General features: G+C 46.3%; 235 protein-coding genes and 3 tRNA genes (2 of these 238 running past the window's edge). 75 read left to right on the top strand and 163 right to left on the bottom strand.

Translation table 11 applies throughout. The features are described from left to right. The 4 genes in view from C2747_RS06530 to C2747_RS06545 are tightly spaced (at most 40 nt apart) and all read left to right on the top strand, a layout consistent with a single transcriptional unit that may run on beyond the window. On the top strand, positions 1-591 hold the 3' portion of the coding sequence (locus C2747_RS06530; RefSeq protein WP_215330808.1) for an alpha-hydroxy acid oxidase. Its footprint begins 555 nt before the window's first position; 591 of the gene's 1,146 nt are visible here — the last part of the coding sequence; the start codon falls outside the window, past its left edge; its stop codon occupies positions 589-591. A gap of 40 nt (positions 592-631) precedes the next feature. After that, positions 632-1,393: a bestrophin-like domain gene (locus C2747_RS06535; RefSeq protein WP_491005596.1), complete on the top strand. Its 762-nt coding sequence runs from the start codon at positions 632-634 to the stop codon at positions 1,391-1,393. Continuing rightward, entirely contained in the window at positions 1,390-1,581 is a 192-nt protein-coding gene (locus C2747_RS06540) for a hypothetical protein (RefSeq protein ID WP_215330810.1), read from the top strand. Before C2747_RS06535 ends, C2747_RS06540 begins: the two co-directional genes overlap by 4 nt. A 22-nt stretch (positions 1,582-1,603) precedes the next feature. Further along, on the top strand, positions 1,604-1,780 hold the full coding sequence (locus C2747_RS06545) for a hypothetical protein (RefSeq protein WP_215327449.1): 177 nt from the start codon (positions 1,604-1,606) through the stop codon (positions 1,778-1,780). A 43-nt stretch (positions 1,781-1,823) separates the two neighbouring features. Here C2747_RS06545 and C2747_RS06550 read toward each other — a convergent pair whose 3' ends face one another. Next, positions 1,824-2,924 carry an alkene reductase gene (locus C2747_RS06550; RefSeq protein WP_215330811.1) on the bottom strand — a complete coding sequence of 367 codons (1,101 nt, stop codon included), beginning with the start codon at positions 2,922-2,924 and terminating at the stop codon, positions 1,824-1,826. A 79-nt stretch (positions 2,925-3,003) separates the two neighbouring features. After that, the gene (locus tag C2747_RS06555) at positions 3,004-3,951 is read right to left on the bottom strand and encodes a hydrogen peroxide-inducible genes activator (protein WP_215330812.1); all 948 of its coding nucleotides are present in this window, start codon (positions 3,949-3,951) and stop codon (positions 3,004-3,006) included. Between the two features lie 195 nt (positions 3,952-4,146). Here C2747_RS06555 and C2747_RS06560 point away from each other — a divergent pair, with 195 nt between their 5' ends. Together C2747_RS06560 and C2747_RS06565 are read left to right on the top strand one after the other, a co-directional pair. Beyond that, positions 4,147-4,314 carry a rubredoxin gene (locus tag C2747_RS06560; protein WP_215330813.1) on the top strand — a complete coding sequence of 56 codons (168 nt, stop codon included), beginning with the start codon at positions 4,147-4,149 and terminating at the stop codon, positions 4,312-4,314. Between the two features lie 48 nt (positions 4,315-4,362). Beyond that, positions 4,363-5,529 (top strand): NAD(P)/FAD-dependent oxidoreductase, encoded by a 1,167-nt coding sequence (locus tag C2747_RS06565; protein ID WP_215330814.1) that lies wholly within the window; start codon positions 4,363-4,365, stop codon positions 5,527-5,529. A 90-nt stretch (positions 5,530-5,619) separates the two neighbouring features. On the opposite strand, the gene C2747_RS06570 is transcribed toward C2747_RS06565, so the two are convergent. The 6 genes from C2747_RS06570 to C2747_RS06595 all read right to left on the bottom strand — a co-directional run bounded on the left by C2747_RS06570 (position 5,620) and on the right by C2747_RS06595 (position 11,628). Next, complete coding sequence (locus C2747_RS06570; protein WP_215330815.1) at positions 5,620-6,213, bottom strand: urate hydroxylase PuuD; 594 nt, start codon at positions 6,211-6,213, stop codon at positions 5,620-5,622. 192 nt (positions 6,214-6,405) lie between these two features. Beyond that, on the bottom strand, positions 6,406-7,182 hold the full coding sequence (locus C2747_RS06575; protein ID WP_215330816.1) for a 3-hydroxybutyrate dehydrogenase: 777 nt from the start codon (positions 7,180-7,182) through the stop codon (positions 6,406-6,408). Positions 7,183-7,287: 105 nt separating this feature from the next. Next, on the bottom strand, positions 7,288-9,684 hold the full coding sequence (locus C2747_RS06580) for a xanthine dehydrogenase family protein molybdopterin-binding subunit (protein ID WP_215330817.1): 2,397 nt from the start codon (positions 9,682-9,684) through the stop codon (positions 7,288-7,290). A 20-nt stretch (positions 9,685-9,704) separates the two neighbouring features. Next, on the bottom strand, positions 9,705-10,214 hold the full coding sequence (locus C2747_RS06585; RefSeq protein ID WP_215330818.1) for a (2Fe-2S)-binding protein: 510 nt from the start codon (positions 10,212-10,214) through the stop codon (positions 9,705-9,707). A gap of 42 nt (positions 10,215-10,256) precedes the next feature. Next, positions 10,257-11,111, bottom strand: a complete 855-nt coding sequence (locus C2747_RS06590; RefSeq protein WP_215330819.1) for an FAD binding domain-containing protein — start codon at positions 11,109-11,111, stop codon at positions 10,257-10,259. 40 nt (positions 11,112-11,151) lie between these two features. Continuing rightward, positions 11,152-11,628, bottom strand: coding sequence for an SRPBCC family protein (locus C2747_RS06595; protein WP_215330820.1), 477 nt, complete (start codon positions 11,626-11,628; stop codon positions 11,152-11,154). A 105-nt stretch (positions 11,629-11,733) separates the two neighbouring features. Between C2747_RS06595 and C2747_RS06600 the strand changes: the two genes are divergently transcribed. The 8 genes from C2747_RS06600 to C2747_RS06635 all read left to right on the top strand — a co-directional run bounded on the left by C2747_RS06600 (position 11,734) and on the right by C2747_RS06635 (position 18,908). Continuing rightward, positions 11,734-12,444, top strand: a complete 711-nt coding sequence (locus tag C2747_RS06600; RefSeq protein WP_251374714.1) for a TetR/AcrR family transcriptional regulator — start codon at positions 11,734-11,736, stop codon at positions 12,442-12,444. Between the two features lies 1 nt (position 12,445). After that, entirely contained in the window at positions 12,446-12,904 is a 459-nt protein-coding gene (locus tag C2747_RS06605; protein WP_215330821.1) for a VOC family protein, read from the top strand. Between the two features lie 6 nt (positions 12,905-12,910). Beyond that, on the top strand, positions 12,911-14,149 hold the full coding sequence (locus tag C2747_RS06610) for an FAD binding domain-containing protein (RefSeq protein ID WP_215330822.1): 1,239 nt from the start codon (positions 12,911-12,913) through the stop codon (positions 14,147-14,149). A gap of 104 nt (positions 14,150-14,253) precedes the next feature. Then, positions 14,254-15,489 (top strand): ABC transporter substrate-binding protein, encoded by a 1,236-nt coding sequence (locus C2747_RS06615; RefSeq protein ID WP_251374715.1) that lies wholly within the window; start codon positions 14,254-14,256, stop codon positions 15,487-15,489. Positions 15,490-15,577: 88 nt separating this feature from the next. After that, positions 15,578-16,462 carry a branched-chain amino acid ABC transporter permease gene (locus tag C2747_RS06620; RefSeq protein ID WP_215330823.1) on the top strand — a complete coding sequence of 295 codons (885 nt, stop codon included), beginning with the start codon at positions 15,578-15,580 and terminating at the stop codon, positions 16,460-16,462. Between the two features lie 16 nt (positions 16,463-16,478). Then, on the top strand, positions 16,479-17,438 hold the full coding sequence (locus C2747_RS06625; RefSeq protein ID WP_215330824.1) for a branched-chain amino acid ABC transporter permease: 960 nt from the start codon (positions 16,479-16,481) through the stop codon (positions 17,436-17,438). Further along, positions 17,438-18,193, top strand: coding sequence for an ABC transporter ATP-binding protein (locus tag C2747_RS06630; protein WP_215307648.1), 756 nt, complete (start codon positions 17,438-17,440; stop codon positions 18,191-18,193). Before C2747_RS06625 ends, C2747_RS06630 begins: the two co-directional genes overlap by 1 nt. 10 nt (positions 18,194-18,203) lie before the next feature. Further along, positions 18,204-18,908, top strand: a complete 705-nt coding sequence (locus C2747_RS06635; RefSeq protein ID WP_215327465.1) for an ABC transporter ATP-binding protein — start codon at positions 18,204-18,206, stop codon at positions 18,906-18,908. A 16-nt stretch (positions 18,909-18,924) separates the two neighbouring features. Here C2747_RS06635 and C2747_RS06640 read toward each other — a convergent pair whose 3' ends face one another. Then, on the bottom strand, positions 18,925-19,428 hold the full coding sequence (locus C2747_RS06640; RefSeq protein WP_215330825.1) for a YqaA family protein: 504 nt from the start codon (positions 19,426-19,428) through the stop codon (positions 18,925-18,927). A 144-nt stretch (positions 19,429-19,572) separates the two neighbouring features. Between C2747_RS06640 and C2747_RS06645 the strand changes: the two genes are divergently transcribed. Next, complete coding sequence (locus C2747_RS06645; protein ID WP_215330826.1) at positions 19,573-20,742, top strand: acyl-CoA dehydrogenase family protein; 1,170 nt, start codon at positions 19,573-19,575, stop codon at positions 20,740-20,742. Between the two features lie 46 nt (positions 20,743-20,788). Further along, positions 20,789-21,973, top strand: coding sequence for a CaiB/BaiF CoA transferase family protein (locus C2747_RS06650; protein WP_215330827.1), 1,185 nt, complete (start codon positions 20,789-20,791; stop codon positions 21,971-21,973). Here C2747_RS06650 and cls read toward each other — a convergent pair. From cls to C2747_RS06665, 3 genes are read right to left on the bottom strand one after another with little or no spacing between them, the layout of a single operon-like run. Beyond that, the gene (cls, locus tag C2747_RS06655) at positions 21,970-23,445 is read right to left on the bottom strand and encodes a cardiolipin synthase (protein WP_215330828.1); all 1,476 of its coding nucleotides are present in this window, start codon (positions 23,443-23,445) and stop codon (positions 21,970-21,972) included. The genes C2747_RS06650 and cls overlap by 4 nt on opposite strands. Further along, on the bottom strand, positions 23,442-24,194 hold the full coding sequence (locus C2747_RS06660) for an endonuclease/exonuclease/phosphatase family protein (protein WP_215330829.1): 753 nt from the start codon (positions 24,192-24,194) through the stop codon (positions 23,442-23,444). The genes cls and C2747_RS06660 overlap by 4 nt, the downstream gene beginning before the upstream one ends. Beyond that, on the bottom strand, positions 24,194-24,394 hold the full coding sequence (locus C2747_RS06665) for a hypothetical protein (protein ID WP_215330830.1): 201 nt from the start codon (positions 24,392-24,394) through the stop codon (positions 24,194-24,196). The genes C2747_RS06660 and C2747_RS06665 overlap by 1 nt, the downstream gene beginning before the upstream one ends. Before the next feature lie 66 nt (positions 24,395-24,460). Between C2747_RS06665 and C2747_RS06670 the strand changes: the two genes are divergently transcribed. Next, on the top strand, positions 24,461-25,156 hold the full coding sequence (locus C2747_RS06670) for an ABC transporter permease (protein ID WP_215330831.1): 696 nt from the start codon (positions 24,461-24,463) through the stop codon (positions 25,154-25,156). Then, on the top strand, positions 25,149-25,859 hold the full coding sequence (locus tag C2747_RS06675) for an ABC transporter ATP-binding protein (protein WP_215330832.1): 711 nt from the start codon (positions 25,149-25,151) through the stop codon (positions 25,857-25,859). The genes C2747_RS06670 and C2747_RS06675 overlap by 8 nt, the downstream gene beginning before the upstream one ends. On the opposite strand, the gene C2747_RS06680 is transcribed toward C2747_RS06675, so the two are convergent. From C2747_RS06680 to C2747_RS06735, 12 genes are all read right to left on the bottom strand, one after another. Beyond that, entirely contained in the window at positions 25,860-26,129 is a 270-nt protein-coding gene (locus tag C2747_RS06680) for a hypothetical protein (protein ID WP_215330833.1), read from the bottom strand. A gap of 10 nt (positions 26,130-26,139) precedes the next feature. Beyond that, positions 26,140-27,198 (bottom strand): formate dehydrogenase subunit gamma, encoded by a 1,059-nt coding sequence (locus C2747_RS06685; RefSeq protein WP_215330834.1) that lies wholly within the window; start codon positions 27,196-27,198, stop codon positions 26,140-26,142. A gap of 29 nt (positions 27,199-27,227) precedes the next feature. Then, positions 27,228-27,479 carry a hypothetical protein gene (locus tag C2747_RS06690; RefSeq protein WP_215330835.1) on the bottom strand — a complete coding sequence of 84 codons (252 nt, stop codon included), beginning with the start codon at positions 27,477-27,479 and terminating at the stop codon, positions 27,228-27,230. Beyond that, the gene (gene fdh3B, locus C2747_RS06695) at positions 27,476-28,135 is read right to left on the bottom strand and encodes a formate dehydrogenase FDH3 subunit beta (RefSeq protein WP_215330836.1); all 660 of its coding nucleotides are present in this window, start codon (positions 28,133-28,135) and stop codon (positions 27,476-27,478) included. Before fdh3B ends, C2747_RS06690 begins: the two co-directional genes overlap by 4 nt. A gap of 27 nt (positions 28,136-28,162) precedes the next feature. Continuing rightward, positions 28,163-31,147, bottom strand: a complete 2,985-nt coding sequence (locus C2747_RS06700) for a formate dehydrogenase subunit alpha (protein WP_215330837.1) — start codon at positions 31,145-31,147, stop codon at positions 28,163-28,165. A gap of 61 nt (positions 31,148-31,208) precedes the next feature. After that, complete coding sequence (locus C2747_RS06705; protein ID WP_215330838.1) at positions 31,209-31,430, bottom strand: formate dehydrogenase; 222 nt, start codon at positions 31,428-31,430, stop codon at positions 31,209-31,211. Between the two features lie 133 nt (positions 31,431-31,563). Further along, positions 31,564-32,208, bottom strand: a complete 645-nt coding sequence (locus C2747_RS06710) for a TorD/DmsD family molecular chaperone (RefSeq protein ID WP_215330839.1) — start codon at positions 32,206-32,208, stop codon at positions 31,564-31,566. After that, positions 32,205-34,295: a 4Fe-4S binding protein gene (locus C2747_RS06715; RefSeq protein WP_215330840.1), complete on the bottom strand. Its 2,091-nt coding sequence runs from the start codon at positions 34,293-34,295 to the stop codon at positions 32,205-32,207. The genes C2747_RS06710 and C2747_RS06715 overlap by 4 nt, the downstream gene beginning before the upstream one ends. A gap of 10 nt (positions 34,296-34,305) precedes the next feature. Further along, positions 34,306-34,866 (bottom strand): DUF3306 domain-containing protein, encoded by a 561-nt coding sequence (locus C2747_RS06720; RefSeq protein WP_215330841.1) that lies wholly within the window; start codon positions 34,864-34,866, stop codon positions 34,306-34,308. After that, entirely contained in the window at positions 34,866-35,405 is a 540-nt protein-coding gene (locus C2747_RS06725; RefSeq protein ID WP_215330842.1) for a DUF3305 domain-containing protein, read from the bottom strand. The genes C2747_RS06720 and C2747_RS06725 overlap by 1 nt, the downstream gene beginning before the upstream one ends. Before the next feature lie 6 nt (positions 35,406-35,411). Further along, the gene (gene apbC, locus C2747_RS06730) at positions 35,412-36,500 is read right to left on the bottom strand and encodes an iron-sulfur cluster carrier protein ApbC (protein WP_215330843.1); all 1,089 of its coding nucleotides are present in this window, start codon (positions 36,498-36,500) and stop codon (positions 35,412-35,414) included. A 132-nt stretch (positions 36,501-36,632) separates the two neighbouring features. After that, positions 36,633-36,827 carry a heavy-metal-associated domain-containing protein gene (locus tag C2747_RS06735; protein ID WP_215330844.1) on the bottom strand — a complete coding sequence of 65 codons (195 nt, stop codon included), beginning with the start codon at positions 36,825-36,827 and terminating at the stop codon, positions 36,633-36,635. A 73-nt stretch (positions 36,828-36,900) separates the two neighbouring features. Between C2747_RS06735 and C2747_RS06740 the strand changes: the two genes are divergently transcribed. Next, entirely contained in the window at positions 36,901-39,186 is a 2,286-nt protein-coding gene (locus C2747_RS06740; protein WP_215330845.1) for a heavy metal translocating P-type ATPase, read from the top strand. A gap of 4 nt (positions 39,187-39,190) precedes the next feature. On the opposite strand, the gene C2747_RS06745 is transcribed toward C2747_RS06740, so the two are convergent. After that, complete coding sequence (locus tag C2747_RS06745) at positions 39,191-40,042, bottom strand: DUF3047 domain-containing protein (RefSeq protein ID WP_251374716.1); 852 nt, start codon at positions 40,040-40,042, stop codon at positions 39,191-39,193. Between the two features lie 3 nt (positions 40,043-40,045). On the opposite strand from C2747_RS06745, the gene C2747_RS06750 reads away from it, so the two are divergent. From C2747_RS06750 to C2747_RS06770, 5 genes are read left to right on the top strand one after another with little or no spacing between them, the layout of a single operon-like run. Further along, entirely contained in the window at positions 40,046-41,542 is a 1,497-nt protein-coding gene (locus C2747_RS06750) for a glycosyltransferase family 39 protein (protein ID WP_215330846.1), read from the top strand. 48 nt (positions 41,543-41,590) lie between these two features. Continuing rightward, positions 41,591-42,634, top strand: coding sequence for a lysylphosphatidylglycerol synthase transmembrane domain-containing protein (locus C2747_RS06755; protein ID WP_215330847.1), 1,044 nt, complete (start codon positions 41,591-41,593; stop codon positions 42,632-42,634). A gap of 18 nt (positions 42,635-42,652) precedes the next feature. Then, positions 42,653-43,912: a glycosyltransferase family 9 protein gene (locus tag C2747_RS06760; RefSeq protein WP_215330848.1), complete on the top strand. Its 1,260-nt coding sequence runs from the start codon at positions 42,653-42,655 to the stop codon at positions 43,910-43,912. 5 nt (positions 43,913-43,917) lie between these two features. Then, positions 43,918-44,715 carry a phosphatase PAP2 family protein gene (locus C2747_RS06765; protein WP_215330849.1) on the top strand — a complete coding sequence of 266 codons (798 nt, stop codon included), beginning with the start codon at positions 43,918-43,920 and terminating at the stop codon, positions 44,713-44,715. 2 nt (positions 44,716-44,717) lie between these two features. After that, the gene (locus tag C2747_RS06770; protein ID WP_215330850.1) at positions 44,718-45,584 is read left to right on the top strand and encodes a 23S rRNA (adenine(2030)-N(6))-methyltransferase RlmJ; all 867 of its coding nucleotides are present in this window, start codon (positions 44,718-44,720) and stop codon (positions 45,582-45,584) included. Between the two features lie 38 nt (positions 45,585-45,622). Here C2747_RS06770 and C2747_RS06775 read toward each other — a convergent pair whose 3' ends face one another. The 25 genes from C2747_RS06775 to bchF all read right to left on the bottom strand — a co-directional run bounded on the left by C2747_RS06775 (position 45,623) and on the right by bchF (position 72,304). Beyond that, entirely contained in the window at positions 45,623-45,994 is a 372-nt protein-coding gene (locus C2747_RS06775) for a phosphate-starvation-inducible PsiE family protein (RefSeq protein ID WP_215330851.1), read from the bottom strand. 32 nt (positions 45,995-46,026) lie between these two features. Next, positions 46,027-46,308 carry a winged helix-turn-helix domain-containing protein gene (locus C2747_RS06780; protein WP_215330852.1) on the bottom strand — a complete coding sequence of 94 codons (282 nt, stop codon included), beginning with the start codon at positions 46,306-46,308 and terminating at the stop codon, positions 46,027-46,029. Positions 46,309-46,358: 50 nt separating this feature from the next. Next, the gene (gene hemE / locus C2747_RS06785) at positions 46,359-47,480 is read right to left on the bottom strand and encodes a uroporphyrinogen decarboxylase (protein WP_215330853.1); all 1,122 of its coding nucleotides are present in this window, start codon (positions 47,478-47,480) and stop codon (positions 46,359-46,361) included. A gap of 17 nt (positions 47,481-47,497) precedes the next feature. Beyond that, positions 47,498-48,472: a cobalamin B12-binding domain-containing protein gene (locus C2747_RS06790; protein WP_215330854.1), complete on the bottom strand. Its 975-nt coding sequence runs from the start codon at positions 48,470-48,472 to the stop codon at positions 47,498-47,500. A gap of 118 nt (positions 48,473-48,590) precedes the next feature. Continuing rightward, entirely contained in the window at positions 48,591-49,838 is a 1,248-nt protein-coding gene (locus C2747_RS06795) for a Coenzyme F420 hydrogenase/dehydrogenase, beta subunit C-terminal domain (protein WP_251374717.1), read from the bottom strand. Next, positions 49,816-51,699, bottom strand: a complete 1,884-nt coding sequence (gene dxs / locus C2747_RS06800; protein WP_215330855.1) for a 1-deoxy-D-xylulose-5-phosphate synthase — start codon at positions 51,697-51,699, stop codon at positions 49,816-49,818. Before dxs ends, C2747_RS06795 begins: the two co-directional genes overlap by 23 nt. A 6-nt stretch (positions 51,700-51,705) precedes the next feature. Beyond that, positions 51,706-53,007 carry a glutamyl-tRNA reductase gene (gene hemA / locus C2747_RS06805; protein ID WP_215330856.1) on the bottom strand — a complete coding sequence of 434 codons (1,302 nt, stop codon included), beginning with the start codon at positions 53,005-53,007 and terminating at the stop codon, positions 51,706-51,708. 12 nt (positions 53,008-53,019) lie between these two features. Beyond that, positions 53,020-53,472 (bottom strand): TspO/MBR family protein, encoded by a 453-nt coding sequence (locus C2747_RS06810; protein WP_251374718.1) that lies wholly within the window; start codon positions 53,470-53,472, stop codon positions 53,020-53,022. Positions 53,473-53,501: 29 nt separating this feature from the next. Next, positions 53,502-54,707: a geranylgeranyl diphosphate reductase gene (locus tag C2747_RS06815; RefSeq protein ID WP_215330858.1), complete on the bottom strand. Its 1,206-nt coding sequence runs from the start codon at positions 54,705-54,707 to the stop codon at positions 53,502-53,504. A gap of 5 nt (positions 54,708-54,712) precedes the next feature. After that, positions 54,713-56,041: a BCD family MFS transporter gene (locus C2747_RS06820; RefSeq protein ID WP_251374719.1), complete on the bottom strand. Its 1,329-nt coding sequence runs from the start codon at positions 56,039-56,041 to the stop codon at positions 54,713-54,715. After that, complete coding sequence (gene chlG, locus C2747_RS06825; protein ID WP_215330859.1) at positions 56,041-56,919, bottom strand: chlorophyll synthase ChlG; 879 nt, start codon at positions 56,917-56,919, stop codon at positions 56,041-56,043. Before chlG ends, C2747_RS06820 begins: the two co-directional genes overlap by 1 nt. Before the next feature lie 114 nt (positions 56,920-57,033). Then, complete coding sequence (gene ispH / locus C2747_RS06830) at positions 57,034-57,975, bottom strand: 4-hydroxy-3-methylbut-2-enyl diphosphate reductase (RefSeq protein ID WP_215330860.1); 942 nt, start codon at positions 57,973-57,975, stop codon at positions 57,034-57,036. Positions 57,976-57,987: 12 nt separating this feature from the next. Continuing rightward, complete coding sequence (puhE, locus tag C2747_RS06835) at positions 57,988-58,746, bottom strand: putative photosynthetic complex assembly protein PuhE (RefSeq protein ID WP_215330861.1); 759 nt, start codon at positions 58,744-58,746, stop codon at positions 57,988-57,990. Between the two features lie 6 nt (positions 58,747-58,752). Further along, on the bottom strand, positions 58,753-59,829 hold the full coding sequence (gene acsF, locus C2747_RS06840) for a magnesium-protoporphyrin IX monomethyl ester (oxidative) cyclase (RefSeq protein ID WP_215330862.1): 1,077 nt from the start codon (positions 59,827-59,829) through the stop codon (positions 58,753-58,755). Further along, the gene (locus C2747_RS06845; RefSeq protein WP_215330863.1) at positions 59,826-60,179 is read right to left on the bottom strand and encodes a hypothetical protein; all 354 of its coding nucleotides are present in this window, start codon (positions 60,177-60,179) and stop codon (positions 59,826-59,828) included. The genes acsF and C2747_RS06845 overlap by 4 nt, the downstream gene beginning before the upstream one ends. Beyond that, positions 60,179-60,613 (bottom strand): photosynthetic complex assembly protein PuhC, encoded by a 435-nt coding sequence (puhC, locus tag C2747_RS06850; RefSeq protein WP_251374720.1) that lies wholly within the window; start codon positions 60,611-60,613, stop codon positions 60,179-60,181. Before puhC ends, C2747_RS06845 begins: the two co-directional genes overlap by 1 nt. Positions 60,614-60,621: 8 nt before the next feature. Beyond that, entirely contained in the window at positions 60,622-61,302 is a 681-nt protein-coding gene (gene puhB, locus C2747_RS06855) for a photosynthetic complex putative assembly protein PuhB (RefSeq protein ID WP_215330865.1), read from the bottom strand. Then, complete coding sequence (puhA, locus tag C2747_RS06860; RefSeq protein ID WP_215330866.1) at positions 61,299-62,063, bottom strand: photosynthetic reaction center subunit H; 765 nt, start codon at positions 62,061-62,063, stop codon at positions 61,299-61,301. Before puhA ends, puhB begins: the two co-directional genes overlap by 4 nt. Before the next feature lie 23 nt (positions 62,064-62,086). Next, entirely contained in the window at positions 62,087-63,499 is a 1,413-nt protein-coding gene (locus tag C2747_RS06865; protein ID WP_251374721.1) for a PucC family protein, read from the bottom strand. A 14-nt stretch (positions 63,500-63,513) separates the two neighbouring features. Next, on the bottom strand, positions 63,514-64,215 hold the full coding sequence (gene bchM / locus C2747_RS06870) for a magnesium protoporphyrin IX methyltransferase (protein WP_215330868.1): 702 nt from the start codon (positions 64,213-64,215) through the stop codon (positions 63,514-63,516). 2 nt (positions 64,216-64,217) lie between these two features. Next, on the bottom strand, positions 64,218-65,129 hold the full coding sequence (gene bchL, locus C2747_RS06875) for a ferredoxin:protochlorophyllide reductase (ATP-dependent) iron-sulfur ATP-binding protein (protein ID WP_046330404.1): 912 nt from the start codon (positions 65,127-65,129) through the stop codon (positions 64,218-64,220). Next, positions 65,129-68,911 (bottom strand): magnesium chelatase subunit H, encoded by a 3,783-nt coding sequence (locus tag C2747_RS06880; RefSeq protein WP_215330869.1) that lies wholly within the window; start codon positions 68,909-68,911, stop codon positions 65,129-65,131. The genes bchL and C2747_RS06880 overlap by 1 nt, the downstream gene beginning before the upstream one ends. Next, positions 68,901-70,532, bottom strand: a complete 1,632-nt coding sequence (bchB, locus tag C2747_RS06885) for a ferredoxin:protochlorophyllide reductase (ATP-dependent) subunit B (protein WP_215330870.1) — start codon at positions 70,530-70,532, stop codon at positions 68,901-68,903. The genes C2747_RS06880 and bchB overlap by 11 nt, the downstream gene beginning before the upstream one ends. Positions 70,533-70,541: 9 nt before the next feature. Further along, on the bottom strand, positions 70,542-71,834 hold the full coding sequence (locus C2747_RS06890; protein ID WP_215330871.1) for a ferredoxin:protochlorophyllide reductase (ATP-dependent) subunit N: 1,293 nt from the start codon (positions 71,832-71,834) through the stop codon (positions 70,542-70,544). Continuing rightward, positions 71,831-72,304 carry a 2-vinyl bacteriochlorophyllide hydratase gene (gene bchF, locus C2747_RS06895; RefSeq protein WP_215330872.1) on the bottom strand — a complete coding sequence of 158 codons (474 nt, stop codon included), beginning with the start codon at positions 72,302-72,304 and terminating at the stop codon, positions 71,831-71,833. Before bchF ends, C2747_RS06890 begins: the two co-directional genes overlap by 4 nt. A gap of 259 nt (positions 72,305-72,563) precedes the next feature. Between bchF and C2747_RS06900 the strand changes: the two genes are divergently transcribed. The 5 genes from C2747_RS06900 to C2747_RS06920 all read left to right on the top strand — a co-directional run bounded on the left by C2747_RS06900 (position 72,564) and on the right by C2747_RS06920 (position 77,880). Then, positions 72,564-73,328: a cobalamin B12-binding domain-containing protein gene (locus C2747_RS06900; protein WP_215330873.1), complete on the top strand. Its 765-nt coding sequence runs from the start codon at positions 72,564-72,566 to the stop codon at positions 73,326-73,328. Positions 73,329-73,362: 34 nt separating this feature from the next. Further along, positions 73,363-74,787: a transcriptional regulator PpsR gene (ppsR, locus tag C2747_RS06905; RefSeq protein ID WP_215330874.1), complete on the top strand. Its 1,425-nt coding sequence runs from the start codon at positions 73,363-73,365 to the stop codon at positions 74,785-74,787. Between the two features lie 6 nt (positions 74,788-74,793). Continuing rightward, the gene (locus C2747_RS06910) at positions 74,794-75,486 is read left to right on the top strand and encodes a spheroidene monooxygenase (RefSeq protein WP_215330875.1); all 693 of its coding nucleotides are present in this window, start codon (positions 74,794-74,796) and stop codon (positions 75,484-75,486) included. After that, the gene (crtD, locus tag C2747_RS06915; protein ID WP_215330876.1) at positions 75,470-76,963 is read left to right on the top strand and encodes a 1-hydroxycarotenoid 3,4-desaturase CrtD; all 1,494 of its coding nucleotides are present in this window, start codon (positions 75,470-75,472) and stop codon (positions 76,961-76,963) included. The genes C2747_RS06910 and crtD overlap by 17 nt, the downstream gene beginning before the upstream one ends. Before the next feature lie 68 nt (positions 76,964-77,031). Then, complete coding sequence (locus tag C2747_RS06920) at positions 77,032-77,880, top strand: carotenoid 1,2-hydratase (RefSeq protein ID WP_491005597.1); 849 nt, start codon at positions 77,032-77,034, stop codon at positions 77,878-77,880. On the opposite strand, the gene C2747_RS06925 is transcribed toward C2747_RS06920, so the two are convergent. From C2747_RS06925 to C2747_RS06990, 14 genes are all read right to left on the bottom strand, one after another. Then, positions 77,877-78,941, bottom strand: a complete 1,065-nt coding sequence (locus C2747_RS06925; protein ID WP_251374723.1) for a phytoene/squalene synthase family protein — start codon at positions 78,939-78,941, stop codon at positions 77,877-77,879. The genes C2747_RS06920 and C2747_RS06925 overlap by 4 nt on opposite strands. Further along, positions 78,931-80,490 (bottom strand): phytoene desaturase, encoded by a 1,560-nt coding sequence (locus tag C2747_RS06930; RefSeq protein WP_215330877.1) that lies wholly within the window; start codon positions 80,488-80,490, stop codon positions 78,931-78,933. Before C2747_RS06930 ends, C2747_RS06925 begins: the two co-directional genes overlap by 11 nt. Positions 80,491-80,550: 60 nt before the next feature. Then, positions 80,551-81,594: a photosynthetic reaction center cytochrome PufC gene (pufC, locus tag C2747_RS06935; RefSeq protein ID WP_215330878.1), complete on the bottom strand. Its 1,044-nt coding sequence runs from the start codon at positions 81,592-81,594 to the stop codon at positions 80,551-80,553. Beyond that, positions 81,591-82,589 carry a photosynthetic reaction center subunit M gene (pufM, locus tag C2747_RS06940; protein WP_251374724.1) on the bottom strand — a complete coding sequence of 333 codons (999 nt, stop codon included), beginning with the start codon at positions 82,587-82,589 and terminating at the stop codon, positions 81,591-81,593. The genes pufC and pufM overlap by 4 nt, the downstream gene beginning before the upstream one ends. Before the next feature lie 32 nt (positions 82,590-82,621). Then, positions 82,622-83,446, bottom strand: a complete 825-nt coding sequence (gene pufL, locus C2747_RS06945; RefSeq protein WP_215330879.1) for a photosynthetic reaction center subunit L — start codon at positions 83,444-83,446, stop codon at positions 82,622-82,624. Positions 83,447-83,544: 98 nt separating this feature from the next. Next, positions 83,545-83,721 carry a light-harvesting antenna LH1, alpha subunit gene (gene pufA, locus C2747_RS06950; RefSeq protein WP_071608677.1) on the bottom strand — a complete coding sequence of 59 codons (177 nt, stop codon included), beginning with the start codon at positions 83,719-83,721 and terminating at the stop codon, positions 83,545-83,547. A gap of 10 nt (positions 83,722-83,731) precedes the next feature. After that, positions 83,732-83,953 carry a hypothetical protein gene (locus tag C2747_RS06955; RefSeq protein WP_215330880.1) on the bottom strand — a complete coding sequence of 74 codons (222 nt, stop codon included), beginning with the start codon at positions 83,951-83,953 and terminating at the stop codon, positions 83,732-83,734. A 50-nt stretch (positions 83,954-84,003) separates the two neighbouring features. Continuing rightward, complete coding sequence (gene pufB, locus C2747_RS06960; RefSeq protein ID WP_046330418.1) at positions 84,004-84,150, bottom strand: light-harvesting antenna LH1, beta subunit; 147 nt, start codon at positions 84,148-84,150, stop codon at positions 84,004-84,006. A gap of 123 nt (positions 84,151-84,273) precedes the next feature. Next, positions 84,274-85,731 (bottom strand): chlorophyllide a reductase subunit Z, encoded by a 1,458-nt coding sequence (gene bchZ / locus C2747_RS06965; RefSeq protein ID WP_215330881.1) that lies wholly within the window; start codon positions 85,729-85,731, stop codon positions 84,274-84,276. After that, a complete protein-coding gene (gene bchY / locus C2747_RS06970) occupies positions 85,731-87,254 on the bottom strand; it encodes a chlorophyllide a reductase subunit Y (RefSeq protein WP_215330882.1) in 1,524 nt (507 codons plus the stop codon). Before bchY ends, bchZ begins: the two co-directional genes overlap by 1 nt. A gap of 14 nt (positions 87,255-87,268) precedes the next feature. Continuing rightward, positions 87,269-88,276, bottom strand: a complete 1,008-nt coding sequence (locus tag C2747_RS06975; RefSeq protein WP_215330883.1) for a chlorophyllide a reductase iron protein subunit X — start codon at positions 88,274-88,276, stop codon at positions 87,269-87,271. After that, positions 88,273-89,223: a chlorophyll synthesis pathway protein BchC gene (bchC, locus tag C2747_RS06980; protein ID WP_215330884.1), complete on the bottom strand. Its 951-nt coding sequence runs from the start codon at positions 89,221-89,223 to the stop codon at positions 88,273-88,275. Before bchC ends, C2747_RS06975 begins: the two co-directional genes overlap by 4 nt. Before the next feature lie 80 nt (positions 89,224-89,303). Then, positions 89,304-90,467, bottom strand: a complete 1,164-nt coding sequence (locus tag C2747_RS06985; protein ID WP_215330885.1) for a methyltransferase — start codon at positions 90,465-90,467, stop codon at positions 89,304-89,306. Positions 90,468-90,487: 20 nt separating this feature from the next. Then, a complete protein-coding gene (locus C2747_RS06990) occupies positions 90,488-91,393 on the bottom strand; it encodes a polyprenyl synthetase family protein (RefSeq protein ID WP_215330886.1) in 906 nt (301 codons plus the stop codon). 142 nt (positions 91,394-91,535) lie between these two features. Here C2747_RS06990 and C2747_RS06995 point away from each other — a divergent pair, with 142 nt between their 5' ends. Continuing rightward, entirely contained in the window at positions 91,536-92,420 is an 885-nt protein-coding gene (locus C2747_RS06995; RefSeq protein ID WP_215330887.1) for an alpha/beta fold hydrolase, read from the top strand. Between the two features lie 99 nt (positions 92,421-92,519). On the opposite strand, the gene C2747_RS07000 is transcribed toward C2747_RS06995, so the two are convergent. Together C2747_RS07000 and bchI are read right to left on the bottom strand one after the other, a co-directional pair. Beyond that, positions 92,520-94,334, bottom strand: coding sequence for a magnesium chelatase subunit D (locus C2747_RS07000; RefSeq protein WP_215330888.1), 1,815 nt, complete (start codon positions 94,332-94,334; stop codon positions 92,520-92,522). After that, on the bottom strand, positions 94,331-95,365 hold the full coding sequence (gene bchI, locus C2747_RS07005; RefSeq protein ID WP_215330889.1) for a magnesium chelatase ATPase subunit I: 1,035 nt from the start codon (positions 95,363-95,365) through the stop codon (positions 94,331-94,333). Before bchI ends, C2747_RS07000 begins: the two co-directional genes overlap by 4 nt. A 231-nt stretch (positions 95,366-95,596) precedes the next feature. On the opposite strand from bchI, the gene C2747_RS07010 reads away from it, so the two are divergent. After that, positions 95,597-97,366 carry an ABC transporter transmembrane domain-containing protein gene (locus C2747_RS07010; protein ID WP_215330890.1) on the top strand — a complete coding sequence of 590 codons (1,770 nt, stop codon included), beginning with the start codon at positions 95,597-95,599 and terminating at the stop codon, positions 97,364-97,366. A gap of 251 nt (positions 97,367-97,617) precedes the next feature. Here C2747_RS07010 and C2747_RS07015 read toward each other — a convergent pair whose 3' ends face one another. From C2747_RS07015 to C2747_RS07080, 14 genes are all read right to left on the bottom strand, one after another. Continuing rightward, complete coding sequence (locus tag C2747_RS07015) at positions 97,618-98,031, bottom strand: BLUF domain-containing protein (RefSeq protein ID WP_215330891.1); 414 nt, start codon at positions 98,029-98,031, stop codon at positions 97,618-97,620. Positions 98,032-98,125: 94 nt separating this feature from the next. Beyond that, on the bottom strand, positions 98,126-98,704 hold the full coding sequence (locus tag C2747_RS07020) for an SOUL family heme-binding protein (protein ID WP_215330892.1): 579 nt from the start codon (positions 98,702-98,704) through the stop codon (positions 98,126-98,128). A 73-nt stretch (positions 98,705-98,777) separates the two neighbouring features. After that, positions 98,778-99,722 carry an LD-carboxypeptidase gene (locus tag C2747_RS07025; protein ID WP_215330893.1) on the bottom strand — a complete coding sequence of 315 codons (945 nt, stop codon included), beginning with the start codon at positions 99,720-99,722 and terminating at the stop codon, positions 98,778-98,780. After that, entirely contained in the window at positions 99,719-100,174 is a 456-nt protein-coding gene (tadA, locus tag C2747_RS07030; RefSeq protein ID WP_215330894.1) for a tRNA adenosine(34) deaminase TadA, read from the bottom strand. Before tadA ends, C2747_RS07025 begins: the two co-directional genes overlap by 4 nt. Positions 100,175-100,182: 8 nt before the next feature. Further along, positions 100,183-100,647, bottom strand: coding sequence for a 6-carboxytetrahydropterin synthase QueD (gene queD, locus C2747_RS07035; protein ID WP_215330895.1), 465 nt, complete (start codon positions 100,645-100,647; stop codon positions 100,183-100,185). Positions 100,648-100,688: 41 nt separating this feature from the next. After that, positions 100,689-101,342 carry a 7-carboxy-7-deazaguanine synthase gene (queE, locus tag C2747_RS07040; RefSeq protein WP_215330896.1) on the bottom strand — a complete coding sequence of 218 codons (654 nt, stop codon included), beginning with the start codon at positions 101,340-101,342 and terminating at the stop codon, positions 100,689-100,691. Between the two features lie 28 nt (positions 101,343-101,370). After that, positions 101,371-102,048, bottom strand: coding sequence for a hypothetical protein (locus tag C2747_RS07045; protein ID WP_251374726.1), 678 nt, complete (start codon positions 102,046-102,048; stop codon positions 101,371-101,373). Positions 102,049-102,074: 26 nt separating this feature from the next. Then, a complete protein-coding gene (locus C2747_RS07050; RefSeq protein WP_215330898.1) occupies positions 102,075-102,773 on the bottom strand; it encodes a hypothetical protein in 699 nt (232 codons plus the stop codon). A 57-nt stretch (positions 102,774-102,830) separates the two neighbouring features. Then, on the bottom strand, positions 102,831-104,726 hold the full coding sequence (locus C2747_RS07055; protein WP_215330899.1) for a B12-binding domain-containing radical SAM protein: 1,896 nt from the start codon (positions 104,724-104,726) through the stop codon (positions 102,831-102,833). Continuing rightward, positions 104,723-105,559, bottom strand: coding sequence for a ferritin-like domain-containing protein (locus C2747_RS07060; protein ID WP_349814574.1), 837 nt, complete (start codon positions 105,557-105,559; stop codon positions 104,723-104,725). Before C2747_RS07060 ends, C2747_RS07055 begins: the two co-directional genes overlap by 4 nt. Before the next feature lie 17 nt (positions 105,560-105,576). Beyond that, positions 105,577-107,184 (bottom strand): glutamine-hydrolyzing GMP synthase, encoded by a 1,608-nt coding sequence (gene guaA / locus C2747_RS07065; protein WP_215330900.1) that lies wholly within the window; start codon positions 107,182-107,184, stop codon positions 105,577-105,579. A gap of 36 nt (positions 107,185-107,220) precedes the next feature. Beyond that, positions 107,221-108,687: an IMP dehydrogenase gene (guaB, locus tag C2747_RS07070; protein ID WP_215330901.1), complete on the bottom strand. Its 1,467-nt coding sequence runs from the start codon at positions 108,685-108,687 to the stop codon at positions 107,221-107,223. A gap of 26 nt (positions 108,688-108,713) precedes the next feature. Continuing rightward, positions 108,714-109,064, bottom strand: a complete 351-nt coding sequence (locus C2747_RS07075) for an RnfH family protein (protein ID WP_215330902.1) — start codon at positions 109,062-109,064, stop codon at positions 108,714-108,716. Further along, positions 109,057-109,488, bottom strand: a complete 432-nt coding sequence (locus C2747_RS07080; protein WP_215330903.1) for a type II toxin-antitoxin system RatA family toxin — start codon at positions 109,486-109,488, stop codon at positions 109,057-109,059. The genes C2747_RS07075 and C2747_RS07080 overlap by 8 nt, the downstream gene beginning before the upstream one ends. Positions 109,489-109,514: 26 nt before the next feature. On the opposite strand from C2747_RS07080, the gene smpB reads away from it, so the two are divergent. Next, complete coding sequence (gene smpB / locus C2747_RS07085) at positions 109,515-109,967, top strand: SsrA-binding protein SmpB (protein ID WP_046330447.1); 453 nt, start codon at positions 109,515-109,517, stop codon at positions 109,965-109,967. A 113-nt stretch (positions 109,968-110,080) separates the two neighbouring features. Here smpB and ppsA read toward each other — a convergent pair whose 3' ends face one another. Next, positions 110,081-112,483, bottom strand: coding sequence for a phosphoenolpyruvate synthase (gene ppsA / locus C2747_RS07090; RefSeq protein ID WP_215330904.1), 2,403 nt, complete (start codon positions 112,481-112,483; stop codon positions 110,081-110,083). 106 nt (positions 112,484-112,589) lie between these two features. Between ppsA and ppsR (C2747_RS07095) the strand changes: the two genes are divergently transcribed. Further along, on the top strand, positions 112,590-113,417 hold the full coding sequence (gene ppsR, locus C2747_RS07095; protein ID WP_215330905.1) for a posphoenolpyruvate synthetase regulatory kinase/phosphorylase PpsR: 828 nt from the start codon (positions 112,590-112,592) through the stop codon (positions 113,415-113,417). Between the two features lie 37 nt (positions 113,418-113,454). On the opposite strand, the gene C2747_RS07100 is transcribed toward ppsR (C2747_RS07095), so the two are convergent. The 17 genes from C2747_RS07100 to rpsB form a co-directional block, all read right to left on the bottom strand. After that, complete coding sequence (locus tag C2747_RS07100; RefSeq protein ID WP_215330906.1) at positions 113,455-114,075, bottom strand: lipid-binding SYLF domain-containing protein; 621 nt, start codon at positions 114,073-114,075, stop codon at positions 113,455-113,457. Positions 114,076-114,205: 130 nt separating this feature from the next. Beyond that, positions 114,206-115,024: a TrmH family RNA methyltransferase gene (locus C2747_RS07105; RefSeq protein ID WP_251374727.1), complete on the bottom strand. Its 819-nt coding sequence runs from the start codon at positions 115,022-115,024 to the stop codon at positions 114,206-114,208. Positions 115,025-115,038: 14 nt separating this feature from the next. After that, positions 115,039-115,632, bottom strand: a complete 594-nt coding sequence (gene rnhB / locus C2747_RS07110) for a ribonuclease HII (RefSeq protein ID WP_215330908.1) — start codon at positions 115,630-115,632, stop codon at positions 115,039-115,041. Further along, positions 115,629-116,831: a lipid-A-disaccharide synthase gene (gene lpxB / locus C2747_RS07115; protein ID WP_433915490.1), complete on the bottom strand. Its 1,203-nt coding sequence runs from the start codon at positions 116,829-116,831 to the stop codon at positions 115,629-115,631. Before lpxB ends, rnhB begins: the two co-directional genes overlap by 4 nt. A gap of 10 nt (positions 116,832-116,841) precedes the next feature. Then, on the bottom strand, positions 116,842-117,639 hold the full coding sequence (gene lpxA, locus C2747_RS07120; RefSeq protein ID WP_215330910.1) for an acyl-ACP--UDP-N-acetylglucosamine O-acyltransferase: 798 nt from the start codon (positions 117,637-117,639) through the stop codon (positions 116,842-116,844). Continuing rightward, positions 117,639-118,088 (bottom strand): 3-hydroxyacyl-ACP dehydratase FabZ, encoded by a 450-nt coding sequence (gene fabZ / locus C2747_RS07125; RefSeq protein WP_046330453.1) that lies wholly within the window; start codon positions 118,086-118,088, stop codon positions 117,639-117,641. The genes lpxA and fabZ overlap by 1 nt, the downstream gene beginning before the upstream one ends. Before the next feature lie 51 nt (positions 118,089-118,139). Continuing rightward, on the bottom strand, positions 118,140-119,195 hold the full coding sequence (gene lpxD, locus C2747_RS07130; protein ID WP_215330911.1) for a UDP-3-O-(3-hydroxymyristoyl)glucosamine N-acyltransferase: 1,056 nt from the start codon (positions 119,193-119,195) through the stop codon (positions 118,140-118,142). Between the two features lie 5 nt (positions 119,196-119,200). Further along, a complete protein-coding gene (locus tag C2747_RS07135; protein WP_215330912.1) occupies positions 119,201-119,728 on the bottom strand; it encodes an OmpH/Skp family outer membrane protein in 528 nt (175 codons plus the stop codon). Positions 119,729-119,746: 18 nt separating this feature from the next. Next, positions 119,747-122,086 carry an outer membrane protein assembly factor BamA gene (gene bamA, locus C2747_RS07140; protein WP_433915516.1) on the bottom strand — a complete coding sequence of 780 codons (2,340 nt, stop codon included), beginning with the start codon at positions 122,084-122,086 and terminating at the stop codon, positions 119,747-119,749. 5 nt (positions 122,087-122,091) lie between these two features. Beyond that, positions 122,092-123,225 carry a M50 family metallopeptidase gene (locus C2747_RS07145; protein ID WP_215330914.1) on the bottom strand — a complete coding sequence of 378 codons (1,134 nt, stop codon included), beginning with the start codon at positions 123,223-123,225 and terminating at the stop codon, positions 122,092-122,094. Positions 123,226-123,237: 12 nt separating this feature from the next. Next, positions 123,238-124,428 (bottom strand): 1-deoxy-D-xylulose-5-phosphate reductoisomerase, encoded by a 1,191-nt coding sequence (ispC, locus tag C2747_RS07150; RefSeq protein WP_215330915.1) that lies wholly within the window; start codon positions 124,426-124,428, stop codon positions 123,238-123,240. Continuing rightward, positions 124,428-125,255, bottom strand: a complete 828-nt coding sequence (locus C2747_RS07155; RefSeq protein WP_215330916.1) for a phosphatidate cytidylyltransferase — start codon at positions 125,253-125,255, stop codon at positions 124,428-124,430. Before C2747_RS07155 ends, ispC begins: the two co-directional genes overlap by 1 nt. A gap of 18 nt (positions 125,256-125,273) precedes the next feature. Next, complete coding sequence (gene uppS, locus C2747_RS07160) at positions 125,274-126,047, bottom strand: undecaprenyl pyrophosphate synthase (protein ID WP_215330917.1); 774 nt, start codon at positions 126,045-126,047, stop codon at positions 125,274-125,276. A 29-nt stretch (positions 126,048-126,076) separates the two neighbouring features. Continuing rightward, complete coding sequence (gene frr / locus C2747_RS07165) at positions 126,077-126,637, bottom strand: ribosome recycling factor (protein ID WP_215330918.1); 561 nt, start codon at positions 126,635-126,637, stop codon at positions 126,077-126,079. 11 nt (positions 126,638-126,648) lie between these two features. Further along, entirely contained in the window at positions 126,649-127,359 is a 711-nt protein-coding gene (gene pyrH, locus C2747_RS07170) for a UMP kinase (protein ID WP_215327567.1), read from the bottom strand. Positions 127,360-127,548: 189 nt separating this feature from the next. Beyond that, on the bottom strand, positions 127,549-128,427 hold the full coding sequence (gene tsf, locus C2747_RS07175; RefSeq protein ID WP_215330919.1) for a translation elongation factor Ts: 879 nt from the start codon (positions 128,425-128,427) through the stop codon (positions 127,549-127,551). Beyond that, on the bottom strand, positions 128,427-129,176 hold the full coding sequence (gene rpsB / locus C2747_RS07180) for a 30S ribosomal protein S2 (RefSeq protein ID WP_015421433.1): 750 nt from the start codon (positions 129,174-129,176) through the stop codon (positions 128,427-128,429). The genes tsf and rpsB overlap by 1 nt, the downstream gene beginning before the upstream one ends. Positions 129,177-129,432: 256 nt before the next feature. Between rpsB and map the strand changes: the two genes are divergently transcribed. Both map and C2747_RS07190 read left to right on the top strand, forming a co-directional pair. Then, complete coding sequence (gene map, locus C2747_RS07185; protein ID WP_215330920.1) at positions 129,433-130,269, top strand: type I methionyl aminopeptidase; 837 nt, start codon at positions 129,433-129,435, stop codon at positions 130,267-130,269. Between the two features lie 22 nt (positions 130,270-130,291). After that, positions 130,292-132,895 (top strand): [protein-PII] uridylyltransferase, encoded by a 2,604-nt coding sequence (locus C2747_RS07190; RefSeq protein WP_215330921.1) that lies wholly within the window; start codon positions 130,292-130,294, stop codon positions 132,893-132,895. A gap of 60 nt (positions 132,896-132,955) precedes the next feature. Here the strand turns inward: C2747_RS07190 and ligA are convergent, their stop codons facing one another. Genes ligA through smc form a run of 3 tightly spaced genes read right to left on the bottom strand, consistent with a single transcriptional unit; the run spans position 132,956 to position 139,573 of the window. Continuing rightward, positions 132,956-134,971: an NAD-dependent DNA ligase LigA gene (gene ligA / locus C2747_RS07195; protein ID WP_215330922.1), complete on the bottom strand. Its 2,016-nt coding sequence runs from the start codon at positions 134,969-134,971 to the stop codon at positions 132,956-132,958. A gap of 9 nt (positions 134,972-134,980) precedes the next feature. Further along, positions 134,981-136,033, bottom strand: coding sequence for a cell division protein ZipA C-terminal FtsZ-binding domain-containing protein (locus C2747_RS07200; RefSeq protein ID WP_215330923.1), 1,053 nt, complete (start codon positions 136,031-136,033; stop codon positions 134,981-134,983). An 18-nt stretch (positions 136,034-136,051) separates the two neighbouring features. Further along, complete coding sequence (gene smc, locus C2747_RS07205; RefSeq protein WP_215330924.1) at positions 136,052-139,573, bottom strand: chromosome segregation protein SMC; 3,522 nt, start codon at positions 139,571-139,573, stop codon at positions 136,052-136,054. Positions 139,574-139,747: 174 nt separating this feature from the next. On the opposite strand from smc, the gene dapD reads away from it, so the two are divergent. Genes dapD through prmB form a run of 3 tightly spaced genes read left to right on the top strand, consistent with a single transcriptional unit; the run spans position 139,748 to position 142,679 of the window. Beyond that, positions 139,748-140,575, top strand: coding sequence for a 2,3,4,5-tetrahydropyridine-2,6-dicarboxylate N-succinyltransferase (gene dapD, locus C2747_RS07210; RefSeq protein WP_215307856.1), 828 nt, complete (start codon positions 139,748-139,750; stop codon positions 140,573-140,575). A 17-nt stretch (positions 140,576-140,592) separates the two neighbouring features. Then, on the top strand, positions 140,593-141,744 hold the full coding sequence (gene dapE / locus C2747_RS07215; protein ID WP_215330925.1) for a succinyl-diaminopimelate desuccinylase: 1,152 nt from the start codon (positions 140,593-140,595) through the stop codon (positions 141,742-141,744). Positions 141,745-141,782: 38 nt separating this feature from the next. Further along, positions 141,783-142,679, top strand: a complete 897-nt coding sequence (gene prmB, locus C2747_RS07220) for a 50S ribosomal protein L3 N(5)-glutamine methyltransferase (RefSeq protein WP_215330926.1) — start codon at positions 141,783-141,785, stop codon at positions 142,677-142,679. A 20-nt stretch (positions 142,680-142,699) separates the two neighbouring features. Here prmB and radA read toward each other — a convergent pair whose 3' ends face one another. From radA to C2747_RS07235, 3 genes are read right to left on the bottom strand one after another with little or no spacing between them, the layout of a single operon-like run. Then, the gene (gene radA, locus C2747_RS07225) at positions 142,700-144,064 is read right to left on the bottom strand and encodes a DNA repair protein RadA (protein ID WP_215333120.1); all 1,365 of its coding nucleotides are present in this window, start codon (positions 144,062-144,064) and stop codon (positions 142,700-142,702) included. A gap of 4 nt (positions 144,065-144,068) precedes the next feature. After that, the gene (locus C2747_RS07230) at positions 144,069-144,578 is read right to left on the bottom strand and encodes a hypothetical protein (RefSeq protein ID WP_215330927.1); all 510 of its coding nucleotides are present in this window, start codon (positions 144,576-144,578) and stop codon (positions 144,069-144,071) included. Beyond that, positions 144,575-146,416 carry a potassium transporter Kup gene (locus tag C2747_RS07235; RefSeq protein WP_251374864.1) on the bottom strand — a complete coding sequence of 614 codons (1,842 nt, stop codon included), beginning with the start codon at positions 146,414-146,416 and terminating at the stop codon, positions 144,575-144,577. Before C2747_RS07235 ends, C2747_RS07230 begins: the two co-directional genes overlap by 4 nt. 258 nt (positions 146,417-146,674) lie before the next feature. On the opposite strand from C2747_RS07235, the gene C2747_RS07240 reads away from it, so the two are divergent. Then, positions 146,675-146,751, top strand: a tRNA-Met gene (locus tag C2747_RS07240). 177 nt (positions 146,752-146,928) lie between these two features. Here the strand turns inward: C2747_RS07240 and C2747_RS07245 are convergent. The 10 genes from C2747_RS07245 to C2747_RS07290 form a co-directional block, all read right to left on the bottom strand. Beyond that, positions 146,929-147,900, bottom strand: coding sequence for a dienelactone hydrolase family protein (locus tag C2747_RS07245; RefSeq protein WP_215330929.1), 972 nt, complete (start codon positions 147,898-147,900; stop codon positions 146,929-146,931). Positions 147,901-148,063: 163 nt separating this feature from the next. Further along, complete coding sequence (locus C2747_RS07250; protein ID WP_215330930.1) at positions 148,064-148,504, bottom strand: tautomerase family protein; 441 nt, start codon at positions 148,502-148,504, stop codon at positions 148,064-148,066. A 159-nt stretch (positions 148,505-148,663) separates the two neighbouring features. Then, entirely contained in the window at positions 148,664-149,305 is a 642-nt protein-coding gene (locus tag C2747_RS07255) for a DUF6803 family protein (protein WP_215330931.1), read from the bottom strand. Between the two features lie 58 nt (positions 149,306-149,363). After that, on the bottom strand, positions 149,364-149,699 hold the full coding sequence (locus C2747_RS07260; RefSeq protein ID WP_215330932.1) for a hypothetical protein: 336 nt from the start codon (positions 149,697-149,699) through the stop codon (positions 149,364-149,366). 52 nt (positions 149,700-149,751) lie between these two features. Then, complete coding sequence (locus C2747_RS07265; RefSeq protein WP_215330933.1) at positions 149,752-150,144, bottom strand: type II toxin-antitoxin system HicB family antitoxin; 393 nt, start codon at positions 150,142-150,144, stop codon at positions 149,752-149,754. Beyond that, the gene (locus C2747_RS07270) at positions 150,145-150,336 is read right to left on the bottom strand and encodes a type II toxin-antitoxin system HicA family toxin (RefSeq protein WP_215330934.1); all 192 of its coding nucleotides are present in this window, start codon (positions 150,334-150,336) and stop codon (positions 150,145-150,147) included. Between the two features lie 50 nt (positions 150,337-150,386). Beyond that, positions 150,387-152,876, bottom strand: coding sequence for a DNA internalization-related competence protein ComEC/Rec2 (locus C2747_RS07275; protein WP_251374728.1), 2,490 nt, complete (start codon positions 152,874-152,876; stop codon positions 150,387-150,389). A 4-nt stretch (positions 152,877-152,880) separates the two neighbouring features. After that, on the bottom strand, positions 152,881-153,741 hold the full coding sequence (locus C2747_RS07280) for a TatD family hydrolase (protein WP_215330935.1): 861 nt from the start codon (positions 153,739-153,741) through the stop codon (positions 152,881-152,883). Continuing rightward, entirely contained in the window at positions 153,738-154,433 is a 696-nt protein-coding gene (locus C2747_RS07285; RefSeq protein WP_215330936.1) for an ABC transporter ATP-binding protein, read from the bottom strand. The genes C2747_RS07280 and C2747_RS07285 overlap by 4 nt, the downstream gene beginning before the upstream one ends. After that, a complete protein-coding gene (locus C2747_RS07290; protein ID WP_251374729.1) occupies positions 154,426-155,688 on the bottom strand; it encodes a lipoprotein-releasing ABC transporter permease subunit in 1,263 nt (420 codons plus the stop codon). The genes C2747_RS07285 and C2747_RS07290 overlap by 8 nt, the downstream gene beginning before the upstream one ends. 67 nt (positions 155,689-155,755) lie before the next feature. Here C2747_RS07290 and C2747_RS07295 point away from each other — a divergent pair, with 67 nt between their 5' ends. The 4 genes from C2747_RS07295 (at position 155,756) to lysS (ending at position 161,181) form a co-directional block, all read left to right on the top strand. After that, complete coding sequence (locus C2747_RS07295; RefSeq protein ID WP_251374730.1) at positions 155,756-156,715, top strand: hypothetical protein; 960 nt, start codon at positions 155,756-155,758, stop codon at positions 156,713-156,715. Then, positions 156,712-158,457, top strand: a complete 1,746-nt coding sequence (recJ, locus tag C2747_RS07300) for a single-stranded-DNA-specific exonuclease RecJ (RefSeq protein WP_215330938.1) — start codon at positions 156,712-156,714, stop codon at positions 158,455-158,457. Before C2747_RS07295 ends, recJ begins: the two co-directional genes overlap by 4 nt. Positions 158,458-158,485: 28 nt before the next feature. Next, positions 158,486-159,590, top strand: a protein-coding gene (prfB, locus tag C2747_RS07305; protein WP_215330939.1) for a peptide chain release factor 2 whose coding sequence is annotated in 2 segments (ribosomal slippage) — positions 158,486-158,566 and positions 158,568-159,590 — 1,104 coding nt in all. Because the reading frame shifts where the segments join, the coding sequence is not laid out codon by codon here. Between the two features lie 34 nt (positions 159,591-159,624). Beyond that, complete coding sequence (gene lysS, locus C2747_RS07310; RefSeq protein ID WP_215330940.1) at positions 159,625-161,181, top strand: lysine--tRNA ligase; 1,557 nt, start codon at positions 159,625-159,627, stop codon at positions 161,179-161,181. 84 nt (positions 161,182-161,265) lie between these two features. On the opposite strand, the gene C2747_RS07315 is transcribed toward lysS, so the two are convergent. Genes C2747_RS07315 through C2747_RS07330 form a run of 4 tightly spaced genes read right to left on the bottom strand, consistent with a single transcriptional unit; the run spans position 161,266 to position 163,049 of the window. Beyond that, entirely contained in the window at positions 161,266-161,718 is a 453-nt protein-coding gene (locus C2747_RS07315; protein ID WP_215330941.1) for an OsmC family protein, read from the bottom strand. Positions 161,719-161,728: 10 nt separating this feature from the next. Beyond that, entirely contained in the window at positions 161,729-162,211 is a 483-nt protein-coding gene (locus C2747_RS07320; protein WP_215330942.1) for a disulfide bond formation protein B, read from the bottom strand. 39 nt (positions 162,212-162,250) lie between these two features. After that, positions 162,251-162,736, bottom strand: coding sequence for a methyltransferase family protein (locus C2747_RS07325; protein ID WP_215330943.1), 486 nt, complete (start codon positions 162,734-162,736; stop codon positions 162,251-162,253). A gap of 40 nt (positions 162,737-162,776) precedes the next feature. Beyond that, entirely contained in the window at positions 162,777-163,049 is a 273-nt protein-coding gene (locus C2747_RS07330) for a hypothetical protein (protein ID WP_215330944.1), read from the bottom strand. A gap of 149 nt (positions 163,050-163,198) precedes the next feature. Here C2747_RS07330 and C2747_RS07335 point away from each other — a divergent pair, with 149 nt between their 5' ends. The 6 genes from C2747_RS07335 (at position 163,199) to C2747_RS07360 (ending at position 168,089) form a co-directional block, all read left to right on the top strand. Beyond that, positions 163,199-163,975 (top strand): ferredoxin--NADP reductase, encoded by a 777-nt coding sequence (locus C2747_RS07335; protein WP_215330945.1) that lies wholly within the window; start codon positions 163,199-163,201, stop codon positions 163,973-163,975. Between the two features lie 107 nt (positions 163,976-164,082). Next, positions 164,083-164,247 (top strand): hypothetical protein, encoded by a 165-nt coding sequence (locus C2747_RS07340; RefSeq protein ID WP_215330946.1) that lies wholly within the window; start codon positions 164,083-164,085, stop codon positions 164,245-164,247. Positions 164,248-164,263: 16 nt separating this feature from the next. After that, positions 164,264-165,058 (top strand): sulfite exporter TauE/SafE family protein, encoded by a 795-nt coding sequence (locus C2747_RS07345; protein ID WP_215330947.1) that lies wholly within the window; start codon positions 164,264-164,266, stop codon positions 165,056-165,058. Next, entirely contained in the window at positions 165,055-165,783 is a 729-nt protein-coding gene (locus C2747_RS07350) for a phosphoadenylyl-sulfate reductase (protein ID WP_215330948.1), read from the top strand. The genes C2747_RS07345 and C2747_RS07350 overlap by 4 nt, the downstream gene beginning before the upstream one ends. A gap of 48 nt (positions 165,784-165,831) precedes the next feature. Then, on the top strand, positions 165,832-166,755 hold the full coding sequence (cysD, locus tag C2747_RS07355; protein WP_215330949.1) for a sulfate adenylyltransferase subunit CysD: 924 nt from the start codon (positions 165,832-165,834) through the stop codon (positions 166,753-166,755). Further along, on the top strand, positions 166,755-168,089 hold the full coding sequence (locus tag C2747_RS07360; protein WP_215330950.1) for a sulfate adenylyltransferase subunit 1: 1,335 nt from the start codon (positions 166,755-166,757) through the stop codon (positions 168,087-168,089). Before cysD ends, C2747_RS07360 begins: the two co-directional genes overlap by 1 nt. Before the next feature lie 6 nt (positions 168,090-168,095). On the opposite strand, the gene C2747_RS07365 is transcribed toward C2747_RS07360, so the two are convergent. Further along, the gene (locus C2747_RS07365) at positions 168,096-168,725 is read right to left on the bottom strand and encodes a YeiH family protein (RefSeq protein WP_251374731.1); all 630 of its coding nucleotides are present in this window, start codon (positions 168,723-168,725) and stop codon (positions 168,096-168,098) included. Positions 168,726-168,774: 49 nt separating this feature from the next. Here C2747_RS07365 and C2747_RS07370 point away from each other — a divergent pair. Next, positions 168,775-169,916 (top strand): IS3 family transposase gene (locus C2747_RS07370; RefSeq protein ID WP_215330951.1). Its coding sequence is split into 2 segments (ribosomal slippage): positions 168,775-169,042 and positions 169,042-169,916, totalling 1,143 coding nucleotides; the frame shifts between segments, so codons are not numbered across the junction. Next, entirely contained in the window at positions 169,913-170,551 is a 639-nt protein-coding gene (locus C2747_RS07375) for a substrate-binding domain-containing protein (RefSeq protein WP_215330952.1), read from the top strand. Before C2747_RS07370 ends, C2747_RS07375 begins: the two co-directional genes overlap by 4 nt. A 174-nt stretch (positions 170,552-170,725) precedes the next feature. On the opposite strand, the gene C2747_RS07380 is transcribed toward C2747_RS07375, so the two are convergent. The 10 genes from C2747_RS07380 to uvrB all read right to left on the bottom strand — a co-directional run bounded on the left by C2747_RS07380 (position 170,726) and on the right by uvrB (position 179,964). Continuing rightward, a complete protein-coding gene (locus tag C2747_RS07380) occupies positions 170,726-171,094 on the bottom strand; it encodes a Rap1a/Tai family immunity protein (RefSeq protein WP_215330953.1) in 369 nt (122 codons plus the stop codon). Positions 171,095-171,111: 17 nt separating this feature from the next. Then, complete coding sequence (locus C2747_RS07385) at positions 171,112-172,227, bottom strand: DUF3300 domain-containing protein (protein WP_215330954.1); 1,116 nt, start codon at positions 172,225-172,227, stop codon at positions 171,112-171,114. 49 nt (positions 172,228-172,276) lie between these two features. Continuing rightward, entirely contained in the window at positions 172,277-172,615 is a 339-nt protein-coding gene (gene fdx / locus C2747_RS07390) for an ISC system 2Fe-2S type ferredoxin (RefSeq protein ID WP_215327626.1), read from the bottom strand. Between the two features lie 18 nt (positions 172,616-172,633). Continuing rightward, positions 172,634-174,499 (bottom strand): Fe-S protein assembly chaperone HscA, encoded by a 1,866-nt coding sequence (gene hscA / locus C2747_RS07395; RefSeq protein ID WP_215330955.1) that lies wholly within the window; start codon positions 174,497-174,499, stop codon positions 172,634-172,636. Positions 174,500-174,517: 18 nt separating this feature from the next. Further along, on the bottom strand, positions 174,518-175,042 hold the full coding sequence (gene hscB, locus C2747_RS07400) for a Fe-S protein assembly co-chaperone HscB (RefSeq protein WP_251374732.1): 525 nt from the start codon (positions 175,040-175,042) through the stop codon (positions 174,518-174,520). Continuing rightward, positions 175,023-175,346, bottom strand: coding sequence for an iron-sulfur cluster assembly protein IscA (gene iscA / locus C2747_RS07405; protein ID WP_215301393.1), 324 nt, complete (start codon positions 175,344-175,346; stop codon positions 175,023-175,025). Before iscA ends, hscB begins: the two co-directional genes overlap by 20 nt. A 19-nt stretch (positions 175,347-175,365) precedes the next feature. After that, positions 175,366-175,752: a Fe-S cluster assembly scaffold IscU gene (gene iscU / locus C2747_RS07410; RefSeq protein ID WP_215304672.1), complete on the bottom strand. Its 387-nt coding sequence runs from the start codon at positions 175,750-175,752 to the stop codon at positions 175,366-175,368. A gap of 68 nt (positions 175,753-175,820) precedes the next feature. After that, entirely contained in the window at positions 175,821-177,080 is a 1,260-nt protein-coding gene (locus tag C2747_RS07415) for an IscS subfamily cysteine desulfurase (protein WP_433915491.1), read from the bottom strand. A 43-nt stretch (positions 177,081-177,123) separates the two neighbouring features. Further along, positions 177,124-177,693 carry a Fe-S cluster assembly transcription factor gene (locus tag C2747_RS07420; protein ID WP_215330957.1) on the bottom strand — a complete coding sequence of 190 codons (570 nt, stop codon included), beginning with the start codon at positions 177,691-177,693 and terminating at the stop codon, positions 177,124-177,126. Positions 177,694-177,810: 117 nt separating this feature from the next. Continuing rightward, entirely contained in the window at positions 177,811-179,964 is a 2,154-nt protein-coding gene (gene uvrB, locus C2747_RS07425; RefSeq protein ID WP_251374865.1) for an excinuclease ABC subunit UvrB, read from the bottom strand. A 149-nt stretch (positions 179,965-180,113) separates the two neighbouring features. Here uvrB and C2747_RS07430 point away from each other — a divergent pair, with 149 nt between their 5' ends. From C2747_RS07430 to C2747_RS07450, 5 genes are read left to right on the top strand one after another with little or no spacing between them, the layout of a single operon-like run. Continuing rightward, positions 180,114-181,313 carry an amino acid aminotransferase gene (locus C2747_RS07430; RefSeq protein ID WP_215330958.1) on the top strand — a complete coding sequence of 400 codons (1,200 nt, stop codon included), beginning with the start codon at positions 180,114-180,116 and terminating at the stop codon, positions 181,311-181,313. 42 nt (positions 181,314-181,355) lie between these two features. Then, on the top strand, positions 181,356-182,654 hold the full coding sequence (locus C2747_RS07435) for a polyhydroxyalkanoate depolymerase (RefSeq protein ID WP_215330959.1): 1,299 nt from the start codon (positions 181,356-181,358) through the stop codon (positions 182,652-182,654). A gap of 60 nt (positions 182,655-182,714) precedes the next feature. After that, entirely contained in the window at positions 182,715-183,401 is a 687-nt protein-coding gene (rsxB, locus tag C2747_RS07440; protein ID WP_215333127.1) for an electron transport complex subunit RsxB, read from the top strand. Further along, positions 183,401-184,057, top strand: a complete 657-nt coding sequence (gene nth / locus C2747_RS07445) for an endonuclease III (RefSeq protein ID WP_215333126.1) — start codon at positions 183,401-183,403, stop codon at positions 184,055-184,057. The genes rsxB and nth overlap by 1 nt, the downstream gene beginning before the upstream one ends. Beyond that, complete coding sequence (locus C2747_RS07450; RefSeq protein ID WP_215333128.1) at positions 184,050-184,475, top strand: DUF1841 family protein; 426 nt, start codon at positions 184,050-184,052, stop codon at positions 184,473-184,475. Before nth ends, C2747_RS07450 begins: the two co-directional genes overlap by 8 nt. On the opposite strand, the gene C2747_RS07455 is transcribed toward C2747_RS07450, so the two are convergent. The 8 genes from C2747_RS07455 to clpB form a co-directional block, all read right to left on the bottom strand. Continuing rightward, entirely contained in the window at positions 184,472-185,347 is an 876-nt protein-coding gene (locus C2747_RS07455) for a DMT family transporter (protein ID WP_215330960.1), read from the bottom strand. The two genes, C2747_RS07450 and C2747_RS07455, sit on opposite strands and share 4 nt — an antisense overlap. Positions 185,348-185,461: 114 nt before the next feature. Continuing rightward, positions 185,462-185,701 carry a LamB/YcsF family protein gene (locus C2747_RS07460; protein WP_215330961.1) on the bottom strand — a complete coding sequence of 80 codons (240 nt, stop codon included), beginning with the start codon at positions 185,699-185,701 and terminating at the stop codon, positions 185,462-185,464. 8 nt (positions 185,702-185,709) lie between these two features. Further along, on the bottom strand, positions 185,710-186,672 hold the full coding sequence (locus C2747_RS07465; protein WP_433915492.1) for a Bug family tripartite tricarboxylate transporter substrate binding protein: 963 nt from the start codon (positions 186,670-186,672) through the stop codon (positions 185,710-185,712). A 20-nt stretch (positions 186,673-186,692) separates the two neighbouring features. Continuing rightward, entirely contained in the window at positions 186,693-187,478 is a 786-nt protein-coding gene (locus tag C2747_RS07470) for a substrate-binding domain-containing protein (RefSeq protein WP_215330962.1), read from the bottom strand. A 6-nt stretch (positions 187,479-187,484) separates the two neighbouring features. Further along, positions 187,485-187,925, bottom strand: a complete 441-nt coding sequence (locus C2747_RS07475) for an HIT family protein (protein ID WP_215330963.1) — start codon at positions 187,923-187,925, stop codon at positions 187,485-187,487. Between the two features lie 113 nt (positions 187,926-188,038). Next, positions 188,039-189,337: an isocitrate lyase gene (gene aceA, locus C2747_RS07480; RefSeq protein WP_215330964.1), complete on the bottom strand. Its 1,299-nt coding sequence runs from the start codon at positions 189,335-189,337 to the stop codon at positions 188,039-188,041. Between the two features lie 282 nt (positions 189,338-189,619). Then, positions 189,620-190,858 (bottom strand): MFS transporter, encoded by a 1,239-nt coding sequence (locus C2747_RS07485; protein ID WP_215330965.1) that lies wholly within the window; start codon positions 190,856-190,858, stop codon positions 189,620-189,622. Positions 190,859-190,906: 48 nt separating this feature from the next. Then, on the bottom strand, positions 190,907-193,501 hold the full coding sequence (clpB, locus tag C2747_RS07490; RefSeq protein ID WP_215330966.1) for an ATP-dependent chaperone ClpB: 2,595 nt from the start codon (positions 193,499-193,501) through the stop codon (positions 190,907-190,909). A gap of 114 nt (positions 193,502-193,615) precedes the next feature. Here clpB and C2747_RS07495 point away from each other — a divergent pair, with 114 nt between their 5' ends. After that, positions 193,616-193,858 carry a GIY-YIG nuclease family protein gene (locus C2747_RS07495; protein ID WP_215330967.1) on the top strand — a complete coding sequence of 81 codons (243 nt, stop codon included), beginning with the start codon at positions 193,616-193,618 and terminating at the stop codon, positions 193,856-193,858. A 15-nt stretch (positions 193,859-193,873) separates the two neighbouring features. Here the strand turns inward: C2747_RS07495 and C2747_RS07500 are convergent, their stop codons facing one another. The 5 genes from C2747_RS07500 to C2747_RS07520 form a co-directional block, all read right to left on the bottom strand. Then, positions 193,874-195,283: a 3'-5' exonuclease family protein gene (locus tag C2747_RS07500; protein WP_215330968.1), complete on the bottom strand. Its 1,410-nt coding sequence runs from the start codon at positions 195,281-195,283 to the stop codon at positions 193,874-193,876. A 13-nt stretch (positions 195,284-195,296) separates the two neighbouring features. Then, the gene (locus C2747_RS07505; protein ID WP_215330969.1) at positions 195,297-195,767 is read right to left on the bottom strand and encodes a tetratricopeptide repeat protein; all 471 of its coding nucleotides are present in this window, start codon (positions 195,765-195,767) and stop codon (positions 195,297-195,299) included. Next, positions 195,767-196,351 carry an RrF2 family transcriptional regulator gene (locus tag C2747_RS07510; protein WP_215330970.1) on the bottom strand — a complete coding sequence of 195 codons (585 nt, stop codon included), beginning with the start codon at positions 196,349-196,351 and terminating at the stop codon, positions 195,767-195,769. Before C2747_RS07510 ends, C2747_RS07505 begins: the two co-directional genes overlap by 1 nt. Before the next feature lie 99 nt (positions 196,352-196,450). Further along, entirely contained in the window at positions 196,451-196,879 is a 429-nt protein-coding gene (locus C2747_RS07515) for a DUF2244 domain-containing protein (RefSeq protein WP_215330971.1), read from the bottom strand. Positions 196,880-196,911: 32 nt separating this feature from the next. Then, positions 196,912-197,064 carry a hypothetical protein gene (locus tag C2747_RS07520; protein WP_215304710.1) on the bottom strand — a complete coding sequence of 51 codons (153 nt, stop codon included), beginning with the start codon at positions 197,062-197,064 and terminating at the stop codon, positions 196,912-196,914. Between the two features lie 112 nt (positions 197,065-197,176). Between C2747_RS07520 and C2747_RS07525 the strand changes: the two genes are divergently transcribed. Together C2747_RS07525 and C2747_RS07530 are read left to right on the top strand one after the other, a co-directional pair. Continuing rightward, entirely contained in the window at positions 197,177-197,824 is a 648-nt protein-coding gene (locus C2747_RS07525) for an LON peptidase substrate-binding domain-containing protein (RefSeq protein ID WP_215330972.1), read from the top strand. A gap of 97 nt (positions 197,825-197,921) precedes the next feature. Then, the gene (locus C2747_RS07530; RefSeq protein ID WP_251374734.1) at positions 197,922-198,698 is read left to right on the top strand and encodes an oxygenase MpaB family protein; all 777 of its coding nucleotides are present in this window, start codon (positions 197,922-197,924) and stop codon (positions 198,696-198,698) included. On the opposite strand, the gene C2747_RS07535 is transcribed toward C2747_RS07530, so the two are convergent. Continuing rightward, positions 198,691-198,879, bottom strand: a complete 189-nt coding sequence (locus C2747_RS07535; RefSeq protein WP_215330974.1) for a hypothetical protein — start codon at positions 198,877-198,879, stop codon at positions 198,691-198,693. The two genes, C2747_RS07530 and C2747_RS07535, sit on opposite strands and share 8 nt — an antisense overlap. 91 nt (positions 198,880-198,970) lie before the next feature. Here C2747_RS07535 and C2747_RS07540 point away from each other — a divergent pair, with 91 nt between their 5' ends. Then, positions 198,971-199,594, top strand: a complete 624-nt coding sequence (locus C2747_RS07540) for an alpha-ketoglutarate-dependent dioxygenase AlkB family protein (RefSeq protein ID WP_215330975.1) — start codon at positions 198,971-198,973, stop codon at positions 199,592-199,594. Next, positions 199,591-200,580, top strand: coding sequence for an NAD(P)/FAD-dependent oxidoreductase (locus C2747_RS07545; RefSeq protein ID WP_215330976.1), 990 nt, complete (start codon positions 199,591-199,593; stop codon positions 200,578-200,580). Before C2747_RS07540 ends, C2747_RS07545 begins: the two co-directional genes overlap by 4 nt. A gap of 7 nt (positions 200,581-200,587) precedes the next feature. Here the strand turns inward: C2747_RS07545 and moaE are convergent, their stop codons facing one another. Genes moaE through C2747_RS07575 form a run of 6 tightly spaced genes read right to left on the bottom strand, consistent with a single transcriptional unit; the run spans position 200,588 to position 206,613 of the window. Then, positions 200,588-201,046, bottom strand: a complete 459-nt coding sequence (moaE, locus tag C2747_RS07550; protein WP_215330977.1) for a molybdopterin synthase catalytic subunit MoaE — start codon at positions 201,044-201,046, stop codon at positions 200,588-200,590. Between the two features lies 1 nt (position 201,047). Next, positions 201,048-201,305, bottom strand: coding sequence for a molybdopterin converting factor subunit 1 (gene moaD / locus C2747_RS07555; protein WP_215330978.1), 258 nt, complete (start codon positions 201,303-201,305; stop codon positions 201,048-201,050). An 18-nt stretch (positions 201,306-201,323) separates the two neighbouring features. Continuing rightward, the gene (locus tag C2747_RS07560; protein ID WP_215333130.1) at positions 201,324-202,553 is read right to left on the bottom strand and encodes a molybdopterin molybdotransferase MoeA; all 1,230 of its coding nucleotides are present in this window, start codon (positions 202,551-202,553) and stop codon (positions 201,324-201,326) included. 32 nt (positions 202,554-202,585) lie between these two features. Continuing rightward, positions 202,586-204,028: a threonine synthase gene (gene thrC / locus C2747_RS07565; protein WP_215330979.1), complete on the bottom strand. Its 1,443-nt coding sequence runs from the start codon at positions 204,026-204,028 to the stop codon at positions 202,586-202,588. 9 nt (positions 204,029-204,037) lie between these two features. Beyond that, positions 204,038-205,348 carry a homoserine dehydrogenase gene (locus C2747_RS07570; protein ID WP_215330980.1) on the bottom strand — a complete coding sequence of 437 codons (1,311 nt, stop codon included), beginning with the start codon at positions 205,346-205,348 and terminating at the stop codon, positions 204,038-204,040. Continuing rightward, positions 205,345-206,613 carry a pyridoxal phosphate-dependent aminotransferase gene (locus C2747_RS07575; RefSeq protein WP_215330981.1) on the bottom strand — a complete coding sequence of 423 codons (1,269 nt, stop codon included), beginning with the start codon at positions 206,611-206,613 and terminating at the stop codon, positions 205,345-205,347. Before C2747_RS07575 ends, C2747_RS07570 begins: the two co-directional genes overlap by 4 nt. Positions 206,614-206,692: 79 nt before the next feature. On the opposite strand from C2747_RS07575, the gene C2747_RS07580 reads away from it, so the two are divergent. From C2747_RS07580 to C2747_RS07630, 11 genes are all read left to right on the top strand, one after another. Then, positions 206,693-207,070, top strand: coding sequence for an Mth938-like domain-containing protein (locus C2747_RS07580; protein ID WP_215330982.1), 378 nt, complete (start codon positions 206,693-206,695; stop codon positions 207,068-207,070). Further along, on the top strand, positions 207,070-208,764 hold the full coding sequence (locus C2747_RS07585; RefSeq protein WP_215330983.1) for a glycosyltransferase family 39 protein: 1,695 nt from the start codon (positions 207,070-207,072) through the stop codon (positions 208,762-208,764). The genes C2747_RS07580 and C2747_RS07585 overlap by 1 nt, the downstream gene beginning before the upstream one ends. Before the next feature lie 15 nt (positions 208,765-208,779). Next, the gene (locus C2747_RS07590) at positions 208,780-209,952 is read left to right on the top strand and encodes a DegT/DnrJ/EryC1/StrS family aminotransferase (protein ID WP_215330984.1); all 1,173 of its coding nucleotides are present in this window, start codon (positions 208,780-208,782) and stop codon (positions 209,950-209,952) included. 31 nt (positions 209,953-209,983) lie between these two features. Next, positions 209,984-210,955, top strand: coding sequence for a glycosyltransferase (locus tag C2747_RS07595; protein ID WP_215330985.1), 972 nt, complete (start codon positions 209,984-209,986; stop codon positions 210,953-210,955). Continuing rightward, positions 210,956-211,825, top strand: a complete 870-nt coding sequence (locus C2747_RS07600; protein WP_215330986.1) for a formyltransferase — start codon at positions 210,956-210,958, stop codon at positions 211,823-211,825. A 46-nt stretch (positions 211,826-211,871) separates the two neighbouring features. Beyond that, a complete protein-coding gene (locus C2747_RS07605; protein WP_215330987.1) occupies positions 211,872-212,918 on the top strand; it encodes a bifunctional UDP-4-keto-pentose/UDP-xylose synthase in 1,047 nt (348 codons plus the stop codon). A 22-nt stretch (positions 212,919-212,940) separates the two neighbouring features. Beyond that, on the top strand, positions 212,941-213,858 hold the full coding sequence (locus C2747_RS07610; protein WP_215330988.1) for a polysaccharide deacetylase family protein: 918 nt from the start codon (positions 212,941-212,943) through the stop codon (positions 213,856-213,858). A 48-nt stretch (positions 213,859-213,906) separates the two neighbouring features. Beyond that, positions 213,907-214,374, top strand: coding sequence for a peroxiredoxin (locus C2747_RS07615; protein WP_215327658.1), 468 nt, complete (start codon positions 213,907-213,909; stop codon positions 214,372-214,374). 234 nt (positions 214,375-214,608) lie between these two features. Further along, positions 214,609-216,285, top strand: a complete 1,677-nt coding sequence (locus C2747_RS07620; protein ID WP_215330989.1) for a PhoH family protein — start codon at positions 214,609-214,611, stop codon at positions 216,283-216,285. Continuing rightward, complete coding sequence (locus C2747_RS07625) at positions 216,242-216,796, top strand: C40 family peptidase (protein WP_349814575.1); 555 nt, start codon at positions 216,242-216,244, stop codon at positions 216,794-216,796. Before C2747_RS07620 ends, C2747_RS07625 begins: the two co-directional genes overlap by 44 nt. Before the next feature lie 112 nt (positions 216,797-216,908). After that, complete coding sequence (locus C2747_RS07630; RefSeq protein ID WP_215330990.1) at positions 216,909-217,187, top strand: hypothetical protein; 279 nt, start codon at positions 216,909-216,911, stop codon at positions 217,185-217,187. Between the two features lie 93 nt (positions 217,188-217,280). On the opposite strand, the gene dnaB is transcribed toward C2747_RS07630, so the two are convergent. The 6 genes from dnaB to C2747_RS07660 all read right to left on the bottom strand — a co-directional run bounded on the left by dnaB (position 217,281) and on the right by C2747_RS07660 (position 222,504). Next, positions 217,281-219,776, bottom strand: coding sequence for a replicative DNA helicase (gene dnaB / locus C2747_RS07635; protein ID WP_349814576.1), 2,496 nt, complete (start codon positions 219,774-219,776; stop codon positions 217,281-217,283). A gap of 38 nt (positions 219,777-219,814) precedes the next feature. Then, a complete protein-coding gene (gene rplI / locus C2747_RS07640; protein ID WP_215330991.1) occupies positions 219,815-220,267 on the bottom strand; it encodes a 50S ribosomal protein L9 in 453 nt (150 codons plus the stop codon). Positions 220,268-220,280: 13 nt separating this feature from the next. After that, positions 220,281-220,553 (bottom strand): 30S ribosomal protein S18, encoded by a 273-nt coding sequence (gene rpsR, locus C2747_RS07645; protein WP_011902267.1) that lies wholly within the window; start codon positions 220,551-220,553, stop codon positions 220,281-220,283. Positions 220,554-220,566: 13 nt separating this feature from the next. After that, positions 220,567-220,860 (bottom strand): primosomal replication protein N, encoded by a 294-nt coding sequence (gene priB / locus C2747_RS07650; RefSeq protein ID WP_215330992.1) that lies wholly within the window; start codon positions 220,858-220,860, stop codon positions 220,567-220,569. A gap of 59 nt (positions 220,861-220,919) precedes the next feature. Further along, a complete protein-coding gene (gene rpsF, locus C2747_RS07655; RefSeq protein ID WP_215304752.1) occupies positions 220,920-221,294 on the bottom strand; it encodes a 30S ribosomal protein S6 in 375 nt (124 codons plus the stop codon). 133 nt (positions 221,295-221,427) lie between these two features. After that, positions 221,428-222,504: an asparaginase domain-containing protein gene (locus C2747_RS07660; protein WP_215330993.1), complete on the bottom strand. Its 1,077-nt coding sequence runs from the start codon at positions 222,502-222,504 to the stop codon at positions 221,428-221,430. A 61-nt stretch (positions 222,505-222,565) separates the two neighbouring features. Here C2747_RS07660 and lexA point away from each other — a divergent pair, with 61 nt between their 5' ends. After that, positions 222,566-223,285 (top strand): transcriptional repressor LexA, encoded by a 720-nt coding sequence (lexA, locus tag C2747_RS07665; protein ID WP_215330994.1) that lies wholly within the window; start codon positions 222,566-222,568, stop codon positions 223,283-223,285. Between the two features lie 67 nt (positions 223,286-223,352). Here the strand turns inward: lexA and C2747_RS07670 are convergent, their stop codons facing one another. The 5 genes from C2747_RS07670 to uvrC all read right to left on the bottom strand — a co-directional run bounded on the left by C2747_RS07670 (position 223,353) and on the right by uvrC (position 226,714). After that, positions 223,353-223,814, bottom strand: a complete 462-nt coding sequence (locus C2747_RS07670; protein ID WP_215330995.1) for a hypothetical protein — start codon at positions 223,812-223,814, stop codon at positions 223,353-223,355. A gap of 30 nt (positions 223,815-223,844) precedes the next feature. Next, positions 223,845-223,918: transfer RNA gene (locus C2747_RS07675), tRNA-Cys, on the bottom strand. A 50-nt stretch (positions 223,919-223,968) separates the two neighbouring features. Continuing rightward, a tRNA-Gly gene (locus C2747_RS07680) sits at positions 223,969-224,044 on the bottom strand. A gap of 117 nt (positions 224,045-224,161) precedes the next feature. Beyond that, positions 224,162-224,737 carry a CDP-diacylglycerol--glycerol-3-phosphate 3-phosphatidyltransferase gene (pgsA, locus tag C2747_RS07685; protein WP_215330996.1) on the bottom strand — a complete coding sequence of 192 codons (576 nt, stop codon included), beginning with the start codon at positions 224,735-224,737 and terminating at the stop codon, positions 224,162-224,164. Between the two features lie 36 nt (positions 224,738-224,773). After that, complete coding sequence (gene uvrC / locus C2747_RS07690; RefSeq protein ID WP_215330997.1) at positions 224,774-226,714, bottom strand: excinuclease ABC subunit UvrC; 1,941 nt, start codon at positions 226,712-226,714, stop codon at positions 224,774-224,776. On the opposite strand from uvrC, the gene earP reads away from it, so the two are divergent. Together earP and efp are read left to right on the top strand one after the other, a co-directional pair. Continuing rightward, positions 226,713-227,792: an elongation factor P maturation arginine rhamnosyltransferase EarP gene (gene earP, locus C2747_RS07695; protein WP_215330998.1), complete on the top strand. Its 1,080-nt coding sequence runs from the start codon at positions 226,713-226,715 to the stop codon at positions 227,790-227,792. The genes uvrC and earP overlap by 2 nt on opposite strands. 86 nt (positions 227,793-227,878) lie before the next feature. After that, a complete protein-coding gene (gene efp, locus C2747_RS07700; protein ID WP_215304765.1) occupies positions 227,879-228,439 on the top strand; it encodes an elongation factor P in 561 nt (186 codons plus the stop codon). A 49-nt stretch (positions 228,440-228,488) separates the two neighbouring features. Here the strand turns inward: efp and nagZ are convergent, their stop codons facing one another. The 3 genes in view from nagZ to pdxJ are tightly spaced (at most 44 nt apart) and all read right to left on the bottom strand, a layout consistent with a single transcriptional unit that may run on beyond the window. Beyond that, complete coding sequence (nagZ, locus tag C2747_RS07705) at positions 228,489-229,577, bottom strand: beta-N-acetylhexosaminidase (RefSeq protein ID WP_251374735.1); 1,089 nt, start codon at positions 229,575-229,577, stop codon at positions 228,489-228,491. 44 nt (positions 229,578-229,621) lie between these two features. Then, positions 229,622-230,014 (bottom strand): holo-ACP synthase, encoded by a 393-nt coding sequence (acpS, locus tag C2747_RS07710; RefSeq protein ID WP_215330999.1) that lies wholly within the window; start codon positions 230,012-230,014, stop codon positions 229,622-229,624. A gap of 15 nt (positions 230,015-230,029) precedes the next feature. Beyond that, positions 230,030-230,686 carry the 3' portion of a pyridoxine 5'-phosphate synthase gene (gene pdxJ / locus C2747_RS07715; RefSeq protein WP_215331000.1) on the bottom strand. 87 nt of this gene lie beyond the right edge of the window, so the window shows 657 of its 744 coding nt (coding positions 88-744); the start codon falls outside the window, past its right edge; it ends in the stop codon at positions 230,030-230,032.

Consider the following 230,686-nt stretch of genomic DNA (forward strand, 5'->3'; position numbering starts at 1 on the left):
AATATGATGACTAAGCCACGCTGGTGCATGGGGATGGCAATGACTCCCCGCAGAACTTTCCGCAACATTGTTGGTCATGCTACTGGAGTTGGCAATATGTCTTCCCTCTCCTCGTGGACCGCCGAGCAGTTCGACCCAGGCCTGAGCTGGGATGATGTGGAATGGATTAAAAAGCTATGGGGTGGCAAGTTAATTATTAAGGGCATCTTGGATGAAGAAGATGCGCGCTTTGCCGCTAATTCTGGTGCAGATGCTCTGATCGTTTCCAATCATGGTGGCCGTCAGTTGGATGGCGCGATCTCCAGCATTAAAGCATTGCCCGGCATCGTGAATGCCGTTGGTAAAGATATTGAGGTCTGGATGGATGGTGGCATTCGTTCCGGACAAGATGTTTTGAAAGCCTGGGCCTTAGGAGCACGCGGCACATTGATTGGTCGCCCCTTCCTCTATGGCTTGGGTGCTATGGGCGAGGCCGGTGTTACTAAATGCCTAGAGCTTATTCATAATGAATTAGATATCACTATGGCGTTTACAGGGCACCGTGATATCCAGAATGTGACTAAAGATATTTTGTATCCAGGAACTTTTTAATATTCCACACTTAGCTAATTATCCCGAACTCGTTTTTATCATCTCTGCTGTAGCCCTCTCGGGTTCAGTATGGTTTGGTAATGTAGTACTCAGCAAGTACCGGACCAAAGACACTGAGACCTCGGCAGATTTGGGGATCATCCAGACTGCAACGCTTACATTGCTCGGTCTCATCATTGGCTTTACCTTTTCAATGGCAATCGCTAGATACGACTTGAGGCAGACTTATGAGGAGGCGGAGGCAAATGCCATCGGTACTGAGTTCTTAAGAGTAGATCTCTTACCCAGTAAAACTGCAGAATCCATCAAGGGACTTCTCAACGAATATCTTGATCAGCGTATCTTGTTTTATTCTAAGCAAGATCAAGAGACGGCTAAGCAAATTACGAAACGCACCATTGCTTTAGAGAATGCGATGTGGAACGAACTACTCCCTGTAGCACGCACACAATCAACCCCAACCATTGCGCTAGTGGTCTCTGGAATGAATGATGTCATCAACTCCCAAGGCTATACCCAGGCGGCTTGGTGGAACCGTATCCCGACTGCGGCTTGGTGGCTGATGTCTGCAATCGCGATTGCAGCCAATATATTGGTAGGCTTTGGTGCGCGGAACTTTAAACCGAATGTCGTCCTTTTTATGATTTTCCCAACCATGATTGCTATTGCCTTCTTTCTGATTGCAGACATTGATAGCCCTCGTGGTGGTGTTATTCGCATCGATCCACGAAATCTCATCGACCTAAAAAACAATATGAGCCCCGCAAATGGCTCAGTCCCCACCAGAGGCATTCATAAATGAAGCGCATTGTTGACGTATATAAAGATAGGGGTCGAGAGCTTGTGTGGACTTATGTTGTTCACCTTGGCAATCTTGAATTTCACCCGGCCCAAGCTGATTTTGAGCAAGAGGCGCTACGACTCTCTCAACTTGATAAACGCGGTACGCCAAGCGAGTTGAGCGCCAGAGCTAGACTTACCGTTCGATAATTTCTTACCTTAGTTCCGAAATATGAAACCTTTAAGCAAAAAAGCCAAGATGGCAGTGGGATGGACAATTTTAATGACCGTCACTGGCACTGCCATGATTCATCAATGGGAATTCTTTGCAATGGGATGCGCGTCTATTGCAATGCTACTCGTTGCAAACCACTATGGCCTATTAAAAGACCCCGAAGACAAAAAATAAGGCCCCTATCTTTCGATAGCGGCCCTGATCAATCTTTAGTAGATTAGAGCGTTGGGTAGTCTGTATATCCTACTTCTGCCCCACCGTAAAAAGTGGCGCGGTTGTAAGCATTGAGCGCAGCACCCTGCTTAAAGCGCTCAGCCAAATCTGGATTAGAGATATACAAACGACCATAAGCCACCGCATCTGCTAAGCCAGCTTCCAAAACAGCTTCGCCCATGGCTTGGTCATATCCACCAGCACTAATGAATTGACCATGATAGATCGCACGGAACATCTCTGAAGTAACGGGTGCCTCTGTGTTCACTTGATCATTGCCACCTGCACTGGTAGAGCGCGGTTCGATCATATGTACATAAGATAGGTGATAGCCATTGAGTTTCTGAATCACCGCGGTGAACAAGGCAACTGGATCGCTGTCAGCCATATCATTAAAGCTGCCATAGGGTGATAAGCGCACACCGATACGATCGCTTGGGTATATTTTGGAAATGGATTCAATCACCTCGCCCAATAAGCGCATGCGGTTTTCAATTGATCCGCCATAGCCATCGGTACGTTGATTCGTTTTGTCTTGCAAAAACTGATCAAGTAAATAGCCATTCGCAGAATGAATTTCCACGCCATCGAAACCTGCCGCTTTTGCATTAGCAGCAGCCAATTCAAAATCTTTCAAAAGATGGGTAATATCTTCAGTAGTCATCGCCTTAGGCGTTTCGTAATCGTGCAATTTCCAATCAGCACCGTAAGTTTGACCAGCAGGTGCAATCGCAGATGGCGCCTCAGGAATGCCCTGCTCGGGATGCAAAGAAGAATGAGAGATACGTCCAACATGCCATAACTGCGCAATCATCTTGCCACCTTTGGCATGCACCGCACTCACAATCTCTTTCCAAGCGGCTGTTTGCTCACCAGAATAAATTCCAGGCGTTGCTGGATAGCCTTTACCAATAGCAGAAATTTGCGTTGCCTCGCTGATGATGAGGCCAGCAGTTGCCCTTTGCTCGTAGTAAGTTTTTGCCAGGGGGTGTGGCACATCCCCATCAATCGCCCGCATTCTAGTAAGGGGCGCCATCACCAGGCGATTCTTTAATTCAATCGCGCCAAGCTTGACGGGGGTAAACATGATTTCTTTTCCAGACATAACTACTTTCTTTTTTGGGGTGAATACTTCAATTGATGCGCAACTTTAGCAGGGATATTACAACGCTGCCGATACCATACTAGACCTTTTGAGCGCTCTTTCGGCTACTGCGATTCATTTTTGGGCTTGATTGGAATCTTGACTCAATGCGCTCGGCAAGTGCTTGAAACTCATCATGATGTGCAGTAGATAAACGGGCGACAAGAGCAATCACTCTATTAGGGGCAGGTGGGGCTAGGGAGCGAGCAACCAATGTCGTGCCATTTAAAATCCCTCCTTTTACCGCCATCTCAGGAAGCAGCGCAATACCCATGCCAGACTCCACCATTTGCAACAACGTAAGCAAGCTAGTTGCCTCCATGCCCTCGGCATTGCGAATATCAGAATGCTTACAAGCTTGCATCGTGTGATCACGCAGGCAATGGCCCTCCTCCAGCAAAAGTAGCCTCTCTGCCATTTTGGTAGGCAAATGAATTTCCTTGCCCTTTAATGCAGGATCATTTGCACCTGCAACCAACCAAAATTCATCGACAAAAAGCTCTTTCACCAAGAGGCCGGCTGTGTCATAGGGCAATGCAATTAATGCAAAATCGAGTTGATGATCTGCTAAACGCGCCAACAGATTAGCGGTCAAATCTTCACGCAACGCAATTTTTAGCTTCGGGTAGCGCTCCCGAATATCAGGCAACACGTTTGGCAATAAAAATGGCGTGATAGTTGGGATCACTCCCAATCGAATTGTCCCTGCCATTGGTTCACCCGAGGCGCTCGCATATTCCACGAGATCTTGAGACGAGGTCAAGATCACCTTAGCCCTTTCTAAAATATCTTCACCGATTGGAGTGATGGCTACATTTTGCCTATCCCGCTCTACTAGGCGGACTCCCAAAACATCCTCCAGCTCTTTTAAACCGGCGCTTAAGGTAGATTGACCTACGAAGCAGACCTCTGCAGCCCTAGTAAAATTGAGCTCTTGAGCAACCGCTACAAAATAGCGAAGTTGTCGTAATGAAGGTAAAGCAGCCATGATCTGTCCTTATCCCTATAATCTAATTATCAGATAAATAATATCATTCCCATTCACCTTATAAATCATTGTTTGCTTGATTCTTTGTTTTTTTCTTGTTTACTTGTTAGATACAAAGCAATGAGAACTTTAGCTAGCAAGTGAATTTGAAATTCCATTTAAACTGCCTTTAATCCATTACAACAAGGAATCCCCATGAAATCTTGGCAATGTATCGTTTGTGGTTTTGTCTATGACGAGGCGAAAGGCTTGCCTGAAGACGGCATTCCTGCCGGCACTGCTTGGGCTGACATCCCTGACGATTGGGAATGCCCCGATTGTGGCGTATCAAAATCCGACTTTGAAATGGTGCAAGTTTCCTAACTCAAGCCACACGCAACACCTTTAAACGCATTATTAGGGAGTCCAGTTTTGGATCATCAGAATCAATCATCCCCATCGGGGATTGTCATTATTGGTAGCGGCCTAGCTGGCTACACCGTCATTCGTGAGCTTCGCAAAATAGATAAGGCAACTCCGATTACTCTTGTAACAAGAGAGCCAGGATACTTTTACTCTAAGCCGATGCTCTCTACAGCATTGGCAAGCAGCAAATCTGCAGAGCAATTGATTTCTACTAACGCCGAGGGCATGGCAACACAGCTAGATATTACGATTCTGGGCGATGCTGATGTCACTGCAATTGATACCACCGCACAAACGATCACTACTTCTACAGGCAGTATCTCCTATGGGAAGTTAGTACTGGGATTAGGGGCTGATCAGATTCGCCTAACCCTAGAAGGCAATGCAGCAGATGAAGTAATTACCGTCAATGATTTGGAGGACTACGCCCAATTTCGCAAGACGATTGAAGGCAAAAAACGAATCGCTATTTTAGGTGCCGGCCTCATTGGATGTGAGTTTGCAAATGATTTGGTTTTAGGTTTATATGAAGTCGATGTCATCGACTTAGCACCACAGGCTTTGGGTAGACTCCTTCCCGAGGTAGCAGCACAAGCACTTCAGGCTAAGCTCAGTACAGCAGGCGTTCGTTGGCACTTCGCTACTACCGTGCAGTCAATTGATCGAAGCGGCGATTCTCTCTCGATTACACTTGCCAACGGATCTGTAATTCATAGTGATGCATTTCTATCCGCTGTCGGTTTAAAGCCTCGCTTAGATTTAGCTCAATCAGCCGGAATTGCCACAGGCGCAGGCATTACAGTGAATCGTCATTTAGAAACTAGCGCGAAGAATGTTTATGCTATTGGCGACTGCGCCGAAGTCGAAGGTTTGGTTCTGCCTTATGTCATGCCAATCATGCAGGCAGCGCGGGCTTTAGCACCCAACCTGCTTGGACAACTCACTGCACTCAGTTATCCCGCTATGCCGGTAATGGTGAAGACCCCCGCCCTGCCAACGATTGTTTCACCACCGGCCAAGGATGCGGTTGGTGACTGGAAAATCAATTCGGTGGAAGGCGGTCTCGAAGCGCGCTTTGAATCTAGTGACGGCAAGCTACTCGGCTTTGCCCTTATGGGAACAGCCACTGCACAACGTGGCGCACTGACAAAAGAGTTGCCGCCCATCTTGTAATCAAGCTGACTGATTGCTGTCTCTCAAGGATCCGCACCAAAGAAAAAGGCCCGCTCAGCGGGCCTTTTGCATGAACTAAGACAGCTTACTTTATGAAGCAATCACAAACCAAGTTGTGTTGTGTGATTGAGCACTCATCAAAAATAACATTGGGATAGAGAGCATTGTATTCAAACGGGAAGTTAACATCGCAATGCGTGCAGACTTTGCTTTAACATCAGACTCAACCGCAACGATGCCAAGAGCACGTTTTTGATTTGGCCAAATAATGAACCAAACGTTAAAGGCCATGATCAAGGCAATCCACATGCCTAGACCGATTGCACGGAAAGGAGCTTGCAAAGTAAATGCTTGGTGGGCATATCCATTCAATATGGATAAAACCAAACCACTAAGTACAGTCGCTAAGGCAGCCCAACGGAACCAAAAGAGTGCTGTTGGAGCGATTACTTTTCCGATTGCCGGCTTTTGCTCATCCGGAATCTTTGACATGGATGGAATCTGCACAAAATTGAAATACCAAAGTAAGCCTATCCACATCACGCCAACCATCACGTGAATCCAGCGGAATAAAAATGGCAACTCAACTGATCCGAGGTTTGCGCCCAAGGCAAGGACGATCAATGCGAGGAGCACAAAGCCAGCTAAAACAGTGCGGCCTAATGAGGTAAAGATAGATGACATGAGAGCTTCCTTAAGAAAGGTAAATATATCAGGCAGGATTAAGCAACATTCTTACTTGCAAAATCCAAGTTCACTACATTATAAAACGTAATAATGAGTAGCCATAACAGCCACAACCGCCCTAACTATAGACGATTATGGCCGATTTGTTGGGTACGAGGCACCATGGAGGCCTAGTGACCCTTTTAAAGATTACTGAGCCGTCCAGCCACCATCCATATTCCAAGCAGCTCCACGTACTTCAGAGGCATCTGGACTGCAAAGGAAAACGGCTAATGCAGCTAATTGCTCTGGGGCCACGAATTCACCGGAGGGCTGTTTCTCAGACACCAAGGCTTTTTTGGCCTCTTCATTCGAAATCCCTTCACGCTCTGCGCGAGCATCTACTTGTTTTTGAACCAAGGGAGTTAAAACCCAACCCGGGCAAATCGCATTGCAAGTAATCCCCGTTTTGGCATTCTCAAGAGCAGTTACCTTGGTTAAGCCCACGATGCCATGCTTTGCAGCAACATAGGCTGATTTTTGTACAGAACCGACCAAGCCATGAACGGAAGCGATATTGATAATGCGGCCCCAGTTACGCTTCTTCATACCTGGCAAAGCATGGTGCGAGGTATAAAAGGCTGAGCTTAAGTTAATGGCAATAATCGACTCCCACTTATCTTCTGGAAAGTCTTCAACATTCGCTGTGTGCTGAATGCCTGCGTTGTTTACTAATATATCTAACGAACCAAAGCGTTTTTCAGTCTGCTTGATGAGATCCTCGATCTCGGCAGGCTTGCTCATATCAGCACCGTGATATTCGACCTCAATTCCACAAGCTTTGATGGCAGCAACTGCGGCATCTTTATCACCAAAGCCGTTCACCATGATGTTGGTACCCTGCTTTGCTAAACCAATTGCCATTGCCAGACCAATACCGCTAGTCGAGCCGGTGACAAGGGCTGTTTTACCTTTTAAATGGGACATATTTATATTCGCAATATCAAATTAATTGCAAATCCCCAGGGCGGGGATTTGCTTATGGTCAAAACTGGATATTACAGGACGCACCTCATTTAGGAGAGCTCTAAATTAGACTTTTCCCAGGGCCTTGAGAATCTTTTCACAAGTAATGGGCTGGTCAAACACTGCCGTATTAAATGGCGCTAGAGCATCGTTAATCGCATTCTGAACCGCCCCAGGAGCGCCAGCAGTTCCAGCCTCACCAGCACCTTTTGCACCCAACTTAGATGACTGAGTTGGAGTCTCTACGTGAGCTACTTCAATATCCGGCATTTCATTGGCCATAGGCACCAAATAATCAGCCATACTGCCATTCCGCAACAGGCCACTCTCGTCGTAGATACACTCTTCGAAAAGGACGCCGCCGATACCCTGAACAATGGCTCCGCGCACTTGCTCATCCACCAACATGGGATTTAATACCCGACCGCAATCCTCAACCGCCCAATGTTTTAGGAGCTTTACAAAGCCAGTATCCGGATCGACTTCAACATAAGAGGCTTGAACGCCATTGGTAAAAATAAATGGGTACTCTTTTTGGGTGTAATGACGTGTGACCATCAGATCAGCTGAGAATCCCACAGGCAAAGTATCTGTACGGAAATAACCTATGCGTCCAATCTCACTAAACGGCAGAAGTTGCTCCCCGGTGGCTTTATCCAACACATGACCACGGCGAACGGATAACTCTTCAGGCGATCTAGTTAGGATTGCACCTGCAAGTTTCAAGATGTTCTCTTGAAGTGCTTGGCAAGCCAATAAGACCGCCTCACCACCCACTCCAGCACCACGTGAAGCCCAGGTGCCGCCGCCATAAGGAGTCACATCGGTATCGCCTGTAATGATGCGCACATTTTTAATGGAAAGGCCGACAGCATCAGCAGCAATTTGCGCATAAATACCTTCAGTACCTTGACCCTGCTCACCAACACCGATCAATATCGATACAACGCCGCTTGGATCCAGACGCGCAGAAGCACCATCCTGAGACGCGATGCGTGCCCCACCCACACCATAGAACGCCGGACTTGGGTTGGTTAACTCGATTAGTGTGGCAAAACCAATTCCGCGATAGATACCTTTTTTACGCAACTCAGCCTGCTCTTTACGCAAAGCAGAATAGTCCATCATCTTTTCGATGGTTCGTAAGCACTGTTCATGTGACAGCACTTCCAACTTAATTCCGGAAATTCCGGAGCAAGGATATGCGTCATCAGGAATCACATTGCGCTTACGAAACTCCAAAGGATCCATCTTGAGTTTTTGAGCCGCCAAATCAACCAAGCCCTCAGTCACAGCACAGGCAATTGGGTGACCTACGCCGCGATATTGGCAAGTAGGCGTTTTATTCTGAAACACCACATTGAGTTTGGCGCGGTAGTTTTGATGCTTGTATGGTCCGCCAACCAAGTTGACCACTTGGTTACCCTCGATCGCACTGGTTCTTGGGAACATGGAGTAAGGGCCAATGGCCGTGAGATCATCGATCTCAAAAGCTAGGATATCGCCCTCTTTATTGGCTGCAATACGCCCTTTAATCCGATGCTCACGCGCATGAATATCGCTCGTAAATGATTCGAGTCGATCCGCAACAAATTTAACTGGGCGCTCCAACATCATTGCCAAGCCCACCGTTGCAAAATCATCGGGATACGCATGCACCTTAATGCCAAAGGATCCACCTACGTCTTTACAAATGACATGGACATCAGACTCAGACAAGCCAAACTGACGGCAATATAAATCTTGCATCATGTGCGGTGCTTGTTGTGAGTGATACACCGTGAGACGACGATCGCCGGGATTGTAATCAGCAATTTGGCAGCGGGGCTCTAAGGTAACTCCAGTATGTCGGCCAAATCCAAAAGTAGCTTCAGCCACAATATCTGCTGTTGCAAATACTTCATCTACCTGACCAACATCCAAAGTACGGGTAAAGCAAAGGTTGTCACCCAGCTCAGGATGAATTACTGGAGTATCTGCATCCAATGCCGTTTCCATTGAAACTACTGCAGGTAGCTCTTCCCACTCAACATCAACGAACTGCAAAGCATCTTCTGCCTGTGCGCGCGTCTCAGCAACTACCGCAACTACAGGCTCGCCTTGCCAGCAAGCCCTATCAATTGCCAATGCATATTGAGGAGCAGATTTCATACCTGCAAGGTGACCTAGAGTGGCAACCCATGGCTTACACAGCTCAGCCATTTTCACGCCATCGACAATGGCCAGAACACCTGGCATCTTGCTAGCTTGTTCAGTGTGAATTTTTCCAATTTTCATATGCGCTACTGGCGAACGCCAATACACAACATGACCCATCCGAGGTAGCTGAATATCATCGACATAAGTGCCCTGACCCTCGATGAGTCGACGCGCCTGATGGCGAGGTTCACTGCTACCGATATAGCGCTGGTCATTGGTTACTGGATCAAGTACCAATCCTTTGAGATCTACTGGCTTATTCATAATCAGTTTTCCCAGTCTTCTTAAGCGAGAGCAACAACAGGTTTAATTTTTTCACCTTTGGCGCGAGCTTGAAGCACGGCCATGATGGCGTCTACTATGGAATGGTAGCCAGTGCATCGGCAGTAGTTTCCAGAGATCCATTCACGAACTTCTTCACGAGTAGATTGAGGTAGTTTTTCTACTAATTCAGCTGCAGCAAGCAACATCCCAGAAGAGCAGAAACCACATTGCATTGCGTTATGGCGCATGAAGGCTTCTTGTAGATCTGCTAATGCCCCGCTCTTAGTCAATCCCTCGATTGTTTCCACTACACACCCATTAGCCTGTACGGCCAGATATAAACAACCGCGAATAATTTTTCCATCCACCTTCACGGTGCAGGCGCCACAAGCCCCCTGCTCACAACCGAGGTGCGGACCCTTGAGATGGAGATCTTCTCGCAAAAAATCCACTAAATGACGACGCGGCTCAATCTCAGCATTGACTGTCAAACCATTGACAGTCATCGTAATTTTCTTCTTTAAGCTCATTGGAATCTCCGAACTAGATTTATCTTTTTATATATTGATTACTTAAGCAATTAAGTGCTTTAAGCCACGCTCTAATAAAACACCAATTAGATGTTGCTTAGTTTGGGCGCTATTAGTGATATCTGCGATCGACTCAATCTCTTGCCTTGCGGCGCCAACTGCATTCGCAATTAATTCGTCATTAAGGGGCTTACCATCTACCAAGGCTTGAGCCTTTTTCGCCATGATCGGTGTAGCGCAAACAGAGAAGAAAGTGAAAGTGCAATCACTTAGAACATTACCCGCCTTATTGGCAACTAAGGCTACCCCCGCAATCGCATAGTCTCCATGGCGACGAGCTAGCTCATGGAAATAAAACACCTGATTACTACTCGCGATCGGGATTTCTGTTGCTATCAGAATTTCATTGGGCTCTAAGGAAGTGGTGTAGAGATCAATGAAAAAGTCTTGCGCTGAAATTCGACGCTCTCCATCAGGACCACCGATCAACATCGTTGCATTAAGCGCCAAGCTGCAAGCAGGCCATTCAGCCGCAGGATCTCCATAGGCTAAAGAGCCGCCCCAAGTTCCTAAATTGCGGATCGCTCTATGAGCGATATGTGGGGCTGCGGCCTTGAGAAGTGGTGCATGCTGCCCGATTAGTTTGGAGTCTTCAATCTCGGTATGGGTTACCAATGCCCCAATACGTAATTGGTCTCCGATAACTGAAATGCCTTTTAATTCGTCCAAATTTGTGATGTCAATCAGCATGCTGGGTTCAGAAAGACGCAGGTTCAAGGTAGCTAAAAGCGTCTGTCCGCCTGCAATCAATTGCGCATCTTCGCCAGCTTCGGCCAACATAGCTAAGGCCTCGCTGAGAGCCTTCGGTTTTGCATAATCAAATGCTGCTGCTTTCATTGCGTCTCCTTCACTACTTTTATATTGACATTGCCTCGCATTATTCAGCTTGCGGGTCTGACTCCAAAGGTGTTACTTCACCACCTAACTCTTTCGCAAATCGCTGAAAAAAATCATCCGCGATCTTTTTGGCGGAGGCGCTAATGAGTCGCCCACCAATTTGCCCTAGCTTGCCGCCAATGGAGGCTTCAGTAGTGTAGGAAACCAGGGTCCCGCCCTCGGCAGGCTTTAACTCAACACGTGAACGGCCCTTTGCAAATCCCGCAGCACCACCAGAGCCCTCAAAGGCCATAGAACAGGACTGATCTGGGATGACATCACTTAAAAATAGCTTTCCTGAGAATCTGGCTCTGACGGGTCCAATTTTGAACATCACTTTGGCATGAATCTCCTCTGGAGAGATGCGACTGATTTCCTCGCAACCTGGAATGGACTTTGCCAGCACATCAATGTCATTCAAGCCCTTCCACACATCAGGGATTGGGGCTGCAATGAGCTGCTCGCCATTTAATTCCATTACATCTCCTTGGGGTTTGTACGAATAGAGTCTTATCTACCAATTGTTCAACAATGTACCATTATTTAACTTATGGTCAATAAGGCCAAATTCGGATAAACCCTGATGACAATGAGTTTCGATCGAGACAGTAATACTAGAAACAATGTTGCTATAGAAGCAGCTGAAAGTGGCGTGCCTGCACGTCGCAGAATGAGTACTGCAGATCGTAAGCGTCAGATTCTGGATCGCGCTATTCAGTACTTTGCAAAGTATGGAATTGATGGTCAACTCAGGAACTTAACAAAGGGCTTGGGCGTTACCCACACCCTGCTTTATCACTACTTCCCCACCAAGGATGCTTTAATCAAAGCAGTCTATGAAGATGTCTTCGAGTCACGCTGGAAGCCAGAGTGGGAGCAACTACTCGATGATCAGAAGCTCTCTCCCGAAGAAAAATTTAATGCCTTCTATATCGACTACTCAAACACAGTACTGACCTACGATTTTGTACGTATTTTGATTTTCTCAGGCCTCAGCGATCACTCTATCAGTGACCGCTTCTTTGAGTTATTACGCGATCGCTTATTACCGCGCCTTATCCGAGAAACCCGTAAACACTGTGGCCGTAGCTCGCGTAGCAAGCCTTCGCAACGAGAATTAGAGTTTTTAATGGGCTTGCATGGCGGTATCTTTTATATTGGTATGCGACGTTGGATTTATGGGCAAGCCATTTACGACTCCGGCAATCCCCATACCGAACAAGAAATTATTCAGGATCGCATTAGCTCTTACCTCTCTTCAGCAAAAACTTTATTTAATACTGGTAAAAAATAATATGCCCAACTTAAGCCTAAATCACTTCTCCATTCGCAGCCTAGAGATTGAACAAACTACCAAGTTTTACTGTGATGTTTTTGGATTCACAGTGGGGCCTCGTCCGGATTTCCCTTTCCCGGGCGTCTGGCTATATAACGGTGATCAAAACGATTGGGCTAATGCCGTTGTTCATCTAATTGCGATTGATAAGAACAATCCTAATGGCTTGAAGCAGTATCTCGGCGAACGAGATCCTAGTTCTCTCTATGGCTCTGGGGCAGTAGATCACATCGCCTTCTTTGCCACGGGATTAGAGGCCAAACTGGCATTACTGGAGAAGTTGGGCGTACCTTGCAGACAGCGAACCGTGCCCGCAATTAAATTACATCAAGTGTTTATGGATGATCCTAATGGCATTGTGGTTGAACTGAACTACCCTGCTGCAGAAAAGGCGGCACTGGATGCCAAATCTGCTTAAGTAAAGATGGCCAAAATACTTGTCATCGGCGGATCTCTTGGAGGCTTATTTGCAGCCAATATATTGCTGCGCCAAGGTCATGATGTCACCTTGCTAGAAAAAGCCATCGGCTCTTTAGATGGCCGGGGCGCCGGAATCGTGACCCATAATGCTCTTGCAGATGCTTTAAGTGAAGCGGGTATTCAAGTGGATGATAGCCTGGGGGTTGCTGTAACGAAGAGGGTTACCTTAGGCGTTGATGGCGAGAACCTGGGTGAAATGCCGCTCCCGCAAATCCTGACATCATGGAGCCGCCTATATCACCTATTGAAAGAGAATTTTCCAAGCGAGCGTTATTTGCAGGGTAAGAATGTCAAAGTGGTGACACAGGACTCTCATAGCGTTCAGGTCAGCTGTGAAGATGGCAGCACTTATCAGGCTGAGCTCCTGATTGCATCAGATGGCATACGCTCCACAGTTCGATCCCAGGTAGCACCAAACATCCAGCCTGAATACGCAGGATATATTGCGTGGCGTGGAGTGTGTGATGAGAGCAATCTATCAAATTACACCTTAGACACCCTATTTAATTATTTTGGATTCTGCTTGCCTAATGGCGAACAGATGCTGGGGTATCCAGTTGCAGGACCTGGTAATGACACCAGATCCGGCAAGCGTCGCTATAACTTTGTTTGGTATCGCCCCGCATCCGAGGATGATGAGCTAATCAAGCTGCTGACTGATTCGGATGGTCACTATTATCCGACTGGTATCCCGCCACAAAAAGTCTCATGGAAGCACATTGCCGAAATGCGCACAGTTGCGCGCGATATTCTGGCACCGCAATATGCAGAAATTTTAGAAAAAACACCCTCACCTTTTTTGCAAACTATTTATGACGTTCGTTCAGAGCAAATCGTCTTCGGTCGAATTGCCTTGATGGGTGATGCCGCTTTTGTTGGTCGACCTCATGTTGGCATGGGAGTAACCAAGGCGGGTGATGAGGCGATGGTAATTGCACGTCACATCGCGGCCTTAGGAGCAACTCCTGCAGCACTCGAAGCGTACAGCGCGGAGCGCCTTGAGTTTGGGCAACAGGTTGTTGCAAGAGCCCAATACTTAGGGCGCTACATGCAAGCACAAGGTAGCAAAGGCAGCAGAGACAACAATAGCCTTCGTAGAAATGCAGATACCGTCATGGCAGAAACGGCCATCGATATCAGCACTTTGTTGGTGGCCGGAAAAGCAGTGCCTGAGTCACATTAATTAAAACCCGTTGTAGATTTTCGTATTACTAGAGGCATTCAGTTAAGATTTATGAAATACAAAGTAGTCCCATTAACAAACTGCTTTAAATGGAGGAGACAACCATGAAACAAAAAGTAACGAATCAAACGAGAAGAAAAATGTTGATCGGCGGAGCTGCTGCCGCAAGCACTCCACTGTGGATGAATGTAGCCAGTGCCCAGTCTGAGACAATTAAGATTGGTTTTCCGACACCGCTAACCGGGCCATTTTCTGCAGAGGCACAAGATCAAGTAAAGGCAGCCGAGTTAGCCATTAAAGAATTTAATGATGCCGGCGGCTTTAATGGTCGTAAAGCTGAACTGTTGGTTCGTGATGACAAACTCAACCCAGGTGAAGCTGCAACACGTACTCTCGAGTTAATTGAAAAAGATAAGGTGAATTTTGTTGTGGGCTCACTATCTGCCGCAACCCAGCTTTCTATCAATGCTGTTTGTAAAGAGCGTAAAGTGCTCTTCAATTCAATTAGTCAATCAGATGCAATTAATGAAGCGAAAGATTGGAGCGTATACACATTCCACGAAGCACTCAATCCAACGATGACAGCTGGTGCTGTGGCACGTTACTCTATTCCACGTTTTGGCAAGAAGATTGTGTTCCTCACTGCTGACTATGCTTATGGCCACGAGATGGTACGAGCCTTTGAGCGTGCTGGCAAGGAGATGGGTGCTACTACATTGGCCGATATTCGTCATCCTCTAGGTGCATCCGATTATTCCGCATTCTTGCCACGCATTAAAGCCTTAAATCCCGATATCTTGGTACTTTGTAACTTTGGTCGTGACCTCGTAAATGCGGCTAAACAATGCACCGACTTTGGCTTAAAGTCCAGCATGAAAATTGTGACGCCAGTCTTGCTCTACACTGCACGCCTTGCTGGTGGGCCAGAGGCATTTGAAGGTATCATCGGTGGCACTTCTTACTACTGGGGTCTCGAGGACCGTATCCCTACAGCCAAGACCTTTAACGATGCATTCCGTAAGATGTATAACGGTTCAGTGCCATCAGATTACGGCGCACTAGGTTATGCCGGAGTAAAAACAGTTCTCGCCGCTGTGAAGAATGCTAAATCTACCGACACAAATAAGGTAATTACTGCACTGGAGAATCTCAAGTACGACTTTTATAAAGGTCCTGAGTACTATCGCAAGTGCGACCACCAAGCAGTGCAAACGGTCATTATTGTGGAATCCAAATCTAAAAATATGAAAGATAAGTATGACGTCTTTAATATTCTGACAATTGAACCGACTACTGAGAAGAATATGCGTAGTTGCGCGGAGCTAGGCCACAAGGCTTAAATCTGAAATTTTGGGGCAGATCATCTGATTTGCCCTGAACACCTCCCCTGATGCTAATGGCTGAAGGGGAGTTTTTCTGAGTATATATATGACTGGTCTTACATTTGAACTTCTCTGCATGCAGCTACTTACAGGAATTGCCCTGGGTAGCATTTATGCACTTCTAGCTCTGGGCTTATGCCTTATTTTTGGCATGCTTAATGTAGTGAACTTTGCGCATGGCGCTTTCTTCATGGTTGGCGCATTTATGGGCGTCTATTTTTTAGGTGTCACTGGCAACTTTTGGTTTAGCTTAATCCTTACACCGCTTGCCACTGGGGTTCTTGGTTTGGTGACTGAGCGATTCTTAGTGCGTCCCCTCTACGGTCGAGGTATTGACTACCCACTACTCCTCACCTTTGGATTATCTTACGTACTCATTGAGGCAATGCGCGTTACTTTTGGCATCGAAGGTTTGCCCTCCGTTACCCCTGATGGACTAAAAGGCACTCTCGATGTAGGTATTGGCTTCTTCCCCAAGTATCGCCTATTCCTGATTGCGGCTACCACTGTGATCATTTTTGCAGTCTGGTTTTTCATTCAAAAGACTCGCTACGGTCTCATCATCAAAGCAGGCGCTGCCGACCAAGAGATCGTTAAGGTACTTGGCGTAGATATTGCTAAGGTGTGGCTAATGGTATTTGGACTGGGCTGTGCGATCGCTGGCCTCTCTGGAATCTTGGCCTCGCCTACTCGCTCCGTTAATCCAGAAATGGGTATTCCGATCTTGGCGGAGTCCTTTGTTGTGACAGTCGTTGGCGGGATGGGGTCACCGGTTGGCGCTGTTGTTGCAGGTCTATTGGTTGGCGTGGTTTACAGCATGGCCTCCCTATTTTTCCCTGACCTTGCAGAACTTTCAATCTTCGTGCTGATGGCAGTTGTACTCTTAATTCGCCCACAAGGTTTATTTGGTAAAGCGGGGGCGATGGGTTAACCCCCCCCGAATATTTATGAAATCATTTTTCCAGTTCATCGCACGCCACCGCGTGCTAGCAAGCACCCTCTTCTTGATGATTTTTCCTTTCATCATGCCGTATGAAGCGCTTGCTATTAATATCCTGATCTTTGGCTTATTCGCCATGGGATTCAATCTCTTGTTCGGCTACATGGGACTTCTATCCTTCGGACATGCTGCCTTCCTGGGTATCGGCAGCTATCTCACTGGCATTGGGATCGTCCATTACGCCATGCCTTGGGGTGCAGCCATACTGGTAGGCGTTATTGGCGCGGCCATCGGCGGACTGATTATGGGCTTTCTAGCCATTCGCACTAGAGGCATTTACTTCTCTATGGTGACACTCGCATTGGGTCAAATTGTGTTTTATTGCTTTTACAAAGCTGAGAGTTTGACTGGTGGGGAGAATGGCTTAAGGGGGGTGCGAGTTGACACCTTCAATATTTTTGGCTTCCCAGTCGATTTTCTGAACCCCTTAGTGAAGTACTACATCATTCTCTTTTTTGTAGTCATCGCAATGTGGCTCATTTCCCGAATCTTGAGCTCCCCTCTGGGCGCCGTAATGGAGGCGATTCGAGAGAATGAAAAACGTGCCGCAGCCTGTGGCTTTGATGTAGCGCGAACAAAACTATTGGTATTTGTGTTGTCAGCCGCAATCTGTGGCTTGGCAGGTTCGTTGCGCGCTCTACACCTTTCAATTGTTCCCATTGATTCGCTTCACTACCTCCAGTCTGGACAAGCAGTCATGATGAGCATCTTGGGCGGCATGGGCACTTTCTTTGGACCATTTGTTGGCGCCGCTGTCATGCTCTATTTAGAAGATGTGGTTACCACCTTTACCAAGCATTGGATGGCTGTTATTGGTCTGGTATTTATGTTCTTCGTTTTGTTCTTCCCTAAAGGAATTTGGGGAAGCATCTTGAGCAAGCTAAACCTCAATCAGGATTCGAAATAATGAGTAGCTCAAATCAAACTCCAATTCTAGAAGCTCGTAATGTCAGCAAGAGCTTTGGGAAATTTAAAGCGCTGCAGAATGTCTCCACCACATTTATGCCCGGCTCCTTGACAGCAATCATTGGACCCAATGGCGCAGGCAAAAGCACCTTCTTTAATGTGCTTAGTGGCGCCTTTCCGCCCTCTAGCGGCCAAATTTTATTTAACGGCAAAGATATTACTGGAATGCAGCAATATGAGTTTGCCCGCATCGGCATCTCTAAGAGCTTTCAGATTACCAACGTCTTCAAGCAACTCACCGTTCATGAAAATGTGCGCGTTGCCGCCCAAATGGAAACGGCGCGTTATAACTTTTTACGTAATGCACAAAGTTATCCAGAGCCCATTGAGCTTGCAGACCAGCTTTTACGTCGCGTCAACTTAGAGCATCTCAGGAATAAAAAAACGGGTGATTTGGCTCATGGTCAACAACGCGCTTTAGAAATTGCGATGGCCCTCGCCTGTAATCCCAGCCTTCTTTTACTGGATGAGCCAACCGCAGGTATGTCTCCTGAGGAAACACTCGTCATGATGGATCTCATTCGCACACTGGCAAATGAAAGAACGGTAATTTTGGTTGAGCATAAGATGAAACTGATTATGGGTTTATGCAAACGCATCATTGTTCTGCATCATGGTGAGTTTTTAGCTGAAGGCACTCCAGAAGAAATTCAAAATAATGCAGAGGTACGACGTGTGTACCTAGGTCAAGGTTAAAGGTTTATATATGTTGCGTGTAGAGAATTTAAATGCCTGGTACGACCGTAGCCATGTTCTGCAAGGCGTCTCCTTAGAAGTCAATAGCGGTGAAATCGTTACCTTAATGGGTCGTAATGGCGCCGGTAAGACCACTACCCTGCGCTCCTTAATGGGCCTACTATCAAAGAGAGAAGGCAAAGCCTCTATTGATGGCACTTCTTTCTTGGATCTTGCAGCGCATGAACGCTACCACTTAGGCTTAGCCTATGTCCCAGAGGATAGACGTATTGTTCCAGGATTAACTGTCAAAGAAAACTTAGAGTTGGGTGTGATTGCTAAAAAAAGTCGCGGTGATATGAGTGCTCTGGTTGATGAAATCGCAGAAACCTTCCCTCGCCTGAAGGAACGATTGCAACAGGATGGCACTTCAATGTCAGGTGGGGAGCAGCAGATGCTAGCGATTGCTCGCGCCATGATTGCTAAGCCAAAAGTGATCTTGCTAGACGAACCATCGGAAGGCATCATGCCGGTATTGGTTGAAGAAATGTTTGAACTGTTTGCCAAACTCAAGCAGCAAGGCTTAACTATTCTGCTTGTGGAGCAAAATGTTCAGCAAGCGCTCAAGATTTCTGATAGAGCTTACATACTGGATCAAGGTCAAATTGTTTTCCATGATACCGCTCAAAATCTGTTGAATAACGACGAGATTCAGCAAAAATACTGCGCAGTTTAGTCCTTCAAAGTCTTGCCTAGATTAGGCCTAGCCAATGCCCTAATTGGTGCCAAACGCTGGTGGGCACCAAGGTTAATAACCAGGTCATCGTGAGATAGCGCAGTAACTTACCAATAAACATATAAATTAAGCATGGGCCCCAAGCCAGCCTAAGCCAGCCTGCCGCTATGCACAAGGGGTCGCCAAAGCCAGGTAGCCAAGATAACAAGAGCATCTTTGGCCCCCGCTCTTCGAGCCAGCGTTGCACTCTGCCATTAGTGGGTCCTTTAAGGGATTCAAAACTATTACGGCCCATCAGTCCGAGCCACCAATCAAACATCCCCCCTAATGTATTGCCGATAGTGGCTACCATAATGGCGATCCAATATAGGTGGGGATTGACTGAAACGTACCCAAACAGTATGGGCTCTGAGCCAACGGGCAGTAAGGTTGCGGAGATAAAAGCACTGATAAATACCGCTGGTAAACCAATCGATGGCATCCCAAAGAAGTCAAAGAAATAACTGAACATTTGCTCCATTAAGCAAGAAATCCAGGTGGGCAGATAGTCAAGCACTGAATCATATGCCTAGTATGCCCCATCCTCGACCGCCCGCTATTCTGAAATCTTGCTTAAACTAGAGGCCTTGAACATTAATTACTCCATTAACTCACTCATTAATCTATGAATCACCCTATCCCTAAGCCAGACCAATATCAAGACATGCGTGAAGCTTTGCGCGACCTCTGTGGCAGCTTTGACTCTGCATACTGGCAAAAGGTTGATCATGAGCGTGACTATCCTGAGGCATTTGTAGATGCCATGGCTCAAGCGGGCTGGTTAGCAGCACTCATTCCTGAGGAATACGGTGGCTCTGGCTTAGGTCTAGCTGAGGCCTCAGTCATCATGGAAGAGATTAATTTCTCTGGTGGTAATGCCGGCTCTTGTCATGGTCAGATGTACAACATGGGTACCTTGCTGCGCCATGGCTCCGACCTGCAGAAGAAACTCTACCTTCCTAAAATTGCTACCGGTGAATTACGCCTCCAGAGTATGGCAGTGACTGAACCAACTACCGGTACCGATACCACCAAACTCAAAACTACTGCCGTCAAAAAAGGTGATAAGTACATTGTGAATGGTCAGAAGGTGTGGATCTCCCGCATTCAGCATTCTGATTTAATGATTCTGCTAGCGCGTACCACTCCCCTGGCAGAAGTGAAGAAAAAATCAGAAGGCATGTCGATCTTTATCGTCAACCTCAAAGACGCTATTGGTAATGGCATGGCAATTCAGCCGATTGCTAATATGGTTAATCATGAAACCAATGAAGTCTTCTTTGATAACTTAGAGATCCCCGCTGAGAACCTCATTGGCGAAGAAGGTAAAGGCTTTAAGTACATCCTAGATGGCCTCAATGCCGAGCGCGTCCTGATTGCAGCCGAGTGTATTGGTGATGCTTATTGGTTTGTAGATAAATCACGTCGTTATGCCAATGACCGTGTGGTGTTTGATCGCCCTATTGGTAAGAACCAAGGTATTCAGTTTCCCATTGCCGATGCTTTTATTGAGACCGAGGCAGCCAACCTGATGCGCTTTAAAGCATGCGAACTGTTTGACAGCAATCAAGCTTGTGGCGCAGAGTCCAACATGGCAAAGTACTTGGCTGCAAAAGCTTCTTGGGAGGCGGCCAACGTTTGCCTACAAACGCATGGTGGTTTTGGTTTTGCCAATGAATATGATGTCGAGCGTAAGTTCCGCGAGACTCGCCTTTACCAAGTTGCACCAATCTCCACGAACTTGATCTACTCCTACGTTGCAGAGCATATTTTGGGTCTACCCCGCTCCTTCTGATGCAGAGGATCTTTTGATTGATTTAGTTTTTTAGATAAGTAATGACATGAGTATTCGTCCTTTGGATGGCATCACCGTGGTTTCCCTGGAGCATGCTATCGCGGCTCCTTTTTGCACGCGTCAATTAGCCGACTTAGGTGCGCGCGTGATCAAGGTAGAGAGACCTGGTGCCGGGGACTTTGCTCGCGCCTATGATGAGCGCGTCAATGGCATGTCCTCTCACTTCACTTGGGTCAACCGCTCCAAAGAAAGCTTGACCTTAGATCTCAAGCAAGAATCTGCGCTAGCAGCATTGAAGATGCTACTCAAAACAGCTGACGTTCTGGTACAAAACTTGGCACCTGGTGCGGCAGCACGGATGGGATTGACTGCAGAACTCTTGCAAAAAGACAATCCGGGTTTGATTTTGTGCGACATCTCAGGTTACGGGAATAACGGCCCTTATCGCGACAAAAAGGCCTATGACCTATTGATTCAGAGTGAAGCTGGGTTCTTATCCGTTACCGGTACTCCAGAAACTCCTAGCAAAGCAGGTAACTCGATTGCCGATATTGCCGCAGGCATGTATGCCTATACCAACGTACTGGCAGCGCTGTTACAACGGGGCAAGACTGGCAAGGGATCTACGATTGATGTTTCAATGCTCGAGTCTTTAGGTGAATGGATGAGTTATCCGCTCTACTATGCCTATGAGGGTGCGACACCTCCTCCTCGCAATGGCGCATCTCATGCCACGATCTATCCCTACGGGCCATTTAAGGCGGGTGATGGCGGAACCATCATGCTAGGCTTACAAAACGATCGTGAGTGGGTTTTATTTTGTGAGGTGGTACTTGAGAATCAAACCCTCGCTAAAGATGAGCGCTTTGATAAAAACTTTAAACGGAATGAAAAGCGCGATGAATTACTTTCTATTATTGATGCGTGTTTTAGCAAACTGACTACCGAGCAGGTCATTGCAAAGCTAGATCAAGCCCAAATCGCCAATGCCCGACTCAATGATATGCAGGGCTTATGGAATCATGATCAACTTAAAGCACGCGAGCGCTGGGTACAAGTCGGATCACCCGTAGGCCCTATTCCAGCGATGCTACCGCCTGGTAGCAATAACAGCTTCGCTTATCGCATGGATGATATTCCTGCTGTAGGTCAGCATACTGAAGCAATCTTATCTGAGTTTGGTATTACCGCAAATGAGATTAAGGTAATGCGTAGCCAAGGAGCGATTTAAAGCAAAGGTGAAGCTAGGTGTGCTGCGTTCTCTAGCAAAACACGCCAACGTGGTCGCTTAGCCCAACTCACTGGATCAACCAAATCAGATTGGGCCATGTAGGACTCAATCAGGGTTTCGAGTTTGGCGCAAAACGCATCGTTGTAGACAATTAAGCTGATCTCAAAATTGAGACGCAAGCTGCGTTGATCGAAATTCACGGAACCAAAAATTGCTACTTGCTTATCTATGAGCAAACTCTTGGTATGCAACAAGCCTCCATGAAATTCAGCGATATTGACGCCTGCACTCATTAGGTCAGCATAAAAGCTACGACTACTCCAAGCTACTAGCGCCGAATCATTCAATTTAGGAACAATTAAAGTGACCTTTACACCACGGCCAGCTGCAGCCATCAGCGCCTGAATCAAGCCATCATCTGGCCCGAAGTAAGGCGTAGTAATGGTAAGCTCTTTGCGTGCATCCATGATGGCAGAGAGGAGTACCTGATACAAGATGTCGTCGCGATAAACCGGTCCCGAAGAAAACTCTTGGGCGAGTACCCGCCCCTCAATTGGACTGGGAGTGGGTGCTACAGCTTTGAAGTGGTTTACTGTAGTGTTGTCAACACTCCAGTCAAAAGAGAATGTCAGCTCAAACTGAGATGCAACCGGGCCTTCAATTCTGACCATAGCATCTACCCATTCACCCACACCAGAGTCTTGCTTAAAAGTGCGCGGATCAACCATATTCATACTGCCAGTCCAAACAACAGTGCTATCGATCACAAATATTTTGCGATGGAGCCTGAGATCTGCACGGCGGAATTGGAAGCGTCCAATTTGAATTGGTAATGCCTCAGTCACTTGAATACCGGCATTTCTAAAACGATTGGGCCAAGTTGATTTAAACCAGTCTTTACTTCCCAAAGAATCCAGCAACACTTTACAGACCACACCGCGTTTAGCCGCTGCAATTAAGGCTTCGCCAACGCGATCCGCATCGCCACCCAATGCCCATATATAGAACTCTAAATTCAGTGATTTTTTTGCCTGATTAATTTCGCCAATGAAATGCTGCAAGATCTTAAGTGAGCTCGTAAATAACTCTATCTTGTTGCCAGCAATCACAGGGGATCCATTTTTGGATTCTGCTAATAAGCTAAGAGCCCTACCCTCGATTGGTAGTTGTAGCTTATCAGCTTGATAGTGCTGACGCATGTCTTCCGTGATGGCCGCATATTCCTTATCCATTCGAATAATTTTTCTCGTGAGCTTGCGGCCTACAGGGCGTTCACCAATCAAGATGTAGAGACTGATACCTAGAATTGGAAACAAGACCACAATCAAAAACCATGCAATCGCAACACCGACTGGCCTTCTCACAGAAATCAATTTAAATCCAAACAGAATCACAATGACTGCATGAAGTATTGGCACCCAAATTAAAGAGAACCCAAAAATAGATCCTAATAAATAATTTAATATGCTCATATGATTTCCAGTTCAGCAGTAATACCTAAGTGATCGGAGATCTTTAACCATTCATGCAAAACTGCTGCTGAATGAATCTTCAAGCCTCGTACATAAATTCGATCCATGGGAAGCATCGGCCTCATACTGGGAAAGGTCTTTGCAGGGGCACCAGTAAGCACCTCAAAAACCTCTTGAAAACCAGCAGCACGCATCGGGGCACTAACGCGATTACGCCAATCGTTAAAGTCGCCCGCCACAATGGCTGGACCACCCTCTGCAAGTGAATCAATGTAACGAATAATTTCATCCAATTGACGCTCTCGCCCTCTTTCAAATAAAGCCAGATGAACACAAAAACAATGGATTGGCGTTTCATTACCTTCTAGCTGAGTAATGCTATGAAGCAAGCCCCGCCTCTCGAACCGATAGGCCGAGATATCGTAGTTTTCACCTTTGTGTAATGGTCTCTTTGAAAGAATGGCGTTGCCATGATGGCCGTCTGGATACTCAACATTTTTACCGTAGTGCCAATCATGCCAAAAGTCTTCGGATAAAAAATGGGTGAGCTCTGTTAGCGGCCAATGGCCAAATCTCCTGATCCGACCCCGATGCTCTTGCTGAAGCTCTTGTAGAAATAGCAAGTCTGGATGATGGCTACGCATTTTTTGACGTAACTCATAGATGGTGGATTTTCTGTGCAATGGTGATAGTCCCTTGTGGACATTCATAGTCATGACACTAAAGCGACCGAATTGCACTGGTGTCATCAAAACTGTCCTGCAGCGCGCTGTCGTCGCACCCGCGCCAGATAGATTTCACCCTCAACTAAATCTTGGCACTGCATGCACTTATTACAAATAGAGGCCTGCTCACGCAAGTCTTCAATCGAATCGATCGGATGCCCATCGAGATATTCGCGAAGATCAACATCAAAGACCTCATTGCAGAGGCAAATGACTTCAGCCATGAGTTCAGAAAAGGGAAATTGTTTGCATTTATGCCATTTTGCCATCGCCCTGCTAGAATCTAGCCCATGTTGATGACCTTTCAGGATGCTTTCAGATTACTTTTGCATTTAGATGCTGGAGTGATTGGCATTGTGCTGGTCTCGCTTCAGGTCAGTTTGAGCGCTTTATTACTGGGCATCTTACTGGGACTACCCATTGGCGCCCTACTGGCTACAGAGGAATTTCAGGGCAAGCAAACCATTACGCTGATCTTAAATACCCTCATGGGCGTCCCAACCGTGATTATTGGCGTCATTGTTTATCTACTGCTCTCCAGAACAGGGCCTTTAGGTGTGTGGGGATGGCTTTTCACACCCAAGGGCATGATCCTGGCCCAAACACTGCTCACAACCCCCCTCATTGCCGCCCTGAGCCGCCAAATCCTAGAGGATTCTTGGAGAATTCACCGGGATTCCTTTATGGCACTTCGCTTACCTAGACTTTCTGCCCTGAAATGGCTTCTTTGGGACTGCCGGTTTTCTCTCACGATTGCGGTTTTAGCGGGACTGGCTAGAGCCATGTCTGAGGTTGGTGCAGTCATGATCGTCGGCGGCAATATCGATCAATCCACCCGCACCATGACAACAGCAATTGCACTTGAAACCAGTAAAGGTGATCTCCCATTGGCGCTTGCCTTAGGCATTGTTTTACTGGGAATTGTTTTGCTGGCAAATCTGTTTACATTTGCGGTTCGCCAAATTGCGGAGCGTCGCTATGGTTAATCATTCTGAACAATTTAAGCAATTTGTCGAGTTCAAAGACGTCATCGTTAAACGTGATGGACGCATCATCTTAGATATCCCTTATGCGGTTATTCCTGCTGATCGGATTTGCGCATGCATTGGACCTAATGGTGCCGGCAAAACGACTTTTCTACAATTAATTGATGGCTTAATCAAACCAGATTCAGGCACTGTTACGCACTCAAGCGGCCCTATCAAATCATCCCTGGTATTGCACCACACGCCGATGATCAAAGCCTCCGCACGAACCAATATTGCGATGGTGAAAGACTCAGACCCCTCAATCAATTCTGTTGCTGTTGATTTGGTGATGAAGCAGATCGGCTTAAGTCATCTTGCCAACAGTCCTGCGCACAAACTCTCGGCAGGTGAAAAACAAAAACTTTGCTTGGGTCGAGTCATTTTGCAAAGACCTCATTTAGTTTTACTAGATGAACCTACTGCTAATTTAGACCCAAACACCACAGAGCAAGTTGAAGAGATCATTCGCCAATTTAAGTTGCAAGGCTCGAACGTTATCTTCACATCCCACCAACTTGCCCAAGTACAAAGAATCGCAGAGTACATCGTCTTCATTGACGAGGGTCAGATAAAAGAAAAAGGACCCGTAGGTCCTTTCTTTGCCGATCCCCAGACACAAGCAGCTAAACGCTACTTACATCAAGAGTTACTAGTCGACTAATTACTTTGTTGCTGGTGCAGCAGCCACAGGTGCAATAAATGGTGGCGGAGCAACACAAGCTGCTGGAGCTGGAGTTCCAGAAACCCTGAACTGGTCAGCTACTTTGTTTTGTGCTTGACATAGCTTAAATGCGCCTACTCTGTCGCCATAGGCAGCCTTTGCTTTAGCCAAAGTTGCGGCCTCTTGAGCCTCAGGCGTCAAGGGAGGCAAGGCAGCAAATGCAGCTGCGCTTACGAATGAACAGAGTGTGATAGCAATGAGTTTTTTCATAGCCATGTCCTTATTTATTAACCTTGTTGTACCAGATTTCATGGTGTTCTTTAGCCCAGGTACCGTCAACGTAACCCGTCTTCATACCATCGAGCGAACCTTGCATACCAATAGATCCGATGTAGATATGACCCATAGCCATCGTAGTCATCAAGATTGAGGCCGTACTGTGAACGATGTTCGCTAACTGCATGGTTCCGCGGATGTATTGAACTTCCATAAAGGGGACAATCATATCGAGTACAAAACCAGATCCAGAGATAACCAAACCTAAGAAAGTCATACCAAACCAGAACCAGATTTTCTCACCGAAGTTAAAGAAGCCAGCAGGAGGGTGTGTTCCACCCAACATACCGCCGAATGACTTAATCCAAGTAAGATCACCCTCTCCAGGAATATTTCTAGTTGCAAACAGCAAGAAGAAAATCACAACGCTAAGGGTAAATAGTGGTCCAGTATAGTTGTGAATATTTTTGCAAATATTTAAGAAGGTACCGTATGCGACGCCGCCCATGAGTGGCATTGCAAAATACTTGCCATATAAGATCATCAAGCCAGTAAGTGCAAGCGCGATAAAACTAAAAGCCATCACCCAATGAGTAAAGCGCTCAAAGCCATTAAATCGTTTGATTTTTTGGCCAGACATTGGTGCATGCAACTTAATTGGGCCCTTAATGATAAAGAGCGCTGCAATGCCAAAGAAGGCAATCGCCAATAACCAGCCGCCGTAAACAGTGATAACACCATTACGAATTACGCGCCACTGCTGACCAGCTCGTTGAATCAACACACTCGCTTCTTTATCAGGAATGCTGACAAAGTTGTAAGGATCACTGTTTGCTGAGTTCCAAAGGAACTGCTCACCCACCTGAGCAGAATTCGCAGGCTGAGACTGAGCTTGGGTACCATCAGAGATAGCCCCGAGGTTCTTCGAATAGTCAATACCACTTGGAGATGGTAGCGGTGGCATTGGCGCACGCTCTGCCATGGCAAGACCGCTAAGTAAACTTAGCGATACGCCAAGGGCTAGCAACCAGGAGCGACTAACACTAGAGAATGATCGATTCATACAAATATCCTTAAACGTTTTCATTTTATTTATTGTTTAACTGATGACTTAAAGCGTGAATACTCAGATTGATTCTGATTACGCTTATCGACCGACTCGGTCCAACTTTTTTCATCCTTTGGAGTCCAACCCTTAGTCATGAAGCCGTTATCAGCCCCCATGTAAGGTGCAACGTCTGGACGCTTCGCAGCTTTGGCTGCAATTTCAGGAGGCTCGGAGCAAGCAGCCAAGGTGGCGCTTGCAACGAGACATAAACCAATTGTTTTCAGATTAAATCTCATGATTTGACTCCTGGGATTTTGTCAGCTGGTGTTGGTTTTGGCGCAGGAGAATCCATTGGGCCGTAAGCAGTGGACCAACCGAAAATATCCTTACTTGGATACCTACCATTTGCTTCACGTACAGAAACACGCTTGGCATAAATACTAGAAATTACATCGCTATCTCCACCAATCAATGCTTTGGTAGAACACATCTCAGCACATAAAGGTAACTTACCTTCAGCTAAGCGGTTACGACCATATTTTTCGAATTCGGCAACGCTACCGTTCGCTTCTGGGCCGCCGCTACAGAATGTGCACTTGTCCATTTTGCTACGGACGCCGAAGGCACCCTTGCTCAAGAACTGAGGTGCACCAAATGGGCAGGCGAAGGAACAGTATCCACAGCCGATGCAAATATCTTTGTCATGCAAAACCACACCTTCATCGGTACGATAAAAGCAATCCACTGGACAAACAGCCATACAAGGCGCATCTGAACAGTGCATACATGCCACTGAAATTGACTTTTCCTTGCCGATGATGCCGTCGTTCACCGTGACTACACGGCGACGATTAACGCCCCAAGGTACTTCGTTATCGTTCTTACAAGCAGTAACACAGCCATTGCACTCGATGCATCGTTCTGTATCACAAATAAATTTCATTCTTGCCATTGTGTTCTCCTGACTTTATTTTTTAACTTAGGCAAATTTTTCGATTTGGCACATGGTGGTTTTCGTCTCTTGCATCATCGTCACTTGGTCATATCCATAGGTGGTTGCAGTGTTAACTGCCTCGCCCAGAATAATTGGTGACGCACCTTCTGGATAGTACTTGCGCAAGTCAGCGCCTTGCCACCAGCCAGAGAAGTGGAACGGCACAAAAGCAGTTCCTTGATCTACGCGCTCAGTAACCATCGCACGTACTTTGATCTTGGCGCCTGTTGGTGATTTAACCCACACGTAATCCCAGTTCTTAATGCCGCGAGCTTCAGCAGCTTTTGGATTAATTTCCACAAAGTTTTCTTGCTGCAACTCTGCCAACCAGGGATTAGAACGCGTTTCCTCACCACCGCCCTCATACTCAACCAAACGACCTGAAGTCAGGATGATTGGGAACTTCTCGTAGTACTTCTCGCTCAAGTTTTTATCTTGCAGCGTTTTGTACAGCGTTGGCAAGCGCCAGAAGTTTTTCTTATCCGCAGATGTTGGGTATTTACGCATCATTGGCTCGTTGGTACTGTAGAGCGCCTCGCGGTGAGTTGGAATAGCGTCTGGGAAATTCCACACCACTGCACGCGCTTTCGCATTACCAAATGGATGACAACCATTTTTCATGACAACGCGCTGAATACCACCTGATAAGTCCGTCTTCCAGTTTTTACCATCGGCAGCTTTTTGCTCATCCTCAGTTAACTGATTCCACCAGCCTAGTTTTTTGACAAGTACATGGTCAAACTCTGGGTAGCCAGTCTTGATGGCAGAACCTTTCGAGTAAGAACCATCTTCAGCAAGGAGGTTTTCACCATCTTTTTCTACGCCAAAGTTAGCGCGGAAGTTACCACCACCCTCCATCACAGACTTACTAGTGTCATAGAGGTTTGGTGAGCCTGGATGCTTGATAGCTGCAGTGCCATAGCAAGGCCAAGGCAAACCATAGTAATCGCCTGTTGTGTCATAGCCGCTTACCGGATCAATGCCACCCCGAGATTTAAGTGTCTTGGGATCAAAATTGCCAGCCATTCTCATGTGAGCTTTGATGCGCTCAGGAGTTTGCCCTGTGTATCCAATCGTCCAGCAAGAGCGATTGATTTCACGCAGGATATCCTCAATCTGTGGCTCTTTCCACTGTTTACCGGCAAACTTGGAATTGAGCATCTTATAATTTTTAGAGAGCTCTTGGCCAAAACCAAGGCGATCAGCAAAAGCTTGCATGATCACATGGTCAGGTACGGATTCGAACAATGGGTCAATGACCTTCTCACGCCACTGAATCGAGCGATTAGATGCTGTAGCAGTTCCGTTTGTCTCAAACTGAGTTGTAGCAGGCAAAAGGTATACGTTGCGATTCTTGTTAACAGAATTACCTTCTGCAGGTGGCATCGCTGCCATCGCAGCTACTGCTGTTGGGTATGGATCCACCACAACGAGTAAATCTAACTTGTCCATCGCGCGCTTCATGTCTAAGCCGCGGGTTTGAGAGTTAGCTGCGTGACCCCAGAAGAACAAACCTTTTACATTGGTTTGCTGATCAATCATGTCATTCTTTTCCAACACTGCATCGACCCAACGGGAAACAGTAGTGCCTGATTTCTCCATCATGTCTGGTGCATAGCGACCTTTGATCCACTCGTAGTCAACATCCCAAACGGTGGAAAAGTGCTTCCATGAGCCTGCTGCGAGGCCATAGTAGCCTGGCAGTGAATCCGGGTTAGGTCCAACGTCAGTAGCGCCTTGAACGTTACAGTGACCACGGAAAATATTTGTTCCGCCACCAGACTTGCCGATATTGCCAAGCGCTAATTGCAAAATACAGGAAGCACGAACTACAGCATTACCAGTTGTGTGCTGAGTTTGACCCATACACCAAACAACTGTACTTGGACGGTTTTTTGCCATGGTCTCAGCAACTTTGTACACTTCCGCTTCTGGAACGCCGCAAGCTTCCTCAACGTTCTTAGGCGTCCACTTCTCCATCACTTCTTTACGAATCTGATCCATGCCGTATACGCGGTCATTGATGTACTTCTTATCTTCCCAGCCATTATTGAAAATATGGTACAGAACCCCAAAAACAAATGGAATGTCGGTACCTGAACGAATTCTGACAAATTGATCAGACTTAGCAGCTGTTCTTGTGTAGCGTGGATCAACTACAACAACCTTACAACCGTTTTCCTTCGCATTTAGGAGACTTAACATCGATACTGGATGAGCCTCCGCTGCGTTGGAGCCAATATACATGGCAGCCTTCGAGTTCATCATGTCGTTATAGCTATTGGTCATTGCGCCATAGCCCCAGGTGTTTGCAACACCGGCAACTGTAGTGGAGTGACAAATACGAGCCTGATGGTCTGTGTTGTTTGTTCCAAAGAAAGAAACCCACTTACGCAGTAAGTAGGCTTGTTCGTTGCTATGCTTAGAGGAACCAATAAAGAAAAGAGAATCGGGGCTATATTTTGTACGGAGATCTTTCATCTGCGCAGTGATTTCAGTCAAGGCCTGATCCCAAGAAATCTTTTGGTATTTGCCATCAACTAGCTTCATTGGGTAACGGAGACGGAATTCACCGTGACCATGCTCACGTAGTGAGGCACCCTTGGCGCAATAAGCACCCATATTGATTGGGGAATCAAAATTGGAATCTTGACGAACCCAAACGCCGTTCTCAACAGTAGCGTCAGTTGAGCAACCTACTGAGCAGTGGGAACAGACCGTTCTCTTCACTTCAATCTTGCCCTTGCCATCTAACATCGCTCTATTTGGCTCAGCAACCGCTTTTTGTACGAAGCTCAGTTGGCTAGCTGCAATTCCTGCACCCACACCAACGCCAGAGCGCTTTAAAAAGGTTCGACGATCCATCGTTGGAACCGCAGACTGAAGTCCGCGTGAGAGGCTACCAATGAGGCGTGATGCAGGCGTGGAACGGCTGCTTTGTGAAGTATTAGATTTGCGAGTCAGACTCATATCTTGTTCCTGAGTAATATTTTTAATTAACTATTTCGAAATGACTAAATCAACAAATGGTTTAAAGCATGGTGGTTTCGTAATACTTACGAATGTGCGCAGTGAGTTGATAGCCATCATCTTTACCCTTTACTGTGCTGCCAATTTCTTGAATCACTGCTTTGCCAATAGGCGTTTGGGAGGCTATTGCTACGGCACCAACAGTGGCACCTGCCCCGATGAAAAACTTCCTGCGGGAAGGCTTGTTTTCTTCGTTTACTACGGCTGTAGATTTGGCGCTCATCTGTTGCTCCTATTTAGTTCTTATTTGATTTTCGTCAAGTTTAAATGGTAATTGCATTTTTGACATATTGAAGACACAAAGTTTATATAAAAGGGGGGTAAATACTAGTACGTCTTTTTGATGCAATGCAACATCAAATCATGTCAAAGCCTTGACCTTCAATAGCAAGGAATTCCCTAGCCAGAGAGGCGACCGAGTGATAAAGACGCATCTCGGGGACCGCATCGATTGCATCGAATAAGTCGTCATGCCATGGCCGAATGTGGTCGTTAAAAAAGACCCTTTGATTTGTAAGGTTGGATATCTCTACATCATCACCTGCGATTAGATATCGCATCACTTCGCAGAGCGCAGAAATATGATCTTCAGTCTCAGAGATCTCCTCGGCAGATTCCAAACCAAAAGCATCTAAAGCGCGGCGGATTTCTACCAATGGCCTCTCGTTTAAATAACCGGCCATGTAAAAAGAGCCGTTCAGAATAATGATAGGTCGTCCAACACTGATGAAGTTCTGATCAAACTCATCCTGCCAAGCTTTAGCGGAATTGGCTTTAGCTATTTCGACCAAATTCTGCCAAACCTTAGCTAAAGGGGCATCTTCAGACTGAGCCTCTTGCCCCTCAGGAATAGAGGAAACGATTTGATCCAACAACTCCTGATCAGGCGCCTCATGAAAGAGTCTCGCAATCAAGCCGTATAAATCTGCTCTAGCCAAATCTTCCGGTAAGCCCACATCACCCACTTCGGTTACGGAGCTTTCTTTTATCTGTTCACTCATGTTTCTTTTTTCACCATATCTACAACACGACAATCACTGCACATTTTGAGTCTTTCTAAAGCCTCTCCAGCAAAGGCACTGTGAGCGCCCAGCTTCATCAGCATCAGATCGACCATTTTTGCTGTACCAAATACTTTTCCACAGCCGATGCAATGAAAAGGCTTGGTCTCGTTGAGTTCTACCTTTTGCTTGCGCTGTTCCACCGTTTGTAAGCGAGGATCTAAAGCCAAAGCCTGCTCTGGGCAAGTTTGAACGCAAATGCCGCATTGGACGCACTGCTTTTCAATAAAGGAAAGTTTGGGCTCATCTAAGTTATCGAGCAAAGCGCCTTCAGGACAGCTACCCACACAGGACATGCATAGCGTGCAAGCATCCTGGTTAATTTTTAGGCCACCCAGAAAAGATGACTGCGGTAAAACTGCTCCCTCGGTTGGCAACGGTACTTTCGCTTGCTTTTGCAAATGCTCCAAGACCGTTTCAATCGTTTCTCTCTTTTGATTGGATAAACCAAAGCTAGCGGGAGAACAAATAGCGGATAAAGCGCCACGCTGGCGAAGTTTGCTCATCGCCTGCGAAGCTGGCTGAAGATCAGAGGTGGATTCCAGCTGTATTTGCGACAGTCTGGCATCAAATCCATAGGCAGCCAAAATAGCATTACCCAAATCGATTTGAGTTTCTAGGGCAGCTCGATAACTTGGATCTTCATCGCCCGTTAGCAACAACACTACTTCACCAAAGCCGTAGCTAAGCGCGCCAAGCCATAAATCCAAACCAGTAGAGGCGATATGCTCGATTCCGTAGGGCAGCACAAAGGATGGCAAGCCCTCAAATTGTTTTGGTCTGAGGTGCGCAGATCGTCCGAGAGAATCTAAGGCCTGAGTTCCCGCCTTGAGCGTGTGAAGTAATAGAGTTGGGGCAGAAGATTTCTTAGCTTTAGCACTCTCGGCAGTAAATACCGTAGCCAGCGTTTTAATTTCTTTACCCTGATGCGGCACGCTTGGATAGTTGTAGCGCATTGCACCGGATGGACAAACTGTTGAGCAAGCCCCACAACCCATACAAAGATTCGGGTTGACATCAACTGTGCCTTGTCCGTTCTTGAACAAAGAAGATATAGCACCGGTGGAGCAGACGTCGATACAGGCATTGCACCCTACTTTGCCATTGCGACCATGGGCGCAAACTTTTTCGTTATAAACAAAGTATTTAGGCTTCTCAAACTCACCAATTAATCCGAGCAATTGATTTGCCACCAGAGATTGCTCAAATGGATCCTGGCCTGGGGCAAAGTAGCCTTGCGGAGTTTGACTCATGCGCATTTGAGGCTTAGCGCGCAAATCCATAACTAAGTCAAACTCAGAGCTACGCTGACGATCTACTCGATCAAAATTAATTGCTCCAATACCAGCACAGGCTGTGATGCAATCACGGTGAGACTTACATTTGTTTAGATCAATCTGGAAAGAGTCGTCAATCGCACCTTCTGGGCAGACTTCAACACAAGCTCCACAACGAGTGCACATCTCTGGATCAATGGGATTTTGTAAATTCCAGTCGACCGTGAAGTGGCCAAGGTAGCCATCAAGCTTGGTTACTTCGCCTGTGTAAGTCGGGAAATTTCTGGCAATCGGTAATGCTCCTGGCTCGGTACACAGCACTGAGACATCAAGAGAGTCGCTCAATTTTTCAGCCCAAGGCAAGGCCTGATTTCCAGGCCCAACAATGAGTAAGCGCCCCTGGCTTTCGTAATTTACCACTGGTACGGGCTCGGCTTCTGGCATATCCGCTAAGGCAAGTAAAGCTGCAATCTTGGGTCCGGAAGTTTTAGCCTCTTGAGTCCATCCAGCCACCTCGCGAATATTGACAAAGCGTAGTGGCGATATCAATGGCTTCTCGGATTGCTCTGCTAACTCGTTAAATAAGGCGCCCTCTTGAGTACAAGCGATCACGAGTGAGTCATCACCATTCATTGCCTGAATAGCGATGCCCACTTCTTGCCTGCACAAAGAGGTGTGAACCGGTACACCCAGTGCCTTTGCATCTAAAGGCATGGTTCCGTTGCAATTACAGACTAGTTTTTGACTCATTGATTTCTTCTTAACTGGTTTTTTTATCCACGGGTATGGAGGCTTGATTACCCACTTCCTCAATCGATGTTGGTGTGGATGTTAAATTAGTCTGATCAGGAGCGGGCAAAGTTGGGTCTTGGGATCCTGGACTATCGATGCTAACAACGCTAGCAGTCTCAGGTTCACCATCATCATCCTTGCGGAAGATGTTCAACATATCCGACTGAACCATACGCTTAAGCATCTCTAGGGGAATCGGGTCTGGCTTTGAATAATCATCGATATAAATGTCTAGACCATCCATGATATTGAAGTGCGGGTCTGAAAACATTTTCTTCATTGCTGCTTGCTGTACTGCTGGATCAACTCCAGGTTGCATAAAGGCTGAAAAATCTGGTGCTAAGCGATCTATCTTTTCAACATCATCTAATGAAGCAGGCGGCGGAGTATCTTCAAGCTCGGTTGATTGCTGGATAGTCTGCGGACTGACAGCTAATTTTTCCTTTGCGAGCTCGCCTGGTTTTTTCTCAGGTTCAATGTCCTCGCCTAACTTGCGACGCGACCATCGACTTAAAAAACCATCAGCCATCAATCCTCCACTGGGCGATTTGCACCCTTGAATGATTCAGGACGATGGCGCTTTTTTGGTTCAGGACGGTAATGTTCATTGACATACTCTTGTAACCAAGAGGCATGCTCTGTAGACAAAAGTACACTATCGACCGATTCACCGCCATCCAATAGACGCCCTGCTTCGTTGTAGCTTACGCTGATGCGATGGGGAATGGCAAACGTGGGCTCTGTTTTAGCCAAGTCAATAGACTGTGCGTCTATGTATCTCTCAACATCTTCCTCAAGGCGCCACATCACGAACCAAGCAGGAAGAGTTGCTGATAAATTGAGGTAGTAGCCTTCAGCCTCATCCGGATAAAGATTCAGTTCGTACCCAGTAAATAACCAGGACTCACCTTGCTCATCGCGCCCAAGAAATTGTCCAGAGATCTTATCGCCTGCTATGGATGTACTAATAAATTGCCCAAAATCCGGCAATACCTCGTGCGGCGCCCACCGATACGAAATCCACGGGTTATCAATAAACTGCTTGCGCATGATCACAGCAAAACGCATAAGGCCTTAGGTGTTCTGAACCACAATGTTCGGAAATTTATTGCTCATATCTTTAGATAGCGCTGCTACTTTAATAGCAACACGTCTTGCAATCGTTTTATAAATTTCGCTGATAGCGCCATCGGGATCCGCTACAACTGTTGGACGACCTGCATCCGCCTGCTCACGTATCGATAAGTTTAGGGGTAATGAACCCAAAAAGTCTGCGCCATATTCTTGGCACATCTTTTGGCCACCGCCCGTACCGAATACATGCTCTTCATGACCGCAACTGGGGCAAATATAGGTACTCATATTTTCGATGATGCCCACAATCGGCACACCCACCTTTTCAAACATCTTGAGACCCTTGCGCGCGTCCAGCAAAGCAATGTCTTGAGGCGTAGTCACAATCACCGCACCTGTAACAGGCACCTTCTGAGCAAGCGTGAGTTGAATATCGCCGGTACCAGGAGGCATATCCACGATCAAATAGTCGAGATCACGCCAACGGGTTTGACGCAGTAGTTGCTCCAAGGCAGAGGTCACCATCGGACCACGCCAAACCATAGGCGCATCGTTATCAATCAAGAAACCAATCGAACTCGCTTGGAGGCCATGACCTTCCATAGGCTCCATCGTGTTTTCTTCAATAGATTCTGGTCTACCGGTAATACCCAACATCATCGGCTGGCTTGGGCCGTAGATATCTGCATCCAGCATGCCTACTTGCGCACCTTCAGCCGCTAAAGCTAAAGCGAGATTAACAGCGGTGGTTGACTTTCCGACTCCACCCTTACCACTGGCTACAGCAATAATGTTTTTTACATTAGGCAATAGTTTGACGCCGCGCTGAACGGAATGCGCAACGATTTGGCTGCTCACATTCACGCTGACGTTTTTAAGCTCAGGCAATTCACGGAGCACAGCAATTACCGATTTACGAATAGCATCAAATTGGCTTTTTGCTGGATAGCCTAAAACAATATCCAAGCTAACATCGCCACCATCCACGCGTAAGTTTTTAACACTCTTAGATGTTACGAAATCAATTTTAGTATTTGGGTCAATCAGACCCTTTAGTGCTGCTTGCACAGTCTCTACAGTAAGCGACACAACTTTCTCCTATTTAGTGGAGCAGACTTTTTTAAAGCCGGCTCTACCTCTTTTATTAAGCTTGATGATGAAAAATCAAATAGTGCGTAGATTAACCGCACATGCAAAAAATTGCTAAAACCGAATTACGGGTTAATGTGAAACTGGAAATCCAGCATCCCTTATGAGCCCGGAGGCTAACTCGGGAGAAAGGGTCGTATCCAGCGTAACCACCTGAGTCGCCAAGTCCACTTGAACCTGAGCCCGAGGATCTTCGGCTTGTACAGCCCGAGTGACAGCGTTGATGCAGCCGCCACAAGTCATCCCTGAAACCTTGAGCGTAAACATGGCTACCCTTTCAAAACAGTCAAAATACAGTTGTTAATGGCTTTTTTTCGCCTATCAGTAGATTATCTTCCACATGAGCCCTACAGAATCGTCTAATTCAGAGTTTTATACCCTCGACATTGGCGGAATGACCTGCGCCTCCTGTGTTAGCAGGGTAGAAAAGGCTTTAGACAAGATTCCTGGGGTAGAGGCAGCTAGCGTCAATTTAGCCACCGAACAGGCAAGGATTCGTGTTCATCGAGGCTCATCAAGCCTAGCAGACATCATCGCGCTAGTTCAAAAGACTGGCTACGAAGCCAAAGAAAGCTCTGTTCGGGGCAATCCGGATCAGAAGATTGGCAAGTCATTTTGGGCTGCCGACGGCTTAGGCCGAGTGGTGCTGAGCTTTGCGCTATCCGCACCCCTCTTCTTGCCGATGTTCTTCATGCCTTTTGGCATTCATTGGTCTTTATCAGGCTGGTGGCAACTTGCCTTGGCGACACCAGTCCAGTTCATTTTAGGATGGCGCTTCTACGTAGCGGGCTATAAATCAGTCATGGCTGGTGCGGGCAATATGGATCTGCTCGTTGCCTTAGGGACTAGCGCTGCTTATGGACTCAGTCTCTATATCTTGCTCACCTCAAGCCACGCACATGAACTTTACTTCGAGGGATCAGCGGTCATCATCTGCATGGTCTTATTGGGTAAATGGCTAGAGGCACGCGCCAAGCAACAAACTAGCGAAGCGATTCGCGCCCTGCAAAAACTCTGGCCAGAACATGCCAAAGTGTTAAACCCTGATGTTGATCTGCAAGGGGATGCGGGTATTGGCGCCGATCAATATCGCGACTTACCGTTAGAGCAAGTACTACCTGGCGATAAAGTCTTCATACTTCCCGGTGAACGCATTCCAGTAGATGGTGTCATTATTTTTGGTGCCAGCCACGTTGATGAATCCCTACTCACCGGCGAAAGCGAACCTGTTAAGAAATCAGCTGAGTCAAAAGTCATTGGAGGCGCCTTAAATGGTGAGAGTGCACTGGTAGTCATGGCGCAAGCCGTTGGTGTTGAAAGCGTACTCTCACAAATCATTAACTTGGTAGAGGAAGCACAAACACAAAAAGCGCCGATTCAAAAGTTAGTTGATCAGGTGAGTGCAATCTTTGTACCTACAGTCATTGTGCTTGCGCTCATGACGGGTTTAGGCAACTGGCTTTACTTGGACTCTATCTCCATTGCCATCTTGCGCGCCGTATCGGTCTTAGTGATTGCTTGTCCTTGCGCGCTTGGCTTAGCTACTCCAGCTGCAATCATGGCCGGCACTGGCATAGCTGCACGCTTTGGTATTTTGATTAAGGATCCCCAAGTTTTAGAGCTAGCTCATAAGCTCAATATCGTTGCCTTTGATAAGACTGGCACATTAACGATGGGTAAGCCACGCTTGCTTGCCCTGCTGCCTTTTGATAGATCGCTTGCTGATGCTGATCAGATCCTCGCTACTGCTGCAGGCTTGCAATTAGGAAGTGAACATCCTTTAGCTAAAGCACTACTAGATTCATCTAAAGAAAAAGGGATCACACCGATTGCCACCTCATTTAGCAAGGGCTTGCCTGGTATTGGGATTGAAGGCATCCCCAGTAGCGGTCCTTTTGCAGGAAAAACACTGCGCTTGCAGAGCGTAGCCTCCCTCGAAGGCAGTAGTCAGCACACTCTCATTTTGCAAAAGGCACAGGCTTATTTTGAACAGGGTCAGACTGTTTCCGCATTGATGGACACCGCTAGCAAAGATGGGCAAGTGCCGACTCCAATTACTCTAATTACTTTTGGGGATGAACTGAAAGTGCATGCAAAATCAGCGGTCGATGCATTGCATGCATTACATATTCGGACAGTGATGCTATCGGGTGATAATTTAGCCGCTGCTACTCGCGTGGGAAAAATCATCGGTATTGATGAAGTCTTCGCACAAATTATGCCGAGTGATAAAGCGCAAATGATTCATCGGCTACAGAATCCGCCTGCAGTTCAAAAGCAATATGTCGCGATGATTGGTGATGGCGTGAATGATGCACCGGCATTAGCAATGGCGGATGTGGGTATGGCAATGTCTACTGGGACTGATGTAGCAATGCAAGCGGCTGGAATCACTCTAATGCGTGGCGATCCTACTTTGGTGGCTGATGCAATTGATATCTCTAAGAAAACCTGGAATAAGATTGCCCAAAATTTATTTTGGGCATTTGCATTTAATACGATTGGCATACCAATGGCAGCTTTAGGTTATTTATCACCCATGCTAGCTGGCAGTGCAATGGCACTCTCCAGTTTTTGCGTATTAAGCAATGCCCTGCTCTTAAAGCGCTGGCGCCCTCAGAATTAATAGGCTATTTAACATTCTTGCACAGTAATTCAATATCACCATAAAGAGCACGGGTCTCTGATTTTGTGTTGTCTGTATCTGTAAGGAGTGCGATGCCAATAACATTGCCTGGCGCCTCTCCATAAGCCAACTTATAGTCCGCTGCTAAATCTCGCTCGTGTTTGCGCCACTCACTTAAGCTATCCGAACCGGAGTCCACCACAATCATCTTTATACGAGAAGTATGGGCATTGTTCAAAACTGTGTTGACTGAATTCTTGCCTGACCAGATATACATCACTGTGGCGTAAGGCATTTCTTGACCACTAATTAAGCTAGCCATTTCAAAGGTGAGCTTTTCTTTAAGGGGAAGTTTGGATTTATTGCCATCAAAGGCTACCAAGATACGCAGTGGTGCATCGTCGTGCTGACTGTCTGCATTATCTGCCTGCGGTATTGCACCTTCCGCCTTCCATTCCCATTGCAACCATAAGTTCTGCGCTGAGCGGGGGCGAAGTTTTACTGCGAGACCAGATGCTGAGGTTTTGGAATTAGCAGCAAGCACTGTGCGACCTTGATAATTCTCCAAACGGTAAAGCGTGTTCTTTTTATACGGTGCGATGCGATAGAAATGCCAACCATCCGGCATACCAGCACGCGGCTTTTCAGCGGAGAACTTAGGTAAATCCTCTTGAGCTGGCAACTGATCCGCATTGAATGGCTGCCCCGCCTCATTCTCAATAGAGTTTCCAGTCAAACCTGCACAGCCTGCTAAGGAGATGGCTATGGCGGCCAAAAGCAGCAGGGATCGAAAAGGAATTTTTATCAACATTCGCTTGATTGTCCCAAAGAATGGCTTGCTTAAGTCTAAAATCATCAGATGCGCCATCAATCACCCTCAAGCTGGGCTGTCATCAGCATCTGCATTGCTGCATTAGTGCATTTTGCTCTGGGTTTCTCAATTGAGTTTTCAGTCGATGAAGCGCACTACGCTTTATACGCAAAACATCTTGCCTGGAGTTATTTTGATCACCCACCGCTGGTAGGCTGGATCCAGTGGCCGCTGATAAGCCTGACTTCATCCGAGGGAATCATTCGCTTGATCCCGGAATTGCTCTGGGTACTCTCGGCTTTCTTGGTGTATCGAGTGACCCTAGAGATTCATCACTTGATACAAAGGCGTAATGCGGGTTACCTCACTAACGCCCTTCCTTCAGCAAATCTGTGTGGTTTGATGGCTATCTTAGCCATCATTGCAGCGCCATTGCCCCATGTTTTAGCAATCGGCCTTTTGCCTGACACCCTACTGGCCCCCTTAAGTCTTGGCTTAATGTTGATGGCCTTACGTTGGACTCGCAAAGATCACTTCACCATTGCGGACTGGATCATTACAGGATTAATACTGGGCTTGGCAGGTCTGAGCAAGTACACCGCTGCGTTTACTGCATTTGCTTTGCTCTTCGTATTGTTAGCCTCACCCAAAAAAGTCTGGATTACTCAAGTTGGTTTTTGGCTTGCTGCAGCAATTGCCTTGATCGTAATTAGCCCCGTACTCTATTGGAACTGGATCAATGATTGGATCTCCTTCAAATATCAAATTGCTCATGGCAGTGGCGGCGCTTGGGCGTGGCGTAGAGTCGGCGCCTTTGTGGGCATTCAGATTGCCTGCTTTGGACTCCTCTTGCTTTTGGGTGTCTATACTTTTTTAAGGCATTGCCTTCACTCACAGAAGCTTGTTCTGATTGCTCTACTGAGTTTCTTCGCAATTCCCTTTGTGATTTTTGCTGCCTTATCTGGTGGAGGTAGCCTACCCCACTGGACTACGCCCGCCTGGTTTTGTCTTGCGCCATTTGCCGGCATCGGCCTTGCTAAAGCATGGGCCATGCAACATCGTGTAGCAATTCGGATATTGCTGCTTGGGCAGTTATTGATTTGCTTGCTCGGTTTTGGCTTTGTGTTGGCTGGAGGCATTACTAGTTCAGCAGTGAAATCCAACCCCATTGCCGATCTCTATGGCTGGAAGCTTGCTGGCCAGAAAGCAGCTCAATTAGCACAAGCTACTAGGGCCAACGGAATTGCAGTACAAAACTGGACTTTAGGCAGTCGTGCTGCCTGGTACGCTCAACCTCTTCCGGTCTTTGTGCTGGACCAAAGACAGGATCAGTTTGACCTTTGGTTTGGGCAATTGCCGCCAGGTGCAAACGTCTTACTGATTAACTGGTCGGGAATGGCTTTTAGACCCCCTGTCGGTGGGAATCTGGCCTTTGAAGTCTGTGAACCACTAGACCAACTGGAAATTATTCGATTTGGGCAAGTTTTATCCAAATTTGACTACAGCCTCTGCCGGAACTGGCAGGATGCTGGCGCAGCGCGTTAATTCCCCAAATTCAAGACCTTAGGAGCCGTAGGCATTATCCTTACGCCTATGAGTTCACAACCCCAAGCCACCCTCAAAGCCACATCTGGGTGGAAAGTAATCCTCAAACGGGCTTGGCCCACCATTCGTATTTTGTTGTCCGTCGCTCTTCTTTGGAAGGCCACCAGCGGAATTGATTGGCACGCTCTATTAGATTCTGATATTCAAATGCGGCCTTGGTGGTTTTTGGCAGCCGGATTAACCATGATCTCAGCGTTTGTTTGTGGTGGACTACGCTGGGGATTTTTGATGCGCAAGGTCGGCTTTCAGGGAAGTCTTGCTAATTTTGTTGCGCTCTACTTTGCTGGCGGACTCATCAATCAAGGCTTACCCAGCACGCTAGGTGGTGATAGTTATCGCGCTATTACTGCCACTCACTTAAATAGCAGTGGCAAGTTGATTGAGGCAAAAGAGCTTGATGAAGAGCTGCATCACTCGGTTGACCTAGAACACGCAACTCCTAAACTGCGCCTCAGTTTTTCTATGGTGTTAGTAGATCGCTTGCTGGGTTTAGCGGGAAATAATTTACTGGGCGGACTTGGCCTCATTCTGGGTGGCGCGACCTTGGCTGCCTGGGGTACTGATTTAGGATATGCAGTTACCGGCATCATGGTGGCAGCGGGTTTATTACTCGCTGCTATTTTGGCATGGGGGCCTAGCTGCAATTTATTGCAAAAATTACTAGACCGCATTCAAATGAATCACGCCCTGCCTGGCATCAAACTCGCTTTTTCTTGGCCTATGAATGTAGCTCAAGCCGCATTTGCGATTGGCATACACTCACTCACTATTCTGACGCTACTCTTTTGCCTCAAGGCCTATGGGGTTGATGCACCGATTGAAGCACTCATGATTGGCTTACCTGCCTTGAGTCTTTTATTAATGCTGCCAATCAGCATCTCTGGGTGGGGCTTGCGTGAAGCTACACTCTCTTCTGTACTGGCATTGTGGGGCGTGAGTCCATCCATGACAGTATTAGCATCCATTAGTTATGGCGCCATTACCGTCTTATCGGTATTACCTGGCGCTTACTTTTTATTAAAACGGAAATAATTCTTTTAAAGTCCCACTATGACTATTAGCGTCAACACTATGCGTGCGATTGACCACTGGGTCGGAGTCCCACTTTGCGCAATAGCAAGTCCAGTCGTTGCTCTGATTGATAGCGCGAAGAATATCTTTGCTCGCAGCCCAGAAGCACCCCGCAAATTACTATTTATTGAACTATCCGAAATGGGTAGTGCAATCTTGGTTGATCCTGCCATGCGCAACGCACAAGCTCGTGGCGCTGAATTATTTTTCCTGATCTTTAAAAGTAATCGTGCCAGCCTGACTTTGTTAAACACAGTGAAGCCTGAGAACATCTTTACGATTGATTCTTCAAGCTTGGGTGGCTTAATTAAAGATACGCTGAAATTTTTACTGGTAGCTCGTAAGCACCGCATTGATACTGTAATTGACTTGGAATTATTCTCTCGCTTTACTGCCCTGCTGACCGGCTTGTGTGGTGCACGCCGCCGCGTGGGTTATCACATCTTTCATGGTGAAGGCTTATGGCGCGGCTTTATGCTGACACGCAAAGTTCACTACAACCCGCATATACACATTACTAAGAATTTTCTCTCTTTGATTCATGCAGCATTTGCTAAAGAGATTGAAGTTCCTTTTAGCAAAATTCATATTGCAGATTCAGAAGTTCGCTTAGAGCAAGCGGTCATTGATCCAACAGTATTGAACAAAGTTCGCGAGCGTATTGAGAAACTGAGTGCGACTTTTGGTATTACATTTAAGCAGGGTAAGCAACGCCTCATCTTGGTCAATCCTAATGCTAGCGATCTCTTGCCACAAAGGCGCTGGGCTCAACAGCGCTTTTCTGAACTGATTCAGGGATTAAATCAACGCTATCCAAATGATCTCATTCTGATCACTGGCTCCCCAGCTGAATTTGACTATGTTGAAAAAGTCCGCGCAGTTGCCAATGTTAAAAATGCGCTGAACTTTGCAGGTCAAGTGAGCTTTGCAGAATTACCGCCGCTCTACACCCTCTCTGATGTGATGGTGACCAATGATTCTGGACCAGGCCACTTCTCTGCTGTTACTCCATTGCGGACGGTCGTCCTTTTCGGACCAGAAACACCAGCGCTGTATGGCTCTATTGGTAAATCGATTGCCATTACCGCCAATCTGGCATGTTCACCCTGCGTTAGTGCCGCCAATCATCGCAAAACTCCGTGCCATGACAATGTCTGCATGCAAGCCATTACGGTTTCTCAGGTGTTGGAGAAGATGACACATCAATTGAATGAAGCTGATCAAGAGCGGGTAAATTAATTCGCATGACTGAGCAGCGCAAATCAGCTTTAGCAGTTGCCTCTATTTGGGCTTGGTGTGTCCCCATGCTTCCGCTGAGTCTAGCAATCGCCATTTACTTTGGTGAATTACAAACACCGACATTTTTATTTATTAATCGTTACACCCAGTTACTTCCAGATACTTTTTGGGCTTGGCTCACTTTTATTGGCAATGGCTGGGGCATCTTTGCACTGTGCTTTCCCCTCTTGCTACTAGCGCCTAGATTACTGAGTGCTGGACTACTGGCATCATTGATTGGCGGCGCCATCAGTCAAATTATTAAGCCGCTATTAGATCTTCCCCGTCCTGCTGGGGTACTTGCTTTGGAAGACTTTTATCGCATCGGCGAGCCTCTATTGCATAAAGCAATGCCGTCTGGCCATACGCTGACTGCTTTTGCGGTAGCTTCTGGAATTTACTTTGCTAGCGATCGAGATAAAAGAGTCTCTTTATGGTGGATCTTCATCATTGCGAGCTTTGCGGGCATCTCTCGCAATGCACTTGGCGCCCACTGGTTCACTGATGTCTTGGCGGGCTGCGCTATTGGACTCTGGTCCGGAATGCTGGGAGCGATATTGGCTAAAATGATTCCAGAAAAGCAGATGGCACTCAATCAGATCGGGCTTCGCTTACTTGCGCTAGGTGGACTGGCAACTATCTATGTTCTCCTGACGCAAACCCTAGACTCAGAGCTCAATCAGTCTTTGCAATACGCGTGTGTGGCATTAATTAGTATTACTTTAGCTTTGTTTATCAAAGCGCAAAAACCCAAGGCTATATAAAGATGTTTAGTTATCGTCATGCTTTTCATGCGGGTAGTCATGCCGATATCCTGAAGCATCTCGTGATGATTCATTTAGTGGAATATCTCCAAGAAAAGCCTGGCGCTTTGACTATTGTCGATACGCATGCTGGTGCTGGCATCTATAGTCTGATCGATGGCTTTGCAACAGTCAGCAAAGAAGCCGATCAAGGCATTTATCGCTTGGCCAAATTTGCAGAGAGTAATTCGGTCAGTCCTGGCATAGCTAATTATCTTGAACATGTTCGTTCCGAAAATACTGCTAATGAGATTGCCGTCTACCCTGGCTCTCCATTTATCTTGGCACAACTACTGAGAGCACAAGATCGTCTGAAACTCTTCGAGTTGCACCCTAAAGAGATTGATATCCTGCGCCACAATATCAGCCAGCTCAAGCAGTCAAAGCAAGTCGACATTTATGCAGAAGATAGCTTTGCAAGACTGAAAGGCTTAATGCCGCCACCTAGTAGGCGCGGTCTAGTTCTGATTGATCCCTCTTATGAGGATAAGCAGGATTATCGTTATCTTGAAACGGCAATGGAAGAGGCTTTACATCGCTTCGCTACGGGGTGTTACGCAATTTGGTATCCCTGCCTCTCCAGAAGAGAATCTGCTTCTCTACCGGATCACATGAAAAAGATTGCGACGGCTCATAAGCGCTCTTGGTTACAAGTTGAACTTCGGGTTGAGAACGCCCCCAAGGAGCGCCGACTGCAGGCTAGCGGCATGTTCATCATCAATCCACCGTGGACTCTTGAAAAGCAGCTATCTGAAAGCTTGCCCATTCTTGTGAAGGCGCTAGGACAAGATAATGGCGCCACATTTGTATTAAAAAGTTTTGAGGCCTGAGCGGAGCTAGGCTTCTAGTCATCATCAATTAAGGGGTTTTATACCTCTGAATCTTTAGTGCTCATGGCTTTTTTGATGAGGATTGCTGAGAGAGCCAGTAACAATACCGCTCCACTCTCGTATATCAAGTCAATCGTACTAATTCCCTTACCCTGCAAAATAATCAGTCTGCAAAGCGCTGTAATGGCAATAAAGATGGGAATAGTAATTGGAATCTTGTTGTACTTATAGAAGGCTGCCACCATGCCTAGCACCTCGGCATAAATAAACATGAGTAACAGATCGGTTAAAGTAATTTTTCCATTGAGAAGAACGTTATACATCTCTATGCCGACACTAAAAATAGTAAAGAATGCAATGAGAATCAAAATTCCTTTTTCGGCTGCAGTAATCCAGTCATAAATTTTCATACTATATGCACCTTAAATAGACATCAGAGGGATTAAGTGGCGTCACTTTGTAAGACTAATTGCTGAAAAACTACTGGAATATTACTTGCGCAGTAATAACGTCTATTTCTTCTCGTATTTTTTTTGCTGACGAGATTGACGTTCATGAGTTTTTTAAGGTGAAATTGCAGAGTCCCGGAGTCTACCCCAAACTGCTCGACTATTTCCTTGGGTGCAACACCGTCCTCACCGGCCTGCATGATGAAATCAAATACTTTTAATCTGATTTCACAACCCAGAGCCTCAAACACTGTACAAAATTTCATAATCGTCATATTAGTTCCTTTGCTTCACCTCAGAATCTGACCTTAAAAAATGACTTCTCTTATTGAGCGCTTGCCCTCAGGCTTGTTGAATAACGCTTTACGGCATCGACTAAAACAGCAACATTCTCTGGGGGAGTAAATTGTGAAATACCATGGCCCAGATTAAAAATATGTCCATCGAGTGGATTACTAACTGAAACAACTGCTCTGGATAAGCCCTCAAATAATTGCTTCACACGAGCATCTATTTCAGCAGGGTTTGCTAGCAAAATCGAGGGGTCTAAATTGCCCTGTATTGCAATTGGGTTCTTTGAAGCTTGATTGATAGTTTGTCGCGCAGTTTTGAGATCGATAGTCCAATCCAAACCAAGCACATTGGCACCTGATTGCGCAATATCACTTAACCAAAGACCTCCTCCTTTGGTAAACAGAATGATGGGAAGGTCCTTGTATTTGGGATTGCTTTTAATGTTGCTGATGATTGCTGTCATGGGAGCAAGTGAATGCTCAAAATAGTCACTCGCGGTTAATAGGCCACCCCAAGTATCAAAAATCATCAGCGCCTGAGCACCAGAATCTGCTTGCAGCGTGAGATATTGGGCGATGGATTGAACGTTGATATCCAATATTTTTCGGATGAGATCTTTGCGGTCGTAGAGCATCTTCTTTGTCTTGGCAAAGTCTTTTGATCCACCGCCTTCAATCATGTAGCAAGCTAAAGTCCAGGGGCTTCCTGAAAATCCAATTAAGGGAACTTGCTGTTTTCCATTGGAGGTGAGCGCCTTGGAGATGGACGCTACAGCATCAAACACATAATGCAGTTGTTCCATATCGGCCACTGGAAGTTTTTTAACATCTTCTTCGGAGCTGATGGGGTGTAAAAACCTCGGACCTTCACCACTATCAAAAGTCAGGCCCAAGCCCATTGCATCTGGAACGGTCAAAATATCTGAAAACAGTATCGCGGCATCTAGACCATAGCGATCGATAGGCTGCAAGGTAACTTCAGTTGCGTACTCTGGGCTTTTAGCTAAGTCGAGGAAACTTCCTGCCTTAGCCCTAGTTTGGCGATACTCTGGTAGATATCGCCCAGCCTGTCGCATTAACCAAACAGGCGTTCTTTCTGTTTTTTGAGAAAAACAAGCTCTTAAAAAAAGATCGTTCTCTAATTCTGCCGCCATACATTGATACCTATAAACTAGCGCAATCGCTCAACATAATAAGTTGCCTTTTCCAAGGCATCCTCTGCATCAAATCCAACCATGTCAGCACCCAATTCATTTACTAACTCAGGGTTTTGATTGAAAACAGGGCTACCAACAATCACCCCAACACGTGGATTTTTTGATTTAAGCTTGATTTCTTGAATCAGGTCTTTTAATTGCGGGAATTGTTCACGTAAACTCGCCGACAGGCCGATGACGTCAAACCACTCTGTCTGCGCCATGGAAACGATATCTTCTTGAGTAGCAGCCAACTCACCCCATATTCTCCAGCCTGCTTTAGCAAAGAACTCAGAGACCATAAATAGACCTAAGTTATGCTGTGAGCCTGGTAAGGGAACGAGCATGATGCTGGACCCAGTTTTATTTTGCTCTGCATACTGCTGAAAGATCGGACTTAAGTCATACATCAATTGCTTGATACGCCAAAGTGCAATCGTGACATCGGTAAAGCTTGACTGATCCTCATCCCACATTTCACCCAGTTTTCTGGCAACCGGAGTTAGTAAGAGTAGATAAATATTTTCTAGGCTGACGCCAGAAGCATGAATTTCTTTAACGTAGTTAACGGAGGTTCTCGCATCCTCTTGCAATACCAGCTGCGTTAACTCAGTTATCGATTGTTGGGTAATCAGGTCGACTGGAGGGGCTTTTAAAGCTGAGGAAATCGATGTCTCTAGATGCTGCTCAACGATCAAGGGCAATATATTGTTTTCAATCGTCTTGACTAGCGACTCAAGATACTCTTCTTCCGTGCAGGCTTTTTCTAGTGGATGCGGAGTATCGTTTTTTTCAAATGTAGCTTTAGAAGGTGCATTTGCAACTAAACAATCCTCCCAAATACTATTAGGCTGATTTGATGGGGAATTCTGATTAAGTTTGGAGTCGTCTTGGCTAGATCTCTTTTTAGATTTAGCAATGCTCACTAGTCTGGATAAATTCATCAACATCACTTGATCTGGTCACAGTCTCAAATCATTACTTGAGATCGCCATGACTGCCTAAGAGCCTATAAATGGAAATATTTACTTTATAGGCTCATTTTAAAAGATACTCAAATGAATTGTCTTAAGTACTTTCCCTAGACCCCCTTATTTCATCGTTAGAAGGTCGTATTTCATATTTTTCAAGCAAAACCCAGGTGGTTTTAGGCACCATGTTTTTTATCTTGTGCGGCGCAATGCTGCGCAAATGAATCACCGATTCAATCGCTTTCATCTCCACCCTCGCTTTAGCAAACTCGAGCCCGCGAGGCCCAAACCTCGGCATTACCCAAGCAAAAATACTGCGCATGAAGTTGGGCATCCGCTGCAATGGCAAGCCACCTGCGGCGAGCTCCACATTTTTCATGAAACCCTTAACAGGGCCTAAACGATTGCCAGCGGAACTTACTGGCTCAAGTGATAGCTCGCAAGAAAGTAGATTCACAAGCTCCTGACCTTTTGGGTTGCGAACAATGATCCATTGCTCCCCCGTGCCTGCCATATACCCCACCGTGATGTCCGATAGGGAGTTGACATAATCAACGCAGGTTTTACAAGTTGTCGGGAAAAAATCTGCAGGCAAGGTGCTGAGGGGTAACTTTAAAAAAGGAATCTCTTGTACCTCACCATTTTTAAATCTCAACTCAACATGGTAGTCAGCTCTAAATTCTAAATAGGTAATATCTTCAGGATTGGGACTTAGCAAGCCTAAAAACTGATGGAAGTTTTCAGTTGTTGTGTTGTCAGAGCAAGGTGATCCAATAATGAGTAACCTCTCAAATCCAAGTTCTTTTTCTAATGCTCTTGCGGCATAGACTTGGCATGGTATTCCCACCATCGCTACTTTTTTATATCCCAACTCTTTAGCTTGCTCAAGATACTGAATAATGGGTGCATAGCCCATCTTCATACCCCGACACTCGGTCATATCCTTTGCTTTAGTGACGATTACTGGACTGGGTTTCCAGCGATCCTCGGGATCAGAACGCATGGTAATAACAGCGTCTATCTCCCCCTTCTCCAGCAGGACCTCGCATAGCCTACTGATAATTCCTGTCCACTGCGCACCGGGCAATGGATTGATTAATCGAGCCCTAAACATGTGGAGATAAGCGCCAAAAAATACTTCATCCGAATTTTCTAGCTTACGCTCTCTACCGTGAACTGCTAGTTCATACTTTGGATAATCGGGCTGAATAAACTGGCAAGCAGTAGCGCAGCGCTTGGGAGCCGATGTGCGTGACACTCCACAATCGGTACATAAGTCCCGATATGGAAGATCTTGAATTAAATCCTGCCCTACCAATGCTTTATCCAAATCGAGAAATAACACTCTGCTTTATCTTCTGAGCAGAGAGTCCGTAATGGTCCAGGAGTAGATTGACATCGCCATGCTCTACATACTCATCCGGCAAGCCAAGTTGGAGAGTTTCTATTTGAATGTTTTTGTCAGACAGCACCTCAAGGCAGGCACTTCCAGCGCCACCCTGAATTGCGCTATCTTCAATCAAGACCAGAGCGTCGTGAGACTGGGCAATAGTCAAGAGTAATTCTTCATCAAGCGGCTTAACAAAGCGCATATCTACTACGGTCGCATTGATCTCTTCCGCTACGTCTAGCGCTGTATAGAGGATCGGCCCAAAGCAAATAAAAGCAATTTTTTTCTTTGGTGGTGTTTCATTGTTTAAGGTTCGAACTATGCGACCCTTACCAATCGCTAGAGTATCTAATGAAGGCTCAGTTGGAGTGCCAATACCAGAACCACGCGGGTAGCGAACAGCCGCGGGGCCATTATGTCCAAAAGCAGTGCTCAACATAGCACGGCATTCTTGCTCATTCGAGGGGGTCATCAGAACTAAGTTTGGCAGGCAACGTAAAAAGGCAATATCAAATGCACCAGCATGGGTTGCACCATCCGCACCGACGATACCGGCACGATCAATCGCGAAAACAATCGGAAGATTCTGCAAGGTGACATCGTGAATCAGCTGATCATAGCCACGCTGTAAAAAGGTGGAGTAAATCGCAACTACTGGCTTTAAGCCTTCACAGGCAATACCAGCAGCAAAGGTAACAGCATGTTGCTCTGCAATTCCAACGTCATAGTAGCGATCCGGGAAGCGAGCTTCAAATTCGTTTAATCCAGAGCCCTCACGCATAGCTGGCGTAATCGCAATCAGTCGCTCATCCGCAGCACCCATGTCGCACAACCATTCACCAAATACTTGGGTAAACGTTTTCTTACTGGCTTTAGCTGCTTGAATTCCGATGCTCGAATCAAATTTACCGGGGCCATGATAAAGAATGGGATCTTCTTCCGCCCGTGAGTAGCCTTTACCTTTTTTCGTAATGATGTGAAGAAACTGAGGTCCCTCAGTTTGAGCAAGCTGTTTTATGTTTTCTAGGGTGGGAATTAATACATCCAGGTTATGCCCATCAATCGGGCCGTAGTAATCAAATCCAAACTCTTCAAAAATCGTAGCTGGGCCAACCATTCCTTTTGCATGGCCCTCCAGTCTTTTTGCAAACTCTCGTATTGGTGGCGCAACCGATAGCACCTTATCGATGCCTCTTTTGGTTGCTGCATATATCGAGCCTGAGATGAGTTTGACTAAATAGCGATTGAGCGCACCCACTGCAGGTGAAATCGACATCTCGTTGTCATTCAGTATCACTATCAAAGGCACTTTTTTATTTACGCCAGCATTGTTCATGGCTTCAAATGCCATACCCGCACTCATAGCGCCATCGCCAATAATGGCCACTACGCTACGTTTTTCATTTTTAGTCTTGGCCGCTACGGCCATTCCTAGGGCAGCCGAGATACTCGTTGAAGAATGCGCAGTACCAAAAGCGTCGTATTCACTTTCGCTTCGCTTTGGGAAGCCTGAGATACCTCCGTATTGACGCAGCGTGGACATTCCTTCACGTCGACCCGTCAGTACTTTATGGGCATAACTTTGATGACCTACATCCCAAATCATTCGGTCATGAGGAGTATCAAATACGTAATGCAGGGCAACAGCCAGCTCTACAGTACCCAAATTGGAGGATAAGTGCCCCCCAGTACTAGAGACTGAGTTAAGAATAAAGTTGCGTAATTCTTGGGCTATTTGGGGTAGTTGATTTGATTCATAAGCCCTCAAATCAGCAGGGCTAGTGATAGTCTCGAGAAGATTGGTGACTTTTAACATAGCAATTTACTTTGTCGTATAGATTGTCGAAATAATCTTCTTAAAATCTTCCAGATTTTCATGACTAGAATTCTGGAGCGCGCAAATTGGAGCGTGCATAAATTTATTAGCTAGCGCACTAGCCATTTGAGAAAGAACAATCATGGGATCCTCTCCTTTGGCAATTCTTCTGCCTGCTTTTTCCAGTTCAATTTTTTGATAGCGCTCACCTACATCCTGAATAGATTTGATGATGGGTACTACCGTTCTTTTTTCCAGGGCTTGATAAAACTCAATCACTCCCTTTTCAATAATCTTCTCTGCCTCATAAACGGACTCTGTGCGATTTGCTTTGCCCGCACTCACAATCTCGCCAAGGTCATCGATTGAATATAGGTAGGCATCCTTCACACTCTTAATCTCAGACTCAAAGTCTCTTGGCACGGCTAAGTCAATCAAGACCATAGGCCGATACTGCCTTGCTTTCAATGCAGTTTTGACCATCCCTAGACCAATAATTGGCAATGAGCTGGCAGTGCAAGATACAACCACATCATATTCATGCAGATGCTGGGCTAACTCATGCAGGGGAAATACTTCGGTTACTAAATTTTGATCAGCAAAGGCCTTAATTAACTCACTGCCCCTATCCACCGTCCGATTAGAAATCGCAATCTTCTTAGGTTGCTTGCCGGCAAAATGACTTGCACAAAGGCCAATCATTTCTCCTGCTCCGATAAACAGCACATTGCATCCGTTGATATCGCCAAAAATACGCTGAACTAGTTTGATTGAGGCGCCTGCCATCGATACTGAATGAGCGCCAATTTGAGTACTGCCACGAACTACCTTGGCAACAGAGAAAGTTTTATCAAATAATGGCTTTAGATAAGCACCAACAGTTCCTACTTGATTGGCATAGTCAATTGCCTTCTTCATTTGCCCCAGAATCTGCGTCTCTCCTAGTACCATGGAATCTAGGCCACTGCCTACTCTGAAAGCATGCTTTACCGCATCTGCCGATGTCGCAGAATAAATATAGGGGCGTAGCTCATTACCTTGAACATTATTTTGCGCCGCCAACCAATCAAAGGCTCTTTTTTCAAAGTCGTTATCAGCATATTCGACATCATTTGCGGCACAGTAAATTTCCATTCGGTTACAGGTCGACAGAATTGCCACCTCAGGGCTAGTGCTTGAATTTTTTCCCTGTAAGTACTTACGCAAGTCAATTAATGAGTCTTGCAAAATCTCAGGAGCTACAGCAACACTCTCTCGAATATCTATCGGAGCAGTGTGATGATTGACACCAAGATTGAGTAGCTTCATGCTGGCCATTGTTTAATAAGCCCCCCGATTGAGAACTAGGGTCTCCCAGTTCAAACACATCGCGATCGTGACCCAAACTAAATAGGGCAACATTAAAAAGGCAGCCAATTTACGAATAGGCCACATGACCACCATAATTCCTAAGACTGATAACCATAAAAAACCCGCCTCAATCAGAGACCAATCGGGGTGATGCATGCGGAAGTAAAAGATACTCCAGAGAATATTTAAGACGCTATTGAGCACAAATAGCCCAACCAAAGAAATTCTTTGTGACCTTGTTGGGCGATTGTTAAAAGCAATCATCCAAGCCGCTGCCGATAGTATGAAAATCATTGTCCAGATCAAACCAAAGGCCCAGTCTGGTGGTTTCCATGCAGGTTGCTTCAATGAGAAATACCAAGGCCCGATTTCTGTCGCCAGTCCACCCGCGACAGAAGTAATGATCATCCATGCGGTGATCATTAATAGGTACTTGTATTTAAAGAAAAGCATCATGCCTTAGCTAATCCCAATAAATGCCCCATATCTTTGAAGAAGATCTTGACATGAGCCAAAGGCTTTTTGCGCACGAGTTTTTTGTTCATATAAGACTCAAAGGTCAGCTTCTGAACATCTTTGTCTTCGCACATCTTGACAAAGCTCTCGCGTCGCTTATCAGTTGAGTACCAGAAATACTGCATAATTCCTAAAACCCAGAAAGTCATGCGATGCTCTTTCATAAAGCGCTTTCTGGCCAGCTGTAACTTTGCAGGATCATTGCTTTCTACAAATTCATATACAGCCTCACCCGCCAATTGACCACCTAGCATGGCGTAATAAATCCCCTCGCCTGAGGCCGGCGCGACAACGCCTGCCGCATCACCAGCCAGCACAACCTGCTGTCCATCATCCCATTTTTTAAGGGGTTTCATTGGTAAAGGTGCGCCCTCATGCCTGATGAGTTCCGCACCCTCAAGCCCCACATCTGCACGCAGTTTGGCGACAGCGTTTCTTAATGAGAAACCCTTGTCAGCACTACCAGTGCCGATACTAATCGTATCGCCGTGAGGAAATACCCAACCATAAAAGTCTGGGGAGATCGGCTTTTGATACACCACATCACAGCGAGTGGAGTCGAAATGATGTGGCGTGTTTGGTGGGGTTTTAATGATTTCGTGATAAGCGAAGACATAATTCGCTTCCGCACATCCTTTAACACCGGCACTTCTTCCAACCTGAGACTTGGCACCATCAGCACCAATCACTGCTTTGGTGAGAACGCTTTTCATGGCACCAGAATCGCCATCACGTGCACCTCTCGTGCGGTAATGAATACGAGCAAGTGGGCCTTCACGTGTGAGAGTTTCAAAAAGGCCATCTTCTCGAGTCGCTCCCGCTTCAACAGCGCGCTTGCGTAACCATTCATCGAATTGAGCTCGATCGACCATGCCAACAAAACCATTCTCAATCGGAATATCAACTGCCTTGCCGACAGGTGAAACCATACGCGCTGATCTTGCCTTGGCAACCAATAGCTCATCCGGAATCTCAAAGTCTTTAATCAAGCGTGGGGGAATTGCTCCACCGCAGGGCTTCACCCTGCCTCGCTTATCCAGCAATAAAACTTGCTTGCCTTTTTTAGCCAGTGTTTGGGCTGCAGTAGCGCCTGCTGGACCGCCGCCAATCACTACCACATCATAAATAAATTCTGTTCCCATTCGCTTTACCTCGCTTGACTCGTAGTGCTATTTTTTCTCTCAACTAGAGAGGCCATATATGCTGAAACGACAAACAACAATGCTTCGATAAAAAAGACGCTGGAGTATGCAAAGGCAGGATTAGTAAAAATGGATCTAGCTAAATCACTAGCCCCAGCCCCAATCAGTCCACCCATGCCAAAGGCAATGGCTTGAGCACCACCCCAAAGCCCAATGCGCACACCCTCTTTACCTGCTCCGCCCACCACTGCTAATCGCATCATGGAGGCAATCGCCGCAATTGAAAAAGCGCCATTGGCCAAGCCCAGCAAAAATACATTGGGCTTTAATGGCCAGTCACCCTCTAGTAAGCCAGCCAGGACTAATCCGAACATGGCTAATGCAGATGCAAGGCATCCATAAATCATCCATGAGCGTAGTGAGCCAAAATATTGACGCAATCTACTCGATCCACATACGGCAACTAATAGCATTCCAGTCAATACGCCAGCATGCTGAATACCTGATAGGCTGGTTGTCTCACCTAAGGTGTAGTTAAAAATCATTCCTGCAAACGGCTCCAGAATTAAATCCTGCGCACTAAATGCCAGCATCGATAAAAAGATAAAGATCGTAAATCGCTTGGTATCTGGATCAGCCAAAATATCGCTCAGAGCTTTTTTGAAGGGGACTTTTTTGTCTATATTCGCTCTACTATTTTGTAGATCATGACCTTCTAGCTTGAACAGGGCTGCGAAAGAAAGTGCCATAGCAGATAAAGAGATGATGCCGGAGATCAAGATTACTTTTTCTGGTTCATACGGGTCTAGAAATTTTCCAGCAATACCACTGGTCATGGCAAAGCCAAAAATCATCATGAGCCATACAGTCGTAGCGGCAGCTGCCCTACGCTCATCGCTCACACCCTTAGCCAGCAGTGCTAGCAAAGATGTGCCACTCATACTCACGCCTACGCCAATAAAGAAGAAAGCAACAATCGCTGAAGCGATACCTAAAAGAAGATGCACACCCATTAATGTTGTTGCAATAGTGGCACCAAAACCGCCAATAGCTAATAAAGTGATTCCACCCAATATCCAAGGGGTTTTCTTAGCCCCGCTATCGGACTCAAAACCCATTCTGGGGCGAATGACTTGCACAAAATAATGAATCGCTACTAAAAAACCTGGGAGACTTGCTGGCAAGGCTAACTCTACTACCATGATTCGATTTAAGGTGGATGTAGTCATCACCACAATAGCGCCAATACAGGCTTGTACAAGTCCGATGCGAACGATACTCAACCATCCGAATGTCGAGAGATTCAATAGCGGTTGACTGATTGCAATACTCATTAGCTCTCCATCCCCGTCACTGCAAAAGCAGAAACCATCATTCCAGCAACCAAGACAGGCACCCCGAAGCCGCTGTAGAAAAGTGCTTTTTCTATAGGTCGCTTTAAAAAATCTCTTAATAAAATCACTTGAGCTACGATCAGTAGGCCAATGACTAGGGCGTACATTTCCTTGCCCCAAGATAGAAGCAGGCATAGCACCACTACCTGCGGGATCAACATGAATGCTGCTGCAACTTGCGCTGCTCTTTTAGCTCCGAGTTGTACTGGCAAGGAGCGCACTCCCATTTGCCGATCACCTTCAATCGCCTTGAAGTCGTTCAAGGTCATGATGCCATGAGCACTTGCGCTGTAAAGGCCAGCAAGTATGAGCGATGGTTTGCTTGGCATTCCGCCGCCTGAGATTAAGGTAGCGCCAGTAACCCACGCCAAACCTTCGTAACTAATTCCGCAGGCAAGATTCCCAAGCCAGCCATTATTTTTAAAGCGGATTGGCGGCATGCTGTAGAGCCAGGCAAGCACTAAGGCTAATAAGGTTGCCGCGAATCCAATCGGACCCAGGTAGCTTCCCACCCAGATAGAAATCAAAGACCAAATAATCGCGATATATAGACCCCAACGACCAGGTATCCGACCTGAAGGTATTGGACGCATAGGTTCATTAATCGCATCTACGTGTCGATCAAACCAATCGTTCACTGCCTGACTTGAAGCACAAACTAGTGGGCCAGTGAGAGCCAATCCAAGGAGAAAAATGGGTAGATTGTCTGCAATTTTTTCGCTGCCAGTGATGGATCCGCAAGCAAAAGCCCACATTGGCGGGAACCAAGTAATGGGCTTTAAAAGCGTCAAAATTGCTTTCGGATCAGGCAGATTCATGTAAATGATTTTGTCATTGACATTTAAAAGTGTCAATTAAATTTGACACTTTTATTGCCTGTTTTTACAAGTGAAAACCCTTATAGATCATCACTTAGGCGAAAAATCAGGGATTTAGGCCGCCCTGAGAAGCTCTTTTGGTAGTGAAAAATTCACCGTTTCTTCAATTCCCCGGAGTGGTGAAACGGTTCCACTAGAAAATAGGCCAATAGCCTCCACGATTTGGGCTGTTAATGCCTCTGGGGCGGAAGCTCCTGCGGTTACGCCAATGTTGCGCACCCCATCAAACCACTCTCCTTGCAGCTGAGCGGGGTCATCTACTAAATATGCAGGAACATGCATGCTTTGGGCCAACTCTTGAAGACGCTTAGAGTTAGAGCTATTTGGACTACCGACTACCACCACTAAATCAACCTGAGGAACCATTGCTTTAACGGCATCCTGACGATTCTGAGTGGCGTAACAAATATCCTGGCGTTTTGGTGCATGTATATTCGGGAACTTTTCCACCAATGCTTTGGTGATCTCTAATGTTTCATCAACCGATAGGGTTGTTTGAGTGACATAAGCTATGAGTGCGTTTTCTTCAAAGTGAAGTTTGGCAACATCTTGCACGTCCTCAATCAAATAGATCGAAGAATCCACCTGCCCCATCGTACCCTCAACCTCTGGGTGGCCACGATGTCCAATCATGATGATTTGATATCCACGCTCTTTTAAGCGGACTACTTCAGCATGCACCTTAGCCACCAATGGACAGGTCGCATCAAATACTTTGAATTGACGATTATCTGCCTCAATTCTGACTGCTTGCGAAACACCATGCGCACTAAAAATCAGAATGGCGCCCTGTGGCACATGATCCAATTCATTGATGAAGATTACGCCACGAGATTCAAAATCTTTCACGACATAGGCGTTATGGATGATTTCATGTCGAACATAAATCGGCGCGCCATAGATTCTTAATGCCTCCTCCACTATCAAAATAGCCCTTTCCACTCCGGCACAAAAACCGCGGGGTTGAGCTAAGAAAATTGTTTTATTTGAAAGCATATTCGAATCAGATTAGTGATTTTTTTTGTAGCCCCACTTCCAAAGCAGCTCACTTGGAAACGGCAGGATTAAAAAGAGATGCTCTAATAAACCCAGAGCCAATAGGGTTCCTAGCAAAGCATATGAGGCCCTATCAAAAGGAGAGGAATCCACTCCAGCACTTGACCAGATCGGAATTAATATCATCACTGAAACCAAGATTGAAAATGGCATCAGATAATTCATTGCCCTGCGTCTAAAGTAGGTGACTAAGTACTGTAAGTGCTGAGGTAGAAAAGACTCATTGAAATTGAGGACGCCCAAGAAGATATTGATCTTCGTGCTTTGGCGCATACCCCAGAGAATGACAAAAGTCCAAAATCCAGTTTGATTGACTGAATCCAGATTAATAAAAAATAGAATCACTCCCAAGCTGAGTAATGCCAGCTCGTGATAATTGATTGTCTGAAATGCATACCAAGCTCTGGTCATGGGGCTTAGTCCACTAGGACATTCTGAACGCCTTGATCCAGTGATGTAGCCCAAAAGAAAAGCCAGCTCCTGCCAACCCCAAATAATGATTGCGCAAGTGAATGAGCAGTAAGCGCCAGCGATCGTTGCCTGCTGACTAGAAATAGATAGACCCCAAAAAGCGAGCAATAGAACTGCAATTGAGGCTACAAATATAGATTTAAAGAAACGTTTTGGAAGGCTATGCACCTTCAAAATAAGCCCTGTACTAAACCACCATATAAAGACGGTGAATATCAGCGGGCTTATCCAGAAATACATATTGAATTACCAAACGGGTGCCATGCGAATATCGCTCGGTAATTCATTCGGAACTACGGGCAGCATGTAAAGACGCAAGAAGGTAGCAGTAGCTACGACTACTAGAGCACCTCGTTTGATGGCTGAGAAAACACCACCCACCTGCTTCAAATGATCTACCTCATCTGAAATTACTCTCAACTTTTCAAAATACTCCCAAATTCTTGGGTCATCCAAGTTGATGGTAAAAGGAAAAACCTGCTTAGTAATATCAGAAGTAATTTCTAATACCTTGCGGTCATAGTCTGTTGGCGATACCCCAAGTGCTTTATGAAACTCTGGCCTGGAATGGTCACGCACATACATCGTGGCGTATACCGCCAATAAGAAGAAGCGAATCCACAGTCGATTGCCACCATTGAGTAACCTCGGCGTGGAACGCATTAATAAGGCGAAGGCTTCGCCGTGACGAAACTCATCGTTACACCATTTCTCAAACCAGAGAAATATCGGATGAAAGCGCAATTCTGGCTTGTTTTGAATAATGCGATAAATCGTGATGTAACGTGCGTAGCCGATTTTTTCAGATAAGTAAGTCGCGTAAAAAATAAATTTTGGCTTAAAAAAAGTGTATTTTTTAGTCCTGGCTAAAAATCCTAGATCAACCCCAATACCAAAATCTTTGAGCCATTGATTAATAAAACCGGCATGCCTGCTCTCATCACGCGCCATGTAGGAGAACAAGTCTTTTAAGTCGGGATTCTTAATCGACTTTTTAATCTCTGAATAGAGAACACAACCTGAGAACTCTGAAGTTATGGAGCTAATTAAGAAATCCAAAAACTCCTGGTACAAGCCCTCTGGTAAGTGGGAGTAGTCTTTAGACATATCTTCGGGACGCTGAAAGTGAGCCTGATTAATGTCTGACTCAAATTCTTGCATGAGCTTATCCCACTCAGGCTTTACTGAGCTGATATCAAAACGATCCATCTCATCAAAATCAGTGGTGTAAAACCGAGGACTTAAAATCGTACTTTCTAGAGCGCGATCAGTTGATTCATTAATGGGGCGAACTGTATCCATGGTGGGGGCATTAGTGCTCATACTTCAATACCTTTAGTCACAATAAGGGGTTGGGCGTGCGCTACTGAGCGCACTCTTGGATATTTTTTCGCTTGACTGAATCGGGTGGTAGAAAAGCTGACTTCGTATAACAAGGTAATTTCGAGTCTTGCAGTGAGGTATACCCATAAACGCGATAACCAGCCCGCTTTGGAAACTGTTGCTGTTCTTTGGTAGCTCAAGACCTCGCCAAATGAAATTTCTGTAATCGGGTCATGTACTAGAACCTCATCGCCTGGACCGACTTGAACGCCGTCAAGATCCACGTGGGCATATAAGTACTCTGAAGTATTGGACATATCCACAGAACATTTGACCAGCTGTTTAGACATTATTGCCCCGCGCTATTTAAAAATGCAGCAAACTGCGCCGCGTTATCTCGACCAAATGATTCCAAATCAATCCGATTGCCCGTTGCTAGATCTACTAAAGTCAACCTGCCATCAGATCGACTCATTAATTCAAATGCATCATCGCTGGTAATTTGCTGAATGCGACGTTCACGAGCCAAAGCTCGCAAAATTCCCCGGACAAAACCAGCCTGACCCTCTACTTGTGCAATCATTTTCCCACTAGAAGCTGATATAACCCCTACCGATCCATCAGGGAGATCCCTAAAAAACAGTGCTTTTTTCGCGATCACACTAGCATCTACCTGCGTTTCTGATTTACCAGACTGAACGGCATTGGCAACCAGGAAAACTACCCCCACCAAAACTGTCACCACAAAAATTGCGATGTAGTTTTGGATGCGGATAGGATTCATGCGCAAAATCATGCTGCTTCTGCCCCTGAGTAAGGGGTATTCACCATCGATGGATTGCTTTGAGCAGCTTGAACTGAGCGAGCAATGACATTATTCTGAGTAGCCCAAGCATCAACCAAAATTTTGGCTACTTCGGAACAGTTGTCAATACACCTGAGAGTAGGCTGAGGACTAGCCCAATGGGATGGTCTTGAATGCGGCCATAAGTGAAATATCGCAATTTTTGTTTCTTTACTGAGCTTTAGAGAAATATCTCCCGTGCCCTGCTTAGTGACGCAGCAATCAGCCGACTCAATCATCCTGAGAGGGAAATTGAAGGTCATATTCAACACAATCCCAATACGCATTACTACGCGCTTATTGGTAATGGTGTAGACCGCAGTGGATGCCATGAGATAAGCAAGCAAGGCAACTAGAGATAAGCCAATGGCTGAAAAAATCGCAATCCTTAAGGAGGAGAAAAATATCGCACTTAAGACTTCACCATCAGTCACACCTGTGACAATCTGATAGAGCAGGATCAGGCCAAAATAAATCAATAGTCCGCTGAGATGAAACACTCGCAGAAGCATCGCCTTCACATCAGGCGAGCCCTGCCACAAAATACGCTCGCCCTCAGGTAACTTTTCTGGAAGTCCCAGCTCTGGTTCAAACTCATGCTCTGGACTACTAGGAATGTTCAGACTCATATTAGTGGCTCCTGACGTTCAGGAGTGGCATAAAGAGTGCCAGCACCATAGTACGACATGATCTTCTCTTCTTCCAGCAAGGTAATTTGCTCTGGATTTTTTGTTTTTGGCACGGCAGCAAACTGATCTGCAAGGATTGATACCACTTGCACATCTTGCTTGCCAATACGTGAGAAATTCACTGGTAATAAGACCGTCGTACCTTTTGCATCAACCTCTAGATAGCGAATCATCATTTCCATATGATCAACCCAGACGTCTTTCACAACGCCGGCCTTATGACCATCAGCGCCAATCACGTTCAAGCCAATTGGATTAGTATCTTGCTTTGCAATTGCAAAATCGTTTAACTTACTCAGTGGACGAATGCGCGCATGGCCCTCTAGATCGTAATCAACATGATCAGCACGGTTGGCATAAGAACCTGGCCCTACTCCTGCTAATAATGGATTGCCAATTGGGGCAATCGGTGCGCCATTCCACGGATGAATTGGTTCTGCCGATAAACGCTCTGTATCTGGCGGCGTTTCTAAAGGGGCGTAATAGGTTTTGCCGAATTCAGTGACATATTTCTTCGTCTTTGGCATACCTAAAATGCCATCTTCGCGTCGAACCTTGCCAAAGCGCTCGGTTTCAAGAGGGAAACCCTCTCTCTTTCCTTCTAATGTTAGGTATATCACTAGACCAACAAAAAAAAGTAGAAATAGATAAAACGCTAATTGAGCGACATCTATAAATTGTGTAATTGCACCAGTACCCATTTTTTCTCTCCCTCTTTAATAAACTAGCTTGGAAAATCCGCTAGGCCAAACTGACTCATTTTTGAAATATCCAGGTTTCGCTTTTTGGCTACTAGTGGACCTAAAGCTATCAACGTAATAAACAACAAATAAATCTCAATGTGATAAACAAAGCTATACCCGGTAGCAGGATTCATTAAGGTGGAACCAATTGCACCGCCCATCGCTAAATCTGAGACGAGATCACGAATGACCCCTCCCAGTGACATACCTATTCCAGAGCACGTAGCGGTTACTGCACCCCATGCGCCAATCACCATCCCGGTTTTATTTTCCTGATCCATGCTCATGGCGATGGTGAGCGTACTAACTGCAAACAGACCGCCGCCAAAACCAATCAGAAGTGCACCCAATCTAAAGAGATTTGCTGAGCCTAAGGGCTCTGAAAATATCACCATTGAGAATGCAATCAGCCCAAGTAAGAGACCAGATGCAGAAATTCTGTAGGCGTTATAGCCCTTGCTTAGCCAGCGTGCTGATAACGTAAATGCGAGTAAAGACCCGCAGGCAATCAGCGCAGTCAAAAAGCTAGTAGCGGATACATCCAATAAGAGTATTTCTCCACCATAGGGCTCCAAGATAATGTCTTGCATGCTAAAGGCAGTAGTTCCAAGACCGAGCATGATGAGGAAGCGACGAACCTGCGGCGCCTTAATGAACTCGCTCCAACTTTGTGAGAATTTTGGCTGAACAATAGTTGGTGCAGTATTTTTAGGCTGACGTGCCTCTTGCTTCCACAAGGCAAACAGATTCAGAAGCAAAGTAATGAGAGCAACACCCTGAATCACCTTAATTAACTGAATCGGACTAAATGGGTCTAGGAAGACACTAAACATGACACCGCTTAAGACCATACCAAAGAGCAGCATGACGTACATCATTGCCACAACACGGGGGCGATTTTTTGCATCTGCCAAGTCTGTGGCGAGAGCTAAGCCAGCAGTTTGAGTGGTTTGCATACCTGCGCCCACCAGTAAAAATGCCAATCCACTCCCAAGATAGCTAAACCAAGTCGGCCAATGCGTATCTCCAGACAAGATGATGAGTGCAAAAGGCATGATGGCCAAACCACCAAACTGCAACCAAGTCCCGATCCAAATATAAGGAACCCTTCTCCAACCCAATATGGAGCGGTGGGTATCTGACTTATGGCCAATTAAGGCTCTGAATGGGGCAAAGATGAGGGGCAGCGCAACCATTAAGGCCACCATCCATGCTTCCATGTGTAGCTCAACAATCATGACTCGGTTTAAGGTGCCAACCAATAAGGCAGTGGCCATACCTACTGAAACTTGAAACAAAGATAGCCTTAAGAGGCGACTCAGAGGTAAATCTGGGGTCGCCACATCAGCAAAAGGCAAAAAGCGAGGATCAATCCTCGTCCATGTCTTAGTCATCTTTGACAGATTAATCATGATGTTTTTTCAAGCTCCATCAGCTGTGACTTGTAAAAACCACTGGAAACTAATTGGGTATGGGGAATCTTCCAATCCACAAACCACGGTGATTGATCGATGAGCTTACTCAGCTTCACTTGGCTAATAGGCTCTATAAAGGGCGCTCGATCTTTTCTAGGAAATAGACGGCCAACACGAATCATCACTTCAAGGGCTAAGGTGCTTGGTGCAAAAGTAAACACAATTTTGTTTGACACTCGGGGTGCCAACTTCTCAAGCACCACCAACATATCAGCCGCACAATAATGGATCATCGAATCCATGCCCACAACGTAATCAAATTCTCCTAAGCCCTCATCGAGCATATCGCCGGATCTAAAGTCAATATTTTGACGATCAGCAGGAGAAATTCTCTCTTTTGCTAGCTCAATGAGATTAGGCGATAAATCAATCGCAACAACACTCGCACCTTTATTCGCTAACTCGAGAGCCAATGCACCAGTGCCGCAGCCCGCATCCAGAATCCGCTTACCAGCTAATGACTCTGGCAAGCGTGCAATCAAATTTGCGCGCATTTGGTCACGCCCTGCTCTGACCGTTGCCCTAATACCACTCACTGGAACATCAGACGTTAATTTTACCCAAGCATCGTTTGCAGTCCGATCAAAATAGTCCTGCAACTTACTCCGCCTATTTAAATAAGAGATCGCGCTCATAATTAATCAAATCCTAGTAAGTCAAATATTTCACGGTCTTTGAGCGACTCTGTAAGGATAGGATCGTCATCTAAAAGTAGGCTAGCAGCTAAACGCATGTATTCGTCTTTGACCTTTTCAATCTCTGGGGTCGATTCCATTTCAAAAACAGTACATTTTTTGAGACGGCTTTTACGAATCGCATCGAGGTCTGGAAAATGCGCCATTGTTTTTAACCCGACCCGCGTATTAAATTTATCAATCTGGTCTGTATCAGCGCTTCGATTAGCGATCACGCCACCTAAACGCACGTTATAGTTTTTTGCTTTGGCACTAATAGCCTGGACAATGCGGTTCATGGCAAAAATAGAGTCAAAATCATTTGCCGCAACAATCAAGGCACGGTCAGCGTGCTGTAACGGGGCTGCAAAACCACCACATACTACGTCACCTAAGACGTCAAAAATAACAATGTCGGTATCTTCAAGTAAATGATGCTCCTTCAAGAGCTTTACAGTTTGGCCTACGACGTAACCACCGCAACCAGTTCCTGCGGGTGGGCCACCAGCCTCTACGCACATCACGCCATTAAAGCCTTCGTAGACAAAGTCCTCTACTCTGAGCTCTTCTGAATGAAAGTCTACTGACTCCAGAATATCAATCACGGTAGGAACGAGTTTTTTAGTCAGCGTAAAAGTAGAGTCATGCTTTGGATCGCAACCAATCTGGATAACCCGCTTACCCAGCAATGAAAACGCTGCAGACAGATTAGAGGAGGTTGTACTCTTACCAATCCCTCCTTTGCCATAAATCGCGAATACTTTGGCATTCCCAATTTTTTCATTGGGGTCCAGGTGAACCTGCAAGCTCCCCTCGCCATCGGTTGGCTTACTTCGAGTGTTAATCGAAGAAACTGGCACACTAACTGTATTCATTAAATAGGTACTCCTTCATAAACGCCTTCAAGTCGATCTTCAAAGTCATTAGCAACGCGACGCAAGGTCTCTAATACTGATGGCTCTGGCTTCCAATAATTTCTCTCTGATGCTTCCAATAGTCGACTTGCAACTTTTGCTGATGAAGCTGGATTAAGCTTCATCAATCGCTCCCGCATTTCTGGATCTAATATGAATGTTTGTGTTAGATGTTGATAAACCCAGGGCTCTACTTGACCGGTCGTAGCAGACCAGCCAACAGTATTAGTTAAGTGACTCTCAAGCTGACGAACACCTTCGTAGCCATGCTTAAGCATGCCTTCGTACCACTTTGGATTGAGCATGCGTGAACGGGTCTCTAGTGATACCTGCTCATTGAGGGTTCTGACAACGGCAGTACCGCGAGTTTGATCGCCGATATACACTGGCGCAGCTTTTCCACCCTTGGCTCTTCTGACAGCCCTGCTAACGCCACCTAAAGTATCAAAATAAGTGTCGATGGTTGTGACACCCAGTTCAATAGAGTCCAGGTTTTGATAAGTCAGCTCAACATCAGCAAGGATGTTGTTCAGAAGCTCGCTTTGTAGCATTGGGACACCGGTTCTTCCGTATGCAAAGCTTTTACGACGCGTATAGGTTTCAGCTAACTCGTTTTCATCTTTCCACAAGCCGTTATCAATCATCATATTGACGTTGGCGCCATAGGCACTCTCAGCATTACCAAAGACCCGTAGAGCAGCAGTCTCAAGATCGCAGCCATTTTGTGCCTGATAGGCTAAGGTATGTTTTTTAATAAAGTTTTGATCAAGCGGCTCATCAGCACTAGCTGCTAAGAAGGCTGCCTCGGCAAGAATGCGGATTTGCAAGGGCATCAGGTCTCTGAAGATCCCTGAAATCGATACCATGACATCAATTCTGGGTCTACCCAACTCTTCCAAAGGAACCAATTGAGCGCCAGCTAATCTACCGAAGCTATCAAAACGCGGCAGTGCACCCATCAGCGCCAAAATCTGGGCAATCGGTCCACCTTCAGTTTTTAAATTGTCAGTACCCCACAACACCATGGCGATGGATTCTGGCAATGGATTGCCATCCAGCTTATATCTTTCCAACAGCATATTGGCTTGAATCAATCCGTCCTTCATTGCAAATTTACTTGGGATACGGAAAGGATCGAAGCCATGAATATTGCGACCAGTTGGCAATACCTGGGGATTGCGAAGGACATCGCCACCTGGTGCGGGACGAATATAGCGCCCTTCTAAAGCCTTCATCACACCCTGCATTTCGCTATCAGCTTGTAGCTCACTGAATACCGCAAGCAATTGTTCTAGCTCGATACGTAGCGCAGGAGTCAGATTCATTTTTTGGGCTTTTACAAACTGCTCCAAACTATCGCTATTGATCAACTTTTCAATGCTAGCTCGATCAATATTTTTGAGCTCGCCCTCTTGAACGGATAAGAAGCTCACCAACATATCTAAGCTTTGCTCCATGCTAAGCGGACTACCAAGCACATGAAGGCCGTAAGGGATCAGTGTGTATTCCAACTCCAGAATCTGTTCACTCAGATGCATTACAGTCTGATTGACTTTGCTTGCACTTAAATTCTTCCAAACAGGCTCTGCAGTAGAGAATTCGAGCTCAACTGCTTGTGCTTGCATGGAATCAAGTAATTCTTGCTCAGTGTCACTCCAAGATTGGGCTGTTTCATTTCGAACCAACTTACGCCAGTGTTCTACCGCTTCCTTGAATTCCAATAGACCTTGATATAGACCTGCTTGTGAAACCGGTGGAGTTAAATAGCTAATTAAGGTTGCGCCAGCACGACGCTTGGCAATCGCACCTTCTGATGGATTGTTTGAGGCGTAAATATATAAATTTGGTAAATCGTTAATCAGGCGATCTGGCCAGCAGGCACCGGACATTCCTGATTGCTTGCCAGGCATAAATTCAAGGGCGCCATGAGTACCAAAATGCAATACTGCTGAAGCTGCAAAATCTTCACGAATGTAACGATAAAAGGCGGAGAAGGCATGGGTTGGTGCAAAACCTTTCTCATACAACAAGCGCATTGGATCGCCCTCGTAACCAAACCCAGGCTGAAGCGCGACAAATACATTGCCAAACTGTTTACCCAATATAAATAGTGATGAGCCATTACTCAGTAGATTTCCAGGTGCTGGGCCCCACTGCGCTTCAATTTCTTTTAACCAAGGCTCACGACGAATATGATCTGCGGCGCTAATCAGTGCATGAACATTGGCATCTGTGCCATGCTCTTTCGCATTACCAATCAGAACCATGTCCCGAAATTCATCGATGGATGCGGGTACATCAACACTGTAACCCTCTGCTTTGAGGCTTTTTAAGGTATTAAAGACGGATTCAAAAACGCTTAAGTGGGCAGCAGTACCCACTCTTCCCGCATTTGGGGGGAAGTTAAACATCACCAGAGCTACTTTGCGATCCGCACGCTCAGCCTTACGCAAGGCAATCAATTTAGATACGCGCGCAGCAAGCATTGCTGTACGTTCAATGCAGGTATGCATGTCATGGCGATTAATGCTGGCCTCAAATACGCAACCCTTATGGCAGCCTTTACACTGCACATCTGCATCACCGGCTCTACCACCAAACACCATTGGGACAATCGCACCATCGAGCTCAGGTATGGCGATCATCAGCGTGTTTTCTACTGGCAGGAGTCCTCTATCAGAACTACCCCATTCGTTAAGCGTCTGAAACTCCAAGGGCTGTGCTGCGAGGTAAGGCACATCTAAAGAAGCAAGCACCTCTTCAGCTGCTTTTGCATCGTTATAAGCAGGTCCGCCTACCAAGGAGAAGCCGGTAAGTGATACAACCGCATCAACTACTTTCTCACCATTCTGATAAAAGAATTGGTCGATAGCTGGTCTTGCATCCAAACCTACTGCAAATATGGGCAGTACTTGCAGTCCTTGCGCCTCAATTGCGGCAATGACTGAATCGTAATGCAGGGTGTTACCAGCCAAAATATAGGATCTCAACAACAACAGTCCAACACGACCCTTGGATTTCTTATCAGAAACCAATTTAGGTAAATCGTTAATCGACTCACTCATGCGGCCTTTGAGCCGTGGATGATAAATACCGTTATCAGGGTAAATGACAGGCTCAACGAGCTTTTCTTTAGTCTTTAAAACTACTCTCTCACCAGCGGCATAACGATTGACTAAATTAGTCACCATATGGAAGAGGTTCTCTTCGGAACCACCCAACCAATATTGCAGTGTTAAGAAATAGGCTCTGACATCTTGCGCATTACCTGGAATAAATCGGAGAATTTTTGGCAAGCGACGCAACATGCGCATTTGCGCTGCACCACCAGTTTGGGCCTTCTCTTTATTTCCACGCAAACGCTTTAACAAAGCCATCAAGCCAGTTGCCGGCTTGCCCATATCAAACCCGCCCATGCGAGTCAGAGAAACCACTTCACCTGCTGACATAGCGCAAATCACGGCATCACAGTGATCACGACGCGCTTTTAAGGCCTCAATCACTGGTTTGTAGTGATCTTCCATAAAGAGCATGGTCACAATCAGAATATCTGCAGACTCAATATCGCTAATACAGTTTTCCAGAGCTTTAGCATCTACGGTCCAGCTAGAAGCCGCATGAATGCTGAGCTCAAGACTGGGTAGCTTTTTCTTAAGGGCATAACGAGCCCTCTCTGTCGCACTACTCAAGTGCGTGTCCATCGTGATGATGGAGACTCTCATGGGGATTTTCTTATCTGCCATAGTGAGCCTTTGCATCGTAGAGCGTTTCAATAGTGATATGGCTAATGCCATGCTCAACTGCAAACTTCTCGGTATTGCGTCGTGCTTTGCCTCTAACGAAGAATGGAATTTTTCCTAATTCTTTTTCTGCTTCTACATCCCATAATTTTGCTGGCTCTGTACCGCTAAATATTTCAGCGTTTACCTGGGTATGGCTTACTACTGGAGCGATTTGGTTTGATTGAGGCTCCGGTGAGTGCAAATTTTCTTTAACAGCTGCTGAATGACCTAGATGGGAAGGTGCAGCCTTGGCACTAAATTCAAAATCATCGCGGAACATCATAATGAGATGCTCTTCCAGACCCATCATCAGCGGATGAATCCAGGTGTCAAACAATACATTGGCACCCTCAAATCCCATCTGTGGTGAGTAGCGTGCTGGAAAGTCCTGAACATGGACTGGCGCAGAAATCACGGCGCAAGGAACGCCTAATCTTTTAGCGATATGGCGCTCCATCTGCGTACCCAAGACTAAGTCTGGGGTGAGCTCAGCAACTTTTTCCTCGACTTCTAAATAGTCATCGGTAATTAAAGCCTCTACTTCATACAGCTTTGCAGCTTCACGAACTTCGCGGGCAAATTCACGGCTGTAAGTTCCTAAGCCAACCACCTTAAATCCAATTTCTTCTGATGCGACTTTTGCAGCAGCAATGACATGGCTTGCATCGCCGAATATAAATACACGCTTATCGGTGAGATAAGTAGAGTCAACTGATTTTGCGTACCAATGTGCCCGCTCATCTTGGGATTTTAAAAAAGCCTCTGGATTAATATTTGCTAGTGCGGCTACTTCTTGAACAAACGCTCTAGTTGCTTTAGTACCAATCGGAATGGTCTTGGTAAACGGCTGTCCAAATGTTTTCTGCAGCCAAGAACATGTAAGCTGAGCAATTTCTGGATACAGCATGACATTAAAGTCCGCCTGAGGTAATTGGGTGATATCTGCTACTGACGCATTGAGCGGTGCAACTACTTTCACCTCAATACCCATCGCCTCTAATAAAGACTTAATTTCTTGAATATCGTCGCGATTTCTAAATCCTAATGCAGTAGGTCCAAGAATATTGCAACTAGGCTTTTGATCTTGTTTTGCGTTAGCAGCACGCATCTCTTGATACTGCTGGGCACTGATGGATTTATCGAAAGCTACCAATCCACGAGTAATGTGATAAAAAGTTTCTGAAGCGCCCCAGTTTTCTTTTTTCTGATACGAAGGAAGTTCGAGCGCGATAACCGGAATCGGCAAAGTGAGCGCTCTTGCCAAGCCACCCGGATCATCCTGAATCAACTCTGCTGTGCATGAAGCGCCAACGATCATCGCCTTTGGCTGGAAACGTTCATAAGCAGAATTGACAGAATCCTGGAATAACTGCGCTGTGTCTCCACCCAAATCTCTTGCCTGAAATGTCGTATAGGTAACAGGAGGGCGGGTTTTAGCGCGTCCAATCATCGTAAACAACAAGTCAGCGTAGGTATCACCCTGTGGTGCATGCAAGACATAGTGCAAATCGGTCATCGAGGTAGCAATACGCATTGCGCCAATGTGTGGCGGGCCTTCATATGTCCAGAGTGTCAGTTGCATATGAGTCCTTTAAGCCGCTAGTTTCAGACTGCGATTTAAAGGCCGCGCAAAGAGCTCTGCTAAATCAGCAGCTTGCTCATATCCATGCACGGGGCTAAAGACCAACTCAATTGACCACTTAGTCGTAATGCCCTCAGATTCAAGGGGATTGGCTAGGCCAAGCCCACAAACCACAATATCGGGCTGGTCACTTCGACAACGATCTAACTGCTTCTCAACGTCTTGACCTTCAACGATGCGAATATTTTCTGGTAATAAATCAAATTCACATTCCAAATGCTGTTTATGGACATAGGGTGTGCCTATCTCCAGAACCTTCATACCGCATTCTCTAGATAAGAAGCGCGCTAGAGGAATTTCTAGCTGAGAATCTGGAAAGAAAGAGATACTTTTATTTTCCAAGGCTGGCAGGTATCGCGCGAGACTCTTTTTGGCGCGATCAATTCTGACTTGAGTTACTTGCTCAAATTTGCCTTCATCAATGCCCCAGGCTTTGGCTGCAGCCTGAAGCCATGCTGTAGTGCCTTCAACTCCAAATGGGAATGGTGCAGATAATCTTTTTGCGCCCCGCTCCTCAATGAGTCTGGCAGTTTCAGCTAAGAAGGGTTGGGCAAGTAGGTATTGAGTGTTGCTGTTGATCTCCACTACTTGCTTTGAACTCTTTGGCGGGAAGAACGATACATTCGTAATTCCCAACTCATTAAAAATGCGTTGGAATTGATCTTCAACGATATCCGGCAAGCAACCAACGATGAGTAAACTTTTTTCAGCTGCAGGAGCTTGTTTTGGTGTGTCAGTTATTAAGGATGCCAAGCAAGCATCCTCACCTTGAGTAAAGGTTGTCTCAATGCCGCTGCCTGAGTAACTCAAAATGCGGCATTGATTGATCATTTCTTTATTCAATCTTTGTGCTGCACGAGATAGGTCTAATTTAATGACTTCTGATGGGCAGGAGCCTACTAAAAATAACATCTTGATGTCAGGGCGCCTTGTCAGTAAGGCCTTTACAACCCGATCAAGCTCATCGTGAGCATCTGCAATTCCAGCAAGATCACGATCATCAATAATGGCTGTCGCAAACCTCGGCTCCGCAAAAATCATGACCCCGGCTGCTGACTGAATCAAATGCGCGCAGGTTCTGGAGCCAACAACCAAGAAGAAGGCATCCTGAATTTTTCGGTGTAACCAAATAATCCCTGTAAGACCACAAAATACTTCTCTTTGGCCACGCTCTTTATAAATTGGAATATTTTTACCAACATGGGACTGAGCCTCTTTTGGCAGATCAACGATGGCGTTCATGCTGCCACCTGGTCGCTAAACTGCAGCCGAGCCATCCGAAGCTTATAAATAAACTGGCCTGCATTAATAAAGTAAGACGTATACGCAGCCAGTGCGAGATACATCAGGCTACGATCGCTCATACCACCAGCTATGAGGAAATAGAGGTAAATCGTATGTAGGGAAATGACCAACATACTAAATACGTCTTCCCAGAAGAAGCTATCGGCAAAAAGGTATTTTCCAAAAACCACCTTCTCCCAAATGCTTCCGGTAAGCATGATGAGATACAAAAAAAAGGTTTTTACCACCACTGAGATAGTGGCTAATTCATAGTGTTGACCAGAAATGAGGTATTGCAAGACCAAATACAGGCTAATGAGGCAAACTAAAAACTGAACAGGCGCCAAAATCCCCTGAACCAGGGTCCACACAGTAGCATCGCGTTTTGCGCGCTGTTCCTGACTGTATAGAGGCTTATTGATTTTCATTTTTGGGCGTGTTGTATTTGGCTTTGTGTAAACAAAACTTTACGCTCATTAGAACTTACTAATACTAGTACTTTCCCTAGTTTATATTAGCGTTTACCCTAGTTAATAGAAAATAATTGCTAATATTAGATCTCTAGTGTAATAATTATTTTACATATGTTTGCAAATAATAGATTACTTTTTTAGCAAGGGTCATTGGGTGAATCCATCTTTCAAAAAAGAACTCATCATGGAGGTTTTTAGCACCCAACTACCCCGCTTGGTTGAGGAAATTGAACGCAAGGTTGAGGGGGCCAATAAGCCCAAAGCCTCCAACGAAGAAGGCTGGCTTGAGACTCCTATGCCCACCCCAAGCAAACAAGGGAACGCATTAGCTGATGAGGAGATTGATCGGATCACCCAATTACTCCTCTCAACCGAAGATGGGGCCTTTGAGTTGGCAATCACCGTGCTCAAGACTCATGGGGTGTCGATCAATTACATCGTCTTAGATCTTATACCCACGATTGCAAGAAGGTTAGGCAAGCAATGGGAAGACGACACTCTTAGTTTTGCTGAAGTGTCAATTGGAGTTAATAAGCTTGAGCGGGTTATTCATAAGCTCGACTACCTTTTTCAAGTCACTCAATTAGAGAAGCGAGGCAATCATTCGATTCTTATAACGAATTTTCCAGAATCACAGCACTCTTTGGGCACGCTCATTCTCTCTAATTATTTTATTCATTCTGGTTGGCGTGTTTATCGCCCAGAAAATAATAGTCTGAAATCCATCGCCAAGGAGCTTGAGTCTATTAGTCATAATGCTTTGGCTATCTCGATCTCCTGCGACGAACAATTGGAGCTGTTACCAAATATCATTAGCACTCTTAGGGGGAAATCAAAGAACCCAAAAATCAAGGTTTTAATTGGGGGTCCGCTCTATAATAAAGCGCCTGAGAAATTTGCCCACATTGAGGCAGATATAACAGCATTTACCCCTGAAGAATCTGTTGAAAGATTAGAGCTTGTTCTCAGCCAAATATAAAAATAATTATTAGAAAAATCGGTAAACAAATATAGTGACCAAAATTTTCAATCTAGATCCTCAAGCAATCGATGCCTTAGATGTGCATCAGGCAGCTGCCATGCTGTCGCTTTCGGTCGATCTTGTGCTCGTGATGAATAGCTCAGGCTTAATTGAGAATGTATTAAACGGCTCAAAGCCTATTGCTGGCAATACACAGTCTTTAATCGGAAAAAATTGGCTCGATACTGTTGCTGTTGATAGCCAGCCCAAAGTCAATGCCCTGCTCAAGACTGGCGAGGATGATTCCGAACAAAAGTGGCGCCAAGTAAACCAACGGATTGAGGGATCACCCTCTCTTCCAATTCAATTTAGTACGATTTTTTTTCCAAAAGAAAATAAGCTTGTTGCCATTGGTAAAGATCTCAGTAGCATCTCTATGCTGCAACAAAAGCTTGTAGATTCTCAGCAAGAAATTGAGCGTGAATATGCCAATCTTCATGCAATACAAAATCGTTACGTTAAACTGTTTAATAACATTGATCAAGCCTATTTAATAGTAGATAGCCAAACATTAAAGATTCTTGAAGTAAATAAATCTGCTGGATTTTTGGTGGGTGATCTAAAGAAGATTCAGGGTAAATTGTTTACGAATTTATTTCCTGTAAAAGATTATGAGGCTATCCAAACTTACCTAGCAGATTCAAAATCGGGAATTATGCAATCTTCGATGCAATCGACGCTTGAGAACCTGAAAGAGAACGTTGAAATTTCTAGCGTCTTATTGCGCGAAGGTAATCAAAATATTTGCCTTGTATCCATCAAACCAAAATCAAATAGTACCCAGATCAGTAATCTGAATGAGCAAACTACTTTACTCACACAGGCTATTGAAGACTTTCAGGATGGTTTTGTTGTCTGCAGTACTAGCGGTATCATTTTGACTGCCAACAGCACCTTTGTTTCTATGTCTCAATCTGCCCAGAAAGAAAATATTCTCGGCAAGTCCTTAGAGGTGTGGCTTGGTAGAGCGGGAATTGATTTAAAAATTATCCTTGGTACCGTGCGCGAATATGGCTCGATCAAAGACTATTCAACAACTATTACCGCTGATGATGGTAGCTCACCACGAGAAGCCCAAATTTCAGCGGTTAGCTTTATCAGCGGAAAACTCTCAGCAGTTGGTATCAGCATTCATCTGATCTCAAAATCGATGCAACAACCTAGCGCTAAATCTGAGAACTTAGGAAAGAATGCTAAAGAACTAACCCAATTGGTTGGCAAAGTTCCTTTAAAGCAAATCGTTACTGAGACCACTGACATTATTGAAAAGTTATGTATTTTGGCTGCCTTAGACCTGACTATGTCCAACAGAGCTTCGGCAGCAGAATTGCTAGGTCTATCTCGACAAGGTCTCTATATCAAAATGAGGCGTTTTGGCATTGTTGATAGTAATGCTGCTGAAGATATTGATGCCTAATTTCTCATGACTAATCAGACAGCGGTATTAGCTTTAATCAATATTGCTGCTGGTTCTAGTGGATGGGGGCTATCACGCTATATTCTGGGCAAATACCCTTTCGCCAGACTGCCAGGCCTGCAATTTTGCAAAGTACTCGGCTCTGGATTTAACGGCGGATTTAGTACAAAACCAAGCCTTACCAAACAAGGCTTTTTTTGCGTGTTTGATCAGCCAAAAAATGCAGATGCATTCCTAAAAAATGCTGCTATCTTGCGTGCATACCAAGATCATTCCAGTGAAATGTTTACCGCTACACTCCAGGCCTACTCTAGCCGCGGTTCGTGGTCTTCATTTTCAATGCAAGACTTGGCACAAAAACCGATTAAAGGCCCTATTGCATCGCTCACTCGGGCTTCAATCAGACCCACTAAAGCGACACAGTTTTGGAGCAAGGCAAAGCCTGCTGAGGAATCGATTAATCAGGCATCTGGAAAAATACTGACCGCTGGACTTGGCGAAGCACCCTACCTTCGCCAGGCAACCTTTACTATCTGGAATGATGAACAGTCTCTAGATCGCTATGCACAAGAAGGGGCGCACCTCGCTGCTATCAAAGCCGCATACGGTAAAGACTATTTTTCTGAGTCCATGTTTACACGCTTTGTAGTGAATTCTGCTCAAGGTGTATGGCAAGGTAAGCATGTTGAAATCACCTAAGGTTCTGATTGTTGGAGCGGGCATCGGCGGTCTTAGCGCTGCTTTGACGCTATCTCACCAAGGTCTTGATGTCACGGTAATCGAAAAGAATGCAGGGCCTGGCGGAAAGATTCGCCAAGTACAAGCAGGTAATTCTTTTATCGACTCTGGTCCCACAGTCTTTACGATGAAATGGATCTTTGATGAGCTCTTTGCGGATTGCGGAGAGTATTTTGATTCTGAATTCGAACTGGAAGCCTTAGATATTCTTGCAAGGCATAGTTGGGGTGATGCGTACTTAGATCTCTACGCTGATAGCCAAAAAAGTGCTGATGCTATCGGTCAATTTAGCGGGGCACAACAAGCAAAACAGTTCTTAGCGTTTTGCAAAACAGCCAAAAAAGTATATCAAGCACTAAAGACGCCTTTTATTGAATCCCCTCGCCCCAACATGATGGGAATGATGTCCTCTTTAGGGCTAGCAAAAAGTAAAGTGCTTTGGGATATCGGCCCTTTTAGTAGCTTATGGTCAGCATTGGAGCAATACTTTCCTGACCCTCGTCTTCATCAGTTGTTTGGGCGTTATGCAACTTACTGTGGCTCATCGCCTTATTTAGCTCCGGCAACCCTCATGTTGATCGCCCAAGTAGAAATGGAAGGTGTTTGGTCTATTAAGGGGGGAATGATCAAAATCCCCGAGGTCATTGCACGCTTAGCCCAAAAGAAACAATGTGACTTTCGATATAACTCGGAAGTGCAGTCCTTGGATATCGCTGGGGATAAAGTAAAAGGGGTACTGCTCTCTTCCGGTGAATATCTTGAATGTGATTATCTCATTTTTAATGGCGACATTAACGCCTTGAAGCATGGCTTACTGGGCGAACTAGCCAGTAAAGCGATTCCTAAAAATCTTCAGCAGGCAGACTCCCTGTCTGCAGTTACTTGGTCAATGCAGGTAAAAGCATCTGGCTTTCCACTAGTCAGACATAACGTTTTCTTTAATAAACCTTACCGAGATGAGTTTTCGGATATTTTTTCTCAACATAAAATTCCAGAAAATCCAACGGTGTATATATGCGCTCAAGATAGAACGGATCATGCGATCGAGAGCAACTCACATGAACGACTGCTGTGTCTGGTGAATGCACCGGCAAATGGCGGCAGTTCATCCTACGATACAAAGGAAGTAGATCGATGCGAGCAAAAAATATTTTCACTCATGAGCCAATATGGTCTACAACTTCAAGATCTGCAAGTGACTCGAACGAGCCCTCAAGAATTCGCCAACCTCTTTCCGGGTCGTGGGGGAGCTCTTTATGGTCAAGCAACGCATGGATGGATGAGTTCATTCCAGAGGCTCGGTTCTCAATCGCAAATCAGCAATCTACTACTCACGGGGGGAAGCACTCATCCGGGTCCGGGAGTTCCCATGGCGGCTATGTCCGGTCGCTTGGTGGCCGCAACCCTAATGGAACACCTCGGTTTGACCAAGCGGTAGATCCAGGCAATTATCTCTGGTGGTATGTTGATGGTCTGAGCGACGATGGTCTTTATGGCTTTAGCATCATTGCGTTCGTCGGCAGTGTGTTCTCGCCCTATTACGCTTGGGCCAATAAGAAGCGGCCTGCCAATGCGAATGATTACTGCGCGATCAATGTTGCACTTTACACGCCAAATTCAAAACACTGGACTATGACTGAGCGAGCTCAGAACGCGATCAATAGAACAGAAAATACCTTCACCATTGGCCCGAGTCATTTGCATTGGGAAAATGATGTTTTAACTATTAAGATGAAAGAGCGCGTACCTTTGCTGGGGAATAAGGTAGAGGGCACTATCAAGGTTTACCCAGATCAACTCTTTAATCATGTTGTGGCATTAGATGATCAGGGAAAGCATCGCTGGGGGCCGATCTCCCCGTCAGCGAGAGTAGAAGTATCTTTTGATAAGCCCGATTTGCATTGGAAAGGCAGCGCCTATTTTGACTCGAATGAAGGCGACGAGGCAGTGAGTCAATCATTTAGCGAATGGGACTGGTCTAGAGCACACCTGAAGGATGGCAGCACAGCCGTTATTTATGATGTCCGCCAAAACAATGGTGCAGAGCGCATCATTGCCTCCAAATTTAATGTTGATGGCACAGTTGAACCCTTTGTGGCGCCAGAGAGAGTCTCTATACGAAAGACCGGCTGGGGCATCAAAAGAAATATGCGTTCAGAAAAACAGACCGCAGTTGAGCTCTTAAATACCTACGAAGATACCCCGTTTTATGCACGCTCCCGAATCCAATCTCACCTACTGGGGGAAGAGGTTATTTCGATGCATGAGACTCTCAACGTGAATCGCTTGAAGTCCAATATCGTACAACTCATGTTGCCCTGGAGAATGCCTAGAAACCCAACAATGATTTTTTAAACTTGTTGCTGAGCGTTGGCGTGATAGGTTGCTGTTTTTCGGAGTTCTACTTTTTCAAGTAATCCTACAACCCAAATTAATCTTTCTTCGACACTGCCGGTGTAATGAGCATAGGGCTCTTCTGGCTTGACGACATTGACTAAAAACTGAATAGAAGCAATCTGACTAAAGCTGCGGGACGGTTTAGCGGTAAAAATAGCCGCTCTAAATGCCTTTACGAGTAAGAGTAGCTTTCTCTTTTTCGAAACTACAGCACGTCGAGAGACCGAATCGTAGGATTGACGCTCCACCTGGCGACTGATTTCTGAGTAGATAAAGCTGGCAGCAGCAATTGCTGACCTACAGTTACGCGGTAAGCCAGAGAATCCAAAGGAAGATCGCCTGTAAAGGTCGTCAGCATAAGTAATCAGCCTTTTAACGACTCTAGATAGTTCAGGGCTGAACTGGGGATTGAGTAGCCACTGATCCGGATCAATACCCTCCTCTAGAAGCCATTGCTTAGGCAGGTAGAGTCGTTGATTTTTTGCATCTTCGCCAACATCTCTGGCGATATTACTCAATTGCATTGCTAGTCCGAGCTCGCATGCCCGCTCTAAGACTGCGCGATCTCTAACTCCCATAATTAAAGTCATCATGACACCAACGGTAGAGGCTACTCTTGCCGAATAATCACAAAGCTCTTCTATCGTGCCATATTGCCTGCTATTACGATCCCATCTAAATCCCTCAACTAGAGCCTCTAACAGCTCTCTAGGAATCAGGAATCGTTCAACGACCAAAGCCAGCGCTCTGTCTGCAGGGATATCAGCAGGATTCTGGGCATAAATGCAATCGAGTCGATGTTCAATTTGTTTGATGACGTCATCTGGCGCATTCGGATCATCCACCATGTCATCCAATAGACGACAAAAAGCATAGAGGGCAATCGCAGAATCTCTTATCTTAGCGGGCAATATGCGTGAAGCGGAAAAGAATGACTTAGAGCCTTCTTTCATGAGATCTTCGCAAATATGAAGATCTTGCTGAAATCCAAACTCAGCGGTAATCGCCCTATCGTGCACGGCTACCTGCAACCTTGACAGGCTCGATTAAAGAATCCAAGGCTTTAGCTGAAGACAACACTCCAGGTATACCAGCACCAGGATGGGTGCTTGCTCCCACCATATAAAGACCTTCAATATCTTCACTACGATTGTGAGGTCTAAACCAAGCGCTTTGAGTGAGGAGTGGCTCCAATCCAAATGCCGCACCCTTAAATGACAAAAGCCTGTCTTTGAAATCCTCTGGAGTCATCACAAAGGACTCCACTAGATTTTCTTCTAAGCCAGGTAAAACTGTCTCTTCCAACATTGTTGCAATGGCCTGCCTATAGGGCTCGGCCTCTTTTTTCCAATTAGTGCCGCTATCCAAATGGGGTACTGGGGATAGAATATAAAATGTGTCACAGCCTTCTGGCGCCAAGCTAGTGTCAGTAGCAGTCGGGCGATGCAGGTAAAGACTAAAATCTTTTGCTAGGTGATGACGTTTAAAAATATCCTCTAGCAATTCTTTATAGCGCTTGCCAAGCAACATCATGTGATGCGGAATTTGTGGATACTGTTTCTTGGTTCCAAAATACCAAACAAATAAACTCATGGAATACTTTCCATTGTTTATTTTTCTATCTGTCCAAATTTTTCTGTGTTGTGGCTCGATGAGATTTTTATAAGTCCACGCAGTATCTGCATTTGAAACTACCTTATCAGCATAAATTACTTCGCCGCTTTCTAGGGTAACGCCAGTGACCTTGCGATCGATGATATTGATTTTCTTGACTGTGCTGTTATAGCGAATAGAGACACCAAGCCCCTCTAATAAGCCTACTAATCCCTTGATAATGGCGCCAGTGCCTCCCATCGCTGAATGCACACCCCATTTACTCTCCAGGGAGTTAATTAAGGCATATACAGCTGTAACGGAGAATGGATTGCCGCCAATCAGCAATGGATGAAAGCTCATAACCTCTCGGAGTTGAGGATCTTTCATATGCTTAGCCACCAAGCTGTAAAGAGTTTCCCATGCCCGCATTTTGATCAGACTGGGGAATGCCTTTGCAAGATCAGCTAGGTTATCAAAGGCGACATCGCCTAACTCTTCAAAGCCTAATTTATAACGGTATTTGGCATCTTCCAAAAAGCGTAAATAACCCGGCAAATCCTTGGGATTAAATTTACTAACCTCCCGCTTCATTTGCTCTAAATCGCCGGTGTAATTAAAGATCCGTCCGTCAGCAAATCGTATTTGATAGAAGGGGTCCATGGCGCGAAGATCAACATCATCAGCCATTTTTTTACCGCACATCTCCCACAACTCTTCTAATAGAAATGGTGCAGTAATAATGGTCGGGCCAGCATCAAAGGTAAAGCCATTCTTTTTATGAACGAATGCTCTACCGCCTGGACTCTCGAGTCGCTCTAATACTTGTACTTGATAGCCTTTTTTTGCCATGCGAATGGCAGAAGCTAGACCCCCAAATCCTGAGCCAATGACTAAAACACGCTCAGCATGATTGCCGTCATGAGGGTTTGTGATTTGCCCCGGAATCTTAAATAGATCGACCTTTTGGTCCATCACACTTCCTTTAGTGAAATCCCCCTCTTACTCACGATGACCAAGAGGGGGTTTACTACATCAATTCTTAGAACTATGAATACTATCGGCCGGTTTAGTTTTGGCAGGAACAAGATATGGATAATCTTTGACCATGCTTTGTCCTAAAAGAGGCTTATTGACACCCTGATGGCAAGTGGCGCAATTGGCTTTGGCTACATCACCATCTGGTCCCTTGCGGTTATCAGGGAAAGTAGATGCTAATGAATCTATATAGTTGGTATTTACATCTTTCAACATCTGAATACCATGCCAAGCTTGTACACGTTGCGGCGTACTCTGCTCCCAGCTGCTAAAGGCACGACTGTTATGGCAGTACGTACAATTGACCCCAAGAGAGTTCGCCATATGCGACATCACGCCATACACACTCTCGGTACTTTGTAGAGTTGCTTTATGTCCATTAGGCAATGCATCACCCCCAATAACACGCGCTGCACCGGCACCGGCCACGAAGTAGCTTCCAAAGGTGTTATTAGGTAAGGAGGCATAGGCACTACCTGCCGTTGGATCATTTTGACCATTCTTATTACCCAGCATATTACCGCCACGTTTTTCGACTGTATTGAACCAAACATTTTGCGGGATGTTATTACCACGGTGACAGGTATAGCAAGTTACACCTGTAGTTTTCACGTGATTATTCCAAGTGCCATTGATCTCTTGATTCATCAAGATCATTTTTCTAGCAACGGTCTTGGTGTACATGGAGTCATCGGCAAAGTTTTGAACGTTATGACAGTAAGCACAACCTTCTTTTGGAGCAACCCAAGCTGTCATAGACACCATGAAAGCACTGAACTGAGCAGCACTTAAGTTATTGAGCACCTTCACGTTCTGATAAACGGCCCCTGCCTTAGGTCCATCAGCCGATGCCGGAATACCCGCTGGCATTTCATTGAGCTTGGCCAGTTGAGCATCTGTTCTTGGATTATTAATCTCAGCCATACCAGTGCCTCGAAAGCCCATTTGCTTTGAGTCTATTGGCGGACGCTCACATGCGGTCAGCATTAAGATGCCCAGAATTCCTAATACGACTGTTAATTTATGATGTAGGTTCTTCATTTTTTCTCCCCTATAGCAATTGGAGCAACGGGCGCTGTAAGGGCAGGATCTGCCACTGTTCCATATATTGCTGGATAAGCGGGTGCAATGTTGTGCTTCACACCCCATAAATACCAGTTATCAACCACTGTTCCAGTCAACAAGATACCGATACCACCTGTCAGTGGCGTTAGTATTGCAAACCACCAGGCCCAACGGTGAATAGATTCCATGGTTGCATTGAAACCCATGGTCCATCTCCAAAACAGTGCGGCCCGCTCTGAAGCTGTACCACGATCAACAATTTGTTCGATTTCTCGCTCTCCACCAAAACGGCTCACCGCCAGAATGGTTGCACCGTGCATTGCGAATAAAAGAACTGATCCATATAAGAAAACAATCGAGAGCATATGGAAGGGGTTGTAAAACAAATTGCCGTAACGAATCGAGAGAGCGGCCGTCCAGTCCAAGTGAGAAAAGATGCCAAATGGCACTCCTTCACTCCAGCTACCCATTAATACAGGTCGAATCAGACCGAGCACTAAAAATAACCAGATTGCAGAAGCAAATGCCCAAGGTACATGGTTACCCATGCCAAGTGCTTGTGCGCGGCGGAAGGTTCTGAACCACCACAACATAATGGAGATTGTAGAAAAGAGACCCACAATCAGCCACCAGCCTCCTTCATTTAGAGGGGGAAAGCTAAGGCCATACTTTGGTGAGGGGGCATCCAGAGAAAGCCAGAACAGTTTTCTGACAAACTGCAGTGGATTCCACCCTACTTGTGCCCACATATTCATACCAATGATGAAAAATGCCGTCATGCCGAACATGAGTGACGCGACACCAAGCCGTCCCAGATAAACTGGTCCGATTTGAGCATTGCCTAGACGACCCAGTAAATGGCTAATCCCGATTGAGCGAGTTCGCTCACGCATATCGTATGCGTTAATGGGCACGCCGTGACTAGCAGGTCCAGTTACTTGAGTTTGAGTAAATAAGTTTTGATATTCCATAATGCTCTCCGCATATTTAATTCAGCTGAAAACTACCCCCAGATAGGCAAATTCAACCACCACGTCCACCACTCAGGCCATCCTTTTGTCCAGAAAGGCCCGCTGATCACGATACAAACTGCACTCCAAAAGACAGCTGCTAATGCCAGGAATAAACCGAGACGGTGAATTCCCAAGGTTCCTACTGAATAACCAATAATGTCCCTGAAGAAAGTATCTTCATGCTCTGGAGTTCTGACAGTCTGACCAGCGGCAGGATTGGTAGAAGACAGAACTAAAGCACCATGCAGGGCAAGCGCCAAGGTTGTAGTGAAGAATAAGGTCACCGCAATCATATGAGCCGGGTTGTAATGAAAGTGTAGGTATTGATAACCTGTATTGGATACCCAATCTAGGTGACTCAATATTCCATACGGGAATCCATGTCCCCATGCACCCATCAGTACTGGACGAATTACCACTAAGCTAAAGTACGCAAAAATTGCCATGCTAAATGCCAGCGGGACATGAAGACCCATACCCAGCTTTCTGGAGATCTCTACCTCGCGCAAGGCCCATGATCCGAATGCGCCTAAGGCACAAATCGTAATGATCTGCCAAAGTCCACCCTCCATCATGGGGGCTGGCCCGAGACCATACTTCAGATCGGGCGGAGCAATATTGATTTGCCAGGGATTAAAAACTCCAACCTGAGAGGTTCCCCAAAAAATCATTGCAGTCCCGAGAAACGTAAAGAAGACTGTAGTGACACCAAAAAATCCCACGTAAAACGGGCCTACCCAGAAATCAAATAGATCTCCACCGATAAGTGTCCCGCCGCGTACGCGGTATTTCTTTTCAAAGTTGAGCATGGCCATTTTGCGCTCCTTGCACTATGAGATTTTTCTCATAATTAATTAATATTGCGTAGACGAATCACTATCTCTAGAAATTCGTCTACGGTTTGTACATCTACTTACTTCTTCGCTGCAGAGATTGCTGCTTTGTACTGCTCTTGACTCATGCCATCCAACCATTTGTATTGAACAGTGCTCAATAAAATGAGATGAATCATCGCTGCCAAAGCAAAGAGAAAAACTCCCTGGGCAACCATTGCACGTAGTGGGTCGTATAACTTCCAAATTCTCCACATAATATTTCTCCTAATTTAAGTAAGACATAAAGCCGTAAACACCTGACTCCACTGATTTGAAGAAAGATCCTCCATCAGATCCAGAAAATAACCACGCCTTCTGGGAGGCAGGCAATACAACCAAAAAGAGAGCTGCCATAAAGATCACTACATAGCTAATTACAAAAATGATCTTGAACGACACCGTGTCGGGTAGATGATTCTTATTGATTAAATCCGTATTGGTCTTCATATAAAACACTCCTTTTAGTTGAATCTATTTACTATGTACTTACTGCTGCATCAAAAGAACCATGGACGCCATGCCCATACAAGTATGTGCGCGACGACAGCGATGGCAGTAAATCCAAGTAGACCTTGCACATAAAATGCATGGAATTCTTGAGCTTCTGCATCGGTAAGCCCAGATATAGATCTGTTTTCACTCATGATGACTACTCCTTGAGACTGACCTTACGGTCTTTTCTACATCACCCCTGTAGATTTGGGGATACAGCTTTACTACGCCATATACGTTGAGCCTTTTATTAAGGCAATTTCTTTTATCAAAAGTCATACTGTCTCTCCACTCAGGTGGGATAGCGTGGACTTTTGAACACAATCGACTGTCACTCTTTTAATATTCTGTTTGCGTGCCTCAAACTCAGCCACATCACGAATTCTTTTGGCAGCTGAAATTTGCGTCAGCACAGGCTGATTGCTAATTAATTTGTTCATCAATGCTTGAGCCTCTTCTTCCCAGGGAATAGAAGCGATCTGGCCTTGTATTCTTGCCGGGGTTGGATCCACTTTGTCCATCTCTGTTCCCAAGGGAAGGATGTGAAAGAGCGCATCAAATAATGAGTTACACACTTCTTGAATGAGATAGACCGCTCCGGAATAACCCATAAAAGGAGTGCCGGTATGGCGACGAATAATCGCGCCAGGAAAGGAGGCAGGAATATAGGAGAAGCGCGCATTAATTTCGCTTCCATACATCCGCTCGTTATAACTACCAAACATGACCAATGGTGTTTTCTTCTGCACCAGATCTTTTACTTCGACGTTATTCGTTTTATTACCTGGCAATCTAGAGACGGCAAAGTTACAAGGAAGACCCATCTCATCTTCCAAGAAATTACGCACACCACGGGTATAGGTTTCGTTAGCAACGATGGCAAAACTGGCTGTACCAAAGAAGTCTTGGGTTACAGAGCGCCATAAATCCCATGCTGGCTTGAGCGTGGTGTGCTTTTCTTTTTCGATAAAGCCCTCCACATCGATCTCGCAGAGCTCACCCAGCTTACGCAGGAAGGCTGTAGTAGATTGCATGCCAATTGGGGCCTGTAAATATGGGCGCTCGAGGGTCTCACACAGTAAGCGTCCATATTCGCGATACATGCAAATATTGACATCTGCATTGACCAACTTAGCCACATCGGCAAGATGAGAGCTCAATGGGAACACCATATTGACCTCTGCCCCTACACCCTCTACCAGACGTCGAATTTCTGCAAGGTCACTATATAAATTGAAGCTGCCATAAGCTGGCCCAATAATATTGACTCTAGGCTTTTCGCCTTCTGCTCTGACGCGCTGTGGAATCTTTTTGAGACCGTACTCGGTCCATAACCAATTCATGGCACGATTTGCGCACTGCCATTGATCTTCATCGATGGTTCTTGGCAAGAAACGCTTAATCCCAGTTCCCTCAGGAGTGACACCGCCGCCAATCATTTCAGCAATAGAGCCTGTAACGACTACTGCTGGTAAATTGGGGTCGAGCACCTTATGGGCCCGCTTCATAGATTCTTCAGTACCTTCTCTACCGAGCTGCTCTTCTGCTAATCCAGTGACTACAATCGGTAACTCATGAGGAGGTAATGCGTCGGTGTAATGCAATACTGAAGTAACCGGTAAATTTTCACAGCCGACGGGTCCATCAATCACTACCTGCAGCCCCTTGATGGCTGTAAAGACATACACAGCTCCCCAATAGCCGCCGGCGCGATCGTGATCAATGACTAGCATTAGCCCATCTCCTCCGCTTTTTGCTTAGCGATTGCCTTTTCTAACTTGCGGCGAACTTCAGCTTTGAATTCAGGGCGATCTACCGGCATGTCTTCCCATACACCAGTTGTATGCTCAGTACCGACGCCCTCAAAGAATTCAGTCATGTTATTGAATCGCTCTTTATTTGCTAGAGCAGCATTCACAACCTGAGCTAAGGAGCCTGCACCAGCAGCACCCATTAGCGGCCGTGCAGAAATTAAATTCGTAAAGTACAAGGATGGTATTGCCAATTCTTTTGCTTTTTGGACGACTGGCGTAGTACCAATCACTAAATCTGGAGAAAACTCCTTCATAGCGGCAAGATCTTGCTCAAGAGAGGCGCGATATTGCACATGGATGCCTCTAGATTCGAGCCAATCTAAGTCCTTGCTGCTCCAGACTGTTTTTGGACAAGCTGTTCCAACGTAGCGAACATCTGCCCCACTCTCAACCAATAGTCTGGCAACTAGCAGCTCTGAACCCTCGTAGCCGCTCACAGTGATTCGACCTTTAATAGGCTTAGCGCCTAGGGCTGCCTTGATCATCGGTAAAAACTTGGTTTTTGCATTACCAATTTTTTCAGCACTTACGTCACAAGCATTGCCTATCTCATCTAGCCAGTCAGCTGTACCGTCATAGCCGATGGGTGCAGACCCGACAATTTGTCTACCAGCAGTCTGAAACTCACGAATACTCGCTGTATAAAAAGGATGAATAGCAGCAACTACTTTGGAATCCATTGCCTGATACAGCTCACGCCATTCTCTGGTGGGAACAACCGTTCCGACAGCTAAACCCATTGGCTCAAGCATCATCCCGATACTAATAGGATCTACTGGGAACATTTCTCCAAGCAAGGTAATGGTTGGCTTTTCAGACACACCATTACGAGGGGCTTGAACTGGGCCACTCTCAATTTCATTACGTGCATAACGCAACATTGCGCTAGCTAAAACATCTTTGGCTTCGGCATGGGTAGGAACTCCAAAGCCAGGAACATCGATGCCAATAATACGTACGCCATTGATTTCTTTTGGTAGCAATTGAAGCGGTACACCACTAGCAGTTGGTACACATAAATTAATGATGACAATCGCATCATAGAGCTCAGGATTAGCTTCTTTGTACACGGCATCACGGATATCTTCGAATAACTTACCGGTTACCAAAGATTCAGAATTAAATGGTACGTAACCTACGCTGCGACGTGCGCCATAAAAATGCGAGGTAAAAGTTAATCCATAAACACAGCACGCAGAGCCCGACAGAATGGTGGATGTGCGACGCATTCTTAAGCCAACTCGCAATGACCCAAAGGCAGGACACATACTCTGCGGTTGATCATGCGGCCCTTTTGGGTAATCTTGAGCATATTGGCCCAGAATCTCACTCTTACTAGCGGTTTTTGCTGCAGCTAGCAATCCCTCTGCACCAGAGTGACAAGAAATCCCTGATACATCAGCAGATGCATTTTGAATTGGGATTACTTTGGATGATTTCATGTGGCTCTCAGTCTCTATGCTTTGTCATAAATTACTTCGAGGGTTGGCTTAATTACTTCATTTTTGCCAACCATGTCAAAAATCGTTGCAGGCTCTAGTACGACATTTCTACCGACTTGACTTGCAGAAAATAGTCCCAGTAAATCATCTGGAGCCATTGGTTTTGGTCGAACAGGTGGGGCCTCCGCAACATTTTTAGCCAACTCTTCAAAGAGTGGGCCCCATTGCGAATCTGGTCTACCGATGATTTCGTAACTGGCACTCTTTCTTCGAATATCGTCATTCGCAGGAATAACAGAAAGAACAGGAATTCCGACATGCTCAGCAAAGGCGGTTGCTTCACCAGTACCATCATCACGGTTGATGACCATACCAGCGACACCCACATTGCCACCAAGCTTCCTGAAATACTCCACTGCAGAGCAAACATTGTTTGCCACATAGAGAGACTGCAAATCATTACTTGCAACAACAATGACCTTCTGACACATATCGCGAGCAATTGGAAGACCGAAGCCACCGCAAACTACGTCACCCAAGAAATCGAGCAGCACATAATCAAAGCCCCAATCATGAAAGCCAAGCTTTTCTAAGGTTTCAAAACCATGGATGATTCCGCGTCCACCGCAGCCCCTACCTACCTCAGGTCCACCCAACTCCATGGCGTATACACCATCGCGTTTAAAGCAGACATCGCCAATTTTGACTTCTTCACCAGCTAATTTTTTCTTAGAGGATGTCTCGATGATGGTTGGGCATGCCTTACCGCCAAAGAGCAATGAAGTTGTGTCACTTTTAGGATCGCAACCAATCAGCAGTACTTTTTTACCTTGCTGCGCCATCATGTAAGACAGGTTAGCCAAGGTAAAACTTTTACCAATACCACCCTTGCCATAAATAGCAATGATTTGGGTTTCTTTTTTGATCTCGCCGGTATGAACCTGATCAGGCTCGATAGCAGCCTCTTTCTTTAATGCTGCGAATTGAATCGTAATTTCTTTTGGGACGCTTGGTGCATTCATGATGCTTCTCTCCAGTCAACAATCATTTTGAGACAATTTGGATCCTCAAATGCGGTGTGATAAGCCTCACCAATTGAACTTGGGGTTCTGTGATGCGTAATTAATCCCTGTAGATTGAGGTGTCCGCTGGAGATCATTTGTTTAACATCGGCTAAATCCTGCGGCGCCCACTGAGCGGCAATTCGGAACCTTGCCTCTTTCATGAAAGCCTTAGGAAAGTTAAATTGAATATCTTTGTTGTAAAAGCCAGCCAAGGTAATTTCTCCGCCAGGCAAGAGCTGTCCCACTAGTGAATTTAAGACGTCTACCTGACCACTAGCATCACAAATATTTTTGTACTTGCTTTCTTGATCTTCGCTAGGATTTACGACGGTGTAACCATCAGCCTTACCCATACGATCAGAGTTAATTTCCCAAACAACCGGGTGACCACCTAACATCACTGCAATTCTGGCAATCAAACGGCCTAGTACGCCATGCCCAACAATCAGATCTGGTTGTAAAGCCTTCTTACCTTGGGTCACGTGATATGCAGTTGCTGCCAGAGCCAGCAATACGCCCTCCTCACCAATTGTTTCTGGGAGGGCAATAATTCGCTCGCTTGGCACCACAACATGGGAGGAGGCACCACCAAACAACCCCTTCACATCACCAAAGCATTTAGCACCAGGCACGAACACCCGTTGGTTTAAGCTAAATTTAGATTTTTTGCCGACTTTAGTAATGCGGCCAACAGATTCATATCCAGGTACTAATGGATAGCCCATGCCAGGGAAATCAGGCATGGTTCCATTCCAAAGTAATTTTTCTGTCCCAGTGCTAATTCCGCTCCATTCAATCTGCACTACAACGTCCTCATCCCTTGGCTCATCAAGCAAAAGACGCTTTAAGCGAAGCTCGCCTGGAGACTCAAGTAAGACTGCTGTTGAATGAAGTTGATTGGGCATTTGTATATTTTTATTTACTTTGCTGTATGTAAACTAATTTATACATATTATAGGATAAGCGCATGGGTATTTACCCTAAATTAAGGGCTAATTAGCAAAACTTGGGCATTAATGGGCATGTTGGAGGGTAAAACCTCCACTTTTTTGAAGCCTGAATCGATTGCCAAGGCCGAAATCTCAAAAATACTCCTCGGTTTACCACGACCCATTGCCAATAGATAAAAACCGAAATAAGCCCGTCCCATCGCAGGGTGACCCGGTGTATCGGCCATCGGCTCAGCGATTAATAGCTTTCCATTGGGCGGGAGCGCTTCAAAAATCGAACGCAAAAGAATTTTTACGCGAGCATCGTCATGATCAAAGATCACCCGAATCAATGTAATCAAATCGGCGCCTTGGGGCAGTGGATCTTTAAAAAAATCACCGCCGTATACCTGAATATCTTTTTGTTTTTGGTCTTTCAAAAAACCATCTTGTGCAAGCTGCGCTACGCCTGGAAGGTCAAATAATTTTCTCTGTAATTGAGGTGCGTTTGAATGCACTCGCTTTAAAAATGTTCCTTGACCACCACCAACATCCAGAAGACATTGATGCCTCGAAAAATCGTATGCATCGACTACTTGATCAGCAACCAGCGGTAGTGATGCTGACATTAAATCTGAATAATTTTTTACGCGCTCTTTATCCAATAAAGATTCTTGCTCTTTTTCATCTTCAGAAACATAAGGCCAAAATTTTTGTAGATTTTTATTTTTAATACCGCCCGATAACAATAGCAAAGGGTCCTTAAGATCCTCATACAGCACGGTGTGATGCTCGATCATCGCAGACAATGCAGTGTTGCCAACCATAGGGGCGCCGAGTGTACCTAAGCCATACCTCTGATGAGAGCGCAGCTCTAGTAAATTAATAGATACCGCGCCATCGAGTAATTTCTGCAATGCGTCTAATTCAAGACTGCAATTATTTTTAATGAACCCAATTTCTAGTGGGCCATTTTTTAAGAGATTAAATACATTGATGCGAACACAAGCCAGCAGTATTTGTGTATAGACAAATCCAGCCATCAAATCAAAAAGTTGATTAGCTCTTTTTTTTGCAATTCGATTGATAAAAGGAATTTTTGAAACTGCGTTTTGAAAGCGACTACTTGCAATCAATTGATCTCTGTAGATACAGAGTTTTTCCCAAAGACTATATTCGCTAAAGCCTGCGTTGATCGTAGATGATTCTAGAAGTGACATGTTGATTGAACGATTCGAGTTTAGGCAAGCTGTCTTTGAGTTGCTATCGCAATTTGTCTCTCGCCACGCTCGAACCATGATGAAGGAAGTAGTCTCTCTGCTTCGAATGCCACCAATTTTTTAAGCGCCGCATCACCAGCGCAATTTGGGATAGAAAGGATTGCCTTTCCAACTAAAGAATCAAAGTGTTCCACTGCGCCATTGAGTCCTAATTCTTTTGCAGAGCTTGGGCGATGATGTTCTTCATCCTGGCCTGATGGCTTACCAAGAAACTTGGCATCTCCTAATACATCCCGAATATCGTCAGCAATTTGATAAGCCTCACCTAGCCATTCTCCCAAGCCCATCCAGGTTTGCGCATCAGCACCAGCAGCTTGTGCGCCGCTAGCTGTTGCGGCAGCAAACAGCGCGCCTGTTTTTGATCTTTGGTACTCACTCAGCACTGCTTGCGATTCGCACTCCCAGGATTGACCAGCAATAATTCCAAAGGGTGCCCCTACTCCCTCAGAAATTGTTTTGATAATGGGGGCTAAACGTTGCGCAGATCTTCTCGAAGCAGCAGCAACCGTTTGGTATGCCATCACGATCAGAGCATCGCCCGCTAGCACTGCCAGTCGCTCTCCAAACTCTTTATGGACTGAGGTTTGACCGCGACGCATTTCCGCATCGTCAAAGCAAGGCAAATCATCGTGTACCAGAGATCCACAGTGAATCATCTCAATAGCGATTGCACTTGCCATGGATAGTTGCGGATCATCGTTACCGCAAGCATGAGCCACCGCCAAAGTCAGTTGCGGCCTAATGCGCGCACCCCCAGGAAACACAGCATGTCTGATGGCTTTGCTCAATAAAGCCGGGCCTTTTGCTGACTCATGGGACTTCAATGCTTGCTCTAAGGCTCTATCTAAATGCTTGAGTGGTGACATGCTCTTGCCCCTAAAAGGAATAAATTACTTTGTCAAAATAAGAATACGATTTAATATGTAAAAAAATATAGACACTATTTGGAAAGCTGTCAAACCAATTTATTCGGGTAAACCCTTAATTTTTAAATGTAAGTTGCTGAGGATGATTAAAAGAGTTCCAAAAGATTGGCCCAATAGCACCTTTAGCCAGGAAGTTCAGGTCGGGGATTTGTTTTGGCACGTCCAAATTGCAGGAAACTCCCCCAGTCACCTGCTTTTACTTCACGGTACTGGGTCATCAGCACATACTTGGGGGTCAATCTTCACGGAGCTATCAAAGCATTTCACTGTGATTGCAGTCGACCTACCGGGTCACGGCTATACAAAAAACCTAGGCAATAAAACGCTAAGCCTAGATCAATTGGCCGATAAGCTCACCGACCTGAGGAAGGCTTTAAAGATTGATTATTTCGATAGCATTGTTGGCCACTCTGCTGGAGCAACACTGGCCTTAAGTTACGCACTAAAAAATAAACAGCCTAAGACGATTATTGGACTAAACCCCTCACTCATTAGCTTGCCCAATTTTTACAATAAGTTCGTAGCGCCATTTCTTAATCCGATTGTGACCTCATCATTTTTTACGGCCGTGTTGTCCGACTTACTGCCAAGGACAAATATGATCGATAGCCTATTGGATTCGACCAAATCAGTTCTTCCGGCAGAAAAAAGAGCGCACTATAAAACCCTTTTCAAAAGTGCTGATCACCTCAATGGGTCTATGAGTTTTATGGCTGGAGCAGACATACCAAGCCTTCTAAGTCAGTGCAAGAAAATTACTTCTCGGTTGACATTTATTGTCACGGAGAACGATGGATGGATTCCAATGAAACCACTTTGTGAGGTGATTAAAAAAGACTTTGTTAATCCTCATATCGTAGAGATCCAAGGGGGTCATTTATTCCATGAAGAATCAGAAAAACTAGCACTTGAATTCATTATGAGTGCCTTAACAGAAGATGAGGTGAAGCATGTTCACGCTAACTAATATCACACTATGCCTAGGCCTTGTAATTGGTCTAGGGCTTTTTATGAATGCCTGCATTAAGGGCAAGAAAGTCTTAAGCAAGCTTTCTCAAAAGAAAACTTATTGAACGCTAGCAAGCTGTATGGCGGCATGCGAGATCATCTTGCCAGAACCGCTGTAGGGTAAAGCCAAATATTGCGCAGCCATCATGTGAGAAAGCTCTTGCGCTAATACTTCGGGCTGAGGTGAGGTATCAACAAACAAAACGCAGTGATTTTTTAATCTCAGCTCTTTAGCCGCTAACAGAGCATCACTGTGAGCCTCAGATCTACCGCCTACTCCCTTGAGATTCACGTTTGCCTTGCCATCACTCAGGATGACAATAATGGGCGTCAAGCCTTTTCTCTTGAGCACTATAGCCATTTCATTTGCAGCTCTAAAACCTGCTGCCAGAGGGGTTCCTCCCCCACCTGGGAGTGTCGCTAGATTTCTTTTTGCCCTAACAAGTGATCGCGTCGGCGGCAGAATGAGCTCAGCTTTAGAACCCCTCATCGATAGCATGGCTACTTCATCACGGCGGATATAACACTGGGCCAGCAGTTGCTCCAAAGCGCCCTTTGCCTCAGCTAGGCGCTGTGTCGCAGAAGACCCTGATGCATCCACCAAGAAAATGGTGACCGTACCCCGTCTTTTTAGATACTGCTTGATATGTAAATCTTCAGACCGAAAATCAATTTTATTTTTTCCGGAACTGTATTGCTGTGAGCCGATATGTCTCTCGCGCAAACGCTGCCAAGGAATCGCAGCCCGAATACTTTTCAAAACATCTAAGCGCCGGCCACCTCCTGGCTGCCCCTTGCGCGAACTCATCGGCCTTCCACTGATAAAGCTATTTTGAGACTCGCCAGATTTTCCAGAAGTATGCGATGCGGCATTAGTTGAGCGAGCACCTTTTTTAGACCGAGCAAAGAAATCCTTAGGGACGGATGCTTTAGCTGCTGCAACCACGATATCTTCAAGCTCTTCCTGAGATGGTGGCTGGGGATTGGGTTGCTGATCCCCATCTTCTTGAGGATGATTGCTTTCTGAATTCTGATCTGGGTTCTGATCTGGGTTTTGATCGTCACTCTCTTCATCCTTGGAGTTTTCTCCATCATCCCGATTTGGCTGCTCTGCTTCTGGTGGTGCATGCAGTATTTTGGAATAGGTATATACCAAGCGCGCCGCATCAACCACTTCATCTTGGCTCACCTCTTGCAAACCACGCAATGCTGCCAAGGTCCTAGCTGTCTCCACTGCGAACTGGTTAGCCCTAAAAGAACCAATACCAATTTTGAGGGCTGATTTAGTCAGCACCTCGATGAAATCCACGCTACACACTACTCTGGATAATAGTTTTTTAGCGCTCTGAATGTCATCCGCATGAATCGCTAAATTCTCTTTCATATTAGCGAGAGAAAATTGATCAAGATAGACTTCAAAAGCCAATCTATCCATCATTCTCGGACTAAAACTATCGCCTGCAGCCTCTGATTCATCTAGAGCGATTACTCCAAATTCTGTACCATACGTAGTGCCGCTATCTAGGGCTTGTGAGATTAATGCGAGCACCTGAGTATCCATACGCTCAGCCATCGATAACAATAAGAAATTACCTTGAGCCTTCTCTAAAAGCCCTTTACTAAGGACTAAGGAGCCTTGATTGAGCGTAGCTTCAATGTCTAAGGAGCCCATTAACTGCTCTGCTACAAGGTTGGCAGGCGCCTTGATTAGACGAGCTGTTGGGGGACACAGAGCAGAGAAATAACTGAGCCATGAATCCCTCACAGGACCAAACTGACCCCTGAGACAGATACCTTTAAGTCCCCGAGGATTAATCGCTACTAGCGCAGCAACTACATTTGTATCAAACCACGCTACTTGATCTGAATTCACTTCGATGTGTCGGCAAAGAATTCTTGCATCGCGCGTTCAATGCGCACATTAGAACTACTGTCATCTAGAGGATTGCGACGAAGACGATGACCTAGAGCAATGGGGGCAATTTTCTTTAAGTGCTCTAAATTGGCTTTTTTCTTACCCTCATATGCAGCAAGTGCTCTTACCGCCCTTAATACTGTAAGCTCACCCCTTAAGCCGTCTGTACCTAAGTGCGCGCAAAGCTTGGTTGCCAGCTCAAGGAGGCTGTCATCAACCTCAACTTTATCCAGCATTTTTTTAGATTTGCTGATTTTTTTCTTCAGCTCTAATTCTTCTTCTTGGCATTGAGCGATAAATTGTTCGGGATTGCGTTCAAACTCATCGCGCTTTTTGATGATGGACACCCGCTCCTTAAAGTCTGTAGGGGTTCGCACTTCAATTGAGAGTCCAAAGCGATCTAGCATTTGGGGGCGAAGTTCACCCTCTTCAGGGTTGCCGCTTCCAATCAAAACAAAGCGTGCTGGATGCCGAATGCTCAAACCCTCACGCTCAATAATATTTTCTCCAGAAGCAGCAACGTCAATCAAGAGGTCTACCAAGTGATCCTCGAGCAAATTGACTTCATCAATATAAAGATAGCCGCGATTTGCTTTGGCCAGCAGTCCCGGCTCAAATGACTTGATTCCTTGTGTCAGTGCTTTTTCAATATCTAAGGCACCAACCACCCTATCTTCAGTAGCTCCTAAGGGGAGGTCAACTACAGGAACAGAAATCAGCTGTGATGAAAGCTTTTGTCCACTCGCTTTTTTAGCCAAGCAATCAGTACAAAGATTGCTGGAATCTGGATCACAGTGATAGTGGCATGCTGCAACCGACTTCATCTCAGGCAACAAGGAAGCCAAGGAGCGAATAGTGGTAGATTTTCCTGTACCGCGATCCCCAAAGATAAGTACTCCACCAATGGAAGGATCGATCGTACAGAGTATGATGGCAAGCTTCATTTCAGCTTGTGAGACTATTGCTGTGAACGGAAAATTAAGAGCCATCGCTATCCTAAGACAGATTAATATGTATTTTGAATTTTACTTAGAATAATGTAACTAAATGTAAGTGATAGCCCTTAATATTCCCAATTTTAACCTATTGAAAGAATTGAAATTCAAGTCTGATTGACCTATTTTTACAATTTAAAGCCTAGTAGCTGGGGGCTGAACCGCCCCAATATCGGCACCTAAAAGCGCCTCTTCACCATAGCACATCACATAGAAAAACCATCAATGTCTGAAAACGCAATACCGGCAAGCAAGAAGCTAAAAGCTTTAAAAACACTTTTGCCATTCATAAAACCCTACAAAAGACAGCTTTTCTTTGCAGGAATTAGCTTGGTGCTCGCTGCAGCAGCAACTCTAGTAATTCCACTGTGTTTTAGAACCATCATTGACCAGGGCTTTAGTGAGGCAAGCCAATCTCAAATAAACCGTACTTTTATTAATTTATTCGGGGCGGCAGTTGTGTTGGCATTTGCCAGCTCTTTGCGCTATTACCTCGTATCGTGGCTCGGGGAGAGGATCACCTGCGATATCCGAAAAAAAGTTTACTCTCATATCATTTCTCAAAGCCCTGAGTTTTTTGAGACTCAGCAAAGTGGTGAGATCCTCTCTCGCATTAATAATGACACCACCATCATTCAGATCCTTTTAGGTACTAGCATTTCAATGGCGGTGAGGAATGTATTTCTGTTGCTCGGCGGCATGGCAATGATGTTCATCACCAGCATTCAACTCTCCCTGCTGATTGTATTAACTCTCTTGCTTACAGTTGTTCCCATCGTCTTGATGGGGAAGAAAGTTCGGCAACTATCTAGAAACTCTCAAGACAAAATTGCCCTTACGTCCGCAATAGCTGGAGAAAAGATTAATGCAATCTTTACGGTTCAATCTTTTGCAAACGAAGAAAAAGAAATCAAAGTCTTCAATCAATCGGTCGAAAAATCATTTTTAGCATCAATCACTCGCAGTGCTGCACGGGGAAAGCTGACTTTTGTTGCCATCCTTTTAGGTTTTACCAGCATTATCTTAGTGCTATGGCTTGGTGCTTATGCAGTAAGCAATCAAGAGATATCTGGCGGTCAACTCACCCAGTTTTTTCTTTATGCGGTCATTGTTGCTGGTGCTATAGCGGCACTATCTGAAGTTCTTGGAGATGCCCAAAGAGCGATGGGTGCGGGTGAGCGACTGCTAGAGCTTTTGAACTCTCAATCTAAGGTAGTGAGTCCATCAACACCACATATCAGGACTCAGAGTGCAGATAAGGCCATTCATGTTCAGATCGAAAATCTCAGCTTTGCTTATTCATCAAACCCTAACCTCGTCCTTTCTGACATCAATCTGTCTATTGAGGCGGGCGAGAAAATTGCTCTAGTGGGCCCTTCAGGGTCTGGAAAAACAACCCTCTTTAAATTGATACAACGTTTCTATGATCCCCAATCGGGTTGCATCAAATTTGATCATGTCGATATTAGGGAGTTCAAGCTAGAAGACTTGAGAAGATTAATTGGAGTTGTGCCGCAGGACATCAGCATATTCTCTGAAAATGCCCTAGAGAATATTCGTTATGGCAAACAAAATGCAACTGATGATGAAGTGTATGAGGCGGCTCAGCAGGCTGCTGTAGATGAATTTATTTCTAGACTTCCAGAGCGCTATGAATCCTTTTTAGGAGATCGGGGAGTCAGATTATCTGGTGGACAGAAGCAGCGTATTGCGATAGCAAGAGCGCTACTGAAAAATCCTCCATTACTACTTTTAGATGAGGCAACAAGCTCACTGGATGCGGAATCAGAAAGGCTTGTCCAACAAGCTCTTGAAATTGCTATGAAGGGCAGAACCACCATTGTGATTGCGCATAGGCTCTCTACCGTTAAGCAGGCAGATCGAATTATTGTGATGGAGCATGGTCGAATTATTGAGACTGGCAACCATGCAAGTTTGATAGCCCAATCAGGGCTCTACTCACAACTAGCAAAATTACAATTTACAGATATGTAATACCGAGCCCCTTGGGGCTCCTCTTCAAACTCAGAAATTGAGTTTAGATACGAACCAGACGCAAGCAGCGATGGTTGAAAAAATACCTGTGAAGATCAAGATACCTGTGAGGTAAATATTTCTTGATTTGTCACGTATCAAACTTATGCGTTTTTGTTCCATTTGTATGTCCAAATTTCTACCAATTTTATGCATATTAATACATTTGGCTAAACGGCGCATGGCGCCTCAATAATGCCTCTTTAAAATGCTCACTTGATCAGTTTCTTACCTTCACCCCTTAGGGCTGCTAACAGGGGGTGGCCAACTGGAAAATTCACTTCCTCGATGGCAGCGCTCACCTCAGGCAAGCCTTTAAACAATTCCTTGTCGCCCTGAAAAACCATAGTCCACTTTTCAAAGTTTCTGGCACTAATGGCTTTCTTTTCAATTAATAGAATGTTTTTATGGCGATCATCTTTTTGAATTTTCTCCCACAATGCATCAATCACATCCTCTGGTCCCTCAATCACTTGACCAAATTGATTGTTTTCGAAGATGAGTGCGCCAGTAATTTCTAATCTGAGATTTCTCAAATAGGAGTGATAGAGAAGCCGCATAAGACCTAAAAAGGACATCCCTTGAACGGGTTCACTTACATAGGTTAATTCAATGAGTTTTGACATCCCCCCATACTATGGAGGAATAATGATAGTTTCTGTAGGCATATACCCTAAAGTAAGTGCCCGAAAGATTTGTACCTTCGCTTGCTATCTTCGATTAATCCCGCACTGTTATGAGGATTTCATTACGACGCATAAACGGTATAGACCAAGGGGGGTTATAGCGTGCAAATTGAGGATTTCCGATTACCTGCCATTGCTTAGTTTTAATCCACTCTTCTAATGCCTTGGTTTTTTCAAGGACTTTAGCTTCATTATAAAAACCAGAAAAGGTGATTGCAGCTCGTCTTTGCGCAGGTAACTCCCGAATAGTAACCAAAGGATTTAATGGCTTTGGTAGCGTCGCCATGGTGTACTCGGAGGGCATCACGAAAGAGAAGACCCATTGATTACTACCTTTCCCAGAATCCTTGCCTGCCTCAATACCTACCGGCACGGTCATCGCAATCTTGGTGCTTCGCGCTGCTTCAATGGCAACTGGAGCAGTCATGGAAATTTTTTCACTAACTTGGTTCTGCCCAAAAATGAAAGCCGCTATCAAACGAAATCCTTGGCTAGAAGCTGTATCTAAATCACCCTCTACTTTGACCTCAGCAACCAACTGAGGAGCATAAGTACGAAGCTCAAAGGGTTCTGATTTTTCAATAACAGTAAATTGAGGTTCTTCGGTTGCCATGACAGTACTCGCAATCAATATGCTAGTTAGGACTACTAAAATTCGGGAGAGGGGAATTTTCATAATCAATTAGTTACCAGGCTGAGTGAATAGTAAATCCCGATGCATCATATTGAATGTGGGCTTGCGCACCTACCGGCAAAGTGAGCTTTTCGGCTTGATGCCCGAACGGCAATCCTGTTAATACGGGAATATTCTCAGGAAGACGCTTGCTAATCGCTTCAATAGCTGTTTCTAGCGTATAGCCACGATCATTGTCATAAAGACGATAGGCTGAAAATCCACCCAAGAGAATGGCACCTTGATTGGCTAAGATGCCTGCATCCAATAATTGCATCAACATCCGCTCAATCCGATATGGATGTTCATTCACATCCTCTAGAAACAAAATTCCACCTTGAGTTTGCTGCTGATGTGGCAAGTAAGGCGTGCCAACTAGGCCTGCTAGTACTGTTAAGTTCCCACCCCAGAGCATTCCGGATGCCTTGCCTGAGGCAGGCTTTCTTAAAAAGGGTTGCGCAGTCTGAATAGTGCAATCTAATTTACGCTCTTCAATTGCCTTCTGAAAATGCGCCCACATAAAATCATTAGGCGTAATGCCCTCGCTTTGTTCACCTTGGCACGCAAAATCAAAATTAAGCATGGGTCCGGCCAAAGTGACTGCGCCAGTTTTAGCTAACAAACCCAACTGAAAGGTGGTGAAATCGCTGTGCCCGCAAATCTGCAGACCGCTCTTAATGGCATTACTAATCGCACTCCACTCAATGTTTGGGAGCAGGCGATGCAATCCGTAGCCACCGCGCATAGCGATAACAACGCTATTGGGAGAGAGTGTGGCGAGTTGATTAATTTCAGCTAAACGCTCGGCATCCGAGCCAGAAAAACGTTGATGTGCACGCTTTGTACAAGCGATATTAAGAACTTCAATGCCTTGCTTCTGAAGCCATTCGATTCCAGCTAATGGGCTGCTTGTATCTAAGCTCGCCCCGGAAGGAGCAATTAAATGAATTGACTTCAACGCCGTTCCTTAAAAAAATTGCGCAGTATTTGCCCACACTCTTCACTCATGATGCCACCTTCAACCTGAGTCTGGTGGTTAATCTGCTTTTCTGAGAATACATTGAGCACACTTCCTGCGGCACCAGTTTTAGGATCCGCAGCACCAAATACCACGCGCTCCACTCTGGCATGTAGCATCGCTCCGGCACACATGGTGCAGGGTTCTAGTGTGACGTAAAGAGTTGTACCAGGTAGACGATAGTTTGATTCATCTTGAGCCGCGGAGCGCAATGCCATCATCTCGGCATGGGCGCTAGGATCGCTATTGCCGATCGGCTGATTAAAGCCTCTTGAGATTACTTGATCATCCCGAACCAATACAGCACCTACAGGCACTTCACCAGCCGCGGCAGCCAGCTTGGCTTGTTCCAAAGCTTGCTGCATAAATTGACGATCAAGCTCTGCTTGCATATTGCTTTTTATGAGTGAGAAACGTCAGCCCAACAATTGGGGGTTTCATAAAGACGAATAGATGCCAACTTAAGGCGGCCATCAAAAGCCTTTTCAAAAACAGGCTTTAGCACTCCAAAGGCTGCGCTAGCTAAGTTCTCAACAGTAGGCACATGCTCCATCACTACCGTCTTGTGGTTGGGGATGGAATTTAAATAATCCACTAATCCAGCATCCTCTTTGGCCACCAAAAATGCGTGATCCCAAGGCTCCACCACATATTGATTAGTAAGACGCTTAATATCTCCAAAGTCCAAGACCATGCCATCATCCGCTTTGCCAGGATGATCTGCAACCACACCGGTGAGTGTGACTTCAATTGCATAGCGATGGCCATGTAGGTGACGACACTGCCCATCATGATTCGGAATGCGATGACCTGCATCAAACTCAAGTCGACGGGTAATGGAAATAGCTTCTTGCTTTGTGCTCATTTTATTTTTTCTTAGTGCTTATAAATTACTTGATCAGGCTTTTATCGAATGCCAATGATCTTATGGGTCTGAACACTCAAACGCCACAAGGGACGCTTCTGACAGAGGCGTACTGCTAATGCGAGATTGTCTTGGAGGTTGGGGCCATCCATCGCCTGCAAGAAACGATTGCGATAATCCATTTTTTCAAACCGAGCCAATAAGGTTTCGATAGAAGTGTGTCCAGCCTGAGGTACTACCAACTTCATCTCATCAGCCTGCAACACAATGAGTTCAGACCCTGCTTTAGGGCTGACGCAGACCCAATCAACTCCCTTGGGAACCTTGATTGTTCCGTTCGTCTCAATGGCGATCGCAAAGCCCTTGGCATGCAGAGCTTCGATTAATGCAGTATCTAATTGCAGTAAAGGCTCGCCACCCGTAAAGACAACGTAGCGTTGTTGCGGTCCAGCAGAGGTACTGATCCATACCTGTTCAATGGTATCGGCCAATAGAGAGGCAGTTTCAAACTTTCCACCACCAGCACCATTAGTCCCAACAAAGTCGGTATCGCAAAATTGGCAAACTGCAGTAGCGCGATCTTCTTCGCGACCGCTCCACAGATTGCAGCCAGAAAAACGACAAAATATAGCCGCACGACCAGCGTGGGCGCCCTCACCCTGGAGGGTTGGAAAGAGTTCTTTTACGGTATACATAGCTAAGTCTCGATTTTAAGCGCTTTGCTTACTTCCAGGACACAAGCTCCCACTCTAAGTAATCCTCCCAGAGAGCGTTTCTCCAAAACATACCAGCCCATAAATAGCGCCCATAGCCTCGCCGAATAACCCACCGACCGATTTCCGGGGAAAACCAGACGTCTTCTTGGCGATAGTTGGCTACTCGAGAGAAGTCATTGCTCGTGAAATAAGGCGCCTCACTTTGATATTTCAGGGCCGGGAACTGCCCTGCAGGAGCGCTGACGCCCTCCCACCCTGCTGCCGATATATTGAGACCCCAGTAGTAATCATTATCGGGATAGCCAAGTACCTGATAACGATTGCGATAGAAGCCAGACCATCCTGGAACCAGTTGCTCGGGCCATAAGGGGATAGGCTTTAAAAACTTTTGGGGAGGACTCCAATGGGGATCCTGAAGAATGTAGCCCCAAGGCTCTTGGATTTCATCTGGGAGTGGTCCTGCCTTTAGTCCACTGCGCTCAATCCGAATCTGGGACCCAACCGAAACCACCTTCTCCGTAACGATATCGACTAGCTCTTGGTTAAACACATTGCGTACGTTGTAGACCCACTGCTGACCCACTTGTGGCGGCCGCACCTTAGGGGGATTAATAGGCTGCGGTAGAGGTGTTGAAACTGGATAGGGCTGAGAGGCAATGCAAGCCACCAGCAATGCCGGCGACAAAAGTAAGAAAAATCTCCGTACGGTATTTATTTGTAAGAGCTCAACTGCCACTGATAGCTACCCTCTAAAATCGCCGCACTAACCTGACCCTGAATTCGATAAGAACCAGATATCTCACGCGCAACCCAGCGACCAAGCTGCGGTGCAAACCAAACCGTTTCCTTGCGAATGCAATCAACCTTATTAGGGTCTTCGCTCTCATAATTAATCAGCGTCTGAAAACGCAAAGCCACGAACTCTCCAGCAGGAACAGTAATTTTTTCCCAGCCCTGAACAGTCATATATTCTTGCCAATTCATTCTCGAATCTGAATAGCCCGCAATGCTGTACTTAGTATTGAACTGCTTCGCCCAGGTAGCGGATAGTTGCTCGGGCCAAAGCGGTAAAGATGGACTGAAGTTAAGCAAGCGTGACCACTGCGTATCGGTAGCAACCATTCCCCATGAGGTTTGAATTTCGCTAGGTAAGCGAGCGCCATCAGCCGTGGTTCGGTCAATCACAATCGTTGATCCAATATTAGCGACACGCTCAGTAATCACATCTAGCGTCTTACCGTCAAAAATGTTTTTCTTAATATAGGTCCACTCTTGACCGACTTGCGGAGGACGAACCACAGGCAGCGGCTTTGGCTGAGCAACTGGAATGCCATGCTCATAGGAGAGGCTTCCACAAGCTACGGGGGCTAAAGCGGCTGATACGATGAAAGTGCGGCGAGATAAATTCATATTCCTACCCAAGTTGATTGAATGAGTGAAGTGAACAAAATAAATAACAAATAAAGTTTATACGTGCCTCAGGGCTTTGGCTATTTTATTACGCCCCAATGAGGTTTTTGGAATACCAGGCATATCAAACCACTGATGGGTTTCTTCCTCAAAGCCTACACCGTGCATAAAGTTATAGATCGCTTTTTTGAGGCCAAGACCAAGATGGTCATGATCTATACCCGTGGGGTCGATAAAGGCGACATCATTCTTAGCAAAGCTAATCGGGGGTAATGGCACCAGTTCGATGCCATAAGCCGCCGGATCAAGACCTACCGGGGAGTGGACTGTGCAAGTAAATCGATGGAAAAAGCCACTCTGAATACAGCCATTCTCAAAGAGTTGACGAACATATTCAAGAGAGTCGACGGTTTCTTGAACGGTTTGGGTTGGGAAACCATACATCAGATAAGCATGCACCAAAATACCTGCATCTGAAAAGCCTTTTGTCACTTGCGCCACTTGCTCTACAGAGACGCCTTTTTTCATGAGATCAAGAAGTCTGTCAGAGGCCACTTCTAGGCCACCAGACATCGCAATACAACCACTTTGCGCCAACAACTCAGATAGCTCTGGAGTAAAAGTCTTTTCAAAACGAATATTGCCCCACCAAGAAATCACCACCTTGCGCCGAATGAGTTCTTCAGCAAGAGCTTTTAAGATCTTCGGTGGCGCAGCCTCATCTACAAAATGAAATCCCGTCTGACCAGTCTCCGCAACAATCGCTTCGATACGATCAACCAATAGACTTGCTGAAGCGGTTTCATAACGAGAAATGTAATCTAGGCTGACATCGCAAAAGCTACATTTTTTCCAATAGCAGCCATGCGCAACCGTGAGCTTATTCCAGCGCCCATCACTCCAGAGGCGATGCATGGGGTTGAGCATATCTAGCAAAGATAAGTAGGAATTGAGTGGCAGACCATCCCATGTGGCAGTCCCCACCTCTTCAAAAGGAACATCAGGCTCTTGCCAGTTGATGTAACGCACTTCATTACCAGTAGTTCGGATAAAGGTACGAACCAATCTTTCCGCAGAGCGCTTGCCATTTAAATGCTCTAAGAGAGCAAGTAAAGGTCGCTCACCAGAATCTAGGGTGATGTAATCGACAAAGTCAAATAGACGTGGGTCGGTGAGTTCACGTAGCTCAGTATTCACGTAGCCACCACCAAGACCAATTTTGATGCTGGGGTAATGTTGTTTGATGGTTTGCGCAATTCGTAGTGCGGCATACATTGCCCCGGGGAATGGCACTGACAAGAGCACCAAAGTGGGCTGATGCTTTTCGATGGAAGACTTTGTAAGTTCCTGTAAATGCAAATCCATTAATGTAGGACTTGCCGCCAAGGCATCCGCCAAGGGAGTAAAGGTAGGCTGACTACCTGCCAAGGCTTCTGCATAACGAACAAACTCAAAACGCTCATCCACTGCATCACGCAGGACATCAGATAAGTCATTGAGATAGAGGGTAGCCAAATGTCGTGCTCGATCCTGAGAGCCCAATGCGCCAAAAGCCCATGCTAAAGAATCACCACCCTCCTCTTCTTCATAAGAATCTAAGGATTCAAATCGTGGACCTTCAGGCAACAAAGTTCGACTGTTGATGCGATGAGCCAGAGTGCTATCGCGCCCCTGTAAAAATGCAATTGCTAAGGCGATAGTGCTTTGGTAATCCGCAAAGTAATCTAAAAAGAAATTGACACTGGCACTACGATTTTCTTCGGGAAGTTTCAAGGCTTGATCTTGAATCTCCAGCAAACCTTGCGGCGTAAAGAAGCCAAGAACTAAAGCTAGAGCCAAATCTTCTTGAACGGCCTCAAAACCACGTGAACGCAAAAAGCCAGTGAGATAAGCCGTGGATGGATACGGGGTATTGAGCTGCGTCATCGGCGGAATAAGACTCAGGATCTTCATGCTGCTTGCGTCCGCTTCTCACTAAGCAATTCCAACAACTCTAATTCCTCAGAGCTAAAGCCAGCTTGCTCACGTGCCTCAAAATTAAACGGCCCCCTCAAAGTAGGTGCACGGTATTTCTCGGCCAATTCTCGATAAGTCGCAATCGGGGATACGTTCTCATTAGCGCACAAGAAATTAAACCAACGATTGCCCACTAGAACATGGCCGATTTCATCATGAAGAATTATTTCAAGAATCTCTACAGCGCGCTCATCTTGTATTTGCTTGAATCGATCCCGAATCTCTGGAACTGCATCTAGCCCTCTTGCCTCCATGGTTCTAGGAACTAAAGCCATGCGAGCAATCACTGAATCTGAAGTTCTTTCCACCATCTCCCACAGACTATTGTGGGCTGGGAAATCACCATAGCTATATCCAAAGGACTGTAAATGGGCATTGATTAAGCTGAAATGGTATGACTCTTCCTTGGCGACTTTTAGCCAGTCCTCGTAATAGGCTTGAGGCATATTTGGAAAACGCCAAATTGCATCTAAGGCGAGATTCATGGCATTAAATTCAATATGCGCCAGGGAGTGCCAAAGAATAGCCCTGCCTTGCACCGTATCCATTTTTCTCTTAGGAACAAACTTGGGTGCCACTAGCTCTGGTTTGGCTGGTCGACCAGGAAGTTCGATACTCTCACTATCGAAGTTTGCAGAAAGACTTAAAGTAACGCGTCCCGCTTGATGCTCATCGAACAAGTTGAATAACTGGCTAACCTTAGAGTGAACATCGGTATTTGCCAGTATTGCGAGGGCAGTTTCTCGTAACTCAAGCATGGGCTTGGGCAAAGGCAGACTTACGCTGCCTATTCCCACTCAATGGTGGCCGGTGGTTTTCCACTGATATCGTAGACCACGCGATTAATGCCGCGCACTTCATTGATGATACGGTTCGATACTTTGCCTAGCAAATCATGAGGCAAGTGCGCCCAATGCGCAGTCATAAAGTCTTGTGTTTGCACTGCTCTGAGAGCAACAACGTATTCATAGGTTCTACCATCACCCATCACGCCCACAGACTTTACTGGCAAGAACACAGCAAAGGCTTGGCTGGTAAGGTCATACCAAGATTTTTGACTAGCTTCATCAATCGTATTACGCAGTTCCTCAATGAAGATAGCATCAGCACGTTGTAGTAAGTCGGCAAATTCCGATTTGACTTCACCTAAGATACGCACACCAAGACCAGGCCCTGGGAAAGGATGGCGATAGACCATCTCACGTGGCAAACCTAAAGCAACGCCAAGTTCACGCACTTCGTCTTTGAACAATTCACGTAATGGCTCAAGTAACTTGAGATGCATGTCTTCTGGTAAGCCACCCACATTGTGATGGCTCTTAATCGTATGCGCGCCCTTCTTACCTTTACCGGCAGACTCAATCACGTCTGGATAAATAGTTCCTTGAGCAAGCCACTTGGCATTGGCAATCTTCCCGGACTCAGTTTGGAAAATCTCTACGAATTCTTTACCGATAATTTTGCGCTTGGCTTCTGGATCTGCAACACCGGCAAGCTCAGACATAAACTTCTCTTTGGCATCAACCCGAATTACTTTAACACCGAGGTTGCGGGCAAACATCTCCATCACCATGTCGCCTTCGTTTAAACGAAGTAGGCCATGATCAACAAACACACAAGTGAGTTGCTCACCAATCGCACGATGAATTAATGCAGCCGCGACACTAGAGTCAACACCGCCAGATAAACCGAGAATCACTTCCTCATCGCCAACTTGCTTGCGAATATGCGCAACCGCTTCGCTGATGTAGTCACCCATCACCCAGTCCGGTTTGCAGCCACAGATCTCATGCACAAAGCGGCCCAAGATGGCCTCGCCTTGTAATGTATGCGTTACTTCAGGATGGAATTGGAATGCATAAAAACGGCGCTGTTCATCAGCCATACCAGCGATAGGGCAGGACTCTGTTGAAGCCATGAGCTTAAAAGCTGGTGGCATTGTTGTTACAGAGTCACCATGACTCATCCATACCTTCAGAATGCCATGGCCTTCACTGGTAGAAAAGTCTTGGATGCCTTTAAGTAAATTGGTATGGCCATGGGCACGCACTTCGGAGTAACCAAACTCACGGGCTTTACCCAAGGACTCGGCAGAAGCAACGGCACCACCTAATTGGGTTGCCATAGTTTGCATGCCGTAGCAAATACCTAAAACGGGAACGCCGAGTTCAAAGACGATTTGCGGTGCACGAGGACCGCCCTCTTGCGTTACAGAACTGGGTCCACCAGAAAGAATGATGCCTTTGCCACCCTGCTCTTGAATGAACTTGCGAATGAATTCTGGATCACAATCGTAGGGATGGATTTCCGAATAGACACGCGCATCACGCACGCGCCGGGCAATCAATTGGGTGACTTGTGAACCAAAGTCAAGAATCAGTATTTTGTCGTGCACGAAAGGATTACCTTAAATTCAGCCTGCTTTTACTTCTTAATCAATATGGTAATTTGGCGCTTCCTTGGTGATCTTCACATCATGAACGTGTGACTCGCGCACACCCGCTGAAGTGATTTCCACAAAATTCGCTTTCTCATGAAGTTCATCAATCGTCTTGCATCCAAGATAGCCCATTGAAGAACGAATACCACCAGTCAGTTGATGCAAGATGGCAAGGACGCTACCTTTGTAAGGCACTTGACCTTCAATACCCTCTGGTACCAACTTCTCAGCATTCGCTGCACTGATGTCACTTTGGAAGTAACGATCTGCAGAGCCATCTGCCATTGCGCCCAAAGAACCCATGCCACGATAACTCTTATATGAACGGCCTTGATAGAGGAACACTTCACCAGGAGCTTCTTCAGTACCAGCGAACATACCGCCCATCATGACCGAGCTTGCACCAGCAGCCAGGGCTTTAGCAACGTCACCGGAGTAACGCACGCCACCGTCGGCAATTAACGGAATACCTGTACCTTTAAGTGCGGCAGCTACATTCACAATGGCGCTAATCTGAGGCACACCTACACCCGCAACAATCCGGGTAGTGCAAATAGAGCCAGGGCCAATACCCACTTTCACACCATCAGCGCCATGATCAGCCAATGCTTTAGCGGCTTCGCCTGTGGCAATGTTTCCACCGATCACTTGTACGTGAGGATAGTTTTTCTTAACCCACTTCACGCGATCTAAGACACCTTGGCTATGACCATGTGCGGTATCCACCACAATGACATCGACACCTGCACGAACTAAGAGCTCAATACGCTCATCGTTATCAGGGCCAACGCCAACAGCAGCACCAACACGCAACTTACCTTCGCTATCTTTACAAGCATTTGGATGCTCGGTCGCCTTCAAGATATCTTTAACGGTGATCAGACCACGTAATTCAAACTTATCGTTGACTACCAGTACGCGCTCTAAGCGATGCTGACTCATCAAGCGCTTCGCCTCTTCTAGCGAGCAACCCTCTTTAACTGTAATCAAGCGCTCGCGTGGAGTCATCTTCGATTTCACGAGCGCATCTAAGTCTTCCTCAAAGCGCAAGTCGCGGTTGGTAATAATGCCCACCACTTCTTTGCCAGTGAGCACTGGAAATCCGGAGAAACCATGCTCACGAGAAAGTTGAATGACTTGGCGCAGCGTGGCATGTGGATCTACCGTAATAGGATCGCGCAAAATGCCAGATTCGTAACGTTTGACCTTAGCCACTTCCCTAGCCTGTTCAGCAGGCTTGAGATTTTTATGAACAATACCAATACCACCCTCACTAGCCATGGCAATTGCCAAGCGGCCTTCAGTGACGGTATCCATCGCTGCGGATACCAACGGTGTATTGAGTGAAATTTCTCGAGTTAACTTACTTGCCAAGCTGGCATCTCGAGGGAGTACCGAAGAATAAGCCGGTACGAGGAGCACATCATCAAAAGTGAGTGCTTTTTGAATGAGTCGCATGCAAAACCCCTAGTCACAAAACAAGATTATAGCCTCCTCGCCTTTCTTTTAGTTGCGGCAGCCTGGAATTTGGCATCTTGGTTCTGATTGGCCTTCTTGCGGCGGACGGCCTTGGGGTCAACCAGGAGCGCAGAATAGAGCTCCAAGCGATCACCCTCGTAAATAGGGCTGTCCCAATCCTTACGCTTGCCAAAGACGCCAAAACAGCCTTTTCTGGCTAAGTTGGAGTCTTCGGGGCCTTGGGCAATTCCCGCTTTAATGAGAGCAAGCCCTACAGTGGCTGCCTCGGAGGGCAATAAGTGCAGCGTAAAAGGGCTTAACTCAGGCTCACCCAGGCGGGCATCACAAATCCAAATCTTCATGGACTGACTAGCCATAGAGGTCTTCAGCTCGCTTGACGAAGCAATCCACAAAGGTGCCTGCAATATGCCCAAAGACTGGGCCAATGATCTTATCTAGGATGACGCTCTTGAACTCCCAGTGGAGCTTAAATTCCACCTTACAGGCATCCTCTTTGAGGGGAATGAAGTTCCACTGCCCGGAAAAATGCTTGAATGGGCCATCCACAAAGACCATATCAATGCTTTCGGGGCGATGATTGGCGTTTCGAGTATGAAAATACTGATTAATACCCTTAAAGTGGATATTGATTTTGGCATCCAAAACAGTCTCAGATTGCTCAAAAATTTCCACGCCACCGCACCAGGGCAAGAACTCTGGGTAGCGCGCAACATCAGTTACCAAACCGTACATACGGTCTACGGACTGGCCAATTAAAACGGTCTTGTTGACGTCTGCCATAATCGATCTTGAGAAGCTAAATAAATATGAGTATCGTCGATAACAAAAAAGCCTTCTTCGATTATTTTATCGAGGAACGGTTCGAGGCAGGGCTGGTTCTGGAAGGCTGGGAAGTAAAAGCCATCCGCGCCGGTCGCGTGCACGTCAAAGAAGCGTATGTTGTCATCCGTCAGGCGGAGCTGTTCCTGATCGGATGCCATATTACCCCCCTGCTATCTGCCTCCACTCACATAGTCCCCGACAGCACCCGTACCCGCAAACTCCTTCTCAATGCGATTGAGATTAAAAAACTGATTGGCAAAGTAGAGCAAAAGGGCTATACCCTCGTCCCTTTGAACCTGCATTTCTCCAAAGGGAATGTGAAGTGCGAGATCGGACTAGCCCGCGGCAAGAAACAACATGACAAACGTGCCGCTACCAAAGAGCGCGAATGGGAAGTTCAAAAGGGTCGTATTGCTCGGGGCGACCTCAACGCTTGATTGGCCAAGTGAGTGCCTAGCTATTCAAGATAATAATATTTAGCACAAAGCAAAATGCCTAGATTTTCATCTAGGCATTTTTTTCATCTTGCTAGTCAATAGCAGTTAGGGGGTTAAGCTTCCTTCTTGCCCAACATTTCCCAGGTAGCTACTACGCTGTCTGGATTGAGGGAGATCGAAGTAATGCCCTTAGCAACCAACCAACGCGCAAAGTCTGGATGATCTGAAGGGCCTTGACCGCAAATACCAACGTATTTGTTTTGCTTAAGGCAAGCTTCAATAGAGCGAGCAATCATGAACTCCACTGCGGGATCGCGCTCATCAAAGTCAATGGCTAACAATTCCATGCCGGAGTCACGATCTAGGCCCAGGGTTAACTGAGTCATATCGTTTGAACCGATTGAGAATCCATCGAAATGCTCAAGGAATTGATCCGCCAAGATTGCATTCGAAGGAATCTCGCACATCATGATCAGGCGCAGGCCATTCTCACCACGCTTGAGACCTAACTTTGCCATCATGTCGATAACACGCTCAGCTTGCTTGATGGTACGAACAAACGGCACCATGATCTCGACGTTATCCAGACCCATATCTTCACGAACGCGCTTCATTGCAGCGCACTCCAAAGCAAAGGCTTCACCAAAATCAGCTGATACGTAACGGGATGCGCCACGGAAGCCCAACATTGGGTTCTCTTCGTCCGGCTCGTAGCGTGAACCACCAATGAGTTTCTTATATTCATTTGACTTGAAGTCAGACAAACGTACGATCACCGGTTTTGGATAGAAAGCCGCAGCAATCGTTGCTACACCTTCAACCAATTTATCCTCATAAAACTGACGTGGGCTTGCGTAGCCACGAGCAACACTCTCTACTGCGCGCTTGAGATCAGGATCAATGTTTGGATACTCCAAGACAGCGCGTGGATGCACACCAATATAGTTATTGATGATGAACTCGAGACGAGCTAAGCCGACACCAGCATTGGGGATTTGACAGAAATCAAAGGCCAACTGAGGATTACCGATATTCATGGTGATCTTGACTGGAATCTCTGGCAATACACCACGAGAAACTTCAGTTACTTCAGTTTCAATCAAGCCATCATAAATATGACCTTCGTCACCTTCTGCGCAAGAGACAGTCACCATCATGCCATCTTGCAAATGCTCAGTAGCGTCACCACAACCTACTACCGCAGGAACACCTAACTCGCGAGCAATAATCGCTGCGTGACAAGTACGACCACCACGATTAGTAACGATCGCGGAAGCACGCTTCATCACCGGCTCCCAGTTGGGATCAGTCATATCAGCAACTAATACATCACCTGGTTGTACGCGATCCATCTCACTTGGGTCGCGAATAATACGAACCGGACCTGCACCAATCTTTTGACCAATCGCACGACCTTTAGCTAATACCTTGGAGCTACCTTTTAACTTGTAGCGCATCTCCACTTGACCAGCAGCTTGGCTCTTCACCGTCTCAGGACGAGCTTGCAAGATGTAAATACGGCCATCTTGACCATCTTTACCCCACTCGATGTCCATTGGACGACCGTAGTGCTTTTCAATAATGACGGCGTATTTTGCTAATTCGGTAATGTCAGCATCTTCCAATGAAAAACGATTACGCTTTTCTGGGGCTACATCTACAGTCATGACCTTCTCAGCAGAACCTGCCGGGGCAAATTGCATCTGGATTAACTTGGAACCTAAAGAGCGACGAATAATCGCCTTCTTATCTTTTGCCAAGGTAGTTTTGAACACGTAGAACTCATCTGGGTTCACTGCACCCTGCACTACTGTCTCGCCTAAGCCATAGCTGGAAGTGATAAAGACCACGTCTTCGAAGCCAGACTCCGTATCCAAGGTAAACATCACACCAGCGGCACCCAGGTCAGAGCGCACCATGCGCTGGATACCAGCAGATAGCGCCACTTCAGCGTGGGCAAAGCCCTTGTGAACGCGGTAAGAAATCGCACGGTCGTTATACAAGGAAGCAAATACTTCACGAATCTTCTTCAGAACATCATCAATACCTTCAACGTTCAAAAAGGTCTCTTGTTGCCCGGCAAAAGAAGCATCAGGTAGATCTTCTGCGGTTGCAGAAGAGCGCACGGCGAACGAGCCTTTACCAGAGTCATCTAATGTTTTAAATGCGGCACGAACCTCTTCATCAAGACGCGCCTGAAATGGGGCAGTCTCAATCCAGCCGCGAATTTCTTTTCCGGCCTCAGCCAAAGCACGAACATCATCAATATTGAGATTTTCCAAGCGCTTCTGAATGCGCTCAGTCAAGTTGTTGTGCTCTAAGAAATCACGAAACGCCAGTGATGTAGTTGCAAATCCAGTGGGCACACGTACACCCGTGGAAGACAACTGAGAAATCATTTCACCAAGTGAGGCGTTTTTACCGCCGACTGACTCAACATCCGTCATGCGGAGTTGCTCAAAAGGCAGAACATAGGCATTTGCTACATCGTTACTTTGTTGCTGTTGGTTGGACATAAAATACTCTCTAAGGATAAGGAAACTGGTCGAGCGGCCGGATAAAATACGGCATACTTCAATAATTGCATATTGTAGTGCTGACCAAGACCTCTAGGCCAATCTCATGTCTACCCAAACTCGTATTGTTTTTATTGTTTCTGATGGCACGGGGATTACTGCCGAGAACTTCAGCCAATCGATTTTGGCTCAATTTGAGGCCACTTTTAAGCATGTTCGGGTGCCTTTTGTGGATAGCCCTGAAAAAGCCCACGACGCGGTCTCCAGCATCAATCAGGCAGCCTCTAAATATGAAGTCCAGCCGATTGTTTTCACCACTTTGGTGAATCCCGAACTGAACACCATTGTCGGCAAAGCAAATGGCCTGATTCTGGATATGTTCCAGACTTTTGTGGCGCCTTTAGAGCAGGCTCTCGGGGTTAAATCAACCCACGCCATGAACCGCCTTCACCACAATGCAGATACCGAGGCCTACAAAAACCGGATTGAGGCCATTAACTACTCTTTAGCCCATGATGATGGTCAATCCAATAAAAATCTAGCTGAGGCTGATGTCATTTTGGTGGGCATATCGCGGGTAGGCAAAACACCAACCAGTCTTTATCTTGCTATGCAGTATGGGATGAAAGCAGCCAACTATCCTCTTATTCCTGAAGATTTTGAACGTGGGCAGTTACCCAAAGATTTAATCCCGTATCGCAGTAAGATTTTTGGCTTAATGATTGATGCTGAACGTCTGTCAGAGATTCGGAATGAGCGGCGTCCTGGCAGCAACTACGCCAAACTGGAAAACTGCCGCTACGAAATTAATGAGGCCACCGCCATGATGAAAAAAGAATCCATTCCTTGGGTGGCCACCACCAGTAAATCCATTGAGGAGATTGCGACTACTGTCTTGCAATCTATGAAGTCGGATAAAACAATCTTAGGTTAAAAAAGTATTTTTAATGTCTGCTACAAGGATTGCAGAGTTATTTGGCTTTAGTTGGCAGACCTTTTATGGTGGCTTCATCATTTAATTGTTGATCAACTAAGTACAGGGTACCGCCGTAATTTGCCTGGAGGTCATAGCCAGAAAGGCCAACAGTATAAAAAATGATGTCAGGATTAAGTGAGCGTATTACACCACCAGATCCAGCCGAGAAGTTTGCATCAATATCTATCCCGCCTTTTTGACCATCAATTGAAGTCAGTAAAAATTGGTCAATAGCCTTGGTGGATTTAAAAATAACTACCTGATATTGATCTTGGTACCCAGCACCTAAACCCTCACCTGTCTTTAGTGCCTCCATGAAGATGGGGGTGCTTCGGCGCTTGTCATAAAGAACACCCTCTCCCCTAGCAACCACAATCAGTAGGATATTGACATTAGTCGTACTGAAAACGGCATATCCAGCCGCCTCTTCGATTTCCTTTTTAACAGATGGATTTTGCTTAATGAGTGCATCAAGCCCAGTTGTGGACATCTTTAACGTAGCAGCTCGCTTTTGAACAATCTCAGCGGGAGTTAAAGGCTTACCGTCTTTGCCAGTGGATTGACACCCAGAAAGGGTGACTAAAGAAGTAAAGAGCAGCGCAATAATTTTTTTCATGGACTAAATATATCCCATTGGACTGCTGGCCAACTAAAACCTTGCCAGTGAAAACTAAATTTGCTCTAGAGCAAGTATCGGTGCATACAGGCTTAAATATGAATTTCAGACCACCGAGACCAGACTAGTGCTAGGCACGCCTCACCCGAAGGGTTTCGAATAAACACACTGCTGCTGCAGTAGATACATTCAGCGATTCAACTCTGGGATCAATCGGAATGGAGACGCCCTTTGCCTGAGCCATCAAATCATCAGAAACGCCCTGACCTTCACTTCCCATGACCCATGCAACGGGATGCATTAGTACCTTGGGCATGTTGTAGAGATCGAGCTCGCCATCGGCAGTAGCAGCGAGCAAAGGCGCAGCGACTGCACTGAGCACTTGCTGAGATGACCAGCCTTCATAAAGATCTAGCAAGCGATGGGCGCCCATGCCGGCGCGCAATACTTTGCTTGACCAGAGGTGGGCGCAACCAGATAGTGCAATTACTTGAGTAAAACCTGCTGCTGCTGCAGTGCGTAAAATAGTTCCCACATTTCCGGCATCCTGAATGCGATCCAAAACAATCACATCACCAGTGATTGTGGCAACTGACTTTTGGGGATTTAATGCAGATTGAGGAAGGTCCAGCAAGCCTGCAATTTGTGGGGCATTAACCAAATCACTGAGTAAATCCCACAAGCCTTTATCTAATTGATAAACGCGAGTCTCTGGACAAATCTCTGCATGGTCGTAAACGGCCTGGGCAATCTCTGGATTTTGCAAACCCAACTCGGAAGTAATCAATATCTTGAGTGCTGGATTACCTACCCAGGTTTGTACTAAATGGATACCTTCTAACAAAGCTTGCCCACAAGCAAATCTGGCCTTTTGTCCTTTGAGCCCAGTAGCTTGTAATTGACGAATCTCCTTAAACAAGGAATTGTCTTTTGAGCTGATAAATTCCATTTTCATAATTGGGATTATCGACTATGCAGCGCCAAGACATTGCGAACCGGAGAAAAGCTACGGCGATGCTGATCACAGGCGCCAAACTCCTTCAGTGCAGCGAAATGGGCTTCAGTTGGATACCCCATATGCTGAGCAAAGCCATATTGGGGGTGCAGTTCATGCAAGGCCATCATTTGGCGATCACGTGTGACCTTTGCCAAGATAGAGGCAGCTGAGATTGCTGGCTCTTTAGTATCGCCCCTCACAATAGCTTCTGCGGCGATTGGCAACTCAGGACAGCGATTGCCATCAATCAAGGCTTTATCTGGCCAGCCACCTAAACGGGTAGTGAGATCTTCAATTGCACGACGCATTGCCAGCATTGTCGCTTGCAAAATATTGATCTCGTCAATCTCAGTTGGACTTGCTTCACCAATACCCCAGGCTTTGGCTTTGAGCTGAATTTGCTCAAACAAAAACTCACGTCTTGTGGCCGATAGCTTCTTAGAATCCTTTAATCCAGTAATCGGATTCTCAGGATCAAGAACAACAGCACCAGCAACCACTGCCCCCGCCAAAGGACCACGTCCTGCTTCGTCAACACCACATACCCAAATCAAGCTCACACAGTAACCTGATGTTTTGTAGCAGCAATGGTTTGCGCTACAGCCTGTGCAACCAATAATCCCGTTGGCCTACGTAGAGTCTCATGCATTGCTGCAAAACGGGTTTTGAGTTGGGTAACTTTAGTGGGGTTGTTTAACCAGGTTAGCAAGGCATCTGCCAACTTATTCGGAGTAGCATCGTCTTGTAGAAGTTCGGGGACAACAAACTCACCGCACAGAATGTTGGGCAAACCAACATACGGTAGATAGCCCTGTCGTTTCATGATCTGTGCAGTTAACCAAGGTACCTTATAAGAAATCACCATCGGCTTTTTCCAGAGGGCCGCCTGTAAAGTCGCCGTACCACTAGCAATCAGCACAACATCAGCGGCCTCAAGTACTGCATCGGCCTCGCCATCAATCAAATAAATATGAAGGTCAGGATTTTTATCAAGCGTATTTTTAAGTAAAGTCTCCAGCGGTTCACGAAGGCGTGGCGTTGCCACTGGGATTACAAAATGCAGAAGCTGTCCTGGCATACGCTTAGTAAGTTCTGCCATCGTCTCAAAAAAGACTGGTGCAATCAGCTCAATCTCAGAACCGCGACTGCCCGGCAATGCAGAGACGACCGTTCCACTCAATGTATTGCTTGGAAGATTTAAGATTTTTTCTATTCTTTGCTTGGCGCTTGCTGGATTTGGCTCTAGAGGAATCTCGCTCGCCAGTGGATGCCCAACATAAGTTGCGCTGATGCCAGCACGCTCATAGATCTCAGTCTCAAACGGGAAAATGCAGAGCATACGCTCTACCGCTTGCTTGATCTTCGTAATACGCCCCGCTCTCCAAGCCCAGATCGATGGCGAAACAAAATGCAAAGTCGGAATACCTGCTTTACGTAAAGCCAACTCAACACCTAAATTGAAATCTGGTGCATCAATACCTAGATATACATCGGGGCGACCTTCACCCGTGAGATTAGCAATCAACTCTTTCCGTAACTTCAGAATAGCAGGTAACTGTTTAATTGCCTCAACGTAACCACGGACACTTAATGTCTCCATTGGCCAATCTGAGCGCAGGCCCTCGGCCTGCATACGAGGACCACCGATACCGTAGACCTCCAGATGGGAGGTGTCGGGGATCTGCTTTAGTGCGCTCAGTACTGGCGCTGCCAGCAAGTCACCCGAAGGCTCTCCGGCAACACAAGCAAGTTTAGACACTAGATTTTCTCTATCGAATAATGCCGCGCGTAGAGGCGGCAATAAAGTCATGGAACTCTGTCAGCTTTTCTGCAGTTTGCACATCGGATGCACTAGCTAGCGCCATCTTCTGAATCTCTACCTTAGCTTCTTCAAAGCTCAGACCATCTTTATAGAGAACCTTATATGCCTGACGCAACGCAGAAATCGTTTCGCTTGAGAAACCACGACGCTTCAGACCTTCCACATTAATGCCATGAGGGGAAGCTTTATCGCCAGCTGCAATCACAAACGGTGGAATGTCTTGCACCAATGCGGAGGCACCACCCAACATCGCATGTTGACCGATACGGACAAATTGATGCACTCCAGACATGCCACCCATGATCGCCCAGTCACTTACTTTTACGTGACCAGCGATTTGTGCGTTGCTCGAGAAAATCGTGTGGTTACCAATTTGGCAGTCATGTGCAATGTGTACATAAGCCATGATCCAGTTGTCATCACCTATTCTGGTAATGCCCTCATCCTGCGATGTACCCGTATGAATGGTCGTGAACTCGCGAATGGTGTTGCGATCGCCAATAATCAACTGGGTAGGTTCACCACGGTATTTCATATCCTGGGGAGCGCCACCAATAGCAGCGAAGTGGGCAAAGTTATTTTCTTTGCCGATCGTGGTGTAACCCTCGATCACAGTGTGAGAGCCAATCTTGCTACCAGCACCAATTTTGACGTTTGGTCCAATGACAGAATACGGACCAATCTCTACGTCGCTGGCGATCTCAGCTTTACTATCAACAACAGCAGATGCATGAATCCGAGTCATTACGCACCTTTCGTACGAACGGCACAAGTGATATTCGCTTCGGCAGCCAACTCGCCATCCACGGTCGCCTGCACTTGGAACTTATAGATACCGGCACGTTCACGTTCTAACTTAGCCGTCATGATCAATTGATCACCAGGTAATACCGGCTTCTTAAAGCGAGCACCATCAATACCGGCGAAGTAATAAACCGCATTTTCTTCACGCACTTCAGAAAAGGTCAGCAGTGCTGCTGTTTGAGCAAGCGCCTCAATAATTAAAACCCCCGGCATGACCGGAAAATCGGGGAAGTGGCCCTGAAAGAAAGGCTCATTCATAGTGACATTCTTCAGCGCAGTAATACTTTGACGAGGCTCAATCTCCAATACGCGATCAACCAATAGAAATGGATAGCGGTGTGGCAGCAACTTCAGAATTTGATTGATGTCGATGGCGATGGGTTTGCTCATGTATTTACCTGCTGAATAAAGTTTTTAGATTTTTGTAATGGGGAGATATAGCTATTTAGTTTTATCTAATAATCGTAAGCGTTGGCGTATTTTATCGAGGCCTCGCAGAATTGCCGCGTTTTTCTCCCAAGCGCTGTGTGGCATTGAAGGGTAAACGCCGGTGTAATGCTGTCCTGGCTCCGTTATCGAACGAATAATGGAGGTATTGCCCGACACGGTTGTTCTGTCAGCGATTGTCAGATGACCAGCAAAATTGGCTGCGCCGCCAATAATACAAAAGTTGCCAATCTTGGTGCTTCCTGAAATGGCAGCACAACCAGCAATCACACAACAATTACCTACCACTACGTTGTGAGCAATTTGAACTTGGTTATCAATCTTGGTGCCGTTACCGATGATGGTGTCACTCATAGCACCACGATCGATTGTGCTTGACGCGCCCACCTCGACATCATTTCCGATAAGCACAGCACCTGTCTGCGGGATCTTAACCCACTCAGCACCGGTAGCGGAAAAGTCAGAGGCAAAGCCAAAACCATCCGCACCAATGACCGCTCCACTATGAATAATGCAGCGCTCACCAAGCTTAGTTTCTGAATAAACAGATACATTGGGATAGATCAAGGTATCGCTGCCAATATTCGAATTTCTGGCGACAGAAGTATTACCCAACAAGACAACTCGCTCGCCTAATTTAACGCCAGGACCAATTTGCACAAATGGTCCGATATGGCATGAAGCTGGAATGCTGACGCTAGGATCAATGGCGGCACTAGGATGCACTCCAGGCGCATAAACAGGTGCAGAAGCTTTAGCAAAGTGCTGCGCCATTCTGGCAAAAGTGGCGTAAGGATTTTTAGAGACAAAAAACACTCTACCCGCTGAGTTGCTTCCTGGGTTTGCCTGAAGAAAATCTAAGTCCGCCTGACTAACAATTAAACCACCTGCAGCACTATCACTAGCCTGTTGGCGATACAGCGGATTTGAAAGAAAGGAGATTTGACTGGATTGGGCTCGCTCGAGAGGAGCGAGGCCTTGAAGCAAGAGGGAGCCATCCCCCACCAAGCTTACTTGAAACTGTTCGGCCAGCTCGATGGCGGTGGGCATAAAACTTACTTAAGACTATTCAAAGCCTTGATGACATCATCAGTAACATCAACCTTGGGATTGGCATAGGCTGGATCTTGAATAATGACATCAATTTTTCTTTGTTCAGCAATCTGCTTGAGGGCTTGATTGGCTTTTTCAGCAATCTTGGCGCGCTCTTCAAAGTTACGCTGATTCAGATCCTCAGTGTACTCACGCTGTTTGCGCTGCAATTCACGATCCTGGTCAGCCAACTCACGTTGACGACGTGCACGCTCAGCCTCAGACATGACCGCTGAATCACGATCTAACTTTTCTGCAGCAGATTTGATTTTTTGGGCGCTGTCACGAATTTCATTTTGACGTTTTGTAAATTCATTCTGCAACTTAGTCTGGCTAGCTTTAGCCATGTTGGATTCGTTGAATACTTTTTCAACGTTCACAGCTGCAACCCGAGTTCCAGCGTCCTGAGCCAATGCCGATGGCAAAGTAATAAGTGCTGAAACAGCAATTAAGCTGTACTGAATCCATTTGGAAGATTGATGAAGCTTCATAAAACTTTCCTTAAACAATTAAAACGCTGTACCCACTTGGAACTGCAAACGTTGGACGTTATCCGTCGGCAATGATTTGATTGGAATACCGTAACTAAACTTGAGCGGACCCAATGGTGATATCCATGATAAACCCAAGCCATAAGAATATCGCAATACGAGATTGATATTCTCCGCATAGACATTACCGCCGTCTACGAAACCAAATACCCGCAAGGTTTTATCCACTCCAGAGCCAGGAACTGGCACGGTGTACTCCACGTTACTGACGATCTTGGACTGGCCACCAGTCGGCTGATTCAAGCCAGTATTCGGATTATAGAAAGTGGGGCCTAGTGAGCCTGGAGCATAGCCTCGAACTGATCCAATACCACCAACATAGTAGTTTTTAGTGATCGGGAATGGGTATTTTCCGTAAGCTTCGCTGTAACCTACCTCGCCGTTAAAAGACAAAATATTGCCTTTGGAGAAAGAGTGGTATTTCTGGTACTGGCCAAATATCCGGTAGAACATCATATTTCCTAGCGGGGTTCCGGCCTCAGCACTCAACTGCTGCAATGATCCAGAAGATGGGATTAAAGCGCTATCACGACCATCACGTGACCAGCCTACGGTGACGGGTATGTTGTAGGTGGTCAATGTCGCAGGGTACCCAGGTGAAGCTATGCCATAACTTTGAGCGTAACTTAAATATGGAAGAGGAGTATTGCTTGTAGTCTGAATCTGAAATGCCTCTACACCAGTTCCAAAGAATACCCGGTCAACTTCTGTGTATGGAACACCAAACTTGATATTGCTACCGACGGACTTAATTTGATAATCAGGATCACCAACGTAATACAAAGGCTTAGATGATCTGTAGTACAGATCGGTATAACGACTGATACCATCCTCAGTGAAATAAGGATCGTAGTTTGACAGGGCCAAGCTCTGATTAATCTTACCCAAAGACATATTTAAACCTACCGCAGTACCCGTACCAAATGCGTTGTCTTGATTAATACCGGCGGAGAGGATCAGCTTTTCAGTTGAAGAGAAGCCCGCACCAATCGTAACGGCACCCGTTGGCTTTTCAGTTACCTTTACATTGACGTCCACTTGATCTGGTGACCCAGGAACGTCCTGAGTAGAAACATCAGTCTCAGTAAAGTAGCCCAAACGGCCTAGACGTTTTTTAGACAGGTCAATCTTGTCACTATCAAACCAGGAGCTCTCAAACTGACGCATCTCGCGACGGATCACCATATCTCGAGTTTTGGCATTACCGGTAACATTCACTTGACGAACATAAACACGTCGACCTGGATCGACCACTAAGGTCAAATCGACCTCACTTAATTCGCGACGAATATCCGGCTGGGGGTTGATGGTTGCAAACGCATAGCCATACGAACCCAGAATTTCAGCAATTGCCTTGGTGCTCTCAGTCAACTTAGCCGATGAAAAGGTATCGCCTGCCTTAAGACTTACCAGCTGAATTAGCTCAGCCTCTTTACCCAATAGATCTCCAGCTAAACGCACATTCTTGACTGTGAACCTATTGCCCTCACGAATACTCACCGTGAGATAGATGCCCTTTTTATCCGGAGTAATAGAAACCTGAGTAGATTCGATGACAAACTCGAGGTAACCACGATTGAGATAATAAGAGCGAATGTTCTCTAAGTCAGCAGTGAGCTTTTGCTTGGAGTACAAATTATCTTTGCTGTACCAAGAAAGCCATCCGCCCGTCTTTAGTTGCATCTCGCTTTTGAGAGTGCTCACACTAAAGACATTGTTGCCGATAAAATTAATCTCTTCGATTTTGGCTACAGGGCCTTCATCAATATTGAAGTAAATCGCCACTTGATTGCGCTCTACCGGGGTAACAGTGGCAACTACCTCAGCGGCATACATACCCTTACCAACATACTGACGCTTGAGCTCTTGCTCAGCTTTGTCAATCAGCGCTTTGTCATAGAAGCGGGCTTCAGCCACACCAACTGCTTTTAAGGACTTACGGACAATTTCTTGATCAAACTCTTTCATCCCGGTAAATTCAATTCGGGAGATAGTGGGACGCTCTTCAATGATCACAATCAAAACATTGCCTTGAGCCTGAATCTGTACATCTCGGAAAAAACCAGTGCTATACAAAGCCTTAATAGCCTCAGCACTCTTCTCGTCCGTAAAGGTGTCACCCACTTGAACAGGCAGATAGCTAAATACAGTTCCTGGCTCTACTCGTTGCAGGCCCTCGATGCGAATATCTTTGATCACAAAGGAGTCAGCTGCCTGTGCGCTTACACAAAAACTAGCAGCAAGGATCAGGGTTAACTGAGCAAGAAATCGAGTTACCGAGCGAAAAGAGGGGATCAGAAAATTCAAGATGAAAGGTAGCGTTGCAAATCGTTAAACAAGGCTAGCAAGGAAAGAGATATCAGGAGCAAAAAACCCACTTTTTGGAGTTTTTCCTGCAGTGATAAAGACATTCGCTTACCAGCAACCAACTCCCATGCATCATACAGGAGCTGACCCCCGTCGAGCATTGGTAAAGGCACTAAATTCAAGAGTCCAATACTGATACTCATGAGAGCCAAAAAGGCTAAAAATGGTTGCCAGCCGACCTGGGCAGATTTACCTGCCATATCCGCAATACTTAAGGGTCCACCGAGCTGCTTTAAGGTTGTTTTACCCGTAAATAAACCCAACATTAGCCTTACGGAGACCTTGGTTATCAGACAAACCCGCTGATATGCAAAACCGATGGCATCTATCGGCCCCAACTTGAGCTCTATCCACTCCGTGGGTGGAGTCACTTGAGGAAACAAACCGAGCGCCTGAAATGGATCGGATTCGGGTGCAATCGGCGGTAAATCACCCTGCCTAAAGGATTTGACCTGACGGGTGCCAGCAGCATCCCGAATCTCTAGGGCAAAACCTTGCCTCCCGGTCATGGCATCTAAGAGAAGCCAACGCAATGCATTCCAACTGGGAACTGAGTCAAACTCATCAAGAATGGGGTTAGCGTTATTGTCAGAGGAAAGGGATTGCCAACCAATAACCTGATCACCTGCCGCTACCCCCAGTTTTGCAGCAATCGATTGCTCGGGTGGAGCTTGAAGTCGAGCAGGAAGTTGGGGCACGCCCGAAACATAAATCAGGGAGAGCAAAATGACTGCCAACAGGAAATTAGCAAAGGGTCCCGCTGCCACAATCATGGAACGTTGCCACAGGGGCTTGACGTCGAAGGATTGGGGGCGCTCTTGCGCTGAAATGATTTGCTCACGATCACGGCCGTCTAGTAATTTGACATAGCCACCCAAAGGAATAGAAGCAAGAACCCACTCAGTGCCGTTATCGGCGCGATAAGTAAAGAGAGGCTTACCAAAACCTAGGGCAAAGCGAAGTACTTTGACCCCACATAAACGTGCTGCTAGAAAATGGCCATACTCATGAAAACTGACCAGCACACCGAGCGTGACTAAGAATGCAGCAAGAGTGATTAAGGCCTGCATCAAAAGATCAATCTATTTCTGAATGTTGCGAATGAATTGATTGGCAGCTTGACGAGCCTGAGTATCCGCCCCAAGAATAATTTCTAAAGAATCAGCAGGGCTCGATGGCAAGGCATTTAAACAGTGCTCCACCACCTTCGGAATGCTTAAATAAGGCAACCCATCTTCTAAGAAAGCGGCAACGGCAACTTCATTGGCGGCATTGAGAACGGCAGGCGAAGTTCCCCCTGCTTTTGCAGCGGCAAAGGCCAGACTCAAACAAGGAAATTGAGAAAAATTAGGCTCTGTAAAACTGAGGCCACTTAACTGCGTCAGATTCAAAGGGGCAACACCAGCAGCAATCCGTTCTGGCCAAGCCAGTCCATAGGCAATCGGGGTACGCATATCAGGTTGACCCATTTGCGCTAAGACTGAGCCATCGCGATAACGCACCATCGAGTGCACCACGCTTTGCGGATGAATCAAAACTTTAATTTTTTCAAGCGGCAAACCAAATAACCAAAAAGCCTCAATGACTTCAAGACCTTTATTCATCATCGTCGCAGAGTCAACCGAAATCTTACGACCCATCACCCAATTCGGATGGGCGCAGGCTTGATCAGGCGTAATACCCGCTAAGTCTGCAAGGGGTCTATCCCTAAACGGTCCACCAGAAGCAGTTAGCCAAAGCTCTTCAACACCTAAATGGACGGATGGGTTTTTTGTAAAGCGATCTGGTAGACATTGAAAAATCGCATTGTGCTCGCTATCAATCGGCAGCAATTCGCCGCCGCCCGCTTTCATCGCCTGCATAAATAAATTACCCGACATCACCAGCGCTTCTTTGTTAGCGAGCAATACACGCTTACCTGCTTTTGCTGCTGCCAATGTTGGGACTAGGCCAGCGGCGCCCACAATCGCTGCCATCACAGTATCGCACCCAGATTCTGTTACTGCACTAACCAAAGCCTCTGGTCCATGGAGAACTTGAGTAGGAATCTTTTTTTCTTGCAAAATTTTGCTCAGTTGAGCGGCGCCAGCAGCGTCCGCAACCACTGCAATAACAGGCTTGAACTCGACACATTGTTCGGCTAAACGCTCAATTTGTTTTGCGGCGGTCAGTGCGACTACCTTAAAGCGATCAGGATGGGCACGGATGACGTCTAGGGTGTTGACACCAATCGATCCCGTCGACCCTAAGATAGCAAGCTGTTTAAGAGCCATTAAATCAACCCTGCCAGTAATGCGGCAATCGGCATTGTTGGAATGAGTGCATCAACGCGATCTAGAACGCCACCATGACCCGGCAGTAAATGACTGCTATCTTTGACGCCAGCCAAACGCTTTAACTGAGACTCAAATAAATCTCCAAAGATACTGAACGCCGTTAATACTGTCACCATCAGGAACATTGACACCCAACCAAATTGAATAGCCCAAGCGCCAAATAAAGTATCGCCTAGCGGTAAATACGTGACGCATAAGAATGCATAGAGATAACAAAGCAGCAAACCACCTAGCGCGCCCTCAATCGATTTTCCCGGACTGATGTTCACGGCCAGCTTATGTTTACCAAAAGATTTACCAACGAAATAGGCGCCAATATCAGCAACCCAAACTAAGGCCATCGCTGTTAGTAAAAAGACTAGGCCTAATTCACGCAAGAAGACTAATGCAAACCAAGTTGCTGGCAGAATGATCAAGCCGACAATGCTATAGAAAGGTTTGAATTTTTGAAGCGAGAGGTCCATTCCTTTGGCCAAGATGAATGGCGCCAAAAAGAACCAAAATAAGACCGCCATCATCAGCAAAGAAAACTGCCATGTGATTGCTTGCATTCCTAGCAACAATAAAATGATAACTAAACAAAAAACAGCATAGAGCCATGCCGCCTTTTTCGCTTCTGGAGCAATCATACGACTCCATTCCCAAGCGGCGGCAACTAAGGCGACCAGGAAAAAAATACCTAAGTAAATCGGTGGCAAGAAAAATAAGATAGGTAATAGCACTGCCATCAAGATAGCGGCAGTAATGATTCGGGTTTTTAGCATGGGGAAATAAGAAAAGATTTAGACTGCGTCGATCAATGACTCAGATGCTAACTGAGCGCTAGTGCGCCCAAAGCGACGCTCGCGCTGACTAAACCAATCAAAAGCTTTATGTAACTGAGCTTCATCAAAATCAGGCCAGAGAGTATCCGTGAAATACAGCTCGGTATAAGCCAGTTGCCACAGCAGGAAGTTGCTGACGCGCTGCTCGCCACCAGTTCGAATAAACAAATCTGGTTCTGGCGCATAAGCCATAGACAGATAGGGTTGCAATAATTCTTCAGATACTTGTTCTGGCTTCAGACTAGGGTTGGCGGCCAAAGCTTGGCGCATCGCCTGCAAAATATCCCAGCGTCCACCATAGTTAGCTGCAATAGTGAGAGTGAGCCCTTTGCAGGCAGCTGTTTTTTCTTCGGAGAACTGCACCATTTCCTGAATTGCAGAATCAAAGCGGCTTAAATCCCCAATCAGGCGAAGGCGGATATCGTTTTCAGCCAAACGAGAGACTTCACCCTTTAAGGATTTCAGGAATAGCTTCATTAAAAAGCTAACCTCTTCAGGAGGGCGACGCCAATTCTCAGAGCTAAATGCAAACAGGGTGAGATATTCCACGCCTAGTTGGCGACACTCCTGAACAATCTTACGAACAGCACTCAAACCTTCTGAGTGGCCTGCTACTCGCGGCATAAAACGCTTACTAGCCCACCGCCCATTACCGTCCATGATGATGGCGACATGGCGAGGAATAGCGCTAACCTTTGGAATAACTAAGGTTGAGCTAGTATGCTGAGTCATAAGTCGAATAGTAAAAATGGATCTGACGACTAAACCGTCATGATCTCTTTTTCTTTTTCAGAAACGATCTTATCGATATCAATCACCGCGCGGTCAGTCATCTTCTGAATATCATCCGTTGCACGACGCTCGTCATCCTCGGAAATTTCTTTATCCTTGGTGAGGCGCTTTAAATGCTCATTGGCATCGCGGCGTAAATTACGTACAGCGATCTTCGTATCTTCACCTTCGTTTTTGACCACCTTAGTCAAATCACGACGACGCTCTTCAGTCAACGCAGGCATAGGTACACGGATCACAGTGCCTTGCGAGGCTGGGTTGAGACCCAAATCTGAATCACGAATTGCTTTCTCAATTGCGCCAACCATTGTTTTTTCAAATGGCTGTACGTTGATTGTTCTAGCATCAGCCAAACCTAAGCTAGCTACTTGGCTTAGTGGCGTTGGATTACCGTAGTAATCCACCTGGATGTGCTCCAAGATTCCAGGATTTGCACGACCAGAGCGAATCTTTGCCAAATTAGTTTTCAGAGCCTCAAGAGACTTCTGCATCTTTTGATCGGTAGTGCTTTTAATTTCTGCTGCGGACATCAGGCCTCCTATTAAACGTGTACTAAGGTGCCTTCAGACTCACCCTGAACTACGCGCATCAATGCGCCCGGCTTGAGAATCGAAAACACTTTGATTGGTAATTTGCGATCACGGCACAATGCAAAAGCAGTTGCGTCCATGACCTGCAAGTTTTTGATAATCGCTTCATCAAAAGTCATTGTTTTATACAAAGTAGCTGTTGGGTCTTTCATTGGATCGGCGCTGTAAATACCGTCTACCTTAGTAGCCTTGAGCATGATCTCAACCCCCATCTCTGCACCGCGTAAAGCGGCTGCAGTATCAGTAGTAAAGAATGGATTTCCTGTGCCAGCGGCAAAGATCACTACCTTACCTTCACTTAGAGCACGAATCGCACGAGGGCGAATGTAAGGCTCGACCACTTGATCCATTCTCAAGGCAGACTGCACGCGAGCTTCAACCCCTTTTTGGCGCAAGGCATCTTGTAGTGCAAGAGAATTCATCATGGTGGCGAGCATTCCCATGTAGTCAGCTGTTGCACGATCCATGCCGGCCGCACCGCCTGCTACACCTCGGAAAATGTTTCCGCCACCAATCACAATAGCTAATTGAACGCCGCTATTGACTACCTCGGCTATTTCTTTCACCATAGAATCAATCGTGATTGGATTGATTCCAAAAGCATCATCCCCCATGAGGGCTTCACCAGAGAGTTTTAAGAGAACACGTTTGTAGGCTGGCATCGTTTTATTTTCCGTAATTTGCTAAGCAAATTATCTGCTTAGCTTATTGATCTTTAAGTACTTTTTAATATCTTGTCCAAATTATAAAGGGCTTGGCACAGATCAAAGAAAAGGGCATGGAAACCGAGGTTTCTATGCCCTTTTGGGTATTACAGCCGTACTGGGAGAGCCCAGAAAGCTCAGAGCTAATTAAGCCCCTTTAGCAGCGGCAACCTGAGCAGCCACTTCAGCCGCAAAGTCGTCTTGACGCTTCTCAATGCCCTCACCCACAACAAACATAGTGAAACTCTTGATTGTGGTGTTAGCAGCTTTCAGCATTTGCTCAACAGATTGCTTGTCGTTTTTAACGAAAGTTTGGTTCAACAAAGAAACCTCTTTGAGGTACTTCTGAATAGAACCTTCAACCATCTTCTCAACGATTTCTGGTGGTTTGCCAGATTCAGCAGCCTTTTGAACGGCAACACTACGCTCAACAGCAATGGCTTCAGCAGGAACATCAGCCATCGACAAAGCCACCGGCTTCATTGCAGCAATATGCATTGCTACGTCTTTAGCTGCAGTCTCATCACCTTCGAATTCAACCATGACGCCAATACGAGTGCCGTGGAGGTAAGAGACCAACTTGGTGCTACCAGCGAAACGCTTAAAGCGACGCGGCATGATATTCTCGCCGATCTTACCGATCAAGGCACTACGAACTTCATCCACAGTTTGGCCATTCATTGGCAATGCAAGTAAGGCAGCAACGTCAGCTGGATTCTTTTCAGCAACTAACTTGACGCATTCAGCAGTAAAGGCCAAAAAGTCATCGTTCTTAGAAACAAAGTCGGTTTCGCAGTTCACTTCCAACAAAGCACCGGTAGTGCCATTGATGAATGAAACCACAATACCTTCAGCAGTAACGCGGGATGCGGCTTTACCAGCTTTGCTACCGAGCTTTACACGCAGAATTTCTTCTGCACGAGCCATATCGCCATCAGCCTCAGTCAATGCTTTTTTGCACTCCATCATCGGAGCATCAGTCTTGGCGCGTAACTCGCCAACCATTGCAGCGGTAATAGCAGCCATTATTCAGCTTTCCCTTCTTCAACAAACTCTTCTTCGCCTTCTTTAACAGCGGTCAAGATTTCTTGAACAGAGTTTGATTTACCTTCGAGGATTGCGTCAGCAATGCCACGAGCGTAGAGAAGAACAGCTTTGCTGGAGTCATCGTTACCAGGGATGATGTAATCAACACCTTCTGGTGAGTGGTTGGTATCCACTACAGCGATAACTGGAATACCAAGCTTGTTAGCTTCAGTAATAGCAATCTTGTGATAGCCAACGTCCACAACAAAAATTGCATCAGGAACACCGTTCAAATCTTGAATACCGCCAAGCGCTTTTTGCAACTTGTCGAGATCGCGATCATTAGTCAAAGCTTCTTTCTTAGAAAGCTTTTCCCAATCACCAGCTTCTTTAGCAACTGCCATATCCTTCAAACGCTTGAGGGAACCTTTAACAGTTTTGAAGTTGGTGAGCGTACCGCCCAACCAACGGCTGTCGATGTAAGGCATACCAGCACGAGCAGCTTCTTCAGCAATGATCTCGCGTGATTGACGCTTAGTACCAACGAATAAGATAGTTCCACGGTTAGCAGCAACTTGTTTTGCAAATTTCAGGGCGTCCTGAAACATTGGCAATGTTTTTTCTAAGTTGATGATGTGAATTTTGTTGCGATGGCCGAAAATGTAAGGGGCCATTCTTGGGGACCAGAAACGGGTTTGGTGGCCAAAATGGCAACCGGCTTCCAGCATTTGACGCATAGTTACTGACATAACTTCTCCTAAGGGTTGGTTTCTGAGATTGAGTCCTAGCTGCGCTAAAAAGCGCCACCCTGGAAGGCTCAACCCGCTATTTCAGATCAAAATTGATCTGAGAACAAAATTATAGCTTAAGTATCAATGGTCTAGACGCCCCACTCCCAGTTCTTCACTAGAAAACCTACTCAGAAATGCCATTAAATGGTGCATCTGCCTATTAATTAGGCATATTCCCACTGGCAAAAAGCCTCAAGTCGTTGATAATCAAGGCATGAATAGTGTATTTACCACCGAAAAAGACATCCAAGGGATGCGCGAAGCTGGCCGCTTAGCCAGTGAAGTTCTTGACCACGTTGCTCCGCACGTGAATGCTGGTGTGAGCACAGCTGAATTGGATCGCATTTGTCATGAGTACATGCGTGATGTCCAAAAGACTATTCCAGCCCCCCTAAACTACCAGCCACCGGGCTACCCACCTTTTCCGGCGTCGATCTGCACTTCGGTCAATGATGTGATCTGCCATGGCATTCCTGGCGAGAAGATTTTAAAAACTGGTGATGTTGTCAACCTCGATATCACTGTCATTACGCCTGATGGCTACTATGGTGATACCAGCCGCATGTTTATGGTTGGTGAAGTTTCAGTATTAGCCAAACGCCTCACCCAAATTACTTTTGAATGTATGTGGCTTGGCATTGCACAAGTCAAACCTGGTGCATCACTAGGCGATATTGGTCACGTCATTCAGACTCATGCTGAAAAAGCAGGTTATTCAGTGGTTCGTGAATACTGCGGTCATGGCATTGGCAAAGTGTTTCATCAAGATCCACAGATTCTTCACTACGGCCGTCCTGGCACCGGCGAAAAGTTAACAGAAGGCATGACCTTCACCATTGAGCCGATGATCAATGCCGGTAAGCGCGATATTCGGACAATGCCTGATCAATGGACAGTGAAGACTAAAGACCGTAGCCTTTCAGCGCAATGGGAGCACACACTTTTAGTAACGGCGACTGGCGTTGAAGTGTTAACTTGGTCAGAGGGTAGCAATCCAATTCCTGATTGCGTTAAAGGTCTCACATTTAGACCAAACCTAGCTAACGCTTAATTACTCAATTAGTTCAAGCGCAATGGGTCAAACTCTCACAGCGATGAAACCTATTGCGGATATTGCCAGCCTAAGGGCTGCACGAGAATTAGCCTATGAGGACTTTCGCAAGCATCATGTGGTTGGTCGATTAACTAAGCAACTGAGTAAGCTCAGCGATGAACTCCTCATTAGTTTGTGGAATTCATGCGACTTAAGTGCGGATGCTGCACTGGTGGCGGTAGGTGGATTCGGTAGGGGCGCACTCTTCCCTTACTCCGATATTGATATTCTGATTTTGCTTCCAGCAGATAAGCAATACTTTGAAGAGGTACTTGCAAGCAAGATTGAAAAGTTTGTAGCGAAATGCTGGGATACCGGATTAGAAATTGGCTCCTCAGTGAGAACTGTTGCCGAGTGCGCATCTGAGGCAGAGCAAGACATCACCGTTCGTACCTCCCTACTGGAATCACGACTCATCTGCGGCAAGAAATCCCTCTTCAAAGAGTTTGAATCTGTTTATGAGGAGACTTTAGATCCAAAGTCATTCTTCCAGGCTAAGTTAGCAGAGCAAATTCAGCGTCACTATAAATATCAAGACACGCCCTATTCCTTAGAGCCAAATTGCAAAGAGAGTCCCGGCGGCTTGCGTGACTTACAGGTAATCTCCTGGGTCAGTAAAGCAGCACACTTAGGCAATACATTTAAGGATCTCAGTCTTGCCGGCCTCATTACCCAACGCGAGTTAACCGAGCTTAATCGTAACCAGCGTTTTTTAGAAACCCTGCGCGCAAACTTGCATCTACTGGCGAAGCGTAGGCAAGATGTTTTGGTATTTGACTTACAGACACCATTAGCAGCAGCCATGGGCATTACAGAAGAGTCCTCAAGGCTGGCCAGTGAGGCAATCATGCGCCGCTATTACTGGGCAGCCAAAGCAGTCAGTCAATTAAATGATGTACTACTGCAAAATATTGAGGCACTCCTTTTTCCTCAAGAATCCAAAACAACCCATGCCATTGCTGGTGAAGGTAATGAGTGCTTTATTGAGCGACAAGGCGTCCTAGACATTACTGACCCTCAGTTGTTTCAGAAGCATCCAGAACAAATTCTGCGAACCTTCTTAGTTTTTGCGCAAACAGCAAACGTCAAGAGCTTATCGGCAACGATCTTTAGAGCCCTGTATAATGCTCGCCAAAAAATGGATAGTCAATGGCGTAAAGATCCAGTCAACCGCGCACTCTTTATGGAAATCCTCAAAGAGCCTGACGGAGTCAGTCGCGCTTTTCAACTCATGAACCGCACCAGCGTACTCGGTCGCTATCTGCCAGCCTTCAGAAGAATTGTTGGTCAGATGCAGCACGACTTGTTTCACGTTTACACAGTGGATCAACATATCCTGATGGTGCTGCGTAATGTACGCCGCTTTATGGTGGTTGAGCATACGCATGAGTTTCCCTTTTGCAGTAGCCTGATTGCCCATTTTGAAAAACCTTGGCTCTTGGTCATTGCTGCACTCTTTCATGACATTGCCAAAGGGCGTGGTGGTGATCACTCCGCGCTTGGTAAAGCAGACATGCGCAAGTTTGCAAAGGATCATGGCCTAGATAAGGCAGATACTGAGCTCTTAATTTGGTTGGTTGCAGAGCACTTGAACATGAGTCAAGTAGCGCAGAAGCAAGACATTACCGACCCCGATGTGGTGCAAGCGTTTGCTAAAAAGGTGGGTGATGAGCGCCATCTCACTGCGCTGTATCTATTAACGGTTGCGGATGTTCGTGGAACCAGCCCTAAAGTGTGGAATGCCTGGAAGGGTAAGCTACTGGAGGATCTCTATCGCGTTACCTTGCGTGTACTGGGTGGTGCAAAACCAGATGCCTCTTCAGAGCTTGCACAGCACCAAGAAGAATCCCGCGCCATGTTGCGACTCAATGCAATTGAAGATTCTGCTTATGACAATCTCTGGAAGCAATTGGATGTAGCTTTCTTCTTACGCCAAGATGCTGCCGATATTGCTTGGTTAACTCGCCATCTCTACAACAAGGTCGATAGCGACATTCCTGTAGTACGGGCTCGCCTCTCTCCAGTTGGTGAAGGATTGCAGATTGCCGTCTACGTTAAAGACCAAGAAGATCTTTTTGCCAGAATTTGCGCCTACTTTGAACGCCACGGCTTCTCGATTTGGGATGCCCGCATTCATACAACAAAGCATGGCTATGCATTAGATACATTTCAAATCTCAGGTAGTAATTTGGTGGATGAAGGTGGAAGCTATCGCGATCTTATTCAGTTGGTGGAATATGAGCTCACAGCTGCACTGCAAATCAATGATCCGCTACCATCACCCAGCATGGGTAGGCTCTCGAGACAGTCTCGCACCTTCCCTATTCAGCCTCGGGTACACATGACTCCGGATGAGCGTGGTCATTACTATGCTTTATCCCTGTCAACGAGTGATCGCACCGGCTTACTTTATGCAATCTCTAGAATATTAGCCAAGCATCAAGTCTCATTACATACTGCACGCATCAATACATTGGGCGAGAGAGTGGAAGACGTATTCTTATTAGATGCGGCTAACTTGAGTAAAAACCCGAAGCTGCAGATCTTGTTGGAGACGGATTTGTTAGAGGCTTTGGGGGCTTAACAAACTCCAGCTGGACCGTATCTGAAAAAAGATGAGTGGCCGTTTAGACTGGCCAGTGACCTAGGCCAACAACTCCAGCATTGCGGCCTCATCAATGACCGGAACGCCCAACTCTTCTGCTTTGGTGAGTTTGCTTCCGGCATCTGATCCTGCGACTACGTAGTCGGTTTTCTTGGAGACTGAGCCTGCTACTTTGGCACCCGCTTTTTCGAGAAGATCTTTTGCTTCGTCTCTGGTCATGGTCGGGAATGTGCCTGTCAGTACAAAGGTTTTTCCTGCTACTGCGGCACTGATGACTTTTTCTTCTACGGAGAGCTGCATTCCTGAGGCTAGGAGTTGTTCAATTACTTCACGGTTATGGGATTCTTCCATAAAGCTGGTGATGGAGTCCGCTACTACTGGGCCAACGTCCTTTACTGTCAGTAAGTCTTCGAGCTTGGCATCCATGAGGGCATGCATAGATTGGTAGTGATTAGCCAAGTCTTTGGCGGTTGTCTCACCTACGTGACGTATACCCAAGGCAAAGATAAATCTGGCTAGCGTAGTATTTCTAGATTGATTGATTGCCTGTATGAGGTTATCTGCAGACTTTTCACCCATGCGCTCTAGGTTGGCGATTGCAGTAAAGCCGAGGCGATAGAGGTCGGCCGGGGTTCTGACTAGATTGTGATCAACCAATTGATCAACGATCTTCTCGCCTAAACCTTCAATATCCAATGCTCTTCTATGCGCAAAATGAATTAATGCCTGCTTACGTTGAGCTCCGCAAAATATGCCGCCACTACAACGGGCAATCGCTTCATCAGCCAATCGCTCGATATGTGAATCGCATACAGGGCAGTTTGTTGGCATGACAAATTCTGATGTGTTGGCTGGTCTACGCTCCTTAACCACCGACACCACCTCAGGAATTACATCCCCCGCCCTTCTCACAGAAACAGTATCGCCAACGCGCACATCTTTACGCTTGACCTCGTCTTCATTGTGCAAAGTAGCATTCGTGACGGTGACGCCACCCACTTCAACAGGAGCAAGTCTGGCTACTGGAGTGATGGCACCAGTGCGACCCACTTGGACATCAATACCAAGAACGGTGGTTAAGGCCTCTTGTGCTGGGAACTTATGGGCTAAAGCAAAGCGTGGGGCTCTAGATACAAAGCCTAACTTAGCTTGCTCTGCAAAGGAATTAACCTTATAGACCACGCCATCAATGTCATAAGGCAAAGAATCGCGCTTTGCACCCACTTGATTGTAGAAAGCCAAAATGTCATCAACTGATTTGAGAACACGGCGTTCTGAGCAAACTGGTAAACCTAGTTTGACATAGGCGTCTAGAAGTTGTTCGTGAGTGGCTGGTAACCAGGACTGTGGCTCCAGTGCACCTAAGCCATAGGCAAAAAATGACAATGGTCTTTTGGCGGTGATCTTGGAATCCAATTGACGCAAGCTCCCGGCTGCAGCATTACGAGGGTTGGCGAATTCTTTCTCACCCTGGGCTGCGGCTTGCTCGTTCATTTTCTGGAAGTCTTTAAGATACATAAAGACTTCTCCGCGCACCTCTAATACTTTCGGGATATTGCCCCCGGATAGCTTTAGCGGAATAGCCCGAATGGTTTTGATATTTGCAGTGACATCTTCACCACTAGCGCCATCACCACGGGTAGCAGCCCTCACTAAGGAGCCATCTTCATAACGCAAGGAGATTGCCAAACCATCAAATTTGAGTTCGCCTGCGTAATCCACTTGAGTAAGCTGCAAACCTTCACGGCAGCGACGATCAAAAGCAATCAGCTCGGCATCTTCAAACGCATTGTTTAAGGAAAGCATCGGTACTACATGTGTAACTGAATCAAATTCTTTGAGGGCGGTGCCACCCACTCTTTGTGAGAGCGAATCTGCGGTAATCCATTCTGGATGATGTGCCTCTATTTCAATGAGCTCTCGGTAGAGACGGTCGTACTCACTATCAGGAACTATCGGGTTGTCTAGAACATAGTAAGCATGCTCTAAGCGCGCTAACTCAGTCTGTAAGAATGCGTAGCGATCCGCTAAATTTGTCGGACTAGAGGACGACAAAGCGATTCCTTAACTAAAGAGTCTGCTAGCAGTAGAAGAGCCAGCTGGAACGCCACCCTTCTCAAGATTGGCATACAAGCCATCGAGATGCTGACGAATACTAATCACGGCAGCCTCAGTCAGATTAATACCGTTGTCATCTACCAAGCGGCCATTAGCAGCTTGAGCGATTTCAATGCCTTCGCCGAGCATGCGCTCGAAAGCGCGCTCTTCATGCGATACCAAGGGCACCTCAAGCAATAAGGTTACCTGCTTAATTGGTGCATTGGGATTAATTTCTGAACTAGTAAAGATGAGTGCGCCATTACTAAAGAACTCATAAGCACGGCCATTACGAGAGAGTCTAAAACCCCGCTGACGCATCAAGGCATCAAAGTTGGCGCCTGGTGTAGCCTCATCGAAGAGTACATTAATACTTAATTGAATGTCGCTCTCAGCAGCCATGGTATCCAACTCTTTGGCACTCTCGAGCATGGTGTTTACGCTGGGCATATCAATCTGGGAGCCCAAGGTTTCTGCAAGGGCTTGAGCACGTGAACAAAAATCAGATAACTCGAGAACCCCAATCGGACCACGACGGCTAGCGAGCTGAATTGCCAGTTGGAGCTCAGAGTATGAAGCCTCGGGACGCAGAGCCTCCCAATCCTCAGCAGCATCAACATCCGCATTGAGTCCTTCGCACATCCAACGCGCTGCTGAAGTTGCAGGAACCTCATTCCATGCGTTGATCTCGTCTAGGATTTCAGCGCCGCTAATACTCTCATCAAAACGCAAGGTAATAACGCAGTCGATCCTGGGATCAATAGAGAAACTATCTGGAATCGAGGGTGCAGAGAAACTAATATCGCCAAACGTAGGTTCAGCACGCTCTCCTGTCTCAGCAAAGCCTTGCCCTAGAGAAGGCTCTTTTGCAAAACGATCATCAGAAGCATATTCGCCGGCAGCTTTTGCCTTACGACGTGCACGGGCGTATTTGAAATTCATAATGGCTACTGAAATCAGAATCAGTAGGCCAATGACAGCCAAAGCAAATTGCAAGTCAGACAAACCCAATGCTGTCATGATTTGCTCTAAATCCACTTAAGCTGCCTCCACCATCGATACCGCAGAAGAGATATCAACCGCCACAATACGAGATACACCCTGCTCTTGCATGGTGACACCAATCAACTGGTGAGCAATTTCCATGGTGATCTTGTTGTGTGAGATGAATACAAATTGAGTCTTACTAGACATTTTGGCAACCATCTGCGCATAACGCAAGGTGTTCGCATCATCTAATGGCGCATCAACCTCATCAAGTAAGCAGAATGGTGCGGGATTGAGGAGGAATAATGAGAAGACTAAAGCGATTGCAGTTAAGGCCTTTTCACCGCCGGAGAGTAAGTAGATGGAACTGTTCTTCTTGCCTGGAGGCTGAGCCATGACTTGAACACCAGCATCCAAGATTTCTTCACCAGTCATTACCAACTCTGCATGACCACCACCGAAGAGCTCAGGGAATAACTTACCGAAATGCATGTTGACCTGATCAAAGGTGCCCTGCAATAGATCACGGGTTTCCGCATCAATCTTGGCGATCGCATCCGTCAAAGTTTGCATTGCTTCATTCAAGTCAGCAGATTGAGCATCCAAGAACTGCTTACGCTCACGCGAACTGGAGAGCTCATCTAGGGCAGCCATATTGACTGGGCCTAAAGATTGAATCTCAGAGTTGAGGCGGTTTACTTCAGTTTGTAGCGCTCCTACTTTCAGATCCGGACTAAAACTCACTTCCAGTGCAGATAGGTCAGCTTCAGCATCTGACAACAAGGTTGCAAATTGCTCAAAGTTCAAACGGGCAGCCTGTTCGCGCAACTGTAAGTCGACTACCTTGTCGCGCATCGGTTGAAGGCTACGCTCAATCTGCAAGCGCACTTCATCAGCTTCACGTAATTGATGCAACAGTGCATCTTGTTCTGTGCGGGCGTTAGCTAATGCTGCTTCGCGAGCGCTGCGGGCCAGTAACAATCCTTGTAATTTATCTTGAGCTTCTTCGTCGCTGAGAGTTTCAAGCTCTTGCTCGGAAGTCGCCTGCTTATCCTGAATCTCCATGATCTGCACACGCGCAGTACTTTGGTCGCGTTGCAAGTCGGAGATACGCTGCTGTAAAGAACGAGTTGCAAATGCCGCTTCTTGAGCAGACATTTCTGAAGAGCGTAGGGATTCGCGCAGGCGATCGCGCTCTTGGGTGGCTAGCTCCAGTTTTTCTTGAGCAATAGCTAAATTTTCTTGTAAACCTTGTTTGGATTCTTCTGACTGTGCGAGCTCTTGTGCAGATTGCTCTTGAGTTTGAGTCAATTGCTCCATTTGCTGACGCAACTCACTTAACTCACCCCGAATTTGTTCGGCGCGTTGGCTGTACTTTTCTTCAGCTTGAGTTAACTGCATTCTTTCCACTTCAAAGCCATGCACTTCTTGTACGGCTTGCTCTGCAGCAATACGGGTTTGCTCTGCAGCTTGATGAGCAGCTTGGTAATTAGCAGCGCATTGATCTAACTCACCTTGCAACTCACTCTGAATTAACTTCTGTGCACGTAATTGCTTCTCAAGACCTTCCATCTCTTGAGCACGTGCCAACATACCAGCTTGCTCAGAGTCAGCTGCGTACAACTGCACACCCACACGACTGACTAAATGGCCTTGCTGAGTCACGAAAGCACCGCCAGCAGGTAACTTCTCACGGCGATGCAATGCATCTTCCAAACTATTGGCAATGTAAATGTTATCTAACCACTCTTGCAATACAGCAGCTACGCGTGGTGCGCCTGCACTTTGAACACGAGTTAATAAGGGTGTGAAATCTGCTGGCACAGTCGTGTGCGCAGGAGAAATATCCTCAGTTAACAAAATAGCTAAACGACTTGGGGGTGCATCATTGGCTAAAGCTAACGTTTCTTGAACACTCTTAGCGGTAACCGCAGCTAAGCGCTCGCGTAAGACTGACTCTAAAGCAGCTTCCCAACCGCTCTCCACTTTGAGCTCTTGCCACAAACGCTTGCTCTCTTTTAAGCCCTTGCTCTCAAGCCATGGACCAATCTTGCCTTGAGCTTGAACGCTAGCTTGCAAGGCAGTTAATGCAGTGAGTTTGGCTTCGGTTTGAGCTAGCTCTTGGTTAGCAGATTGAATCTGTTGTTGTGCGGTATTGCGAGCTTCATCAGCTGCAGGAACACGTTGTTGCGCCTCGCCTGCTTTTTGTCTCGCTTCATCTACCTTACGTTGCGCCATCGCATGACGATCAGTAGCCGTTTGCAATGCTTCGGCATCTGGTCTACGCATGCCAGCGAGTTCAGCCTCAAGACGGGTATCGCGCCCCTTGAGCTCCTCTACTTGTGACGTGATGGCTTTAACGCGCTCGCCTAAACTAGCTAAGCGCTGATCAATCGTAGCTAAGTTCTCGCGAGCATCATTCAGTTCGCGTGCATGAACTTGATAAGCCTCTTCGCGTGCTGGCATTTGCTCTTGCAGGCCAGATAAATCCGCGATTAAGGTTTGCTCTTTTTCTGCAGCTAGGCTGAGCTCATGCTCAGCAGTGCGCTGCGCTTGAGCTGCATCAGTTTCTTGAACAGTCCAACGTTGCAGTTGAGCTAGTAAATCTTGAGATTGCTGTTGCAGACGCTGACGCGCTTCTTGCACGTAACGAATTTGTGATTCTACTTGGCTGACATCAGCATTCGTTTGATACAAATCGCCTTGAGCTTGAGAAACTTTATCTTGTAGAGCGTACTGCTCAGTACGCATGGTCTCGAGCTCAGTCTCCACATGACGCATTTTGGCAGTCTGCTCTTCTAAGCTAACTTGCGTGTCACGAATACCGTTAGCATGACGCTCTTGCTCTTTACCAGCCTCGGTCTGGCGCACGAACCACAAAAGCTGTTGCTGAGACTTCATCTCGGTAGATAGCTCAGCGTGACGCTCGGCTACGGTTGCCTGCTTCTCTAAACGAGTGACTTGCTGATCGAGCTCACGCAAAATATCTTCTACGCGTACTAAGTTTTCTTTTGTATCTTCTAGGCGGGATGCAGTTTCTTTACGGCGCTCTTTATATTTAGAAACACCAGCTGCTTCTTCCAAGAAAACACGCAACTCTTCTGGCTTTGCTTCCAAGATGCGGTTGATGGTGCCCTGCCCGATGATCGCGTAGCCTCTTGGGCCCATACCGGTACCCAAGAAAATATCTTGAATATCTTTACGACGTACAACTTGATTGTTGACGTAATAACTAGAATTACCATCACGCGTCAAAACACGTTTAATACCCAATTCGGTAAAAGCACTCCACTGACCTTGAGCGCGCCCTTCGGAATTATCAAAAATGAGTTCAACGCTGGCACGACCCGAAGGTTTACGCAAACCCGAGCCATTAAAAATCACGTCTTGCATCGATTCGCCACGCAATTCACTAGCGCGAGACTCGCCCAAAACCCAGCGTACGGCGTCAATAATGTTCGACTTTCCGCAACCGTTAGGACCCACAACACCGATCAATTGACCTGGCATTTCAAAATGGGTTGGATCGACGAAGGACTTAAAGCCGGAAAGTTTGATGGATTTCAGTTGCACGGCGTACTTTGCAGGGAAAAAAGGGGTTCAAATAAGGGGGTAAAAATTATTACTAAAGTGGGAAGATGATAGCAAGCTTAAGGCTCCCCACACGGGTTTTTGCCCCACCGATATAATGATTAATCTTTATCCAGGGACAAAACCCCTTAACAATCTGATAGTTAACTGAAAAGCATGAGCAAATCACCACAAAGCATCATCGATCAAGCCTGGGAAAACCGCGCAAACCTGTCTCCTGAGGCCGTTTCCGGGGAAATCCGCAACGCCGTGAACGCCGTGCTCGAAGGCCTGAATACAGGCAGTATTCGCGTGGCCGAGCGCCGTAGCGTTGGCAAATGGGAAGTAAACCAGTGGGTCAAAAAGGCAGTTTTGCTGTCTTTCCGCTTGGAAGACAACAAACCGATGGGCGCTGGTGGCTATACCCAGTTCTACGATAAGGTGCCGAGCAAGTTTGAGAACTACACTGCCGAAGACTTCGCCAATGGCGGTTTTCGCGTGGTTCCCCCTGCAATGGCTCGTCGTGGCTCATTTATCGGTAAAAATGCCGTTTTAATGCCTTCATATGTCAATATCGGCGCTTATGTCGGTGAAGGCACCATGGTGGATACCTGGGCAACCGTAGGCTCATGTGCCCAAATCGGTAAAAACGTCCATCTTTCTGGTGGTGTTGGTATTGGTGGTGTTTTGGAGCCAATCCAAGCCGGTCCAGTGATTATTGAAGATAACTGCTTTATTGGCGCCCGCTCTGAGGTCGTTGAAGGTGTCGTTATTGAAGAAAATGCTGTTCTCTCCATGGGCGTTTACATTGGTCAAAGTACCAAGATCTACGACCGCGAAACCGGTGAGATCCATTACGGCCGTGTACCAGCAGGTTCCGTTGTAGTTCCAGGTTCCCTTCCCTCTGCTTGTGGCAAGTACAGCCTGTACGCTGCAATCATTGTGAAGAAGGTAGATGCTCAAACTAGAGCTAAGACTGCGATTAACGAACTCTTACGAGATTAAGTTTTAAAGCTAAATATATGAGCTCCACCTTAGAGTTAACTGAGGCCCTTATCTCCTGCCGCTCGGTAACCCCGGCGGACGGAGGTTGCCAGGAACTCATTGCCAAACGCCTTCAAGCCATCGGCTTTCATACAGAGAGCGTTGTGAGTGGTCCTGAGAACTTTCAGGTTACTAATTTGTGGGCAATCAAAAAGGGTGTCTCTGGAGATCAAGGCAAAGTCTTAGTTTTTGCTGGCCATACTGATGTTGTGCCTACTGGCCCATTAGAAAAATGGACCAATGATCCATTTTCTCCAACTATTAGAGATGGTGTGCTTTACGGTCGTGGCGCTGCGGATATGAAAACCTCCCTAGCAGGATTTGTAGTTGCTACTGAAGAGTTTGTTATCACCCACCCAGATCACAAGGGCACGATTGCCTTTTTAATTACTAGTGATGAAGAGGGTCCAGCGAACGATGGCACAGTCATCATGTGCGAGCGCTTGCAAAAGCAAGGTCAGCGTTTAGATTACTGCGTGATTGGTGAGCCAACTTCAGTTGATCAACTCGGCGACATGATTAAGAATGGTCGCCGTGGATCACTCTCGGGCAAGCTTCGGGTTAAAGGCATTCAGGCGCATATTGCCTACCCTCACTTGGGTAAAAACCCAATTCACCTTTCAGCGCCAGCGATTCAAGCGCTTGTTGAGACTGAGTGGGATAAGGGCAATCAGTATTTCCAACCTACGAGCTTTCAGATTTCGAATATTCACGCGGGTACTGGTGCGAATAACGTCATTCCTGGTGAGTTGGCGATTGATTTCAACTTCCGCTTCTCTACCGAGAGCAAGCCAGAAGAGTTACGTAGTCGCTTAGAGGGAATTCTCACTACTGCAGGTCTCGATTTTGAAATTGATTGGGTCTTAGGTGGTAGCCCATTTATTACGGGTGATGGCGCCCTTGCTGGCGCCCTACGTAAAGCCATTAAAGCAGAAACCAAGATCGATACAGAACTCTCCACCACTGGCGGCACGAGTGATGGTCGCTTCATTGCGAAGATCTGCAAAGAAGTAGTTGAGTTTGGACCGCTCAATGCGACTAGCCACAAGATTGATGAGTGCGTGATTGTGGATGATGTGGTGCCACTCAAAAATATCTATCGCAAGACACTCGAGCAACTTGTTGCTTAAGCCTGTTTCGTCAATTACTTTTCATACAAAAACTCCTCATGGACCCTGCGCCCCAGCAATCTCTGACGCTTGATCAATGCATTGATCAGATTGCACAGCAATTAGAAACAGCTGATTTACATTATGGCCATGGCGCCATTGATGCACAGAGTGAAGCCCTTTGGATTGTCAGCAAACAACTTGACTTCAGCCCTACAGATGCACTCGATCACTTGGAGCAAGTGATGAATGCCGAGCAAATTACTCAGGCGCTTGAAGTGACACAAACCCGTATCTCTACACGTAAGCCATTAGCCTATATCTTGGGTGAAGCCTGGTTAATGGGCGTACCTTTTTTCTCTAGCGAGCAGAGTATTGTTCCTCGCTCCTGGATAGCTGAGCTCATCGTAGATGGCTCGCTAGAACCTTGGTTGCCGGCTGATGGCAAAGCGCTCGATCTTTGCACTGGTAATGGCTCTCTAGCGATTTTGTTAGCTTTAACTTGTCCTGATATTCATGTGAGTGCATGTGACATTAGTTTGCCTGCATTAGCAGTAGCATCTCGCAATCTCGATCGTCATGGCCTGACTTCACAGATAGAACTTTTTGAGGGTGATCTCTGGAATGCGCTACCAGAACCCCATGAAGATAATCTATTTGATCTCATCATTTGTAATCCGCCTTACGTCAACGCCAACTCGATGAACGCCCTGCCTGCTGAATACCATGCAGAGCCCGCTCTTGCGTTGGCAGGTGGCGATGATGGCATGGATCTGATTCGGAAGATTATTGCCGGTGCTCCTGACTACCTATCTGAGCGTGGTGCCATTCTGATTGAGATTGGCAATGAGTATGAGCACTTTAAAAAGGCCTTCCCTCAAATTCCTGTCATCTGGATGGAAGTATCTGCGGGCGATGAGCAAGTGCTACTGATTCAAGCAGAAGACTTGCGCTAAATTCAATTCTGAGACTTAGCTTAGCTCAGCTCTGCCGCTGCAGAGATCGCTTGATCAATACGCTCTACTGGTATCACTCTTAATCCTGGAATCTTGGTCTTAGGCATATTGGCCTTCGGAATAATGGCTACAGTAAATCCGAGTTTGGCAGCCTCTTTCAAGCGCTCCTGACCACGTGGGCAGGGACGAATCTCTCCCGCTAAGCCAACCTCACCAAATACGATCAACTCTTTAGGCAAGGCCTTGTTGCGAATCGAAGACTGAATTGCCAACAACACTGCTAAGTCAGCTGCCGGTTCTGAAATCTTCACACCACCGACTGCATTTAAAAAGACGTCTTGATCAAAGCAGGCAACACCGGCGTGGCGATGCAACACTGCTAAGAGCATGGCTAAACGGGCTTGCTCTAAACCAACGGCTAGGCGGCGAGGATTGGGAATATGCGCGGTATCGACTAGCGCCTGAATTTCTACTAAGAGTGGTCGACTGCCTTCTTGCGTCACCAATACGCAGGCGCCCGGCACCATCTCCGCATGCTGAGAAAGAAAAATAGCCGAAGGGTTTGCAACACCACGTAGACCTTTTTCAGTCATCGCAAATACACCGAGCTCATTGACTGCGCCAAAGCGATTTTTAATCGAGCGCACTAATCTAAATGAAGAGTGGGTATCACCTTCAAAGTAAAGAACGGTATCCACAATATGCTCGAGCACACGAGGGCCGGCTAAGTGGCCATCCTTTGTGACATGCCCCACCATCAAAACACAAATACCACTAGATTTAGCAGCTCTAGTTAATTGAGCAGCGCACTCTCGCACTTGGGCAACCGAACCTGGAGCTGAGCTCAATACTTCTGAATACAAAGTCTGAATAGAATCGACTACCAAGACCTGTGGCTTTACCGTATCCATAATGGATAAGAGTTTTTCCAACTGAATCTCTGCCAATACCTCTAATTGAGGTGCGTCTAATGCAATGCGTTTGGCACGTAATGCAATTTGCGCTGCAGACTCTTCACCACTGCTATAGAGCACATTCATGCCAGCAGCACTCATCTCAGCAAGGGCTTGGAGCAAGAGAGTGGATTTACCAATGCCAGGATCACCACCTAATAGAACAACACCACCAGGAACTAATCCACCCCCCAGTACGCGGTCAAACTCCTCTACGCCAGTACTAAAGCGCGGCAGATCTTCAGCCGATATGGCGGAAAGTTTTTGACGGGGGAGTGACTGTGCCAGCCCCTGAAAGCGGGTGTTGGAGCTGACCTCGGGAACACCCTCTTCCAAGGTATTCCATGCCTGGCATGAGGGGCACTGCCCCTGCCATTTAGCGGAGGTGCCGCCACATGACTGACAGATATAGATTGTTTTTATTTTGGCCAAGGGATTAATCGAGCTGAGTGCCCGCTTTATTTTCTTGAGCACGCTTAGGTGCATCTTTACGACGTTGCTCTACATCTGCTGCACGAGCAGCGGCTGCTTTTTGCTTCTCTTCAAATTCTTTTTGATTAGCCGTGCGCTCAGCGGCTTTTTCAGCAGAAGCACGTTCAGCAATCTTAGTAGCGTCACGCTGATCTTTAATGCTAGCCCGTAACTTGCGCTGCACCTCATGCAACTCCACTTCTTGCACACGAATAGGATCAATCTCTTTACGATATTCGGCACGAGCATCTTTTAGGCAGCTATTGACCCAATATTTCTGATAGCACTCAGAGTTGGTTTTTTCCCAGCGGTATTTAGCCCAATCACGCTGCAACTCAAGATCACGCTCAATCTTGTCCAATTGCTCAAGCTGCGCCTCTTCGGCAGGGGTAGCAAGAACTAGACTGCTGAAGGAGCAAACCAGCAGGAATGCCCCTAATGAAAGCAGGGATCGTAAGGAAACAGGCTTTGTCAAATCTCTACCTTTGCGCCAAGCTCAACCAAACGATTGGCAGGAATCTTAAAGAAGTCAGATTGACGACCGGCATTTTGATACATCCAGCAAAACAAACGCTCACGCCATATCGCCATACCCGGCAATTCTGTCGAGACAATAGTATCCCTAGAAAGGAAGAATGAGGTATCCATCAAATTGAATTTGAGGTCCGATGAATTCTCAATCAACTCAATGATCTTGCCCATGTCCGGCGTTTCATTGAACCCATACACGGCCCTGACTATAAAAATATTATTTCCTAGGTCACGCAAGGTAATGCGCTCTTCATCTTTTACATAAGGCACATCCCAAATACTCACCTTGAGAAAGAGCACTCTTTCATGAAGGATGTGATTGTGCTTCAAGTTGTGCAAGAAAGAGACTGGTAAATAGTCTACGTGAGCAGTCAAAAAGATGGCAGTACCTTCAACACGATGTGGAGGATTTTTCATTAGCACATCAATGAAGCCCTTGAGCTCAATACCCTCCTCCATTGCGCGTTGACGTAATAATTTACGACCTTGATACCAAGTCATCAGCAATAGGAAACAAGCTGCACCTAGCAGTAATGGGAACCAGCCGCCTTCCATAATCTTCAATAGATTAGCAGTCAGAAAAGCCAGGTCAACAATCAGAAAGGCGCTGATAACTAAAGTGACTAAGAGGGTATTCCAGCGCCAAACAACACGCATCACGATAGCCGCCAAGAATGTCGTTGCAATCATGGTGGTGGTTACCGCAATACCGTAAGCAGCAGCTAAATTAGCCGATTGCTTAAATGCTAAGACCACTGCAATCACTAAAACTAATAAAGTCCAATTTACGAGCGGCATGTAGATTTGACCGATTTCACGATCAGACGTGTGAAGAATTTTCATGCGCGGGACAAAGCCCAACAAGATAGCTTGACTCGTCATGGAAAACGCGCCAGAGATCACAGCCTGAGAGGCAATAACCGTAGCTAACGTTGCCAAGATCACTAAAGGAATGACAAAGCCCTCAGGCACCATCAAGAAGAATGGATTGGTGATGGTCTCAGGATGACCCAAGAACATCGCGCCCTGACCAAAGTAATTTAAGAGCAAACAAGGCATCACAAATAAGAACCAGCCCATGCGGATAGGTTTAATGCCAAAGTGCCCCATATCAGCATAGAGTGCTTCGGCACCAGTTAATACCAAGAAGACAGCGCCCAGAACAATGAATCCCTGCAGAGCATGCTCGTGCATAAATTGAATGGCGTAAATAGGATTAATTGCTGCAAAGATAGCCGGGTTCTCAATTACCTGATACGCGCCCATAAGGCCCACAACCAAAAACCAAACCAGCATGACCGGGCCAAATAGATTACCTACTACAGCGGTACCTGTTTTCTGAATAAAAAAAAGTGCCACCAAAATAATGATGGTGGCCGGAATAACGAAGCGCGATAGCTCAGGGGAAATCACCTCCAAGCCCTCGACTGCAGACAGCACTGAGATAGCTGGAGTAATGATGGCATCGCCATAAAACATACAGGCTCCGAAGACGCCAGCCATGATGATGGCAAGAGAGCGCTTTGAACCAGTTGGCGCGGTACGCAATGCCAAGGCCATTAAAGCCAGAATGCCGCCCTCACCATGGTTATTGGCGCGCATCACAAACATCACGTACTTAAGAGACACCACAATTGCAAATGCCCAAAAGACCATGGAAATCACGCCATAAACAGCTTCGGGTGAAAAAGGAATGCCATGCTCAGGACTAAAACACTCCTTTAAAGCGTAGAGAGGACTGGTTCCAATATCACCGAACACCACTCCAATAGCTGCAAGCATGAGTGAAAACGAGGCGCCTTTAGGGTGAGCGTTCTCTTGCCGAGAAATCTCAACCGGTCTTAATAGAGAGGATTGCGAAAACTCCTGGTTACTAACTGACATGAATAAGCCTCATCACAATGTTGCGTGGCAATATATTACTCCTTATAGGGGCTGACTCTGCAGTCTTATTTCCATCAAAGAACCGCGTTTTCAGGTCTTATTTACAGGAATAGCTCGACAGTACACACTAAAAAATGCTAGAATCTCAGACTCAGACGCGGGGTGGAGCAGTCTGGCAGCTCGTCGGGCTCATAACCCGAAGGTCGTAGGTTCAAATCCTGCCCCCGCAACCAGTATTACAGCTCTAAGCCCTTATTTAATAAGGGCTTTTTGCTTTTCTAGGGTTCAGTAAAAAGACAAAAACCATCAAACTAAAGAGTTTGATGGTTTACAAGCCCCTTATTCAGAAAGCATTCAGCGGCAAGAATCCAGATTAAAGGAGCAATTTCTTTCCCCTCATTTTGACCGGCCTAGCTCTTAAAGAGATCTACTAAAAACGCATCAATTTCACGAGTTGACTTCTGCGTAGCATCATCATCTTTACCAACATGAGGATTTAACTCAACACAAGTATCAGAGTATTTAAACTCTTGATTTGTTTGGGTGTTAATAAGATTGCCTGCTGTCTTTTCAACAATCCTACAAGACCTAACAGTTTGGGCGTCTTTTGAAACTACAGGAGGAATCGCTCCCAGCGGTGAATCAAAGGCGTGGGGACCTACTTCATATTCAAACATTTCTACATTTTGATTGGCCGCCTTTAATCTGCCTACGTAATCTCGGCAGGCAGTTATAGGGTTGTAGTCGTCGGTGACCCCATGATGAAGTCGAATAGGTTTGCCAGTGGTTTTAGTGTCGCCAATATAACTAGTCACACAGTCGGCATAAAATGGAATGTGTGCGGCAAATTGAGTACCACTCTTATTCCACATTTTATTAAATCTCTCAAGACTGGCAAATAGAGTTGCTTGTCCGCCTCTGGAAAAGCCCATCATGACAAACTTATTGGAATCAAGACGTGGATGCTTAGCTAAAATTTCCATTGCTTTATAGCTATCAAGAGCTAAGTTCAGTCTGCCAAGCAGAGCTTGATTAGGACCCACAATAGTGAGACCTCTTCCTGTAAAGCCATCCATACCGAAAGTGGCGTAGCCTTGCCCTAAAAAATGATTGGACCAATAGTCTATATTTGCCCCCATTCCACTTGAGCCATGTACCAAGAAAACAACTGGAATTTTTTGACTTGCTGGTTTGGGTGGAAAGCGAAGAATGCCGTTAACAGTCACCTCCTTGCCATTTTTGTCCCCGAGCAAAAACTGCTTGTCAGATATCGTTAAGCTCGGAATGGAATAGATTTCTGAGCGTGGCGGGTAAACGATGTCAGTCCCAGCCTGCGAGTAGAAAGATATAGCGGCTAGAAAGGCTACAAGTAAATACTTCATTTGATTTTGTCCCCAGTGTTTTTATTAATTTATATTGCCAAAAAAATAGTAGCAGAATCTACGCTGAAGATCCTTAGTGGAAAGCCCTTGGAAGCTATAGTTCACTAGATTTAGGTATCCTCGGTCCCGGGCCACAAAGAATCACAATAGCCCACTTTTTGGGCTATTTTTCTAGGGCCTTTAGTTTTGCTTGTAGATCGGCTGATAGGCTAGCAAACCACTCATTCTCTTTTCCCGATATGGGAAGGATTTCTCCATATTCAATCATCTGGGCGGGAACGAGATCAACAATGTAAATCCAAATTTGATCTTTGCTTAGACCAGAGCTTTTAATTAAAGCTTCCCTCATTGCCAATATAAGTTTTTCTTTTAGTTCCGGTGGTCGTCCTGCCCGTATTTGTCCATGTAAGAAGATTTGGCCATCATGGACCGGCTTACCTCCCATAAAGTGTTTACCGGCAGGGGTTTCTTGAAATATCACTTGAGCAAAGTAGGTATTCGCGCCGGTACACGCATTGTGGGTCTTCGTAATGGCCTGAGCAATATTCTCCATTTGTACGTCGCTTAGTTTGGCATTTGAATAAGTCACTGTGTAGGTCGGCATTTTTTACTCCAAAAGTGTTTTAATCTAAATTTACCTTATCACTAACAGGATCTGCCATCACAAGCCCTGGTCGATTCCGCCCCGAATCACCAAGAAACAACAAAACTACCTTCGGGATCATGCAGTTCCGATGTACAGAATGCAGGGCAACGCCGGGCCTTAATGCACGTGACTTTTGGGATTCATGGGCATCTTATTAGGATTGCTATTGGACATATTCCCACCATTCATCATCTGCTGATGAATTACTTTCATCTCTTCATGCATTGCTGGATCGCAGTACTCATGACCGGCGCTACTGGCGCCACCACCCATTTGATGCGTGTTAGCACCCTTGTACCCCAATAAAGCAGGATCCAGCATCCCGGCAATCATGGCGATGTGTCCAAAGACTAAAAATAATGCAACGCAGATCGCATGGATTTTCAGCTTACCCATTTGATCTAAGGATTTGTTCACAAAACCAAACTCCTGCAGGGCAATCCAAATCAGAGGCAAGCCACCAATCAGATAACTAGCAACCGCAATCACATCAATCGCGGTGCGCCACTCATTATTTTTAGTAATGGGTAGTACTGCAGTAGTCATTAGATATGCGATCACACCAATGAAATACAGCCCCACCGTCGTGCCCGCAAATCGATTGAGGTGATAAACAAAGCCATCGAACTTTCGGGTAAACAAGATATATAGCTCAGTGATTGCTAGGGTTTCAGCAAGCACTATCGGTATAGCCATAAAAATGAGTAGATTCCAAGGCTGATTGTCAGCCAACAACTCCATGTAGTGAGTCATGTTCATTACGATTCTCCAAAACGAAAATTATCAAAAGGCATCTCAATGCCACAATCAAAAGTGATTACAGATAATTTCTGGGAGGCTTGTAAATAGATTCAGCAATATTAGATGCGGGTGTTGAAGCATCGCTGTGTAAGTGTACGTCGACCTGCTGTGATACAAAAAACTCAGGAGAAACACTCAGAATGGCAACAACTGCACAGCAATAATGGGTAGCGCTAACACTAGTACTAGACTTACCATCCTCAGTGAGGCCAGTAGATACAGCCTCTTGGCAGTGGTCATGACTAGTGGCTACAACAACACTGCTGGCAACATTTAAATCAACAGGCATCATCGCAGCGTTGACTTGGCTAACGAAAAAACTGAGGAAGAGAAATGCGATGAATTTCTTCATACTTTTAGTTTACGCCAAATATCAATACAAAGATGCTAAAAGATCGGACACTTCAAGCAGTTAGGGCCAAATGCGCGATGAATGCAGATCTGTTTTCTCCAGCCTTTTTTGCTTTTGCATCTAATCTTGCCAATACTCTTTTTGGCAGGGTGATATTGATTCGCTCAATTTCATCCGAAAGCAATGCTGGATCAATTTCCACAATCGCCCAAGCCCAACCCTTAAATTCTTTTTTCTTTTGTAGTTCTCTTAAGGAGCTAGGCTTTGGTATTGCTTGACCTCCATCTAAAGCCATCTCAATCCAAAGCTCTATAGCCTCTTTGGCCTGATCTATTGCTTCATCAAGACCACTGTCAGCAGCAGAAAAACAACCAGGCAAATCTGGGACAACAACTCCCCATGCATTTTTCTCGTTTCCTGGCTCAATCGCTATTGGATATTTCATCTAAGACCCCTCCTTTAATCCGGCTTGTTTCAGTATTTTTTCTACCAACCCCAAACCCAAGTCTTTTTTTGGATGCGGGATACAGACATGTCCAGACTTTGTTGTATGAGTAAATATGTGATGCGATCCTTTTGTTCTGCTCAACACCCATCCATCAACCTTTAAAAGCTCAATTAGCTTTTTGCTATGCATTGATCTCCCTTATATTATACACACCATACACACAACTTAATTTATTTGCTCTAGCTTGGCTCTCGATGCCATAGTCGCCCGCTATCCTGCCGCCAAAATAGCAACTCACCTTGCCTACCCTCTGATTTGGCCGGAAATTTCCAAACTTGTGCACCAGTAGTTGGCGTTTGATGAAACGGAATATTCATACTCTGGTATCGGGCGGTGACTGTTGGGTGGGGATGACCATAACGATTGCGATACCCGTTTTGTGCAAATGCTTCATCGGGACTGAGTGCCGTTAAGAGCTCTTGAGAAGAAGATGTTTTGCTACCGTGATGTGGCGCCATGAATATCAAATTCTTACCCTTTAAATGATTAAGAGCTGTTTGGGTTAAGCGCTCTGTGATTTCGGCCTCACCCTGCTTTTCTACATCCCCTGTTAGCCAGAATGAAGTGGTTTGATTGCGCACTTCGAGAACGCAACTGACCTCATTGGGCTTTCTGGGGTGTTGATCCTCAAAAACCGTCTGCTCATGTGGATGCCAAATATAAAAGTCCACCCCATCCCATGACCATTGCTGCCCAAAGCGACAGGGAATGGCAGGAATCTTTCTCTCTTCTAAATTAGCGAGCAAAGGGTTGGTGCTAGGCAAGGATCCCATCATGGAATCGAAGCTGACTTCTTTCAATAGAGTTGCAGCACCTCCAATGTGGTCACTATCACTATGACTAATCACCATGCGATCAATGTGATGAATTCCTCTACCCCTCAAATACGGCAGGATGATTCTTTGCCCAGCATTGTCTTTCCCCTGAATGGGTCCAGTGTCGTATAGCAGTCGTTTGGTTTTGGTTTCGATTAGAACTGCCGTGCCTTGGCCGATATCCAATACCGTTGCACGAAACTCGCCTTTTTCTAAATGGGCATTAGTCAGCGGCTGAATAAATAGGGTTGCGCACAATACGAGACCCGCTACTCTTGACATCCAGCTCTCTTGAATAGATCCTGGGCGAATAGCAATAACGATGCCAATGGTTGATAAGGCTATCGCCCACCAAGCAGGCTGGCTAGACCAAGCAATTGACCATTTCCAGCTCGCCATCCAGGCAAGCATGATGGCCAAGTAGTCCATCGTGGCATGGGCTGGTATCAACAACCACTTACCAATGAAGTCAGGCAATAAAGCGCCAGCAATAGCCAAGGGTGTCACGATGTAGCTCACTACGGGGATAGCAATGGCATTTGCCAGCGGCGAAACGATCGAGACTTGATAAAACCAATACAAGGTCAGTGGTAACAGTGCGATGGTGACAACTGCTTGCACTCGGCAAGCCTCACGGAGTGCCTGAATCACTCTGTCTTTCCAATGAACCTCCAACTCTCTGCCGGTGGGCAGCCCCAGCAAACCATCAGAATCTTGCATGGCATACAAAATCGCAGCTACCGCTCCAAACGATAGCCAGAAACCCGGTGTGTAGGGTGCCATCGGATCAATGACTAGTACAAAAAATAGGGCCCACCACCAGATATCAAATGAGCGAGGATTTCTGCCGGACCATAAGGCAAAGGCAACTACTCCAACCATATACATCGTACGTTGTGCCGGAATCTGAAAGCCTGCCAACCATGCGTAAACGAAGGCTGTCAAAAAACCTACTGCAGCAGCGACCTTACCAACCGGAACCCAAAGTGGCAGTGTGTTTCGACGCCAGAGAAATGTGGCGAGCATAGCCCCAAATCCTGCCAACATCGTGACATGAAGACCTGATATGGAGATGAGATGTCCAATACCAGTAGCATTAAATACCCGCCAATCATCTTGGTCGATTGCATTTTGATCGCCCATCACCAAAGCTGCAATTACTCCACCATATCGCGCATCTCTGGGTAATAGGCGTTGAATCTTTTGCCTTAACTTCCAGCGCTGATACTCCATTGCTAGAGCAAATTCTGTAAAGGCGATATCTTTCTCAAGAATTAGCTTTCCTGACCTGACTGCTCCACTGGCACCAAAGTCTTGATGGAAAGACCAGCGCTCAAAATCAAAAGTATGGGGATTGAGAGATCCATAAGGTCTTTTGATTTTGACTTTGAATTCCCAGCGCTGACCTGGAATGATTTCTGGCACATCCTGAGGATTGCGCCATGCGGGCTGCCAACTCAAATAGATCTGCGCAGGAAAAGATTCAATTAGCTCTCTACCTAAGAATGCCTGATCTACCTCAAAAGAAAACTTGGCACCACCAGGAGAGCTCTGTGGCAAGGCATTGACTCTACCCTCAAGCACAAGGTCTTTACCCTCATACTCGATGGAGAGGATGTTACTTAAACGATCTTGCGCGTAATCCGCATTCCAAGCAAACCCCATGGTGCAACAACAGATTGCCATGAATACGCTACTAGCGTTGCGATATTGAATCGATAAGCGATTGAGATAAACGCCAAATAGGGAAACAATGATGATCGCTGCGCACATCCAGCCCCAATACTCTGGCACAGCAGGCAAAAATAGAAGAAGCGATCCCCCGGCGATAAACGCCGCAATATTGGTGCGCAAGCTCTTAAGAAGCGGATTGTAGGTTTAGGTTGTCAGTCACTAGGGATGACCAACGGGGTAATGCTTGCATAGCGTTTTGCCAAACTGCCTTTGAAAATGCTGTGTCACTGATTCCACGAATGTCTGCCAATTGGGTAGCGATTCTAGGAAGCAAAGCAGGTTCATTGAACTTGCCGCCCTCCTCTTTTAACCAGGCCGGTGGAATGTCGGGAGAATCGGTTTCGGTAACGATGCAATCCAATGGCATTTCTTGTAGAAGTCGTCGAATTTGCAAAGCGCGATCGTAGGTTGCCGCCCCACCAAATCCCAACTTGAATCCGAGTTCAATAAATTGCTCAGCTTGCTGATGGCTACCATTAAAAGCATGCGCGATACCGCTAGGAATGGTTCTTTTACGTAGCGCTTTAAGAATAGCATCCTGCGAACGTCGCACATGCAAAATCACTGGCAGCTGAAATTGCTGAGCCAAATCCAATTGCTTGTGGAAGAAAAATTCTTGGCGCTGGGGATCGAGTCCCTCGACAAAGTAATCCAATCCAATCTCCCCTATACCCACAAATCGAGGATCATCTAATGATTGCTCAAGCTGATTTTTAAGAGTATCAATATCGCTCTCTTTAGCACGATTGATATACAGTGGATGAATACCTAAGGTGTAAACCAATCCTGGAATTTGATCACCGTACTGATTTGCTAAATTTTTGGCTGGTCTCCAATCAGAAGCCTGAACTGTAGGTATCAGAATGGCTTTAACGCCTTTATCTACCGCACCTGAAATAATCTGCGGAAGAATATCTTTGAACTCTGGCGCATCTACATGGCAATGGGTATCCACCCACGCAAGATCTTGATAGGCTTCGCTCATTGTGCGAAGGTCTTTAATACTCCGCGCTCTAAATGCAAAATCCGGTCACAACGTTTCGCGCGAATGGGATCATGAGTCACAATCACAAAAGCAGTGCCCTGCTCACGAGCAATGTCTAACATTAAGTCAAATACACCATCGGCAGTTTCAGTATCGAGGTTACCCGTCGGCTCATCCGCCAGCACACAAGAAGGATTACCAACTAGGGCACGGGCAACTGCAACACGCTGACGCTCACCGCCAGACAGTTCGCCTGGCGTATGCTGAACACGCTTTGCTAGACCAACGGCATGCAACATTACTCTTGCTCGCTCCATAGACTCTTCATTACTCAGACCACGAATACGTAAAGGTAACGCCACATTCTCAACGGCACTAAATTCATCTAAGAGATGGTGGAACTGGTAAATAAAACCCAGATTGTGATTGCGTAGTTGATCTAGTTTTCTTACAGGCAAATTATGGAGATTCTGCCCAGCAAGCATGACAGTGCCAGCGCTGGGCGCATCTAAGCCACCCAATAGATGCAATAAGGTGCTTTTACCTGAGCCAGAAGATCCTACGATGGCAACCTTCTCAGAAGCGCTTACCTGCAAATCAATTTCTCGCAGAACATCAACTGCAGTCGGTCCTTTGCCATAGGTCTTTGCTAGACCTGATGCACTCAAAATAATTTGATTGGAATTACTCATAGCGTAATGCCTCCGCAGGCTGAACTTGGGCGGCGCGACGACTTGGATACAGAGTAGCTAATACAGAAAGGCCAAAAGCCATTAGGCCAACAGTGAGCACATCAGACAAACGAACATCCGATGGCAACTCGCTAATGAAGTACACATCACGCGGTAAGAAACGCACGCGGAAGATGGCTTCAATTGCAGGAACAATTACGTCAATATTTAAAGCAATTAGGAGGCCCAAGCCAACACCCGCTAGAGAGCCCAATAAGCCGATTGCCAAACCTTGCACCAAGAAGATTCTCTGAATGAGCCCCGGACTCGCGCCCATCGTTCTCAAAATTGCAATATCAGCCTGCTTCTCATTCACCGTCATCACCAAGGTGGATACCAAATTGAAAGCGGCAACCGCAATAATTAAGGTCAGAATAATGAACATCATCTTGCGCTCAGTTTGAACAGCCGCAAACCAATTACGATTAGATCGGGACCAGTCACTCACCCATAAAGCTTGTGGCACAACTTGAGCTAACTCAGCAGCAATCTCTGGAGCGCGCTGCATATCATCCACTTTTACGCGCAAGCCAGATGGATCTTGCAAACGCAGTAAAGCAGCAGCGTCTTTCCAATGCATGATGGCTAAAGAGCTGTCGTATTCATAATGACCGCTATCGACAATGCCCACTACTTGTAGTGTTCGCATTCTGGGCATAGCGCCTGCCGGAGTCAGATCACTCTCTGGCACGATCAAATTAATACGATCACCAAGACGAGCGCCAACCATATTGGCAAGCTGTGCGCCTAAGGCAACCCCAAAGGCGCCTGGTTTTAAATCCTCGATGCTGCCGGTAACAAACTGCTTAGGTAAATCAGAGACCTTGCCCTCTTCGCTTGGCAATACGCCACGAATTGAGACGCCACGCATGACGTTCTCGCGACTGAGCAAACCTTGCGAGCTAACCAGCGGAGCGACACCTACTACGTGAGGCTGGGCAGCGACCTTGAGTGCAATCGGCTCCCAATTGGCTAAACCATCTGGGGCAGTAATTTCAACATGAGAAAGAACGGACAACATACGGTCGCGCACTTCCTTCTGAAAGCCATTCATCACTGAGAGCACCACAATCAGGGCGGCGACACCTAAAGCGATACCCGCAGTGGAGATTCCGGAGATAAAAGAAAGGAAACCATCACGCTTACCCACCGTCTTACGACGCTTGGATCGGGTATAGCGCAGGCCAATTTCTAGCTCAATAGGAAGTCTCAACATACTTACAGTTTAGTGAATTAAACGAGCAAACTGATGGATTCTGTAAATGCCACCTAAAATCAGGGGAATGACTGCCAATTTGACCTCCCAAACAAGTTCTTCGCGACGCTTTACCCTGATGGTGTCAGGGGAAGATGCTGTTGACGCTGGATTAGAGCGGGATACCCCGCCCAGCGGACTTCCGCAAGAGCGCTTTCTACTGGGCGATCAACTGCCGATTGCCCCAGTCTTACTATTAGGTCAAAGCAGTCTAGCAGTGAACCCAAATGAAGTGATTGCCTGTCTACAGCCAGTCCACTTTCATGCCACCCGGGATCATTTAATCCTGATGGCCCAAAGTCAGATTGATCTGACAGCAAAAGAATCTGCCAACTTGCTACAAGTTGCCCTCCCCTTCATCGAAGAAGATTTTAGAAACAAGGTCTTATTTCAGGGTCAGCGTGATTGGTTTATTGCAGCAGGTCCATTTGCTAGTCTTGCAACACACTCTATTGATCAAGCGCATGGTCGCAATATTGATTGGTGGATGCCACGTGATACAAACGAGCCTGGCATCGCTAAGCTCTGGCGCAAACTCCAAAATGAAATTCAGATGCTCTGGCATATTGACCCCGTTAATCAGGAGCGCGAACAACGCGGATACCCCAGCATTAACTCCTTATGGATTAGCGGTATCGGTAAACTGGCTGATATTCAGACCCCTCCATTCATTGAGCATGTAAATCAGATATATGGAGATCATCCCCTCTTGGCTGGCTTAGCTCAATATCTTTCAATTCCCTGGCAAGGTGAAATTGATTTCTCAAAGTTGCAAAATACTTTTGCGTGGATTGATCGTCCTGGAAGCATTTGGGATAAATTAAGAAAAGCGCTTTTAAGTAATGAGCTAGATGAAATCGAAGTGATCGATTTTCCAAAGGGTCATACTCGCCACAGAGTCTTCACAGCCAAAGACTTAAATAAGCAGTCATGGGCTTTCTGGAAAAAATCAGAACCCTTAACTTGGCAAGAAATCATTTCAGCATGAGCCTATTCTCTCAGCGCCCCTTCTCTGATCGCACGGCTAGCTGGTTACAGCAAAGTGGTCTACACCCATTGCTGGCAAGACTATACGCGGCTCGCGGCATTGATAAACCAGAGGAACTCTCTTTAGATCTAAAGCAACTACTCTCACCAGTAAAACTGAAGAACTGCATTAGTACTGCCAGTCTACTAGCCGATATTTTGGAGCGCAAAGAATCGATGCTGGTAGTAGCAGACTATGACTGTGATGGCGCCACTGCATGTGCTGTAGCTCTGCGTGGATTGAAGATGCTGGGTGGGCCAGATACTCCCATTCAGTTTCTAGTGCCAAACCGTTTTACGATGGGTTATGGACTAACACCAGAGGTGGTTGATCTTGCTGCTCAGCAAGTTCCCAAGCCAAAATATCTCATCACGGTGGATAACGGCATTGCCAGCGAAGCTGGAGTAGACCGAGCTCGCGAGCTTGGAATGGAAGTCATTGTGACTGACCACCACCTACCAGGCGATCGACTGCCCAAAGCTACTGCAATCGTCAATCCCAATCAACCGGGTTGTAGCTTTCCGAGCAAAGCGCTTGCCGGTGTTGGCGTGATGTTCTATCTATTAGTTGCTTTACGAGCAGAACTTCGACAGCGCGGTAAATTTACTGCTGAAACACAACCCAAGATTGAGAACCTATTGGATCTCGTGGCCTTGGGCACTGTAGCGGATGTGGCACAGCTGGATCACAATAACCGTATCCTGGTTTCGAATGGTCTGAAGCGTATTCGTGCAGGCGCATCTCAGGCAGGTATTCAGGCACTGTTTCAGGCGGCTGTGCGCGATCCTCGCAAGGCCAATACCTTTGACCTAGGTTTTGCCATCGGCCCTCGTTTAAATGCAGCAGGCCGTCTGGCGGACATGGCTTTGGGTATTCGTTTATTAATTTGCGATCAACCCGAAGAAGCCATTGAGCTAGCTTATGAACTCGATCGCATTAATCGTGAGCGGCGTGTCATTGAAGGCGGTATGCAAGAAGCTGCTCTCGCTCACCTAGCTGAAGATCAATTGGCAGGCACTATGGCTGAGCGTTCCAGTATCTGCCTATGGAATGCAGAGTGGCATCAAGGCGTGGTTGGCATCGTGGCCTCTCGTCTGAAAGAACGCTTTAATAGACCTGCGATTGTCTTCGCTCCTGCCGATGGCGCTAATGGGGAAGAATTGCGTGGCTCAGGTAGATCGCTGACAGGTTTTCATCTGCGCGATGCCTTGGATATTGTTTCTAAGCGCGAGCCCGGCTTAATTCTCAAGTTTGGTGGCCATGCCATGGCAGCAGGCCTCAGTATTAGAAAAGCCGATTTTGAAAAGTTTGACGCTGTGTTTCAGCAGGTTGCCAATGGCTTACTCAATGATGAATTGCTAGAGCGTCGCCATATTCATGATGGTCCACTAGATCTGTCTGAATTTACACCCGAAACCGGCGATCTCCTAGCTGAAGAAATCTGGGGACAAGGCTTTCCGCAACCCATTTTTTATGGGGAATTTGAGATTGGGCAGCAAAGCCTCATGAAAGAAAAACATCTGCGTTTGCAGCTACGTCCGGTGGGAAGCGGTCCATTGGCTAGCAAGCCATTTACTGGAGTCTGGTTTAACCACACCCAATCCTTACCGGCCAAGGCCAAGCTGGCCTATCGCATAGTCACTGACCGTTTTCAAGGGCAGGCACGCGTACAACTCATGATTGAGGCGCACGACGAGGGCTAGGCTGTAATAACCCCCTTATAATCAGGGGATGGAAGCCGAACAACTCAATATTATTTCAAATACCCTGTCCGATCTGCTCACCCGTGAGCAAGCACTTCGGGGGTATCTTTGACTTCGAAGTAAAGTCACGACGCCTTACTGAAGTTAACTCTATTCTTGAAGATCCCACCATCTGGGATGATCAAAAGAAAGCGCAAGCCCTCGGCAAAGAGAAAAAATTGCTCGATGGTGTTGTTGCCACCCTCACCGATTTAAACAGCAATATCACTGGCGCCCTCGAATTATTCGATATGGCTAAAGAAGAAAGTGATTTTGAAACTATTACTGCTATCGAGCAAGACGTTGAGAGCTACAGCAAGATCATTCATGATCTCGAGTTCCGCCGTATGTTTCATAACGAAATGGATTCTTGTAATTGCTTTATCGATGTTCAAGCGGGCGCTGGTGGAACAGAGGCTTGCGACTGGGCGAGCATACTTCTGCGCCAATACCTGAAGTATTGCGAGCGCAAGGGCTACAAAACAGAAATCCTAGAAGAATCCGATGGTGATGTTGCCGGTATCAAGAGTGCCACTATCAAGGTGGATGGTGAATATGCTTACGGACACCTACGCTCAGAAACTGGTGTACACCGTTTAGTACGCAAGTCACCCTTTGACTCTTCCAATGGTCGCCATACTTCTTTTGCCAGTATCTACGTATACCCAGAGATTGATGACTCGATTGAGATTGACGTTAATCCAGCAGATATTCGTACTGATACCTATCGTGCCTCTGGTGCGGGTGGTCAGCATATTAACAAAACCGACTCTGCTGTTCGCTTAACCCACCTACCTACTGGAATCGTGGTGCAGTGTCAGAATGACCGAAGCCAGCACCGCAATAGGGCTGAAGCGATGACGATGCTCAAGTCACGCCTGTATGAGCATGAGATGCAAAAACGTCGTGCCGAACAAGATAAGCTTGAAGCCAGTAAAACTGATGTGGGCTGGGGTCATCAGATCCGCTCCTATGTGCTGGACCAAAGTCGGATTAAAGACTTACGTACTAACGTTGAGATCTCGAATACACAAAAAGTATTAGATGGCGATCTCGATGCCTTTATTGAAGCCAGCCTGAAGCAAGGCGTTTGATTTACTACCCCTATTCCAGTTATTAATACTCCATATGAACGATCCAGTGAATTCAACTCCCCACCAAGCTACAGCTCCTGAATCTGTAGATGAAAACCACATCATCGCCGAGCGTCGTGAGAAATTAGCCAAGCTACGTGAAGGTGGCATCGCGTTTCCGAACGACTTCGTACCGACCCACTTAGCTACAGATCTTCACACTCACTACGACAGCCTCACTAAAGAGGAATTGGCAGCCAAGAAGGTACATGTCAAAGTGGCTGGTCGCATGGTGCTCAAGCGGGTGATGGGTAAGGCCAGCTTTGCGACTATTCAAGATCGCAGTGGCCAGATTCAGTTCTACATTAATGATGAAATCAGCGGTGCCGATATTCATGGTGCATTTAAGCACTGGGATATGGGTGACTTTATCTCTGCTGAAGGGAATCTATTTAAAACTAATAAGGGTGAGCTCTCAGTTGAATGCAGCAAGCTGCGCCTGCTGAGCAAGTCTTTACGTCCACTACCAGATAAGTTCCATGGTTTATCAGACTTAGAGACTAAGTATCGCCAACGCTATGTTGACTTGATCGTCAATCCAGAAAGTCGCAATACTTTCAGAGCGCGCAGTAATACGATTGCTTCTTTGCGTCGCCACATGCTCGATGCCGACTTCATGGAGGTGGAAACACCCATGCTCCACCCGATTCCGGGTGGCGCAACTGCTAAGCCATTTATTACGCACCACAATGCTTTAGACATGCAAATGTTCTTGCGCATTGCACCGGAGTTGTATTTAAAGCGCCTGGTAGTGGGTGGCTTTGAACGCGTGTTTGAAATTAATCGTAACTTCCGTAACGAGGGTGTTAGCCCACGTCACAATCCAGAATTTACGATGATGGAATTCTATGCAGCCTATACCGATTACCGTTGGTTGATGGATTTTACGGAAGGCTTGATTCGTGCTGCTGCAATGGACGCACAAGGTACCGCTGTTCTAACCCACCAAGGTCGTGAACTGGATCTGAGTAAACCCTTCCAGCGCTTGACGATTACCGAAGCCATCCTGAAATATTGTGGCCAGTCAAACAAGAGCTACGAAGCTGCTCAATTAGAAGACGCTGCATTCATTCGCGCTGAATTGAAAAAAGGTGGCGAGAATCCAGACTCTCCTACCCTCAAGAACGCTGGCATTGGCGCCCTTCAATTAGCTCTCTTTGAATTGGTTGCTGAGTCACACCTATGGGAGCCAACCTATATCATCGATTACCCAATCGAGGTGAGTCCTCTTGCCCGTGAATCTGATACCCGCCCTGGTATTACCGAGCGCTTTGAATTGTTCATCACAGGACGTGAAATCGCTAACGGCTTTTCAGAGTTAAATGATGCGGAAGATCAAGCTAATCGCTTCCGTAAGCAAGTGGAGCAAAAAGAAGCGGGCGATGAAGAGGCAATGTACTTTGACCATGACTTCATTCGTGCGCTGGAATATGGCATGCCCCCGACTGGTGGTTGCGGTATTGGTATTGACCGCTTAGTCATGTTGTTGACTGACGCACCAAATATTCGTGATGTCATTCTCTTCCCACATCTGCGTCGCGAAGAAGAGTAATCAGTCCGATCAGCACTACCTAGAAATACAAAAGCCGCAGAATTAAACTTCTGCGGCTTTTTTCTTTATGCAACTGATAGATACTTAGGTAGCAGAATATAACTTCGTATTCTCGCTATCGATTACCGTAACATTGACCGGAATACCCAAGCTCACGCTAGAAGACACGGTACAGAAATCCTGAAATTGCGCCAATACGCGATCAAGGTTTTCCAAAGTCTTTCCTGGTACACCAATCCGAATCTCCACCTGGATTGCCATGATCCGCAAACGGTTTTCTGCATTTCTACCTATTTCGCAACTGGCTTTAGTTTCGATTGGCTCAGGATTTTGCTTGAACTTTCGTAATGCGAATAGCAAAGAATCAGATAGGCAATTGGCTACTCCGGCCAATAAAAATTGTGACGGTGTAGCGCCTTGAGATCTACCCAATGGCGGTGGCTCGTCTCCATAAATAGGATCACGCTCTTCGTTGTAATGGATGGCAAATTGATAATCGCTTTGCTGCACTAATTTGACCGATGGGGAGTCGCTCATACACTTCCTTTTATTTAGGTAATTTTTTAAAGAAGGTGACTGCAAGAACTAATAGGAAAAAGGTTAGCCAGAGAAAAGACCACTCCGGTACTTGCAAGCCCAAGATTGCTGGTAACTTTGCAGAACAAATACCATCTGCTTTAAATAACCAAGGCAAGCCTTGAACCAATTGAAATTGATTGATCCAGATCTCTAGTGGATCAATTCCACACGAGATTTCTGGGTGCGAAAGCAACCAGACTTGACGTCCTACCACTGAAAGTCCGTAGGCCGCTGAAAGTGTTGCCAGTACATGGAAAAGCTTTCTCAGGGGATTAAAGCTAGCAGCTAAAAAACAAAAGATGGCGATACCTAAGTACCCAACCCTTTGCAGAATGCAAAGTGGGCATGGCAGAAAGCTCACTCCTTGATATCCAACTTGCTGGAGAATGACGGCAAAGATTACTAGCCCCAGGCTAAGCAAAGCGAGGTAAATGTATTTGATCCGACTCATTCGCAAATGATAACCAAATGAAAAATCAGCATAGCCGCCTCAATAAATTCCCGGAATCAGTTTTTTAACTCTGGCTTGATAGGCCCTGTAATCAGGAAAGCGCTCAACCAACCAAACCTCTTCACGCCTAGCCTTGATGTCAAACAATAGAAATAAGCAGATCGAATAAGCTAATAGATAGAGCCCAGGGAAGATGAGTAGCCAGGCCAGAGCCGCCAAGAGAACTCCGAAATAAATTGGGTGCCGAACATACCGGTATAAGCCAGTCTGAATGAGAACAGCATCGTCTTTAGGACAAGGTAAGGGGGTGAGATTTTTTCCTAGGTTAATTACGGCAATCACCATAATTAAACAAGCTAGCAAGCCAATAGCAATGCCACAAGATTGAAGGGTAGCAGCCAGCGGCTCTGAGCTGACTAGATGAGACCCTTGAGGTCCAAATAAGATGAAGCCAATCAAGATGCCTTGAACCACCACATACCACGCACCTTTATCAAAGATGGATTTAGGGGGTGATGAATTCATATTGTGGCCTTATAGAGATAAGACCACAGTCTATCTTCCTTTAGTAGTTCAGAGCCCGAATAAAGTGATCATCAATACTGGCCTGATCTTGTGTGAGGACATGCTGTGCAATAAGAAACACACCCGAAATAAAACTTAGGCAAACCAGCACCCCAAAGGCATGGTATTGATTCAGGCCACTCTGATTGAGAACCTCAAGATAGAGAGAGCTTTCCAACGCTAGATGAGTCGACAGGCTCAACAGTGCCAAACCCAGAAATATCTGGATGATGGTCAGAAATAAGGGCTTCTGGACGGCAGGCTTAGTAGACATATGACTCTTTCGGTTGGGTATGAAAGGATCATAGGGAACTGGCGAGCATAAGTAAAAGAATCCCTTTTTATAAGCTAAATACTTTTTTATCTATAGAACCACCCCAAGAATGGGGATAATTGAGGTTTACACCTCATTATTAAGCGTTTATGGCAGCCTACAACACCGAAACCGTCCTCACAGTCCATCACTGGAACGACACCCTATTTAGCTTTACTACCACCAGAAACAAAGGTCTGCGCTTTCGTAGCGGCCATTTTTTGATGATTGGCTTAGAGGTTGAAGGCAAGCCATTAGTACGCGCCTATAGCGTGGCAAGCCCTAATTACGAAGAGCATTTAGAGTTTTTGAGCATCAAGGTTCAAGATGGCCCCCTTACCTCTCGCCTCCAAAAGATTCAGGTCGGTGACCCTATTTTGGTGAGCGAAAAATCCGTTGGCACCTTGGTTATTGATGATTTAAATCCAGGTAAGTACCTCTATTTATTTAGCACTGGTACGGGGCTAGCGCCATTCATGAGCATCATTCGTGATCCAGATACTTATGAGAAGTTTGAAAAAGTCGTCTTGATTCATGGTGTGCGCCTGGTTAGCGAATTAGCCTACGCTGATTACATTAAAAATGAACTCACTCAAGATGAATACATCGGTGAAATCATTCGTGAGAAGTTAATCTATTACCCAACTGTGACACGTGAGGCTTTTAAGCACACCGGTCGTTTAACTACCGCCATTGAATCTGGTCAACTCTTTAAAGATATTGGCCTACCCCCATTAGATCCAGTGGTCGATCGCGCGATGATCTGCGGTAGCCCATCCATGCTGAAAGAAACTGCTGAGATGCTAGATGCCAAAGGCTTCAAGGTTTCCCCCAGCCTGGGTCAGCTAGGTGACTACGTATTCGAACGGGCATTCGTAGAAAAGTAATCCACTTTATATATCTAAAAGTAATTTAGATATCGCTATATATTTCTTGTGGATATATAGCCCACTTGGTAAATTCTTCTTAACAAGATATTTACCAAGGAATTCGGATGTCCCCCGTACGTGAGCACTACAACCCGATCATAACCAAGCTATTACGCGAACATGATCGTTTGCCACATGAGAATGTGGCGGAACGCAAAAGCTTCCAGCGTCAAATTCTGTTTCTCATGAATGCCATCAAGCTCGATGAGTTTGAGCAAACCTTTGCTTAATTGATTGGGTGTACTGATGTTTAACTTCTTAATTGATTCCTCACATTTCATTATTTCCGGCGCGCTAGTTGGACTATTGGTTGGCATGACAGGCGTCGGTGGGGGGTCACTGATGACGCCATTGCTGACGCTGATATTCGGGGTTGCTCCCACGGCCGCCGTCGGAACAGATCTAGCATTCGCAGCCATCACCAAAGGGTTTGGCACTGCAGCGCATCGCCTTCATGGAAATGTACGCTGGGATATTGTTCGCCTTCTCTGCATAGGTAGTATTAGTACCACAATACTTTCCATCCTCGTTTTGAAATATGTCGGCCCAGTTTCAAAAGACTGGAATCATGTCATTAGCATTTCCATTGGAATATCTGTTTTATTAACGGCAGCATCTCTTCTCTTTAGATCCAAGATCTTAAAATGGGTACAAGCGAATCCGCGCTACCTCCCTACTGGCACCGCTCTTAAGACTGCAACCATAAGTGTTGGCGCTGTAATTGGAATCCTGGTAACGGTCTCTTCAATTGGTGCCGGTGCAATTGGAGCAACGCTCATCCTTTTACTCTATCCGCATTTAAAAGCATCAGAAGTTGCTGGCACTGATATTGCCTATGCCGTGCCATTGACTGCGCTGGCTGGACTAGGGCATTGGTGGCTCGGAAACGTGCATTTTGACTTGCTGTTTGGATTGCTAATTGGCTCCGTGCCGGCCATTTGGTTAGGCGCAAAACTCTCCAGCGCACTGTCTGAGAGAGCCACAAGAACAACTCTTGCGGGAACATTATTTTTGGTTGGAGTTAAGCTGGTGTCTTCATGATTGCTCCAGAATTTTGGCCCATTCCCGTAAATGCACCCTCTGAGTCTGAATTAGCCAGAAAGACGGCCACTCTCAAGCAGCGCCTTCTAGATATTGCCGCACGATTCCAAGACATTCGGTTTGCTACGAGCTTGGCTGCTGAGGACATGGTGATCACTGATGCGATTGTTCAATCTAAGGCCAACATTCAGTTATTTACCTTAGCCACTGGTCGCCTGCATCGAGAAACTGTGGATATGACTAAAACCACAGAAAGGCACTATGGGATTTCGATTGCCCAAGCCTATCCAGAAGAAAGTGATGTTCAAGAATTCATCGATCAATACGGCATGAATGGTTTTTACGATGGAGAGGTAGCTAAGAAAGCTTGCTGTGGCGCTCGCAAAATTAAGCCTTTGAATGCCGCCTTACTTGGCGCTGATGCATGGTTGACTGGACAACGACGTGAACAATCCACTACCCGTGTTGAGTTGAACTTGGAAGAACTCGATGATGCCCGTGGCATTGCTAAATTCAATCCATTATTTGATTGGACTGAGGCTGATATTTGGGCCTACATCAAACAAGAGGGCGTACCCATTCATCCACTGCACTTAAAGGGCTACCCCAGTATTGGTTGCGAGCCTTGCACGCGCCAAGTGAAACAAGGCGAGGATATTCGTGCAGGTCGCTGGTGGTGGTTACAAAGCGATAGCAAAGAATGCGGTCTTCACGTAAATAAATAATCATTGAATTACTTTAGTAGCAAAACTTAGCAAAGAACGAATTACAGAATGCAAGAACAAAAATTACTAGATGACCATTTAGATTGGCTAGAAGCTGAGTCGATCTACATCATTCGTGAAGTGGTAGCACAGTGCGCAAACCCTGCCATGCTGTTCTCTGGCGGCAAAGATTCGATTGTAATGTTTCACCTGGCTAGCAAAGCCTTTCAGTTTGGCGATCGCCCAGTAAAGCTCCCCTTCCCCATTCTGCATATTGATACCGGGCATAACTATCCAGAAGTCATCGCCTATCGAGACTCTGTAGTCGAAAAAACCGGCGTGAAACTCATTGTTGGGCGTGTAGAAGACTCCATCAAAAAAGGGACTGTGCGTTTACGAAAAGAAACCGATTCTCGCAATGCCGCTCAGGCAGTAACCTTGCTTGAAGCCATTGCTGAGCATGATTTTGATGCCCTTATGGGTGGGGCACGCCGTGATGAAGAAAAAGCTCGTGCCAAAGAACGCATCTTCTCCTTCCGCGATGAATTTGGCCAATGGGATCCTAAAGCTCAACGCCCAGAACTTTGGAACCTATACAACGCACGCATTTCTCAAGGAGAGAATATGCGCGTGTTCCCGATCTCCAATTGGACGGAGCTTGATATTTGGCAATACATCGCTCGCGAGAATTTAGAGCTACCAAGTATTTACTATACCCATGAACGCGAAGTGGTTCGTAAGAATAGCCTCTTAGTCCCTGTTACCAATATCACACCTAAGGCACCGGGCGATATTAGCGAGATTCTAAATGTGCGTTTTCGCACTGTAGGCGATATCAGTTGCACTTGCCCAGTCCTTAGTACGGCCGCTAATCCCATCGACATCATCGCTGAAACTGCGATTACAGAAATTACAGAGCGTGGCGCTACACGCATGGATGATCAAACTAATGAGGCCTCTATGGAGCGCCGAAAGAAAGAAGGCTACTTCTAATGACTACCAATCAAAATCAAAATGTAGTCCGCTTCATCACTGCTGGTAGCGTAGATGATGGCAAGAGCACGCTCATTGGTCGATTACTTTACGACACCAAATCTATTTTGGTGGATCAGCTCGAATCTTTATCGAAAACTAAGCATGCCCGTGTGACTTCATCAGATGCAGGTGTTGATTTGGCGCTACTTACTGATGGTCTTGAGGCTGAGCGTGAACAAGGCATTACTATCGATGTCGCTTATCGCTATTTTTCTACGCCTAAGCGGAAGTTTATTGTGGCTGACGCTCCGGGTCATGAGCAATACACGCGAAATCTAGTTACGGGCGCATCTCAATCCGATGTCGCGGTGATTTTGGTAGATGCCACTCGAGTAGATCTCAATACCACTCCAGCCACTTTATTGGCTCAAACTAAACGACATGCCGCAATTGTGCATTTATTAGGTTTGCGCCACGTTATTTTTGCCATCAACAAAATGGATTTGCTCAATTTTGATGAGGCTGCTTTCAATGCTATCAAAATAACAATTAAAGACTTGTGCAAAAAAATTGGCTTGTCTGAACCCACTTTAATTCCGATGTCCGCTCTACTCGGCGCCAACGTTGTCACGCCTAGCAAATATACGTCTTGGTACAAGGGGCCCACGTTACTTCAGTGGCTTGAGGGTCTAGATACTAGCCCTCAATCAGAAAAAACTGGGTTACGCTTTCCAGTGCAATATGTTGCCCGTCAGGATGGCAGCGCTTCCGATGACTTCCGCGGCTACCTAGGTCAAATTGAGTCCGGCAGTATTCGAGTGGGTCAAAAAATTAAAGTTCTACCAGAGAATCGCGAGGCAACTGTTTCGAAGATCTACTTAGGTAATCGTTCAAATCGCGAGCACACCAGCAATGAGGTGGAGTCCGCTCAAACAGGTGAATCCGCGGCGATTAGCCTGATTGAAGATATCGATGTCTCAAGAGGTTGCTTATTTATCAGCGCTAAAGATGCCAATCCACCAACACTCAGCAAGCAGATCTCTGCTGATCTTTGCTGGCTTGATACCGAACCACTCTCCCTGAGTCGGAAGTATGCTTTGCGTCACACTACCAATACGATTGGCGCCAAGGTCAAAGTAATTGAGAGGGTGCTAGACGTACAAACACTTTCTCATGCGCTAGAAACTCATCCGCTAGAGGCAAATGAAATCGGTCGCATATCCTTCGTTCTGCAAAAACCTATTGTTGCCGACTTGTTTGATCAATCTCAACGCATTGGTGCATTTATCCTCATTGATGAAGCCACAAACCATACTGTTGCGGCCGGAATGATTCGAGAGGCTATCGCTTAGTTCAAGCTAGGTCATTTTAAGAATAAATAATAGTCCGATTGCAGCAATGAATAGGGTCTCAATAACCAGCATAATAACTGGCTGCCAGCCGAGCTTTGCTAACTCCTGAAAGTTTGTTTTTAATCCAGCAGCGCCGATAGCAATCACCAACATCCAGCGGGAGATTCCGCCAATAGATTGAGTAAGGGAGCTTGGCAAAATCTGCATGGATGCAACGACTGATAGCGCCACGAATCCCAATAAGAATGTTGGTATCAGACGTAGGCTGCCCCATCCTAAACGCTGAGATGATTTTTCAGCACCAAAGAAAATAGAGATAAATAAAACGACAGGCAACAAAAGAGCGACACGAAAAAGCTTAACGACAGTTGCTACATCACCCGCCTCAGGGCCGAATAACATGCCTGCAGCAACTACCTGCGCCACATCATGAATGGTGGCTCCCAGAAAGATGCCTGCAGGTAAAGCAGTGATGTTGAGTAACTGCAACGCGAAGGGATACACCACCATGGCAATAGTGGAGAGGACAGTTACCCCAACTACCACCAGAAGCGTAAATCGCTCATTCTCTTTTGTTTTTGGCAGCACTGAGGCGACCGCTAAAGCAGCTTGAACTGACCTGATTTTTAGTACCACTCCAGAAGAGAGGATTTTTGATAATCTTCACCTTAAAGGAGTGCTAAATATGGCAAAAGGCCAACGTCTTAAACCCGAGCAAATCGTCACCTTATTGCGTCAAATCGATGTCCTGACAACGAACGGCAAAACCCTAGCCCAGGCCTGTAAAGAAGTGGGAACGGTAGAGCAAAGCTACTATCGTTGGCGCAAGATTTATGGTGGTATGAAGGTCGACCAAGCTCGTAAGTACAAAGATCTGGAACTGGAAAATACTCGCTTAAAAAAGCTCGTAGCAGACTTATCGCTACGAGAAGTCATGCTTAAGGAAGTCATTAAGGGAAACTTCTAAGCCCTGCTAGGCGTAAAAATGCAGCACAGCTGCTCATGGACCAGCATTCTATCTCTGAGCGGACTGCCTGTAGTTTGGTAGGGCTCTCCAGAGCAGCGTATCGCTATATGCCATTGCCTAGAGATGACGAAGAGCCCCTGAGAGCTGAAGTCATCCGCATGGCGAGCACCTATGGCCGGTATGGCTATAGATTTATTGCGGGCATGATGCGTAACGCTGGTTGGGGGCAAGCAACTACCGCCAAGGTCGCTCGCATCTGGCGGCAAGAGGGTCTGAAGATCCCACAAAAGCAACCTCCTAGAGGCAGACTCTGGCTCTCCGATGGCAGCTGTATGAGATTGCGAGCTACTCATACCAATCATGTTTGGAGTTATGACTTTGTCTTTATTAGAGATGCCTACGGTGGCAAGATCAGGATGCTCACGATGATTGATGAGTTCACCAGGAAATGCTTAACCATCCACTGCGCTAGACGAATTGGCTCAATCCAAGTGATTGAACAACTGGCCAACGCCATGATTGCTCACGGCATCCCCGAGCACATCCGAAGTGATAATGGCCCAGAATTTGTTGCTAAAGAGCTACGGGGTTGGTTATCTGGCATTGGAGTAAAGACAGCCTACATTGAACCGGGCAGCCCTTGGGAGAATGGCTTTTGTGAAAGCTTTAATGGTACCTTTAGAGATAACCTTTTGGATGGGGAGATCTTCTACAGCCTTAAAGAAGCCCAAATCATCGTGGGGGAGTGGGTTAAGCACTATAACCATGGAAGACCCCATAGCGCATTGGATTACAGACCACCAGCACCCCAGGCACAAGTACCCAGAATCATCCAGAATCAACCTATGATGCTGCAATGATTTACTATAGAAAAACTCTCTCAAGTAGTGGACCTAAATTGACAGCAGTTCAGCTCTCAACCCCCTTTAATGGCTTTGCATCAGGGTTTGATAATAAAGAGGCTATCAAGTTAGGCGTTCAGCACCTTCTGGAAATGGGGCATAAACATTTCGGCATCCTGACTGGTATCACCTCCGATAATGATCGCGCAAAAGATCGCGTTTTAGGAGCCCTAGAATTACTAGCTCAGAAAAAAATTCTCCTTAAACCTGAGGTGATCGTGGAATGTCACTACGAACTCCAGGAAGCGAGGCTAGGATTGAAAAAGCTACTGTTATCCAATCCAAAAATTACCGCCATTATTTGCGGACAGGACGTACTAGCCCTAGGCGCACTGCTTGAGGCTCAAAACCAAAATATTAAAGTTCCCAAGGATCTATCGATTATTGGCTTTGATGATCTAGAAATATCCAGACATATATTGCCAAGCTTAACAACCATACACATTAATGCAATTAGCATGTGGGCTCAGGCAGCCAATCATTTAATTTCGCAAATCAATGGCGTTGAAAACCTACCAAAAAAGATTAAGACTGGAGTTCATCTAGTAATCCGCGGATCGACAAGCACTGCTCCAAAATATAAAAAAATATAAGCCAAAGAAAAACCACCCCTTAGGGTGGTTTGAAAGAAAATCTATGGAGGTAAAACTAAGAATGAACAACAAGAACATCGTATTCCATTGAAGGTCTCCCCCAACTCAGCATTGCTTACTTAATGTGCGCAATGCCTCATATTGGTGCAATGCGCATTGATAACCAAACGCCCACTATTTGCAGGGATACTTAACCTCAAAGAATCGTACCAGCGTCTTAGCTGCACGCTCCTGATTGAATTGGGAATTTTTTTGATTCCAGGCCAGAAACTCCTGAAGAATGACTTCTCTTGTGCCAGTTTCCGATGAGAAACAAATGCTCGGCTTTTGTTTTGAATTACGGTTAACGAGATAGGCTTGATAAACGCCCTCACCAAAGCCAAAGCAAAAGTTCTGAGCATCTGCGTCATTGAGGTTTTTGCACAGCTCAACCAATGCAGCAGTAGAGGCATCATTCTTAGGTAGATCAGTCTGAGCAAAAGTATTTACTTCTAACAGTAAGACTGCACCGATGATGAGTGGGATTGTTTGAAATAGTTTCATAGTGCCTTCTTTATAGATTAGCGCCTAAATCCACCCATACGGCCAGCACCAAAACCACCGCGGCCACCGAATCGATCATCATTCGTTCGGTCGTAACGCGCTTGGTCTCGCATCGCATTTTCTTGGGCTGCCTCACGATAGGTATTTGGATTTGCTTTATCTTGCTGATAATCATTACGTGCTTCTTGGTTTAAGCGATCAGCTTGAGAGCGCTCTTGTGGCGTAGCATTTTTCTGGAAAGCGCTATCTGCTCGTTGCCCCGCAGCTCTTGCCGCCTGTCGATCTTGCGGGGTCGCATTGTTTTTCCAATCGTTCAGAAGACGCTGTTGGTTCTGAATACTACTCGGACCAATCAAGCCCCTATTCGCTCTTCCAGGAGAATTTGTATTGTTCACATTAATCGCGCCATCAGACCAGCTAGGTGTGGACCAAAATGCACCGCCTACTGCCATCCCAAGACCAAATGACATCATTCCCCAGGCGGGGTTGTAAGCAGGATATGGCGGGTAATCTGGATAAGGCCATGCCCCATAAACAACGGTGGGGTTATAACTCGGCACGTAGACCAGCTGAGTATTGGCAGGACTAATTAATACGTTCGAGTTAGCGTCAGTGCTCACTGTAATTTGCTGATTTGTTTTTAGGCTTCCAGCTTGAACGGCACGCTTGCGTAAGACCTGTACCGCCTTCATCGTGTCTGCAGGTTGTAGCTTGTAGGCATTACCCAGATTTTGAGTCCACTGCAACTTACTACCCATCATATTGAATGCTTGCGGGAATGAGATTAGTGACTTCACGCTATCGTTCCAAGATTGCGCTTTGAGAGCATCTTGCAACGCAGCGCTATTTAGATTGGAATTGCTATTGCGCCAGTTATAGGCTTCAGCCACCTCTAGTGGGTAAGTGGATGCCAACAGCATTAAAGAAAGTAAGGAGTCTGGATATAAGGCAATCGGAGAAAGTAAAGACTGCAATTGCGCTGATGAAATCAACTGTGGTGAACTGTTATAGCCGCCGCTTTGGGTATAGGACTGTGGATAGTCCATATTTTGATAGGGATCACTATTATTTGAGCAAGCGCTCAGGAGAGCTGCAAGCCCAATCAAATACCCTGCTTTAGTCTGAATATTCATACACTCATTAATCCTCTTGTGTTTCTGGAGTGTAATACCGAGCCAGAAATCAGTGATTTTCTTTTGCGTGGTTAATAGAGTATTTCGGGATCTCGATAACTAAGTCTTGGCGCGCCACGATAGCTTGGCAAGATAAGCGGGACTGGGGATTCAGACCCCATGCGCGGTCTAATAAATCTTCTTCATTCTCATCAGGCTCATTCAGACTCTGATAACCCTCTTTCACGATTACGTGACAGGTAGTACAAGCGCAGACCATATCGCAGGCATGTTCAATCGGAATATTATTTTCCAGCAAAGCTTCACAAACGGAGGTACCTGGAGTCACTTCAAGCACGGCACCTTCAGGGCAATACTCGCTATGGGGTAGAACAACGATCTGAGTCATTTGGGTAATTTTCTTTTCTTAAATTTCTGCAACATTCTTACCAGCCAATGCCCTCTTAATACTGGCATTCATGCGCTTTTGGGCAAACTCGTCAGTAGCCTTGGCGGCATGATCGACTGCTTTTCTGAGAATGGCGCTATCAGTTTCTTCCGCGAGTATCTTTTGCAAGACGGCCATTTCTTGATCAACTTCAGCCTGTTCTTGAGGATTTAACAATCCACGATCAGAATCCAAAGCAGTTTGCACGGCATCCAATAAACGCTGCGCATTAACCTGCTCTTCACGCAGAGATCTGGATAGGAGGTCTACTTTGGCTGATGCAAAACCATCTTGCAGCATGCGAGCAATCTCGGCATCAGTCAAACCATAGGATGGCTTGATATCGATTGAGGCTTGCACGCCTGAACCCTGCTCCATGGCGCTTACAGAAAGCAATCCATCCGCATCTACTTGATAGGTCACCCGAATACGAGCAGCGCCAGCAGCCATTGGCGGGATGCCACGCAATTCAAACTTGCCTAGAGAGCGACAGTCTTGCGCCAGCTCTCGCTCGCCCTGCACCACCTGAATCGCTAGGGCAGTTTGGCCATCTTTAAAGGTTGTGAAATCCTGAGCGCGCGCCACCGGAATCGGTGTATTGCGGGGAATAATTTTTTCCACCAAGCCGCCCATGGTTTCAATACCAAGCGACAGCGGAATAACGTCTAGCAGGAGCCACTCATCATCCTTGCTTTGATTACCGGCAAGTAAGTCAGCCTGCATTGCGGCCCCTAGAGCGACAACCTGATCTGGATTGAGATTGTTTAAGGGTTTAGTGCCGAAGAGCTCACCAACCGCACGTTGTACATGAGGCATGCGAGTTGCGCCACCAACCATCACAACGCCTTTGACTTCATCAGCTTTAAGGCCTGCATCGCGCAAAGCCTTCTTCACGGCAACCAAAGTCTTATTGATTAAGTGCTGGGTGATTTCAAAAAACTGCGCTTGGCTAACGCCCACATTAATCACAGTGCCATCAGCAAGGGTTTCATGAACGCGTGCTAATGGATTGTGACTTAATTGCTCTTTGGCATGTCTGCAAGAGAGTAAGAGCTTACGGTGATCTTGAATCGAGAGTGGTGAAAGCTTAGCTTGCTCGATCACCCAACAATAGAGACGATGGTCAAAATCATCACCACCCAAAGCAGAATCGCCGCCAGTGGAAAGCACTTCAAATACCCCTCTGCTCATACGCAAAATAGATATGTCAAAAGTACCGCCACCCAAATCGTAAACCGCGTAGATTCCCTCGGAGGCATTATCTAAACCATAGGCAATGGCAGCAGCAGTAGGCTCATTGAGCAGACGCAAAACTTCAATACCAGCCAACTTCGCCGCATCTTTAGTTGCTTGACGCTGAGCATCATCAAAATAAGCAGGCACAGTAATCACAGCACCAACGATGTCGTCATTTACCGAGTCTTCAGCCAACTGGCGCAAGCGTGCCAAAATTTCTGCTGAAACTTCAATCGGACTCTTGTCACCCGCTACTGTTTTGATCTTCAGCATCCCAGGCTCATCAACGAAGTCGTAGGGAGTGCTTTCGATATTCTCTACATCCACAATACCCCGACCCATAAAACGTTTCACAGAAACGATTGTGTTTTTGGGATCGGAGACAATACTTTCAGCGGCCTCGAAGCCCGCCTGGGTTCTGCCATTTGGGAGATAACGCACCACCGAAGGGAGTAATTCGCGCCCTTCTGAATCAGGGAGTACCTTAGGCAAAGCATCCCGCACGATTGCAACTAAGGAGTTAGTGGTACCTAAATCAATACCTACCGCAATCCGACGTTGATGCGGAGCAAGTGATTTACCAGGTTCGGAGATTTGTAATAAGGCCATGGGGTCTAGAGTGTAAAGCTATACCAAAGCTGAGATAGCATCATCTAGCTCTAGCGCAAACTTATCAATAAAAAGCAGGCCTCTGAGTAACTCAGCTGCGCGCTCATAGTTCTTAGCTCCGTCGATAGCCTGTGTAATTTCTACCAAGACACCTCGTTTAGCTTGATCAACCTCTTCAGCAAGGACTTCCAGAGCACTTAGGTCCTCATCTTGATCTTCGAGACTTTCACGCCATTCCATTTGTTTCATCAGAAAAGCAGCTGGCATCGCTGTATTGGTCTCGAGACGCGCATCTACTTTATGGAGCTGGCAAAGATAGAGCCCACGCTGAATCGGATTTTTTAAGGTCTGAAACGCAGTATTGGCTAAGGTAGCCATCTGCATTGCCAATCTCCGCTCAGTATCGCTACCACGAGCATGGCGATCAGGATGTACTTCTTTTTGGATCGCCAAATAGGCTTGATCTAATGCAGACAAATCCAGGTTGAATTGTTGCTCTAAGCCAAAGAAACGAAAGTAATTATCAGACGCGGAAGGATTCACCACAACCACACTCATCTTTTACATTCGGGTTTTGGAACTTAAAGCCTTCGTTCAAACCTTCACGTACAAAGTCTAATTCGGTGCCATCTAAATAGGCCAAGCTCTTAGGATCAATAAAGATAGTGATGCCATTAGATTCAAATTTCGTATCTTCAGGAGCAGCCTCATCCACGTATTCCAGTTGATAGGCTAAGCCCGAGCAACCAGTGGTGCGAACACCTAAGCGTAAGCCGCAACCTTTTCCACGCTTATCTAAATTGCGCTGAACATGTTTTGCTGCTTTGTCGGTTAAGGTAATTGCCATGATGAAAGCCTCTTAATCTTTACAGGGCCGGATGCTTTTCTTTGTAATCGGCCACTGCTGCCTTGATGGCATCTTCAGCCAAGATAGAGCAGTGGATTTTTACTGGTGGCAAAGCTAGCTCTGCAGCAATTAAGGAGTTCTTGATCTCTAAAGCCTGATCCAAGGTTTTGCCTTTAACCCACTCGGTAACCAATGAGGAGGAGGCAATCGCAGAACCACAACCATAGGTCTTGAACTTGGCATCTTCAATCACGCCCTGATCGTTTACACGAATCTGTAACTTCATGACATCACCACATGCAGGTGCACCGACCATGCCAGTACCTACTTGGTCATCGCCTTTTTCAAAAGAACCCACATTGCGGGGATTTTCATAATGATCAATTACTTTGTCGCTATATGCCATGGTATTTTCTCGCTATCTCTTTTGTCTTTAATCTTGCTTCAATATATTCAATGCTTATTCAATACTTTTTAGTGCGCTGCCCACTGGATGGTACTGAGATCAATACCGTCCTTAAACATTTCCCACAAAGGTGAAAGTTCGCGTAACTTCGCAATCTTCTCTTTAACTAATTTGATCGTGAAATCTACTTCTTCTTCAGTAGTAAAGCGTCCCAAAGTAAAGCGAATTGAGCTATGCGCTAGTTCATCATTACGACCAAGAGCGCGCAATACATAAGAAGGCTCTAAGGATGCTGAAGTACATGCTGAACCAGAGGAAATGGCCAGATCTTTCAAGGCCATCAACATCGACTCACCCTCAACATAGTTAAAGCTGATGTTGAGGTTATGCGGAACACGATGCTCCATATCCCCGTTAACGTAAACCTCTTCAATATCCTTCAAACCATTGAGCAAACGATCACGCAAAGCACGGATACGAGCATTGCCCGAATCCATCTCAAGACGTGCAATACGGAAAGCCTCACCTAAACCAACGATTTGGTGAACGGCTAAGGTGCCAGAACGCATACCGCGCTCATGACCACCACCATGAATCTGTGCCTCAATACGAATACGGGGCTTACGACGCACAAACAAGGCGCCGATACCTTTAGGACCGTAAGACTTATGAGCAGAAAAGCTCATTAAATCCACTTTAGTTTTCTCTAAGTCGATTTCAACTTTGCCAGTAGCTTGCGCTGCATCCACATGAAAAATCACACCACGTGAGCGGCATAACTCCCCAATAGCTGGAATATCTTGGATCACGCCAATCTCGTTATTGACATACATCACTGACAACAAAATAGTGCCTGGCTTCATTGCTGCTTCTAGCTGAGCAAAATCAATCAAACCATTTGGCAGGACATCTAAGTAAGTCACTTCAAAACCTTCGCGCTCGAGCTCACGACAAGTATCCAAAGTGGCTTTGTGCTCCGTCTTCACGGTAATGATGTGATTACCACGATCTTTATAAAAGTGGGCCGCACCTTTGAGCGCCAAATTAATACTTTCAGTTGCACCACTGGTAAACACAATCTCTCTTGGGTCGGCATGTACTAACTGAGCCACTTCTGAACGCGCCCACTCAACCGCTTCCTCTGCAGCCCAACCGTAGGCATGACTACGAGATGCGGCATTACCGAACTGCTCACGCAAGTAAGGCAGCATCTTGTCTACCACGCGCGGATCGATCGGAGTAGTAGCCGAATAGTCCATATAAACCGGGAAATGCTTAGGACTAAACATCGGTATTGACTGCTGGGGAATGTCTTGTGGTGCGTTCATTTTTTGCTTATCGATTTATAGGTAAAGAGATGGATCTCTTGGATTAACTTTGCCGGGCTAGATTAAAAACAGAATTCACGAGAGGACGCTTCGGGGCATCTTCTTTCTTTGCTGCGACTGCTGGTGCTGACTTTTCAGCCTTAACACTGTCAGCTTTGATTTTCTTGGGGCGCAAATCATGCAATACGATCCCACGTCCAGATTGCTGGTGCACCAAGTCTCTTAATGACACAGAACTCAGGTACTCCACCATCTTGGCATTGAGGTTTGACCAAAGATCATGGGTCATGCAATGGCCTTGGGTTTCTTCATCAGTATGGCAATTACCTTTACCGCCACATTGAGTTGCGTCCAGGGGCTCATCTACGGCCACGATGATATCGGCCACGCTAATTTCCTCAGACTTACGGGCTAGGGTGTAACCACCACCAGGTCCACGAGTACTTTCAACGATGTTGAAACGGCGTAACTTGCCGAATAATTGCTCTAAATAGGAGAGGGAAATCTTCTGTCTTTGGCTAATTCCGGCCAAAGTTACAGGCCCGTGCGTCTCACGCAGGGCTAAATCGATCATTGCGGTTACTGCAAAACGGCCTTTAGTTGTAAGTCTCATATGTCACCTTGGTAATGGATTGTTATGGACAGCTAACAGTCGGGCGGGTAATACCCGACCATTCCACTCAACTTTACCATATACCCCACTAAATTGCTCAGGAATTAACCCCTCAATTCAAATGGCGTCCCGAGAGCTGGCGCCAAAGGCCATTTCCTTCACCTTGGTCAATCTATCGCGGGTGGAGGCAGCCTTTTCAAACTCCAAATTCTTAGCCTCAGAGTTCATTTGCTTCTCTAAACGCTTGATTTCGCCCGCCAAGTCCTTCTCGCTCATATCCTCATAGCGAGCCCGCTCCTGCTCCACCTGCATCTCAGAGCGCTTCTCTTTAACGTCATAGACCCCATCAATAATGTCCTTAATCCGCTTTTTAACGCCACGCGGCTCAATGCCATTAGCCTTATTGAAAGCAATTTGTTTGGTGCGGCGGCGCTCGGTTTCGCCCATCGCCCGCTTCATAGAATCGGTAATGCGATCGGCATACAGAATCGCCTTACCTTTGACGTTTCGTGCCGCCCTACCAATGGTTTGAATCAAACTGCGCTCAGAACGCAAAAAGCCTTCTTTATCAGCATCCAAGATGGCAACCAGAGAGACCTCTGGAATATCTAAGCCTTCACGTAATAAATTAATACCCACCAATACATCAAAGACACCTAAGCGTAAGTCACGCAGAATTTCTACACGCTCTACCGTATCAATATCGGAGTGCACGTAGCGTACTTTTACTCCGTTATCCGATAAGTAATCTGTGAGTTGCTCAGCCATACGTTTTGTTAATACTGTGACTAAAACGCGCTCGTGGACTTTGACGCGTTCGTGAATCTGATTTAGCAAATCATCTACTTGTGTACTTGCTGGCAATACTTCAATTTCTGGATCGACCAATCCAGTTGGTCTAGCCACTTGCTCCACCACTTGTCCAGTGTGTGTGTTTTCGTAATCAGCTGGTGTTGCAGAAACAAATACGGTTTGACGCATCTTCGTTTCAAACTCAGTGAATTTGAGTGGGCGGTTATCCATGGCTGAGGGCAAGCGGAATCCAAATTCTACTAATGTATGTTTGCGAGACTTATCGCCGTTGTACATCGCATTGAGTTGACCTATCAGGACATGACTCTCATCCAAGAACATCAATGCGTCATTAGGTAAGTAGTCCACCAAGGTAGGTGGCGCCTCACCCGGCATGGCGCCAGAGAGGTGGCGAGAGTAGTTCTCAATGCCCTTGCAGAAGCCTAATTCATTAAGCATCTCTAGATCAAAGCGGGTGCGCTGCTCTAAGCGCTGCGCCTCAACCAACTTGCCGTCTTTTACAAATTCATCCAAGCGAATCCGTAATTCTGCCTTGATAGTTTCAATTGCTTTGAGAACGGTATCACGGGGCGTGACATAGTGCGAGCTTGGATAGACGGTAAAGCGCGGAATCTTCTGACGAATTTTTCCAGTCAGTGGATCAAAAAATTGCAAGCTCTCGATCACATCATCAAAGAGTTCAACACGCACCGCTAATTCATTATGCTCAGCTGGAAAAATATCAATCGTGTCGCCCCGGACTCGGAAAACACCGCGCTTGAAATCGGTTTCATTACGGTCGTATTGCATCGCAATTAAGCGCATCAAAATATCGCGCTGACTCATCTTGTCACCAGGACGTAAAGTCATCACCATGCTGTGATAGTCACCCGGATTACCGATACCGTAAATGGCGGATACAGTGGCTACGATGATGACATCGCGCCTCTCCAACAAACTCTTGGTAGCAGACAATCGCATTTGCTCAATATGTTCATTGATTGATGAATCCTTTTCAATAAACAAATCACGTGTCGGAACATAAGCCTCTGGCTGGTAGTAATCGTAGTAACTAACAAAGTACTCCACCGCATTTTTGGGAAAAAACTCCCGAAACTCACTGTAGAGCTGAGCAGCCAAGGTCTTATTTGGGGCAAAAATGATGGCGGGACGGCCTGTCCTGGCAATGACATTGGCCATGGTGAAGGTCTTACCAGAGCCAGTAACCCCCAAAAGCGTCTGAAAGGTCAGTCCATCCTCAATACCAGCCACCAAAGCATCAATTGCAGCTGGCTGATCGCCTGCGGGCGGAAACGGCTGATACAGATGAAATGGGGAATCTGGGAAGGAAACGAATTTAGCTGGATCTAAATCGTGACCTACCTCACCCAAAGGATCGGCTACAGGGCTTTTATTGCTTTCGGCAACTTGGGAATTCGAGGAAGTTTTAGGCAACTTGGGAGGCATCTCAGCTATCATTTCAACTGTAAGTTTTAGTTCACAGCGAATTTTGTACAAACATCGATTTTGCCGTTTTTATTTAGAAATAGTTGAATCTAGCCTCAAAAACAGCCATTCAAAGCAAATTTAATTTAAATATCCCCTTATCCACCCTTTCTGACCATCAAATGAACCTTTTTACTTCAGTCCAGCTAGCCCCTAAAGACCCTATTTTTGGCCTTACAGAAGCCTATGTCGCCGATCAACGTGCAGACAAGGTCAACCTGGGTGTTGGAGTGTATTACACCGACGAAGGCAAGGTACCTCTTTTGAAAGCAGTGATCAAGGCTGAAGAAGCGATTGTTGCCAAGCACTCACCGCGCAGCTACATTCCAATCGAAGGCCCAAACCCATATAACAGCGCAGTACAGAACTTATTATTCGGCGCTGACTCCTCGCTCATTAAAGATGGTCGCGTGGTTACTGCCGAGTGCCTTGGTGGAACCGGCGCATTGCGAGTTGGCGCTGACTTTATCAAGCGCCTCAACTTAAATGCGCCTTGCGCAATTAGCAACCCTACTTGGGAAAACCACCGTGGCATTTTTGAATCCGCCGGCTTTGAAGTAGTTGAGTACACCTACTTCGATGGTAAAACCCGTGGCGTAGATTTTGATGGCATGGTGAAATCATTGGAGTCTTTCCCCAAATACACCACCGTATTGCTGCATGCTTGCTGCCACAACCCAACCGGGGCTGACATTACTGAAGCGCAATGGCGTCAAGTGATTGATATCTGCAAAGCAAAAGATCTCATTCCATTTTTAGATATGGCTTACCAGGGTTTTGCTGATGGTATCGAGCAAGATGGCATTGCAGTTCGTTTGTTTGCCCAGTCTGGCATGTCCTTCTTTGTATCAAGCTCTTTCTCCAAATCATTCTCACTATATGGTGAGCGCGTTGGCGCTTTGTCTATCGTGACTCAGAGTAAAGATGAATCTACTCGCGTGCTCTCGCAATTGAAGCGCGTGATTCGTACAAATTATTCCAATCCTCCAACTCACGGCGCTGCGATCGCAGCCGCTGTTTTGAATTCACCAGAACTCAGACAGCTTTGGGAAGATGAACTAGCGCAGATGCGTGATCGCATTAAAGCAATGCGTCATGGTCTCGTAGAAAAATTGGCTGCTGCTGGCGTTAAGCAAGACTTTGCTTTCATTAAAGCTCAGCGTGGCATGTTCTCTTACTCGGGCTTAAGCGCTGAGCAAGTAGAACGCTTGCAAAAGGAAGATGGTATTTATGCCCTCTCTACAGGACGTATTTGTATGGCCGCCCTCAATACCAAAAATATTGATAAGGTAGCTCAAGCAATCGCCCGTGTATTGGCTTAAATAGATGCAATAAGTAGTTAAACTGAATTACCAGGAGGTACCATGCTATATCAACTACATGAGTTTCAAACAGCGCTACTGCAACCCATTAGCTCATGGGCTCGCGCAGCCTCTAAGGCATTTGTCGATGCCTCAAATCCAGCCTCCAAAATTCCAGGGTCCGATCGCTTAGCTGCTAGCTATGAACTCCTCTATCGCTTAGGCAAAAATTACGATAAACCTGAGTTTGGTATTCGCTCCGTAAAAGCCCATGGTCGCGAAGTAGCGATCCATGAAAAAACGATTACTGCTAAACCGTTTTGTAATTTAATTCGCTTCAAACGCTTCTCTGATGATCTGGATGTCATTAAGAAATTAAAGGATGATCCAGTAGTCTTGGTAGTAGCACCACTATCTGGACATCACTCCACATTACTACGCGACACTGTACGCACTCTTTTGCAAGATCATAAGGTTTACATCACCGACTGGATTGATGCGCGCATTGTTCCGGCTGATGAGGCTGCCTTTGGTTTAGATGACTACGTTCACTACATACAGGATTTCATCCGCACCATTGGTGCAGATGATTTGCATGTGATCTCTGTATGCCAACCAACCGTTCCTACCTTGGGTGCAATCTCATTGATGGCCTCTGCTGGTGAAAAAACACCTGCCTCGATGATCATGATGGGTGGCCCTATTGATGCTCGTAAATCACCTACCGCAGTAAATGACTTGGCTGATCAAAAATCGTATAACTGGTTTGCAAGTCACGTGATCTATAAGGTACCTCCAAACTATCCGGGCGCTGGTCGTGATGTTTACCCAGGCTTCTTGCAGCACTCCGGCTTTATTGCTATGAATCCGCAGAATCACATGCAATCTCATTGGGATTACTTCCAAAACCTAGTACGTGGTGATGAGCAAGATGCGGAATCCCATATTCGTTTCTATGATGAGTACAACGCAGTCATAGATATGGATGCAAAGTATTACTTAGATACCATCAAGACCGTATTTCAAGATCATTCTTTACCAAATGGCACCTGGTCAGTCTCGGGCGACTTAGTGAAACCGCAGGATATTAAAAAGACTGCCCTTCTCACAGTGGAAGGTGAGTTAGACGACATTTCTGGTAGCGGACAGACTCGCGCTGCACATGCCTTGTGTGCAGGAATTCCGAAAGCCGATAAGGACCACTACGAAGTTGCCGGTGCTGGTCACTATGGCATCTTCTCAGGTCGTCGCTGGCGCGAGAAGGTATATCCAAAGATTAAGTCGTTTATTCGTGAGCACCAAGTTGTTCAGAAGAAAACCCGCGCTAGACCCCCAAAACTAGAGGGCTCGAAGTCCGCATAAAACAGTAGCGCGACTTTCGGGTCGCGCTTCTAGTTTTAGGGCAAGCAAATTGCAATGAACATGAAGCAGACGAAAGAGCTTGCAGATCGTCTCGAGGATCTTCTGCCTCAAACCCAATGCACTAAATGCAGTTACCCTGATTGCCGAGCTTATGCAGAGGCAATGGCAATGGGTGAGGCCCTGCCTAATCGCTGCCCTCCTGGCGGAGTGGAAGGTATTAAGCGGCTGAGCACAATTCTGACACCCGTATTTCCTCAAGATGCATATGAACTGCACCCCACTATTGATCCTGAATGCGGCTTAGAGCGCCCCAGGCCTGTTGCCTTTATTGACCCTAAAGCTTGTATTGGTTGTACGCTCTGTATCCAGGCTTGTCCTGTAGATGCGATTGTGGGGGCCTCTAAGCAGATGCATGTGGTCTTAAGCGAATGGTGTACGGGTTGTGATCTCTGCATTCCCCCTTGCCCTGTAGACTGCATCACCATGCTGGATGTAACTGATAAAAAAACTGGCTGGGATGCCTGGTCTCCAGAATTAGCAGATATGGCGCGTACAAGATATGCAGCGCGTGATGTCCGACTGGATCGTGAGCAACGTGATAACGATGAGCGACTAGCAAAGAAGGCGGCCGCTAAACTCGTTGCCGTGAATGCAGAGAATCCAGATTCAGAAGCTGCCTTAAAAGAGCAGGAAAGAAAGCGAGCCATCATCGCCGCTGCGATTGCGCGAGCTCAGCAACAGAAATGATGAATCTCGAAAAGCGCCAAGCTTTTTTTGAGCTACTCAGGGAAAATAATCCCCATCCAGAAACCGAATTGGAATACAGCTCTCCGTTTGAGCTGCTCATTGCCGTCTTGCTATCAGCGCAAGCAACCGATATTTCAGTAAACAAAGGTACACGTCAGCTATTTAAGATTGCCAACACGCCTCAAGCCCTTCTAGATTTAGGCGAGCAAGGTGTGAAACCTTTCATCCAGCACATTGGCTTATTCAACTCCAAAGGCAAGCATATTCAAGAAACTTGTCGACTGCTGCTGGAAAAACATGGTGGCGAAGTACCTCAATATCGTGAAGAGCTAGAGTTGTTACCCGGCGTTGGCAGAAAGACTGCGAACGTGATTCTCAATACCGCTTTTGGTCAACCCACTATGGCGGTCGATACCCACATTTTTAGAGTCTCAAACCGAACTGGTTTGGCGCCTGGCAAAGATGTTGTGAAAGTTGAAGAGCAATTGCTCAAGCGCATCCCCAAAGAGTTTTTAATGGATGCGCATCATTGGCTTATCTTGCATGGCCGATATACCTGCAAAGCCCGAATACCTGATTGCGAACAATGTATTGTTGAACCACTTTGTAGTTTTAAACAGAAAACTGGTAAAGGAAAAGTGCGTGGCAATATTTAATCCCACCCGCGAAGAGGTCAGGCGATTTTTCTGTGACACCTGGAAGAAGAAAACTGGGGATCACATTCTGACGCCGATGGAAACGCTTGCTAGCGACTGGATGGTGGAGCACCCGGAATATCATGCACTCCTAGTAGATCCAGAAGGCGCAGTTGTACAAGACTACACCCCAGAGCGTGGTGAGACCAATCCCTTCTTGCATCTCTCCATGCACCTATCGATTAGCGAGCAAATCTCGATTGATCAACCACCGGGTATTAAAGCGATCTCAGAAAAGCTAGCTAAGAAACTAGGATCTGAACATGAAGCTCAGCACGCCATCATGGAGTGCTTGGGACAAGTCATGTGGGAGGCGCAACGTGAGGGACAAGCACTCAGCCCCGAGAAATATCTTGAAGCGCTCCAGAGATTAATCTAAGGGCTTCGCTTCACGAGCATTCGCTTGCTCAAAATGACGGTAGAGACAACCAAAAAAGCAAAGACCATATTCATTAAGGTGATGCGATCATCCAAGAAAAAACTGGAGGCCAGTAGCGTACAAAAAGGCTGGATTAATTGCACTTGGCTGACCCTTGCAATTCCACCGATGGCAAGACCTTCGTACCAAAAGAAAAAGCCCAAGTACATCGGAAATATACTCAGGTATACAAAGCTTGTCCAAGCAACTACATCAGCATCCCAATACGATGAAGAAAATGTGAAATACGTTGCCACAATATTAATCGGCAATGAAATCACTAGCGCCCAAGAAATGACTACCCGCGGGTTCATCTTTCGAGATAACTCTCCGCCTTCTACATACCCAACGCAAGCGCAAATACCTCCCAGTACCAGCAAAATATCTACGTAGGTAAAGCTTCCAGAACTTTTAAGTAACGCATACATCATCACCAGTGCTGCGCCCAAGATGGATACAAGCCAAAAACCAATCGAGGGGCGCTCCTTGAAACGGATGACTCCAATCACTGTAGTTGCTAAGGGCATCATCCCTAAAATGACGGCACCATGAGAGGATGAACCCTCTTTCATAGCCAGTGTCGTAAAAATTGGAAATCCAAAAACTACGCCCAGTGCAATCACAGCAAACTTCACTAAGTCAGTTTTACTGGGAAGTGGCACTTGCTTATACGCAAGATAGCTTAAAGCAACTAAACCGGCTAAGGAAGCCCTACCAAATGCAATGAAGTAAGGATTGAAGCTTTGAACGGTAATTTTACTTACCGGCAAGGTTAGGCTAAAAACAAGAATGCCAATGAAGCCAATGAGCATTCCCTTAGTTTCTTTATTCATATTTACTCTAAGGGTTAAAAATAACTATCCAGGATGTATAGATCTCTTTTCGCTATTTTTTGGTATTGATACTGCCAATAATCCTTTGGCTACATAGCCCAAAATTTGATGCAATTAGAGCAAGGGTTTAATTTTTTTCACAAAATCCAGGGCCGATGGGCTATCCCCGTGGATGCAAAGCGTATCTGCCTGAACTTTAACAATACTGCAATCAACTGTAAGTACCTCGCCATCACGCGCCATTCGCAATGCCTGATCAGCCGCCTCGTCCCCACTCTGAATCAAGGCATTTTTCTGCGTGCGGGAGACTAGATAGCCCTCAGAGGTATGAATCGCTACTACTTCTATAGACACTTTCTAGCCTAATCTTCTTTCATATTAGCGCGCTTCACGATTGGCTCTAGCCTTGCCTTTTCATCAGCCAAGAATTTTATGAATGAGGCCCTTGTCCCTGGTGAAGGTTCGATCCCCTGCGGAGTCAAACGACTTTGCACTGTAGCCGTTTTGAGGCCCGCATTAATCGCCTGATTCATTTTTTCTAAGATAGCATCAGGCGTACCCTTGGGAGCAAAAACCCCTGCCCAGTGGCCAATCAACACTTCCGGATAACCCTGCTCCTTGGTTGTTGGTACATTCGGGAGGGCGGCAATTCTTTTATTCCAGGTTGATGCAATTGCCTTTAATTTACCGCCTTGGATTTGCGGAATCACAACCACACTAGCTTCTGATGTAGCGTCAACTTGATTAGAGATAACAGCAACCATTCCCTCTGAGCCGCTCTTGTAAGGAATAATTTCATATTTACCACCTGCTTTTACTTTGAGCATCTCCGCTACAAAATGTGGAGTACTCCCAGTACCAGCAGTAGAGAAATTAAGTCCTTTTGAATCCTTGGCTAATATGAGCAAATCCTTCATATGATTAATTTTTGAATCTGCCGAGACAACAATAATGGATGGACTAATGGTTAGTAACCCAACCGGGACAAGGTCACCCTCCTTATAGGGCATCGATGCCTTGATCATGGGGTTGGTAACAATTCCACCTGCGCTAATAAAAAAGGTATATCCGTCTGGCGCACTCTTCGCCACAAAATCTGCACCCAATACAGATCCGGCTCCAGGCTTGTTCTCCACAATAATAGGTTGGCCGAGTTGCTTAGAAACCGCCTCCGCAACTACTCTAGCAACCGTATCATTAGCGCCGCCAGGACCAAAGCCAACGATGAATTTAATAGGATGATTTGGCCAAGGGTCAACGGCAAAAGCCTGCCCTAGGACTAAACATAACAATGTCATCAGGGTTAGTTTAGGCAACAGCTTCATTTTTTATTTCCTCTTAAATCCTACCAAGGCAAAGCTGGTAGTACCGGCTTTAAACCTGTCTTTTGAATAGCTGGGACTGCTTTAGTTGATGCTAAAAACTGGATGAAATCTTTAGCTTCCTCAAGATTTTTCGCGCTACTAGTAATGCCTGCAGAAAATAGAACAGTCTTTTGCGCCTCTGGTGGCAACTCACCAATGTAATCTACTCCGGGAATCGGCAGCAGCTCACTCACTTGCTGGAAGCCCAAATCTGCCTCTCCTCTGGCTACAACTGATGCCACTCTCTCGCTATAAATTTTCCTCGCTGTTTTATCCATCTGCTCAGAAATTCCCATTCTTGGAAAAAGCTCAGTGGATAAATAAACGCCACTGGCACTTGCCGAATAGGCTATTGACTTCGCATTAAGTAACGCTAATTTAAGTCCAGCCATAGTACTAATATCAGGCTTAGGTGCGCCAACTCTCACTACCCCTCCCATTACTGAGGCCACTAAATCTACTCGAAGTCCCGGCTGAAGTGCACCACTTTTTATAAAACTCTCTAGAGCAGGTGCCGCTAGAATTAAGATATCAAACTGTTCGCCTTTAGCCAATCTAGAAGGGATAGAGTCAGGCGCAACCCCCATGGATGATCCATAAGAAATAATCACTTTATTGGAGGATTGTTTTTCATACTCAGGGGCTAGCTCTTTTAACGCCTCAGCAAATGCGCCTGAGGTAATTACCTGAATATCTGCGGCATACGAAGTCGGAATCAGCAATATGCCAATCACAAATATCAGGAAATAGGACCGTATTTTGCTCATCAGTTTTTAAAAGAGAGTAGCGATAGCGGCCCTAACAGCCCCAGGAAGCTCTAGTGCTTTTTGTCTTCTTGTTTCTAGTACAGCTTCTTTTACTTCTTGAGTTCTTTTAGACCAAGCTGATCCTGGAAAGAAAGCATCGTCTTGATACCTTGGGATGACATGCCAATGTATGTGAGGAACCATATTGCCTAAGGCTGCAATATTGACCTTATCTGGACACATCACATGCCTTACCGCCTCCTCTACAGCAAAGACTAGCGACATCAGATGTTCGCGCTCACCATGACTTAGATCTGTCATTTCAGCGACATGGTGATTCCAAATCACACGGCAAAAGCCAGGCAAATCAGGATCATTCACCAAGATAACTCGGCAGTCATCTCCACGCCAAATCAACTGGCCCTCTTCAGGCTTAAGCTCTTCTTTACAGAGTACGCAATTAGTCATGGGAAGAATGTAAACGAAAACGGCACCTAAGTCACCCTTATGGGGTAATTTAGATGCCGCGACAGTAAGGGTGGATTCTTTTACTGTTTTATTACGAAGTACTTAGGGAATGCTTAGTGAAACTGCTCTTCTTCTGTGGAGCCAGTCAATGCAGTTACTGAAGACTTACCTCCTTGAATCACAGTAGTAACATCATCGAAGTAACCAGTGCCCACTTCCTGCTGATGCGATACGAATGTATAACCACGATCACGAGCAGCGAATTCTGGCTCTTGCACTTTCTCAATGTAGGCAGTCATACCGCGCTTCATGTAGTCCTGAGCCAAGTCGAACATGTTGTACCACATCGAATGAATACCAGCCAAAGTAATGAACTGATACTTGTAACCCATGGCACCTAATTCGCGCTGGAACTTCGCAATCGTTGCGTCATCCAAGTTTTTCTTCCAATTAAAAGATGGTGAGCAGTTGTAGGCCAACATCTTGCCTGGGAACTTCGCACGAATTGCTTCAGCGAACTTACGAGCAAAATCTAAGTCTGGTGTACCGGTTTCACACCACACCATATCAGCATAGGCGGCGTATGCCAGGCCACGGGAGATCGCTTGATCTAAGCCTTTACGTGTTTTGTAAAAGCCCTCTGGGGTCCGCTCACCAGTCAAGAATGGTTTGTCATTTGCATCGTAATCCGATGTCAACAAGTCAGCAGCTTCAGCATCGGTACGAGCCAAGATGATGGTTGAAACACCCATTACGTCAGCAGCCAAACGAGCAGAAATCAATTTCTGTACTGACTCGGCTGTAGGCAACAATACTTTACCTCCCAAGTGACCGCACTTCTTAACAGAAGACAATTGGTCTTCGAAGTGAACGCCAGCTGCACCCTGCTTGATCAATGCTTTACTGAGTTCGAATGCATTCAATACACCGCCGAAGCCTGCTTCAGCATCGGCAACGATGGGAGCGTAATATTCGATATAGCCAGCATCGCCTTTATTAACACCCTTAGATGTTTGGATTTCATCAGCACGTTGGAATGAGTTATTAATACGCTCAACCATTTTCGGAACTGAATCTACTGGATACAAGGATTGGTCTGGATACATCGCTGCAGAAGTGTTACCGTCAGCAGCAACCTGCCAACCTGACAGGTAAATTGCTTGAACACCAGCCTTAACCTGTTGCATTGCTTGACCACCAGTCAGGGCACCTAAACAGTTAACGTACGCTTCGTTATTTACCAGCTCCCAGAGACGCTCTGCGCCATGCTTAGCTAAGGTGTATTCAATCTTCAATGAGCCACGAAGACGGACAACGTCTTCAGCCGTGTATCCACGAGTAATACCTTTCCAGCGTGGATTGGTATCCCAGTCTTTTTGTAGTGCTGCGATTTCTGCTTTGCGATCTGCCATGTTTTTCTCCCTAAGTTAAGCCAGTACATCGAATATTGAGACACTCAGTACAGACAATGAAGTCTTATGTCTTATATAAGAGTTTAAGTACTTGGAGAAAGCATGCAAGAACTATTTCAGTATTGATTGAAAATAATTAGTTCAATAAATTCAATTACTTAAAAATAATTTTTTATATTATGAAATATGAATTCAGGCGATGAAATAATGCCTTAGTTGGAATGTTGCACTGCATTTTGCGTATGGGAATGACTTTTCACATTGTGAAAAGAAGGAGATCTTCTAGATAGCCTTGGGAGTGCTGATGCTCGACACCTTAAATCCAGTCAAAATAATCATGAGCTGGAGAAGAGCCACGCCAATAAATAAGAGCTTTGGCAATCCCACATCCAAGAAGATTCCAAAGATCAGTGGGCTTAGGGCGGCGCCCAAATCAATACCTGAATACACAATACCGTACACCCTGCCCGATGAGCCGGAGGGTGTTGCAGAGCGAATCATCAAGTCACGGGATGGCGCCGCTATTCCCAAGCCAAGTCCAATCACAATGAAAGCCATGATGATTAATTCCACAGGCACTAAACCTGAAGCAATTAAAAGGCCCATGACGATGTTCACAGTGAAGCACATTGTAATAATGCGCTCAGGCACTTTTAATTTAGTGGCCAAGTAGCCGCCCAGTAACATTCCTCCTGCACCACCCAAAGACATGAGCGTTAAATAATAATTACCAGAGCTCACGGCAATATCGTAGATTTTAAAAAGCGCAGTTGGGGCAAAGGATTGCAAGCCGGTAGTGGCAGCCATGCTAAAGAAAAAGAAAATCCAGCAAAGCCAAACAACAGGCAGCTTCAGAAAAGCAAAAGTACTCATGGGTGCGCCACCGGGATTGTTCGCAAGATGAGTAGCCTCTGATTCATCCCGCCTTGCCTGCACATCATCTACTAAACGGGCCCGACTCACCCAGAGCGTCGCCAGAATCAGTACCTCTAGTACTGCGGCAGATAAAAACGCAATACGCCAATCTGCCATGGTGGTTATAGCCACCATGAATGCTGGAGCAGCAGCCCAGCCGATATAACCCGTTACGCCGTGAATGGAATAAGCGTAAGGCAAATTCGGCGGAGAAATTTTGTGATTAATCAGCGTGTAATCCACTGGATGGAAAACGCCATTTCCACATCCCGCAATTACCGCACCCAGCACCAACATGGCGTAACCATTACTTTGTGAGTAAGTGAGTGCAGCCAACCCTAGTAAGGCCACGCCAGCAAACAAGACAGGGCGAGAGCCAATACGGTCTACTAAAAATCCAGATGCCGCCTGAACAACACAAGAGACCACAAAGAAGATGGTCATCAGCAAGCCCAGCTCAGCATAGTTAAAACCGAACTCGGCTTTCAACCATGGGAACATGGGCGGCAGAATTAAATGAAAGAAATGGGAGCTACCGTGAGCCAGGCTAATGAGACCAACAACCCGGACATCACTAGCGCGCCTCATTTTTATGGCGTCAGTCATGTACTGAGTTTACTGGTACAGGCATATTCCTGCTGATTTGTTGATGGGTTACTTGCTAAAGCTGAAATCGCCGTTCTGATCAACGCCCACAGGAACAGTGTCCTTAGGGCCAAACTTACCTTCCAAGATCATCTTGGAAACTGGGTTCTCGATATATTGTTGAATTGCACGCTTGAGTGGCCTTGCTCCAAATACAGGATCAAAACCGACTTCCGCAATCTTGCTTAAAGCAGCATCGCTCACATCCATCTGCATATCGATCTTAGCCAAACGATCTGACAAGTTCTTGAGCAAGATCTTCGCGATATTGGCGATATTGCCTTTATCCAAACCATGGAAAACAACGATCTCATCAATCCGGTTTAAGAACTCAGGGCGGAAATGACCCTTTAGCTCTTCAAATACCGCCTCTTTAATCTCTAACTGCTTCTTACCGACCATGGACTGAATGAGATGTGAGCCAATATTGCTAGTCATCACAATCACGGTGTTCTTAAAGTCTACGGTACGACCTTGACCATCCGTTAGTCGGCCATCGTCCAATACTTGCAAGAGCACATTGAAGACATCCGGATGCGCTTTTTCAATCTCATCAAACAAGATAACGCTATATGGATGACGACGTACTTGCTCAGTGAGGTAACCACCCTCTTCGTAGCCTACATAGCCTGGAGGCGCACCGATTAAACGGGCAACGCTATGCTTCTCCATAAACTCGCTCATATCAATACGAATGAGGTGATCTTCACTATCAAATAAGAATCCAGCTAAAGCCTTACAAAGCTCAGTCTTACCAACGCCAGTAGGCCCCAAGAATAAGAATGAACCGTAAGGGCGATTCTCTTCAGAAAGACCTGCACGGGAGCGACGGATAGCATCAGATACCGCGCGAATAGCCTCTTCTTGGCCCACTACGCGTTGATGCAATAACTCTTCCATCTTGAGTAACTTATCGCGCTCACCCTGCATCATCTTCGATACTGGAATTCCTGTAGCGCGGGATACCACCTCGGCAATTTCTTCTGCGCCAACTTGGGTACGTAAGAGCTTATTCTTCACTACGCCATCTTTACTTCCTTTTGCCTCGGCTGCCGCAGCGGCCTTCAGCTTTGCCTCGAGCTCAGGTAATTTTCCGTATTGCAATTCCGCAACTTGCTCCAGCTTTCCCTCGCGCTGTAACTTATTGATATCAGCGCGGACTTTTTCGATCTCCTCTTTGAGATGAGCGGCGCCTAATACAGCACCTTTTTCCGCTTTCCAGATTTCCTCTAAATCAGCATACTCAGCACCCAAGCGCTTGATCTCATCTTCAATTAAGCCAAGACGTTTTTGCGAGGCCTCATCTTTTTCCTTCTTCACTGCTTCACGCTCAATCTTGAGTTGGATCAGACGACGCTCCAGCTTATCCATGACCTCTGGCTTGGAATCAATCTCCATCCGAATGCGTGAGCCAGCCTCATCAATCAGGTCGATGGCCTTATCTGGCAAGAAACGATCGGTGATATAGCGATGCGATAGCTCTGCTGCTGCCACGATGGCTGGGTCAGTGATCTCAATACCATGGTGCAGCTCATAACGCTCTTGTAAACCGCGCAAGATGGCAATAGTCGCCTCTACGCTAGGCTCCTCCACCATCACTTTTTGGAAGCGGCGCTCAAGTGCAGCATCCTTCTCGATGTATTTGCGGTATTCATCTAGAGTGGTTGCGCCGATGCAATGCAATTCACCACGTGCCAGAGCAGGTTTGAGCATATTGCCGGCATCCATTGCGCCATCACCCTTACCAGCGCCTACCATCGTATGAATCTCATCAATAAAGATGATCGTTTGGCCTTCGTCCTTGGCAACGTCACTGAGAACCGCCTTGAGTCGCTCCTCGAATTCACCACGGTACTTAGCACCCGCTAGCAACAAAGCCATATCCAATACGAGGACGCGCTTGTTCTTGAGGGTTTCAGGAACTTCTCCATTGACGATACGCTGGGCTAAACCCTCAACAATCGCAGTCTTACCAACACCTGGCTCACCAATAAGGACCGGGTTGTTCTTACCGCGACGTTGCAGAATCTGAATGGTGCGACGAATCTCATCATCACGACCAATCACAGGATCGAGCTTACCCATGCGAGCCCGCTCAGTTAAATCAATGGTGTATTTCTTTAGGGCCTCACGTTGACCTTCGGCATCTGCACTATTCACTGACTCTCCTCCGCGCACTAAATCAATAGCTGCTTCTAACGATTTACGATTTAAACCATTCTCACGAGCAATCTTGCCAAGCTCACCTTTATCATCGGCCACTACCAGCAAAAATAACTCACCAGCAATAAATTGATCATTACGCTTATTGGCTTCTTTTTCACATAAGTTGAGCCAATTACTTAAATCACGACCTACCTGAACCTCGCCACTAGTGCCCTGCACTTCTGGGAGATTGGCAATGAGTTTCTCAGTTGCCTTTTCAAGGCCAGGTACGTTGACGCCAGCGCGCGTCAATAAACTCTTGGCACCACCATCTGAGTCACGCAGCATTGCTAGTAGCAAATGGGCTGGCTCGATATATTGATTGTCTTTTGCCAAAGCAAGACTTTGCGCCTCACTGAGCGCCTCTTGAAACTTCGTAGTTAATTTATCTATCCTCATTTTTAAGTCCTATCTACTCTATCTATTTTTATATGTTTATATCTATAGAATATAGGGGTATTCTGCAGAATTTCAAGTCTGTTAGACCTCTTTTTAAGCGAATTAATCCCTATTTTGACCTGGCTTGTTTACCTCTTAGAGTGCTCTGATGGCAGCTATTACGCTGGCATTACAAACCGCCTAGAACATCGTTTAGCAGCTCATAATTCAGGGGAAGGCGCTCGTTATACGAGGGCTCGCAGACCAGTAATCCTTTTAGCAAGCCAAGAGCACCCAGATCGATCTGAGGCGTCTAAAGCTGAGGCTAGATTGAAGAAATTACCAAGATCAGAAAAGCTAGGGTTTTTTAAAGCTTAGGTTTTAAGTGGCGATTTAGGCAGTATCTTTGATCGCTAAAGGAATCACCTGATTCTTAAAGCTTCCAGCTAGCGCTTTTTTCAAGATCTTGTAAATATCGAGATCAAACTCAGCCTCTCCTGAATCAGCCAACTCATAGAGCTCTTCTTCGTTGATCGCCGTACCTAGATAACGCCAACGATCTACTACATGCATATGGCCCGCCTCTTTTACTGCCACTGGTCCAGGATATGGCCAAACTTGCACCTGAAATAATTCCAGGGCAGTTTTGAGTTGAAGATTATGTAAGTCGATAGGAGAACCACCAATACAGGCACCACCGCATTGCTTTACTTGATAACCAAAGCAAGCTTTATCTTCAATCCGCTTTTCCAGACCGAGCAGTGCCTCACAGAGGCGATATTTTTTCGCAATCGCTTTAAGGTAAGCGTTAGCCTCTCGCTTGCTATAGAACAATCCAAATAAGTTTTCCTGAATGCCGGGATCTAATTCGCGATGACCTACTAGATACGGAGTGAGTACACCATCCTCAGCAAGCTCCAATTTCCAGGCACAGAGATCCTTTGAGCGGCGCAATTTGATATTCATGCTGGGCATGCGTTCTTTAATGAGTCGCGATTCCAAAATTAGTGCACCCAACTCTCCGCTAGTCTCAATCCAATCGATATCCCGAACTTGCATCGACAGTTTCATTTCCTTGCGCTGGGTAAGCGCCCCCTGAAAATGACCCATCACCCTACTGCGTAGCGAAATACTTTTGCCGATATACAGTGGGATTTGATTTTCACCATAAAAAATGTAGCAGCCAGGTTTTTCTGGAATCGAGTCCACTAGTGCTTTATCAATATTGGGCGGTAAGCTCGGATTACCAATGAGTTGATTGACCGCCTTGAGAAGCGCTTCACGCCCGAGCTTTTCTTCACAAACTCGCCAGAACTGAAGTAACAAGTCAGCGTCACCCAATGCACGGTGCCGTGCGCTAATTTTGAGGCGGTGGGCAGCAATGATGGTGTCGAGATTGTGCCTTGCCTGATCGGGAAAGAGTAAACGGGAGAGCTTTACGGTACAAAGGACTTTAGGCTTAAAGTCGATGCCCACCCGCTTAAACGATGCCTTTAAAAATCCATAATCAAAACGAGCGTTGTGAGCTATAAAAATCTTGCCCTCGAGCTCGCGAGCGATCTCTGTAGCTAAGCCCTCAAAGGCAGGCTGTTGATTAACCATCTCAGGCCGAATGCCTGTCAAACTTTGAATGTTCTGTGGAATAAATGTCTGAGGATTAATCAGGCTTTCCCAAGTCTCCACCTGATCATGGATCAGCGATTTGATACCCACTTCGGTAATACGATCACGCTCGAAGTTTGAGCCCGTAGTCTCAATATCAACAAATGCTAATGGAGGATATTCATAGCCACTTGATGACATGAGAACTGAAAAGTTACTTTTTACCTTGATACTTGGCGATACTCGCTTTGAGGTCGCTGTATTCTTCGCAACCAAAGAGGCAGGCCTTATCAAGCCTTACCAACATCGCCTCTGCTCCAGGCAAGTCTTTCTTCATCAAAAGCAGCTCGCCGTAGTACTCCAAAGCTGATCTGTGGCTTGGATCGATCTTCAATGCTGCCTGGTAATACTTTTCAGATGCAGCCAAATCTGGCGGCTGCTTTTTGCGCAGACTATACCCCATAAGGTTGTTCCAGTCTGCAGAGTTAACTTCGTTTGCAGACTGCAATTGCTTCAATGCTTGCTCGTAATTATTGGATTTGATGCTGGCGCGGGCATCCGTTAGCCAAGCTGGGTCAGATTTAGTTGGGGCGCTATCAGCAGCCAAGGAAACTACCCATGGCGCTGTTGCCAGCAAAATAGATGCCAATAGTTTGCTAGCGAAATTCCATTTCAATACCTGCATCATAAAGATCCTTGTGGTTGCCCTGCTTTGTGTAAGTAGTCACCAAAACTAAAAATGGAGTTTGGTCCTAAAGGTACATCCTCCACCTTCTTAAATGGTGCCTTGATTACTCTCTGTACTTCGCCTTTGGAAGGCTTTTCAACCCTGAAGTCAGAATAAACAAAAGCCTGACGCTCGGGAGCAGTTTTAGCTTCGCTAAATCGCGGTACATAATCCTTGATGGCATCAGAGAGGTTCACATTGGCCATGCAGCTGAGCATATACGCCTCCAAAGACTGATAAAGCTCGCTAGCAATATCGCAAGCCTCAACTTTGCGCTTTTTAATGTAATTCATCGCCAGGACCACATCTTTGATAGTGATCATGCGGGGATCCTGCAACAGCGTGTAACCCCCATTGCGGCCCTTAGTACCCTTCACGATTCCCGCTGCACGCAATGCGCTGAGTAAGAGCTCTATTCTGCTTACTGATAATTTTTGGCGCTGCGCCAGCTCTAAGCCAGTAACTGGCTGAACACCGTTGGAATGAGATGCAATATCAACCAAGGTATTGAGGGCGGCTTTTACTGCTGTATTAACGTTCATGGTGGATTTAACAAATATGTTGAATTAGATAAAGTATCGGGTTGAATCCATATTTCTGCAGAGTGCCAAGCTTTAACCCTTTTGAACTTATGGTTGTAGTCAACCCAGGTAAGGCCGTAGCTCAGCGATCAGACTTTGAAATTGCTCACGCCTCAGAAACTGGCCAACCTCAACCCGCTGATCCGTCTGCTCAATAAAAAATACCTTTTGGTGTTCCTCTGGGTGCGACAGTCTGACCCAGTGAGTATTAAATTCAGTTACTGACTCTTTGTAAGCAATAAATTTCCTAACTAACAAGCGGGTACCACTGATTTCTATCTCCTCAAAATCTAAGGCATGTCGACAGTAAACCAAAAAACCGGCGGTGACCGCAGTCAACTCTATTGCAGTAAAGATGAGAATAATTTTTACGCCAACCAACAAAAAACCGGTGGCTACAGTTAAGGAAAGGCAAACCAGAGCGATATAAAACTTGAGCAATTGACTCGGAGTCAACGCGCAATTTCGCCTCATCTTCCAGATTTTCATTAACGGATGTAAGTCTTAGTAAAGCCTGCAGTCTAGTGCTTAGTAGATTGCGCTTGTTTAGCTTTTTCCAGCTGATCTGCACTACGCTGCTGAAAATCAACCATGGAGTGGTAACCCATTTGGTAGCAAGGACAATGTTTACCCAAAATCCAGCGTGCGAGCTTAACCCGTAATTTTTGAATCATGTTTAATCTCCTGTGAATACCTCCTATTTTGGACGAAATTCAGGATTACTGCTGAACACAGTGCCATTTCGACTGCTCAGCAAACTAAACGTAAATCCTTTAAATTAAATGCATGACAACATCCTCTTTGACAACCCGCTGGATCCCACTTTTTCCCTTGGGCACCACCCTCTTTCCAGGCGGCGTAATTGCCCTCAAAATCTTTGAAGCGCGCTACCTAGATATGATGAAGCGTTGCCTACGCGAAGATACGCCTTTTGGGGTGATCAGCATTCTCGATAACAAGCCAATTGAATCAAATGCTGACGCAGTTGCTAACTTTTCAAATATTGGCACCTTAGCAAAATTAGAAGAATTTGATGCGATTCAGCCTGCGCTTTACATGACTAAGTCTTATGGAACGCAACGCTTCAAGGTGCTAAACATCAAACAAGAGGCTGATGGCCTCTGGATGGGTCAAGTTGAGCTGATCGATGCCGACCCAGAGATACCACTAGCAAAAGAACATGAAAAGGTAGCCGCGCTTTTGAATGAGATTATTTCCGTTATCAAAAGCGAAGATTTACTGGGTGAAGATGCATTCAAAATGCCGATGAACCAAGATGACTGTGGCTGGGTATCCAACCGACTAGCTGAGCTCTTACCACTCCCCCCGGCTCAGAAGAACCACTTACTTGCTCAAAGCAATCCCAGAATCCGACTCGATTTAATTTCAGAAATCATTGAGGATGATGGCTTAAGCAATATCGTGATTCATTAACAAGATGATTGAGGAACAGATTCGTCGGTCAATTCGAGAGATGGTGGGTGGTGGTGGCCCGCCTGTCGCATTTCTGGAACCTGCGGGAGATAGAGGCTTGTTTGGCCCGGAGTCCATCGCCTGGAAGGTACATGCAGATTTCATTTCCATGATGATCGGTGGCATAAGCTCGCTAGTACTGCAAGCTCTTCATCCAAAAGCGCTCGCTGGAGTATGGGATCACTCCAGCTTCAGGCAAGACCTTAAAGGCAGATTAGGAAGAACAGCGTTCTTCATTGCCGCAACCACCTACGGCTCGCAGGACATGGCGGATAAGGCCATCAATCGCGTTAATCAAATTCATCAAAAGGTCACTGGGTTTGATGAATTCAATCAACCTTATAGAGCAGACGATCCCGAACTACTCGCATGGGTTCACCTAACAGAAACTCGCAGTTTTATGTGCTCTTATGAGTCATACCGAAGTGAAGCTTTGAGCACAAGGCAAAAAGACCAGTACTTTACAGAAATGAAAATGCTCGGGGAAAGATTGGGAGCGATCGATCTACCCAACACCTATGCTGGTACGGAGCAAGCTATCAGGCAATATATCCCCCAACTTCACTACGGGGAGAGAGCCAAAAGTATTATTCAGATGCTAGATAACTTTCCTAGCGCGCTCAGCGCCAAACCTTTCGTAAGAATGATCAGTCGAGCGGGCTTTCTGAACTTACCTGATTGGGCATATCCGATTATTCAACGACCTCAGCCTAGCCGGCTAGAGCGACTGGCCGTGCTATCTGCTATTCGACTGATGGCAATTCCTGTAAGGGAAGCGCTGAAAGATGGGGTAGCGGCTCACTCGCTCCGCAGAGTGTACGGGTCAACTAAATAAGAGGGTCCTGGGACTCAGGTTTAGGATTTGTAGATTCAGAGTCAGTAGACTGGATTTTTGCTGACATCAGCGGTGGCGCACTCATTTTCTCGCCATCCCATACTTGGCCACACCAACATTCTCCTGCTTCATTAATAATGCAAACCCCTGAGCCGCAGCAACGTTTATCGGGTGCTTTCATAATCAACCTTTTAGTTCTAAACAATTCATAATGCAGTCTATTCTAGGGTTTTTATTGAAATAAGGTGCAACCCTAGCTTTATTGGTAAAAAATGCAAAGCCCCCTATTCGACCACCCAGAATCGTCCGACCCAATCTGCCTATTGGAAAGGGATGGTCGGGCTGAATACTTCAGTCATTTTTACAAAGCAGATGAATCTGATCATTTTTTTGAGAGCCTGCTGCACTCCCTCATTTGGAAAACAGATCAGATTAATATGTTTGGTAAGTTAGTAACAACCGCGAGAAAAGTTGCCTGGGTTGGAGATCCCGAATGCCGTTATACCTACTCGGGTATCGAAAAAATACCGCAGGGCTGGACTAAGGAGTTACTTCAAATCAAGCATCAACTTGAAGCGGTGACTGGCTATACCTATAACTCTTGCTTACTCAATCTGTATCACAATGGTGATGAAGGTATGGGTTGGCATAGTGATAATGAAAAAGAGTTGGATAGTACAAGCCCTATCGCATCAATCAGCCTGGGTGCTCGACGTAAATTTGCGTTTCGTCACAAGCAGGATAAAACAACCGTGTCAGTATTTCTTGAGCACGGTAGCCTTCTCATCATGCACGCCCCTGTTCAAAATTTCTGGAATCACAGCCTTCTCAAAACCAAGACAGTCACGAGTCCTCGAATCAATCTTACCTTTCGCAAAATACTCCCCAAGATATGAGTAGTTCTAAAACAATCAATAAAATCGCAGTCATTGGTGCAGGAATTGCAGGCCTTACTTGCGCGAGAGAACTTCAGTCACACGGTATATCCGTAGATGTGTTTGAAAAGAGTCGAGGTCCTAGCGGGCGTATGAGTACGCGTCGCACACAAGACTGGTCTGCTGATCATGGTGCCCAGTACTTTACTGCCAGAGATGCTCGTTTTATTGAGGCAGTACAGAGCTGGATACAAAACGGCACTACTGCCATCTGGAAGCCCAAACTCAAAGTTTACGAAGCCAAGACATGGTGTGAAAGTCAGTCACAAGATATTCGCTATGTTGGCACCCCTCATATGAATTCACTAGGCAAACATCTTGCCGAAGACCTCTCCGCTCAGTATGAGAAAACCATCTCCAAGCTGGAGCGAATGGATGGCAAGTGGCATTTGCAGTGTAGTGAAGCCAATGAAATTTCAACGCTCTACGATGTTGTCGTGTTAGCTATACCCGCTCCTCAGGCAAGTGCTCTACTTAAGGATCTTGACAGTAGAGCCGCTGATATCGCTGACTCGGCGCAGATGAAGGCCTGCTGGACCATGATGGCAAATTTTCCGCATCAGCTCAATGTAGATTTTGATGCAGCATTTATTAACCAAGAAATCATTAGCTGGATTTGTCAAAACGGATCAAAGCCAATGCGTCAGGGAAGTATGTGGACTATCCATGGCAGCCCAAACTGGAGCCAAGAAAATGTTGAGTTAAGCAAAGAGGATGCTCAAGATCACATGGTGCAATGCCTGACAGCCCTGGGTTTTAATTGTGAGGATGCCGATATCAGTATGCACCGCTGGCGCTATGCCAGTGGAGGCCTAGAAAATAGTGTTGGATTTTTATCACTGCCTAATATTGGCTTAGGGCTTTGTGGAGACTGGCTCAATGGCGGAAGAGTCGAGGGTGCCTGGCTCAGCGGCTTTAATCTAGCTTTAGCACTCAAGCAGATATAAAACTAAGTTAATTCCAGCGCGCCATTGCAGTATCGTCAGTCACGCGGGCATCTACCCATTTGCTACCTTGTGGTGTTTCTTCTTTTTTCCAAAATGGTGCCGCTGTTTTGAGGTAGTCCATGATGAACTCACAAGCAGCAAATGCTTCACCTCTGTGAGCACTAGTGACCGCCACTAGAACAATTTGATCTTCAGGTAGAAGTGGCCCTACTCGATGGATGACTAGCGTCTTATACAGATCCCAACGGCCTCTAGCTTGCGTGATGATTTCTTCTAGGGATTTTTCTGTCATACCGGGGTAGTGCTCCAGAGTCATACCTCGAACTTGACTGCCGTCGTTCATATCCCGGACGGTGCCCAAAAAAGTCACCACTGCACCCACTCGGGGATCATCCTTGCGCAGAGCCTTCACCTCGGTTGTCAGATCAAAATCAGCCTTTTGAATGTGGATGAAATCCTTCTGCATCTTAGCCGCCAGTAACCGGGGGAAAGAAAGCTACCTCAGCCCCCTCCACCAGCGCAGTAGAGTCACTAACCATCTCTTGATTTAAGGCGCAACGAATCACTTTGCCGCTTGCCAATACTTCAGCCCAAGGATTACCTCGCTGAACAAGGTGGCCTCTTAAGTCAGCAATGGTTTTTACTTCTGGTGGAGCTGCAATACTCTCGCCAGAAAGTCCAAGGCCCTCTCTTAAGGAAGCAAAGAATCGTAATTCGAGTTTCATATCAGAATCGTAATACGACTAGGAAAGAAGTGCACTAAATGGAATGTACTTCACCATATCGCCAGCTTTTAATGCTTGGCCCGGCGGACGATCTACTAAGCCATCCCCCCAAGAGGCGCTAGTAAGTACCCCAGAGCTTTGATTGGGGAATAGATCTAAACCACCCTGCGCATTGATCTTGACACGCAGAAACTCATTACGGCGATCAGCCTTTAGCCAATCAAAGTCAGCACGCATGGGGTAAGACTGCGGTAAACCCGCCTCTCGCCCTTGTAACTTGAGAATAAATGGGCGAACAAATAATAGGAAAGTTACAAAACTCGATACCGGATTACCAGGTAAGCCAATAAACCAAGTTTCCGCATTATCTTTTGAACTATCTAATTTACGCACAGCGCCAAAAGCCAAAGGCTTACCAGGCTTCATCGCAATCTGCCAAAGATCTAATCTACCTTCAGCAGTGACTGCGGGTTTAATGTGATCTTCCTCGCCAACCGATACTCCGCCGGACGTAATGATTAAGTCATGGTCATTGCTAGCCTTGCGAAGAGTTTCTTTCGTGGCCTCAAGACTATCAGGAACAATTCCAAAGTCAGTGGCATCGCAGCCCAAGGATTTAATACACGCCAATAAGGTGTCGCGATTGGAGTTATAGATGCCACCCGGCTTGAGTGGCTCACCCGGCAGGGATAACTCATCACCAGTGAAAAATGCAGCCACTCTCACTTTACGTTTGACAGTTAAATGCGTTAAGCCAGCAGAGGCTGCAACTCCAAGCTCCTGGGGCCGGAGATGAGTGCCTACTGTAAGTGCTACTTTGCCAGCTGTTAGATCTTCACCTCTGCGACGAATCCATTGGCCTGATGTTGGTGCGATATTGACTTGGACTTGATTGCTGACCCCTTCTGGAGTCGAGCAGTCTTCTTGCATGACAACGGCATCAGCGCCTGGAGGAACTGGGGCACCAGTAAAGATTCTGGCAGCAGTACCAGGCTCAAGCTGAGTTCCCATGGATCCCGCCGGAATGCGTTGTGCAATTGTGAGTGTTTGGCCTGGAGTGTTGGTATCCACTGTTCGCACCGCATAACCATCCATCGAGGTGTTATCGAGTGGAGGCACATCTACAAGACTATTTACATTCTCTGCAAGTACGCGGCCTAGAGCAACTTGCATTGCCAGTGTTTCAGTTTCGCTTACAGGCTTTGCATGAGAAAGTAAGTGATCTAAAGCCTGCTGAGCAGTCAACATCGGAGGCTTAGTCATGGCAATTGATTTCTGATTTAGTTGGTGTGGGCAGTAATGAAGTTTTTTACCTGATCGACATCGGCATCGATATTTTCAACGCGCTGTGGCTTTGACTTAATATCTTTAAATGCTGGCGGGCATTCTGCTGGACGCCCCAATGCTATTTCAATCGTTTCTTCAAACTTAATGGGTAAAGCAGTTTCCAAAACAATCATGGGGATGCCTGCCTGCAAGTGTTCGCGCGCAACCTTTACGCCATCTGCTGTATGTGTATCAATCATCACGCCATACTGCGCATCAATATTACGAATCGTTTCTAGGCGATTGTCATGGGTGCTACGGCCAGATAGAAATCCATACTGCGCAAGGTCTTTAAAGACGGCGTCTTTAGAAATATCAAAGCCACCAGCTTGATCGACCTGCTTAAACATAGCCGCAGTAGCTTTGCCGTCCTTGCCCATAAAATCAAATACAAAGCGCTCAAAGTTGCTCGCCTTGGAAATATCCATAGATGGGCTAGACGTATGCAAAGTCTCGGCAGACTTTCGTGCTCGATAGACGCCGGTACGGAAGAACTCGTCGAGAACATCATTCTCATTCGTGGCAGCAATCAAATGGGCGATTGGTAAACCCATCATACGGGCAATATGACCAGCACAGATATTGCCAAAGTTACCTGAGGGTACAGTGAATGACACTTGCTCATCACTAGATTTTGTAGCCAGTAGATAGCCTTGGAAGTAATACACCACCTGAGCAACCACGCGACCCCAGTTAATGGAGTTGACCGTACCAATTTGGTGATTCGCTTTAAAGCTGTGATCATTACTCACTGCTTTAACAATATCTTGGCAATCGTCAAATACTCCAGCAACTGCCAAGTTAAAGATATTGGGATCTTGCAGAGAATACATTTGGGCAGACTGGAATGAACTCATCTTGCCGCACGGTGAAAGCATAAATACCTTCACACCCTCTTTGCCACGCATTGCGTATTCAGCAGCACTTCCAGTATCCCCGGATGTCGCGCCCAAAATATTAAGCTCCTGACCATTCTTCTTTAAGGCGTATTCAAAGAGATTGCCCAAGAACTGCATCGCCATGTCTTTAAATGCCAATGTGGGTCCATTAGACAAGCTAAGCAAACCAATACGTGTGCCCTGCTCTTCACCCAACCAATGCAATGGCGTGATGTCTTTAGCGTTATCTTCTTTGCGGCCATTGCAATAGACCTGCTCTGTATAGGTCTTGCATAATAGAGCGCGCAGATCCACCTCAGGAATGTCATCGCAATACAGACTTAAGACCTCATAAGCGAGATCGGCATAGGGCATGCCACGCCAAGCATCTAACTGCGCTTTAGTAACTTGCGGGTACTCTGTTGGCAGATATAAGCCGCCGTCTGGTGCTAATCCACCAAGCAGAATTTCTAAAAAGGATTGCTGTGGGCTATTGCCCCGAGTAGATTGGTAACGCATGTATTTGTATTAGGACAGATTTTCTAAGCGGATCTTCACTACTTCACCGGCAACAGTTTTCAGATTCTGAATTTCCCCAATTGCTGCCAGCATGTGCTTTTCTTTGGTCTCGTGGGTGAGCGCAACCAAGTCGGTTTGACTTTCGCCCTCGTCAGCTTCTTTTTGCAAGAGAGCATCGATCGAGATGCTGTGAGCTGCCAAGATCTTAGTAATGTCAGCTAGCACACCAGCTTGATCCGCTACGCGCAAACGTAAGTAGTAACTGGTGGTAATTTCACCCATGGGTAATACGGTGATGTCACGCACAGCATCCGGCTGAAACGCTAAGTAAGGAACACGGCTCTCTGGGCTTGCGCCCAATAAACGCGTGATATCTACTAAGTCTGCAATCACAGCAGAGGCAGTTGGCTCTGAGCCTGCGCCCTTACCGTAATAAAGCGTAGTACCTACTGCATCACCAAATACCTGAACCGCATTCATGGCGCCTTCGACGTTTGCAATTAAACGCTTAGTCGGAATCAAGGTTGGGTGCACACGCAACTCAACGCCAGTAGTTGTTTTCTTAGCAATACCGAGTAACTTGATGCGATAACCCAACTGCTCGGCATATTTAATGTCGATAGCATCTAACTTGGTAATACCCTCAACGTGCGCTTTCTCAAATTGCATAGGAATACCAAATGCAATTGCGCTCATGATGGTTGCCTTGTGGGCAGCATCTACACCTTCAATATCAAATGTAGGGTCTGCTTCTGCGTAGCCCAGACGCTGCGCTTCTTTCAAGACCGTCGCAAAGTCTAAGCCTTTGTCGCGCATCTCAGAAAGAATAAAATTGGTTGTGCCATTGATGATGCCGGCGATCCACTCAATACGGTTTGCAGTCAAACCTTCGCGTAGCGCTTTGATGATTGGAATACCACCAGCGACAGCCGCTTCAAACGCGACCATGACGCCCTTTTCATGGGCAGCTTTAAAAATCTCATTACCATGCACGGCGATCAAAGCCTTGTTGGCTGTGACTACATGCTTACCAGCGGCAATAGCCTCAAGAACCAAGTCCTTAGCAATACCGTAACCGCCAATCAATTCAACAACGATATCAATCTCAGGGTTGTTAATCACAGCACGTGCATCACTCACAACTTGTGCACGGTCTTTTACCAACTCTTTAGCGCGCTCTACATTAAGGTCGGCAACCGTATTAATGCGAATACCGCGACCAGCACGACGGGTAATTTCATCTTGGTTGCGTTCGAGAACAGTAAATACACCACCACCTACAGTGCCAATACCTAATAGACCAACTTGAATCGGTTTCATGATGCCTTTGTTGCTGTTGAATTAGTCGAATTAGTTGCCTTACGACTGTGTTTTTGACGATAACGCTCTAGGAAACGTGCAAGACGACCAATAGCCTCTTTCAGCACATCCTCATGAGGTAAGAACACTACGCGGAAGTGATCTGACTTGACCCAATTAAAACCAGAGCCTTGAACCAGTAATACTTTTTCTTCTTTGAGCAGATCAGCTACAAATTGCTGATCATCTTCAATCGGGTACATCTCGGGATCGAGTTTTGGAAATAAGTACAAAGCAGATTTTGGCTTCACACAAGTCACACCAGGGATTTCAGTAATGAGCTTCCAGGCGAGATCCCGCTGTTTCGCTAAGCGGCCACCTTCAGCCACTAGGTCATTAATACTTTGATAGCCGCCCAAAGCTGTCTGAATAGCGTACTGGCCTGGCACATTGGCACACAGGCGCATTGAGGACAACATATTGAGACCCTCGATGTAATCGCGGATCATCTCTTTATCCCCAGAAACTACCATCCAGCCAGCGCGGTAACCGCAAGAGCGGTAGTTTTTGGATAAGCCATTGAAGGTGATAGTGACTACATCAGTGGATAAGGATGCCAAAGAGACATGCTTCTCTTGGTCGTACAGCATCTTGTCGTAAATCTCGTCAGCGAACAAAATTAAATCATGCTCACGCGCAATTGAAGTTAACTCTGCCAACACTTCTTTGGAATAAACAGCGCCCGTTGGATTATTCGGGTTGATTACTACAATCGCTTTGGTGCGCGGTGTAATCTTTTTACGCAGATCAACCAAATCCGGCGCCCACCCTTTAGACTCATCACACAAGTAATGAATTGGGGTGCCGCCAGATAAACTTACCGCAGCAGTCCATAGGGGATAATCTGGAGCAGGCACCAAGACTTCATCACCGTTATTGAGCAATGCATTCATTGCGAGAACGATTAATTCAGAGACCCCATTACCGGTGTAGATGTCATCCAAAGTAACGCCCTGGATGCCTTTTTCCTGGCAATATTGCATGATGGCTTTACGAGCGGCAAAAATTCCTTTGGAATCAGAGTACGCTGAGGCATTACCCAAATTACGGATCATGTCCAACTGAATCTCTTCTGGAGGATCAAAACCAAAAACACCCACATTACCGATGTTTAATTTGATGATTTTGTGACCCTCCTCTTCCATGCGCTGAGCGAGTTCCAGCACGGGTCCACGAATGTCATAACAGACGTGATTGAGTTTTTCGGACTTTAGGATCGGTTTCACAATAAATTAAAGGATAAGTTCTTGAAATCTAGGAAAAAACAGCTAGCTATAATCAGCACAATTATGACAGAGAGTCCATGTGAAGCTTCAATCTGACCTCCATTCCGGAGCCAATACGATCACCGGTTACGGCGATGGCTACATTGAGATCAATAAGATCCCCTACAGTCACGCGGTTTTACTGAGTTCTGACGGTGAAATCCTAGAATGGGCCGTAAAGTCCTTCGAAGAGCTGAGCTCATCAGATTTCGCTCAAATGGCTTCCCTTAAGCCTGAATTAATCATTATTGGCACTGGTAAACGCCAACGCTTCCCAAGGCCTGAGTTACTTAAGACGCTTATAGAGGCCAAGATCGGCTTTGAAATAATGGATTCTCAGGCGGCTTGTCGCACCTACAACATTCTTGTCGGCGAAGGCCGTCAAGTCCTCCTCGCCCTAATTGTGGAAGCCATCTAATGCAGTTTGGCCAAATTCGGCAGTCAAGCGCCCTCAACCCAGCAACTATTTTGGTTCTGGTCTTGATCTACGCCTTGCTGTGGTTTGGCACCTTAAATTACCGTCACCTCATTCCGTCGGATGAAGGACGATATGCCGAGATTGCTCGTGAGATGCTCGTCACCGGAGATTGGGTCACTCCTCGCTACAACGGTTACAAGTATTTTGAAAAGCCCCCATTGCAAATTTGGGCTACTGCTACCGCCTTTAATCTTTTTGGGATTGGTGATTGGCAAGCGCGCTTATGGACCGCGCTTACTGGATTTCTGACAATTGTGTTTATTGGATTTACTGGCGCACGCATCTACAGCGCACGCGCAGGCTGGTTAGCTGCCATCGCTTTAGCCTCGAGCCCAATGTGGGTTATTGGCGGGCACATCAACTCACTCGACATGGGATTGTCGGCATTTTTGGTTGCGGCACTATGCAGTCTTTTATTAGCACAAACTTCTCGTAACTCGAGCGACACTAGAAGCTGGATGTGGGCCTGCTGGGCCTGTATGGCCTTAGCGACGCTATCCAAAGGTGTTATTGGGCTTGCGATCCCCGGTATGGTGTTTGCTGTTTATTCGATTACTGCGTGGGACTGGAAGATCTGGAAGCGGCTACACATCATTAGTGGCACGATTTTGTTTTTAGCGATTACTGCGCCTTGGTTTGTCCTAGTGGCTCAACGCAATCCCGAGTTTCTGGAGTTCTTTTTTATTCATGAACACCTGCAACGATTTACGCAAACAGCTCACAGCCGCACTGGTCCGATTTATTACTTCATACCACTTCTACTAATTGGCTTTTTGCCATGGATTGCACAGACCCCTGGAGCGCTTGCTCAGGCCTGGCAAGAGCGCAATCGTGAGTTCTCTAGCGGATGGTTACTCACCTGTTGGTTTACAGTCATCATGGGATTTTTTAGTATCTCCCAATCGAAATTACCCGGCTACATCATCCCTGTCTTTCCCGCGCTAGCACTGCTTGTCGGTCATCGCTTAGATCGCAATCTGGGTTTTAGTAATTCACTTGCATTGCCTTGGAAATTACAAGCACTCTTCTTTGCAATTTTGGGTGGTGTTGGTTTTTTCTTTTTAGGTGAAGTCGGCAAACAAGCCAGGCCTGATGAAATCGAGTCCTATGCGCAATACCTCTATTGGATAGTTGCTGCGCTGATTGCCCTAATTACATTTAGTCTCCTGACGTTCATGCAAAGCAAACGCAATGGCCTAAGCAGCATTACTAGCTTTGCTTGCGGCTTTTTTCTCTGCGCACTCATCGCCGGTACGGGCCATGAAACTTTAGGTCGCGCTGTATCCGGTATTGATTTAGTCGAGAAAGTTAAACTAGGCATTCCGGAAAAAGTGAATTTTTATTCCATCAGAATTCTAGATCACACAGTGCCGTTCTATCTTGGTAGGACCATGATCATGGTGGAATTTTTAGATGAATTACAGTTTGGCGCCCAACAAGAACCTGATTTGTGGCTACCTACCTTAGATGCTTTTATCGAACGCTGGAAAGAAGACCAAACCGCTTATGCATTGATGGTTCCAGAGCAATATGTTGAGCTGCAAAAACTCAATGTCCCCATGCAAGAAGTGGGCAGAGATTCTCGGCGCGTGATTGTCAAACACCCTGAATCACAAAGTAGTTCGGCACAATAAATTCTTAAGGCCACCATGTCAGTCACTCAAAACACCCTGCCTTTTATTCCATTTACGCGCCCACACTTTAATCAAGAAACGATTGATGCGGTTACCGAGGTTCTGCGTTCTGGTTGGGTTACTTCAGGTCCGAAGTTGGCTGAATTCGAGTCCACCCTGAGTGACTATTTCGGTGGTCGCCCTGTGCGTTGCTTTGCCAACGGCACTGCCACTATGAAAATCGCTTTGCAGGTTGCTGGCATTGGCCCTGGTGATGAAGTCATTACCACCCCAATCTCTTGGGTTGCCACGTCCAATGTCATTCTAAGTGTTGGGGCTACACCCGTATTTGTAGACATTGACCCCCATACACGTAACATCGATTTAAACCAGATAGCTGCAGCCATTACTCCGAAGACTAGGGCCATCATGCCCGTCTATTTGGCTGGACTACCAGTTAATATGGATCAACTCTATGAGTTGGCCAAGCAATACAAGCTAAGGGTGATTGAAGATGCGGCACAAGCATTTGGGTCACAGTGGAAAGGTCAAAAGATTGGAAGTATTGGTGACCTCGTGAGTTTTAGTTTTCAGGCAAACAAAAACTTATCCACTGTTGAAGGCGGCTGTCTTGTTTTTAACAATACTGATGAAGCAAAGCTCGCAGAGAAGTTTCGCCTGCAAGGTCTCACACGCCAAGGTATGGATGACATGGATGTGGATGTACTGGGTGGCAAAGATAATTTGACTGATGTGAATGCAGTCATTGGTCTGCATCAACTCAAACAGTTGCCGGCGTTTCAGACGCGTAGAAGTGCATTAGCCAAACAGTACTTTGATGCTATTAACAGTGAAATGAAATCAGCGGGCCTGGATAATCTCAATCTAGAATTGCCCGTGGAGAGCTTCACCGACAGTAATTGGCACATGTTTCAAGTTGTACTCCCTCTTGAGCAATTGACTGTGGATCGCGCGCAGGTGATGACGGAACTCAAAGATCTGGGGATTGGTACCGGCGTTCACTACCCTTTGATTACTGGATTTACGCTTTACCAAAACCTGGGCTACAAAGTGGAGGCCACTCCAGTTGCAGAGCGTATTGGCCGCTCCATTTTGACCCTCCCCCTCTTTCCAGGCATGGCAGATGAAGATATTGGCCGTATAGCCAGTACTTTGGTTGGAATTCTGAAGAAACATCGTAAAAACTAGGGTCGAGGACGGAATCAGGCAAAATTGCAGCATGACTGCAAATTTAGCTACCCAAGCCTGCAATCCCATACTCAGCGTTGTTATCCCCGTTTACAACGAGGAAGACGGCCTTCAAGCACTCTTTGATCGCCTTTACCCTGCGTTAGATGTCATGGCCAGTAAGCGCAACATTACTTATGAAGTGGTGTTTGTGAATGATGGCAGCAAAGATCGCTCCGCCGGCATCCTAGCTCAGCAAGTTGAGCTGCGCCCAGATGTCACGCGCGCGGTGTTATTTCACAGTAACTTTGGTCAGCACATGGCGATCATGGCCGGCTTTGAATGTTCCCGTGGTGAGCACATCATCACTCTCGATGCAGACCTGCAGAATCCCCCAGAAGAAATCGATGCCTTGGTAAATGAATTACTAAAAGGCCATGACTACGTCGGCACCATTCGCGCCGATCGTCGCGATAGCTTCTTCAGAAAATTTGCTTCACGCGCGATGAATCATTTGCGTCAGAAAATCACGCGCATCACAATGACTGATCAAGGCTGCATGCTGCGTGGCTATAGCCGTCGTATTGTTGATCTCGTACGTCAGTGTGATGAGAGTAATACCTTTATTCCGGCTCTGGCTTATACCTTCGCATCTAACCCAACCGAAATTACCGTCAAACACGAAGAGCGTTTTGCCGGTGAATCTAAATACAGCCTCTATCAACTCATTCGTTTGAACTTTGATTTAGTGACCGGCTTCTCCGTCATGCCTTTGCAGATTTTCTCGATTCTGGGAATGTTGCTGGCGATGGCTGCGGGCAGTCTGTTCATCTATCTTCTGGTTCGCCGCTTTGTGCTCGGTGCTGAGGTTGAAGGGGTGTTTACCCTCTTCGCTCTCACCTTCTTCCTGATTGGCGTGATGCTCTTTGGTCTTGGTCTACTCGGTGAGTACATTGGCCGCATCTATCAACAAGTTCGCGAACGTCCTCGCTATGTTGTGCAGACTGTTTTAGAGAAAAAATAATTGCACGCAGTCGTCTTTGCTTATCACGATGTTGGCGTTAACTGCCTTAAGGTATTACTTGATGCGGGCATGCAAATTGATTTGGTGGTAACCCATCAAGATGATCCTAATGAGAATGTCTGGTTCGGGAGCGTTGCGAAACTGTGTGAGGATCAACAGATTCCCTACATCACACCAGATGCCAATCAATTAATGGATCTCATACCGCAGCTTCAAAAGCTAGCGCCTGATTACCTTTTCTCTTTTTACTATCGCCACATGATTCCAGCAGAACTCTTGGCTTGTGCCAAGATTGGAGCCTTGAATATGCACGGCTCTCTGTTGCCCAAGTTCCGAGGGCGGGCACCAGTCAATTGGGCCATCCTGCACGGTGCAACGGAAACCGGTGCGACCTTGCACATGATGGAAGTCAAACCAGATGCGGGTGATATTGTGGGACAGTCGGCTGTCTCGATTGGACCTAACGAAACCGCTACCGATGTTTTTGGCAAAGTGAGCCAAGCAGCCATCACGGTAATGCAGCAGGCCCTACCCGAGCTTGTTCAAGGCCGCATCCCCAAAAAACCCAATAATCTGGCTCTGGGAAGCTATTTTGGGGGCCGTAAGCCTGCTGATGGGGAAATTCTGTGGCATCAGACGGCTCAGCAGGTTCATAACCTCGTGAGAGCCGTTGCACCCCCTTATCCAGGCGCTTTTACAGACTGGCAAGGTCAGCGCAAGATTGTGGCTCGGACCAGCCTAGAGGGCCCATTTCCGAGGGAGCTAGATCTTCAGGCTCCCGGCATCCAAGTGGTTGATAATCAGGTATTCGGCGTTTGTGGGGACCAAAAAGCGGTAGAGATACTCGACTGGTTCCCAGCAAATAGCTAACAAATTACAAGTAGCACTCTTTAGATTAAAAAACGAGGCAGTAAAGATGAAAAAAGTACTCATTCTTGGCGTAAACGGATTTATCGGCCATCACCTTTCAAAGCGCATCCTGGAGACAACTGATTGGGATGTCTATGGCATGGATATGCAAAACGATCGCCTTGGTGATTTAGTAAACCATCCCCGCATGCACTTCTTTGAAGGTGATATCACCATCAATAAAGAATGGGTTGAATACCATATCCGTAAATGCGATGTCATTCTGCCTTTAGTAGCGATTGCGACACCAGCAACTTATGTTCAGCAACCATTAAAAGTATTTGAGCTCGACTTCGAGGCCAATTTACCAATCGTGCGCTCAGCAGTTAAATACAAAAAGCATTTGGTATTTCCATCCACATCCGAGGTTTATGGCATGTGCGAAGACGGGGAGTTTGATCCTGCTAAATCTAATATGGTTTACGGCCCAATTAACAAGCCACGCTGGATCTATGCTTGCTCTAAGCAATTGATGGATCGTGTGATCTGGGGTTACGGCATGGAAGGTTTGCGCTTCACCCTCTTTCGCCCATTTAACTGGATTGGCCCTGGACTAGATAGCATCTACACACCAAAAGAAGGTTCCTCCCGTGTCGTTACTCAGTTCTTGGGTCACATCGTTCGCGGCGAACCCATCAACGTGGTTGACGGCGGCGCACAAAAACGTGCCTTTACTTATATTGATGATGGTATCGACGCCTTAATGCGCATCATCGACAATAAAGACGGTGTTGCTGACGGCAAGATCTATAACATCGGTAATCCAAAGAACAATCACTCTATTCGTGAGCTCGCCAACCAGATGCTGGAGATTGCTCGCAGTATTCCAGAATACGCAAAAATGGCGAATGAAGTGAAGATCGTAGAAACCACTTCTGGCGCTTACTACGGTGAAGGCTATCAGGACGTTCAGAATCGTGTTCCTGCAATTGACAACACGATGACTGAATTAGGCTGGAAGCCAACGATCAATATGAGCGATGCGCTAAAGAATATTTTCGAAGCCTATCGCCACGATGTAGAAAATGCACGTCATTTGGTTGATAAAGAGTAAGCGAAAGTACATTTAGGGTTTCATGGCTAAGATTGCACTCAAGGTAGATGTTGACACTCTGCGCGGTACCAAAGAAGGTGTCCCCAACCTAGCGCGGACGCTTGAACGCTTTGGCCTGAAAGCTACCTTCCTATTTAGCCTAGGTCCCGACCATACCGGCTGGGCACTCAAGCGAGTCTTTAAGCCGGGCTTTCTAAAGAAAGTGAGTCGCACTTCCGTTGTTGAACACTACGGTATTAAGACTTTGCTTTACGGCGTCCTTCTTCCTGGTCCAGATATTGGCAAACAAGCTGCAACTGAAATGCGTGCCATAGATGCGGCTGGTCATGAAACTGGCATTCATACCTGGGATCACGTAGCTTGGCAAGATGCTGTGCGTCATCGCGATGCCCAATGGACTAAAGCGCAGATGCAAAAAAGCTGGGATCGTTTTGTGGAAATCTTTGGTCACTCACCGGTCACTTATGGTGCCGCTGGCTGGCAAATGAATGAAGTGGCCTTTGAGCAACTTGATCAATGGGGTATTAAATATTCTTCCGATGGCAGGGCTGAGCCTAACTTAATGCCATACCGTTTTGCACTACCGTCCGGCAAAGCAAAGCACGTGCAATATCCAACTACCTTACCAACTTTTGATGAGTTGATTGGAATTGATGACGCCGATGAATTTGCTGCTGTAAAGAAGCTCCTAGCAATTACTCAAAGCAATCCAAATGATCAGGTCTTCACTCTGCATGCAGAGCTTGAGGGTCAAAAGCTACTTCCTGCTTTTGAGCAATTACTAGCGGGCTGGCTAAACCAAGGGCATGATCTAGTTACCATGGGTGAACTTCATCAATCTTGGGAAGCCACCAAGCAACTGGATAAAATAGCCGTACAGCCAGTCGCCTGGGGGGAGATCCCCAATAGAAGCGGCGAACTCATTTTGCAAGCGATATGAGTTGGCTCAGAATACGTAATACATCAAGTTAAATAAGAGGGTCCCATCATGACAGTAGAAATTGGTAAATCAATGCCCCAATGCGCAATCCCGGCAACATCAGGATTGACCTTTACCCCAGACTCAGCCAAAGGCAAAAAACTGGTTGTCTACTTTTATCCTAAAGATATGACCCCAGGCTGCACTGCGGAGTCTGGTGAATTTCGGGACAACATTGATGCCTTCACTAAAGCCAATACTTTGATCGTTGGGGTATCTCGAGATAGCCTCAAATCTCACGATAATTTCCGAAGCAAACTAGAGCTGCCATTCGAACTCGTTGCCGATACCGAAGAAACCCTGTGCCAGCTATTTGGTGTCATGAAAATGAAGAATATGTATGGCAAGCAAGTTCGTGGCGTAGAGCGCAGCACCTTCCTCTTCGACTCTTCGGGCAAGCTGGTAAAAGAGTGGCGCGGGCTTAAGATTCCCGGACATGTGACAGAGGTATTACAAGCAGCCCAAGCAACTAAATAATTTTTAAATTAATTTAATCTGGGGCACTTGCAAAGCCAAAAATTTGGGGTAAAGTAGTCCTTATGCACCGTAAACGACGGGAAAGTCTCACAATCCGTTTGACTCATCAGCCTAAACACTTAACAATAGGCTCGGTAAACAACCCCCGCTGTTTTACAGATCGTCTTACACCCAGTTTCGTTATAAGCCGTCAATGCAACCCGCTTGACGGTTTTTTCTTTTAGGAGAGTCTGCATGCCATTGCCCCCAATCCCAACTCAAATTGCCGACCAAGTCAAAATTAGCAGTAAGGACACCCCGAATTTAAAGAAACGTCCTGCGCCAGCAAAAACTGTTGTGATGGAAAGTCATGTGCCAGATTGGGCAACAGATGTAGAGGAAGATCTTTCTGCTGCTGAAGTAGCGCTCGAGAAAATTAAAAGCGATCACAACCCAGTCGTTGTGCGTAGTGCGCGTAGTGATAACAAGATAGCGAATGTACCTGAAAAACCAAAGCGCATTAATCGCACCGGTCCTCCGAGTCTATTCGTCTTAGACACCAATGTATTGATGCACGATCCAAGTTCTCTGTTCCGCTTCTCTGAGCATGATCTCTTCTTGCCGATGACCACTCTTGAGGAGCTGGATAACCATAAAAAGGGTATGACAGAGGTTGCTCGTAACGCCCGCACAGTAAGCCGCTCCTTAGATCAGTTAGTGGCTGGAACTAGCGGCACATTAGATGAAGGCATCCCCCTTAATAAGCTTGGCAATCAAGACGTATCTGGTCGACTCTTTTTCCAGACAAAGCTGACTACCCAAGCACTACCAGAGGGCTTGCCTGAAGGTAAGGGAGATAACCTCATCTTGGCAGTAGTAAGTGAGCTACAAAAGATACGTAAAGGCCAGGAAGTTGTTTTGGTATCTAAAGATATCAATATGCGCATTAAGGCGCGCGCTCTGGGTTTGCCGGCTGAAGATTACTTCAACGACCAGGTCTTAGAAGATCGCGACTTAATGTATTCCGGAGTTATGGCACTACCTGCAGACTTTTGGCCAAAGCATGGCAAAGACATGGAGAGCTGGGCTGACGGTAAATCTGGAACAATGTTTTATCGCGTAACCGGTCCTTCAGTTCTCGGCATGTTAGTAAATCAGTTTGTCTATCAAGAAAACCCAGATGGATCAACACCCTTCTATGCCCAAGTTAAAGAGATCAATGGCAAGACTGCCCTACTACAAACTCTGAGGGACTTCTCTCATCAAAAAAATAATGTATGGAGTGTGACCGCGCGCAATCGCGAGCAGAACTTTGCCATGAACCTACTCATGAACCCGGATGTGGACTTCGTCACATTATTGGGGCAAGCGGGTACTGGTAAAACTCTGCTGGCCTTAGCTGCAGGCTTAGAGCAAGTGTTAGATAGTAAGCGCTATAACGAGATCATTATTACCCGAGCCACTGTTCCTGTTGGTGAAGATATTGGCTTTTTACCAGGCACTGAAGAAGAGAAGATGCAGCCTTGGATGGGTGCTTTTGATGACAACCTTGAGGTGCTACAACGTAACGAAGATGGTAGCGCTGGTGAATGGGGTCGTGCTGCCACACAAGAATTGATTCGTTCACGCATTAAGGTAAAGAGCATGAACTTCATGCGTGGCAGAACTTTTGTCAGTAAATTTGTGATTATTGATGAGGCGCAAAACTTAACTCCAAAGCAAATGAAAACCTTGGTTACTCGTGCGGGCCCAGGAACCAAGATTATTTGTTTAGGCAATATTGCGCAGATTGATACGCCTTACTTAACTGAAGGCTCCTCAGGTCTCACTTATGTGGTAGATCGCTTCAAAGGCTGGCGTCATGGCGGACATGTGACTCTGGCTCGCGGTGAGCGTTCCCGTCTTGCGGATCATGCTGCTGACGCACTCTAAGCAAACTGTTTCATGCCGCACTCTGATAGGGTACGGCATTTTTATTTGCACCCTACTCTCGCTTTCAGGTTGTAGTAGTTTTGGTTCAAAGAATAGTGCAGCTAAAGTTACCCAGTTCAGACAAGATACTAGCGTGGGTACCGAAGATATCTCGATTGCCGCAGTGGGTTTAGTTGGGGTTCCTTATCGCTATGGAGGAAACAACCCTAGCGGGGGGTTTGATTGCAGTGGATTAATAGCCTATGTCTATAACAAGTCAGCAAACATCAAGCTACCAAGGACTATTCAGGAGATGAGTAATCGAGGTCAAAGTGTAGATAGCGGTCCACCCGCACCAGGAGACCTCGTATTCTTCAACACTACTGGTACAAAGTACTCGCACGCCGGCATTTATGTCGGTCAAGGCAGATTTGTGCATGCCCCAAGCGCTGGTGGAACCGTTCGCTTAGAGTACATTACTACCCCCTATTGGGCGGCAAGGTTTACTGAGGCTAGAAGATTAACGCCTTAATTATTAGCCTTTGAGCTGATAGCATTACACCGTATTCCCAAAACACTGAATATTGTTTACATTTCAAGGAGAACAATTGGTTCTTTAGATTACTCATTTGGGAGTGACTCGTATGAAGAAAATCATCATTGCATCAGGCATTACATTAGGCATTGCATTCAGCTTTGCAATTCCATCCATTGCTTTTGCAGATCAAGCGGCCTGTGAAGCTAAGGCAGTTAGCAAAGAAGGTAAGCCACTCTATGGCGCAGCTAAAGACGCATCTATTAAGAAATGTATGGGTGATACCAAACCCAATGATTGCGAAGCTAAAGCAGTAAGCAAAGACGGTAAGCCGTTGTATGGCGCTGCTAAAACTGCATCCATCAAAAAGTGTGAAGGCGGCAAGTAAATACCTCTCGCATCAAGTTAAAAAGCCTCGCAATGCGAGGCTTTTTTATTCTTATCTGTTGTTACTTATTGGCTTCAGTTTTTTTCTTCTGCATTAGAACGGCTCATAGCCACCAGAGGAGTAGCCAACTGATCCCATCGCCAAGTTATCAAACTTGGTATATGGACCTTGCCAGCTTAAGCGCACAGTACCAATTGGTCCATTACGCTGCTTACCAATAATGATCTCCGCCATGCCTTTATCCTGAGTCGTATCTGGGTGATATACCTCATCACGGTAGATGAACATAATTAAGTCGGCATCTTGCTCGATCGCACCCGACTCCCGTAAATCAGACATGATTGGGCGCTTGTTGGGGCGTTGCTCTAGACCACGGTTTAACTGGGATAAAGCAACTACTGGGCACTGTAACTCTTTTGCGAGTGATTTGAGTGAGCGCGAGATCTCAGAGATCTCTGTTGCACGATTCTCAGAACCGGAGCCACTCATTAGCTGCAAGTAGTCAATGACAACCAGACCTAGTGTTCCACCGAAGTTACGAGCAATACGACGCGCACGAGCACGCAACTCTAAACTGGAAAGAGCGCCAGTCTCATCAATCAAAATTTGGGTATTACTTAGACGAGCAATCGCATCCGTGACACGCGGCCACTCATCATCTTGCAGCTTGCCGGTACGCATACGACCTTGGTCAACGCGCCCTACTGAACCCAGCAAACGAGCCGCTAATTGCTCACCCGACATCTCCATTGAGAAGACAACGACTGGCAAGCCCTCAGCCAATGCGACGTTCTCGGCGATATTCAGTGCAAATGCAGTGTTGTGGGTCACTACGTAATCATTGGTTACATAAGTTCTGTCTGGATGGCTAACGGAGATGCATTGAGCCTCAGTTACTCTGGATGGCTCGATACTTTTAAAGGTAAGCCTGCGTTGCCGATCCCAGCTCGATCTGAGTCTTTCTTTCTTTTCAGGCAAGGTAAATGCCTGGAAGCCAGGAGCAAAACTCATATTTAAAACATAAGCTAAACGACCCTGCTGCTTCTCGCCTTTGTAAGTGTAGCTTGACTGTTTTTGAGCGATTGAGCAAAAGCCGCCTAATGATCTAGCTAAAGAGGCTACGTCTTCTGATAATTGCTTACTTGCCGTACAAAAACGAATAGAACCCCACTTCTCAATCCAGCCATCAGTGTCCATCAAACCCTGAAACAGCGCGAGACGGGAAGTCTTGTTGGCCTCAAGATAGGTAGCGGGGATATATTTATCAAAGCTTCTGCAGCCGAGAACGCCTATATCTTGCAAGGCAGAGCGGAAGTAATTGGTTGGCACAGACTGACGTTGGCCGTTAGCAGCAATTCTAGATTTAGAGACCAATCTCCAGTCATATGCATTGGCATGAACCAACTCCATCTCATAGCCAGCCAGGGCATTCATGCGCTCAATAAGCTCGGGAGATTTAGTTGAGAACATCACGCTACCGTGAGACAAGGCCAAAGTTCCATCACCAAGCAATGCACCCAAAACCCATGGGTTTATTGGCAATGTATTTGAATGACCAAAATCACCTGAAACAGGATCTATCCACAGACGGTTCTTGTATCGAACACAAGAAAGCATTTCCATTAAACGCGCAGTATTAATGACTTTGGGCGCATCCCAATCGCGATACATGACGCGCCAGAGATGTTCATCACAGCACTCAGCTTCACGACCATCAGAGAAGGTGACTTTGTAAATCTGTTTAATACCTTGCGGATAGATGCCAGTCACCATGGAATGCTGGCCATCCACAGAAGCTAGACGATCGCCGAAACGCAAATCACCCATCAATTTCCAACCGTCAACCGTTTTTACTTTGGCATCCAGTGGCTGCGCTTTACCCATCGATGGCCTACCAGCAACGATCACCAAGTCGCCTTTTTGCAGGCCACTAGTTTGCTTATCTAGATCAATAAATCCAGTTGCAATGCCAGTGATATCACTGCCGCCCTGGCGGTTGTAGAGTTCATCAATGCGGGCAACAACAGTTTTAAGTAATGGCTCGATCTCGAGGTAATCGGCTTTGCGACTACCTTCTTCACCAATTTGCAGAATGCGTGATTCCGCTTCATCTAAAAGCGTTCTTACGGAACGGCCCTCTGGAACAAATGCCGAGTTCACAATATTGTCAGACACTTCGATTAGGCGACGCAGGATGCTGCGATCACGAACAATGTCGGCATAGCCTTTGATGTTCGCTGCACTTGGAGTGCTTTGCGCTAATGAATTGAGGTAATCAATACCAACTAAGTCACCGCCCTGCTCGGACTTAACAGCCTCATGAACAGTAATGACATCAGCGGGATGATTGTCGCCAACTAAACGCTGAATGACCTTATAGATCAGAGCATGTTCAGGACGATAGAAATCTTTATCAGTTAACACTCCACCCAGGCGATCCCAGGCTGAGTTATCGATCAGTAAACCGCCGAGCAAAGATTGCTCGGCTTCTACAGAATGCGGCGGTACTTTTAAAGCCTGCAAGGCTGGATCCCCAGAACCCATCATGCCAGGATTTGACATAAGGGAACGTGAGCGGGATTCAGCCATGAGGCTTGCGATTTATTAAAAAACCGAAGATCTAAAACTTACGCTTGCTCGCCAACTACACGGACAGTAATGTCAGCCACTACATCGGTATGAACAGATACCGCTACAGGGTGATCACCAACCATCTTCAACGGGCCAGTAGGCATACGCACAGAAGCTTTTTCGATTACAAAGCCTTTTGCTTTCAAAGCATCAGCGATGTCATGATTGGTTACAGAACCAAACAAACGACCGTCAACACCTGCTTTTTGACCGATTTCGAGAACCAAGTCTTTGAGCTTTGTGCCAACCGCTTGCGCAGCAGCCAATTTCTCAGCAGCTAACTTCTCCAACTCAGCGCGACGTACTGCAAAGTCAGCGATGGCTGTTTCAGTTGCACGACGAGCTTTGCGTTGTGGAATTAGGAAATTACGAGCGTAACCGTCTTTAACACGAACGATGTCGCCGAGGTTGCCCAGGTTAATTACTTTTTCTAAAAGAATGATTTGCATTGAGGGCTCCCAATTATTTCTTGTGTTGATCGGAGAATGGCAACAAAGCCAAGTAACGAGCACGCTTGATAGCAGTGTCTAACTGACGCTGATATTTAGCTTTTGTGCCTGTCAAACGTGCAGGAGTAATCTTGGCGTTTTCGCCAATGAAGTCCTTCAATGTGTCTACATCTTTGTAGTCAATCTGTTCTACGCCAGCAACAGTGAAACGGCAATAACGCTTACGCTTGAACAATGGGTTCTGAGCTGGTTTCTTTTTGAAATCGGGTTTCTTTCCAAACGCCATGATGATTTCCTCTTTAATTTTTCAATTGAATATGGGTGATATGGAAAACAAGTCTTTGATTACGTAGAGTCTTGGGTGCTAAGAATCCTTCAAACACTGCCTCGGTTCCTAAATCCATTTGCTCTAAGCCCTTTTGTATCGGGCCAATTGCTATGGCTTCAACACTCATCTGAATTTTCCTAGCCACTCCTACCTCGTTTACTTCGCCGCTATGTTCTAGCTGGCAATGCATCACCGGTATTCCTGCTGGTGTAAATCGAATCGCGTCTTTAGATACCAAGAATGCAGTTAGGGTGAAATGATTCAACGCCGCTCCGTCACTCTGATACGTTTTCTAGTCTGTGTATTCCTCTTCAAATTTCTAACTTAAGCCGCTACTACAGGAGCGTCGGATTGAGCTGATTTGCGCGCTTCTTCACGTTGCACTTCTTTCATCATGATGGAAGGCTCTGTTTCAGCTTTCTTCGTCTTGATGATGAGGTGACGCAAAACAGCATCGTTAAATTTGAATGCGTGCTCGAGCTCGTCCAGAGTTTTCTGGTCGCACTCAATATTCATACAAACGTAATGGGCTTTAGCAAGTTTGTCGATCATGTAAGCCATCTGACGACGACCCCAATCTTCCATGCGGTGAATTTTGCCGCCAGCAGCAGCTAATGTCGCTTTGTAGCGATCGATCATCGCAGGCACTTGCTCGCTTTGGTCCGGGTGGACGATAAAGACGATTTCATAATGACGCATCTAACACTCCTTAAGGATAAAGTCACCTGGGCGTCTTGCTAACTTCCGATGGTTTTAAAGTTAGCGCCAGTGTGACAAGGTAGTAACAAATTGTAGGTAAAACTAACTACACATATTTACAGCTTTTAAGTCCTTACCGAATTTCAGGTAAGTCCGTTATTTTAGCAAAAAAATCCTGCCAAGTCAGAGGTTTACCAGCTTTATTTGCCTGCTTTGCCGCATTTAACGCCAATTGAAGTGCAATTCTGGCTCTAGGTGCAGTCAGAGCCCCCGAAGCACAGCATCCGGGCGCATCTAGCTCGGGAATGTTGTGCAAAGTAGTCCCGGCACCTGTTCTAGTCGTCCTGACCAAAGCAATACCCTGAACCATCGCCTGGTCCAAGGGTTTAATCCAGTCATCATGAAAGCCACCTTGCCCCGAACCAGCAAGCACAAAGCCCTGGACGGCACTACTGAGCCAATGCGTGATGGTTTCAGGACGAGCGCCCGCATGACTAGTCAGGATCTCAACCCAAGGCCACTCATCTTCCCCGGGAATAGGTAAATCTTCATTCCAGACTGCTTGTACAGCCTTCACGCCAGATAGCCAAGAGGGATTAATTAAGCTCACCGAGCTTGATGGGGCATTTTGTAATGGGGCATTCAGAGCTGTAGCGTGGCGCTTAGCCAAGTCCATTGCCAGACATACGCGCCCACATATCACCGCATAAATGCCACTAGGGCAGTTATCCATAGGCATGGAAGCCCAGCGCAAGGCATCCAATAAATTGACAGGTCCATCAGCTCTGGGTGCATTACTCGGGAGCATGGCCCCAGTTAGAATAACCCTCTTAGACTGAGTCTGAGCTAACTTTCCACACGTTGTCTGCAGAAATAAGCCCGTTTCTTCAATCGTGTCGGTGCCGTGGGTAATCACAATTCCCCTCACAGAAGCATCCAAAAGGGCCTCGCTTACAGCAAGCCCGAGCGCAGTGAGGTGAGCATCAGTCAGATTGCGGCTATTGATATTGACCAGTTGACGCGAAACCAGCTTGACCCCCGCAGGCACTACTGACTGAACCTGTGCCACTAAAGCGTCCACCCCGACTTGGCCAGCTTCGTATTGAAGGGGGCTTTCTTCTGGATTGGGAGCGAGGCCTGCAATGGTGCCGCCCATACCTAAAACTAGAAGATGGGGAGTATTTTCAGAAATACCAGAATTTGAGGTCATTTCTATATTATCCACCTCCAAATTGCTTGAATATTCAAATACTGCTGTATACAATCCCAGTATGGATATAAATACAGTCGATTTTCCAGAGGAGCTGACTGCCCTCCCCAAACTCACCTCACGTCAAAGTGAGATTTTGGAATTGATTACCAAGGCCATCGATGAAAGTGGTTCGCCTCCTACGCGCGCTGAAATTGCGACGCAACTGGGCTTTGCTTCTGCCAACGCTGCTGAAGAGCACTTACGTGCATTAGCAAAAAAAGGGTATATCGAACTGACACCGGGAACGTCCCGCGGCATTCGTATTCCGCAACGATTTAATCAGACACACAATCCCAATAGATATCGTCAGATGTCATTACCTTCTGGCGCTCTTCAGCAACTGACACTGCCACTCATTGGTCGTGTTGCAGCGGGCTCTCCAATCATGGCTGTTGAGCATATTGAAAAACAAGTGCCAATTGATCCAAGCTTGTTTAGCAAAGGTGCTGACTACTTACTCAAGGTGGTTGGCATGAGCATGCGCGATGCTGGTATTTTGGATGGCGACTATCTCGCAGTGCGAAAAACCTCCGAGGTCCGTAACGGCGATATTGTTGTTGCGCGCTTAGATGATGAGGTGACAGTAAAACGCTGGAACCAAAAGAAAACTGCAGATGGCATGGTGATTGAATTACAAGCCGAGAACCCAGACTTCAAAAATATTTTGGTAGATAAACGTCAACCGAACTTTGCAATTGAAGGTCAAGCAGTTGGTCTCATTAGGGCTGGCGGACTGTAAACCTTGCGCTACTAAACAAAAGGCCTCGATAGAGGCCTTTTTCTATTGCTCGCAAATGTAACTATTTTTATTTCTTAGTTGGCGCAACTACGTTTGCGTTCTTAGGGGATGCAGTAATAGTGATGATTGTCTTTGGGCCAGTGAATGGACCTTCATTTAATTCTACGGTTGAGGTGCGATCACCTTTAGTGAAAACCAAAATACTGGTTTTTGATTTCACTGCACTCACGGTAGTCCAGCCCGCCTTGGGATACTCGGCTTGGAAGAATGCATAAATATCTGTTGGGGTTTGCACGCCAGATAAAACTACGCGCCCCACCCAGTTATCACCTCGACCAATGATTAAAGAATCTGAACCGATGATTTTGGATGCAGCAGGTAATGGCATATCTCCCAAGAGCTGGGATTGAATTTCCTGAACTTCATTAGGCGTACCTGTTGGAGAGTCGCCAGAAGAGGCGCACGCTGCTAGTAGCATTGATAGCGCTATGGCCAATGAAAGTTGCTGAACTTGTTTAAGTTGGATCATCTTCTTGCCCTGGTAATCAATCTACATTACTGGAGGCGCGTGAGGGAATCGAACCCCCGTACGAAGCTTTGCAGGCTCCTGCCTAACCACTCGGCCAACGCGCCATATGCTTGAATCAAAAATGGGAAGCTTTTTTAGGGCTTCCCATCGAACTTGGAGCGGGAAAGGAGGTTCGAACTCCCGACCTATACCTTGGCAAGGTATCGCTCTACCAGCTGAGCTATTCCCGCATAACAGGGCAACAGTTTAGCAAACAATTTGGTAGAACGCATTATTCATGAGTAAAACTATTTACCAGTGAGGCTAATGTTTACACCAAGCCCTTATCAGACATAGGTTTGTGGACATTACTTAGCTTTTTCGACTAGCTGAGGCAAAGCCTTTTTCATGTAATAGAACATAGACCAAAGTGTCAAAAAGGATGCAATCCAGATTAACCAAGTACCCACTTGCGCGCAATTGAGCCAACCAAATATGGTGTCGTTCAACAATAAAAATGGAATCGCTACAAGTTGGGCCGTGGTCTTGAGTTTGCCGACCATATGCACAGCAACACTTTTTCCGGCACCCAAGAGCGCCATCCACTCTCTTAGTGCTGAGATAGTAATTTCACGCCCAATAATGATGAGGGCAACCCAAACCTGCACACGGTCCATATTGAGAAGAACCAATAATGCAGCAGCAACAATCAACTTGTCTGCTACCGGGTCTAAGAATTGACCAAACGCCGACTCTTGTTTCATTTTTCGAGCCAAGTAACCATCTAACCAGTCAGTTACTGCCGCAAAAACAAAAATTACTGTGGCTGTGAGATTCTTTTCAAAAGGAGTTAGCCAGCTATTGGGTAAGTAGAACACTGCGACGACAAGCGGGATTGCGGCAACGCGCAACCAGGTCAGGGCAATAGGTAAGTTAAACGGCATAGCTTAAGCATAAACCAATGCGAGTGAGCTGGGCAATCAATGGAGTTGCTTATAGATTTGCTCTGCCAATGCATTGGATATTCCCTCAACACTGGAGAGCTCTTCGATGGTGGCATTAGAAACGCCACGCAAACCCCCAAAACGGGCGAGTAATTTTTGACGACGTTTCGCTCCGATACCCTCAATCTCTTCCAACTGAGAAACTGTCCTCGCCTTTGCTCGTTTGGCACGCATGCCAGTAATGGCAAAGCGATGTGCCTCATCACGGATTTGCGCTACCAATAACAAAGCCGCGCTATCAATGCCGAGTTCGAGCGATTTCCGCCCGTCCGCAAAAATGAGTGCCTCAAGACCGACCTTACGACCCTCCCCTTTAGCAACACCAACTATCAAGCTGATATCCATACCAAATTCAGAGAGCACTTGTCTTGCCATCTCAACCTGACCTTTGCCACCGTCAATCAAAATGACTTGTGGCATCTTCTCAACAGGAAGCTCTTGAAAGTTTGCATAACGGCGCTGCAAGACCTGACGCATTGCGGCGTAATCATCGCCCGGTGTAATGTCATTAATATTAAAACGGCGGTATTCACTAGGCTGCATCGCATTTTTGGAGTACACCACACAAGATGCTTGCGTAGCCTCACCAGAGGTATGACTAATGTCAAAACACTCAATCCGTAACTGCTCAAGACTTTCCAACTCTAAGGCCAAGACATCAGCCAGTGCACGTGCTCTTGCTAGTTGTCCACCAGTCTCGACCAAACGCTTCGCTATCGCAATCTTGGCATTACCCTCAGCCATCGACAACCAATGTCGTCTCTGACCTTGTGGTTGGTGTAGAAAAGTAATGCGCTTACCAGCTTGCGCATTGAGCAAATCATGCAAACCCTCTGGGGCAACTTGCTCGGCACCATCTTCAGCACTTTCTTCCGGCGCCGCAATATCATCCACCAACTTTCTCAAGGGATGATTCAGAATCAACACAGGTGGAATTAAATTAGTAGTCGCCTCACCATCACCTGACTTCTCCTCTAAGTAATGCTGCGCAATAAACGCTTCTAAAATTTCTGCGGGGGGTGGCAGCTCTCCAGAGCTTGAGCGCAAGCCTTTCGGGAAATAGGCGCGATCACCCAAATGGCGACCGCCACGAATCATTGCTAAATTGACGCAAACCACGCCTTCCATTTGAGCGACAGCGATGACATCAACATCACCCTCACCATCAGCAACGGTGTCCATTGACTGCTGCTGCAAGACGCTAGAAAGATCGGCAATCCGATCTCTTAGTACTGCAGCCATTTCAAACTCCATAGCATCACTGTAAGCGTGCATCTTTTTTTCAAGCTCAGAGAGCACGCGACTATGATCACCCTCTAAGAAACGTTTTGCCTGGGCTACATCCTGCCCATATTGATCTGTGTTCAGTCGACCAACGCAAGGTGCGCTACAACGATGAATTTGATGCAATAAACAAGGGCGGCTCCGGTTTTTGAAAACAGAGTCTTCACAAGTTCTCAGACGAAAGACTTTTTGCAAAATCTGCACGCTATTACGCACCGCCCATGAATTCGGGAATGGTCCAAAGTAGTGATTGCGCTTATCCGTTTTTCCTCGATAGGAGGCTAGGCGTGGAAACTGGTGCCCCGTCAACATCACATAGGGATAGGATTTATCATCTCGGAAGAGAATATTAAATGGAGGAGCTAACTCCTTAATCAAATTGTTCTCTAGAATTAAGGCTTCGGTTTCTGAGCGTGTTACTGTAGTTTCGTAGCGGGCAATTTTTCCCACCATCAGCTCTATCCGTGGTGAAAGCTGAGTTCGCTGGAAGTAACTAGATACCCGCTTTTTGAGGTTGCGCGCTTTTCCGACATACAGAATATGTCCCGCCTCATCAAAGAAGCGATATACCCCCGGCAATCCGGGTAGCCGTTTAACATCCTGCTGAAGGGTTTCAAAAAGCGAATTGCTCATGCGTTGGGATATTTTCTGTCAAATCGTAGACAACTATGGTGATGCCGGTGTTTGCTGGCGCCTAGCAAGAAGCTTAACAAGTCTTCATGGCCAAGACGTGCGCATTTTCTGTGACGATCTCCCAACCCTTAATTTACTCGCTTCTGGGGTTGACCCAGAAATCAAGCGTCGTATCGACGTCCAACCCTGGGAAGCAAGTCATAACAATAGCCGTCACCCTGTTGAGGCCCCCGATGTAGTGATTGAGGCATTTGGGTGCGATCTTCCCGATCGCTACCTTGCAGGCCTACTGATTGCCCCCAAAAAACCCATCATCATTAATTTGGAGTATTTAACTGCAGAGCCCTGGATAGTGGACTTTCATATGAAAGCATCCCCGCAGGCACACGGTATTCCGAAGTACTTTTTCTTTCCAGGCTTTCAGGTTAATGCGGGTGGCATTTTGATTGACCCCATTCCCTTAGAGTCATTACTAACTGAGCAATTGATTCCCGAGAGCCTCAGGACAAGCTGGAAGCTATTGCGACCCAATGCAAAACGCATTAGTGTTTTTTGCTACCCAGGTGTACCGCTCCTGAAATGGTTGGAAGATCTAGCGACATTAGATGAAAACTTCGACATTGTCCTGACTCATGGCCAACTTGAGCAATTGCAGTTCAGCTCAGGTCAACCAAGCAAGGCGCTTGTTCTTCCTGAATCCATTCAGTTAATCTCCATTCCCTTTGTTTCTCAAGATGAATACGATTGGGCTCTCTCTCAATGCGACTTCAATATTGTTCGGGGCGAGGATTCTTTTGTCCGAGCGCAGTTGGCTGGCAAGCCCTTCATCTGGCATATTTACCCCCAAGAAGATCGCGCCCATGAAAACAAGTTGGCTGCATTTTTAGACCTCTATCTTGAAGACGCATCACAAGAGCTTAAACACGCCGTCATTGCAGCAATGACTTGGGCAATGCCCAGCAAGTGGTATGAATCAATTGATGAATGGAGCACCCATTCCAAGGCTTGGCGAGCAGATTTACTTGAAAAACAAGCCGATGGTGGCCTGGCTGCCCGTCTAATGAGCTTTGTAGCCTGATCTTGGGCGCAATACGCCTGCGGGCGGTTACAATCTTGTTTTTGATAAAACCGCAGAAAATCAGCTCTGCACCCAGGAATAGCAAGATGAAAACAGCACAAGAACTCCGCGTTGGTAACGTAGTAATGATCGGCACTGATGCCATGGTCGTTTTAAAAGCAGAATACAGCCGCTCAGGCCGCAACTCTTCTGTTGTAAAAATGAAATTTAAGAACTTGTTAACTGGTGCGCCTAATGAAGGCGTATTTAAAGCAGATGACAAGTTTGATGTGGTGATCTTGGATAAGAAAGATTGCACCTACTCTTACTTCGCAGATCCAATGTATGTATTTATGGACACCGAGTACAACCAATATGAAGTGGAAGCTGAATTCATGGGTGATGCACTGCATTACCTAGAAGAAAGCATGCCTTGCGAAGTCGTATTCTACGAAGGTAAAGCACTCTCAGTAGCCATGCCAAACTCTTTGGTTCGTGAAATCATTTATACAGAGCCAGCAGTTAAAGGCGATACCAGCTCAGGCAAAGTATTGAAGAATGCAAAATTGGCTACCGGCTATGAATTGCAAGTGCCATTGTTCTGTAACACCGGCGACAAGATCGAGATCGATACGCGTACTGGTGAATATCGTAGCCGCGCTAACTAATTAGCTCGCTCGATAAGCAAAAGCCCGGTACGCCGGGCTTTTTTATTGCCTAGGTAATAAGCTTTAGCTGCTTGAGTAAGCCTTTGGCATGCTGGTATTGAGCCTCATCTTGCAGCTCAGCCCAGGCAGGAGCTGTAGCAGTTGGCATCAAGCGATTTAATCGAATTGCCGATTCCGCTTGCTTTGCTTTAGAGACTTTCAATTGACTGAGCAATTGATCTGCAAGGTCTGGGCGATTGCAGATTAATACTGCATCGCATCCTGCCTCAAGTGCCATATCAGCACCCTTGACCACAGAACCGGCAACACTGGCGCCCTCCATAGAAAGGTCATCGCTAAAGATCACACCTTCAAAGCCCAACTCTTGACGCAAAATGGAATGCAACCAAACCTTAGAGAATCCTGCAGGATTTTTATCTACTTTCGGATAAATCACATGCGCTGGCATTACTGCAGTCAAACTCAGATCTAACCACTCATAAGGCTTAGCATCGTCATTCAGAATGATCTCTAATGGACGCTCATCAACTGGAATGGCCACATGAGAATCCGCCTCTGCCCAGCCATGACCCGGAAAATGCTTTCCGCAATTTGCCATACCCGCAAGTCGCAGGCCTTCGTTCAAACTCTTCGCCAATGCGAAAGTGATTTGTGGATCACGACTAAAGGCGCGATCGCCGATTACACCGCTGCGACCAAAGTCTAAATCCAGGACGGGAGTAAAGCTAAAGTCCACGCCGCAAGCTCTTAACTCGGCAGCGAGGATATATCCACAGGCGGTAGCTGCAGCCATAGCGATGGCGGCTGATTCAGCGGCGTGTTTTGATTTATCTGTTGATTTATTTTTAGCCCCCCAAAGCTCACCAAGCTTGCGCATAGCAGGCAAATGGGTAAAGCCATCAGTCCTGCAGCGCTGCACACGTCCACCCTCATGATCAATCGAGATTAATACATCGGAACGGAGTTTTTTAATTTCTGCAGTGAGTTTGGCGAGCTGCTTGCGATTAGCAAAGTTTCTGCCAAACAAAATCACGCCACCGGTAAGGGGGTGCAAGATGCGACGACGATCCTCTGCATTTAACTCGAGACCAACAACATCTAAAGTAACTGGGCCTGGCTTCATGGTCGACTTAGTCATACATTCCTCGAAATTTTTAGTTTTATCTACTTTTGAGAGTTGTTTTATTTTTGAACTACGATGACATGGGCTATTGCCATGTCTTGCTCATCACTAACAGTGACCTGAGCTTCCCAGTTTTTTTCCAGCATAAATTGCGCAAGCGCTCCCAGATAGGAGGTAACCGGCTTGCCGCTAGGCTCATTCAATGTTTGGAGAGATCTCCAGGTCATTGGCATTCTCATGCCCAGGCCAATGGCTTTGGAGAAAGCCTCTTTTGCAGCAAAGCGCGTTGCTAAGAAGGCAATGCCCCGTTTATGGTTTCTGGCTAAGCGATGTTTAAAAACCAACATCTCATCTGGGCCCAAGATTTTTTCAGCAAGGCGACCATTGGTACGATCGTAAGCAGCTTGAAGTCGCTCGATCTGCAAGATGTCTGTACCTATGCCAATGATCATGTGATATTAAATATTTTAAGTGTGTGTCCTACCCTGAATCATCAGGGCCTTCATATCCGTAATTGCTTTTTGCCAACCCTTAAAGAGTGCCTCAGCAACAATGGCATGACCAATATTGAGCTCGGATAGCTCGGCAATGCCAGCAACTGGAATTACATTGCCCTCGTGCAAACCATGGCCTGCATTGACACGCAAGCCAATACTTTTTCCAAACTGTGCTGCTGTTCTGATGCGCTCGAGCTCCTGCTTCTGTTGATCACCAGCTAGATGAGCGTAGCGACCAGTATGTAATTCGACTACTGTGGCACCCACATCTTTAGCAGCTTGGATTTGCTGCTCTTCTGGATCAATAAATAGCGAGACTCTGATGCCAGCAGCTTTTAATTGTGTAGTGGCGGCTTTGACTGCTTCAAAGTGACCTACGACATCTAAGCCACCTTCAGTAGTGACCTCTTCACGCTTCTCAGGAACAAGGCAAACATCTTGTGGCTGAACCTGACAGGCAATCTTAATCATCTCTGGAGTGACAGCGCATTCCAGGTTCATACGCGTCTGAATCAAAGGACGAAGCGCCAATAAATCTGCATCTTTAATATGGCGACGATCTTCGCGTAAATGTAAGGTAATCAAATCAGCGCCAGCCTCTTCAGCCAAGCGAGCAGCTTTTAGCGG

Source organism: Polynucleobacter corsicus, from assembly GCF_018688255.1.
In the GTDB taxonomy this organism is placed as follows: domain Bacteria; phylum Pseudomonadota; class Gammaproteobacteria; order Burkholderiales; family Burkholderiaceae; genus Polynucleobacter; species Polynucleobacter corsicus.

Excerpts from the sequence above, each read along its gene's own strand:
- C2747_RS06540 (WP_215330810.1), top strand. The coding sequence starts at position 1,390 with ATGAAGCGCATTGTTGACGTATATAAAGATAGGGGTCGAGAGCTTGTG.
- C2747_RS06545 (WP_215327449.1), top strand. The coding sequence starts at position 1,604 with ATGAAACCTTTAAGCAAAAAAGCCAAGATGGCAGTGGGATGGACAATT.
- C2747_RS06550 (WP_215330811.1), bottom strand. The coding sequence starts at position 2,924 with ATGTCTGGAAAAGAAATCATGTTTACCCCCGTCAAGCTTGGCGCGATT.
- C2747_RS06555 (WP_215330812.1), bottom strand. The coding sequence starts at position 3,951 with ATGGCTGCTTTACCTTCATTACGACAACTTCGCTATTTTGTAGCGGTT.
- C2747_RS06560 (WP_215330813.1), top strand. The coding sequence starts at position 4,147 with ATGAAATCTTGGCAATGTATCGTTTGTGGTTTTGTCTATGACGAGGCG.
- C2747_RS06570 (WP_215330815.1), bottom strand. The coding sequence starts at position 6,213 with ATGTCATCTATCTTTACCTCATTAGGCCGCACTGTTTTAGCTGGCTTT.
- C2747_RS06575 (WP_215330816.1), bottom strand. The coding sequence starts at position 7,182 with ATGTCCCATTTAAAAGGTAAAACAGCCCTTGTCACCGGCTCGACTAGC.
- C2747_RS06580 (WP_215330817.1), bottom strand. The coding sequence starts at position 9,684 with ATGAATAAGCCAGTAGATCTCAAAGGATTGGTACTTGATCCAGTAACC.
- C2747_RS06585 (WP_215330818.1), bottom strand. The coding sequence starts at position 10,214 with ATGAGCTTAAAGAAGAAAATTACGATGACTGTCAATGGTTTGACAGTC.
- C2747_RS06590 (WP_215330819.1), bottom strand. The coding sequence starts at position 11,111 with ATGAAAGCAGCAGCATTTGATTATGCAAAACCGAAGGCTCTCAGCGAG.
- C2747_RS06595 (WP_215330820.1), bottom strand. The coding sequence starts at position 11,628 with ATGGAATTAAATGGCGAGCAGCTCATTGCAGCCCCAATCCCTGATGTG.
- C2747_RS06600 (WP_251374714.1), top strand. The coding sequence starts at position 11,734 with ATGACAATGAGTTTCGATCGAGACAGTAATACTAGAAACAATGTTGCT.
- C2747_RS06605 (WP_215330821.1), top strand. The coding sequence starts at position 12,446 with ATGCCCAACTTAAGCCTAAATCACTTCTCCATTCGCAGCCTAGAGATT.
- C2747_RS06610 (WP_215330822.1), top strand. The coding sequence starts at position 12,911 with ATGGCCAAAATACTTGTCATCGGCGGATCTCTTGGAGGCTTATTTGCA.
- C2747_RS06615 (WP_251374715.1), top strand. The coding sequence starts at position 14,254 with ATGAAACAAAAAGTAACGAATCAAACGAGAAGAAAAATGTTGATCGGC.
- C2747_RS06620 (WP_215330823.1), top strand. The coding sequence starts at position 15,578 with ATGACTGGTCTTACATTTGAACTTCTCTGCATGCAGCTACTTACAGGA.
- C2747_RS06625 (WP_215330824.1), top strand. The coding sequence starts at position 16,479 with ATGAAATCATTTTTCCAGTTCATCGCACGCCACCGCGTGCTAGCAAGC.
- C2747_RS06630 (WP_215307648.1), top strand. The coding sequence starts at position 17,438 with ATGAGTAGCTCAAATCAAACTCCAATTCTAGAAGCTCGTAATGTCAGC.
- C2747_RS06635 (WP_215327465.1), top strand. The coding sequence starts at position 18,204 with ATGTTGCGTGTAGAGAATTTAAATGCCTGGTACGACCGTAGCCATGTT.
- C2747_RS06640 (WP_215330825.1), bottom strand. The coding sequence starts at position 19,428 with ATGGAGCAAATGTTCAGTTATTTCTTTGACTTCTTTGGGATGCCATCG.
- C2747_RS06645 (WP_215330826.1), top strand. The coding sequence starts at position 19,573 with ATGAATCACCCTATCCCTAAGCCAGACCAATATCAAGACATGCGTGAA.
- C2747_RS06650 (WP_215330827.1), top strand. The coding sequence starts at position 20,789 with ATGAGTATTCGTCCTTTGGATGGCATCACCGTGGTTTCCCTGGAGCAT.
- cls (WP_215330828.1), bottom strand. The coding sequence starts at position 23,445 with ATGAGCATATTAAATTATTTATTAGGATCTATTTTTGGGTTCTCTTTA.
- C2747_RS06660 (WP_215330829.1), bottom strand. The coding sequence starts at position 24,194 with ATGACACCAGTGCAATTCGGTCGCTTTAGTGTCATGACTATGAATGTC.
- C2747_RS06665 (WP_215330830.1), bottom strand. The coding sequence starts at position 24,394 with ATGGCTGAAGTCATTTGCCTCTGCAATGAGGTCTTTGATGTTGATCTT.
- C2747_RS06670 (WP_215330831.1), top strand. The coding sequence starts at position 24,461 with ATGTTGATGACCTTTCAGGATGCTTTCAGATTACTTTTGCATTTAGAT.
- C2747_RS06675 (WP_215330832.1), top strand. The coding sequence starts at position 25,149 with ATGGTTAATCATTCTGAACAATTTAAGCAATTTGTCGAGTTCAAAGAC.
- C2747_RS06680 (WP_215330833.1), bottom strand. The coding sequence starts at position 26,129 with ATGAAAAAACTCATTGCTATCACACTCTGTTCATTCGTAAGCGCAGCT.
- C2747_RS06685 (WP_215330834.1), bottom strand. The coding sequence starts at position 27,198 with ATGAATCGATCATTCTCTAGTGTTAGTCGCTCCTGGTTGCTAGCCCTT.
- C2747_RS06690 (WP_215330835.1), bottom strand. The coding sequence starts at position 27,479 with ATGAGATTTAATCTGAAAACAATTGGTTTATGTCTCGTTGCAAGCGCC.
- fdh3B (WP_215330836.1), bottom strand. The coding sequence starts at position 28,135 with ATGGCAAGAATGAAATTTATTTGTGATACAGAACGATGCATCGAGTGC.
- C2747_RS06700 (WP_215330837.1), bottom strand. The coding sequence starts at position 31,147 with ATGAGTCTGACTCGCAAATCTAATACTTCACAAAGCAGCCGTTCCACG.
- C2747_RS06705 (WP_215330838.1), bottom strand. The coding sequence starts at position 31,430 with ATGAGCGCCAAATCTACAGCCGTAGTAAACGAAGAAAACAAGCCTTCC.
- C2747_RS06710 (WP_215330839.1), bottom strand. The coding sequence starts at position 32,208 with ATGAGTGAACAGATAAAAGAAAGCTCCGTAACCGAAGTGGGTGATGTG.
- C2747_RS06715 (WP_215330840.1), bottom strand. The coding sequence starts at position 34,295 with ATGAGTCAAAAACTAGTCTGTAATTGCAACGGAACCATGCCTTTAGAT.
- C2747_RS06720 (WP_215330841.1), bottom strand. The coding sequence starts at position 34,866 with ATGGCTGATGGTTTTTTAAGTCGATGGTCGCGTCGCAAGTTAGGCGAG.
- C2747_RS06725 (WP_215330842.1), bottom strand. The coding sequence starts at position 35,405 with ATGCGTTTTGCTGTGATCATGCGCAAGCAGTTTATTGATAACCCGTGG.
- C2747_RS06735 (WP_215330844.1), bottom strand. The coding sequence starts at position 36,827 with ATGTTTACGCTCAAGGTTTCAGGGATGACTTGTGGCGGCTGCATCAAC.
- C2747_RS06740 (WP_215330845.1), top strand. The coding sequence starts at position 36,901 with ATGAGCCCTACAGAATCGTCTAATTCAGAGTTTTATACCCTCGACATT.
- C2747_RS06745 (WP_251374716.1), bottom strand. The coding sequence starts at position 40,042 with ATGATTTTAGACTTAAGCAAGCCATTCTTTGGGACAATCAAGCGAATG.
- C2747_RS06750 (WP_215330846.1), top strand. The coding sequence starts at position 40,046 with ATGCGCCATCAATCACCCTCAAGCTGGGCTGTCATCAGCATCTGCATT.
- C2747_RS06755 (WP_215330847.1), top strand. The coding sequence starts at position 41,591 with ATGAGTTCACAACCCCAAGCCACCCTCAAAGCCACATCTGGGTGGAAA.
- C2747_RS06760 (WP_215330848.1), top strand. The coding sequence starts at position 42,653 with ATGACTATTAGCGTCAACACTATGCGTGCGATTGACCACTGGGTCGGA.
- C2747_RS06765 (WP_215330849.1), top strand. The coding sequence starts at position 43,918 with ATGACTGAGCAGCGCAAATCAGCTTTAGCAGTTGCCTCTATTTGGGCT.
- C2747_RS06770 (WP_215330850.1), top strand. The coding sequence starts at position 44,718 with ATGTTTAGTTATCGTCATGCTTTTCATGCGGGTAGTCATGCCGATATC.
- C2747_RS06775 (WP_215330851.1), bottom strand. The coding sequence starts at position 45,994 with ATGAAAATTTATGACTGGATTACTGCAGCCGAAAAAGGAATTTTGATT.
- C2747_RS06780 (WP_215330852.1), bottom strand. The coding sequence starts at position 46,308 with ATGACGATTATGAAATTTTGTACAGTGTTTGAGGCTCTGGGTTGTGAA.
- hemE (WP_215330853.1), bottom strand. The coding sequence starts at position 47,480 with ATGGCGGCAGAATTAGAGAACGATCTTTTTTTAAGAGCTTGTTTTTCT.
- C2747_RS06790 (WP_215330854.1), bottom strand. The coding sequence starts at position 48,472 with ATGTTGATGAATTTATCCAGACTAGTGAGCATTGCTAAATCTAAAAAG.
- dxs (WP_215330855.1), bottom strand. The coding sequence starts at position 51,699 with ATGTTAAAAGTCACCAATCTTCTCGAGACTATCACTAGCCCTGCTGAT.
- hemA (WP_215330856.1), bottom strand. The coding sequence starts at position 53,007 with ATGAAGCTACTCAATCTTGGTGTCAATCATCACACTGCTCCGATAGAT.
- C2747_RS06810 (WP_251374718.1), bottom strand. The coding sequence starts at position 53,472 with ATGATCACCGCATGGATGATCATTACTTCTGTCGCGGGTGGACTGGCG.
- C2747_RS06815 (WP_215330858.1), bottom strand. The coding sequence starts at position 54,707 with ATGGGAACAGAATTTATTTATGATGTGGTAGTGATTGGCGGCGGTCCA.
- C2747_RS06820 (WP_251374719.1), bottom strand. The coding sequence starts at position 56,041 with ATGAGTATTGCAATCAGTCAACCGCTATTGAATCTCTCGACATTCGGA.
- chlG (WP_215330859.1), bottom strand. The coding sequence starts at position 56,919 with ATGAATCTGCCTGATCCGAAAGCAATTTTGACGCTTTTAAAGCCCATT.
- ispH (WP_215330860.1), bottom strand. The coding sequence starts at position 57,975 with ATGCTTTCAAATAAAACAATTTTCTTAGCTCAACCCCGCGGTTTTTGT.
- puhE (WP_215330861.1), bottom strand. The coding sequence starts at position 58,746 with ATGTATTTCTGGATAAGCCCGCTGATATTCACCGTCTTTATATGGTGG.
- acsF (WP_215330862.1), bottom strand. The coding sequence starts at position 59,829 with ATGAGCACTAATGCCCCCACCATGGATACAGTTCGCCCCATTAATGAA.
- C2747_RS06845 (WP_215330863.1), bottom strand. The coding sequence starts at position 60,179 with ATGTCTAAACAGCTGGTCAAATGTTCTGTGGATATGTCCAATACTTCA.
- puhC (WP_251374720.1), bottom strand. The coding sequence starts at position 60,613 with ATGAATCCTATCCGCATCCAAAACTACATCGCAATTTTTGTGGTGACA.
- puhB (WP_215330865.1), bottom strand. The coding sequence starts at position 61,302 with ATGAGTCTGAACATTCCTAGTAGTCCAGAGCATGAGTTTGAACCAGAG.
- puhA (WP_215330866.1), bottom strand. The coding sequence starts at position 62,063 with ATGGGTACTGGTGCAATTACACAATTTATAGATGTCGCTCAATTAGCG.
- C2747_RS06865 (WP_251374721.1), bottom strand. The coding sequence starts at position 63,499 with ATGACTAAGACATGGACGAGGATTGATCCTCGCTTTTTGCCTTTTGCT.
- bchM (WP_215330868.1), bottom strand. The coding sequence starts at position 64,215 with ATGAGCGCGATCTCTTATTTAAATAGGCGGAGTAAGTTGCAGGACTAT.
- bchL (WP_046330404.1), bottom strand. The coding sequence starts at position 65,129 with ATGAATACAGTTAGTGTGCCAGTTTCTTCGATTAACACTCGAAGTAAG.
- C2747_RS06880 (WP_215330869.1), bottom strand. The coding sequence starts at position 68,911 with ATGGCAGATAAGAAAATCCCCATGAGAGTCTCCATCATCACGATGGAC.
- bchB (WP_215330870.1), bottom strand. The coding sequence starts at position 70,532 with ATGCAACTGACACTCTGGACATATGAAGGCCCGCCACACATTGGCGCA.
- C2747_RS06890 (WP_215330871.1), bottom strand. The coding sequence starts at position 71,834 with ATGAACGCCATCGTTGATCTGCCAAAAGAGGCTCAGTCCCATGTTGGT.
- bchF (WP_215330872.1), bottom strand. The coding sequence starts at position 72,304 with ATGAAAATCAATAAGCCTCTATACAGTCAGGAACAGCGCGCAAAACGC.
- C2747_RS06910 (WP_215330875.1), top strand. The coding sequence starts at position 74,794 with ATGACTAATCAGACAGCGGTATTAGCTTTAATCAATATTGCTGCTGGT.
- crtD (WP_215330876.1), top strand. The coding sequence starts at position 75,470 with ATGTTGAAATCACCTAAGGTTCTGATTGTTGGAGCGGGCATCGGCGGT.
- C2747_RS06930 (WP_215330877.1), bottom strand. The coding sequence starts at position 80,490 with ATGGACCAAAAGGTCGATCTATTTAAGATTCCGGGGCAAATCACAAAC.
- pufC (WP_215330878.1), bottom strand. The coding sequence starts at position 81,594 with ATGAAGAACCTACATCATAAATTAACAGTCGTATTAGGAATTCTGGGC.
- pufM (WP_251374724.1), bottom strand. The coding sequence starts at position 82,589 with ATGGAATATCAAAACTTATTTACTCAAACTCAAGTAACTGGACCTGCT.
- pufL (WP_215330879.1), bottom strand. The coding sequence starts at position 83,446 with ATGGCCATGCTCAACTTTGAAAAGAAATACCGCGTACGCGGCGGGACA.
- pufA (WP_071608677.1), bottom strand. The coding sequence starts at position 83,721 with ATGTGGAGAATTTGGAAGTTATACGACCCACTACGTGCAATGGTTGCC.
- C2747_RS06955 (WP_215330880.1), bottom strand. The coding sequence starts at position 83,953 with ATGAAGACCAATACGGATTTAATCAATAAGAATCATCTACCCGACACG.
- pufB (WP_046330418.1), bottom strand. The coding sequence starts at position 84,150 with ATGAGTGAAAACAGATCTATATCTGGGCTTACCGATGCAGAAGCTCAA.
- bchZ (WP_215330881.1), bottom strand. The coding sequence starts at position 85,731 with ATGCTAGTCATTGATCACGATCGCGCCGGCGGCTATTGGGGAGCTGTG.
- bchY (WP_215330882.1), bottom strand. The coding sequence starts at position 87,254 with ATGAAATCATCCAAAGTAATCCCAATTCAAAATGCATCTGCTGATGTA.
- C2747_RS06975 (WP_215330883.1), bottom strand. The coding sequence starts at position 88,276 with ATGAATGCACCAAGCGTCCCAAAAGAAATTACGATTCAATTCGCAGCA.
- bchC (WP_215330884.1), bottom strand. The coding sequence starts at position 89,223 with ATGCCCAATCAACTTCATTCAACAGCAGTCTTACTTGAGTCTCCAGGC.
- C2747_RS06985 (WP_215330885.1), bottom strand. The coding sequence starts at position 90,467 with ATGTCACTTCTAGAATCATCTACGATCAACGCAGGCTTTAGCGAATAT.
- C2747_RS06990 (WP_215330886.1), bottom strand. The coding sequence starts at position 91,393 with ATGTCACCACTCAAGCATTTAGATAGAGCCTTAGAGCAAGCATTGAAG.
- C2747_RS06995 (WP_215330887.1), top strand. The coding sequence starts at position 91,536 with ATGATTAAAAGAGTTCCAAAAGATTGGCCCAATAGCACCTTTAGCCAG.
- bchI (WP_215330889.1), bottom strand. The coding sequence starts at position 95,365 with ATGGCTCTTAATTTTCCGTTCACAGCAATAGTCTCACAAGCTGAAATG.
- C2747_RS07010 (WP_215330890.1), top strand. The coding sequence starts at position 95,597 with ATGTCTGAAAACGCAATACCGGCAAGCAAGAAGCTAAAAGCTTTAAAA.
- C2747_RS07015 (WP_215330891.1), bottom strand. The coding sequence starts at position 98,031 with ATGTCAAAACTCATTGAATTAACCTATGTAAGTGAACCCGTTCAAGGG.
- C2747_RS07020 (WP_215330892.1), bottom strand. The coding sequence starts at position 98,704 with ATGGCAACCGAAGAACCTCAATTTACTGTTATTGAAAAATCAGAACCC.
- tadA (WP_215330894.1), bottom strand. The coding sequence starts at position 100,174 with ATGCAAGCAGAGCTTGATCGTCAATTTATGCAGCAAGCTTTGGAACAA.
- queD (WP_215330895.1), bottom strand. The coding sequence starts at position 100,647 with ATGAGCACAAAGCAAGAAGCTATTTCCATTACCCGTCGACTTGAGTTT.
- queE (WP_215330896.1), bottom strand. The coding sequence starts at position 101,342 with ATGTATACCGTAAAAGAACTCTTTCCAACCCTCCAGGGTGAGGGCGCC.
- C2747_RS07050 (WP_215330898.1), bottom strand. The coding sequence starts at position 102,773 with ATGAATTTATCTCGCCGCACTTTCATCGTATCAGCCGCTTTAGCCCCC.
- C2747_RS07055 (WP_215330899.1), bottom strand. The coding sequence starts at position 104,726 with ATGAAGATCCTGAGTCTTATTCCGCCGATGACGCAGCTCAATACCCCG.
- guaB (WP_215330901.1), bottom strand. The coding sequence starts at position 108,687 with ATGCGACTCATTCAAAAAGCACTCACTTTTGATGATGTGCTCCTCGTA.
- C2747_RS07075 (WP_215330902.1), bottom strand. The coding sequence starts at position 109,064 with ATGGCTAGTCAGTCCATGAAGATTTGGATTTGTGATGCCCGCCTGGGT.
- C2747_RS07080 (WP_215330903.1), bottom strand. The coding sequence starts at position 109,488 with ATGGCAGACGTCAACAAGACCGTTTTAATTGGCCAGTCCGTAGACCGT.
- smpB (WP_046330447.1), top strand. The coding sequence starts at position 109,515 with ATGAGTATCGTCGATAACAAAAAAGCCTTCTTCGATTATTTTATCGAG.
- ppsA (WP_215330904.1), bottom strand. The coding sequence starts at position 112,483 with ATGTCCAACCAACAGCAACAAAGTAACGATGTAGCAAATGCCTATGTT.
- ppsR (WP_215330905.1), top strand. The coding sequence starts at position 112,590 with ATGTCTACCCAAACTCGTATTGTTTTTATTGTTTCTGATGGCACGGGG.
- C2747_RS07100 (WP_215330906.1), bottom strand. The coding sequence starts at position 114,075 with ATGAAAAAAATTATTGCGCTGCTCTTTACTTCTTTAGTCACCCTTTCT.
- C2747_RS07105 (WP_251374727.1), bottom strand. The coding sequence starts at position 115,024 with ATGGAATTTATCAGCTCAAAAGACAATTCCTTGTTTAAGGAGATTCGT.
- lpxA (WP_215330910.1), bottom strand. The coding sequence starts at position 117,639 with ATGACTCGGATTCATGCATCTGCTGTTGTTGATAGTAAAGCTGAGATC.
- fabZ (WP_046330453.1), bottom strand. The coding sequence starts at position 118,088 with ATGAGCAAACCCATCGCCATCGACATCAATCAAATTCTGAAGTTGCTG.
- lpxD (WP_215330911.1), bottom strand. The coding sequence starts at position 119,195 with ATGCCCACCGCCATCGAGCTGGCCGAACAGTTTCAAGTAAGCTTGGTG.
- C2747_RS07135 (WP_215330912.1), bottom strand. The coding sequence starts at position 119,728 with ATGAAGCTTCATCAATCTTCCAAATGGATTCAGTACAGCTTAATTGCT.
- C2747_RS07145 (WP_215330914.1), bottom strand. The coding sequence starts at position 123,225 with ATGCAGGCCTTAATCACTCTTGCTGCATTCTTAGTCACGCTCGGTGTG.
- ispC (WP_215330915.1), bottom strand. The coding sequence starts at position 124,428 with ATGGCTCTTAAACAGCTTGCTATCTTAGGGTCGACGGGATCGATTGGT.
- C2747_RS07155 (WP_215330916.1), bottom strand. The coding sequence starts at position 125,255 with ATGCTAAAAACCCGAATCATTACTGCCGCTATCTTGATGGCAGTGCTA.
- uppS (WP_215330917.1), bottom strand. The coding sequence starts at position 126,047 with ATGACTCAGCATACTAGCTCAACCTTAGTTATTCCAAAGGTTAGCGCT.
- frr (WP_215330918.1), bottom strand. The coding sequence starts at position 126,637 with ATGTCCGCAGCAGAAATTAAAAGCACTACCGATCAAAAGATGCAGAAG.
- pyrH (WP_215327567.1), bottom strand. The coding sequence starts at position 127,359 with ATGCCAGCCTACAAACGTGTTCTCTTAAAACTCTCTGGTGAAGCCCTC.
- tsf (WP_215330919.1), bottom strand. The coding sequence starts at position 128,427 with ATGGCTGCTATTACCGCTGCAATGGTTGGCGAGTTACGCGCCAAGACT.
- rpsB (WP_015421433.1), bottom strand. The coding sequence starts at position 129,176 with ATGTCAGTAACTATGCGTCAAATGCTGGAAGCCGGTTGCCATTTTGGC.
- map (WP_215330920.1), top strand. The coding sequence starts at position 129,433 with ATGAATAGTGTATTTACCACCGAAAAAGACATCCAAGGGATGCGCGAA.
- C2747_RS07190 (WP_215330921.1), top strand. The coding sequence starts at position 130,292 with ATGGGTCAAACTCTCACAGCGATGAAACCTATTGCGGATATTGCCAGC.
- C2747_RS07200 (WP_215330923.1), bottom strand. The coding sequence starts at position 136,033 with ATGACAGCATTGGGTTTGTCTGACTTGCAATTTGCTTTGGCTGTCATT.
- dapD (WP_215307856.1), top strand. The coding sequence starts at position 139,748 with ATGAGCAAATCACCACAAAGCATCATCGATCAAGCCTGGGAAAACCGC.
- dapE (WP_215330925.1), top strand. The coding sequence starts at position 140,593 with ATGAGCTCCACCTTAGAGTTAACTGAGGCCCTTATCTCCTGCCGCTCG.
- prmB (WP_215330926.1), top strand. The coding sequence starts at position 141,783 with ATGGACCCTGCGCCCCAGCAATCTCTGACGCTTGATCAATGCATTGAT.
- C2747_RS07235 (WP_251374864.1), bottom strand. The coding sequence starts at position 146,416 with ATGCTTGCAGCTATTGGAGTGGTGTTCGGTGATATTGGAACCAGTCCT.
- C2747_RS07245 (WP_215330929.1), bottom strand. The coding sequence starts at position 147,900 with ATGAAGTATTTACTTGTAGCCTTTCTAGCCGCTATATCTTTCTACTCG.
- C2747_RS07250 (WP_215330930.1), bottom strand. The coding sequence starts at position 148,504 with ATGCCGACCTACACAGTGACTTATTCAAATGCCAAACTAAGCGACGTA.
- C2747_RS07255 (WP_215330931.1), bottom strand. The coding sequence starts at position 149,305 with ATGAACATGACTCACTACATGGAGTTGTTGGCTGACAATCAGCCTTGG.
- C2747_RS07260 (WP_215330932.1), bottom strand. The coding sequence starts at position 149,699 with ATGAAGAAATTCATCGCATTTCTCTTCCTCAGTTTTTTCGTTAGCCAA.
- C2747_RS07265 (WP_215330933.1), bottom strand. The coding sequence starts at position 150,144 with ATGAAATATCCAATAGCGATTGAGCCAGGAAACGAGAAAAATGCATGG.
- C2747_RS07270 (WP_215330934.1), bottom strand. The coding sequence starts at position 150,336 with ATGCATAGCAAAAAGCTAATTGAGCTTTTAAAGGTTGATGGATGGGTG.
- C2747_RS07280 (WP_215330935.1), bottom strand. The coding sequence starts at position 153,741 with ATGAGCGAAGCCTATCAAGATCTTGCGTGGGTGGATACCCATTGCCAT.
- C2747_RS07285 (WP_215330936.1), bottom strand. The coding sequence starts at position 154,433 with ATGAGTAATTCCAATCAAATTATTTTGAGTGCATCAGGTCTAGCAAAG.
- C2747_RS07290 (WP_251374729.1), bottom strand. The coding sequence starts at position 155,688 with ATGTTGAGACTTCCTATTGAGCTAGAAATTGGCCTGCGCTATACCCGA.
- C2747_RS07295 (WP_251374730.1), top strand. The coding sequence starts at position 155,756 with ATGACTGCCAATTTGACCTCCCAAACAAGTTCTTCGCGACGCTTTACC.
- recJ (WP_215330938.1), top strand. The coding sequence starts at position 156,712 with ATGAGCCTATTCTCTCAGCGCCCCTTCTCTGATCGCACGGCTAGCTGG.
- lysS (WP_215330940.1), top strand. The coding sequence starts at position 159,625 with ATGAACGATCCAGTGAATTCAACTCCCCACCAAGCTACAGCTCCTGAA.
- C2747_RS07315 (WP_215330941.1), bottom strand. The coding sequence starts at position 161,718 with ATGAGCGACTCCCCATCGGTCAAATTAGTGCAGCAAAGCGATTATCAA.
- C2747_RS07320 (WP_215330942.1), bottom strand. The coding sequence starts at position 162,211 with ATGAGTCGGATCAAATACATTTACCTCGCTTTGCTTAGCCTGGGGCTA.
- C2747_RS07325 (WP_215330943.1), bottom strand. The coding sequence starts at position 162,736 with ATGAATTCATCACCCCCTAAATCCATCTTTGATAAAGGTGCGTGGTAT.
- C2747_RS07330 (WP_215330944.1), bottom strand. The coding sequence starts at position 163,049 with ATGTCTACTAAGCCTGCCGTCCAGAAGCCCTTATTTCTGACCATCATC.
- C2747_RS07335 (WP_215330945.1), top strand. The coding sequence starts at position 163,199 with ATGGCAGCCTACAACACCGAAACCGTCCTCACAGTCCATCACTGGAAC.
- C2747_RS07340 (WP_215330946.1), top strand. The coding sequence starts at position 164,083 with ATGTCCCCCGTACGTGAGCACTACAACCCGATCATAACCAAGCTATTA.
- C2747_RS07345 (WP_215330947.1), top strand. The coding sequence starts at position 164,264 with ATGTTTAACTTCTTAATTGATTCCTCACATTTCATTATTTCCGGCGCG.
- C2747_RS07350 (WP_215330948.1), top strand. The coding sequence starts at position 165,055 with ATGATTGCTCCAGAATTTTGGCCCATTCCCGTAAATGCACCCTCTGAG.
- cysD (WP_215330949.1), top strand. The coding sequence starts at position 165,832 with ATGCAAGAACAAAAATTACTAGATGACCATTTAGATTGGCTAGAAGCT.
- C2747_RS07360 (WP_215330950.1), top strand. The coding sequence starts at position 166,755 with ATGACTACCAATCAAAATCAAAATGTAGTCCGCTTCATCACTGCTGGT.
- C2747_RS07375 (WP_215330952.1), top strand. The coding sequence starts at position 169,913 with ATGATTTACTATAGAAAAACTCTCTCAAGTAGTGGACCTAAATTGACA.
- C2747_RS07380 (WP_215330953.1), bottom strand. The coding sequence starts at position 171,094 with ATGAAACTATTTCAAACAATCCCACTCATCATCGGTGCAGTCTTACTG.
- C2747_RS07385 (WP_215330954.1), bottom strand. The coding sequence starts at position 172,227 with ATGAATATTCAGACTAAAGCAGGGTATTTGATTGGGCTTGCAGCTCTC.
- fdx (WP_215327626.1), bottom strand. The coding sequence starts at position 172,615 with ATGACTCAGATCGTTGTTCTACCCCATAGCGAGTATTGCCCTGAAGGT.
- hscA (WP_215330955.1), bottom strand. The coding sequence starts at position 174,499 with ATGGCCTTATTACAAATCTCCGAACCTGGTAAATCACTTGCTCCGCAT.
- iscA (WP_215301393.1), bottom strand. The coding sequence starts at position 175,346 with ATGGCAATTACCTTAACCGACAAAGCAGCAAAACATGTTCAGCGCAAT.
- iscU (WP_215304672.1), bottom strand. The coding sequence starts at position 175,752 with ATGGCATATAGCGACAAAGTAATTGATCATTATGAAAATCCCCGCAAT.
- C2747_RS07415 (WP_433915491.1), bottom strand. The coding sequence starts at position 177,080 with ATGAACGCACCACAAGACATTCCCCAGCAGTCAATACCGATGTTTAGT.
- C2747_RS07420 (WP_215330957.1), bottom strand. The coding sequence starts at position 177,693 with ATGAGACTTACAACTAAAGGCCGTTTTGCAGTAACCGCAATGATCGAT.
- uvrB (WP_251374865.1), bottom strand. The coding sequence starts at position 179,964 with ATGATAGCTGAGATGCCTCCCAAGTTGCCTAAAACTTCCTCGAATTCC.
- C2747_RS07430 (WP_215330958.1), top strand. The coding sequence starts at position 180,114 with ATGAACCTTTTTACTTCAGTCCAGCTAGCCCCTAAAGACCCTATTTTT.
- C2747_RS07435 (WP_215330959.1), top strand. The coding sequence starts at position 181,356 with ATGCTATATCAACTACATGAGTTTCAAACAGCGCTACTGCAACCCATT.
- rsxB (WP_215333127.1), top strand. The coding sequence starts at position 182,715 with ATGAAGCAGACGAAAGAGCTTGCAGATCGTCTCGAGGATCTTCTGCCT.
- nth (WP_215333126.1), top strand. The coding sequence starts at position 183,401 with ATGAATCTCGAAAAGCGCCAAGCTTTTTTTGAGCTACTCAGGGAAAAT.
- C2747_RS07455 (WP_215330960.1), bottom strand. The coding sequence starts at position 185,347 with ATGAATAAAGAAACTAAGGGAATGCTCATTGGCTTCATTGGCATTCTT.
- C2747_RS07465 (WP_433915492.1), bottom strand. The coding sequence starts at position 186,672 with ATGAAGCTGTTGCCTAAACTAACCCTGATGACATTGTTATGTTTAGTC.
- C2747_RS07470 (WP_215330962.1), bottom strand. The coding sequence starts at position 187,478 with ATGAGCAAAATACGGTCCTATTTCCTGATATTTGTGATTGGCATATTG.
- C2747_RS07475 (WP_215330963.1), bottom strand. The coding sequence starts at position 187,925 with ATGACTAATTGCGTACTCTGTAAAGAAGAGCTTAAGCCTGAAGAGGGC.
- aceA (WP_215330964.1), bottom strand. The coding sequence starts at position 189,337 with ATGGCAGATCGCAAAGCAGAAATCGCAGCACTACAAAAAGACTGGGAT.
- C2747_RS07485 (WP_215330965.1), bottom strand. The coding sequence starts at position 190,858 with ATGACTGACGCCATAAAAATGAGGCGCGCTAGTGATGTCCGGGTTGTT.
- clpB (WP_215330966.1), bottom strand. The coding sequence starts at position 193,501 with ATGAGGATAGATAAATTAACTACGAAGTTTCAAGAGGCGCTCAGTGAG.
- C2747_RS07500 (WP_215330968.1), bottom strand. The coding sequence starts at position 195,283 with ATGTCATCAAGTGGCTATGAATATCCTCCATTAGCATTTGTTGATATT.
- C2747_RS07505 (WP_215330969.1), bottom strand. The coding sequence starts at position 195,767 with ATGCAGGTATTGAAATGGAATTTCGCTAGCAAACTATTGGCATCTATT.
- C2747_RS07510 (WP_215330970.1), bottom strand. The coding sequence starts at position 196,351 with ATGAACGTTAATACAGCAGTAAAAGCCGCCCTCAATACCTTGGTTGAT.
- C2747_RS07515 (WP_215330971.1), bottom strand. The coding sequence starts at position 196,879 with ATGAAAATCTGGAAGATGAGGCGAAATTGCGCGTTGACTCCGAGTCAA.
- C2747_RS07520 (WP_215304710.1), bottom strand. The coding sequence starts at position 197,064 with ATGATTCAAAAATTACGGGTTAAGCTCGCACGCTGGATTTTGGGTAAA.
- C2747_RS07525 (WP_215330972.1), top strand. The coding sequence starts at position 197,177 with ATGACAACATCCTCTTTGACAACCCGCTGGATCCCACTTTTTCCCTTG.
- C2747_RS07535 (WP_215330974.1), bottom strand. The coding sequence starts at position 198,879 with ATGAAAGCACCCGATAAACGTTGCTGCGGCTCAGGGGTTTGCATTATT.
- C2747_RS07540 (WP_215330975.1), top strand. The coding sequence starts at position 198,971 with ATGCAAAGCCCCCTATTCGACCACCCAGAATCGTCCGACCCAATCTGC.
- C2747_RS07545 (WP_215330976.1), top strand. The coding sequence starts at position 199,591 with ATGAGTAGTTCTAAAACAATCAATAAAATCGCAGTCATTGGTGCAGGA.
- moaE (WP_215330977.1), bottom strand. The coding sequence starts at position 201,046 with ATGCAGAAGGATTTCATCCACATTCAAAAGGCTGATTTTGATCTGACA.
- moaD (WP_215330978.1), bottom strand. The coding sequence starts at position 201,305 with ATGAAACTCGAATTACGATTCTTTGCTTCCTTAAGAGAGGGCCTTGGA.
- C2747_RS07560 (WP_215333130.1), bottom strand. The coding sequence starts at position 202,553 with ATGTTGACTGCTCAGCAGGCTTTAGATCACTTACTTTCTCATGCAAAG.
- thrC (WP_215330979.1), bottom strand. The coding sequence starts at position 204,028 with ATGCGTTACCAATCTACTCGGGGCAATAGCCCACAGCAATCCTTTTTA.
- C2747_RS07570 (WP_215330980.1), bottom strand. The coding sequence starts at position 205,348 with ATGAAACCGATTCAAGTTGGTCTATTAGGTATTGGCACTGTAGGTGGT.
- C2747_RS07585 (WP_215330983.1), top strand. The coding sequence starts at position 207,070 with ATGCAGTTTGGCCAAATTCGGCAGTCAAGCGCCCTCAACCCAGCAACT.
- C2747_RS07590 (WP_215330984.1), top strand. The coding sequence starts at position 208,780 with ATGTCAGTCACTCAAAACACCCTGCCTTTTATTCCATTTACGCGCCCA.
- C2747_RS07595 (WP_215330985.1), top strand. The coding sequence starts at position 209,984 with ATGACTGCAAATTTAGCTACCCAAGCCTGCAATCCCATACTCAGCGTT.
- C2747_RS07605 (WP_215330987.1), top strand. The coding sequence starts at position 211,872 with ATGAAAAAAGTACTCATTCTTGGCGTAAACGGATTTATCGGCCATCAC.
- C2747_RS07610 (WP_215330988.1), top strand. The coding sequence starts at position 212,941 with ATGGCTAAGATTGCACTCAAGGTAGATGTTGACACTCTGCGCGGTACC.
- C2747_RS07615 (WP_215327658.1), top strand. The coding sequence starts at position 213,907 with ATGACAGTAGAAATTGGTAAATCAATGCCCCAATGCGCAATCCCGGCA.
- C2747_RS07620 (WP_215330989.1), top strand. The coding sequence starts at position 214,609 with ATGCCATTGCCCCCAATCCCAACTCAAATTGCCGACCAAGTCAAAATT.
- C2747_RS07630 (WP_215330990.1), top strand. The coding sequence starts at position 216,909 with ATGAAGAAAATCATCATTGCATCAGGCATTACATTAGGCATTGCATTC.
- dnaB (WP_349814576.1), bottom strand. The coding sequence starts at position 219,776 with ATGGCTGAATCCCGCTCACGTTCCCTTATGTCAAATCCTGGCATGATG.
- rplI (WP_215330991.1), bottom strand. The coding sequence starts at position 220,267 with ATGCAAATCATTCTTTTAGAAAAAGTAATTAACCTGGGCAACCTCGGC.
- rpsR (WP_011902267.1), bottom strand. The coding sequence starts at position 220,553 with ATGGCGTTTGGAAAGAAACCCGATTTCAAAAAGAAACCAGCTCAGAAC.
- rpsF (WP_215304752.1), bottom strand. The coding sequence starts at position 221,294 with ATGCGTCATTATGAAATCGTCTTTATCGTCCACCCGGACCAAAGCGAG.
- C2747_RS07660 (WP_215330993.1), bottom strand. The coding sequence starts at position 222,504 with ATGACCTCAAATTCTGGTATTTCTGAAAATACTCCCCATCTTCTAGTT.
- lexA (WP_215330994.1), top strand. The coding sequence starts at position 222,566 with ATGGATATAAATACAGTCGATTTTCCAGAGGAGCTGACTGCCCTCCCC.
- C2747_RS07670 (WP_215330995.1), bottom strand. The coding sequence starts at position 223,814 with ATGATCCAACTTAAACAAGTTCAGCAACTTTCATTGGCCATAGCGCTA.
- pgsA (WP_215330996.1), bottom strand. The coding sequence starts at position 224,737 with ATGCCGTTTAACTTACCTATTGCCCTGACCTGGTTGCGCGTTGCCGCA.
- earP (WP_215330998.1), top strand. The coding sequence starts at position 226,713 with ATGCGTTGGGATATTTTCTGTCAAATCGTAGACAACTATGGTGATGCC.
- uvrC (WP_215330997.1), bottom strand. The coding sequence starts at position 226,714 with ATGAGCAATTCGCTTTTTGAAACCCTTCAGCAGGATGTTAAACGGCTA.
- efp (WP_215304765.1), top strand. The coding sequence starts at position 227,879 with ATGAAAACAGCACAAGAACTCCGCGTTGGTAACGTAGTAATGATCGGC.
- nagZ (WP_251374735.1), bottom strand. The coding sequence starts at position 229,577 with ATGACTAAGTCGACCATGAAGCCAGGCCCAGTTACTTTAGATGTTGTT.
- acpS (WP_215330999.1), bottom strand. The coding sequence starts at position 230,014 with ATGATCATTGGCATAGGTACAGACATCTTGCAGATCGAGCGACTTCAA.